203 protein-coding genes, 1 pseudogene and 1 riboswitch (2 of these 205 running past the window's edge) are annotated in these 230,686 nt (G+C 53.3%); of the genes and pseudogenes, 76 read left to right on the top strand and 128 right to left on the bottom strand.

Going from position 1 to position 230,686, the window contains the following annotated elements; genetic code table 11:
• The 12 genes from F1E05_RS08715 to F1E05_RS08660 all read right to left on the bottom strand — a co-directional run.
• On the bottom strand, nucleotides 1-1,763 hold the 5' portion of the coding sequence (locus tag F1E05_RS08715) for an nSTAND1 domain-containing NTPase (RefSeq protein ID WP_150047925.1). Its footprint begins 55 nt before the window's first position; 1,763 of the gene's 1,818 nt are visible here — the first part of the coding sequence; the start codon lies at nucleotides 1,761-1,763; its stop codon lies off the left edge, out of view.
• A complete protein-coding gene (locus F1E05_RS08710) occupies nucleotides 1,760-3,172 on the bottom strand; it encodes a toll/interleukin-1 receptor domain-containing protein (RefSeq protein WP_232056827.1) in 1,413 nt (470 codons plus the stop codon). Before F1E05_RS08710 ends, F1E05_RS08715 begins: the two co-directional genes overlap by 4 nt.
• A gap of 22 nt (nucleotides 3,173-3,194) precedes the next feature.
• The gene (locus tag F1E05_RS08705; RefSeq protein ID WP_190303289.1) at nucleotides 3,195-6,749 is read right to left on the bottom strand and encodes a WD40 repeat domain-containing protein; all 3,555 of its coding nucleotides are present in this window, start codon (nucleotides 6,747-6,749) and stop codon (nucleotides 3,195-3,197) included.
• Nucleotides 6,742-8,184, bottom strand: a complete 1,443-nt coding sequence (locus tag F1E05_RS08700; protein WP_150047923.1) for a toll/interleukin-1 receptor domain-containing protein — start codon at nucleotides 8,182-8,184, stop codon at nucleotides 6,742-6,744. The genes F1E05_RS08705 and F1E05_RS08700 overlap by 8 nt, the downstream gene beginning before the upstream one ends.
• Complete coding sequence (locus F1E05_RS08695) at nucleotides 8,181-8,795, bottom strand: hypothetical protein (protein ID WP_150047922.1); 615 nt, start codon at nucleotides 8,793-8,795, stop codon at nucleotides 8,181-8,183. Before F1E05_RS08695 ends, F1E05_RS08700 begins: the two co-directional genes overlap by 4 nt.
• A gap of 410 nt (nucleotides 8,796-9,205) precedes the next feature.
• Entirely contained in the window at nucleotides 9,206-9,517 is a 312-nt protein-coding gene (locus tag F1E05_RS08690; protein ID WP_150047921.1) for a CcdB family protein, read from the bottom strand.
• Nucleotides 9,518-9,771: 254 nt separating this feature from the next.
• Nucleotides 9,772-10,971: a DUF4062 domain-containing protein gene (locus F1E05_RS08685; RefSeq protein ID WP_150047920.1), complete on the bottom strand. Its 1,200-nt coding sequence runs from the start codon at nucleotides 10,969-10,971 to the stop codon at nucleotides 9,772-9,774.
• Nucleotides 10,972-11,063: 92 nt separating this feature from the next.
• Complete coding sequence (locus tag F1E05_RS08680; RefSeq protein ID WP_150047919.1) at nucleotides 11,064-13,478, bottom strand: FtsX-like permease family protein; 2,415 nt, start codon at nucleotides 13,476-13,478, stop codon at nucleotides 11,064-11,066.
• Nucleotides 13,475-14,158 (bottom strand): ABC transporter ATP-binding protein, encoded by a 684-nt coding sequence (locus F1E05_RS08675; RefSeq protein ID WP_150047918.1) that lies wholly within the window; start codon nucleotides 14,156-14,158, stop codon nucleotides 13,475-13,477. Before F1E05_RS08675 ends, F1E05_RS08680 begins: the two co-directional genes overlap by 4 nt.
• Before the next feature lie 524 nt (nucleotides 14,159-14,682).
• Nucleotides 14,683-19,440, bottom strand: a complete 4,758-nt coding sequence (locus F1E05_RS08670; RefSeq protein ID WP_150047917.1) for a choice-of-anchor D domain-containing protein — start codon at nucleotides 19,438-19,440, stop codon at nucleotides 14,683-14,685.
• Between the two features lie 244 nt (nucleotides 19,441-19,684).
• Nucleotides 19,685-20,815, bottom strand: coding sequence for a hypothetical protein (locus F1E05_RS08665; protein ID WP_150047916.1), 1,131 nt, complete (start codon nucleotides 20,813-20,815; stop codon nucleotides 19,685-19,687).
• Nucleotides 20,816-20,929: 114 nt separating this feature from the next.
• Nucleotides 20,930-24,064, bottom strand: coding sequence for a BTAD domain-containing putative transcriptional regulator (locus F1E05_RS08660; RefSeq protein ID WP_190303288.1), 3,135 nt, complete (start codon nucleotides 24,062-24,064; stop codon nucleotides 20,930-20,932).
• Between the two features lie 295 nt (nucleotides 24,065-24,359).
• Here F1E05_RS08660 and F1E05_RS08655 point away from each other — a divergent pair, with 295 nt between their 5' ends.
• The 12 genes from F1E05_RS08655 to F1E05_RS08600 all read left to right on the top strand — a co-directional run bounded on the left by F1E05_RS08655 (nucleotide 24,360) and on the right by F1E05_RS08600 (nucleotide 34,387).
• Nucleotides 24,360-25,766 carry a HupE/UreJ family protein gene (locus F1E05_RS08655; protein WP_150047914.1) on the top strand — a complete coding sequence of 469 codons (1,407 nt, stop codon included), beginning with the start codon at nucleotides 24,360-24,362 and terminating at the stop codon, nucleotides 25,764-25,766.
• A gap of 13 nt (nucleotides 25,767-25,779) precedes the next feature.
• Nucleotides 25,780-26,358 carry a hypothetical protein gene (locus F1E05_RS08650; protein ID WP_150047913.1) on the top strand — a complete coding sequence of 193 codons (579 nt, stop codon included), beginning with the start codon at nucleotides 25,780-25,782 and terminating at the stop codon, nucleotides 26,356-26,358.
• A 13-nt stretch (nucleotides 26,359-26,371) separates the two neighbouring features.
• On the top strand, nucleotides 26,372-26,776 hold the full coding sequence (locus F1E05_RS08645) for a hypothetical protein (protein WP_150047912.1): 405 nt from the start codon (nucleotides 26,372-26,374) through the stop codon (nucleotides 26,774-26,776).
• 8 nt (nucleotides 26,777-26,784) lie between these two features.
• Nucleotides 26,785-27,177 carry a copper resistance CopC family protein gene (locus tag F1E05_RS08640; protein WP_150047911.1) on the top strand — a complete coding sequence of 131 codons (393 nt, stop codon included), beginning with the start codon at nucleotides 26,785-26,787 and terminating at the stop codon, nucleotides 27,175-27,177.
• Nucleotides 27,174-27,794: a hypothetical protein gene (locus F1E05_RS08635; protein WP_150047910.1), complete on the top strand. Its 621-nt coding sequence runs from the start codon at nucleotides 27,174-27,176 to the stop codon at nucleotides 27,792-27,794. The genes F1E05_RS08640 and F1E05_RS08635 overlap by 4 nt, the downstream gene beginning before the upstream one ends.
• 27 nt (nucleotides 27,795-27,821) lie before the next feature.
• A complete protein-coding gene (locus tag F1E05_RS08630) occupies nucleotides 27,822-28,295 on the top strand; it encodes a hypothetical protein (protein ID WP_190303287.1) in 474 nt (157 codons plus the stop codon).
• A gap of 32 nt (nucleotides 28,296-28,327) precedes the next feature.
• Entirely contained in the window at nucleotides 28,328-28,756 is a 429-nt protein-coding gene (locus F1E05_RS08625; protein WP_150047909.1) for a hypothetical protein, read from the top strand.
• 41 nt (nucleotides 28,757-28,797) lie between these two features.
• Nucleotides 28,798-29,343 carry a HupE/UreJ family protein gene (locus F1E05_RS08620; RefSeq protein ID WP_150047908.1) on the top strand — a complete coding sequence of 182 codons (546 nt, stop codon included), beginning with the start codon at nucleotides 28,798-28,800 and terminating at the stop codon, nucleotides 29,341-29,343.
• A gap of 144 nt (nucleotides 29,344-29,487) precedes the next feature.
• Nucleotides 29,488-29,856, top strand: a complete 369-nt coding sequence (locus F1E05_RS08615) for a hypothetical protein (protein ID WP_150047907.1) — start codon at nucleotides 29,488-29,490, stop codon at nucleotides 29,854-29,856.
• Between the two features lie 163 nt (nucleotides 29,857-30,019).
• A complete protein-coding gene (locus F1E05_RS08610) occupies nucleotides 30,020-30,685 on the top strand; it encodes a response regulator transcription factor (protein WP_150047906.1) in 666 nt (221 codons plus the stop codon).
• On the top strand, nucleotides 30,682-32,007 hold the full coding sequence (locus F1E05_RS08605) for a sensor histidine kinase (protein ID WP_150047905.1): 1,326 nt from the start codon (nucleotides 30,682-30,684) through the stop codon (nucleotides 32,005-32,007). The genes F1E05_RS08610 and F1E05_RS08605 overlap by 4 nt, the downstream gene beginning before the upstream one ends.
• A 130-nt stretch (nucleotides 32,008-32,137) precedes the next feature.
• The gene (locus F1E05_RS08600) at nucleotides 32,138-34,387 is read left to right on the top strand and encodes a TonB-dependent receptor family protein (protein WP_150047904.1); all 2,250 of its coding nucleotides are present in this window, start codon (nucleotides 32,138-32,140) and stop codon (nucleotides 34,385-34,387) included.
• Between the two features lie 44 nt (nucleotides 34,388-34,431).
• On the opposite strand, the gene F1E05_RS08595 is transcribed toward F1E05_RS08600, so the two are convergent.
• A complete protein-coding gene (locus F1E05_RS08595; protein ID WP_150047903.1) occupies nucleotides 34,432-34,794 on the bottom strand; it encodes a hypothetical protein in 363 nt (120 codons plus the stop codon).
• Here F1E05_RS08595 and F1E05_RS08590 point away from each other — a divergent pair.
• Nucleotides 34,793-35,149: a hypothetical protein gene (locus tag F1E05_RS08590; protein WP_150047902.1), complete on the top strand. Its 357-nt coding sequence runs from the start codon at nucleotides 34,793-34,795 to the stop codon at nucleotides 35,147-35,149. The two genes, F1E05_RS08595 and F1E05_RS08590, sit on opposite strands and share 2 nt — an antisense overlap.
• 446 nt (nucleotides 35,150-35,595) lie before the next feature.
• Here F1E05_RS08590 and F1E05_RS08585 read toward each other — a convergent pair whose 3' ends face one another.
• The 5 genes from F1E05_RS08585 to phoU form a co-directional block, all read right to left on the bottom strand.
• A complete protein-coding gene (locus F1E05_RS08585) occupies nucleotides 35,596-38,739 on the bottom strand; it encodes a cytochrome c3 family protein (protein WP_150047901.1) in 3,144 nt (1,047 codons plus the stop codon).
• A gap of 500 nt (nucleotides 38,740-39,239) precedes the next feature.
• Nucleotides 39,240-41,225 carry an oligosaccharide flippase family protein gene (locus F1E05_RS08580; RefSeq protein WP_269473500.1) on the bottom strand — a complete coding sequence of 662 codons (1,986 nt, stop codon included), beginning with the start codon at nucleotides 41,223-41,225 and terminating at the stop codon, nucleotides 39,240-39,242.
• Nucleotides 41,226-41,274: 49 nt separating this feature from the next.
• Complete coding sequence (locus F1E05_RS08575; RefSeq protein WP_190303285.1) at nucleotides 41,275-42,807, bottom strand: alpha-L-arabinofuranosidase C-terminal domain-containing protein; 1,533 nt, start codon at nucleotides 42,805-42,807, stop codon at nucleotides 41,275-41,277.
• Between the two features lie 211 nt (nucleotides 42,808-43,018).
• Nucleotides 43,019-44,332, bottom strand: coding sequence for a magnesium/cobalt transporter CorA (gene corA, locus F1E05_RS08570; protein WP_232056826.1), 1,314 nt, complete (start codon nucleotides 44,330-44,332; stop codon nucleotides 43,019-43,021).
• A 75-nt stretch (nucleotides 44,333-44,407) separates the two neighbouring features.
• On the bottom strand, nucleotides 44,408-45,103 hold the full coding sequence (gene phoU, locus F1E05_RS08565; protein ID WP_150047898.1) for a phosphate signaling complex protein PhoU: 696 nt from the start codon (nucleotides 45,101-45,103) through the stop codon (nucleotides 44,408-44,410).
• Nucleotides 45,104-45,380: 277 nt separating this feature from the next.
• Here phoU and F1E05_RS08560 point away from each other — a divergent pair, with 277 nt between their 5' ends.
• The 4 genes from F1E05_RS08560 to gltA all read left to right on the top strand — a co-directional run bounded on the left by F1E05_RS08560 (nucleotide 45,381) and on the right by gltA (nucleotide 47,816).
• Nucleotides 45,381-45,617, top strand: coding sequence for a thioredoxin family protein (locus F1E05_RS08560; protein ID WP_150047897.1), 237 nt, complete (start codon nucleotides 45,381-45,383; stop codon nucleotides 45,615-45,617).
• A 9-nt stretch (nucleotides 45,618-45,626) separates the two neighbouring features.
• Nucleotides 45,627-45,824: a hypothetical protein gene (locus F1E05_RS08555; RefSeq protein ID WP_150047896.1), complete on the top strand. Its 198-nt coding sequence runs from the start codon at nucleotides 45,627-45,629 to the stop codon at nucleotides 45,822-45,824.
• Entirely contained in the window at nucleotides 45,821-46,180 is a 360-nt protein-coding gene (locus tag F1E05_RS08550) for a hypothetical protein (RefSeq protein ID WP_150047895.1), read from the top strand. Before F1E05_RS08555 ends, F1E05_RS08550 begins: the two co-directional genes overlap by 4 nt.
• Before the next feature lie 340 nt (nucleotides 46,181-46,520).
• Nucleotides 46,521-47,816: a citrate synthase gene (gene gltA / locus F1E05_RS08545; RefSeq protein ID WP_150047894.1), complete on the top strand. Its 1,296-nt coding sequence runs from the start codon at nucleotides 46,521-46,523 to the stop codon at nucleotides 47,814-47,816.
• Between the two features lie 44 nt (nucleotides 47,817-47,860).
• On the opposite strand, the gene F1E05_RS08540 is transcribed toward gltA, so the two are convergent.
• The 4 genes from F1E05_RS08540 to flgA all read right to left on the bottom strand — a co-directional run bounded on the left by F1E05_RS08540 (nucleotide 47,861) and on the right by flgA (nucleotide 50,259).
• Nucleotides 47,861-48,622: a flagellar brake protein gene (locus F1E05_RS08540; protein ID WP_232056825.1), complete on the bottom strand. Its 762-nt coding sequence runs from the start codon at nucleotides 48,620-48,622 to the stop codon at nucleotides 47,861-47,863.
• A gap of 56 nt (nucleotides 48,623-48,678) precedes the next feature.
• Complete coding sequence (locus tag F1E05_RS08535; RefSeq protein ID WP_150047892.1) at nucleotides 48,679-49,173, bottom strand: flagella synthesis protein FlgN; 495 nt, start codon at nucleotides 49,171-49,173, stop codon at nucleotides 48,679-48,681.
• A gap of 4 nt (nucleotides 49,174-49,177) precedes the next feature.
• Nucleotides 49,178-49,492: a flagellar biosynthesis anti-sigma factor FlgM gene (flgM, locus tag F1E05_RS08530; protein ID WP_150047891.1), complete on the bottom strand. Its 315-nt coding sequence runs from the start codon at nucleotides 49,490-49,492 to the stop codon at nucleotides 49,178-49,180.
• 68 nt (nucleotides 49,493-49,560) lie between these two features.
• Nucleotides 49,561-50,259 carry a flagellar basal body P-ring formation chaperone FlgA gene (gene flgA / locus F1E05_RS08525; protein WP_150047890.1) on the bottom strand — a complete coding sequence of 233 codons (699 nt, stop codon included), beginning with the start codon at nucleotides 50,257-50,259 and terminating at the stop codon, nucleotides 49,561-49,563.
• A gap of 121 nt (nucleotides 50,260-50,380) precedes the next feature.
• Here flgA and F1E05_RS08520 point away from each other — a divergent pair, with 121 nt between their 5' ends.
• Nucleotides 50,381-51,307 (top strand): chemotaxis protein CheV, encoded by a 927-nt coding sequence (locus F1E05_RS08520; RefSeq protein WP_150047889.1) that lies wholly within the window; start codon nucleotides 50,381-50,383, stop codon nucleotides 51,305-51,307.
• Nucleotides 51,308-51,350: 43 nt separating this feature from the next.
• Here F1E05_RS08520 and F1E05_RS08515 read toward each other — a convergent pair whose 3' ends face one another.
• The 6 genes from F1E05_RS08515 to F1E05_RS08490 all read right to left on the bottom strand — a co-directional run bounded on the left by F1E05_RS08515 (nucleotide 51,351) and on the right by F1E05_RS08490 (nucleotide 56,433).
• Nucleotides 51,351-52,241: a GGDEF domain-containing protein gene (locus tag F1E05_RS08515; protein WP_150047888.1), complete on the bottom strand. Its 891-nt coding sequence runs from the start codon at nucleotides 52,239-52,241 to the stop codon at nucleotides 51,351-51,353.
• A 190-nt stretch (nucleotides 52,242-52,431) separates the two neighbouring features.
• The gene (gene sufT / locus F1E05_RS08510; RefSeq protein ID WP_150047887.1) at nucleotides 52,432-52,977 is read right to left on the bottom strand and encodes a putative Fe-S cluster assembly protein SufT; all 546 of its coding nucleotides are present in this window, start codon (nucleotides 52,975-52,977) and stop codon (nucleotides 52,432-52,434) included.
• Between the two features lie 8 nt (nucleotides 52,978-52,985).
• Entirely contained in the window at nucleotides 52,986-53,714 is a 729-nt protein-coding gene (locus F1E05_RS08505) for an SDR family NAD(P)-dependent oxidoreductase (RefSeq protein WP_150047886.1), read from the bottom strand.
• A complete protein-coding gene (locus F1E05_RS08500; protein WP_150047885.1) occupies nucleotides 53,705-54,379 on the bottom strand; it encodes an HAD family hydrolase in 675 nt (224 codons plus the stop codon). The genes F1E05_RS08505 and F1E05_RS08500 overlap by 10 nt, the downstream gene beginning before the upstream one ends.
• 7 nt (nucleotides 54,380-54,386) lie before the next feature.
• The gene (gene ubiG, locus F1E05_RS08495) at nucleotides 54,387-55,088 is read right to left on the bottom strand and encodes a bifunctional 2-polyprenyl-6-hydroxyphenol methylase/3-demethylubiquinol 3-O-methyltransferase UbiG (protein ID WP_150047884.1); all 702 of its coding nucleotides are present in this window, start codon (nucleotides 55,086-55,088) and stop codon (nucleotides 54,387-54,389) included.
• Nucleotides 55,089-55,185: 97 nt separating this feature from the next.
• Entirely contained in the window at nucleotides 55,186-56,433 is a 1,248-nt protein-coding gene (locus F1E05_RS08490) for an HlyC/CorC family transporter (RefSeq protein WP_150047883.1), read from the bottom strand.
• Nucleotides 56,434-56,662: 229 nt separating this feature from the next.
• On the opposite strand from F1E05_RS08490, the gene F1E05_RS08485 reads away from it, so the two are divergent.
• The 10 genes from F1E05_RS08485 to F1E05_RS08440 all read left to right on the top strand — a co-directional run bounded on the left by F1E05_RS08485 (nucleotide 56,663) and on the right by F1E05_RS08440 (nucleotide 68,434).
• Nucleotides 56,663-58,090 carry a sigma-54 dependent transcriptional regulator gene (locus tag F1E05_RS08485; RefSeq protein ID WP_150047882.1) on the top strand — a complete coding sequence of 476 codons (1,428 nt, stop codon included), beginning with the start codon at nucleotides 56,663-56,665 and terminating at the stop codon, nucleotides 58,088-58,090.
• A 109-nt stretch (nucleotides 58,091-58,199) separates the two neighbouring features.
• Entirely contained in the window at nucleotides 58,200-59,414 is a 1,215-nt protein-coding gene (locus F1E05_RS08480) for a sensor histidine kinase (RefSeq protein WP_150047881.1), read from the top strand.
• The gene (locus F1E05_RS08475; protein WP_150047880.1) at nucleotides 59,401-60,786 is read left to right on the top strand and encodes a sigma-54-dependent transcriptional regulator; all 1,386 of its coding nucleotides are present in this window, start codon (nucleotides 59,401-59,403) and stop codon (nucleotides 60,784-60,786) included. The genes F1E05_RS08480 and F1E05_RS08475 overlap by 14 nt, the downstream gene beginning before the upstream one ends.
• A 58-nt stretch (nucleotides 60,787-60,844) precedes the next feature.
• Complete coding sequence (gene fliE / locus F1E05_RS08470; protein ID WP_150047879.1) at nucleotides 60,845-61,168, top strand: flagellar hook-basal body complex protein FliE; 324 nt, start codon at nucleotides 60,845-60,847, stop codon at nucleotides 61,166-61,168.
• A gap of 13 nt (nucleotides 61,169-61,181) precedes the next feature.
• A complete protein-coding gene (fliF, locus tag F1E05_RS08465; protein WP_150047878.1) occupies nucleotides 61,182-62,927 on the top strand; it encodes a flagellar basal-body MS-ring/collar protein FliF in 1,746 nt (581 codons plus the stop codon).
• Complete coding sequence (fliG, locus tag F1E05_RS08460; protein ID WP_150047877.1) at nucleotides 62,920-63,933, top strand: flagellar motor switch protein FliG; 1,014 nt, start codon at nucleotides 62,920-62,922, stop codon at nucleotides 63,931-63,933. Before fliF ends, fliG begins: the two co-directional genes overlap by 8 nt.
• Complete coding sequence (fliH, locus tag F1E05_RS08455) at nucleotides 63,920-64,648, top strand: flagellar assembly protein FliH (protein ID WP_150047876.1); 729 nt, start codon at nucleotides 63,920-63,922, stop codon at nucleotides 64,646-64,648. The genes fliG and fliH overlap by 14 nt, the downstream gene beginning before the upstream one ends.
• Nucleotides 64,645-65,991 (top strand): flagellar protein export ATPase FliI, encoded by a 1,347-nt coding sequence (gene fliI / locus F1E05_RS08450; RefSeq protein WP_150047875.1) that lies wholly within the window; start codon nucleotides 64,645-64,647, stop codon nucleotides 65,989-65,991. Before fliH ends, fliI begins: the two co-directional genes overlap by 4 nt.
• Nucleotides 65,991-66,443, top strand: coding sequence for a flagellar export protein FliJ (gene fliJ / locus F1E05_RS08445; protein WP_150047874.1), 453 nt, complete (start codon nucleotides 65,991-65,993; stop codon nucleotides 66,441-66,443). Before fliI ends, fliJ begins: the two co-directional genes overlap by 1 nt.
• Before the next feature lie 26 nt (nucleotides 66,444-66,469).
• The gene (locus F1E05_RS08440) at nucleotides 66,470-68,434 is read left to right on the top strand and encodes a flagellar hook-length control protein FliK (protein ID WP_150047873.1); all 1,965 of its coding nucleotides are present in this window, start codon (nucleotides 66,470-66,472) and stop codon (nucleotides 68,432-68,434) included.
• Nucleotides 68,435-68,500: 66 nt separating this feature from the next.
• On the opposite strand, the gene F1E05_RS08435 is transcribed toward F1E05_RS08440, so the two are convergent.
• The 7 genes from F1E05_RS08435 to hslV all read right to left on the bottom strand — a co-directional run bounded on the left by F1E05_RS08435 (nucleotide 68,501) and on the right by hslV (nucleotide 74,775).
• Entirely contained in the window at nucleotides 68,501-69,121 is a 621-nt protein-coding gene (locus F1E05_RS08435) for a hypothetical protein (protein ID WP_150047872.1), read from the bottom strand.
• A 200-nt stretch (nucleotides 69,122-69,321) separates the two neighbouring features.
• On the bottom strand, nucleotides 69,322-70,893 hold the full coding sequence (gene ubiB, locus F1E05_RS08430; protein ID WP_190303284.1) for a ubiquinone biosynthesis regulatory protein kinase UbiB: 1,572 nt from the start codon (nucleotides 70,891-70,893) through the stop codon (nucleotides 69,322-69,324).
• A 19-nt stretch (nucleotides 70,894-70,912) separates the two neighbouring features.
• A complete protein-coding gene (locus F1E05_RS08425; RefSeq protein WP_150047871.1) occupies nucleotides 70,913-71,557 on the bottom strand; it encodes a ubiquinone biosynthesis accessory factor UbiJ in 645 nt (214 codons plus the stop codon).
• Between the two features lie 153 nt (nucleotides 71,558-71,710).
• Nucleotides 71,711-72,460, bottom strand: coding sequence for a bifunctional demethylmenaquinone methyltransferase/2-methoxy-6-polyprenyl-1,4-benzoquinol methylase UbiE (ubiE, locus tag F1E05_RS08420; protein ID WP_150047870.1), 750 nt, complete (start codon nucleotides 72,458-72,460; stop codon nucleotides 71,711-71,713).
• Between the two features lie 9 nt (nucleotides 72,461-72,469).
• A complete protein-coding gene (locus F1E05_RS08415) occupies nucleotides 72,470-72,859 on the bottom strand; it encodes a gamma-butyrobetaine hydroxylase-like domain-containing protein (protein ID WP_150047869.1) in 390 nt (129 codons plus the stop codon).
• Between the two features lie 2 nt (nucleotides 72,860-72,861).
• Nucleotides 72,862-74,181 (bottom strand): ATP-dependent protease ATPase subunit HslU, encoded by a 1,320-nt coding sequence (gene hslU, locus F1E05_RS08410; RefSeq protein ID WP_150047868.1) that lies wholly within the window; start codon nucleotides 74,179-74,181, stop codon nucleotides 72,862-72,864.
• 30 nt (nucleotides 74,182-74,211) lie between these two features.
• Nucleotides 74,212-74,775 (bottom strand): ATP-dependent protease subunit HslV, encoded by a 564-nt coding sequence (gene hslV / locus F1E05_RS08405; RefSeq protein ID WP_150047867.1) that lies wholly within the window; start codon nucleotides 74,773-74,775, stop codon nucleotides 74,212-74,214.
• 178 nt (nucleotides 74,776-74,953) lie between these two features.
• Here hslV and F1E05_RS08400 point away from each other — a divergent pair, with 178 nt between their 5' ends.
• Nucleotides 74,954-75,403 carry a hypothetical protein gene (locus F1E05_RS08400; RefSeq protein ID WP_150047866.1) on the top strand — a complete coding sequence of 150 codons (450 nt, stop codon included), beginning with the start codon at nucleotides 74,954-74,956 and terminating at the stop codon, nucleotides 75,401-75,403.
• Between the two features lie 113 nt (nucleotides 75,404-75,516).
• On the opposite strand, the gene F1E05_RS08395 is transcribed toward F1E05_RS08400, so the two are convergent.
• The 4 genes from F1E05_RS08395 to F1E05_RS08380 form a co-directional block, all read right to left on the bottom strand.
• Nucleotides 75,517-79,737, bottom strand: a complete 4,221-nt coding sequence (locus F1E05_RS08395; RefSeq protein WP_150047865.1) for a DEAD/DEAH box helicase — start codon at nucleotides 79,735-79,737, stop codon at nucleotides 75,517-75,519.
• A 74-nt stretch (nucleotides 79,738-79,811) separates the two neighbouring features.
• Nucleotides 79,812-80,699 carry a succinate--CoA ligase subunit alpha gene (gene sucD / locus F1E05_RS08390; RefSeq protein ID WP_150047864.1) on the bottom strand — a complete coding sequence of 296 codons (888 nt, stop codon included), beginning with the start codon at nucleotides 80,697-80,699 and terminating at the stop codon, nucleotides 79,812-79,814.
• Nucleotides 80,700-80,708: 9 nt separating this feature from the next.
• Nucleotides 80,709-81,890, bottom strand: coding sequence for a malate--CoA ligase subunit beta (locus tag F1E05_RS08385; RefSeq protein WP_150047863.1), 1,182 nt, complete (start codon nucleotides 81,888-81,890; stop codon nucleotides 80,709-80,711).
• Nucleotides 81,891-81,987: 97 nt separating this feature from the next.
• The gene (locus F1E05_RS08380; RefSeq protein WP_150047862.1) at nucleotides 81,988-82,941 is read right to left on the bottom strand and encodes an HpcH/HpaI aldolase/citrate lyase family protein; all 954 of its coding nucleotides are present in this window, start codon (nucleotides 82,939-82,941) and stop codon (nucleotides 81,988-81,990) included.
• 395 nt (nucleotides 82,942-83,336) lie between these two features.
• Between F1E05_RS08380 and F1E05_RS08375 the strand changes: the two genes are divergently transcribed.
• On the top strand, nucleotides 83,337-83,978 hold the full coding sequence (locus F1E05_RS08375) for a hypothetical protein (protein WP_150047861.1): 642 nt from the start codon (nucleotides 83,337-83,339) through the stop codon (nucleotides 83,976-83,978).
• A gap of 51 nt (nucleotides 83,979-84,029) precedes the next feature.
• On the opposite strand, the gene F1E05_RS08370 is transcribed toward F1E05_RS08375, so the two are convergent.
• Together F1E05_RS08370 and F1E05_RS08365 are read right to left on the bottom strand one after the other, a co-directional pair.
• Entirely contained in the window at nucleotides 84,030-86,168 is a 2,139-nt protein-coding gene (locus tag F1E05_RS08370) for a CHASE2 domain-containing protein (protein WP_150047860.1), read from the bottom strand.
• 67 nt (nucleotides 86,169-86,235) lie between these two features.
• Nucleotides 86,236-88,455 (bottom strand): HD domain-containing phosphohydrolase, encoded by a 2,220-nt coding sequence (locus F1E05_RS08365; protein ID WP_232056824.1) that lies wholly within the window; start codon nucleotides 88,453-88,455, stop codon nucleotides 86,236-86,238.
• Nucleotides 88,456-88,608: 153 nt separating this feature from the next.
• On the opposite strand from F1E05_RS08365, the gene F1E05_RS08360 reads away from it, so the two are divergent.
• Both F1E05_RS08360 and F1E05_RS08355 read left to right on the top strand, forming a co-directional pair.
• Nucleotides 88,609-89,058 (top strand): FecR family protein, encoded by a 450-nt coding sequence (locus tag F1E05_RS08360; RefSeq protein WP_150047859.1) that lies wholly within the window; start codon nucleotides 88,609-88,611, stop codon nucleotides 89,056-89,058.
• A complete protein-coding gene (locus F1E05_RS08355) occupies nucleotides 89,055-89,669 on the top strand; it encodes an OmpA family protein (RefSeq protein WP_150047858.1) in 615 nt (204 codons plus the stop codon). The genes F1E05_RS08360 and F1E05_RS08355 overlap by 4 nt, the downstream gene beginning before the upstream one ends.
• A 44-nt stretch (nucleotides 89,670-89,713) precedes the next feature.
• Here the strand turns inward: F1E05_RS08355 and F1E05_RS08350 are convergent, their stop codons facing one another.
• The 4 genes from F1E05_RS08350 to cyoE form a co-directional block, all read right to left on the bottom strand.
• Complete coding sequence (locus F1E05_RS08350; protein ID WP_150047857.1) at nucleotides 89,714-90,130, bottom strand: FKBP-type peptidyl-prolyl cis-trans isomerase; 417 nt, start codon at nucleotides 90,128-90,130, stop codon at nucleotides 89,714-89,716.
• Nucleotides 90,131-90,274: 144 nt separating this feature from the next.
• Nucleotides 90,275-90,868: a transglycosylase SLT domain-containing protein gene (locus F1E05_RS08345; RefSeq protein ID WP_150047856.1), complete on the bottom strand. Its 594-nt coding sequence runs from the start codon at nucleotides 90,866-90,868 to the stop codon at nucleotides 90,275-90,277.
• 167 nt (nucleotides 90,869-91,035) lie between these two features.
• A complete protein-coding gene (locus tag F1E05_RS08340) occupies nucleotides 91,036-92,037 on the bottom strand; it encodes a glycosyl transferase family protein (protein WP_150047855.1) in 1,002 nt (333 codons plus the stop codon).
• Nucleotides 92,018-92,926, bottom strand: a complete 909-nt coding sequence (gene cyoE / locus F1E05_RS08335) for a heme o synthase (RefSeq protein ID WP_150047854.1) — start codon at nucleotides 92,924-92,926, stop codon at nucleotides 92,018-92,020. Before cyoE ends, F1E05_RS08340 begins: the two co-directional genes overlap by 20 nt.
• 103 nt (nucleotides 92,927-93,029) lie before the next feature.
• Here cyoE and F1E05_RS08330 point away from each other — a divergent pair, with 103 nt between their 5' ends.
• From F1E05_RS08330 to F1E05_RS08300, 7 genes are all read left to right on the top strand, one after another.
• On the top strand, nucleotides 93,030-94,415 hold the full coding sequence (locus F1E05_RS08330; protein ID WP_190303283.1) for a M16 family metallopeptidase: 1,386 nt from the start codon (nucleotides 93,030-93,032) through the stop codon (nucleotides 94,413-94,415).
• Nucleotides 94,405-95,721, top strand: a complete 1,317-nt coding sequence (locus tag F1E05_RS08325; RefSeq protein WP_150047853.1) for a M16 family metallopeptidase — start codon at nucleotides 94,405-94,407, stop codon at nucleotides 95,719-95,721. The genes F1E05_RS08330 and F1E05_RS08325 overlap by 11 nt, the downstream gene beginning before the upstream one ends.
• Before the next feature lie 3 nt (nucleotides 95,722-95,724).
• Entirely contained in the window at nucleotides 95,725-96,345 is a 621-nt protein-coding gene (gene rsmD / locus F1E05_RS08320; RefSeq protein ID WP_150047852.1) for a 16S rRNA (guanine(966)-N(2))-methyltransferase RsmD, read from the top strand.
• Nucleotides 96,346-96,488: 143 nt separating this feature from the next.
• The gene (gene hemC / locus F1E05_RS08315; protein ID WP_150047851.1) at nucleotides 96,489-97,415 is read left to right on the top strand and encodes a hydroxymethylbilane synthase; all 927 of its coding nucleotides are present in this window, start codon (nucleotides 96,489-96,491) and stop codon (nucleotides 97,413-97,415) included.
• A complete protein-coding gene (locus tag F1E05_RS08310; RefSeq protein WP_150047850.1) occupies nucleotides 97,412-98,194 on the top strand; it encodes a uroporphyrinogen-III synthase in 783 nt (260 codons plus the stop codon). Before hemC ends, F1E05_RS08310 begins: the two co-directional genes overlap by 4 nt.
• Nucleotides 98,178-99,353: a uroporphyrinogen-III C-methyltransferase gene (locus F1E05_RS08305; protein ID WP_150047849.1), complete on the top strand. Its 1,176-nt coding sequence runs from the start codon at nucleotides 98,178-98,180 to the stop codon at nucleotides 99,351-99,353. Before F1E05_RS08310 ends, F1E05_RS08305 begins: the two co-directional genes overlap by 17 nt.
• 13 nt (nucleotides 99,354-99,366) lie before the next feature.
• Nucleotides 99,367-100,602 (top strand): heme biosynthesis HemY N-terminal domain-containing protein, encoded by a 1,236-nt coding sequence (locus F1E05_RS08300; protein WP_150047848.1) that lies wholly within the window; start codon nucleotides 99,367-99,369, stop codon nucleotides 100,600-100,602.
• Nucleotides 100,603-100,673: 71 nt separating this feature from the next.
• Here the strand turns inward: F1E05_RS08300 and F1E05_RS08295 are convergent, their stop codons facing one another.
• The 9 genes from F1E05_RS08295 to groES all read right to left on the bottom strand — a co-directional run bounded on the left by F1E05_RS08295 (nucleotide 100,674) and on the right by groES (nucleotide 109,050).
• Nucleotides 100,674-101,837, bottom strand: coding sequence for a PP2C family protein-serine/threonine phosphatase (locus tag F1E05_RS08295; RefSeq protein ID WP_150047847.1), 1,164 nt, complete (start codon nucleotides 101,835-101,837; stop codon nucleotides 100,674-100,676).
• 173 nt (nucleotides 101,838-102,010) lie between these two features.
• Entirely contained in the window at nucleotides 102,011-103,483 is a 1,473-nt protein-coding gene (ubiD, locus tag F1E05_RS08290) for a 4-hydroxy-3-polyprenylbenzoate decarboxylase (protein ID WP_150047846.1), read from the bottom strand.
• 77 nt (nucleotides 103,484-103,560) lie between these two features.
• The gene (locus tag F1E05_RS08285) at nucleotides 103,561-103,809 is read right to left on the bottom strand and encodes a hypothetical protein (protein ID WP_150047845.1); all 249 of its coding nucleotides are present in this window, start codon (nucleotides 103,807-103,809) and stop codon (nucleotides 103,561-103,563) included.
• A gap of 115 nt (nucleotides 103,810-103,924) precedes the next feature.
• Nucleotides 103,925-104,170 carry a YfhL family 4Fe-4S dicluster ferredoxin gene (locus F1E05_RS08280; RefSeq protein WP_150047844.1) on the bottom strand — a complete coding sequence of 82 codons (246 nt, stop codon included), beginning with the start codon at nucleotides 104,168-104,170 and terminating at the stop codon, nucleotides 103,925-103,927.
• 3 nt (nucleotides 104,171-104,173) lie between these two features.
• Complete coding sequence (gene coaD, locus F1E05_RS08275; protein ID WP_150047843.1) at nucleotides 104,174-104,659, bottom strand: pantetheine-phosphate adenylyltransferase; 486 nt, start codon at nucleotides 104,657-104,659, stop codon at nucleotides 104,174-104,176.
• A gap of 569 nt (nucleotides 104,660-105,228) precedes the next feature.
• Entirely contained in the window at nucleotides 105,229-105,798 is a 570-nt protein-coding gene (locus F1E05_RS08270) for a hypothetical protein (RefSeq protein WP_150047842.1), read from the bottom strand.
• Between the two features lie 39 nt (nucleotides 105,799-105,837).
• Complete coding sequence (locus F1E05_RS08265) at nucleotides 105,838-106,611, bottom strand: superoxide dismutase (RefSeq protein ID WP_408631335.1); 774 nt, start codon at nucleotides 106,609-106,611, stop codon at nucleotides 105,838-105,840.
• A 462-nt stretch (nucleotides 106,612-107,073) separates the two neighbouring features.
• Nucleotides 107,074-108,714 (bottom strand): chaperonin GroEL, encoded by a 1,641-nt coding sequence (gene groL / locus F1E05_RS08260; RefSeq protein ID WP_150047841.1) that lies wholly within the window; start codon nucleotides 108,712-108,714, stop codon nucleotides 107,074-107,076.
• Nucleotides 108,715-108,762: 48 nt separating this feature from the next.
• Complete coding sequence (gene groES / locus F1E05_RS08255) at nucleotides 108,763-109,050, bottom strand: co-chaperone GroES (RefSeq protein WP_150047840.1); 288 nt, start codon at nucleotides 109,048-109,050, stop codon at nucleotides 108,763-108,765.
• 143 nt (nucleotides 109,051-109,193) lie between these two features.
• On the opposite strand from groES, the gene F1E05_RS08250 reads away from it, so the two are divergent.
• The gene (locus F1E05_RS08250; protein WP_150047839.1) at nucleotides 109,194-109,943 is read left to right on the top strand and encodes a HesA/MoeB/ThiF family protein; all 750 of its coding nucleotides are present in this window, start codon (nucleotides 109,194-109,196) and stop codon (nucleotides 109,941-109,943) included.
• A gap of 52 nt (nucleotides 109,944-109,995) precedes the next feature.
• Here F1E05_RS08250 and F1E05_RS08245 read toward each other — a convergent pair whose 3' ends face one another.
• A complete protein-coding gene (locus F1E05_RS08245; RefSeq protein WP_332095565.1) occupies nucleotides 109,996-110,292 on the bottom strand; it encodes a hypothetical protein in 297 nt (98 codons plus the stop codon).
• Between the two features lie 363 nt (nucleotides 110,293-110,655).
• Here F1E05_RS08245 and F1E05_RS08240 point away from each other — a divergent pair, with 363 nt between their 5' ends.
• From F1E05_RS08240 to F1E05_RS08220, 5 genes are read left to right on the top strand one after another with little or no spacing between them, the layout of a single operon-like run.
• Nucleotides 110,656-111,135, top strand: a complete 480-nt coding sequence (locus F1E05_RS08240) for a formate dehydrogenase subunit gamma (RefSeq protein ID WP_150051874.1) — start codon at nucleotides 110,656-110,658, stop codon at nucleotides 111,133-111,135.
• A complete protein-coding gene (locus tag F1E05_RS08235) occupies nucleotides 111,132-112,676 on the top strand; it encodes a formate dehydrogenase beta subunit (protein WP_150047838.1) in 1,545 nt (514 codons plus the stop codon). The genes F1E05_RS08240 and F1E05_RS08235 overlap by 4 nt, the downstream gene beginning before the upstream one ends.
• A gap of 19 nt (nucleotides 112,677-112,695) precedes the next feature.
• Nucleotides 112,696-115,551 (top strand): formate dehydrogenase subunit alpha, encoded by a 2,856-nt coding sequence (gene fdhF, locus F1E05_RS08230; RefSeq protein WP_150047837.1) that lies wholly within the window; start codon nucleotides 112,696-112,698, stop codon nucleotides 115,549-115,551.
• Between the two features lie 16 nt (nucleotides 115,552-115,567).
• Nucleotides 115,568-116,404: a formate dehydrogenase accessory sulfurtransferase FdhD gene (gene fdhD / locus F1E05_RS08225; RefSeq protein ID WP_150047836.1), complete on the top strand. Its 837-nt coding sequence runs from the start codon at nucleotides 115,568-115,570 to the stop codon at nucleotides 116,402-116,404.
• A gap of 25 nt (nucleotides 116,405-116,429) precedes the next feature.
• Nucleotides 116,430-116,627: a formate dehydrogenase subunit delta gene (locus F1E05_RS08220; RefSeq protein WP_232056823.1), complete on the top strand. Its 198-nt coding sequence runs from the start codon at nucleotides 116,430-116,432 to the stop codon at nucleotides 116,625-116,627.
• A 498-nt stretch (nucleotides 116,628-117,125) separates the two neighbouring features.
• Here F1E05_RS08220 and F1E05_RS08215 read toward each other — a convergent pair whose 3' ends face one another.
• The 8 genes from F1E05_RS08215 to F1E05_RS08170 all read right to left on the bottom strand — a co-directional run bounded on the left by F1E05_RS08215 (nucleotide 117,126) and on the right by F1E05_RS08170 (nucleotide 127,097).
• Nucleotides 117,126-117,971 carry an urease accessory protein UreD gene (locus F1E05_RS08215; RefSeq protein ID WP_150047834.1) on the bottom strand — a complete coding sequence of 282 codons (846 nt, stop codon included), beginning with the start codon at nucleotides 117,969-117,971 and terminating at the stop codon, nucleotides 117,126-117,128.
• Between the two features lie 98 nt (nucleotides 117,972-118,069).
• Nucleotides 118,070-118,843, bottom strand: a complete 774-nt coding sequence (locus F1E05_RS08210; protein WP_150051872.1) for an ABC transporter ATP-binding protein — start codon at nucleotides 118,841-118,843, stop codon at nucleotides 118,070-118,072.
• Complete coding sequence (urtD, locus tag F1E05_RS08205; protein ID WP_150047833.1) at nucleotides 118,843-119,649, bottom strand: urea ABC transporter ATP-binding protein UrtD; 807 nt, start codon at nucleotides 119,647-119,649, stop codon at nucleotides 118,843-118,845. The genes F1E05_RS08210 and urtD overlap by 1 nt, the downstream gene beginning before the upstream one ends.
• Nucleotides 119,646-120,764, bottom strand: coding sequence for an urea ABC transporter permease subunit UrtC (gene urtC / locus F1E05_RS08200; RefSeq protein WP_150047832.1), 1,119 nt, complete (start codon nucleotides 120,762-120,764; stop codon nucleotides 119,646-119,648). The genes urtD and urtC overlap by 4 nt, the downstream gene beginning before the upstream one ends.
• 378 nt (nucleotides 120,765-121,142) lie before the next feature.
• The gene (locus F1E05_RS08190; RefSeq protein WP_150047831.1) at nucleotides 121,143-122,045 is read right to left on the bottom strand and encodes a hypothetical protein; all 903 of its coding nucleotides are present in this window, start codon (nucleotides 122,043-122,045) and stop codon (nucleotides 121,143-121,145) included.
• A gap of 555 nt (nucleotides 122,046-122,600) precedes the next feature.
• On the bottom strand, nucleotides 122,601-124,319 hold the full coding sequence (gene urtB / locus F1E05_RS08180) for an urea ABC transporter permease subunit UrtB (RefSeq protein ID WP_232056822.1): 1,719 nt from the start codon (nucleotides 124,317-124,319) through the stop codon (nucleotides 122,601-122,603).
• A 146-nt stretch (nucleotides 124,320-124,465) separates the two neighbouring features.
• A complete protein-coding gene (gene urtA / locus F1E05_RS08175; RefSeq protein WP_150047830.1) occupies nucleotides 124,466-125,773 on the bottom strand; it encodes an urea ABC transporter substrate-binding protein in 1,308 nt (435 codons plus the stop codon).
• A 91-nt stretch (nucleotides 125,774-125,864) separates the two neighbouring features.
• Nucleotides 125,865-127,097, bottom strand: a complete 1,233-nt coding sequence (locus F1E05_RS08170; RefSeq protein WP_150047829.1) for a hypothetical protein — start codon at nucleotides 127,095-127,097, stop codon at nucleotides 125,865-125,867.
• Between the two features lie 182 nt (nucleotides 127,098-127,279).
• Between F1E05_RS08170 and F1E05_RS08165 the strand changes: the two genes are divergently transcribed.
• On the top strand, nucleotides 127,280-128,032 hold the full coding sequence (locus F1E05_RS08165) for a hypothetical protein (RefSeq protein WP_150047828.1): 753 nt from the start codon (nucleotides 127,280-127,282) through the stop codon (nucleotides 128,030-128,032).
• A 260-nt stretch (nucleotides 128,033-128,292) separates the two neighbouring features.
• Here F1E05_RS08165 and F1E05_RS08160 read toward each other — a convergent pair whose 3' ends face one another.
• Nucleotides 128,293-128,778: a hypothetical protein gene (locus F1E05_RS08160; RefSeq protein WP_150047827.1), complete on the bottom strand. Its 486-nt coding sequence runs from the start codon at nucleotides 128,776-128,778 to the stop codon at nucleotides 128,293-128,295.
• A 390-nt stretch (nucleotides 128,779-129,168) separates the two neighbouring features.
• On the opposite strand from F1E05_RS08160, the gene F1E05_RS08155 reads away from it, so the two are divergent.
• Nucleotides 129,169-132,549, top strand: coding sequence for a hybrid sensor histidine kinase/response regulator (locus F1E05_RS08155; RefSeq protein ID WP_150047826.1), 3,381 nt, complete (start codon nucleotides 129,169-129,171; stop codon nucleotides 132,547-132,549).
• Nucleotides 132,546-133,496 (top strand): response regulator, encoded by a 951-nt coding sequence (locus F1E05_RS08150; RefSeq protein WP_150047825.1) that lies wholly within the window; start codon nucleotides 132,546-132,548, stop codon nucleotides 133,494-133,496. The genes F1E05_RS08155 and F1E05_RS08150 overlap by 4 nt, the downstream gene beginning before the upstream one ends.
• Nucleotides 133,497-133,508: 12 nt before the next feature.
• Here the strand turns inward: F1E05_RS08150 and F1E05_RS08145 are convergent, their stop codons facing one another.
• The 3 genes from F1E05_RS08145 to rpiA form a co-directional block, all read right to left on the bottom strand.
• The gene (locus F1E05_RS08145; RefSeq protein WP_150047824.1) at nucleotides 133,509-134,552 is read right to left on the bottom strand and encodes a hypothetical protein; all 1,044 of its coding nucleotides are present in this window, start codon (nucleotides 134,550-134,552) and stop codon (nucleotides 133,509-133,511) included.
• A gap of 81 nt (nucleotides 134,553-134,633) precedes the next feature.
• Nucleotides 134,634-136,532, bottom strand: a complete 1,899-nt coding sequence (locus F1E05_RS08140; protein WP_150047823.1) for a sigma-54 interaction domain-containing protein — start codon at nucleotides 136,530-136,532, stop codon at nucleotides 134,634-134,636.
• Nucleotides 136,533-136,651: 119 nt separating this feature from the next.
• Nucleotides 136,652-137,329 (bottom strand): ribose-5-phosphate isomerase RpiA, encoded by a 678-nt coding sequence (rpiA, locus tag F1E05_RS08135; RefSeq protein WP_150047822.1) that lies wholly within the window; start codon nucleotides 137,327-137,329, stop codon nucleotides 136,652-136,654.
• 146 nt (nucleotides 137,330-137,475) lie between these two features.
• Between rpiA and ilvA the strand changes: the two genes are divergently transcribed.
• On the top strand, nucleotides 137,476-139,038 hold the full coding sequence (ilvA, locus tag F1E05_RS08130; RefSeq protein WP_150051868.1) for a threonine ammonia-lyase, biosynthetic: 1,563 nt from the start codon (nucleotides 137,476-137,478) through the stop codon (nucleotides 139,036-139,038).
• Nucleotides 139,039-139,083: 45 nt separating this feature from the next.
• Here the strand turns inward: ilvA and F1E05_RS08125 are convergent, their stop codons facing one another.
• The 14 genes from F1E05_RS08125 to F1E05_RS08060 form a co-directional block, all read right to left on the bottom strand.
• Nucleotides 139,084-140,973, bottom strand: a complete 1,890-nt coding sequence (locus tag F1E05_RS08125; RefSeq protein WP_150047821.1) for an XrtA/PEP-CTERM system amidotransferase — start codon at nucleotides 140,971-140,973, stop codon at nucleotides 139,084-139,086.
• Between the two features lie 21 nt (nucleotides 140,974-140,994).
• The gene (locus F1E05_RS08120) at nucleotides 140,995-142,131 is read right to left on the bottom strand and encodes a TIGR03088 family PEP-CTERM/XrtA system glycosyltransferase (protein WP_150047820.1); all 1,137 of its coding nucleotides are present in this window, start codon (nucleotides 142,129-142,131) and stop codon (nucleotides 140,995-140,997) included.
• Nucleotides 142,121-143,332 (bottom strand): TIGR03087 family PEP-CTERM/XrtA system glycosyltransferase, encoded by a 1,212-nt coding sequence (locus tag F1E05_RS08115; RefSeq protein ID WP_150047819.1) that lies wholly within the window; start codon nucleotides 143,330-143,332, stop codon nucleotides 142,121-142,123. The genes F1E05_RS08120 and F1E05_RS08115 overlap by 11 nt, the downstream gene beginning before the upstream one ends.
• A gap of 5 nt (nucleotides 143,333-143,337) precedes the next feature.
• A complete protein-coding gene (locus F1E05_RS08110; protein ID WP_150047818.1) occupies nucleotides 143,338-144,357 on the bottom strand; it encodes a FemAB family XrtA/PEP-CTERM system-associated protein in 1,020 nt (339 codons plus the stop codon).
• A 13-nt stretch (nucleotides 144,358-144,370) separates the two neighbouring features.
• Nucleotides 144,371-145,216: an XrtA system polysaccharide deacetylase gene (locus F1E05_RS08105; protein WP_190303282.1), complete on the bottom strand. Its 846-nt coding sequence runs from the start codon at nucleotides 145,214-145,216 to the stop codon at nucleotides 144,371-144,373.
• An 11-nt stretch (nucleotides 145,217-145,227) separates the two neighbouring features.
• Nucleotides 145,228-146,370 (bottom strand): non-hydrolyzing UDP-N-acetylglucosamine 2-epimerase, encoded by a 1,143-nt coding sequence (gene wecB / locus F1E05_RS08100; RefSeq protein WP_232056819.1) that lies wholly within the window; start codon nucleotides 146,368-146,370, stop codon nucleotides 145,228-145,230.
• Nucleotides 146,351-147,376 carry an XrtA/PEP-CTERM system-associated ATPase gene (locus tag F1E05_RS08095; RefSeq protein ID WP_150047817.1) on the bottom strand — a complete coding sequence of 342 codons (1,026 nt, stop codon included), beginning with the start codon at nucleotides 147,374-147,376 and terminating at the stop codon, nucleotides 146,351-146,353. The genes wecB and F1E05_RS08095 overlap by 20 nt, the downstream gene beginning before the upstream one ends.
• A 6-nt stretch (nucleotides 147,377-147,382) precedes the next feature.
• Nucleotides 147,383-148,954: a TIGR03016 family PEP-CTERM system-associated outer membrane protein gene (locus tag F1E05_RS08090; RefSeq protein ID WP_150051862.1), complete on the bottom strand. Its 1,572-nt coding sequence runs from the start codon at nucleotides 148,952-148,954 to the stop codon at nucleotides 147,383-147,385.
• Nucleotides 148,941-149,813, bottom strand: coding sequence for an XrtA-associated tyrosine autokinase (locus tag F1E05_RS08085; RefSeq protein ID WP_150047816.1), 873 nt, complete (start codon nucleotides 149,811-149,813; stop codon nucleotides 148,941-148,943). The genes F1E05_RS08090 and F1E05_RS08085 overlap by 14 nt, the downstream gene beginning before the upstream one ends.
• A 2-nt stretch (nucleotides 149,814-149,815) precedes the next feature.
• Nucleotides 149,816-151,345: an XrtA system polysaccharide chain length determinant gene (locus F1E05_RS08080; RefSeq protein ID WP_150047815.1), complete on the bottom strand. Its 1,530-nt coding sequence runs from the start codon at nucleotides 151,343-151,345 to the stop codon at nucleotides 149,816-149,818.
• Between the two features lie 21 nt (nucleotides 151,346-151,366).
• A complete protein-coding gene (locus F1E05_RS08075) occupies nucleotides 151,367-152,083 on the bottom strand; it encodes a polysaccharide biosynthesis/export family protein (protein ID WP_150047814.1) in 717 nt (238 codons plus the stop codon).
• A gap of 37 nt (nucleotides 152,084-152,120) precedes the next feature.
• Nucleotides 152,121-154,523: a tetratricopeptide repeat protein gene (locus tag F1E05_RS08070; protein WP_232056818.1), complete on the bottom strand. Its 2,403-nt coding sequence runs from the start codon at nucleotides 154,521-154,523 to the stop codon at nucleotides 152,121-152,123.
• Nucleotides 154,524-154,594: 71 nt separating this feature from the next.
• Nucleotides 154,595-155,335: a PEP-CTERM/exosortase system-associated acyltransferase gene (locus F1E05_RS08065; RefSeq protein WP_150047813.1), complete on the bottom strand. Its 741-nt coding sequence runs from the start codon at nucleotides 155,333-155,335 to the stop codon at nucleotides 154,595-154,597.
• A gap of 27 nt (nucleotides 155,336-155,362) precedes the next feature.
• Nucleotides 155,363-155,836 carry a Crp/Fnr family transcriptional regulator gene (locus F1E05_RS08060; RefSeq protein WP_150047812.1) on the bottom strand — a complete coding sequence of 158 codons (474 nt, stop codon included), beginning with the start codon at nucleotides 155,834-155,836 and terminating at the stop codon, nucleotides 155,363-155,365.
• 109 nt (nucleotides 155,837-155,945) lie between these two features.
• Between F1E05_RS08060 and prsK the strand changes: the two genes are divergently transcribed.
• Together prsK and prsR are read left to right on the top strand one after the other, a co-directional pair.
• Entirely contained in the window at nucleotides 155,946-158,021 is a 2,076-nt protein-coding gene (gene prsK / locus F1E05_RS08055) for an XrtA/PEP-CTERM system histidine kinase PrsK (protein WP_150047811.1), read from the top strand.
• On the top strand, nucleotides 158,021-159,391 hold the full coding sequence (gene prsR / locus F1E05_RS08050) for a PEP-CTERM-box response regulator transcription factor (protein ID WP_150047810.1): 1,371 nt from the start codon (nucleotides 158,021-158,023) through the stop codon (nucleotides 159,389-159,391). The genes prsK and prsR overlap by 1 nt, the downstream gene beginning before the upstream one ends.
• A 13-nt stretch (nucleotides 159,392-159,404) precedes the next feature.
• On the opposite strand, the gene F1E05_RS08045 is transcribed toward prsR, so the two are convergent.
• Genes F1E05_RS08045 through F1E05_RS08030 form a run of 4 tightly spaced genes read right to left on the bottom strand, consistent with a single transcriptional unit; the run spans nucleotide 159,405 to nucleotide 163,058 of the window.
• Nucleotides 159,405-160,214 (bottom strand): ABC transporter permease, encoded by an 810-nt coding sequence (locus tag F1E05_RS08045; protein ID WP_150047809.1) that lies wholly within the window; start codon nucleotides 160,212-160,214, stop codon nucleotides 159,405-159,407.
• A complete protein-coding gene (locus tag F1E05_RS08040; protein WP_150047808.1) occupies nucleotides 160,211-160,948 on the bottom strand; it encodes an ABC transporter ATP-binding protein in 738 nt (245 codons plus the stop codon). Before F1E05_RS08040 ends, F1E05_RS08045 begins: the two co-directional genes overlap by 4 nt.
• Nucleotides 160,945-161,910 carry a PQQ-dependent catabolism-associated beta-propeller protein gene (locus F1E05_RS08035; RefSeq protein WP_150047807.1) on the bottom strand — a complete coding sequence of 322 codons (966 nt, stop codon included), beginning with the start codon at nucleotides 161,908-161,910 and terminating at the stop codon, nucleotides 160,945-160,947. Before F1E05_RS08035 ends, F1E05_RS08040 begins: the two co-directional genes overlap by 4 nt.
• An 8-nt stretch (nucleotides 161,911-161,918) precedes the next feature.
• Nucleotides 161,919-163,058 carry an ABC transporter substrate-binding protein gene (locus tag F1E05_RS08030; protein WP_408631334.1) on the bottom strand — a complete coding sequence of 380 codons (1,140 nt, stop codon included), beginning with the start codon at nucleotides 163,056-163,058 and terminating at the stop codon, nucleotides 161,919-161,921.
• Nucleotides 163,059-163,286: 228 nt separating this feature from the next.
• On the opposite strand from F1E05_RS08030, the gene F1E05_RS08025 reads away from it, so the two are divergent.
• From F1E05_RS08025 to F1E05_RS08010, 4 genes are read left to right on the top strand one after another with little or no spacing between them, the layout of a single operon-like run.
• Nucleotides 163,287-163,889, top strand: a complete 603-nt coding sequence (locus F1E05_RS08025) for a GNAT family N-acetyltransferase (RefSeq protein ID WP_150047805.1) — start codon at nucleotides 163,287-163,289, stop codon at nucleotides 163,887-163,889.
• Nucleotides 163,882-164,742 (top strand): carbon-nitrogen hydrolase family protein, encoded by an 861-nt coding sequence (locus F1E05_RS08020; RefSeq protein ID WP_150047804.1) that lies wholly within the window; start codon nucleotides 163,882-163,884, stop codon nucleotides 164,740-164,742. Before F1E05_RS08025 ends, F1E05_RS08020 begins: the two co-directional genes overlap by 8 nt.
• Nucleotides 164,743-164,801: 59 nt before the next feature.
• Entirely contained in the window at nucleotides 164,802-165,491 is a 690-nt protein-coding gene (trmB, locus tag F1E05_RS08015; RefSeq protein WP_150047803.1) for a tRNA (guanosine(46)-N7)-methyltransferase TrmB, read from the top strand.
• A 6-nt stretch (nucleotides 165,492-165,497) separates the two neighbouring features.
• On the top strand, nucleotides 165,498-166,991 hold the full coding sequence (locus tag F1E05_RS08010) for a polysaccharide biosynthesis C-terminal domain-containing protein (protein ID WP_150047802.1): 1,494 nt from the start codon (nucleotides 165,498-165,500) through the stop codon (nucleotides 166,989-166,991).
• A gap of 17 nt (nucleotides 166,992-167,008) precedes the next feature.
• Here the strand turns inward: F1E05_RS08010 and rluB are convergent, their stop codons facing one another.
• From rluB to tsaB, 6 genes are all read right to left on the bottom strand, one after another.
• A complete protein-coding gene (rluB, locus tag F1E05_RS08005) occupies nucleotides 167,009-167,866 on the bottom strand; it encodes a 23S rRNA pseudouridine(2605) synthase RluB (protein WP_190303281.1) in 858 nt (285 codons plus the stop codon).
• Nucleotides 167,754-168,416, bottom strand: a complete 663-nt coding sequence (gene scpB / locus F1E05_RS08000; RefSeq protein ID WP_197737422.1) for an SMC-Scp complex subunit ScpB — start codon at nucleotides 168,414-168,416, stop codon at nucleotides 167,754-167,756. Before scpB ends, rluB begins: the two co-directional genes overlap by 113 nt.
• Nucleotides 168,417-168,858: 442 nt before the next feature.
• Entirely contained in the window at nucleotides 168,859-169,683 is an 825-nt protein-coding gene (locus tag F1E05_RS07995) for a segregation and condensation protein A (protein WP_150047800.1), read from the bottom strand.
• Nucleotides 169,684-169,738: 55 nt separating this feature from the next.
• Nucleotides 169,739-170,392, bottom strand: coding sequence for a site-2 protease family protein (locus F1E05_RS07990; RefSeq protein WP_150047799.1), 654 nt, complete (start codon nucleotides 170,390-170,392; stop codon nucleotides 169,739-169,741).
• 2 nt (nucleotides 170,393-170,394) lie between these two features.
• Complete coding sequence (locus F1E05_RS07985) at nucleotides 170,395-171,018, bottom strand: L-threonylcarbamoyladenylate synthase (RefSeq protein ID WP_150047798.1); 624 nt, start codon at nucleotides 171,016-171,018, stop codon at nucleotides 170,395-170,397.
• Nucleotides 171,019-171,059: 41 nt separating this feature from the next.
• Complete coding sequence (tsaB, locus tag F1E05_RS07980; protein ID WP_150047797.1) at nucleotides 171,060-171,743, bottom strand: tRNA (adenosine(37)-N6)-threonylcarbamoyltransferase complex dimerization subunit type 1 TsaB; 684 nt, start codon at nucleotides 171,741-171,743, stop codon at nucleotides 171,060-171,062.
• Nucleotides 171,744-171,945: 202 nt separating this feature from the next.
• Here tsaB and F1E05_RS07975 point away from each other — a divergent pair, with 202 nt between their 5' ends.
• Nucleotides 171,946-173,202, top strand: coding sequence for a hypothetical protein (locus F1E05_RS07975; RefSeq protein ID WP_232056817.1), 1,257 nt, complete (start codon nucleotides 171,946-171,948; stop codon nucleotides 173,200-173,202).
• A 169-nt stretch (nucleotides 173,203-173,371) separates the two neighbouring features.
• On the opposite strand, the gene F1E05_RS07970 is transcribed toward F1E05_RS07975, so the two are convergent.
• From F1E05_RS07970 to F1E05_RS07945, 6 genes are all read right to left on the bottom strand, one after another.
• Complete coding sequence (locus F1E05_RS07970; protein ID WP_150047796.1) at nucleotides 173,372-174,157, bottom strand: hypothetical protein; 786 nt, start codon at nucleotides 174,155-174,157, stop codon at nucleotides 173,372-173,374.
• Between the two features lie 372 nt (nucleotides 174,158-174,529).
• Nucleotides 174,530-175,033, bottom strand: a complete 504-nt coding sequence (locus F1E05_RS07965; protein WP_150047795.1) for an HXXEE domain-containing protein — start codon at nucleotides 175,031-175,033, stop codon at nucleotides 174,530-174,532.
• 197 nt (nucleotides 175,034-175,230) lie between these two features.
• Nucleotides 175,231-175,824, bottom strand: a complete 594-nt coding sequence (locus F1E05_RS07960; protein ID WP_150047794.1) for a hypothetical protein — start codon at nucleotides 175,822-175,824, stop codon at nucleotides 175,231-175,233.
• Nucleotides 175,825-175,924: 100 nt separating this feature from the next.
• Nucleotides 175,925-176,452: a hypothetical protein gene (locus tag F1E05_RS07955; protein WP_150047793.1), complete on the bottom strand. Its 528-nt coding sequence runs from the start codon at nucleotides 176,450-176,452 to the stop codon at nucleotides 175,925-175,927.
• A gap of 63 nt (nucleotides 176,453-176,515) precedes the next feature.
• Nucleotides 176,516-177,055 (bottom strand): hypothetical protein, encoded by a 540-nt coding sequence (locus F1E05_RS07950; RefSeq protein ID WP_150047792.1) that lies wholly within the window; start codon nucleotides 177,053-177,055, stop codon nucleotides 176,516-176,518.
• Between the two features lie 95 nt (nucleotides 177,056-177,150).
• Complete coding sequence (locus tag F1E05_RS07945) at nucleotides 177,151-177,537, bottom strand: hypothetical protein (RefSeq protein WP_150047791.1); 387 nt, start codon at nucleotides 177,535-177,537, stop codon at nucleotides 177,151-177,153.
• Nucleotides 177,538-177,926: 389 nt separating this feature from the next.
• On the opposite strand from F1E05_RS07945, the gene F1E05_RS07940 reads away from it, so the two are divergent.
• The 3 genes from F1E05_RS07940 (at nucleotide 177,927) to F1E05_RS07930 (ending at nucleotide 183,482) form a co-directional block, all read left to right on the top strand.
• Nucleotides 177,927-179,102, top strand: coding sequence for a DUF1624 domain-containing protein (locus F1E05_RS07940; RefSeq protein ID WP_150047790.1), 1,176 nt, complete (start codon nucleotides 177,927-177,929; stop codon nucleotides 179,100-179,102).
• A 151-nt stretch (nucleotides 179,103-179,253) separates the two neighbouring features.
• Nucleotides 179,254-181,392 carry an HAD-IIB family hydrolase gene (locus F1E05_RS07935; protein ID WP_150047789.1) on the top strand — a complete coding sequence of 713 codons (2,139 nt, stop codon included), beginning with the start codon at nucleotides 179,254-179,256 and terminating at the stop codon, nucleotides 181,390-181,392.
• A gap of 134 nt (nucleotides 181,393-181,526) precedes the next feature.
• Nucleotides 181,527-183,482: an alpha-amylase family glycosyl hydrolase gene (locus tag F1E05_RS07930; RefSeq protein ID WP_150047788.1), complete on the top strand. Its 1,956-nt coding sequence runs from the start codon at nucleotides 181,527-181,529 to the stop codon at nucleotides 183,480-183,482.
• 134 nt (nucleotides 183,483-183,616) lie between these two features.
• Here F1E05_RS07930 and F1E05_RS07925 read toward each other — a convergent pair whose 3' ends face one another.
• The 4 genes from F1E05_RS07925 to amoA are packed head-to-tail and all read right to left on the bottom strand — an operon-like array spanning nucleotide 183,617 to nucleotide 187,694.
• On the bottom strand, nucleotides 183,617-184,852 hold the full coding sequence (locus F1E05_RS07925; RefSeq protein ID WP_190303280.1) for an MFS transporter: 1,236 nt from the start codon (nucleotides 184,850-184,852) through the stop codon (nucleotides 183,617-183,619).
• 49 nt (nucleotides 184,853-184,901) lie between these two features.
• Entirely contained in the window at nucleotides 184,902-185,675 is a 774-nt protein-coding gene (gene amoC / locus F1E05_RS07920) for a bacterial ammonia monooxygenase, subunit AmoC (protein ID WP_150047787.1), read from the bottom strand.
• Between the two features lie 16 nt (nucleotides 185,676-185,691).
• Nucleotides 185,692-186,930: a bacterial ammonia monooxygenase, subunit AmoB gene (gene amoB / locus F1E05_RS07915; RefSeq protein WP_150047786.1), complete on the bottom strand. Its 1,239-nt coding sequence runs from the start codon at nucleotides 186,928-186,930 to the stop codon at nucleotides 185,692-185,694.
• A gap of 11 nt (nucleotides 186,931-186,941) precedes the next feature.
• Complete coding sequence (gene amoA / locus F1E05_RS07910; protein WP_150047785.1) at nucleotides 186,942-187,694, bottom strand: bacterial ammonia monooxygenase, subunit AmoA; 753 nt, start codon at nucleotides 187,692-187,694, stop codon at nucleotides 186,942-186,944.
• A 250-nt stretch (nucleotides 187,695-187,944) separates the two neighbouring features.
• Between amoA and F1E05_RS07905 the strand changes: the two genes are divergently transcribed.
• The gene (locus F1E05_RS07905; RefSeq protein ID WP_150047784.1) at nucleotides 187,945-188,880 is read left to right on the top strand and encodes a LysR family transcriptional regulator; all 936 of its coding nucleotides are present in this window, start codon (nucleotides 187,945-187,947) and stop codon (nucleotides 188,878-188,880) included.
• Here the strand turns inward: F1E05_RS07905 and F1E05_RS07900 are convergent.
• The gene (locus tag F1E05_RS07900) at nucleotides 188,877-189,971 is read right to left on the bottom strand and encodes an L-dopachrome tautomerase-related protein (RefSeq protein ID WP_150047783.1); all 1,095 of its coding nucleotides are present in this window, start codon (nucleotides 189,969-189,971) and stop codon (nucleotides 188,877-188,879) included. The genes F1E05_RS07905 and F1E05_RS07900 overlap by 4 nt on opposite strands.
• A 380-nt stretch (nucleotides 189,972-190,351) precedes the next feature.
• On the bottom strand, nucleotides 190,352-191,182 hold the full coding sequence (locus tag F1E05_RS07895; RefSeq protein WP_150047782.1) for a VPLPA-CTERM sorting domain-containing protein: 831 nt from the start codon (nucleotides 191,180-191,182) through the stop codon (nucleotides 190,352-190,354).
• A 643-nt stretch (nucleotides 191,183-191,825) separates the two neighbouring features.
• On the opposite strand from F1E05_RS07895, the gene F1E05_RS07890 reads away from it, so the two are divergent.
• The 4 genes from F1E05_RS07890 to F1E05_RS20230 all read left to right on the top strand — a co-directional run bounded on the left by F1E05_RS07890 (nucleotide 191,826) and on the right by F1E05_RS20230 (nucleotide 197,095).
• Complete coding sequence (locus F1E05_RS07890) at nucleotides 191,826-193,349, top strand: phytoene desaturase family protein (protein WP_150047781.1); 1,524 nt, start codon at nucleotides 191,826-191,828, stop codon at nucleotides 193,347-193,349.
• Between the two features lie 12 nt (nucleotides 193,350-193,361).
• Entirely contained in the window at nucleotides 193,362-194,954 is a 1,593-nt protein-coding gene (locus F1E05_RS07885; RefSeq protein WP_150047780.1) for an aldehyde dehydrogenase family protein, read from the top strand.
• Entirely contained in the window at nucleotides 194,954-196,456 is a 1,503-nt protein-coding gene (locus tag F1E05_RS07880) for a phytoene desaturase family protein (protein WP_150047779.1), read from the top strand. Before F1E05_RS07885 ends, F1E05_RS07880 begins: the two co-directional genes overlap by 1 nt.
• Before the next feature lie 498 nt (nucleotides 196,457-196,954).
• A complete protein-coding gene (locus F1E05_RS20230; RefSeq protein ID WP_190303279.1) occupies nucleotides 196,955-197,095 on the top strand; it encodes a hypothetical protein in 141 nt (46 codons plus the stop codon).
• Nucleotides 197,096-197,456: 361 nt separating this feature from the next.
• Here the strand turns inward: F1E05_RS20230 and F1E05_RS07875 are convergent, their stop codons facing one another.
• The 11 genes from F1E05_RS07875 to F1E05_RS07825 form a co-directional block, all read right to left on the bottom strand.
• The gene (locus F1E05_RS07875) at nucleotides 197,457-198,968 is read right to left on the bottom strand and encodes a GTPase family protein (RefSeq protein WP_150047778.1); all 1,512 of its coding nucleotides are present in this window, start codon (nucleotides 198,966-198,968) and stop codon (nucleotides 197,457-197,459) included.
• Between the two features lie 2 nt (nucleotides 198,969-198,970).
• The gene (locus F1E05_RS07870) at nucleotides 198,971-200,152 is read right to left on the bottom strand and encodes a GTPase family protein (RefSeq protein WP_150047777.1); all 1,182 of its coding nucleotides are present in this window, start codon (nucleotides 200,150-200,152) and stop codon (nucleotides 198,971-198,973) included.
• 183 nt (nucleotides 200,153-200,335) lie between these two features.
• On the bottom strand, nucleotides 200,336-200,791 hold the full coding sequence (locus F1E05_RS07865) for a GNAT family N-acetyltransferase (RefSeq protein WP_150047776.1): 456 nt from the start codon (nucleotides 200,789-200,791) through the stop codon (nucleotides 200,336-200,338).
• Nucleotides 200,792-200,815: 24 nt separating this feature from the next.
• On the bottom strand, nucleotides 200,816-201,445 hold the full coding sequence (locus F1E05_RS07860; protein WP_150047775.1) for an FMN-binding negative transcriptional regulator: 630 nt from the start codon (nucleotides 201,443-201,445) through the stop codon (nucleotides 200,816-200,818).
• Nucleotides 201,446-201,773: 328 nt separating this feature from the next.
• Complete coding sequence (locus tag F1E05_RS07855; protein ID WP_150047774.1) at nucleotides 201,774-202,184, bottom strand: class IV adenylate cyclase; 411 nt, start codon at nucleotides 202,182-202,184, stop codon at nucleotides 201,774-201,776.
• 111 nt (nucleotides 202,185-202,295) lie between these two features.
• Nucleotides 202,296-202,688, bottom strand: a complete 393-nt coding sequence (locus F1E05_RS07850; protein ID WP_190303278.1) for a hypothetical protein — start codon at nucleotides 202,686-202,688, stop codon at nucleotides 202,296-202,298.
• Complete coding sequence (locus F1E05_RS07845) at nucleotides 202,688-204,412, bottom strand: Hsp70 family protein (RefSeq protein WP_150047772.1); 1,725 nt, start codon at nucleotides 204,410-204,412, stop codon at nucleotides 202,688-202,690. Before F1E05_RS07845 ends, F1E05_RS07850 begins: the two co-directional genes overlap by 1 nt.
• A gap of 15 nt (nucleotides 204,413-204,427) precedes the next feature.
• Nucleotides 204,428-205,078 (bottom strand): nucleotide exchange factor GrpE, encoded by a 651-nt coding sequence (gene grpE, locus F1E05_RS07840; protein ID WP_150047771.1) that lies wholly within the window; start codon nucleotides 205,076-205,078, stop codon nucleotides 204,428-204,430.
• Complete coding sequence (locus F1E05_RS07835; RefSeq protein WP_150047770.1) at nucleotides 205,075-205,410, bottom strand: J domain-containing protein; 336 nt, start codon at nucleotides 205,408-205,410, stop codon at nucleotides 205,075-205,077. The genes grpE and F1E05_RS07835 overlap by 4 nt, the downstream gene beginning before the upstream one ends.
• A gap of 6 nt (nucleotides 205,411-205,416) precedes the next feature.
• Nucleotides 205,417-207,906 (bottom strand): tetratricopeptide repeat protein, encoded by a 2,490-nt coding sequence (locus tag F1E05_RS07830; protein WP_150047769.1) that lies wholly within the window; start codon nucleotides 207,904-207,906, stop codon nucleotides 205,417-205,419.
• 120 nt (nucleotides 207,907-208,026) lie between these two features.
• Nucleotides 208,027-209,478 (bottom strand): MltF family protein, encoded by a 1,452-nt coding sequence (locus F1E05_RS07825; protein WP_197737421.1) that lies wholly within the window; start codon nucleotides 209,476-209,478, stop codon nucleotides 208,027-208,029.
• A gap of 450 nt (nucleotides 209,479-209,928) precedes the next feature.
• Between F1E05_RS07825 and F1E05_RS07820 the strand changes: the two genes are divergently transcribed.
• Entirely contained in the window at nucleotides 209,929-210,264 is a 336-nt protein-coding gene (locus F1E05_RS07820; RefSeq protein WP_150047767.1) for a YegP family protein, read from the top strand.
• Nucleotides 210,265-210,326: 62 nt separating this feature from the next.
• Entirely contained in the window at nucleotides 210,327-210,926 is a 600-nt protein-coding gene (locus F1E05_RS07815; protein WP_150047766.1) for a hypothetical protein, read from the top strand.
• Nucleotides 210,927-210,933: 7 nt separating this feature from the next.
• Here F1E05_RS07815 and F1E05_RS07810 read toward each other — a convergent pair whose 3' ends face one another.
• A complete protein-coding gene (locus F1E05_RS07810) occupies nucleotides 210,934-211,362 on the bottom strand; it encodes a DUF4124 domain-containing protein (protein WP_150047765.1) in 429 nt (142 codons plus the stop codon).
• A gap of 49 nt (nucleotides 211,363-211,411) precedes the next feature.
• Complete coding sequence (locus F1E05_RS07805) at nucleotides 211,412-212,053, bottom strand: MarC family protein (RefSeq protein WP_150047764.1); 642 nt, start codon at nucleotides 212,051-212,053, stop codon at nucleotides 211,412-211,414.
• A gap of 129 nt (nucleotides 212,054-212,182) precedes the next feature.
• Between F1E05_RS07805 and F1E05_RS20225 the strand changes: the two genes are divergently transcribed.
• The gene (locus F1E05_RS20225) at nucleotides 212,183-212,350 is read left to right on the top strand and encodes a hypothetical protein (protein ID WP_190303277.1); all 168 of its coding nucleotides are present in this window, start codon (nucleotides 212,183-212,185) and stop codon (nucleotides 212,348-212,350) included.
• Here F1E05_RS20225 and F1E05_RS07800 read toward each other — a convergent pair.
• A complete protein-coding gene (locus tag F1E05_RS07800) occupies nucleotides 212,347-213,063 on the bottom strand; it encodes a response regulator (protein ID WP_150047763.1) in 717 nt (238 codons plus the stop codon). The genes F1E05_RS20225 and F1E05_RS07800 overlap by 4 nt on opposite strands.
• Before the next feature lie 25 nt (nucleotides 213,064-213,088).
• On the bottom strand, nucleotides 213,089-215,827 hold the full coding sequence (locus tag F1E05_RS07795; protein WP_150047762.1) for a sensor histidine kinase: 2,739 nt from the start codon (nucleotides 215,825-215,827) through the stop codon (nucleotides 213,089-213,091).
• A 345-nt stretch (nucleotides 215,828-216,172) separates the two neighbouring features.
• Between F1E05_RS07795 and F1E05_RS20870 the strand changes: the two are divergent.
• The 7 genes and pseudogenes from F1E05_RS20870 to F1E05_RS07765 all read left to right on the top strand — a co-directional run.
• Nucleotides 216,173-216,361, top strand: a pseudogene (locus F1E05_RS20870) (cold-shock protein); the annotation flags it as partial.
• A 96-nt stretch (nucleotides 216,362-216,457) separates the two neighbouring features.
• On the top strand, nucleotides 216,458-216,730 hold the full coding sequence (locus F1E05_RS20545) for an excalibur calcium-binding domain-containing protein (RefSeq protein WP_232056858.1): 273 nt from the start codon (nucleotides 216,458-216,460) through the stop codon (nucleotides 216,728-216,730).
• Nucleotides 216,731-216,799: 69 nt separating this feature from the next.
• Nucleotides 216,800-217,333, top strand: coding sequence for a hypothetical protein (locus F1E05_RS07785; RefSeq protein WP_150047760.1), 534 nt, complete (start codon nucleotides 216,800-216,802; stop codon nucleotides 217,331-217,333).
• Between the two features lie 11 nt (nucleotides 217,334-217,344).
• Entirely contained in the window at nucleotides 217,345-217,995 is a 651-nt protein-coding gene (locus F1E05_RS07780; protein WP_150047759.1) for a hypothetical protein, read from the top strand.
• A 96-nt stretch (nucleotides 217,996-218,091) separates the two neighbouring features.
• Nucleotides 218,092-218,502, top strand: a complete 411-nt coding sequence (locus F1E05_RS07775) for a GFA family protein (protein WP_150047758.1) — start codon at nucleotides 218,092-218,094, stop codon at nucleotides 218,500-218,502.
• A gap of 42 nt (nucleotides 218,503-218,544) precedes the next feature.
• Nucleotides 218,545-218,994, top strand: coding sequence for a carboxymuconolactone decarboxylase family protein (locus F1E05_RS07770; protein ID WP_150047757.1), 450 nt, complete (start codon nucleotides 218,545-218,547; stop codon nucleotides 218,992-218,994).
• Between the two features lie 215 nt (nucleotides 218,995-219,209).
• Complete coding sequence (locus tag F1E05_RS07765; RefSeq protein WP_232056815.1) at nucleotides 219,210-219,560, top strand: hypothetical protein; 351 nt, start codon at nucleotides 219,210-219,212, stop codon at nucleotides 219,558-219,560.
• Nucleotides 219,561-219,727: 167 nt separating this feature from the next.
• Here the strand turns inward: F1E05_RS07765 and F1E05_RS07760 are convergent, their stop codons facing one another.
• From F1E05_RS07760 to F1E05_RS07720, 9 genes are all read right to left on the bottom strand, one after another.
• A complete protein-coding gene (locus F1E05_RS07760; protein ID WP_232056814.1) occupies nucleotides 219,728-220,816 on the bottom strand; it encodes an outer membrane beta-barrel protein in 1,089 nt (362 codons plus the stop codon).
• 49 nt (nucleotides 220,817-220,865) lie between these two features.
• On the bottom strand, nucleotides 220,866-221,447 hold the full coding sequence (gene kdpC / locus F1E05_RS07755) for a potassium-transporting ATPase subunit KdpC (RefSeq protein ID WP_150047755.1): 582 nt from the start codon (nucleotides 221,445-221,447) through the stop codon (nucleotides 220,866-220,868).
• Nucleotides 221,448-221,456: 9 nt separating this feature from the next.
• Nucleotides 221,457-223,556 (bottom strand): potassium-transporting ATPase subunit KdpB, encoded by a 2,100-nt coding sequence (gene kdpB / locus F1E05_RS07750; protein ID WP_150047754.1) that lies wholly within the window; start codon nucleotides 223,554-223,556, stop codon nucleotides 221,457-221,459.
• Nucleotides 223,557-223,574: 18 nt separating this feature from the next.
• Nucleotides 223,575-225,386: a potassium-transporting ATPase subunit KdpA gene (gene kdpA / locus F1E05_RS07745; protein WP_150047753.1), complete on the bottom strand. Its 1,812-nt coding sequence runs from the start codon at nucleotides 225,384-225,386 to the stop codon at nucleotides 223,575-223,577.
• The gene (locus F1E05_RS07740) at nucleotides 225,386-225,475 is read right to left on the bottom strand and encodes a potassium-transporting ATPase subunit F (protein WP_140911723.1); all 90 of its coding nucleotides are present in this window, start codon (nucleotides 225,473-225,475) and stop codon (nucleotides 225,386-225,388) included. The genes kdpA and F1E05_RS07740 overlap by 1 nt, the downstream gene beginning before the upstream one ends.
• A 770-nt stretch (nucleotides 225,476-226,245) precedes the next feature.
• Nucleotides 226,246-226,872 carry a DUF799 domain-containing protein gene (locus F1E05_RS07735; protein WP_150047752.1) on the bottom strand — a complete coding sequence of 209 codons (627 nt, stop codon included), beginning with the start codon at nucleotides 226,870-226,872 and terminating at the stop codon, nucleotides 226,246-226,248.
• Nucleotides 226,869-227,240: a DUF4810 domain-containing protein gene (locus F1E05_RS07730; RefSeq protein ID WP_232056813.1), complete on the bottom strand. Its 372-nt coding sequence runs from the start codon at nucleotides 227,238-227,240 to the stop codon at nucleotides 226,869-226,871. The genes F1E05_RS07735 and F1E05_RS07730 overlap by 4 nt, the downstream gene beginning before the upstream one ends.
• Before the next feature lie 79 nt (nucleotides 227,241-227,319).
• The gene (locus F1E05_RS07725; protein WP_150047750.1) at nucleotides 227,320-228,000 is read right to left on the bottom strand and encodes a CsgG/HfaB family protein; all 681 of its coding nucleotides are present in this window, start codon (nucleotides 227,998-228,000) and stop codon (nucleotides 227,320-227,322) included.
• 151 nt (nucleotides 228,001-228,151) lie between these two features.
• A riboswitch (cyclic di-GMP riboswitch) is annotated at nucleotides 228,152-228,229 on the bottom strand.
• A gap of 183 nt (nucleotides 228,230-228,412) precedes the next feature.
• The gene (locus tag F1E05_RS07720; protein ID WP_150047749.1) at nucleotides 228,413-228,922 is read right to left on the bottom strand and encodes a DUF1993 domain-containing protein; all 510 of its coding nucleotides are present in this window, start codon (nucleotides 228,920-228,922) and stop codon (nucleotides 228,413-228,415) included.
• 135 nt (nucleotides 228,923-229,057) lie between these two features.
• On the opposite strand from F1E05_RS07720, the gene F1E05_RS07715 reads away from it, so the two are divergent.
• Both F1E05_RS07715 and F1E05_RS07710 read left to right on the top strand, forming a co-directional pair.
• The gene (locus F1E05_RS07715; protein ID WP_150047748.1) at nucleotides 229,058-229,684 is read left to right on the top strand and encodes a plasmid pRiA4b ORF-3 family protein; all 627 of its coding nucleotides are present in this window, start codon (nucleotides 229,058-229,060) and stop codon (nucleotides 229,682-229,684) included.
• Nucleotides 229,685-229,838: 154 nt separating this feature from the next.
• Nucleotides 229,839-230,456 (top strand): SOUL family heme-binding protein, encoded by a 618-nt coding sequence (locus F1E05_RS07710; RefSeq protein ID WP_150047747.1) that lies wholly within the window; start codon nucleotides 229,839-229,841, stop codon nucleotides 230,454-230,456.
• On the opposite strand, the gene F1E05_RS07705 is transcribed toward F1E05_RS07710, so the two are convergent.
• Nucleotides 230,438-230,686: the 3' portion of a hypothetical protein gene (locus F1E05_RS07705; protein ID WP_150047746.1), read on the bottom strand. Its footprint extends 138 nt past the window's final position; the window shows 249 of its 387 coding nt (coding positions 139-387); the start codon falls outside the window, past its right edge; the stop codon is at nucleotides 230,438-230,440. The genes F1E05_RS07710 and F1E05_RS07705 overlap by 19 nt on opposite strands.

Here is a 230,686-nt window from a genome sequence, read left to right as displayed (position 1 = left end):
GGCGGGATTACCGTGGAGTTTTCGAATCCGGAAATGTATTTGGTGGAGACGTTGGCAACCCGCTGTTGCAGCAACAATTTGGCCAAGACGTCAGCGGCAGTGGCGTCATTGCTGCGAAAGTAACGGACTTCGGTAGTGGACGGGCCTTTGGAAAGCAACTGGATCATAGGTACTCGGTAATCTTGCTGCTTAAACCAGGCGCGTAAACGGTTGGCGTCGGGTTTTTGCTTAGGGCTGCGGATTTGTATGTAGATGAGTTGCTTGGCGACGGGCTTAGTCGATTTCGGGGCGGTGGTGGTTGCCGAACCGTCGTCCGCCGGCGCCTGCTCCGACGGACTAGGATTGTCGGCAGGCTCCTCTCCCGTGTCGGAGTCCGCATGCCGGCTTTTACTTTCGTAGTAAAGCGTGGCGTATTGATCCGCTTGTTCTTGATCCTGCAGCATATTCCAGTAACCCAAGCCAATCACCAAAACCAACAGACAAACCGCGCCTGCCAGCACGCGCCGCACCGCCCATTCCGCCTGCCGTTTGTCCCGCACCCGCCGCACCACCGACACCAAGCGGTCGTGGATCAGTTCCACCCGCGGCGTACCCATTTGCTGTTCTACCCGCAGCAAGCGGTGTTTGTCGGTCAGCTCGCTCAACTGTTTTCGGGTAATCAGGTTTTCGTCCAAGGCCAGTTGCACGGGGTAACTGCTACGGTATTGATTGCCCTGAATCAATTTGTGCTCGATGAACTCGGCGGCTTGTCCCATGCCGGATAAGGCGTTGCGGTAATAGTCTTCCAATATGGTCTGCCCTACCCGGCTCAATAACTCTTTATCTATCCATTCGGCCTTGGCGGCCTGCCGTTTCAAGTTCAACTGATAGCAGCACAAACTCAGCAGCACCGGCTCTATCGTTATTTCGCCGCCGGATTGCCGGGCATCCAGGTTGCCGACGAAGTCCACGATACCTTCCGCCGCACCGTCCGCCAGTATGTCCGCCCCGGAACGAATCAAGGCTTCGATCGCGCAAGCGCGCGACATCGGCAACAATTGACACCAGTTTTTCAGCAAGGAGGGAACGTCTTGCTCCCAGTTTTTCAAGGCCGGCAGAAAGTCTTCGCGAAACGACAACAACACCCGGTAGCGTTGCGAGCGGGTATCCAATTGTTCGGTCAAGGCTTTATCGACCTGCCCGGAAGCTAAATGGGCGGGCAGCTTGTTTTCGATCAAATCCGCCAAGCCCTGGCATAGCACGCGCGGCGCCGGCAGCTGCGGATGGACGCCGGCGAAGACTTCTTCGAATTGGTCAAATACCAGTACCGGCGTCAACAAATGATTGTCGGGGCTCCAGATCTCCATGTCGCGCCGGTGCAGATAAGTCCACAAGTCGTCCTGGTAAGCGAACGGCAAGTAGTCGACCCCGGCATCGCTCAAGGCTTGCCGCAACCAATAACCGACTTGCTCGCTAAACGGCACCTGCCCGCCGCTGGCCACATCCAGCCGGATGTACACCGGCAGAAAATGCGCTTGCCGCAAAACCGGAAACAAACCCGCTTGCAATAGCGAACTTTTGCCCAGGCCGGATTTGCCGTACAGCACCGTCAACGGCGACAGCTTGATCAAGCGCAGCAATTCCTCGACTTCGGCCTCGCGGCCGTAGAAATAATCGTGCGAGCTTTCGTCGTAAGTCGCCAAACCCGGCCACGGGTTTTGCGGCGTCAGATGCAAGCCGGTGGCGGCGGTTAAATCGTCTGTCGATTCGGACACGGCGTTCATACTTGCTCCCGGCGGCGCAATTCGCGGATCAGGTTTTTCAGATGATCCCGGGTGCGCTCGTTGGCCACTCCGCCCGGCGCGTGGCCGAAATCGATGCGCGAACGCCACTCGTCCGGCACCCGGCTATAAGCCTGCGGCCGGTAATCCTCGTCCAGAATGATGGGTAAAATGAATTCGCGGCCGCGTATCGCTTTGCTGCGGTCTATCGCTGCGTCCCATTCCCGGTAGAAAAACTTTTCGTCGAAGCGGTCCGCCGCAGCGGAAATCAGCGGCAGGAAATAGCGGCAACTTTTGATGCCGTCGAAAATCAGCTTTTGAAAATCGCCGCCGGGCTCTATGGCCTCGCGGTCGAACCAGATTTCCCGGGCGGTCAGACCTTGCTCCTGCAGGATTTGGAACAATTTTTCCGCGGCCGGCAAATCGGTGGCACGCGAGTAACTGATGAAAAACGCTACCGAGGCCGGATCGCCGCCCTGGTTCTGCTCTTGACCGGCTGCCGCTTCGGCGGCCGGGGTATGTTTGGCTTGCCAGCGCCGGTACAGTTCGTCCACAAACGCGGCCGGCGGCAACTGATTGATCAGTTTGGTCTCCCGGCTGAATTCTTGTAAAAACGTGTTGAATTCGCTTTGACTGACCGCATCGTTGACCAGCCAGGCGCTGGTGCGTTTTTCCGACAAGCGGTTTTGATTGGTCAAGCGCAACAAAAACCGGCTCAGCCAATCCGGAAACTGGCTGCCCAAAAACAGCAGGCTGCGCTGTTGCAGCTCGCCTAAAAACCGCGCCGGCACGTTGGCGCCGCGCGCCAGCAGGTTGTGCGAATATTCCAGGGTGTCTTCGTCATGAATGGCGTAGACCTGGGCCGCTTGCGCCTTGCCGAACAAGTACAGCACATTCGCTTCGCCCGGCCGTTTCAGCCAATCGGCGGGCAAATCGCCGGCTTCGCTGGTCGGCAAATACGGCGAATGCACGATTTCGTTGACCGCCACCCGTTTGCGCAAGGCCTGCGCCAACAAGGTATCCGCTGTCAAACTGACTAACAGTTTAAAAGAGCTGATCGCCGCCAATTGCTGTAGCGCGGTCGGCAACTGAAAATCCGGGCCGGCGCATTCCGCTTCCAACGCATCGGCGATGTCGGCATACAGGTTATCGACGTTGATGTCGGCGTCGGCTTTCAACAAACTGACCGCATGATGCAATTCCTGCATCGGTGCCAGCACCCGGCCGTTCAGGTCGAAATCGTTGTTTGCCAGCAGTTTGGCGGCAATCCGCTGCTGTAAGGTCTGCGTAGAACCGCCTATTTGCCAGCTCAGTAATTGGCCGCCAACTACCGGCACCACCCGGCCGTCGTCTATGGCTTTGATCAAGCGGTTCCAGAAACGGTCGTCCAGTTCGTTGATTGCTTGGGCCATAGCGCCTCCTGAAAGATCGTGCTTAGGGTTGAGAGAATGTTGCCGTCGCCCCGTTCTCGAACGGGTCCGGGGGTATCGGCAAACCGGGGCATTGTTCGATGTAGTCGATGTCCGCCGACACCCAGTCCCGCCATTCTTTACGGCTGAGGTTGCGCGGCAGTTTTTTGCAGAGTTGGTCGGCCCAGCCGTCGAATACCGGCCAGGTTCTAAGAGTTTTATCGTAATTGCTGGCAGAAATTATCTGGCTACCATCACTGCTGAATGCAACGCTGGTAACCGCACCGTCGTGCCCCATTAACGGAGTGCCTATTAAGGCTCCAGTTTCGACATCCCAAATACGTATTGACTTATCCCAACTACCGGAAACGATGCGTTTACCATCAGGACTAAAGGCTATCGCTTCTACAGATTCGGTGTGACCGCGCATCGGCGTTCCGACTTCATCTCCGGTATCGACGTCCCAAACACGCAAGCTTCGATCCCCGCTAGCCGAGACTAGCTGCTTTCCGCTTGGGCTAATAGCTAACATTGAAATCCAGTTGGTATGCGCGTTTAGAGGCTTTCCTATTGCCATGCCTGTATCGGAATTCCAAAGCCTAATCGTATTGTCCAGGCTTCCGGAAACGATCGTTTGGCCGTCCGTACTACAAAGGACGTTAGATACGGAATCGAGGTGCCCCTCAAAAGGCCGCCTAATCGGTTTGCCCGCCCTAACATCCCACAAGCGTACCGTTTTATCTTTGCTACCGGACACAATGCGCTTTCCGTCGCTACAAAATGCCACCGCAGTCACTACCTCACTATGCCCTTGCAAGGGATCGCCTATACTCCGGCGGGACCCAACGTCCCACAAACGCAAGGAATGGTCGGCACTGGCGGTTACCAGCATTTTACCGTCTGGGCTGAATGCCGCCGCTGCAATATAGTCGTTATGCCCGGCCATCGGATCGCCGATCGGTTGCCCCGTTTCCAAATTGTATAGTTGCAATTCGCCGGATTTGCTCGTGACGAGAATTTTATTATCCGGACTGATTACCTTGATCGATGCTGCATCGTTCACGGTAAAAACAGGCGGATCGAGAGCCTTTCCGAAATCAGCTTTCCAAATTCGCAGTGTCCCGTCCCAACCGCCGGATGCTAAATAGCTGCCGTCTTTAGTGAACGCAATACTCCGTACCGGTCCGATATGTCCGCTCAACACCGAACCCAACGCCTCGCCGGTTTTCGCATCCCAAACTCGAAACTTTTCATCCGTACTTGCCGATATTATGCGGGTGTCATCCGGGCTAAACGCTAGGCTCCAAACGGCGTCGTCATGGCCTAACGAACCAATCAATTTGCCGTCCTTGCTGCTCCATAAACGCAAGCTTTTATCCCAACTCGCCGAAGCGATACGATTACCGTCCAGACTAAAGGCGACCCCCCAAACCACTTCACTATGCCCTAGCAAAGACATTTTTTCTGTCAACGCCTTGCTGTCCCGTAGCCGAACGATGCCGTTTTCGCTAGCCGATACGATAGATTTCCCATCCGGGCTATAAGTTACGCTGGATACGAACCCTCCCTCTCGATTCCTAGCTGCAATGCTGTTAGATTCCAAATCCCATAACAACAGCGTATTATCCCCACCACCGGAAACTAGCGACCTCCCATCCGGACTAAACCCCAGGCTCAGTACCGCATTATCGTGGCCATTCAGTGTAACTGGGGCAGCTGTTAAGCTAGCGAGCGCCCAAATTCTTATCGAGTTATCCCCGCTGCCCGATGCAAATCGCTTTCCATCAGAACTAAACGCTACACTCAGTACAGCCTTGTCATGAGCCTCCAACGGCACCCCAATCTGATGGCCTGTAACCACGTCCCATAATCTGAGCGATTTATCCCAACTACCGGTGACTAACGTCTTGCCGTCGGGGCTAAAGCCGACGCTGGTAAGCTTATCGGGCATCTCTCGTAAAAATAACAAACCGGGAAATTTCAGATACTCGGTTTGTAGCGATTCATCAACTAAACCGACTGGATGCCCAACTAGCGTCTGCACAATTCGGTGGCTCGACAGCACCTTAAGCAGACCAACTAATGTTCCGCCCGGGCGTACGCCCGAGGTTATCGCGTTTCCTTCCACACCGATCCGAATCGCCGTTGCCGAAATCTCAGCTCGCCGCGCTTGCTGTTCCGCCTCCACTGCCTGCTGCTTTGCCCGCCACATGTACAAAGCAACCCCGGCAAACAACAACAACGCGGATATCGTTCCAAACAACCACTGCCGGCGGCGTCGTTGTTCCCGTTCCTGTTCCCTGCGCCGCTCGCTGTCCTGCCTGCGCCGCAACGCCACTTGCGCCAGCCTATCGTGCACCAGTTCGATACGATCGCCGCTTTCCAGGCTTTCCCGCCGCAGCAAGCGCCGGTCGATCACGGTTTGCAACTGCTCTTGACTGACCCGTTTTTCGGCGACTATCGAGTCGGCCGGATAAGCCAGCCGCACGCCGTCCGCGGTAATCAAAAATTGCTCGACGAATTCTCCGACCGCGGCCGGCAAGCCTTGCAAGGCTTGATCGTAAAAACGTTCGACGATTTGCCCGCCGGCCTGCGCCAGGTTATCGGTATTGAGTTTGGCCTGACCGGCGCGCAGCCGCTCCTCGTTCAAGCCGGCGCACAGCAGGCCCAGCAGGGCCGGCTCGATTTGCCCCGGCCCGCGCGTTTTCAGGCTGCAACTCAAGGTCTGGTTTTTGGTTTGGGATAAATATTGGACGATGTTCTTAGCGTCCGCATGATTGACCAAGCTGCCGCCGGTACGCTCTACGGCCTGTGTGGCTTGGTCGCGCGACATCGGCGCCAGGCGGAAACGGTTTTGCGCGAGTCTGGGGATCAACTCGCTCCATTCCTCCAACTCGGCCAGATAGTCTTCTCGCAACGAAAGCAAAAACCGGTAGGGCTGGATGTCGAAATTCAATTGATCGCACCAACCTTCGTCGTCGTTCAGTTTCTCCGCCAGTTCGCTAGGAATGCGGTTTTCCAGCAGATCGCCCAGTTGAAACAGCCACTGCTGCATCCGCTCCGGTTGCTGCGCGCCGCGGGTGAACATCTCTTCAAACTGATCCAGCACGAACACCGGCTGCCAAACCCGCCCGCCGCCGTCGACCAATTCGATGTCGTCGCGGTGTAAGTCGCTCCATAAATCGTCGCTCAGCAAAATCGCTTCGTCGTCGCCGTCCGCCGGCTGTTTGTAGCGAAAACTCAAGGGCTGTTTGTCGTCCGTTTGGGTCAGATGAATTTCTTCGGCCCAGCGTTTGGCCAGCTGAACGGACAAATCAACGGCATTAGCGTCGTGGTCGATGCGCCGATAAACCGGCAGCAAGCGCTGCTCCCGCAATTTGGGAAACAAGCCGGCTTGCAATAACGAGGATTTGCCCAACCCGGATTTACCGAACAATACCGTCACCGGCGCGGACAATACGCAGCGCAGCAGCGCGGCTTTTTCCTCGTCGCGGCCGTTGAAGAACGCTTGCGCGCTTTCCGGAAAGGCTTCCAGCCAGGGCCAGGGATGTTCGGCGTCCAGGCCGGTTGCGTCAGCCACGCTCGTCATCCGGAAACCGCCGGCAGCGTTCGCGCAGCGCGGCTTGTGCCTCGGCGTCGAACACGCCTTGCGGCGCGTGCAGCAAATGCCGGTCGAAAAACGCCCGGGTCTCGCCGGCGGCGATACGCGGATAACGGCTTTTGCCGGCCGGCTCCGCGTCTATGCCGACCGGCAGCAGAAAGGCGTCTTGAATGCGCCGCGAACGGGCCACCGCCAGATTCCATTCCTGCCAAAACACCCCTTCGCGGCGGGCGTTGGCCTGCGCCGACAACAGCGGCATGAAAAAATCGCAGTTTTCGATGGCGTCTTCGATCCGGTCCGACCAATCGTCGCCGCCTATCAACTTTTTTTGGTCCAGCCAAACCTCGGCAAAACCCAGTCCGAATAAACTGTCGGCCAGCAAACGGGCCGAAACCGCGTCCTGACTGGCGTAACTGACGAACACACTGGGGCCGCCGCTAGTCATTATCGGCCGGGTTGAGGCGGCTGTCGGCGCGGCGCGGCGCGGAAAACGCCGCCACAATAAGTCGATGAACCCTTCCGTCGGGCCGTCGAAGCTAAGCGTGTTGGGGCTGTACTGGGTTAAAAAGCTTTTCAGGCCCAAGTCGCTGATGCTGGGCGATAAATATTCGAAGGTAGCTTTGCTGTACAAGCGCTCGTCGTTCAGCAAACGAATCAAGGCCCGGCCGAACCAATCCGGCAAGTTGCAACCGATCAGCAGTTTGTCGCGGCGTTGCATCTCCGCCAACAGGGTTTTGAACGGCCCGGCCGGGTTGGATTGCAGCCGGTACAGATATTCCAGCGTATCCTCTTCGTGTATGGCAAAACCGCCGATAAAATTGGCGCTGTTACCCAGCATTTGAAACACCCCCAAACGGCCGGGCTGCAGCGCATGCATGCCGGCCAAAGCCGCCGAGGAATCGCGTAGCGAAAAACTGTTGCCGGGCACGCTCGGCCCGCTCTCGCCGGATTGCAAGGCGCGCTCCAACAAATTGTCCGGCGTCAGGCTGACATACAAGGAGAAGGCCCCCACCTCGGCCAAGCGTTGCAAGCTATCCGCCAGCCGCACTTGGCCGGCGTACTGTCCGATCAAGCGGGAAATCTCCCGGCGGATGCGGTCTTCCACCCGACGGCCTTGCTGGCTCGCCAAAATCCAATCGACCGCTTTATGCAAGGCCCAAGTTTGTTGTAAACCCGCCGCTTCGGCGTCCATCCCGAAAGTTTGCAGCAAGTCGCACGCGATCAAGCGATAGAAGGGTGCGGTTTGGACAATGCCGGCGGCATCGGCGTACTCCACCAACAACGCATCCGGGCCTATCACCGGAATCACGTTGCCTTCGCTTAAAGATTGCTCCAATGCCAGCCAATCGGCATCGGCGAATGCCGGCACGCCGCTTTGCGAAGTCGAAAAACCGGCTGCAGCGCTGGCGTTCATAAGGTGCGGGTATCCAGCCAAACCACCCTGCCGCCCGCCTGTTCCACCTCGGCGACCATATGCGCGGTGCCGCCCGGCCCGTCGCCGCCGCCGCCGTCCCACAAACACATGAACACCGGCGCTGCCAGGCCGGCCGCCAGCGCGGTGTGCAGCAACCAAAGATTACAGCGTTCGTAAGGATTTTCGCTCTCGGCGAGCGGGCCTAGCGCGTGCGGCGCCGCCAAAGGCGGATTGGGCAATTGTGCGACGATGGCTTGATAGCGCGGCAACCAATCGGCTTGGCCGGGGAGCACCGAATGCGCGATGAATTCCGCTTCGGTAAACGGCTGCAACAACTGCAGTTTCACCCCGCGCGCCAAGCAGGCTTCGGCAAACAGGATGTCGCCGCCGCACGCACCCTGAGTCAAGCCCAAATCGTCCGGGCCCGCTTGCAGACTATCTAACGCGCCGGCAACGGCGATAGCGGCGGCAGCCTGCTTGCTTGCGGGAAAGCGCGGGCGGGCTCTGTCCGGCGCGTCGACCATGTGGCCGCTGAACAGCAACACCCGGCGGGCTTGCCAGCGTCCGCCGTCAGCGGCGGCCAGCGCGATATTAGCGGGCGGCGGATACATCGCTCGCCTTACGGTTAGCACATAAACAACGGATCGGCATTTAAACTCACTCCTGTGTCGTTATAGTCGTTAGCTTAAAAAGTGTAGACCAGTTAACGTTTTTTGGCGCTCACCGAATTTGTATCCGGAAAATATTTTTAGCCTAACGCTCATGAAAAAGCGGCATCACCCCAGCAAGCAAAAGTTTTTCTGTGGCAGCGACGCCCTCGTCGCGACGAGGGCGTCGCTGCCACTATGACTTTCAGAGTAACGCTTGTCATTTGAAACGAGATGAAAAGCAAACAGACAATTCAACGCGGCTGCTTGGAGCCCGGCCGCAGTCGCTGTCAAGCAAGGGTTGCAGTTCATGCAGGGATCGCTGTTCGGCTAGTGTGAGGCGCCGGTTAACACCTGCCGCCGGATGTGATCGATTAAATCCCGGTAATCGGCAAATCCGCCGCCGCTAAAATCTCGCCTCGTAGCGCGTCCAATTCGGTTGCTTTGCCACCCGGATTGTTCGCCGGAATGACGGCCGTTTCCTGCACTGCCAGCAGGTAGTGTTGTCGCTCGAATTCAAAAACCGGGTTCAAGCGAGTAATGGGTTTTTGCTCGACCAGATTAACGGCGGAAATTACCGGCCTGGTTTTCAGCCCGTCCAGGAAATCGCTCTGAACGTCGAGTAGAAAGGGGTACCGGCCTTGGGTTTGCCGGTTGGTATTTCGGTACAGGACGAATTGCGCCATCAAAAACGCCGCAAGCTATCGCTGAAACAGCCTTCGGCTTCGATCAGGCCGCGTTCCAGAGTGGCCGACAAAGTTAATTTGCAAATCCTTGGCTTGGCAGCTCACTGTCGATGCTGAGATTGGCGGCTTTTTTCGGGGCAGTCGGGTTAACGGCGATTTGCATAATGCGCACAATTTATGCGCAAACAAATGGCTTTGGCTAATCAATTTTCGAGACAGCGACTCGTAACTATTGATTGTCCCACCCCAAATCATTACCGCGTCATCGACAGCGCCCGCGAGACCTGTTCGCGCACGAACATGCGGGCGATTTGCTCGGCCAGGGCTTGTTTGTCGACGATACGGGCGAAGCGGCCCTGTTCCGACACCGGCACGAAGCGCATCGGCCAGTCCAACAAACGCTGCATATATAAGGCCGGATTGTCGCCCGGCAGCACGTCTATGGCTTGGCCGATCAGATACGGCGCCAGCCATTGTTGCAAATCGGCTTTGCCCACAAATACCGGCGCGTTCTCCTCGCCGCCGTGTTCCTGCATATGCCCGCTCCACAAACCGGCGCGGCGACCGACTTCGCCGGCGCAATCGGGCACCGCTTTACCGATCTTGGGCAATTTTTCTTCAAAACGGCGCAACGCGGGAAACATCGCTGCCAGGCGTTCTTTGACGATTTTGGGATGCACCACCCCGATCAAGCTATCTTGTTCGCCGACAAATACCATGATTTCCGCTTTGGTCAAGTCCGCCGCCAGCGCCGCCATCAAATACAAGCGGCTGGCCCACCATTGATTGCCGCCGCCGATGTCGATCTGCAACGCCTGCGAGCCGGCGAGCCCGGCGATGATTTGGGTGATTTCCTGTATCGTGCTGTCGGATACCGAATAGGTGCGCACGCTGGGTTGGTTCAGGCGCACGTCCACCTGCAACGACTCCAAATTCATTTGCCGGCCGATTTCCTCGCGATACACGGCCGCGCTGACCAGACTCGCCAAGTCGGACGGGGTACGGAAGTGGTTGATCAAATAGGTTTGACTGAGATACTGGCGTAAATCGGCAATCGCCTTGCCCTGTTTGTTTTCGCCGTTGACCGCATCGAACTGGCTGGACGGCCATTCCGCTTCCGGGTCCAGTAAAAACGCCAATACCGGTTTTTTGCTGAATTCGGCCTGTTTTAGTTCGAATTCGGTGACCGAGGTTTCGCCCTTGCTCGTGCCGGTGGGCAAACTCGGCTCGCTCACACCGAAATCCTTGGGCACGTAACCGTAGCGCCAGGCGAAAATGCCCAGATAAAGGTCACATGCTTCGACGTCCAGCAAACAACGGCTCAAAGGCCGCGCCCCCTCGGCCACGTAATCTTCCATGCCTATCGGTTGATGGCCCATGCGCCGCAGCACTGCCGCCACCGCGCTTCGGTGTTGCTGCAAATCGCGAAAAGTCGAGGAAATGTATATTTTCATGGCCCACCTGTTCGCATGAAAAAAAGCCGCAAATGCCAGCCCCCAGTATAGTCAAACCCCTATCGATAAGCCGGCCGAACGCACGCCTGGAATCAATGCGCCAAACATTCGCGTATCGTCAGCCGTTCGGCTTGCCGGGCCGGCCAATAGGCTGCCAGCAACGACAGGGTCAATACGATCAGCAACCAATACCCGGCCGCGGCGTGATCAAAGCAGTAATCCAGCTCGACGTTCATCATGGTGCGCCCCAATAAGTCGGCCAACGGGTGGCCGGCCCGGTAAGCCAGCGGCACGCTCAGCGACCAGGCCAGGATGCCGTGCAGCAAGCCTTCCAGCGCGAACAAGCGAAACACCGCCGGCGACGGCGCGCCTATCGCCCGCAGCACCCCGATTTCTTTCACCCGTTGCAGCACCCCTATGCTCAAGGTACCGGACAAGCCGATGCCGCCGATGGCGGCGACCATCGCCGCCAAGCCCCACAAAGTGCCCAGCACCGATTCGAATTGGTTGCGGCTAAATTGCCGTTGCGCCAGTTTGGCTTCGCTGCCGTAGCTGTCCAACATCACGCCGGCCGCCTCGAAACGCTGTTTCAATACCCACAACAATGCCTGTTCCTGCAACTCGTCTTCCGCATCCGCAGCCAACAAGGCATAGGACGCCAAGCGTTTGCCGCCCTGCTGCTTGCGTATCGTCTCCAGTGGGGCGTAGACCGGTTCCACCATGAAATTATTGCCGGCCAGCCAGCGGTACAAGCCGATGACTTGCCAGCGCTGCACTTTGCCGTCTATCGTGACGTCAACGCTGTCGCCGGTTGTAATGCGGTTGGCGGCTGCGGTATCGGCATTCAACACCAAGCGATGTTCTCCGGCGTCGTCGGCTTGCAGCCAACGGCCGGCTTCGATATAAGGCTGGTACAAAGCGGATGCGGCCGGCAAGGCCATTATCTGCATGCCCAAACTGCCGCTTTGGGTTAACGCTTGGCCCTGTCTGCCGATTTCCACCGGCAGCCGTTGCCAGATCGACACCCCCTGCACCACCGGCACCGATCCGGCAATCGCATACACCTTGTCTTCCGCCTGATCCGGGCTAAAACTCAATTTCAGCGCGTAGCGGGTGCGGGCCGCTTCGTTGTCCAGGGTCAAGTTCAACGAAGCAATCAGGGCGCACAACACCATCAGCATCACCCCGGCTGCAATCAGCACGCTTTGGGTCAACAACAAACGGGTTTTGCGGCGGAACAGGTTACCCAAGGCCGTGGCGTACAACGTCGGCAACAAGCGGGCACCGACCGCTTCCACCATGCGATCGAAGCGGTTGGCGCCGAAATCGGCAGGCAAACCGTAATGCGCCAAGGCCTCGCGCACCGTCATGCCGGAGGCGCGCCAGACCGGCGGTAAAGCGGCCAGCAGCGGCACCGCCAGGCCGCCGCCGACCATCCAGATGATCGCTTCGTTCGAGACCTGGAACGCACCGCCGGGCACGTTGAACAAGGCCAATAGCCGCCGGGCCGCCCAGTCTGCACCGTACAAGGCCGGCGGCACCGCCATGGCAAGCGCCGCCACCGCCAGTAGCGTCACTTCGCTCAAATACAGCCATGCAATCCGCAAACTGCCGCCGCCCAAGGCTTTCATCACGCCGATTTGCTCGGTTTGCTGGGCCAAATGCGCAGCCACCGTATTGAAAATCAAGGCGCCGGCTAATCCCAAGGATGCCAGCGCCATCACTTGCAACACCGCATTGATGCCGGCAACGAAGCGGCGTCCCCAATGCCGGTCCGGGTCTTGCTGCAAGGTGACCGCAACCGGCGCTTGCTTCGCCGCCAACAAAATTCTCAGCCGCGTCGCCAGCTCGGCCGCCGCCTCTGCGCTGTAAGGCGGCCGGAGCTGAACCAGCAACTGGCGGAAGTATCCGGCCGGCAGACCGAAAGTCTTGGCCGCTTCGCGACTGGCGAAAAAATGTACCTGCCCGCCGAACTTAGGCGGCTTGACGAAAGGATGGCGCAGCACGCCGGACAATTCGAAGGTTTGCGAACCGGACGCACTTTGAAATTCCACACTGTCGCCGAGGGCCAAACCGGTTTGCGCCAGCGACAGATTTTCCACTGCCAGCTGGCCGGCCGCCGGCCAATTGCCGGCTTGCAGTTCGGTCAAATCGTAACGCTGGGCGCGGTAATCGTCGCGCAGCATCAAGGTCGCGTCCAGCCACTCGTCGCTGCCGGACTTGCGATAACGGACGGGTAACGGATTGATGGTGTCGACGCCGGCCACACCCGGCACGGCCGAAATCTCTTGCAACAGCTTAACCGGCGCTGCCCCGCGCAGAATCAAATTGATATGTGAGGGCTGCGAAGCGCGGTGTGCGGCGTCCATGTTGCTCAACATCAAGGCTACCATGCCGAACAACATTCCCACCGAAAAAATGCCGATGGCCATGTTGACCGCCGCCAACAGGCTACGCGACTTGGCCAAGCGCAAGTCCGCCCACAATTTGTAACGCAATACGCTCATAAACGACCGGCACTGTCGGCGTGGATGCGGCCGCTACGAATTTCCAGCTTGCGCCCGGCGGCGTCGGCCAACGCCTCGTTGTGAGTGACCATCACCAAGGTCTTGCCTTGGTCGCGTAAATGCGCGAACAGTTCGAATACCGCGTCGGCGGTAGCCGCGTCCAGATTACCGGTGGGTTCGTCGGCAACGATCAGCGGCGGATCGTTGGCCAGCGCCCGCGCGATTGCGGCCCGTTGTTGTTGGCCGCCGGACAATTGACTGGGCAGGCGTTCGGCCATGTCCGCCAAGCCGACCCGTTCCAACAACTGCATGGCTCGTTCACGACGGTGCCGCTTTGCCAATTTACCCAAAAAATCCATGGGCAACACCACGTTCTGCCAGAGATTCAAAGTCGGCAACAATTGAAAAAATTGGAACACAATGCCGACGTTGGCTCCGCGCCAAGCCGTCAACTTGGCGTTACTCAAGGTTTGCAAGGCCGCACCGTTAACGACGACCGCACCGCTGCCGGGATGGTCTATGCCGGTCAGCAAATTCAGCAACGTGGACTTGCCGTTGCCCGACGGGCCGACAATAGCGACGAATTCGCCGGCGGCAATCTGCAAATCGATGCCGTGCAACACGGTGTGCATTTCCCCGGCTTGCGGGTAGGCTTTATAGACTTGACGTAGCTGGATCATCCTAAAAATCAGTCGAGTTTAACCGTATACGTTGAATACGCCCTTTGGGTAACCATAATCTTTAAAAAGAGCACCAACGGCATGCGGCACAAAACACGCCGCCCCTTACCGGCACTCACGACGGGGCAGATTATCTACGAGCCGTCTACCAACAGGTTTGCCGTTTTTTTGATGAACGAAAGCCCGCCGCAGTTAACCTCCATCGCCTGCCGGTACCGGATTTTAAGCGAAGCCATGAAAAATTATCCGATCGGTATGATCTTGAAGTCGCCCGAACAGTCACGTATGCACTGCATACCATTTTTCAACACCAACCAATATCAACAGAATCAATAAGGTACGCGATGCGTATCTACATGACTCAACCGTCTCTCGCTATCGCTTCGTTTCCAAGGTTTCGTAGCGTAGCGAGACATCGCGACCAATACAACCATCAGCAACCGGTAAAAATGTTGGGGTTCATGCCTCCCAACCGCCCTGTCCGTGCGGGAAGCGACGTTAAATCAAGCCGTCGCGATAGCGACTCAAAAGCCTACAGCCTTGCATAAATGGTGCTCTTTAAATTTCGGGAAGTTAATTGCGACGGTATCCTTACGGCGTTTTCCCACCAACAACCCCAAGCCGGACAACATGAACCAGGCGGATGCCGGCAACGGTACCGCCGATACCTGACCGTTCAACACCAAGCGAATGTCGGCGATATGGGCGTCGTAGCCGCTGGCGTTGTAACCGAACAGAGACAAGCTGGCCGAATTTTGGAATTTTCCCAGCGTGGCGGGTAAAAACTCGACCGACAAACCGTCCAGGGCTTGTCCGGCTTCAATGCCGCTAAAACCGCTGAAACCGGTCAGGCTGAACGCGTCGACCGCGCCGGTATCGAAACTGCCGCGCAAGGTATCGGCTGGACCGATCACCGAATTGGCCAGACTCAGCGAAATGGTTACCGGTGCCGAACCGTGCTGCAGGTTGCCGAAATCCAGTACATATTCGCCGCCGATAAAATCGAGATCCGCGTTACCGGCAACCAGCAGTAGTTCCGGATTGGCGTAGCTGTTGACTTGCGCGCTCAACGCCAAGCCGGCTTCGCCCAGCTCCAGGTCGCTCATTTCGGCGTTACTGCTGCGCAAGGACAAGGCAGCGTTGCCGCTGAAAATGCCGGCGGCCGAAGTATCCAGCGCTACCGCCAGATTGGTACTGTTACCGGCGGCAACAGCACTCAAATCGCCGCTAAGCGTGAAAGCCGCCGCGGGTGCGGCGGCGATCGTTGCGGACAGGTTATCGGTCAAGGCGCCCGTGGCCGTATTGCTTAGCGAAATGCTTCGATTGGCCACGCTATCCCCCACGTGCACGATGCCGAAATCAAGCGCGGACGCGGACAGGTCGGCGGCAGCGGCGGCATAGACCCGGCCGCTCAGATTGACCTGGCCATCGGCCAAAGCCGTATTCGCCAACCCGCCGAGCGTGCCGTTCGAGGTAAAAGCCAGCGTGGCATCGCCGGAATAGGAACCGGCGGTATTGCTGTCAAATTGCACCGTCAAACCGCTTTGCTGATTGGCGGCCAGATCGACGACGTTGGACCCGCCGGCGGAAAAACCGGTGGGCACCGCGGAAACCGCAGCATCCAGCCCTTCATGGAAGCCGTCGGCAGCCGCTTGATTGCGGATGACGATCGTGGCGGCCGTGGCCGCATCGCCGACCCGGCGGGCGCCCAGGTCCAGGCTGGCGGTTTGGATCAGCGGGTCGGCGTAGCCATAGACATTACCGCTGACTCGCACCGACCTGCCGTTTAACTCGGTCAAACCCAATCCGCTGTTACCGCTGCCGTCCGATGCCAGATTGACGGACACTGAGCCGCTGCGCGCCCCGGCAGCACCGGTATCCAGAAGCACGGCCAGATTATCCGCTGTTTGCCCGGCTCCCAGCTGGGTAATGCCTTGGCCGTTGTGGCCGGCATTGCCGGAGACGGCGCCAAACGAGGCATTTAAACTTTCCGAAAAACCGTCGTTCGCGGCCAGATTGCTAAGCAGTAGGTTTTGACTCAATACATCGCCGACGTGCGCATTGGCGAAGTTAATTTCCGTTGCCGACAAACCGGGTGCGGCGTATCGGTACACCGCGCCGTCGATACTCAGCACTTGTTCGCCTACGTTATCGAAGTTATTGACGATGGCGACCGTCTGACCGCTGAGCGCGCCTGCCGTGCTGCCGGTGAAAGTAACCGCCAGATCGCCGCTATCGGTGCCGCTGCTCAGTGGCCCGAAATTGGCGGCAGTGACGCCGCTGCCGCTCAGACGGCTATCGCTCAGATTGCCGCCGTTAGCTGCGGTTTGCAAAGCCCCGCGCAAACTGCTGCCATTGCTACCGCTGTTGGCGACGCGGTAATTGCGGGTCAGCGTGTCTCCGATATGAATGTTGCCGAAATCCAGCCCGGGAGCGTTGCCGGCTCCATTGCTGATGTCGCCGCTCAGCTGCTGGGCGGTATCGCCGGCCGCCAGAATTTGCCCGCTGCCATTGATGTTGGCTCTGGCGTCAAAGGCATTGCCGCTGCCAAAGTTGGCATTGCCGTAGTCTCGAGTGACCAGCAGATTTTGCGAACCCAAGTTCAGACTGCCGTTGTTGTTCAAGGTCCCGATGCGACTAGCTTGGGTTGTGCCGGATAAATCGATTTGGGCTCCGTCATTGCTGGTCAGCGACGAGCCCTCGCTCATGTCGAGGCCGCCATCGATGAGCAGACGGCCAAAGCTGGCGACTATGCTGCCGCTGCCACTCATCGGGTTATCGCCGCGTAGCGCGCTATTACCGAAACTCTGTAGCGTGCCGTCGTTGACCAGACTATTAGCGATAAACAGACTGTCGCTCAATTCCAGAATGCCGGTGTTGCTGAAATTGCCGTTGTTGGCGCTGGCGCTAAAGCTACGACCGTTTTGCAGGCGCAATGCGCCCTGGTTGGTTTGCAGGGTTTCGTCCAGGGTTCTGCCCTGATTGCCGGTATTACGCGCTTGAAAAACAGCGCCCGCCCCCACCAGATAAATATCCGCCGCATTGGTAGTGATAACCGAATTGTTTTGTTGAAAATCCAGGGTAGCCACTTGCCCGTCGTTCGCCTGGACACGCCACACCCCACCGGTGAGGGTATTGCCACTGAGATTGGACAGGCCTGCGGAGAACGCCAATGTCCCGCTTTGCGCCTCGACCGTGCCGGCATTGTTGAATGTGGCCAGAATATTCGAGCTACCGCTGCCGCCGGATTTGCGGAAGGTCGCGCCGGCGGCGTTGTCGATCACGCCGGTGCTGCCCTGGTTCGAGTTCCAGGTGCTGCCGCCGTCATTTTGCAGGTCGAACAGACCGTTGTTGACGATGCGGCCGGCCACGCCGGCATTGCTGCCGCTGTTACCGCCGTTTAAATTGAAGCTGCCGAGACCGGTTTTGATCACGGTACCGTCGTTTTGCCAGACGCGGCCGCCGTCAAGAGCGAGACTCGAGCTTAAGTTGGTCGTGCCCTGCGTAACCAGGGTACCGCTGCCCTCCAGATTGCCGCCCAAGCTTGCGACACCGGTAACAGTCAGGTTCCCGGCGCCACTTAGCGTACCGCCGGTTTGGATCAGGCTTCCGGTGCTGGCGTTTGCGTTGAACACTAAAGTACCGCCGGTCTGTTCGGTTTGACCGGCGATGGTGTAAACGGTGTTCACATTGACCGTACCGGCTGACAACAGCACCCGGCCGTCGGCGTTCATTCCGCCACCATTCAAATCGTGGGTGCCGCCGCCGAATTGCAGGGTGGCGCCGTCAGCCACCGTGAAATCGCCGCTATGTGTGCCGCCTGCACTCAAACTCAAAGTGCCGCTTTGCGCCTCGACCGTGCCGGCGTTGTTGAACGTGGCCAGAATATTCGAGCTACCGCTGCCACCGGATTTGCGGAAGGTGGCGCCGGCGGCGTTGTCGATCACGCCGGTACCGCCCTGATTGGAGTTCCAGGTGCTGCCGCCGTCATTTTGCAGGTCGAACAGACCGTTGTTGACGATGCGGCCGGCCACGCCGGCATTGCTGCCGCTGTTACCACCGTTTAAATTAAAGCTGCCGAGACCGGTTTTGATCACGGTGCCGTCGTTTTGCCAGACGCGACCGCCGTCCAGCGTAAGGCTGGCGCTTACGTTGGTGCTGCCCTGCGTAATCAAGGTACCGCTTCCCTCCAGATTGCCGCCCAAGCTTGCGACACCGGTAACAGTCAGGTTCCCGGCGCCACTTAGCGTACCGCCGGTTTGGATCAGGCTTCCGGTGCTGGCGTTTGCGTTGAACACTAAAGTACCGCCGGTCTGTTCGGTTTGACCGGCGATGGTGTAAACGGTGTTCACATTGACCGTACCGGCTGACAACAGCACCCGGCCGTCGGCGTTCATTCCGCCACCATTCAAATCGTGGGTGCCGCCGCCGAATTGCAGGGTGGCGCCGTCAGCCACCGTGAAATCGCCGCTATGTGTGCCGCCTGCACTCAAACTCAAAGTGCCGCTTTGCGCCTCGACCGTGCCGGCGTTGTTGAACGTGGCCAGAATATTCGAGCTACCGCTGCCACCGGATTTGCGGAAGGTGGCGCCGGCGGCGTTGTCGATCACGCCGGTACCGCCCTGATTGGAGTTCCAGGTGCTGCCGCCGTCATTTTGCAGGTCGAACAGACCGTTGTTGACGATGCGGCCGGCCACGCCGGCATTGCTGCCGCTGTTACCGCCGTTTAAATTGAAGCTGCCGAGACCGGTTTTGATCACGGTGCCGTCGTTTTGCCAGACGCGACCGCCGTCCAGCGTAAGGCTGGCGCTTACGTTGGTGCTGCCCTGCGTAATCAAGGTGCCGCTGCCCTCCAGATTGCCGCCCAAGCTTGCGGCACCGGTGACAGTCAGGTTACCGGCGCCATTCAATGTACCGGAGCTATGTGTCAATTGGGAAACGGCGGAAGCACCGCTGGCATTGTTAGTGGTTGTTGCACCGGTCAGTGTCAGGCTGCCGGAACTGATAGCCAAGGTTTCATCCCCACCATTCATATTGATGCTGTTGACGGTTTGCCCGCCGCCGGTGGAGCGGATGGTGACGGTTTGCGTGCCCGCAACATCGACGATCACGTCATCCGTCGCGCCGGGCAAGGCGGGCGATGAATTCCAGTTGCCGGCGACATCCCAAAAACCGCTGCCGGCCGTCCAGTCGATTTGCGCAGCCGGAGCCAAACCGGGCGATAGCAGCGAAAGTATGGCGGCACTCAATTGCGTCGGTGAAAATGCATGGAGTCTGATCATAATGTAAATCCTCGGTATTCGCTGATGTTTGATAACGGGAAAAATGAGCTGCGTATCCGGTTGTAGCGCAAGCACACCCACAAAAAACTCACAAAATCGGTTTTTTAATCTTTTTGAGCGAACATCAACGCAGCGGCCGTTGCTTGCTCCCGATACCGGAAAAGCCGAAAGCCCGGTTTAGATGGGCGATGCCACCGCCTACCTCAGCGGCAGCGTTAGATTGTCACTCAATCTCTCAGCTGCGCTATTGAGCGCGCTTTCTGTCCGAATCGCGCACGCGCTTTAGACTGAAAGCCCCCAATGCCGAGGCAAACAGCCAGAATGCGCCCGGCAGGGGCACCGGAGCCGGATCGAAGAAACGGATGTTGACTTGCGCATTGCTCAGATCCAAAAGACCGGATGGATCGTAAAGTCGGACGGGGCTGAATTCAGAGGTATGGGCGAAATCGCTAGTCACCCCGCCGCCGGTGGTGTACTCGGAATTACCGCTAAATCCGGCTGCGGCAGCTTGTTCGATGCTGACCGTGTAATTGCCCAGCAAACAAAGCCCGGTGTTCAATTCGGTACAAAAGTTGACGCTGAAAATCGAAAATTGATTGGTAATGGACTCGAAATGATTAAATGCCAGCTCGGTTCCGCCCGTGCCGGTTTGAGGCGGGTAAAAGTCGCTAGCACTCCACAGGCCGTTGACTCCCGGCGTCAGGCTGTTACCGTTCAGCGGATCAGCGGCGATGCTGGCTTCACCCGAAAGGTTGGCCCCGCTGTCCATGCTCAAGGTTTCGGAAAAATACGCTTCTGCGCCTTGACCGGGAACGCCTGAAAAGCTGAACCGACCGGTGGTTTGATGCTGAAAGTCCATGGCCAGCGGGCAACCTCCGCCACAATGCGAAACGGCATGGGCCGCGAGGAAAGGATCGTCCGGGAAATTGAATTCGACGGTGATTCCAAAAGTAATCTCGGCTCTGGCATGTGCTTCGCCTAAAAGGTAACCCGATCGCTGGCTGGATGCGGATACGCCGATTTTGATCGCGTCGCGGATTAAACCGGTGTCATAAATGACGGAAGTGGCAGTTGCCCCTGCTAAACCGACCACCGCGTTTGCATTCGAATGTATGGATACACCAGCCGGGGAGGACGGGTTAGGTTCGGCACCGCTGTGCCGGTCGACAATATCAACCGGCGGTATCACTGTGGTGGAACTGCAAAAAAAATCGTTGCAGACCGTGCGCGGTCCGGAGCTGTCGTAGACTCTGGCGTAGGTTTCGTAACGCGTCGAAGCCAAGGCCTGCTGAGCTGTCAATACAGACATCAGCAAAAAAGCCGATCCGAAAAGCCAAACGCCGCGCATAATGCGCGGCTGTGCGAGATTGTGCATCGTGGTATCCCCCTGCTCTGATTGATCTGTGGAGTAAGAACGATCAACATACTAAAGCGGCGATACTCACAAAAAACTCACAACTGCGTTTTAAACCGCAACCTGCTGCAGCCTTCAGGTTTGGCTCAACAAATCCCGGCAGAGCTTCAAGGTATCCGAGGCTTGGTGCCCCCAATGACTGCTATGGATGGATGCGTACAAGCGATAAGCGGCCAACGCGTCCAATGGCCGGCCTTGATCGAGCAGGATTTTTATCAGCCGATAATGCAGTTGTTCGGCCAACGGCTCGACTTCGACGGCCTTGCGAAAAGCCTCGATGGCGCACTCCGGCTTGTTTTGGTCGACCAGGGTTAGCCCGATTTGCGTCATCACCCGGACGAATTTCGCGGCCAGCAACAGACGCTTGGCTTCGCTGCCGGGGCCGGTTTGACCCGGCAGGAACGGACCTCGCCAAATAGCCAATAAACGGCGCACGACGGTTTCCGCCGCGATCAGTTGTTGATCGAGCCGGCGGCTCAGTTCGTCCAGGGTCCAGATATCCAGCCAGCACAAATTTCGGTTCAAATACAAGTTGCCGCCGGACAGGATGAGCGCATCCTGTCTGCCCAGCATTTTACGCAAACGTTGCAGGTTGACTTCAAAGGCATGCAGGGCGGTATCGGCATCGGCGTCCGGCCATATCTGATCGGCCAATACCTGACGGGGAACGCCGTCCGGGTTGATGGTGATCAGTAGCTGCAACAGCAGCAACGGCTTGTTGTCTTTTTTACCCGCTTGCACGGCCTGTCCGGCCGCATCGACCCGAAAACCGCCCAACGTTCGGATTTTAACCGGCCACGGCCAGCTTTCGCGGGCGTCGTTGCCGGGCGGCAGCTTTCGTTCCCTGATCAACAAACGGACGTAATCGGGTTCGATTTGCCGCTCCAGCGCCAAGGCACATAAGCGGCTAATGCTGTGGATCTGCCATTGCGGATGCGCGTTCAGGTAGCGCCGGCTGCGGCCCAGCGGCAATGCGGTTTGCAATACTTCTATTGCCGCCGCTTCGTCACCCGCCGACAACAACCCGCCGGCTCGGGTCAATTGCAACATGAACAGAATGTAGTGAAAGCCGCTTTGACGACAATAAGCTTCTATCCTGTCCAGACGCGGCTTGGCGCATGCCCAATCGCATTCGGCAATCAGGATTTGCGCCAGCACGTGCTCTACCAGACTGGCACTGGAGGCAACGCCGGTATCCAGACTGATTTGCAAGGTAGCTTCGGCTTCCTTGCGGGCTTGAGCCAGTTCGTCCCGTAACAACAGCCAGCAGGATTTTACATGCAAATAAAAACCGCGATCCTGGCGCCGGTCTGGCAACAGACTGGCATACATGTTTTGCAGCGCCTGACCGGCCCGGTCGACATCGTGACAGGACAAGGCCGTGTAGATTTCCTGGCCGTAGATTTGCGGCAGCAAAAACCGCAGGTCGAAATTTTCCGCCAGAATGCGCGCCTGCTCCACGGTTTGATACGCCTTGGCATGGTCGGCTTCCAAAAAGGCGTTGACCGCACTCCAAATCAGCAGCGTGATTTTCATCAACGGCATGTCGGCCGATTGTTCGGTCTGAATTTGCATCAACAAGGCGCGGCAACCGGAAAAATCGCCTTGCCAAATACGGGTTTGCAATAAAAAATTCACCAGGAACAACTGATCGGATTTGGCATGAACCTGAATCAAGGTTTCCGCGCGGGTAATCCAGTTTTGCAGCAAGCCGTGGTCCGAATCCAGATTGACCAGCATATTGCCGCAGCCCAACACCCAGGTATCCACTTCCGGGTCGTTCAGACCGGCGCGAAACGCATCCAGTTCGGCCAATTCCCGCAACCAGCCCGGTGCCTCGATAAAATCATCCCAAGCCAGATACATGGCGGTCACCACGCCAGCCGCACTGAGCAAACGGCCAAGCGGGTCGGAGCCGAACCCGGCATGTGCCCGTTCAAAAAACGCTTGGGCCCGCTTAGGATTGAAAGGCAGGCTGGCCGCAGCATACCAGTAAGCTAACCAAGGATCTTGACGTTCCGTTTCCGGCAGGCTTTCCAGCCAGCTCAACAACCTGACCGCACGTCCGGCCGCCAACTCGGCCGGCGCGTGGGTCAGAATCATGCCGCTCAAGCAAGCCCAGTTTTCCGCTTGCGCATAGAGCTCGGCCGCTTCGCCCAACTGATGGTTGCGCTGCAAAATCCCTGCAACCTCGCTGATGCGGTCCGCATACCTTGTCGTGTCGGTTTGGCCGCGCAACTGCTCCAACAGAAACTGGCGCAATAAGGGATGCAATTTGTAGATGGGCGGGTCAGACTCGATTCGGCTCAACAAGTATTGATCTTCCGCCAAATTGAACAAGGTGATGCCTGTCTCGGCTTCGCCGGTGAGTTCGATCGCCACGCTTTCGCTGACGGTTTGCGGCAGCGCGATACCCAACAAACGCCGTCGGGTTTGGGCCGGCAACCCCAGCCAGGCTTGTTGCGCCGGATCTTCCGGCAACGGCGCCCCCGGTTCACAGTCCGCTTGGGCTTGCTTGGAAATCACGGCCAGAGCGGCGGCCCAACCGCCGGTCTGCGCAAGCAACTGCGCGAAGCGGGCACTTTCCAACCTAACGTCTTTCGCCGCCAACAACTGCGCCGCTTCCTGCGCGCTGAAGCTCAACACCCCGGCCGGTACGACCGTCAGCTGGTTGTAAAGCAAATTCAAACAATAGGCCGGCGGATGGTTGCGACTAAACACCAGAATCCGGTAGTTGTCCGCGGCCGTCCGGAACAGGGCCTCCAACACCTGTTGCAGCAAGGCGAAATCCTGCACCGCATGATAATCGTCGAAAACGATCAGGCGCTGGCGGGTGTCGTTGTGCAATATCGAACCGAAAAACTGCCTGGAATAGGCGCTCAGGTTATTCAAGAATCCCGGATTGAAGGTTGCCGGCGTCGCCGCCAAACCGAAACGGGCCTCGGCTGCCATCAGAAAATGCTGAAAAAATGCGGCCGGATCGCTGTCGTCGGCATCCAACCGATACCAAAGCACCGGACATTCGGCGTGTTCGGCATACGTCGCCGCCAGAGTGGTTTTCCCGGACCCGGCGGGGGCCGGCAGCCATATCAAGCGATAGCTTTGCCTCGCCGAATTCAATAAGCCATATAAGCGATGTCTGGCTATCGCACGCTTGACCGCCGGCGCAACTAATTTGTCGGGAAGGTTTGAGGAAGACGCTGTATTCATCATTTTTTCGTCAAATTGAAAGAGGCAACCCGCCGATGTCGATAGTCACTTAACCGATTCGGCAGGGCTTGGCAAAACCCGGCATACATGCTGAGGGGTAGCCGCGCCGCTGCGATTCGCAGGTGAAGCCCCACGCCATTGTGCCCACTATAGCCGAGTCCGCACGGGTAGATAGAAAGCCGGCGGCATGAGCACCGCGGCCATGGCAAACGACGGTTAATAAAACCGCTTCCCGTACCCGGAATTTTTACAGTATGATTTGCCGCGATTTTTACTCGATTCACATCTAAGCCAAATGCAAGCCAAAGCCGCGCAACCCTTGGGCGCTTCAACATTAAGAATAGTTTGGCTAGTCCTGTCTATCGGCTTGCCCGCTCTCTGCGCGGCCGGCTTTGTGTTTTTGCAAAGCGTGGGGTTCGACGCGCTGGGCTGGCACCATGGCTTCGAACACCCTTTAACCGGCTGGGACCACTTGGTGACGATGTTGGCGGTCGGCGTGTGGGCCGCGCAATTACGCGGCCGGGCTATCTGGATGTTACCCGCCGCTTTTGTCGGCGTGATGAGTTTGGGCGGCTTAGCCGGGGCTGCCGGCCTCTCTTTGCCGAGTGCGGAAGGCATCATTTTGCTGTCCTGCGCCGTGTTCGGCCTGCTGATTTGCCGGCGGGTCCGCTTCAGCACCCACGTCAACCTGGCGATTGTGGCGTTTTTCGCTTTTTTTCACGGTTTCGCCCACGGCCAGGAAATTTCCGCATCCGCCAGTCTGATGTCCTACACGCTGGGTTTCATGCTCGCCACCTTGTTGTTGCACGGCACCGGCATATTGGTAGCAAAGCTGGTAGTGTTCTCGGTCACCTTGTTGATGACCGCATTATTTTCGAATCCGGTCCTGGCTAAACACCTGCCAGCCGATAGCGGCGACCAAGCGCTTGCCTATTCTTTCGGCATTAACGGCCCTGTTCCGCATTATCTCAACGACTTGAGCGCTCGCACGGATGACCACGGCGCATCGCAGCGGCTTAAAGCCATCGCTCCGAACGCGGAAAATCTCGCGTTAACGCCTCAAGCGCTTGACGACGGTCTTGCGTCGAGCGGGGCGCCGGACGCCGTTAGCAAGACGCAAGGTGTGCCGGAACGCTCCCGGGCCGGCTTTTACCGCAGCCTGGGCAGCCAACCAGCCGCGGCCGCAATCCGGAAGGAAGCGGGCAGGCAATCCGAGCACGCATGCGAACTGCAGGCTTATCGCTTCAAGTATTACTTTCCGGAGATTAATTTCACGCCGGGCATCGGCTTATCGAGTAGTGGAGTCGGCCTCACCTCGCCGCCCATTGCCGACACTGCCGTACCGCTTCAACCCGTTGTTTGTACCTCCCCGATTGTCGCCGGCCAAGCCGAAAAAGTCATAGCGCTTTTTGCTATCGCCGCCTTATCCCACCCCGATTCGCCTTATCCCGCCCCATACTTTTACGGTATCGGCGGTTTTCATAAGCCTGGTTTCAACTCCCTTGCCGCACATCGCGCTTTTTCTCGCCACCGGTTGATTGCGCCCGCGGACTTTCCGGCTCGAAACTCTTTAAATTTTGCCGGTGGCGAGTTCCGCCTACCGGCCATCCATCCGTCCAGACCCAGCGATTCGGTTGCAAGCACCGATATAAGCCGCCGGCGTCAAGGAACTCGATCACTCGCAATTTTTAAAATCGACTAAGCAGGAGAGTTTTATGCCTACCGGAGAATACCGACACGATCACTTCGGCAAAGCGGTCATTCGCACTCAAATAGCGATTGCGCTGAGTTTATTGCTGTTATTGCCGGCCGCGAATTTTTTCTATCCGACCGCTTATAACCTCAAAGCCGGCATCCACGGCGTTAGCGCGATACTCGCGGTCATCGTCGGCACTTACCTGACGCATCGGGCGATTCCGCTGATAAAAGGCATGCAGGTCCGTTTCGAATCGTTGCGTCTGTGGGTCATGACGGCCACCGTTTTAAATCTAGCCGGGGCCGTCAGCGGCAACTGGATTTATATGCGTTATCGCGGCCAGGAAGGGCCACGCGACTGGATACTCGCTCACGTGCCCTCCTTTCACAACGTATTGATGGAGTTCAAGGAATTTGCCTCCTTGTTTCCGTTTCCCCTGATGGTGGCCGCCTGCTTTGCATTGTTCTATTACGGAAAATCCATGCAATACCGCCGAGACATCGCCCGCTTTCTCGGCATTACCCTGCTCATTTCCTGGAGTTTTTTAATGCTGGGTTTTGTAGCGGGCCTAGTTTTGGCCAAATTACGTTTTGTTTGAAACCACAATCGACATGCAACACGACACCGAAAATCCGAAAATCTATTCCGGTCCGCTGGTCGCCGCCACTTTGGCGCTGCTATTAGCCTTTTTCACGCTGATGGTCAGCCACCATATTTCCAGGCTGACCAAGGAACTGGACAAAATCATTCACTCTTACGGTCACTGGATACCGGGCTCCACCGGCAGCGGCCCCGACGGCAGCATAGGCTCTTATACCGGCAAGGAAACCTTGGCTATAGCCGTATGGCTGGTCAGCTGGTTGATTTTCCATTGCTTGTGGCGCCGGCAAGATCTATCGCTAAAAGTTTGGACGCGACTATTCGTCGTCGGCTTGCTCGCGATAACGCTGGGATTCTTTCACCCAATTTCCGATCCCATCGTCCTCTTTATCGCCGATTTACTCGGCATTTATTAAGTGGAACCATGAAAAAAACCGTTACTACCTGCTTTGCAGGGCTATTTCTGTCATTAACCGGATTATCCAGCCACGCGGAAGGCGTACTGATTAAATCCTACCCCAAGCATAACAGCGAAATCGCCGATTTCGACGGCACCGTCAAATTGTGGTTTAGCGGTAACGTCGGCGAACGCTCCCCCTCCGTGGTGGTGGTCGATAGCCAAGGCAACCGGGTGGATAAGCGCGATAGCCGCTTGGTCCTGGGCGAACGACACCGCCTGACGGCGACCACAACGCCACTGGCACCGGGCGGGTACGCCGTCCGTTATCGGGTCATTACCGAAGATGGCCTGGTCGTTAGCGGCATAACCAAATTTTCCGTCGTCGATAAAGCCGCATTAGCCGAGGTAAAACCATGATGTCGTTACGCACCCTGTCAGCCGCTTGTTTGACCCTGCTGATAATCGCACAGTCGCAGGCCTCCGTACCTTTGGGCGGCAACCGCAAAGGCGTCGGCGGTAGTTACGATTTGTACGGCTGCATGTACAGCAACGACTACTACGTGGTCAATTTTGCCGCTTATCAGCTCGCCCCCGATCAAGCTCAAGATGGCAAATCCCTACCTGAAGCCGAATGCACCGATATACCGACGACCGGCAATACCCAAATCTCTATCGATTTGTTGGACTTGGACGTGCGCAAAAAACCGGTGGGGTTAAAAATCCTCGGCGAAGACGGCACCACTATCGCCAATGTCCCCATGGCGGTATTTAAACAAGGCGTGTTGTCGGTAACCGCCAATCTGAAAACCGCCGGCAACTATCAAGCGGTGCTGAGCGTGGACGACACCGATTTGCGTCTGCCTTTGCAATCCACTGCTTTACATATTCCGTTGACGGTGGCCTTAGTAACCGAACAATCCGGCGGCGAAAAAGGTTTGACGATTATCTTTGTCAGTTTAGGCATTTTGATTGCCGTATTGGCTTATGGGTTACCGCGTTTATTAAAACCGGCATCCGACAACGGCCAACATTGAATTAGCCTTATTAATAAAGGAGCATTTATGCAGCAACACTCGATTAAAGTCCTTCGTTGGTCACTAGTATTGATTTTATTACCCGCCTGTACCGCCAATACTCATCAAGCCGGTGTTACGGACAACTTTACTCCGGGATTGGGCGAAATCATGGCCATAAGTGCCACCCGCCACGCCAAGCTTGGGTTGGCCGGGCAAGCGCAAAATTGGGAACTGGCGGCTTATGAAGTAGACGAGTTACTCGAAGGTTTTGAAGATGCGGTCAAATATCACCCCACGCACAAGGAAATTAAGCGTCCCTTGACCGAGTTAATCCCGGAGTATATGGACCGGCCTATCAAAGAGTTGGAGCAAGCCGTCAAAAATAAAAACTCGCAGGCCTTCTCCGCCGGTTACGACAATTTAACCGCGGCTTGCAACGCTTGCCACCAAGCCACCGATTTCGGATTCAATAGGGTTATCCGGCCTAATTTCAATCCATTTTCCAATCAGCAATTTTAAAGATTGTGTTGCAATGGTTAACTAAAATAATTATGAAACGCTTGAGTATATTCATTTTATCAACCTGCCTGTTTGCCAACGCTTGCACAAACGCCAGCCAAGTCAATGCGCACAGTCTGAAAACGGCGATTAAATCGGTAGCCTTCATTAAAGAACGTTTACCCGAAAATCAACGCGTCGAATTTGAAATTGCCTATTGGACAATTCGCAATCATATCAAGGACGACGCCGAATTTTTAAAATCGATCGATCAACAAAATGCCGCCGGCATTATAGAACTGGGAAAAGCGATTTTCGCGAAAAACAAGGCGGCCGGCATGACAGAGCTGGCCAACTTCGACAATTGGGAACAAATGCTTTCAAACCAGCTTGCGCAGCGCGGCGAGCAAGCGTCCGACGCCTTGGACCCCAAAGACAAAAAGGGCTACCCTCGCGTCGATTACAAATTGCATTCGATGTGATCAAACACCTTTCCAATCAATTGCATTAGTAGGAGAAAACCATGGTAAACAACATAAAAACATTGTTGATATTCGCCCTGACCTTAATATTTCAGTCTTATTCCGCAGTCGCCCATCCGGGGCATGGGTTTAGCGATTCTTTCGGCATCATAAACGGTTTGATTCATCCGTTAACCAGCTTGGACCATGTTATTGCCATGTTGGCGGTCGGTTTTTTAATTTCGCAACATACCGGGAAAATTAAAATAGCCTGTTCGGCGTTTATATTGTCGATGTTAGCCGGTACCGGCTTAACTTTAGCCGCCATAGAAATTCCGCATGCCGAGCATCTCATGGTTTTCCTTGCCATTACGATTGCGGCCGGCTTAATTTTCGCGCCCTATATACCACGTTTGCTGTCCGGCCTGGTAATCGTAGTTTTTGCCGTATTGCACGGTTACACCCATGCTTACGATATTTGGCTGGATGAAGACAGTATCTCGTTTACCGCAGGCTTTGCCTCGACGACCTTAGCGTTACTAGCGCTGGGCATTGCCGGTGCCGCACTTGTCAAACATTTTATTTACCAATATCAATGCACCAACTGAAATTGGCGCTAAAACATAATTAGCTGTCAGAAAACACCAAGCTTCAATTAATTCAATAGCCCGGGGGTATTTTAATAATTTTTATTTTTTTAAATTAAACAATCCAACATAAACATATAAATTACAAATTAACAAACACGTTTTATGAAATTAAAAAATTTTTATATTTTACTTGGCCTGTTATTCGCGTTGCTGAGCTTATCTACGCCTACCTTCGCTAAAGAAATCAAAAAACCGGTTCCCCAAGTACTTCAGGAGGTGGACGCTAAGATACAAGCCGCTTTAAACGCAATTCCGGCCGCGAATGCGCAAGAGTTAGCGGAACTCATCAAAGCCGCCAACGAAAACGCCGGGGATTTGAATGCCAATTATAAATTTGAATTCGAACGCGATAAGGTTATGGCCAAATTGAAAAACGCGCGAAACGCCGCCAAAAAATCGGACTTTTCCACGGCCGAACAAGAATTGAAAGCCGCTAAAGAAGGCTTTCAAAACCTGAAAAAATTTATGTAAGCTTCAAACCGTACAGCTGCAGCGTTTTCGCTAAGGCTGTACTTTTGTCCGACTGCCCATTGCATTTGCAGATAATTCGCTAGTTTTGGGCCTGTCACTACCGAATTGTTTCATACCTCCCCTCACTCAGGCTTGCTATTGCGCAGCTTCAACTCAAATCTCAATGCGTTTATTACTGATAGAAGACGATGCCGAGTTGTCCCGTTCGCTGCAAGCGGACTTAGCCAATGCCGGCTATGTGGTGGAAACCGCTACCGACGGCGAGTTAGGCGAGTTTTTGGGCGCCACAGAACCCTACGACGCGGTGATCTTGGATGTGGGTCTGCCGAAGCTGAGCGGACTCGAGGTGTTAAGACAATGGCGTCAGACCGACAACCGCGTTCCGGTGATCGTAATAACCGCGCGCGACGCCTGGTTCGAGAAAGTGGACGGGTTTAAAGCCGGTGCCGACGACTATGTTTGCAAGCCGTTTCACCCGCAAGAATTGCTGGCCCGGTTACAGGCGATTTTGAAACGGGTCAACAATCTGAACCAAGCCAAGCTGAAAGTCCTGGGCGTGGAGCTGGACGAAGACGAACAAACCGCCGTAGTAGCGGGCAATACCGCCCACGCCTTGACCGCAATCGAATTTCGCCTGTTGCGCTATTTCATGTTGAACGCCGGCAAGGTATTGAGCAAAGCTCAGTTGAGCGAGCATATCTACAGCGAATCGGCCGAACCTGACAGCAACGTTCTGGAAGTGTACGTCAAACGTTTACGCAAGATTGTCGGCAGCGAATTGATCCAAACCCGCCGCGGTCAAGGTTATTTGTTCGGATTCAAAGCATGATGTCGTTACAAAAACGCCTGGGCCGCGGCCTAATGGCGGTACTGTGCGCGATCTTCGTGCTGCATTGGTTTGCCGCCGACTGGGTCATACGCAGCGCCGCCGAGAAACAAATGGCCAATCGCCTGGCCGACGACGGCTATTCCTTGTTGGAAACGTTGACCTATAGCGACGACGACCGGGTAAGCTTCGACAGCTTCCATATCAGTTCGGTGTATAACCGGCGCTTGTCCGGCCACTACTACCTGGTGAAAGTGGATGCTCACGCCTATCCGTCCCCTTCCTTGCTGGATTTCCCACTGGCGGTCGAACCGGTCGGACCGGATCAATCCAAGCGCTATCATCTGACCGGTCCGCGCGGCAGCCCCCTGCTGGTATTGACTCTAGGGGCCGTCAGGTTCGGCCACAGAATCAACATCAGCGTCGCCGAAGATTTGTCGGCAGTAGACCATGACATTACCTCGATTCGGCTGGCCTATTTCGGTCTTACCATGCTGATTCTATTCAGTGCGATCGGCATATTGCGCCGGGACATCCGCCGCTCGTTACAACCTTTGCTCGCGGTGGGCCGCGAACTGGAACAGGTCGCCGGCGGTACCCGGCAAAAAATCGATTCGGACGTGCCGGAGGAAATCGTGCCGCTGGTCGCAGAGATCAACCACTTGCTGGAACTCATCGTTCGGCGCCTGCAACAATCCCGCACAGCGCTAGGCAATCTGGCACACGCGCTGAAATCGCCCATCACCCTGTTACTCAGAGCCAGCGAAGCCTCCTTGTTGGATGCCCATCCCGAACTGCGCGTGCAGCTCAACACCCAAACCGAAATTATCCATCGTTATATCGAACGCGAACTGAAACGCGCCCGCATCGCCGGCGATCAACCAGCCGCAACTGCGTTCAATCCTCGCCGGGAAATGATTGCGCTAAAAAAGACCTTGCGCGCCATTTACGCCGGCAAACCGCTGGATATTCAAGTGACCGCGCCGAATCACCAGGTACATTTCGACCGGGAAGACATGATGGAAATTCTGGGCAATCTGCTGGACAACGCCTGCAAATGGGCGAGCAAACAGGTCGACGTCGAGCTCAGCCTACAGGACGGGCTGGTGATTCGAGTCGCCGACGACGGCCCCGGTTGCGAGCGCGAAGACTTGAGCCATCTGACTCAGCGCGGCCAACGCTTGGACGAGGCCATGCAGGGACACGGACTCGGCTTGGGCATCGTGGCGGACATCGTCGAAGGCTATCATGGTCAGTTGGCGTTCGGGCGCAGTAAGACATTAGGCGGATTCCTGGCAACCGTCAGTTTGCCGCTACGCCGCTAGCCGTTGAGTTTTATCCACCGGTCTTTTCAGGTTCGATTCAGCCCTATTCGTTACATTGGCAAAACGCATCCCAATCGGCTCGCCGGCCGAGCGGAACAGCGTTTTTCCAACTCGAAGCGAAGTGAAGCACATGCAAAAACAACAGGGATATTTACCGGCATTACTGCTGAGTCTGATCAGCCAAGGCGTGGCGGCCAACCAACCGGCCCCCAACACCAAACAAGCCGATGACGCCGCCGACGCATTATCCACCGTCGAAGTGGTGGAAAGCGTGGAAAAAGCCTCGGCTTTTTCCGGCTCGACCTCGGTCATAGACAAGCAAACCCTGGAACGCGACCAGGTGTTCACCGTCAACGAAGCCTTGCGCAAGACGCCCGGCGTTTACGTGCGCGACGAGGAAGGCTTCGGCTTGCGGCCGAATATCGCCTTTCGCGGCCAAAACCCGTTCCGTTCCACCAAAGTGTTGTTCCTGGAAGACGGCATTCCGTTCAACTTTGCGCCCTACGGCGACAACGACATCTATTACCATCCGCCGATCGAACGCTACGACGGCATAGAAATCTACAAGGGCGCCGATTTGACCCAATTCGGCCCGCAGACCATCAACGGCGCGGTCAATTACCTGACGCCGAAAGTACCGGTCGAGCCCGGCGGCTTCGTCAGCTTTATGGGAGGCAACCGGGATTACCGCAACGGCCATGCCCGCTACGGCGGAATGGTCAAAAACGTTCAAGGCCTGGACGCCGTGGGCGGCGTAGTGGATTACATCCACAAGGAAGGCATGGAAAACCGAGACAACACCTTTGCTACCGTAGACGACGCCAACCTGAAGAGCATCATCGATTTCGATGCCCGTAACCGCCTGACCTTGCGCGGCGACTTTTACCACCAGGACGAACAAGGCGCAGCCTTCGGTTTGACCGACGCCGAATACCGCAAACTGGGCGCCCGCTACAATCCGGACAAGAACGCCAGTTTCATCAACGACCGCTGGTCCACCTCGGCCACCTACGAGCACAGTTTCAACAACGACGTGTCGCTGGAAACCAATTTTTACTGGTCGTCCTACGAGCGTAACTGGTGGCGGCAGCAGAATGAATTTCCGACCGAGAATCAATGCACGGCCAGTTACCCAACTTATGTGCAAGATCGCCTGAACGGCACCCCGATCGATATGGATTTGTGTAACTACACTGTAGGTCGCAAGCGTAATTACCAGACTTGGGGGATTGCGCCGACACTGCACGCCAAGCACGACTTGTTCGGCATCGAGAGCCGGCTGGATGCCGGCTTCCGGGCGCATTTCGAAAACCAGTATCGGGAGATGATCAGAGGCAATTCGCCAAACGCTCGCGACGGCCAGGTATTGGAAAATAACGAGCGTTTTGCCGATGCCTATTCGGGCTTTTTCCAAAATCAATTCATTTTGGACGATTGGACGTTTACGCCGGGTGTACGCGTCGAATCCGTCAGCTACCAGCGCAAGAATTTGTTAAACGGTGCGCAAGGCCAAAGCAGTTTGACGGAAATCTTGCCGTCATTCGCCATGACCTATAGTCCTATCGACGAAGCCACCTTGTTTTTCGGCATCCACCGCGGTTTTGCGCCGCCTAGGGTCGAGGATGCCGTTTACAACGATACCGGCGGATCTGCCGAAATCGGTGCCGAAATCAGCTGGAATACGGAATTCGGCATCCGGACAAGGCCTATGCGCGGTGTTAAAGCGGACTTGACCTATTTTCACAATGATTTCGACGCCTTGACGGTGTTGGGTACGGTAGGCGGCGGTAGCACGCCGGTTGCGCAAGGCAAAGCCTTGTATGAAGGCATCGAGTTGATGGCGCGTGCAGACTTCGGAGATGTGTTCGACTGGACCCATAATCCCTATGCGCAGATAGCCTACATGTGGCTGCCGACGGCTGAAACCACGGAAGCATTCCGCTGTGTGACGCTGTCCAGTGGTGCGACGCCGGCGAGTTGTCCCGGTGGTTACGTGAGAGGCTCGGCCGCCGGCAAGCGTGCGCCGTATGCGCCTGAAAACCTGTTGACCGCGACTTTGGGCTACTCGCATCCCAGCGGTTTCGATGCCCATCTGGAAGCGGCATTCGTCAGCGAACAATATGCCGATTTCATGAATCTGGAAAGCGGGGCCGATCATCCTGACGGACCGAACAGTCTAAGCGCTCGCACCGGTTCTTACGGCAAAATCAACGATTACGTGGTGGTCAATTTTGCGACTTCTTATAAAGTGCAGAAGGATTTGACTTTGTATGTGGCTATGAAAAACATGCTGGACAATACCTACATTACCGACCGGGTGCGTGGTATTCAGTCGGGTATGCCGCGCTTGGTGCAAGCGGGGTTTAAATACGAATTCTAAACGTCGCAACCGGTACAAATTTAGCGATAGGCGGGGTGGCCCGGCTAGTTGTCAGTTTGGCGTTTGGCCTGCTGTGTCAGCAGATCTAAGATGGGCTCGTCGGCCGCTAAAATGCGCGCAATGGCTTGCGCTTTGGCGGCCGACAAATAAAGTCTTAATTCCTGCGGATTTTCCAACAAACGTTTATGCGGATCGGTCAGTAGCCGCACCGTTGCTCGCCGCGGGGTTTGTAGCCAAATCGTCTTCACCACGGCCAGTTCGCCGCCATTCAATTCTACGATGTCGCCCGGTTGGTACAGCCCCAAAGCGTCAATGAAATGCGCCGCCAGTTGCGGATCGTAGGCTTTGCGTTTTGGACCGGCCAGTAAGGCCGCCGCGCCGGCATAAAAGCAGCAGATTGTCGCCATGGGTTTTAAGGCCGTAAGGTGGAACGCATCGCGGTTCCGCCGTATGGTGGCATTTGGATTGCCGATCGCCTACGACCGGGCGGCGGATTATTGTGATATTGCCGGTGATTCGCGGAGCAATCCGCTTATTGCAGAACCGTGGATGAGCACAGCGAAATCCGACATTTCGGAGCGTTTGGCCGTGAATTTTGGGTTGAAGTTTTCCGGTTGCGGTTGGTTTGGGTTTGGCTGGGGTAATTTGGCGGAATGCGCTATCGCTTTTCCGCCCTACGAAAGACGTGACAATCTATGCCGAATTATCGACGTTATCGGCTGCCGGGCGGTTGTTATTTTTTACGGTGACCTTGCAATTTAACGTTGACTTGAGAGACGGTATCTACGGCCCTGTTAGCGGCTTGGGTGAATGTGATCAGGGTGCGGTCGGCGCCGTAGCGGTCGGTAAAACCGCCGTAGCCGGTGATGAAGCCGGATGGGTCGTATCGTATAGCCCTGACTGCCGTTAGCCGGCGGGGTCGGGGTGATGTCTTCCGTCGTTGTAAGACAAAACGTCGGTACGTCTTAAAGCGCCGTTAGCTGTGTAGAATAATGGCTAGTAATGATCATGAAAGTTTCGCAGTCGCCCCGGCAAATGAAGGCAGTTTCGGAGCGACTTGCAGAGAAAAGTATTGCTCGGCACGCGTAACCTATCCCAATGCCGTGACGTTAAGGGATTCGGGACGGGCCTGGACACCTTATTCGAGACTACAAAAACCGAAAAACAAAAAAAGGGGCACACAGTGCCCCTCTCAATGTACCGGCTCACTAACGCTCGGAACCCATGCTTCCTGATCCGTTCATGGAACCGGAGCCAGAACCTGAACCGGAGGTTTGATTCGAGTTTCCGGATTGCTGGCCGCTGCCGGCGATGGCCGCCGACTGCGTGCGTTGCGGAAAGCTTTTTTCCAGACTATGGCACAGATCGCAGCCTATAGGCGTACCGGCCGGCACCACCACTTTACGTTTGACGCCTTTGGCCTTGTCGTTGACGAATACCCGTTCGACCGGAGTTTTGGACAAGCGCGTGCCCTTATGATCGGCACCGTGGCAGGCCGCGCATTGGTCTTCGCCGTTCTTGCCCGAGATCTTGGCGTATTCGTTGTGCCAGCCGCCGTTGCCGCCGGCGCTTTCGCTCCACCAGTACGGATCGTTGACCGGATGCATGTTGTGCGGGCCGCCGAGAATGTGTTCGACGTCGTCGCCGCTGTAGGTACCGCCGTCCAGATCGTCCATCAGCTTGAACGAGTCTTTGTCGTGGCAAACGTTACATTCCAAGATGGTGCCGGTATGTCCTTGCAGCTGCAATGCGGCGACGTTGTCGTTAGCGTTCGGGTCGCGGTTCGGCCACACTTCGTGCGCCACCCCGTGACACGCCGCGCACGGTACGTTGCCGTGGCTGTCCTTGCCTTCCCGATACAACGGCACCAAGACTTTCAGGCTTCTGTCGACGTTATCCAGCGTGTCTGTGTCGGCGTTGTATTGAGTGGCGCCGATACTGATAGCCTTGGCCGGATCGCTAACCCCCAGATCGTATAACGGCCTTACCGCAAACCGCGCGGCATCCGGATCGGTCAAATCGACCTTACGCGACAAGCCGGAATAGTCGCCCGCGTCGAACGCCCGCTTCATCACGCCGGCACTGAAATAGCCGCTATCGGTTTGCGGGGTAGCCATGCTATGCCCGGTATGGCAGGAGCCGCAATCCGGCTCGTCGAACCACGGCACCCGGTATTGGTTGCCGTCGGCGCTAATGCGCTCTACCGGTTTCTTGGTGTTTTGCCCCACCGCCAGCATGTCGCCGTGACAGTCGTAACAGGTGACCCCGGCGGTATACATGCGGTCGCGGTACAGCGGCTCGCGATGCCCGGCATGGCATTTCAGGCAATTCTCTTCCATCGGTACCTGCATGCCGTTGCCGTCGAAAATCGGAAACAAACTCAACGCATTCAAACCGGTACCGGTATAGCGCTCGTACATGCCGGTGGCAGTGCGTTTGATGTCGCTGTGGTCGGTCGCGCTTTTGTACTGCAACATGCCGTGGAAGCGGTGGATGGTGGGCGAATAATCCGGGTCGAAATCCGGAGTGGTGTAGTTGTGTTGCTCCCACTGCCACCAGGCATCGTCGCGGGTCAAAAATGCCATCGCGGAACCGTGGCACGCCTCGCAACTGAAAGGACTGTCCCCCGTACTTTTGTTGTTACCGTCGTGACTCATCCCGTATAGCATGGAACTCAACAGCCCCATGTTGTCGTAAAAATCGTGCAGACTGGTGTAATTCAGCGCAGCGGCGTATTCCTGATCTTCGATACTGTCGCCGGCCGCGTCAAAGAACTGCGGTTTATCCAGAATATCTTCCGCGGCAGGCGCCTTATCCGGGTTTTTTGCGATATACCATTTAACCCAAGCGGACGACCAAAACGCATCCCGGGTATGCGGCGCATTGGGGTTGGCCGCTATGCCGCCCTTGGCGTGACACTCTCGGCATTTGAAGTCTTTACCGCTAGTCAACACGCCGTCGGTGCTGGCTTTGACGCTACCGTTCTCCTTGACTTGCACGCGCACCAACGGATAAGGATTGATCCTGTTTTTATCGTCAACGTCCGTGATCGGCAGCGAACGCACGGAGCCGCCGGTGGTGGTACCCATGGCCGCCGCCATTTCCCTGGGGGTATTGGTCACGTAAGGGTTGGTTTTACCGGGCATTTGACTGCCGGGCTCCGCCGGATTAGCGGAAAAATTGATCGTACCGTCCAGATAATAACCTTCGTCGGGATCGGGAAAGTCGTCGGTGGCGTTGCTCCAGGACCAGCTCCAAGGCGCCATCGCCATCCAGGACAGGCTACGGTAACCGTCGCCTTTTTCCGATTCGGCACGGGTATAGGTTTCCCAAAAATCGGATTTACGGATTTGCGCGCCGCTAAAAGCGGCATCCAGCGGCCAATTTTGGCTGGTGGAATTGATGGAACCGGCGCCAACCGGGTCGCTGGGATTCGATGCGGCGGAGTATTGAATGTCGACATCGTTGGTGGTCTGCAACACCGGCTTCAAGGCCTTTTTATAGACGTAAGCATTCAGTGTGGTGTTTAACGGCGGAAACGAAGCGTATAGATTGGGATTCACCCTGGCGTCGCTGGCATGCATCATCGACCATTCGGCAACCGGCAGCACCACCAAGTCGTCCAGGACGCCGTCCAGTTCCGCACCCAAGCCGGCGGCGGTTTGTTCGCTTACTTTGGCCGGCAGCTCGCCGGGCGGATTGCCCACGGCGATGTTCACGGCGTCCTCGCAACGGCGGCCGTTGCTATCCGTGGCGACAAAGCGAACCCGATAGTTGCTGTTGTCGCGGACGAAAGTCGCCGACGTTTCGGCGCCGGATTTCCGAAAAGCCTCGGTTTGCAAAGCACCGCCGGCAAAATCCCACTCCTGACTAACGATAGTAGTCTTCTTATCTTTAAGGCTAACCGTAGCTTTAAAATCGGTAGCTTGATTCACGCTCAGCTGTGCGCCTTCCAGCGGTGTGGCGATACTGCATTGCGGTGCTTTGCGGCAAGATTTAGGCGCGCCTATCACGCTTTTTAAAGCGTCAAGATCGCCCGATTTGGCTCTGATACCGCACGGAATAGCGGGCAAAGCGTCTTGATTCAGAGACAAGCTGAATTTGCCCTTGCTGCTTAGCGTAGGGGCACCTAAAAATCGGCCGTTGACATCGTACAGCTCGACACCAGCGCCCGCATCGGCCTTACCGAGTTTGCCGCTGATCGTCAGCGTAGCTTTTTTAGCCAGCCACTGAGCCTTGCTCAACCGCAATTGCCCGGCTTCGGCATCGCAAGGCAATCCTGCTAGTAACCCGGTTAATATGACCAGTCCTACCACCGTAAACAGGCCGCCGGGATTGAATAAAGCGCGCATGTCCGCCCCCCTCTTGAATGTTTGAATAATTATTGTGCGAATGGTTAACAGCTAAACCGCAAGGTGCTATGCAATATCTACACCGACAATTAATCACAATAATTTCAATTAGTTAAATACAATTCAAGTTTGGAGCCTGGAAAAACCACGGGATATGCCGCAGAACAAACCGGAAAATAGGTGAAATGCCGGCCGAATACGCCCGGCTTTAGCGTTGTTCTTAATCGGCAACTTGGCTGTTAATTGTCGAAGCTTGTAGAAACCGGTCCGTCGACAAGCTTATAAGGGGCAGTCTAAGAAAATCGGGGAGACTCAGGGATGTGGAGTGTCGACGCGGGAAGTCCATCACAAGCCACCTCCACTCCAGAATGGGCTTCACGTTGTTCAACCCGCCTATCGGTTTCTCTTGCCGGGTCTATTTCGCCGGCCCAATGCAAGGAAAAATACCTGTGCGACATATTGGTGAAAACCGGACTATGTCCAACCGGCCACGCGTTTTATCAAACCGCTTCCGCGCTTCTATCTTTAGCTTGTAGCCCGGCTGCTTGGAAATCTTTAAGACTGCGTATTTTGGCACCCGGCGGCACAACCGAATGGTCTGCAATTAAAAAGCCGCCCAGAATGCAAGCGCCCGGCAAAAACAAGACCTTATCGCCTACGACCGGGCTATCTAGCGTATGCCGATTGGCCGGGCCGGAGCGGCCGATAGCGGTGCTTGCCATAAAACAGGCATGACTGCCTACCTGCCCGGATATGCCCACAACGGCCGGAGCATCCAACACTAAACCCGGACCTATCTTTCTATCCGGCTGAATATCGCAGCGCGTCGTCAATTTATTGGCCGTCCACACGAAAAACGACAGCCGACCAAGCCCGCGTAACAACAAAAAGCGGGAAATCCTATACAGCAACACGGCGTTAAAGCCGAAGTTGACGATGTGCTTTCTATCTTCCGGCAAAGGATATTTGAATCTGCGCCAGACCACGTTGCGTCTGGCGTCTTCGCCGATAAACCTGAGCAAGCCGGCTAGCGAATTCACGTCGCCATCCTGCTTGCGCCGTTTCGAGGTTCCGCTCAAAAAACGCAGCAACCGCAGCGGCTGGATCATGCCGGAAAGCATCAATATCGCCGGCAAAGCCGCGAATAAGCCGAGTACCAGCAAGACTTGCACGGTTAGACTCGGGATTTGCCTGCTTAGCACAACACTCCAAATGCCAATCAACAACGCTAAGTAAAAAACGATTTCGAAGCCGCTCAAAACGCCGTGATAACGCCGCCCTATGAAATAAAAACGCGCCGATAACTGTACCAGCAAGGCCGCAAACAGAGCCCAAAACGCACCGTAGATCGAATATTCGGGGACCCAAATGAGCAATGCCAGCCCGTATACCAGCGAACCGAACAACAAAGCCAAGGTATCGTCGCGCTGCCTATCCATGGCATTCAACATAAAGTTGGCGGCACAATCGAATCCCGCCAAGGGCAAAATCAACATAAAAACTTGGGCCAGCGGCACGGCCAAAGGATATTGATGCGGAAACAACAGCTGTACATACCCGTCCGCGGCGAAATATAAGCCGAGCGCGAACGGCAGCATGACGATAAAAAAAGCCGTTAAAAATATCCTGAACATTGCCCGGCTGATGCTGACGCCCTGCAAATGCCGCCGAGACAAGCTGGGAAACTGGCTGGTCATCAACGCCGTAATCACCATCATGCCGATTTCGAACAAACGGTAAGCAATCGCGTAATGGGCTATCACTTCGGCCGACTGATAGAGCGATAAAACCACAAAATCCAGGCGACTGATCACCAACGCCAACACGGTATTCAGTAAAAACACCGGAACGACTCGAAATATCTCGCGCAATGTCCGGCCATGCGGCAGCGTTTTTAAAAATCCCGGACAAATATCGCTTAATATTTCCAAATAACTGAGCCACAACAGACTCTTAGTCAAAAACAGCACCCACATCAAGGCATCGACGTCGTAGCCTTGGCGGACTAACACAATACTGGCTACAACGCGCAAAAAATTTTCCGCTAATGCCAAACGGGAGATGAATGCCGTTCTATGTAAGCTGGTTAACACGATTTCGGCGGTAAACGCCAAAATGCCCGGAACAATGCAATAACCGACTACCCGTATGCCCGCTTGGATGTCGTCGGGGTAAACGCTAAAGCCGAGGCCGAAAAAGATCGCCAAATTGATTAATAACGCCGATATCAATGCCAACAAACCAACGCTGACGTAATAGCGCGCCGCATACTCGGGTTTTCTGGCGACTTCACGCATCACATAGGGCGTCAACCCCAGCAGTGGCAAGGTTTGTAAGATGAAGAAATACGTCGTTACCAACGCGTAACGTCCCAGCAGCTCGGTAGACACCCTGCCCAGAACTATTAATATGAGTAGCGCCCCAAGCGGTAGCGCTAACCGCGAGATCAGGACATTAGCAAAATGCGTTAAGGCACGCGACGACACGCTGAGGATTGCCGGTTAAAGAATGTAAAAACGGTGCGATACATGCGCGCTAACGGACACTCGGTTTTAACCGTATCAAGCTGAGAGATTGAGCCGGAAAGCTGACATTGAACCGATTAGCGGATACTGCCAGCACGCTCTCGTTACGGGTCCAGCCGCCATCTTGATCGTCGATCAAAGTAATAAGCTCGCCGTTAGTGCCACTAAACCCGGACCAGCTGATGGCGGTCGGTACGCTATCCTCCAGACCTCGATTGACGACAGCCAACAACAAATCCTTATTGGCACCGATAACCGCAATGGCATCTAAATAGGGAACCTGCGCTAATGCCGGCAAATTTCCCTTGGCGTCTATCGAATACGCGGGGCTTTGCACCTTGGTGTCCAGCACGCTGCCTTGCGCCATTTGCGATAGCAAGGTCATCACATCGTAATTAGGCCGCTTCAGCAATACACCGTCTTGATACTGCAACATCCCGAAACTGCTGTTGTTGAGTAAAGACCAATGATTGGCCAGAACGACTTTGTCGTCGCGCATCATGGCGAACAGCATCATCGCATTGAACAATGCGCTTTCGGCACTGGATATGCGTTTATCCAACACGACTTTTTCGCCGAAAAACGTGTTGTATTCGGTAACGGCAATTTCCATCCGGTCGCGTTGATGGGTGGCCAGCAAGCCTTTTACGCTAGCCAAATTTTGCGCAAACACCATAGGCCCGGCCAAAACCAAGCGCTTTAAATCGTTATTGAAAAACATCTTGTCGAAGGGAGCGTAAAAATGCACGACGACAAAATCTAAGGAGGCATCCAAGTGTTTAATCACTTGTTCGTTCCAACTTAACAAATGCGGATAAACATTGACCATCCATGCAGCTTGGGTAAAAGACGCTTCCAAGGCCACACCGACTTTTATCGACGGATCGACCGTTTTCATCGCTTTAGCAAAATCTTTAACGCGCGCCGCGTAATTGGAGGCACTGGTATGACCGGGTTCGTTCGGCGAATAGATTTCGTTACCGATTTCGAAATAACGCACACCCAAGGCTTGCCGGTTACCGTTTTTAGCCCGCAACGCCCCCCATTCGCTCTGCGGGGAACCGTTCAGATACTCGACCCAATGCGCCGCGTCGGCCGGATCCGCTGAAAAATTCACCGTCACCACGGCGTCGCTACCGGTCAAGCGGCAAAGCCGAATGAACTCGTCGGTACCGAAATTAGACGGGGCCGGCTGGCCGCTATAGGTGACGCCGACCTTACGCTCCGCCAGCGGGCCGATTGCGTTTTGCCATTGATAGGTATTGCTCAACGCGCCGCCGGGAAAGCGAATAGCGCTCACCCCGGCGGATTTAACAGTGTCTACCACCGCCGGCACCAACGAATCTTGGCCGTTATCCGAAACAATAAGGCCGTCGCCGTTGGCCTCCCATTGCAAATTGGAGCCGAACAATAATCGAGGGATGACGCGCCCGGACTGTTGCGCATCTATCACAATGCCGGCCTGTTCAGCCGCCAAAACCGTGGTGCTGCCGTATTCAAAACACAGACAAACGCACAAAAATATCGCAGTTAAAGTTTTCATAGCCATGGTATCCGCCCCACTTACAACATCGGTTGGTACTATAACGCAGAACGCCCGGCCGATTGAGACATGAGCCGCACAACTCAGTCGGGTTAGCGTCGGTTAACTGAATTTTACCTACCTGTTGGTGCCGGGCGATTGCCTTGGCTATATAGCGATAAAGAGGATAACGAGTCGTGCGGAAACGGCTTGAGCGCTTGCCAACCCGCTTCTACCTGAGCCAACCTTTGCGTCTAAAGTACAAATAAGGCAACACGATGGAAAACGCCATCAGGAATAAGGCGAAGGGATAACCTAGCATCCATTCCAATTCCGGCATGTGTTGAAAGTTCATGCCGTAAATGCTGGCAATCAAGGTGGGCGGCAGCATCGCTACCGATGCGACCGAAAAGATTTTGATGACTTTGTTCTGGTTGATATTGATGAAACCAACCGTCGCGTCCATCAGGAAGTTAATTTTGTCGAACAAAAACGCCGTGTGACTGTTCAAGGATTCAATATCGCGCAAAATCTGCTGCGCATCTTCCAGCTGAGTCGGCGACAACAGTTTGCGCCGGATCAGGAAAGACACCGCGCGTTGAGTATCCAGCATGTTGCGGCGGATGCGACCGTTCAAATCTTCCTCTTCGGCGATGTCGGCCAGGATGCGTTCGGCCTCAGCGTCGCTGACGTTCTGGCTCAATACCTTTTTGCTGACGGCTTCTAACTCGGTATAAATATTTTCCAATGCGTCCGCGGAATATTCCGCTTCGGCGCCGTACAGATCCAGCAACAAATCCCTACTGTCGGTTACGAAGCCGGGCTGGGTTCTCGCCCTAAGACGTTGCAGACGAAATACCGGTAATTCTTCGTTTCTAACCGAGAACAACACCTCGTCGCGCAATACGAATGCGACCGGAACGCTGCGCGACTTACCTTCTCTATCCAGCAAAAAATCCGAATGAATATGGATTTCGTTTTGCTCGACATAAAACCGGGCACTGGCTTCCAAATCGGTTTGTTCGTCCGGGTCCGGCAAATCTACGGAGAAATGTTGGCCTATCAACTGCCGCTGAGCTTTGGTAGGCGACAACAAATCTATCCAAATTGGCTTGCCTCCCAACAAATCGTGCCGGCAGGTAATGGAAACCTTGGCCAGCCGGCCTTCGATCAATTCGAACGCGCATATTTGCCCGTCGCCGCAATGCGGTTCTCGATCGCCCACCAGCTGTTGCCGCAGACCGTCGGAAATTTCCCACAATATGTCGTCCTGGCGGGATTCCTCGATTTGCGTCCAAACCAATTCCGCATCATCCAACGGTAAGGCGGACAGAATGTGGCCGATTTCGACAGCGTTTAACCGCTCCAACAAACCGCGCAGTTCGGCCAAATGCTGTTTTTGAACTAAGGAAACGACTAATTTGCGGCGGGGTAAGGGTTGGTTTTGCACCATCCCTTCGACCAGACGGTGCTTTTTCAATAGATCGATGACAGTATGTAAAGCCAATAGCGACTCCGGACAGCCGGTTTGAGTAACCTCCGCCATGATACCCGACTTTGTCGGCTAATTGACATCCAAGCGAATAACCGAGTCTTGCTTCGATCCGCCGGTCGGGCAGTCTCATTCCATGTCGTAAGAAATGCCGGAATGCCTCACGTCTACGCCTTCCAGCATGTAGATCAAATATTCGGCAATGTTTCGGCTATGTTCGCCGCAACGCTCCAAGGATTTCAAAATGTGCATGATATCCATTGCCCGACCGATCAGCCGGACATCGTTCATCACATAAGTCAATTGATGCTTGATGCCGGCCAATAATTCCGCTTCGCACTCGTGGTTATAGTGTAAAAGCAAGTAGGCTTGCTCGGATTCCGCCTTATCGAAGGCCAACAGCAATTTCGACAACATCTTTTTAACCAATATGGCGATTTTGACGATGTCCGCCAACAAATTACGGTTGGGATCGCTGGTTTTAGGGTCGAACAACACGCTGACCAAACGGGCGAAATCGGCAATTTCATTGCCTATCTTTTCTAATTCGTAACTGATTTTGGCGATAGAAATGACGGTTCGCAGATCGTCGGCAACCGGACAATGCCTAGCCAACACGTTAATCACTTGAGCGTCGATCAAGTGTTCGTAGCTGTTAACTTTAGCATCGTCAGCGTTGATTTTTAACGCCATTTCCATGTCGCCGTCATCCAATGCAGCCAAGGTCTGCTCCAACTGGCAAACCAGTAAACTCACCATTTCGACGATTAGCGCATGCAGTTCTTTTAACTCAGCGTCAAACGCTTTCAGTGTGTGTTGCGTCATACGTTAACGATCCTCTTCTGAAACTCAAAAATTCCGGATTATTTTTTGGTTTTCCTATCTCCGCCATTTAAGGCCAATAGACTAAACGGCACCAACAACTACGGTTTCACTCATCCTGTTTCATCTGCCTGAAATCCTAAGCCAAAAATATGACGGAAATATGACAAGCAAGCGGCGTCCTTGCACTACTCTAAAAATATCGAATCGATATAATTTGACAAGCACAAGTCTCTGTAGTAAGTTTCGAATCGCTATCAATTAACCGAGGAGGGACATTATGACTAGCGCAAGGTATTACCACGCGGGCTGCCCGGTCTGCGTAACGGCCGAACAAATGTTACTAAACGTGATCGATCCAAATAAATATTCGCTGGAAGTCGTGCACGTCGGCGAACAATCACAGCGCTTGGCCGAAGCCGAAGCCGCCGGGGTGCAATCGGTTCCGGCCCTGGTGGTAGAGGGTCATGTTTTTCATATCAATTTCGGCGCCGCGTTAGCGGATTTGAAATCCTGAGGCACTGACATGAACGAAACGACACAAACCCTAGAAAAAGACCATTTTGTGCTTTATATGGTGCTTGCGGCCATTGCTTTAGTCGGCACGATTTTAGCGGTGAAGATGAGCGAAACCGAAAAATTCGCCCCTATCAAGCAACAATTAAACGAAGAGATTCAGCAAATGAATATTCGCATCATCAACGAGCGCGAGGTTTCACAATGACCAAACAACTTGCCTTAACGGCGCTATTAATGGCCTGCTTCCAATTCGAAGCCGAAGCGACTGAATACATATTCCGGGATTTAATGGCTAACACCTTGCCATCCGCACAGTGCAGCTCGGAAACCAAAGCCAAGGAAGCCGCGTCGCGCGAATATACCTTAACTCGTTACAGCAAACGTTTTTGCCAATTCCAAGGTTACGGTTGGCATTTAGAAGAAATCAAAACGGCAGGTACTACCGTCTGTACCTCTTGCGGCACTCAGACGGATCTACAAAAATGCCACCAAGAAGATGTCGTCGTCACCTGTAAACGCATCAAACCGGGTTCGGTAGGCATGCTACCCGGCCAAGGCTAAGGTTCCCCGCACAAAGCGCTGTATCGAACCGGTACCGGCTCGGCAGCGCTTTAATCCGATTTGTTTGTAATGATGCTCGCCCGCCTTTAGCGAAGCGGCTTACCGCCACTGTTTATCAATCCATCCTCCCTGGCATCAAAAAACTTAATGGCTGCGCAAAATCAGCCGGAACAAGCCGAATTGCGCCGATTTAAAAATGATGTAGCGATAAACCCATGATCGGCTGGAAATAGCTTAGTAACCGATGCTAAACAATCGCCAACTAGTTGCCGAATCTCTGATCGCATAGAATACAATGGCTGCGCTTCGCGTAGCCGAAAATACATTCTGGGAGAAATTTATGACGGAAAAACTCGTTTCCCTCTCGACGGATCCGAATAAGCCCGCTTGCGAAATGCCTGTCATACCGGGTGTTTTAGGGCCATCGGTAATCGATATCCGCACTCTTTACGCCAAAACCGGGTGTTTTACTTACGATCCGGGCTTTACTTCTACCGCTAGTTGCCGTTCAAAAATCACCTTTATCGACGGCGACGCCGGCATATTGCTGTATCGCGGTTACCCCATCGAACAATTGGCCGAACGTTGTGATTTTCTCGAAGTTTGCTACTTGCTGCTAAACAGTGAATTGCCAAACGGTGCCGAAATGAAAGAATTTGTGACCATGGTCAGTCAGCACGTCATGGTTCACGAACAATTAACCCGCTTCTACAGCGGGTTCAGACGCGACGCTCATCCTATGGCAGTGTTAGTCGGCGTAGTCGGCGCCTTATCCGCTTTCTACCACGATCACATCGACATCAATAATAGAGACGACAGATACCTCACGGCGATACGCTTGATCGCCAAGATGCCTAACATCGTCGCCATGTGTTACAAGTACAGCATCGGTATGCCCTTCATTTATCCGAAACGCAAACTCGGATACGCCGAAAACTTTATGCGCATGATGATGGGAGACCCGTGCGACGAATATCTACCAAATCCGGTATTGATTCGCGCCTTGGATCGCATTCTGATCCTGCACGCCGATCATGAACAAAATGCTTCCACCTCCACGGTCAGATTAGCCGGATCCAGCGGCGCTAATCCTTATGCTTGCGTGGCAGCCGGCATCGCCTGCTTGTGGGGTGCCGCGCATGGTGGAGCAAACGAAGCGGTGCTGAATATGTTGGAAGAAATCGGCAGCGTCTCCAATATTCCCGAATATGTCGCAAAAGCCAAAGATAAAAACGATCCATTCCGCTTAATGGGCTTCGGGCATAGAGTCTATAAAAATTACGACCCTAGAGCCAAACTGATGCGTCAAACCTGTCATGAGGTTTTGGACGAACTGGATTTAAACGACGATCCTTTGTTCAAATTAGCGATGGAATTGGAACGTATCGCCTTGGAAGACGAATATTTTGTCGACCGGAAGCTGTATCCCAACGTCGATTTCTATTCGGGGATCGTGTTACGCGCGCTTGGCATTCCTACGGAAATGTTTACCGCCATTTTCGCGTTGGCACGCTCGGTAGGCTGGATTTCGCAATGGGACGAAATGATATCCGATCCGGAACTGAAAATAGGCCGCCCAAGACAGCTTTACCAAGGCGTTCCGATGCGGGAAGTACAACCGATTTCCTTACGCTAATAAGCTTGCTCTTTGCCCTTACCTCAAGGACGAGGTAGTAAACCTTAGGCTTTTTGTTTTCGTATCTCGACTCGCTCTAACGACGCGACAAAATAAGACAGCTTGGCTTCGCTCTTACTGGAAAGATTTTCGAAAAATCCGCCTATTTGTACCCGATTAGGACTGATAGGCACAGCTTTGGTAAAGCGTACCGAAAAATCGAAATCCATGGTGTATTCGTCCAACACCAATTGACAGTTTTTAATTCTGTCGCCACGCTGAACCCTCGCGCGGTTCACAGGAACGTCGATACCCGCCCCACCACGGGAGAGATCGAACAAATAACCGGTCACCGAAATGCCGGTGCGTTCGGAAATCCCGGAAAAACCAATGTCGATAGAACTAATTTCAATTCTGGGAGCCCGCCGGCGTTGCGGATAATAAATGCGATCCGGAATGGATGCGCGGTAATAAGTAATCCCTTTGGAGTATCCGGTTTCCACACCGGTCAAATTAAACGACAAATGCACGCCTTTATGAAAAGTCGACATTTTGACCGATGGCGCTCTTTGAATTTCGAAATTCCCGTCTTTGGGGATCAGCTCATCGAAAACAATCAGATTTTTATCTAATTTAATACCTAAAATCGATGAATTATATTCGTTTTGACTACCTTCGATCTGAACGGAGCAAAGTGGAGAGCTGACTTCGATCTCGGATAACAAACCGGCTATTTTGATAGGATCGGTAATGAAGTTTGGATTTTCAAACGGAGTTATCTCGTAATTGTCGTCCGTATCTACCGCGACATCTTTTTGAGAAAACATACGCTTAATTTTATCGAACATATAATCCAGTCTGACAGATTGTTTATACGTTCAGTCTACACCGAAATCAAAGTGTGTGAAAATAGCTCGCTACGGGTACTACCGTCGGGGCCGTAGGTAGTCGCGATGGGGGATTTGCCGCGCAGAATCGCCAAAGAGCGCTGGGTATGCCGGCTCAATATATCGATGCCGGCGCCGTTTTGTTCGTTCAACTGACGACAGGTCTTAGACAAATTACCTATGCTGGCCCAACATTTCGCCGGCTCTTCGATGTCAATACCGCTTGCCCTGGCTTTAGTTAAATAGTGCTGCACCCCTTGCTGAGCCAGAGTTAATTTTTCAGTGGCTAAAACTTGGCTAAGCTGTTTGGCGAACTGCTCAAGATGGGCCACCACCTCTTTTTTATCGGCCGCGACGGCAGCTATGGACGCGGGATCGAATTTTCGCTGTAGTTGTTCTTGCTCTTTGGTTAGAAGATCCATTAAACGCTGCGTCAGCTTGTCGCCGTTCGCTAACAGTTTTTCAGCGATAGGAAAGGTTTTATCTATCATATCATCACGTCGTCTTCGATAACTTAGCTTCAAAATCCAGCATTTTGCCGGCCGTTCTCTCAAAATCAGGCTGATAAGTGCCGGCTTGTAAAGCGGCTTTGATATCAGCGACTTTTTTATCATTTACGACGGGAGTGGCGGCAATAACATTTTCGGCCTTTTTAAGATCTTGGGCGGTACTGGTAAGACTAACCGTATCGTCTTCCGCCACGCCTCCCGGCGACGGTTCCTTGCTTTCAACGTTAACTTTGTTGGTAGCAGCTTTGGCCGTCGCAGTCGCATTAATCGGAGCATTTGCATTGATCGATTGTATTGCCATGACTGAAGTCCTGTGGTGTTTTTGCTTGCAACTAGTATCGGCCACATTGTCTTATCCTTTAACGGTTTTTAGAAATAAACATTTACCAAACCCGGTTGAATCACCGTGGCTTGGATCACGCGTTTAGACGAGACGTTTTTGACTCTAATCTGTTGTCCCTTTACCCCGTCCATCATGGCTATACCGGTAGAAGAAATTAACAACCCGGGCTTCCCGGATTGAATGCTAACCGCTTCCCCCCGCTTGACGAGCGCGGGTTCGGCAAATAGCCCCTGATAGAGCACGCTTCCGGCCGGTAGAAAGCGAACACTTTGCTTACCCAGCGCCTCGTTAGCATCGCTTAGATAACCCTTTTGCAATAGAGCAACGTCTTTGGCTTCCAGTCGCAAATCTCCGGCCGATACAACATCGTTTCTGGCCAGTGGCTTAACCGTCACCAATACTTGTTTATAGGACTTAATGAAAACAGTGCTATAAATCGTCCAGCGGTTAGTGCCGTTACAGCTGACGCTAACCGTATTGCGGCCAGCCTGCAGATTGCCCGATTGCACGGCGGCGTCTAAAACCGAATCACAGGCAGGCAAACTCAGCCTGGGATCCAACGAAGGTTTGGAAATTTGGTAATTTCCGTTCGGCTCCAATGAACCGGTGACAAATTGATAGACCGTGTCTTCTATCGCTTGCAGCGATTGCTCGGTTTGCGCAAAACACGGCTGAATTGCAAGCAACGGCCACAACCATCGGATGTATCTTCTTAATGCTTTCATGACACAGACGGATAATTGACTTTATTGAAAATGAAGCAGAATCCATACCAAGAAATTTATTCAAGTTAGCAATTTCAAACTGACTATAATTTGATGACTATCAATTTGCGGGAGGTAATGTATGGCCGGAGTCTTAGACGGGGTTGATCAACGTACTAAATTGGCGGGACATAACCGGTTCGAATTATTACTATTCAGATTAGTGAGCAGGCAGCGCTTCGGCATCAACGTATTTAAAGTGCAAGAAGTCATACAATGCCCGCCGTTGACGCAGATACCAAAAGCGCATTCCGTAATCTGCGGAGTTGCCCATTTACGCGGCAAGACTATTCCGGTGTTGGATTTATCGATGGCGATAGGCATGCGTTCTTTACCTCGCGACACCGGCTGCTATGTGATCGTCACCGAATACAATCGCTCTATTCAGGGTTTCTTGGTCGGTTCGGTCGACCGTATTATCAATATCGGCTGGGAGCAGGTTAAAGCTCCGCCTAAGGGCGCCGGCCGGGAAAGCTACCTGACTGCGGTAACCGAGGTCGACGGAGAATTAATAGAAGTGATCGATGTGGAAAAAGTAATGAAAGAAGTGATGGGAGGCCGCGAGGAAGCTGCGGCGGAAACCATCGATAACGAATTGACTTGCCAAAACGACCACATCCTGGTGGTGGACGATTCCAGCGTTGCGCGCAATCAAGTCAAACGCGTCTGCGACCAAATCGGTATCGAGTGTACCTTATTGAAAGACGGTTTAGAAGCCTGGGAGCATTTGTCCAAATTAGCGGAAGAAGGCGTCAGAATTCAAGATAAATACTCAATGATCATCTCGGACGTAGAAATGCCGCGCATGGACGGTTACACCTTGGCCACCCGAGTCAAATCCAATCCGGCCATGCGTGAGGTTTATTTAATTTTACACACTTCACTAAGCGGCGTGTTCAATACTGCCATGGTACAGAAAGTCGGCGCTAACGAATTCTTAGCCAAATTCGATCCGGATTCGCTGCTTAGCGCCATTCAAAAACAGCTTAGAAACCTGCGCGGACAATAATCCAAACCTGTCCGCCACTAAAACCCCAAACCACGTATGCCTATCAAACCGGGCATGTCTGCACTTGATTTCTACCGCCGATTTTTGCCCTGTACATAGCGGCATCCGCTCTTTTTACCAAGCTTTCCATAGAATCGCCCTCACGCAAAGAACTAACTCCCAGACTTGCCGTGATATTCAGCACGGTCATACCGTAAGCGAGGGTATGGGCTTCGATGCCGGCACGAATTCGTTCCGCAATTAAAACCGCTTCATCGTTACCGGTATCGGGCAACAAAATCACGAACTCTTCGCCGCCGTAGCGAAAAACCGCGTCGCTGCCGCGAATACTTTCTTTGATCCAGCCGGCCAGAGAAGATAGGGCCAGATCGCCGCAAGCATGACCATAATTGTCGTTGATACGCTTAAAATGATCGATATCAACGAAAACTAACGATAACGTCCGCTCGGCGCGAGCTGCACGTTTGATTTCGCGCATCAAGGTGTCGTTGAATGCCGCCCGATTATGCGTTTGCGTTAATGTATCGGTATACGCTTTTTGCAAGGCTTGTTGAAACAAGGTTGCATTGCGCAGAGGATAAATCAAACAACATAGCAAGCTTTCAAGCATCCTTAGCTCATCTTTTGTAAAGCGCTGGCTGCGGGTAAGTTTCAATTCGCCGAGTTGCTGATCTTCGACTTTCAAGCCATAGCAACATGAGTGGCGGCCGACCGCTCCCCGTTTAAATGCCAAGTCGAATTCGCGGTTGATATATTCCACGCTGTTATGCGGAATGGTGGCTTGAATTTTGTTGCCGAAAATAGAAATCAGTTCGCTGAACTCCAAAGTCGTTTGCAGCGCACTACTGATATCGTAATGGTGTAAATTGACCGCAGCCGACGCTTCGAAGCTTTTATTACTGACAACGGCTAATTCAACGGCTTTTTCTTTCATGACACATCCTCTGGCCTTGAACAGGTATTTACCCATACAAAGCCACAAGCGTGCCAGTTGTTAATTGTTTATATAAAACAATTCATTACAGTTTGACAATGCTAAAGGTGGCAATTTTTTGCCACTAATGCAGACTCGCTTTCCCTAGATATCCCAAGCTCGAAAAAAGCAATCAAGCTAAGCGCTACGGTTAAAACAAGCCGAGTTGCACCTGAGCCACCTCGGACATCATGTCTCTGGACCACGGCGGATCCAGCACGATTTCCACATCGACAGAATTGACTCCGGGCAAAGCTCTGATCGACTTCTCCACATCGGATTGCAACACAGGCCCCATACCGCAACCAGGGGCGGTGAGCGTCATGCGGATACGCACGTCGTTCCCACCTTCCGCCGCCGTGACGTCGCATCCGTAGACCAACCCCAAATCGACGATATTGACCGGAATTTCGGGATCATAGACGGTCTTCAACACCTCCCAGCAATTTTTAGCCACCGCTTCGGCATCGGTCTCGGACACCAAGGTATGTAGCGCATGCGCCTCTTTACCCAAAGCATCCGCATCGCTACCGGCTATCCGCACCATGTGCCCGTAGTCGGTTACCACGGTAAAATTACTACCCAAGGATTGATGTATCGTGACTTCCTGGCCTTTGTTCAAGATACCGTGGTAACCGTCCGGTATGGTGACGATATTGACATCCCGCGTTAAACAAACAACTTCTCTTTCTGCCATAACGATTATTAAAAGGTAAACGTTTGCGCGTCAAAAACTTGACCGGTAACGCCGATACTCGTCGCGCCAAACAAATGACAGTACAGTGCATCCATACAATTAGGTTCCCGCAACCGGGATTTATCTTCGCCGGGATACGCTTTTTTCCGTATCGGCGAATCCACAGGCCCCGGAACCAGGGTATTGACCCGTATTTTTTGTCCGGCCTCGAATTCCGCCGCCAAAATGCGCGCCAAAGCTTCGAGCGCAATTTTGGATACCCCGTAGGCGCCGCTATAGGCTTGCCCTCGCCTGACCGCCGAATCGGAGGTAAACACAATAGATGCCTGTACACTTTTTTGCAGTAAAGGCAGCAACATCCTGGTCAATAAGAAGGCTGCGTTCAAATTCACGTTGAGAGTGTGTCCCCATTCCTTAGTACCGTGCAGCGTAATCGGCGTGTAAGCGTTAAATTCGGCAGCAGAATGCAACAAGCCCTGGAGAGCGCCGTAGCGCTGCTGTATTGCATCCGCCATGTCCTGATATTGCGCCTCGTTCGCTCCCGCCAAATCGAAGGGATACATGACAGGCTCCGGCCCGCCCGCTTCCACAATGGCGTCGTATACTTTTTCCAGTTTCGGAATGCTTTTATCAAGCAGAATCAACTCGGCGCCCTGTTTTGCCAACGCCAACGCCGCGCTGCCGCCGAGACCTCCGCCCGCTCCGGTAATTAAAATGACTTGCGAGGTTAACGGCATAGCGAATCCTTGATCCAACCGGTTAATTGCTCAGCGTTCTCGATCAAACCGTCCGCGCCCCAAAGCCGAGGCTCATCGTTTAACCTTAGATAGCCGTATGTCGCCGCCAGCGTTTTCATGTTGGCGCTCTTACCCGCGGTAATGTCATGCAAAGCGTCGCCGATGTAGACGCAGTTTTTCGGCCCGACTCCGGCGCTGGCGCACGCGGCGAACATCGGCGCCGGATGCGGTTTACTGTGGCCGGTACTGTCGCCGCTGACTATGCAAGCTGCACGCGGCGTTAAACCCAATGCTTCCATTAAAGGCAGGGTAAAACGCTGACGCTTATTGGTTACTACCCCCCACTTCAATCCCCAAGCCTCTATCGCGCTTAATGCCTCATAAAAACCGGGAAACAAACGGCTGTGGGTTGCGATATTGTCCTGATAACAAGTCAACATGAAAGCCAGCATTTCTTGCTGCGCGTCGTCATCGGCGGCAGGCGCCGCTTGCCGTATCATCGCCAAGGCACCGCTGGAAATCTGCGGCTTGACCGTAGCACTGTCCACACCAGGCAAACCGAATTGCAACAAGGTCCGCTGCAAACAAGCGATCAAATCCGGCGCAGTATCGACCAGGGTCCCGTCCAAATCGAATAGTACGCACTGTAAATCAAATCCCGGCATATCCGTCTCAGCCTACACGCTGAAACGCGGCAATGTAATTGACGTCCACATCTTTGCCCAAACTAAACCGCTTACTAAACGGATTGTATTGAATACCTATCATCGCTTTCAGTTCCAAGCCGTTACTCCGGGCCATATGGCTAAGTTCGGAGGGCTTGATAAAGGTTTTATATTCATGCGTACCTTTAGGCACCATCTTCAACACATGTTCAGCCGCCACGATTGCCAATAAATAGGCTTTAGGCACCCGATTCAAGGTAGAAAAAAATACCATCCCCTCGGGCTTGACCAAACGTGCACAAGCGCTAACCACGGAAGCGGGATCGGGGACGTGTTCCAACATCTCCATGCAAGTCACGTGATCGAAACCGGCCGGCTCGCGTTCCGCCAAGGCCTCGGCGCTAATTTTCTCGTAACGGGCATTACACCCGGTCTCCAAACCGTGCAAATCGGCGATGTCGATCAGCTCGTCGCTAAGATCGATGCCTAACGCATTAGCCCCGGCCTGTGCGAGTCCTTCAGTCAAAATGCCGCCTCCGCAGCCGACGTCCACTACCTTTGCATCCGAAATATCGGCGAATCGGCGAATAAACTCCAACCGCAAAGGATTCACTTCGTGCAAGGTCCTAAGCTCGCCACCCGGGTCCCACCAACGTTCGGCTTGCGAACCGAATTTATGAATTTCGTGGGGATGAACGTTTTCTGTCATAGCATTAGCGGTCGAAAGGGTTGATCTATATCTTACTATATTACTCGGTTATTCGTCACAGGTGTCCCATCCCGCGAGTAACAGCAAGGTCCAAGAGTTAATCGTCGATAGGATGGAAGCGGACGAATTTTACGGTATTGTCGTCGCGTTGAATGATTTCCAAGATATATCCGTGCAAACGGATGCTGGTACCGGGCTCGGGAATGGTCTCCATATATTCCAAAATCAAGCCGTTCAACGTTTTCGGTCCCTCGGTGGGTAAATCCCAATGAGTTACCCTATTTAACTCGCGTATGCTGATGCCGGCGTCCACAACATAGCTTCCGTCTTTTTGCGCCTGAATGGCCGGCTCCTCGGCAATCAATTCGCCGACGATTTCTTGCAGCAAGTCGTCTAAGGTGACCAAGCCTTGCACATCGCCGTATTCGTCCACCACCAAGCCGATGCGCAGTTTTTCGGCCTTGAATATCTGCATTTGTTTGTGGATGGACGTACTGGCCGGAATGAAAAACGGTTTAGTCAAACTGTCGATAATGATTTGTTTGTCGAAGTCGACCAAACTGATACGCGACAACACCGAACGTATGTGCAGAAAACCTATGACCCGGTCGATATTTTTTTTGTAGACCGGTAAGCGGGTATGCGGACTATTGCGCAACTGTTCGATAATCTCTTCGATCGAATCTTCCATATCGATACCGACAATATCCTTTCTGTGCGTCATGATGTCTTCGACGCTGGCGGACTCCAAATCCAAAATGCTCAGCACCATATTTTGATAGCGGGCCGGCAACAAGTGACCGGTATCCGACACGATGGATTTGAGTTCGTCTTTATCCAATAAGTCTTTCTTGACCTTGTTCGGATTCATGCCGACCATGCGCAGTAGCAAATTGGATACTACGTTTACCACCCAAACGACCGGATAAAACAACTTGAGCAGCGGCACGTAAATCCAAGCGGAAACAAAAGCCAAACAGTCGGGCTTGAGTGCGGCCAGAGTTTTAGGGGTCGCCTCGGAGAAGATCAATACCACGATCGTCAGAACGACTGCCGCCGGAGCAATCATCTCTTCTCCGCCTATGCGGATGGCAATCAACGTGCCTATCGAAGAGGCCGCAATGTTGACGAAATTGTTCCCCAACAATATCAGCCCGATTAAACGGTCCGGGCGTTTGAGCAAATCGTGAGCCTTAATGGCTCCCCGGTGTTTTTTTTTCACGAGATGCTGCAACCGGTAACGGTTCAACGTCATCAGAGCGGTTTCGGAGCCGGAAAAGAATGCGGAAAGAAGCAATAAAACAGCGAGTATGCCAAACAGCACACTTAAGGGAATGTCGTTCAAAGAGAGCGCTCAAGATTACAAAACATGAGGTTATGTTTCTACGTAGACCGCTATTTGTCAAGTCGATAAGGCTGGCTTAATCGAGCGTCTATCTGCACAATTCCTAACACAGGCGTTAAGATTTATTCTCCAAAATATTGAAATAGATTGCATTTTGACAAGCTTACGATTCGATGCTTAACTTTAAAAGTTCCCAGCACTCCGACCGGTCTCAACCGTGAATACCCGTATGGATTTTCCATCCTTTTTGTTAATCGACGATAGCGCCTCCAGGACTGAGCAAGTTCGCACGATTCTTCAATTTTTGGAATACCCGCTTACGGTCACCACCAGCATCGATTTCCCTTCTTCACTGGAGGAACCCAACGACTTCGACGCTATCATGGTCGGCAGCACGCCGGACAAACAGGCGGCCTTATTGCGCAATGTCGACGAGAAGTGCCACGGCACACCGGTAGTGTTACTGCAAGATAAGGAAACGCCGCCGATCAGCAGCGCCATCCAGCAACTGATCACCCATAGTTTGACCTGGCCTACGGTATATTCCGAATTCATTGAATTCGTCGACACTCTCCCGCTACGCCGAGAAGCCGACAGTCCGAAAGCGTCACACAAAGGCTTAGTCGGACGCAGTCCCGCGATACAACAAACCCGCGACTTGATCGATCAAGTCGCCAAGTCCGATGCCACAGTGCTGATTTTAGGCGAATCCGGCACCGGCAAAGAAGTGATTGCCCAAGCATTGCACCGAGCCTCGTTACGCAAAAATCAGCCCTTCGTCCCGGTCAACTGCGGCGCCATACCCGGCGAACTGCTGGAAAGCGAACTGTTCGGCCACGAAAAAGGCGCGTTTACCGGAGCATTGACCAGCCGGCAGGGCCGCTTCGAACTGGCCGAAGGCGGCACTTTGTTTTTGGACGAAATCGGCGACATGCCGATGCCCATGCAAGTCAAACTGCTACGCGTGCTGCAAGAACGGACTTTCGAACGGGTCGGCAGCAATAAAACCATCCATTGCAACGTTCGCATCATCGCCGCCACCCACCGGCATCTGGAACAAGAAATCGCCGAAAAGCGGTTTCGGGAAGACTTGTTTTACCGTCTGAACGTATTTCCCATCGAAGTTCCGGCGTTACGCGAGCGGCCGGAGGACATCCCCTATCTGGTGAGCGATTTGATTGCCCGCATGGAAGCCGACAAGCGCGGCTCGGTACGTTTGAGCCGGGAAGCAATCGCCTTGCTGATGCAACATCAATGGCCGGGTAACGTACGGGAGTTATCCAACCTGATCGAACGCTTAGCGATTATCTATCCTAACGGCATGGTCGACGCCGCCAATTTGCCGGAAAAATTCCAGGGTTATCAGCTTCCGGACGATAGCAAACTGGATTGGAGCGATCCCGAGCCCGCCGCCGCTCCAGCGCCGCTGCCATTCAGATCCGACGCCGAACAGCCTATGTTGGCTTTCGCCCCAGGCGGCACTATTCAATTGCCGGAACAAGGTATCGATCTAAAGGAATACCTAAACGAATTGGAAAACGAACTAATTCGTCAGGCTTTAGAGGAATGCAACGGGGTCGTCGCCCACGCCGCCAAGCTGTTGAACATGCGCCGTACCACGCTGGTAGAAAAACTGCGTAAAACCGACAGCCAATAATCGACGCGTCAAAAACTCGCCAACAAATTATAACCCATTGAATAAATTCTAAATTATATATGGCCTGAAAATTGCTTTTTCTCCGGAAACAGCCAATTTCCGCTTTGCCATGACTAATCCGCACTTCCAGTTTCAGCAAAAATCCGAACGTCTGGCGGACGCCTTTCGCATCTTCAACGAACTGTCGGAACATTTAGCGCAGTCTTATCAAGGCTTGCAGGAGCAAGTTGCCCGGCTGAACGTCCAATTGGCCGCCGCCCGCAGCGAGCGCATGGCGACCTTGATAGAAAAGGAAAAACTCGCCGCGCGCTTACAACAGATACTTGCCGCATTGCCGGCCGGCGTGCTAGTCGTGAATGCCCAAGACCATATCGTCGACTGCAACCAGCAAGCAGTCAGCCTGCTTGGCGAACCGCTGATAGGCTTGGACTGGCAAACCGTATCCGCCCGCAGCTTACACCCGTCCAATTCGCCGCACGAACATCTGTTGGCCGACGGTCGGGTCGTCGCCATGACCGTCAACCGCCTCGGCGAAACCGACGAACGCATCATTCTTTTGTCCGACGTCAGCGAACTGAGACAACTACAAGATGCCTTGGCCCAACAAAAACATTTATCCGCCATGGGCGAAATGGTCGCAAGTCTGGCCCATCAAGTCAGAACGCCGTTGGCGACGGCGATTTTGTACGCCTCGCAACTCGCCACTACCCAACTGCCGCTCAGAAAATACCAACCGTTTGCGGAGAAAATTTTGGAACGTCTGCACTTCCTGGAACGGGAAGTCAACGACATGTTGATTTTCGCCAAGCAAGGCCGTTTAGCGATGCAGGGCTTTTCTTGGCTGGAATTGTTGGCGAAAAGCGCCGAACGCATGGCGCAGTTTAACGGTACCTTCGAGCTGGACAATCGCGTCATAGACGACGACATGCTGGGCAACGAAGCGGCACTGCGCGGCGCATTGCTCAATCTTCTCAATAACGCCATCGAAGCCGGCGCCACCACCGTCAAACTGACTGCCCAACAAAGCGGCGCTAACGTCGAAATTCTGATTGCCGACAACGGCCCTGGCATCCAACCGGAAGCATTGCAACACTTGTTCGAACCTTTTTTCACCACCAAAATCAGCGGAACAGGCTTGGGTCTGGCCGTGGTCAAAAGCGTGGTCAACGCCCACAACGGCCGGATAGATTGCCATAACCGGCCCGATCAAGGCTGCACGTTTCACCTGAGCTTGCCTATCGTGCAACCCCCTATCAACCTATCCAGTGCAACGCAACGCCCCCATCAAGCGAAACTCAAGGAGCATCAACATGAGACGGCATGACATTTTGATCGTGGAAGACGATCTTTCTTTGTGCGAAGCCCTATGCGACACTTTGGAGCTAAAAGGCTACAGCGTCAAATCCGCACAAAACGGCACGGAAGCCTTGAGCCTGCTACATAAATTCGAGTTCGGCCTAGTCATTAGCGACGTGCAAATGCCGGTCATGGACGGCCTGGAGCTGCTGCAAAACATTCGGCAAAAATTCGATCGTTTGCCGGTGCTGTTAATGACAGCCTATGGTACCGTTCCCCGCGCGGTGGAAGCCATGCAAGCCGGCGCGGCGGATAATTTGATCAAGCCGTTCGAAGCCGCCACCTTGGTTAACAGAGTAGCCGGCTTGATAGTACCGGCCCCGAGCAGCGAGCCTGAACGGGTCATCTGCGACGGGCAAATGAAAAAACTCTACGGCTTGGCCAGTAAGGTGGCTAAAACCGGGGTGAGCATATTATTGGAAGGCGAAAGCGGCTGCGGTAAAGAAGTCATGGCGCGCTACATTCACCGCAATTCGCATTACCACGCCGGCCCCTTCGAAGCGATCAATTGCGCGGCCATACCCGAAAACATGCTGGAAGCCGTGTTGTTCGGTTATGAAAAAGGCGCATTCACCGGCGCCACGCAAGCCATGCCCGGTAAATTCGAACAAGCGCAAAACGGCACCCTGCTTTTGGACGAAATTTCCGAAATGGACTTGAGTTTGCAAGCCAAACTATTGCGGGTATTACAGGAAAAAGAAGTCGAACGCTTGGGCGGGCAACGAAAAATTCAGTTGAACGTCAGAATTTTGGCAACCACCAACCGCAAGCTCAAAGACTACGTCAAACAAGGCCTGTTTCGGGAAGACTTATATTTTCGCTTGAACGTATTTCCACTCAGAATTCCGCCGTTGCGCGAACGCATCGGCGAAATTTTGCCGCTGGCTTACGAGCTTTTGGCCAAACATAGCCCGCACAGCCATTCGGCTTACCGATTCGATTCGGAAGCCATCGACAAATTGCAGGCCTACCACTGGCCCGGCAACGTCCGGGAATTGGAAAACGTCGTGCAACGCGCCTTGATCTTGCAAACGAACGGTTTAATCAGCAGCGAATGCCTGCTGTTCGAAGACGAAATCGATACCGGCATGCGCTGCCCGTATGCCGAAACCTCTCCGTACCGGCCGGACCTAGACATTCCCGTTAATGACGGCGATGCGGCGGACAGCGTGAGCCTGGGCGACGGTGTGCGCTCGGCGGAAGAAAAAATCATCCTGCAAAGTCTGCAGGACGCGCAAGGCAACCGCAAAGCCACCGCGGAAAAATTGGGTATCAGTCCGCGCACGTTAAGATATAAAATCGCCCGTATGAAAGAAGCCGGACTACCCGTGCCTTGCTGAATTAACATGGCTTGAAAAGTGCTTGTTTAGAATAAAACGCTAAGCGAGAGTCACGAAAATGTCAGATATTAATGTCAATCACTTATTGGCCCAAATGCGGGCCATGTCTGTGGAAGCGAGCAGCAAGCCGACGCTGAGCGAACAGGTAGGCAACGACTCCAACGACTTTGCCGCCTTGCTGAAACAGTCCATCGATGCAGTCAACCAAACCCAACAAACTTCGAGCCAAATGGCAACCGCGTTCGAAACCGGTCAATCCGACGTCAGTCTGGCCGAAGTCATGATCGCTTCGCAAAAAGCCAGCGTATCCTTCCAAGCCATGTTGCAAGTGCGCAACAAATTGGTCGACGCTTATAAAGACGTCATGGGCATGTCGATCTAAGGCGCGATAAGCCATGAGCGAAGCCAATAACAACTTCCCGGTCGAAACGCTAGCGCACGAGGCCGTCAAACAAGAAAACGATAATCTCCACCCTGCCGTCCGCAATTTATTGAAGTTGCCGCTCAGCCGGCAAATCGGCTTAATGCTGGCCTTAGCGGCCAGCATCGCCATCGGCATGGCGGTGGTGTTGTGGGCGCAAGCGCCCAATTACGATTTGCTGTTTACCGGCGTCGCGGAAAAAGATGCCGCCGAAATTCTGGAAGCGCTGGATAAAATGGGCGTGGAATATAAGGTCGAGCCCGGCAGCGGCGCCGTCATGGTGCCGACCGGCGACGTCAGGGAATTGAAATTGAAACTGGCGGCGCAAGGTCTGCCGCGCAGCACCAGCTTGGGCTACGAACTTCTGGACAAAGACAATGGTTTCGGTACCAGCAAGAGCGTGGAAATGATGCGCTTCCAACGCGCATTGGAAGGTGAAATCGCCCTGACCATACAAACCATACAAAGCGTCAAATCCGCCAAAGTCTTGCTGGCATTGCCGGTACAATCGGTATTCGTCCGCGAACGCAAAAAACCCAGCGCGTCGGTGATCGTCGAACTTTACCAAGGCCGCAGCCTGGAAAAAGAACAAGTCGAGTCCATCGTTCATTTGGTCGCCTCCAGCGTCCCGCTTATGGAAGCGGGGCAAGTCACCGTAGTCGATCACAAAGGCCGCTTACTCAACAGTAAAGACACTCCGGAAGACCTGTCGCTAAGCACCAAGCAATTCGAATACAAGAAAAATATTGAAGAACATCTGCGGCAACGCATAGAAAACATCCTGGCACCGCTGGTCGGCAGCGAAGGCATGCGGGCGCAGATTTCCGCCGACGTGGATTTCACCGTCACCGAAAAAACCCAGGAACTGTTCAATCCGGATTTGCCCGCCCTACGTAGCGAACAAACTCAAGAAGATCTAAACTCCGTCAATAAAATCCAAGGCGTGCCCGGCGCGCTATCCAACCAACCGCCGCCGACCGGGGTTGCCCCGGAAGTCGCCAGCGGCCAGGAGAAACAAGCCGACGCCGAATCGGGCTCCAGCAGCAAACGGGCTACCCGCAACTACGAATTGGACAAAACCATCACCCATACCCGCCAGTCCACCGGCGCCTTGCGGCGGCTATCGGTCGCGGTGGTGGTGGACGATAAACACGTACTGCTGGACGGCAACAATGCCCAGCAAGCCTATTCGCAGGAAGAATTGAACCAACTGCGCGACTTGGTCAAACAAGCCGTCGGCTACGACAACAGCCGCGGCGATCAAGTAACGGTCACCAACGTCGCCTTCAAAACCCCGGACGCTTTGCAAGAAGTATCGGAACCGATTTGGGAAAAACCCTGGTTCATGGACGTCATGAAGCTGGCCGTCGCCGCCCTGGTGCTGACCTTGCTGATACTGAAAGTATTACGCCCGGCCTTTGCCACCCTGATCGGCAAAGACGAAGCCGAGCAAAGACTCAAAGAACTGGAAGAAGCCCGTCTGGCCGCAGAAGCCATGGGCGGGGTAGTACGCTTCGACGAAGAAGGCAAACCGGTTGCAGTCAGGGTGGAAGACGAAGACGGCCAACCTTTGGCATTGTCGGCCGGCGTAGAAGATTTACTGTTGCTGGAAGCACCGCAAAGCTACGAAAAACGCTTGGAATACGTACAAAAACTCATAGACGAAGACCCGAAACTGGTCGCCCAAGTCATCAAAACCTGGCTGAAAGACGATGGCTGAAACAAGTAAAGATTTATCGCACGCGCAACGCGCCGCTCTGTTGCTGCTGGCCGTAGGCCAAGACCGAGCCGCCACCGTGTTGCGCCACATGGGTCCCAAGGAAGTCCAGCTCATCGGTTCGACCATGGCTGCTTTGGGGCCGATTTCGTCCGGCATGGTCGACGAAGTATTGGAAGAATTCATCATCCAGATCAAGAACGAAACCGGCCTAGGCTTGGATTCCGACGAATACATCCGCAACATGCTGACCAGCGCATTGGGTGCCGACAAGGCGGGCAACATCATAGACCGCATCTTGCTGGGCGCCAACAGCAAAGGCATAGAACAACTCAAATGGATGGATACCCGCTCCATCGCCGATTTGATCCGCCTGGAACACCCGCAAATCATCTCCATCATCCTGTCTTTGCTGGATCCGGACCAATCCGCCGAAGTATTGACGCTGTTACCGCAAAACATGCGTTCGGATATTTTAATGCGCATCGCCACACTGGAAGGCGTGCAACCGGCCGCGCTACGCGAATTGGACGACATCATGGAAAAACAATTGACCGGCAGCGACGGCGTCAAATCTTCGCAAATCGGTGGCGTGGACGCGGCCGCCAATATTTTGAACTTCATCGAAAGCGCCGTCAGCGAGCCGATGATGCAAGACATCAACGAAGCCGATTCCGACTTGGCGCAACGCATTCAAGACAAAATGTTTGTGTTCGGCGATTTGATCGCCGTCGACGACCGCGGCATTCAAACCCTGCTGCGCGAGGTATCGACCGATCAATTGCTGTTGGCCTTACGCGGCGTGGATACCGGCCTGCGCGACAAAATCTTCTCCAATATGTCGCGCAGGGCCGCCGAAATGCTGCGCGACGATCTGGAAGCCGCCCCGCCCGCCCGCTTGAGCGAAGTGGAAGCGGCGCAAAAAGACATCTTGTCTATCGCCAAACGCTTGTCGGATGCCGGTGAAATCGCGTTAGGCGGCGGTGGCGGTGGCGATGAGTTCGTCTAAACACCAAAAGTTTTCGCCTGCCGAACTGCAGGCATTGGATACCTGGACCGATCTGGAGGATTTCAGCACCCCGCGTTCGGAAAACGTTGCTTTAGAGCAAGCCACCCAAATTTTGACGGTGGAAGAAATCGAAGCCATGCAAAAGCAGGCTTACGACGAAGCTTTCGAACTGGGACGGCAACAAGGATACGAGCAAGGCCTGGAGCAAGGTTTCCAACAAGGTCAGCAACAAGGCTTGGAACAAGGCATGACCAAAGGCTACGAACAAAGCCAGCATCTGGTGCAAAATCAGGTCAAACAGCTCGGCATGCTGTTGGAATCGTTAGCCGAACCGTTTCGAAACCTGGACGAGGAAGTGGAAAAAGAGTTGGTCCAACTCGTCATCGCCATCGCCGGATTGATCATACGCCGCGAACTCAAACACGATCCCGGACAAATCGTTGCCGTGATCCGCGAAGCCGTCAACGTGCTGCCCTTATCGTCGCAAAAAATCACCCTGACGCTGCACCCGGAAGACGCGGAATTGGTGAAATCGGTCTTGCACTTGGACGAAACCATGCCGCCATGGCGCATTCAAGAAAATCCCCTACTGACTCGCGGCGGCTGCACGGTGCAGACTGAAGTGTCTTCGGTCGACGCCAGTCTGGAAAAACGTCTATCCGCGGTCATCGCCACGGTATTGGGCGGGGATCGGCAACAGGACGTCAATCCATGATGCCGGACGTCAACCGGGCAACCGCCTGGCTGGAACGCCTGAAACCCTACCGGCAGCGCCTCAACGAACCGCCGGAATTAGTGGTGGAAGGCAAGTTATCGCGCATGGTCGGCCTTACCCTGGAAGCCGAAGGCTGCCGGGCCGCCATCGGTTCTTTATGCCAAATCGTCACCAAAAACGGCAAAAGCATAGGCGCGGAAGTAGTCGGCTTTGCCGGCGGCCGCCTGTACTTGATGCCGACCGGCGACACCCAGGGCTTGGATCCCGGCTGCCGGGTGATCCCGCAAGGCAAAAACAGTCTGGCCAACGTCGGCTTCGGCTTGCTGGGTAGGGTCCTCGACGGCGCCGGCCGACCGCTGGATGGAAAAGGCTCATTGGATACCGACGCGCGTATTTCCCTGGCCGGCACACCGATCAATCCCCTATCGCGCAAACCGATCCGCGATGCCTTGGACGTCGGCGTGCGCGCCATCAACTCCGTACTCAGCGTCGGCAGGGGGCAACGCATGGGCTTGTTCGCCGGAACCGGGGTCGGCAAGAGCGTGCTGCTGGGCATGATGACCAAGTTCACCAACGCCGACATCGTGGTAGTCGGACTAATCGGCGAACGGGGGCGCGAGGTGAACGAATTCGTATTGAAAATACTCGGCGAAGAAGGCTTGAAACGTGCGGTCGTGGTCGCGTCCCCCGCCGACGACTCGCCGCTGATGCGGGTACACGGCGCGTTGCGGGCCACAGCCATTGCCGAATATTTCCGCGACCAAGGGCTGGATGTGTTGTTACTGATGGATTCCCTAACCCGCTACGCCCAAGCTTACCGAGAAATCGCCCTGGCTATCGACGAGCCGCCGGCTACCAAGGGCTACCCGCCTTCGGTTTTCGCCAAATTGCCGCAATTGGTGGAGCGCGCCGGCAACGGCGACGTCGAGGGCGGTTCTATCACCGCCTTTTACACCGTGCTGGCCGAAGGCGACGATACCAACGATCCGATTGCCGACGCGGCCCGCGGCGTGTTGGACGGCCACGTGGTGCTGTCCCGCAGCCTGGCGGAATCCGGACACTATCCGGCCATAGACATCGAGGCTTCTATCAGCCGGGTAATGCCGGACATTGCGACACCGGAGCATTTACAGTTGGCGCGCGAACTGAGACGCCTCTACTCCACTTACCGGCAAAACCGCGACTTGATCAGCGTCGGCGCCTACCGGGCCGGTTCCGACCCGCGCATAGACCGCGCAATCGCCAAACAACCGGCCATAGCCGAATTCCTGCAGCAAGACATGGACGAAGCCGTGGATTTGCCGCGTAGCGTAGACGAATTACGACAAGTCTTGGCCAGCTAATGAAACGTTCGCAACGCCTGCAAATCATCATAGACCTGCAACAACGCCAGGAGAACGAAGCGCTGCAATTGCTGGGACGCCGGCAACAACAACTGAACGAACAGCAAGCGCAACTGGATAACTTGCTGAATTATCGTCAACAATATTTGAATAAATTGCTGGAACGTCAAAAAACCGGCATGAATGTCAATCAATTATTGGAGTTGCGCGCGTTCGCGGACAAATTGGACAAGGCCATCGAAGGTCAACGGTTGACGGTAAGACAGCAGGAACGCGAATGCCAAAAGGCGCGCGACAAATGGCAGGAGAGTCATCAACGCAGCAAAAGCTTGCTGCGCCTGGGAGAAATCGCAGTCGCCGAAGAAACTCAACTGGAAATCAAGCGCGAACAATCCGAACAAGACGCCAGAGCCGCCCGTTCGTCCCGCAAGGATGGCGCAAATAATGCTTGAATAGCTGAAAGTGCAGGAGAATCAACATGAATATGCCAGACAACAGCTTGTTTTCTATCCTAACGACCGGCGGGCAGATTCCGCCCTTGAACAATGCCGTTACTCCAGGTAACGCATCCGGCACCCACGACTTCGCCGCCCAGTTCTGGTCTCAACTGAATCTGTTGAATAGCGCCGGCACGCCGAACGCCGAATTGACATCGGCCAATTTGAATGCCCTGCAAACCTGGGTATCTAGCGCAAACGCCGATCCGGAAACGGAGATCGAACCATTGCCGACCGATTTGCAAAACTTTGCCGCCCTATTCGGCAAACGCTTGCCGGCCGCCCATCCTGAAAACGGCGCGATTGATTTGCAAGCCACCATGAAAGCCTTGGCCGGAGTCATGCAACAATTGCGGCAATTGGAAAGCGACGAACCGGCTGCGGCAAGCGAAACCAATGTAAGTACGCTGACTACTGATGTAAGCACGCCGACTACTGACACGAATGCTAGCAGCGACGACACGGTGTTATATCCGTCAATTCGCTTGTCTGAAGTACAAGGCACGATTACCGCTCCGGAAACGGCGGCCGCACCGGCGAACGGCAATGTCGCTCCCGTAAACTATCAAGTAAATTTGCCCGAACCAGTTGCAACTGATTTGCCTCCCCCCGAGCTCAAAGCCGCTGTCGAACAAAATCCGAATTCGAAGGTACAGGCATCGAACCATTTCGAGCCTATCAGCGCTGATTCGCCAACCCGGCCGATACCACAGGCTAACGGCACCGACAATCTCATGCGCCCTACTCATCGCGCCAAACCGGGCGTTATCGAAACCAAAGCAACGCAGAGTCCGGAACTGGCCACTATGCCCACCGATACGGTTTTGAATCCCGACACTCCTGAAATCGACCCGCTCGCCGACACGGGGTTGCCTGCCGCGCGGCAACACCGCATGTCGGCGCAAGCAAGCGACCAAGAGCATTCGGATGAAATGGCCACCGCTGCTGTTACACCCAGTCTGCCGACAGCCGCGCCGCCTGTGGTATCGCAGCCGGAAAGCCCTGAAATTTCCGCAAGCATCATTGCCGGCACTTCAGCGAACCGCCTCAAGCAAGCCGATTTACCCACCACCCCGGAAAAACCTTCCGCCCCCCTACTCAACGGCGATACCCAACCGCCAAAAACCCCGCAGCACCTCGCCGGGAACGTGGAATCCACGCGGCAGGAATTCGCCGCCGCTAACCCGTTTAAAGCCGCTCAACGCTTGCCGGACGGAAGCAAACCCCCCGCAGAATCCGGCCAAAACGAATTGGAACACAGTCTAGCGCTTGCCTGGAACACCGATAATCAAACCGAATTCGCAAAGCAAACTTTCGACGGCAACAGACAAAATCCCCAACCGGATTTAACCTCGAATCCACAATTGGACGGCAGTTCGAATACCGAACCCAACCCATCGAGCCGCGCCGCTCAGGATATTTTTCGCTTAAATCAAGCACTACCGAATAACTCTGCACCCGTGTCCGCCAAGCCCGAAACCCTGAGCATGAACCGCCCGTTCGGCGATGCCGCGTGGAATCAGGAATTAGGAAATAAAGTGATTTGGATGAATACCCAAGGAGTACCGTCGGCCGAACTCCGTTTGAACCCCGAAAACTTGGGCCCGATTCACATCAAAGTCGACGTCAGCCAAGATCAGGCGACGGTGAGTTTTACCGCACAGCATGCGGCAGTCAAAGAAGCCATAGAGAACGCCATTCCGAAATTGCGCGACATGTTTTCCGGCCAGCAGTTGAATCTGGTCGATGTCAACGTATCGCAACAGCAGAGTGATCAACGCCAAACCAACAGAGAATTTTTACACATGGGTGCGGAATCGGACGCTCGTCACAGCCGGCAACAACAAGAGGAAGAGCCCATGCAAAACCCGGCTCAATCGCTGGTTGACGAAATCGAAGCCGGCCGGGCGGTAGCCAGTAACGGCTTACTGAGTATCTTTGCCTAACCGGAAACCTTTCACCGAGAACACAAAAAAGGCGGGATAATCCCGCCTTGCTTAGAAGTTTTCCGGCTATTCCTGCGGCCCCCCGGTATATTTACGGCCCAAGCCATTCATTTTATAGGTACAGGTATTGGAGCCGCCCATCGCGGCGGCAGAGGCGGTAAATTTAAATCCCAAGCCCTCGTTAAGCGTTAAACGCGTACCTTTTTTATTGATGGTACCCTTGACGGTCAAAGGTTGCGTGATCTTAAAACCACCGGCCGAACCGACAACCCCGTTATCGTCGAATTGAATCTCGTCCGGTACTTGCGCAAACGCGAACGCAAACACCGCCATCGGCGAATCGTACCAATGATCGAACGCCAGATTCAGCTTAGCGCCCTTTTGACTCCAGGTTCCGCTGGCGGTTTGCACGGTGAAATACGCATCCGTCATGATAAACGTGCCTTCGCCGTCGCCTTCCACTTCCCCGTCGTCGAACTGTATCGCACCGTCCAATACCGTTCCGCTGGCAATGGGGGTGCTGATCCCCGGCGTGCGTTTACATTTTACGCTTAGCCGCCCCTTCAGCTTTCCGCTCAAATCCCAGCTGGTGCCGGCTACCGACGGCGGTGCCGCTTCCACTTGGCTGACCGTCAACAATCCGACCATGCCCAGCGCCAACATAGATGAAACTGCACTTTTACTCATTTGTTTCCCCGTATGAATTAAACGACGCTTTTTATGTTACACGCGGGATGTAAAGAAATGTAAATGGATGCCGTAAATTGGGGATGAGATAACACTCTGCTTGCACACCGGCTAGCCGCACTCATGCAAGTTCGACCCACGCATTCGAGTTGCCAAAGTTCTCTATCTTGGCGGAAGGTCGAGCTTATGCGGCAAAGAGTCTACAAGCCGCGTATGAACGGTGAATGCAGCACTAAAGCGGCGGTAATCATCAACGTACTGCCGACGATGACCCACAGCGTGCGCTGATTGTTGCGCTGCATCTGCTTACGCAGCTGTTCCAGTTCTCTATTTTGGTGTTTTAAGTGGGACTGCAACTGCGCATGACTATTAAGGGCTTGCAGCACCAGATTAGGCATTTCCGGCAAATGCTCGGTAATTTGCGGAAACTGGCCGAACAGTTCCTTCACCTTAGCGGCGGGCCCCATACGCTCTTTAAACCAGTTTTCCAAATAAGGTTTGGCAGTCTGCCACAGATCCAAATCCGGATACAATTGCCGCCCCAGGCCTTCGATATTCAGCAAGGTTTTTTGCAGCAGTACCAACTGCGGTTGTACCGCCATGTCGAAGCGTCGGGCGGTTTGAAATAGGCGCAGCAGCAACAGGCCGAAAGAGATGTCTTTCAGCGGTTTTTCGAAGATAGGCTCGCACACGCTACGTATCGCCGCTTCGAACTCCTCTACCCGAGTAGTGCCGGGCACCCAGCCCGACTCGATATGCATTTGGGCGACGCGCCGATAATCGTGATTGAAGAAGGCCAAAAAGTTTTCGGCCAAATAGCGCTGGTCGGAATCCGATAAGCTACCGACGATGCCGAAATCCACCGCCAAATATTTATCCGGCAATTCCACGAAAATGTTGCCCGGATGCATGTCGGCGTGGAAGAAATTGTCGCGAAACACTTGGGTGAAAAAAATTTCCACCCCCCGCTCCGCCAGTTTTTTGAAGTCCGCATTGCCGGCGCGCAACGCAGCGATGTCGCCGACCGGAACGCCGTGTATGCGCTCCATGACCAATACCTTGCGCCGGCAAAGCGGCCAATGGACTTCCGGTATGTACAGCAGCTCCGAGTTTTTGAAATTGCTGCGGATGGCACTGGCATTGGCCGCTTCCCTGAGCAAATCCAGCTCGTCCAAAATAGTTTTTTCGAATTCGGCGACTACTTCGGTAGCCCGCAAACGGCGAGCGTCCGACCAAAAGCGTTCCGCCAAGCGGGCCAGTTCGTAAAGTAATGCTACATCGGAATGGATTTTATCCTCGATGTCCGGCCGCAACACTTTGACGATGACTTTTTCGCCGGTCAACAAGGTCGCCGCGTGCACTTGCGCCACCGAGGCCGAGGCCATGGGTTCGGTATCGAACTCCAAAAACGCCTGTTGGATGGTTTGCCCCAGTTGTTTTTCGATAATATTTCTGGCTTTTTCCGCGGAGAAAGGCGGCACTCGGTCTTGTAATTTGACCAACTCTTCGGCGATGTCTTCCGGCAACAAATCGCGGCGGGTCGACAAGGTTTGCCCGAATTTGACGTAAATCGGTCCCAAATCTTCCAAAGCGCGGCGGATACGCAAACCGCGCGGCAACTTGGATTTGCTGAGCCAATAGTTGGGCGACAACAATGCTAAAAACCGAATCGGCCGCAGCAAATGGGTTTTCAGCACGATTTCGTCCAAACCGTGAGACATCATCACCCAATTGATGCGCATCAAGCGAGTCAGGATTTTCAAACGAATCACTTCAAACCGTCCTCGCAGTTTATTCAGCTTCTAAATTGTTGTTGGCGCGCGCTTCCAAACGCGCCACGCGCGCTTCCAATCTATCGTAATCGGAGCGTAAAGCATCGACATCCTCGCACCAGAGCTCGGCTTCCGCTTTAGCCGGCAATTCCCTGGTTTCTTCTTGCAGAAACTCTTCCAAATTCAATCGAAAACCGGTCAAGCTGTGCTGAGTCCAGGCGCGGCTGCCGCGAAACAGTTCGGCCGTCTTGACTGCGAAGCTTTCGCCGGTGTAACGAGCCAATTTGGCTTGCAAATTGATGTCCAATTTTTCGAACAATCGTTGCAGCTTATGCGCCGCTTGCATATCGCCCTCGATGCGCACTTCGCCGCGGAACAAACTGCGCATCGGTGTCGCGCTCAGTCCCATCAAGCCTAAAGCCGACAACGAACCGCTTATACGGGCGTCTGCCGTCCCGCCGTAGCTCTCCAGCAATTGGATGCGTTCCGCACCCGGACAAACGTATAAGGTTTCGTCGAAAGGCGTGACGTGGATGGCGATCACTTTCCCTTGCAGCGGCGTCAACAGGTCCGGATAGTGTGCGTCCAACGCCAAATATCCGTTGAGCGCGCGCTCCAAGGCGCTGAGCAATAAAGGTTTAATTTGCAAAAAGTCGCCGGACATCAGGATTGGAAGAAATAAGCGTGATCAAGCGAAGCGGCTGTTCGATGCGGTATCAAGGCAAACATGCGGCGGCAAAAGTTGCGATAGACTGGGTCCACCGCCTGCCCGTGCACGCAATCCGGGTGGTCGCCAACCAATGCCGGCATAAAACCTTTAAAACTTGTAACCGCGGTGTACGGCTACGATACCTTGGCTCATGTTGAAATATTCGCAACGTTCCAAGCCTACCGCTTCCATCATGCGTTTCAACTCGTCTTGTTTGGGATGCATACGGATAGATTCGGCCAGATAACGATAACTATCCTCGTCCTTGGCGACGAAAGCCCCGATTTTCGGCAGAATGTTGAAGGAATAGAAGTCGTAAACCTTCTCCGTGACCGGATCGACCGGATGCGAGAATTCCAGCACGATGACCCGCCCGCCCGGTTTTAACACGCGATGCATGGAGCGCAACGCGGCTTCCTTATCGGTGACGTTGCGTAAACCGAAACCGATACAGACGCAATCGAAACTGTTATCGGCAAACGGCAAACATTCGGCATTGACTTGCGCATAACGGATGTTGGCCGCCAAACCGCGATCGATTAAACGATCACGGCCGGTACGCAGCATGGCGGCGTTGATATCCGCCAATACCACTTGTCCGCTGCTGCCGACGCGCTTTTCGAACAGTACGGTCAGATCGCCGGTACCGCCGGCCAAGTCCAGCACGCGTTCGCCTTCGCGTACGTTAGCCAACTGCACCGCTACTCTCTTCCAGATTCGGTGTATACCCAACGACATCAAGTCGTTCATCACGTCGTATTGCCCTGCGACCGAATCGAAGACTCCGCGCACCAGCGTGACTTTCTCGTGTACCGGGACTTGCTTGAAGCCGAAATGAGTAGTGTTGTCGTTGCTCATAAGCCGTTGTCAGTTGTGAATGGTGGGTTTGCGGCTGATACCGGCCGCTTTGAGCGCCTCCAGGTATTGCCCCCATAACAACGGGAAATCCGCACCCAATTTGTACAGTAAGTCCCAAGAATAGATGCCGCTGTCATGTCCGTCGCTAAAGGTCAAGGCAATGGCGTAATTGCCTACCGGTTTCAAGTCGACAATGCTGACGTTTTCCTTACCGGTCTGCAGCACGTCCTGGCCAGGCCCGTGGCCGACCGCTTCGGCCGATTGAGTATAAACCCTTAGGTATTCGGCCGGCATTTCGAAAATGCTGCCGTCGTCGAAATGAATTTCCAACATTGCCGACAGTTTATGCAATTTGATTTCGGTCGGATTGCAATGGCAAGGCGTCGTATGTATGCGCATGGTTACAAAATGTATCGGCTTAAATCTTCGTCCGCGGCCAGTTCGCCCAAATGGGCGTCGACATAAGCGGCATCTATCGTGATCGTTTTGTCCGGCAGATCCGGCGCGGAAAACGAAATGTCTTCCAACAATTTTTCCAAAATAGTGTGCAAGCGGCGTGCGCCGATATTCTCCACGCTTTCGTTGACCTGCCATCCGAGTTCGGCGATGCGCTGTATCCCGTCTGCGGAAAACGCCAGCTTGACGCCTTCGGTCGCCAACAAGGCTTGGTATTGCTCGGTTAATGACGCGTCGGGTTCCGTCAAAATCCGCACGAAATCGTTGGCGCTGAGCGGGCTCAGCTCGACTCGAATCGGAAACCGGCCCTGCAGTTCGGGGATCAAATCGGACGGCTTGGTCAAGTGAAATGCACCGGAAGCGATAAACAGAATATGGTCGGTCTTGATCATACCGTATTTGGTGCTGACCGTACTGCCTTCCACTATCGGCAACAAATCGCGTTGCACGCCTTCGCGGGACACTTCCCCGCCGCTGACCTCCTGGCGTTTGCAGATTTTGTCGATCTCGTCCAGAAACACGATACCGTGCTGCTCGACGGCTTGTAAGGCCGTTTGCTTGATCTCCTCTTCGTTGACCAACTTGCCGGCCTCTTCTTCCTGCAACAACTTCAAAGCGTCTTTGATCTTGGTTTTACGCGCTTTGGTACGGCCCGTGTTCAAGTGCTGAAACATGCCTTGCAATTGGCTGGTCATTTCTTCCATGCCCGGCGGCGCCATGATTTCCACGCCTACCGGCGGCGAAGCCACGTCGATTTGTATTTCCTTATCGTCCAAATCGCCTTCGCGCAGCTTTTTGCGCATTTTCTGCCGGGTCGATTCCTCGCTGTCAGACAACATGCCGCCTTCGGCGCGCGGCAGCAAAATATCCAATACTTTCTCTTCGGCCGCATCCGCCGCCCGGTTTTGTACTTTTTCCATCGCCGACATGCGGGTCATTTTGACTGCAGTGTCCACTAAATCGCGGATGATGGACTCGACGTCGCGGCCGACGTAGCCCACCTCGGTAAATTTGGTCGCTTCAATCTTGATAAACGGCGCATTGGCCAATTTGGCCAAGCGGCGGGCAATCTCGGTTTTACCCACCCCGGTCGGGCCTATCATCAAAATGTTTTTCGGGGTAATTTCCTCGCGCAATTCCGCTGCCACCTGACTGCGGCGCCAACGGTTACGCAAGGCTATCGCCACCGAACGCTTGGCATCGGCTTGACCGATGATGTGTTTGTCCAATTCGCTGACGATTTCTCTGGGTGTCATCTGACTCATAATTCCGTGTTTCGCTGGTTTGCGAATCGATTACTGCGCCTGCTCGGACGCCCGCGGCAGCGCGTCCAATTCTTCGATACGCAGATTGTGATTGGTGTAAATGCAAATATCGGCCGCGATGTTCAAGGCTTTCACCACGATTTCCCGGGCGGACAGCTCGGTATTTTCCAACAAGGCCCGCGCCGCGCTTTGCGCAAATGCCCCGCCGGAGCCTATCGCCATAAAATCGTGTTCGGGCTCTATCACGTCGCCGGTTCCGGAAATGGTCAACAAGGTGTTGGCGTCGGCGATAACCAGCAAGGCTTCCAATTTGCGTAGCGCCCGGTCGGTACGCCAGTCTTTGGCCATTTCCACCGCGGCCCGGGTTAAATTGCCGCGATGTTTTTCCAATTTGGCTTCGAAATGTTCGAATAAGGTAAAAGCATCCGCGGTTGCTCCGGCAAACCCGGCGATGACTTTATCGTGGTACAAACGCCTGACTTTGCGGGCATTGCCTTTCATAACCGTGTTGCCCAAAGTGACTTGCCCGTCGCCGCCGATAACCACTTTGTCGCCGCGCCGGACGGCTAATATGGTCGTACCTCTGATCTCCATGAATTTGCCCTGCTCGATCTGCGGAAAAACGCGCCATTTTACCCGTTCTATGCTGTGCTAAGCCAGCAGTTTAAAGTATCCGGACAGTTATCAAGGTTATATCGGCATTGCCATACAGGCTAAAACTGATTAAAGTTCGGCTGCTGAACATAATAACAACAATATCAAGAGGCTCGCTATGAAACCATTCCCCACCTGGAGACAAGCCCTGCTGTTATTGACTTTAAGCTGCACCGGTACGGCGTTCGCGGTTACCCCGGCCGAAGAAGTCGATAAGAAATGCATCAAACCAAAATTCCGCGACTATTCGCCGCCTAACCATGCGCAAGCGGCGCCGGGTTCCGAAATCAGCTTTCACGTCAACCGGCTGGCCGACCCCTTGCATATTTCCGCCAGCGCCAAGCAAATTCCGTTGAAACTGGAAATCGTAGATAAAAAGACCTTTTATTTCGTCAGTGCCAAGCTGCCGCCGGAATTACGCGATACTTACGCCCGTATCCATATCGAAGCTAAAGCGTTGGAAGGCGAATGTATCGCCCAAGACGGCTGGCTGTTGAATCTGTCAGGCGCGGCCGGCGCCGGCAAGCAAGCGGCGACGCCGGAAGCCCGGGGCGTGGCGGCAAAATAACAGGCGTTTGCTTAACGGCAACCTGACACTGCACTACCGATTGTCAGATAGACGCAAAACTACGACCGCGTCCGCCTCAAACAGACGCGGACGCGGCCGGCAGCGAGCGCAGTTTAAGCTTCGCTTTTAATCAAGTTCAACAATTCGTCGGCGGATACTTTGCCGCTAACGTCGGTTCCGTCCAGCAAACTATCCGCCAAATCGCGTTTGTGGCCGTGCAAAGCCACGATTTTTTCTTCTATGGTGTTTTTAGCGATCATCCGGTAAATCGTCACCGGACGCTGCTGCCCCATCCGGTGCGCCCTATCGCTGGCCTGATCTTCCACCGCCGGATTCCACCAAGGATCCATGTGAATCACGAAATCGGCGGCGGTTAAGTTCAACCCCACACCGCCGGCTTTCAAGCTGATTAAAAACAAATCGCCTTTGCCGCGCTGAAACGCATCCACCCGCTGTTGCCGCTCCTTGGCGGGCGTGGAGCCGTCCAAATATTGGTAGCTGATACCGCGCCGTTCGATGAATTGGCGAATCAGCTGCAAATGATCGACAAATTGACTGAACAACAAAGCCTTATGTTTGTTATCCAACAGCTCGTCGATGATCTCGCCCAAAGCTTCCAATTTACTGCTGGGCAATTCCAAGGCGGGGTTGACCAAGCGGGTGTTGCAGCAACTGCGCCGCAAACGGGTAATGGCCGCCAAAATTTGCAAATGCTTTTGTCCCGGACTGCTGTCCGCCGCTTCCGTCAATCCGGTCAGGCTGTCGCGCCGCAAGGCTTCGTAAAACGCATGTTCCTCGGCGCTCAATTCCACATAAATCGGAATTTCGGTGCGCGGCGGCAGTTCCTGCAATACCTGGGTTTTAGTGCGGCGCAGAATGAAAGGCTGGATCAATTTTTTCAGACGGTAACGGGCTTCCTGATTGCGGTCACGCTCTATCGGCCCGGCAAAACGCTTGTTGTACTGTTCCATCGAACCCAACAGGCCGGGGTTGATGAAACGAAACAGATTCCATAATTCGCCCAGATGGTTTTCCAACGGCGTTCCGGTCATGATCAATTTGAAACCGGCCTTTAAGTTCATCGCGCCTTGCGAACGACGGGTAGCGACGTTTTTGATCCACTGCGCTTCGTCCAGTACTACGCTGGCGAATGCTATATCCGCCAACATATCGGCCACTTGTTCTTGCTGCAACAAGCCGTAACTGCAAATCAAAACGTCGAAATCTTTCAGATTGCCCAATAATTGTTGACGGTCGCCGGCTCCCAATACGATAGGATTCAATGTCGGCGCGAAACGATGCGCTTCGGCCTGCCAGTTAGCACATACCGAGGTTGGCGCTACGATCAAGGCCGGGCCAAGCGGCGCTCGTTCCACCAGCAAGGCCAAACCTTGTACGGTTTTTCCCAAGCCCATGTCGTCGGCTAAACAAGCGCCTACACCCCATTGCGCCAAACGCGACAACCAACGGTAGCCTTCCAGTTGATAGTCGCGCAATTCCGCCTGAAAGGTTGACGGCAACTGCGGTTGAAATTCCCGTGCCGCTTGCAAACGTCCGATGTAGGCCTGCCAATGTTTGTCGGCTTTAAAACCGTCGTCTTGCTGCCAGTCTTCCAGGGTCAATGCCGCCAAGGGATTCAAGCGCAGTTTTTTGCCGTTGAAATCTGCATAGGCTTTTAAATCTTCCAAACGTCGGCGAAATTCGTCGGTCAACGCTAAAAACTCGCCGCTTTTCAATTGCATAAATCGACCCTGTCGCTGGTCCAACAAACCTAACAACTGCTGCATGTCCAACACCGTTTGATCGTCTATCTTCAATTCGCCTTGCAACGAAAACCAATCGTTGTCGCGCTTGACCGAAACGCTCATGCCGCTGCCGCTAGTCTGCCCCAATACTTTAAATTTTATGCCCTCCGGCCACTCCAATATCGCCTGTCCTTCCGGCAAGGCTTGAATCTGCAACAAAAATTCCAAACAGGCTTCCGGTTCCGCCAACAACCAATCACCGGAAGCATCGCGGTCCGCGGCTTGTAAACTAGGACAGGCCTCGACGACCGCGGCAGCCAACCGGTGTTCGCGGTCGAAGTTGCGTTGCGCTTGCAATCGCTTACCGTCCACCTCGGCCAGCACGCTAGCGCCTCCCTGGCCTGCCTGAAAATAGGCACCGCCGGCCGCGAAGGGCCGCACTAGAACCGCGATTCTCAGACCTTCGCCGTGCGGCAATAAGTGCACCCGCGGCGTAGGATCGGCCTCGACCTGCTCGGCGGTAGCCGAACTGGCACCGATATCCGAATGCACGGTCAGCAAGCTGGAAATGCTGGTCAAAGTCTGCAACACTTTTTCGATCGCGGAGGCCGGAACTTCCAAGCCTTTGGGGCCCAATACCCCGAAAATGCGGTGATGATCGGCGTTGAATTCGACGACGCGCAAGCGGGTCGGCGATTCTTTAATGACCTGATATTTCTGTTCGTAACCCGGATTCGGCTCCAAACTGATGTGGATTTTGCCGTTGGCTCTTTTGCTGACTCTCAGCTCGGCCTCGCCTTTGACCACCTCGACTTTCACCTCAGGCGCGCCGGCCCAAAACAACAACGGATGACCGATCAAAGCCGATACCGCGCCGCTACTGAATTCGAAAAACGTGCCGGCGCCGTACCAACCGGATTCGCGATACTCTTTGATATAGTCGCACAGCTTCAAATCCGCTTCGCTCAGGTAATCGAAGCTGTCGCGCTCATGGGCTAAACGCTTTAGCGCCACCGCTCGCCCCTTACTCCAACCGCCCTTGGCTTGCTGCTTTTGTTCGCGCGGTTCTATCTTGACGGAGCCGCCGTCGGTATACGTCAACAACCACACTAAACGGGTCGCCTTGTCGCCGGCTTCGGCCGGCCCGGGTTTCTTGTCGGCTACCTGCAAATGCAGCAACGCATCCAGTGCTACTTCCCAATCGGCTCGGCTGACGAACAAATCCGCTAACGCTTGCCGCCCCGGTTCCCAAAAATCTTGCGGCCATTGCGGCTGGCTACTCGGCTGCAACGCAGCAAACAGTTTGGCCAATTCCGCCGCCGGCCAAGCATAACCGTTGTTCAACAAATGGCTGTACAGCTGGCGTTCTACGGCATCGACCCGGTTGGTAAAATCGGCTTTGCACCAAAATTTAACCAACAAAAACAGCACCGCTAAAAAAATCGGCGTATGTACCACCGAATCGGGCATACCGGTATCGCGAAAACCGCTGGATACCCGGTACGAAAACGGCGTATTCAGCAATCGATCTCTAGCCTGCAAGTCGCCTTGCTGGTAACACAAAAACGCTTGCAAATACTGGTAGGCAAGGGTCCAGTAACCGTTTTCCTTGGCCGCTTGGTTTAACAAGGTCGCCAATTTAGCCCGCGCTTTACCCTCGCCTTGTTTCAAAATCGCTAACGGATAAAAAATCCCGGCCAGGCCTAAAAAATAAGCATTGCGTTGACCGAGAAGTTTGCGCAAATCCGCCAAAGCCCGCTCATAATCGGCAAGCGCCTCGGCGAAATTGCCGTGCAAAAATTTCACAGCCGCCGCCAAAGCCACTAGCTCCGGATCGTCGACTCCGATCAGACTTGCGCCGACCTGCCGCCAGTTGCCGCGCAACAACTGCAATTCCAAATATGAAGTCACGGCTGCCGTATTGCTTCGACCTTCGTCCGAGGCCAAATAGGCGGCATAAAAACCGTCCAAATCGGCTTGCGCGTACAAATAAATTTTTTGGTGCAAAGCTGCATAATCGGCCAAACTGCCCAAAATCAAGCCGTGCCGCTCTTGAAACCAGGCGACGTCCAGGGGATTCATAAACCAGGACAAATACAAATCGACACCGGACGGCAAATTGCCGGGATAACGCCGGCCGGTTTCCAGACAATTTTGCATTTCCTGATAATCGCCGCGGTGGAAGTAAATGCGCGCCTCGCGGATACAATCCTCGGCGGTGTTATAGCGGTAATAGCTATTGCCCTGCGGACTGGAAGCCAACACTTCGGCCGCGTAGATTTCGAATTCTTTGTCTGCGATCAACTGCCGAGTCAGCGTCTCCACCAACAGACGCGAGCAACGAGTCCCCCCGGGTCTAACGTTTTCCTCCAGCAAACCTTCGGCAATCAGCGGCCGCAAACGAGCCTTGACCGTCTCGGACTTCAATATCCGATTACCTTCTTTGATACCAAGGCCTGCCAACATCTTGGCGATGTTGGTCAAGGAACAATAGCCGTGGTACACCGCCAATAGATTAACGACGGCCTGCAAATCGGCCGGTAAGGTGCGATAAGCTTCCAGCAACTTGGCTCTACAAGGTTGATGCATGAACGATAGATACGGAAAAAATGTGCAAAATAAAAAAGCCCGCGCGTAGCGGGCTTTGCCGGCAACCTGTCAGCTTACAGGCTTGCGAGCACTTTGGCGACCGTTTCCCCCATTGCGGACGGGGTAGGCGCAATAGTCACGCCCAATTCTTGTAGGATTTCGACTTTTTCCGCCGCCGATTCGCCGGAAGCGGAAATAATCGCGCCGGCATGGCCCATGCGCCGGCCTTTCGGCGCGGTCAAACCGGCAATATAAGCCACCACCGGTTTGCTCATGTGTTCCTTGGCGAACAAGCCGGCCTCCACTTCTTGCGGGCCGCCGATCTCGCCTATCATCAGCACCACCTTGGTTTCCGGGTCTTGTTCGAAACGCTCGAAGATGTCGCGATGCGAACTGCCGTTGATCGGGTCGCCGCCTATGCCCACCGAAGTCGATACGCCGATCCCGATGCGTTTCATCTGATCGGCCGCCTCGTAGCCCAAGGTACCGGAACGGCCGACAATGCCGACGTTGCCGGGAATGTAGATGTGACCCGGCATGATGCCCAGCATGGCTTTGCCCGGGCTAATGGTGCCGGCGCAGTTCGGGCCGGTCAGCACCATGCGTTGCGCAGCCGGAAAGCGACGCAGAAAGCTTTTGACCTTCATCATGTCCTGGGTCGGAATGCCGTCGGTAATGCATACACAATATTTGATACCGGCGTCGGCGGCTTCCATGATCGAATCGGCCGCATAAGCCGGCGGCACGAACACGATGCTGGCTTCGGCCCCGACTTGTTCCACCGCTTCTTTAGCGGTGTTGAATACCGGACGGCCCAAATGCGTTTGCCCGCCTTTGCCCGGCGTGATGCCGCCAACCACGTTGGAGCCGTAATCTATCATTTCTTGGGCGTGGAAGCTGCCGATCTTGCCGGTAAAGCCTTGTACGATGATACGAGTGTCTTGATCGATAAAAATTGCCATGTCGTTTCCTTAACCTGCCGCAGCCACAACTTTGTTACGCGCTTCGACCGCTTTCTCGGCCGCCTCCGCCAGCGTTTCCGCCATGATGATGGGCAAACCGCTGTCGGTGATGATTTTGCGGCCTTCGTCGACGTTGGTGCCGGACAAACGCACCACCAGCGGCACTTTCATGTCGATATTCTTGACCGCTTGCACCACACCCTCGGCAATCCAGTCGCAACGGTTGATACCGGCGAAAATATTGACCAGCATGGCTTTGACGTTTTTATCCTGTAACACCATGCGGAAGGCCTTTTCGGTACGTTCCGGCGAAGCGCCACCGCCTACATCCAAAAAATTGGCCGGCTCGCCGCCCGCCAGTTTGATCATGTCCATGGTCGCCATCGCCAAACCGGCCCCGTTGATCATGCAGCCGATGTCGCCGTCCAAACCGACGTAGCTCAAGCCGCGGTCGGCCGCGGCCATTTCCCGCGGATCCTCTTGGGTCTTGTCGCGCAACTCGGAAATTTTTTGCCGGCGAAACAAGGCATTGTCGTCGAAGCCCATTTTCGCATCCAGGGCTAACAATTCGTCATGGTTGTTGATTACCAACGGGTTGATTTCCACCATATTGGCGTCCAGATCGCGCATCGCCCGGTAGCAGCCTTGAATCAACTTGACCGCTTGCGGCACTTGATCGGCGTTCAAGCCCAAAGCGAACGCCATTTCCCGCGCTTGAAAGTCCTGCAAACCCACGGCGGGTTCGATATAGATTTTTTTGATCGCGTCCGGATTGTTTTCCGCCAGTTCTTCGATTTCCATACCGCCCTGCGCCGAACCGACCATGACGATGCGCTCATGGGCGCGGTCTATCAACAAGCTGAAATACAACTCTTTCAGAATTTCGGTACCGGCTTCCACGTACAGGCGCAAACATTGTTTGCCGGCCGGGCCGGTTTGATGGGTCACCAAGCGTTTACCCAACAAGGCATTGGCGGCGTCGCTGACGTCGTCGTGGTTTTTGCAAATTTTGATGCCACCGGCCTTGCCGCGCGCGCCGGAATGAATTTGCGCCTTGACCGCCCAAACGTGGCCGCCGATTTCCCGCGAGCGCTGCACCGCGTCTTCCGGGCTGTACGCCAAGCCACCGGCGGCAATTCTCACGCCGTATTCGGCCAGCAATTGTTTCGCTTGGTACTCATGAATATCCATGGACTCTCTCTTACTAGATAAAAATGCAGGTCGGATTCGACTTAGCTAGAACCCGACAGGTCAACCTTGACGGCCGGACAATCCCGGCCGAAGTTTATTATTGGCCTTTGGCCGCAATCGCTTGTGCCATACGCACTACGTTATTGGCCATACGTTCAGAAGCGGCGTCGATCAGCCGTCCGTCCAAAGCCGCCGCGCCCTTGCCTTGGGCCGCGGCTTCCTGCAAAGCCGCCAAGATGCGCCGGGCTTTTTCGACTTCTGCCGGCGGCGGGGTGAACACCTCGTTAGCCAGCGCGATCTGCGACGGATGTATCGCCCATTTGCCTTCGCAACCCAGCGCGGCGGCACGGCGGGCGCCGGCTTTGTAACCTTCCGGATCCTTGATGTCGCCGAACGGACCGTCGATGGGGCGCAGACCGTACGCGCGGCACGCCACGGTCATGCGGCTGATCGCGTAATGCCATTGATCGCCGGGATAATCCGGATTCAGTCCGCCGATGTTGACGGTGCGAGCCCGGTTGCTGGCCGCATAATCGGCCACCCCGAAATGCAGGGCCTCCACCCGGCCGCCTAACGCGCCTTGTTTGGCGATGTCTTCCACGTTAGCCATGCCCAACGCGGTTTCGATCAAACATTCGATGCCGATTTTATTGGTCAGGCCTTGTTGCATTTCCAACTGGCTCAGCATCGCTTCGACCATATAAACATCGCCGTATACCCCGACTTTGGGAACCAACAAGGTTTTGATCTTGGCGCCGGCCTGTTCGACTAAATCGACCACGTCGCGCACCATGAATTGAGTATCCAGACCGTTGATACGCACCGACAAGGTAATGCCGTGGCCTTCCCAATCCAAATCGTTGATGGCTTGAATCACGTTTTTGCGCGCTTGCAACTTGTCGTCCGGCGCGACGGCATCCTCCAAGTCCAAAAATACGTAGTCCACACCGCTTTTCAAGGCTTTTTCGAACATTTCCGGACTGGAACCGGGCACCGCCAATTCGCAGCGTTGAACCCGCGGCGTATTCGCAACATACAGGGTGTGACTCATTTAGATTTTCCTTGGTTGAACGGCATGAAGATTTTCACGCCGGAGCTAAACAAAATAGCCGGTCATTTTACTTTCAGGGCGCTCAATGTCAATTCGCGCCAATCTCGATCGAGTCGCTAAGAAATGCCTAGCCAGCCTGCCGGCGATTGACTAAGCCCTGAAAATCGGCGCTAACCGTTTTGGCAAAAATGCGCGCCAAGCGGCTGCGGCGTCCAGCTATCGCATATCGGCTCCTGTTTGCGAACCAGTCGCGGCTTTTGGCACTTGGAAATAGCGCAGCCTTAACCGGCTAACTATCATTCACGCCCACCCCGGCCCGAAAAGTTCAGCCCCGCAAGGGACGCATCGGGTACCGAATCTGAAACGACCGACTCAAACAGACAACGGAGCCTATCATGAGCAATAACTTCAAACACACTCTTACCGCACTAAGCCTAATCGCAGGCATCGCCCAAGTCGGTGCGGCTCAAGCCGAATCGGTTTACTACAAGGCCAAATTGAATTTGAAGACATTAATAGAAAACCCATCGGACACTGAAAACATCAAAGTACTAAAAGTATCGCAATCCCAAAGCAGCTTAGTAAATATTGCGCAAGATAAATCCCCCTTCGAGGCCATCGCAAACACCACGATATTGGCATTACGCATAGACGACTGCGATACCGGAACCGCACAATTGGTGGTGTACGATACAGCTAACACTACCGAAATCGTCACGGTCTCCGATAGCTTCAATCTATTCATCAACCAAGTCCGTACCTCCAAAAAAGGGGTTTACAAAACCTCGCAATTCTTTACTACTGCCAATTTCTCGGCAAGCGAGGGCAGCTCTTACAGCATAAACTCCGGCGAATTATCAATCTTCGGCAACGCTAAACTGGACGCTACCGACGGTTGCCCCAGCAAAATCAGTGCAACTGTGACAGGGGCGGTTAATATCGGTTTGCTGACCCAAATTGAAGGTCAAGCCGTGTCGGTACCGACTCAAATCATGATTTCGGGCGCCAGTAAGTTAAGCGCGCAACGACTGGATTAAGCAACTCCCGGTCATCCATCCTGCCGGCTATAGCGGATGAGCCAGGTAGCGCTATTTATTTTCCAACTCAATCAAATCGCCCAATCGGCCGGCTTGCAGCCGATGCAGGTGAAACGTCGCTAATTTGTCTTCCGGAGCATTTCGCAAAATGGCGCGAAATGCCTGTTCGGCGGCAGGGTCCTGCTGTTGCAGCAATGCGTAGGCGGCCAGATATTCCGCCAGGCGAAACTCATCGGCCTGCTCTGCCGCCAATAGTTCGAATACTGCCAAAGGAAGGGTTTTGCCCTTCAGCAAAATACGGCCGATTGGCCGCGCGAGCTGGCCGGGACAGCCAGCCAAAGTCACTTCCGATACGCAAATCAAAGTCCCTAAATACTTGTTCGCGCCTTCCAAGCGCGACGCGGTATTTACCGCATCGCCCAACGCCCGGTAATCGAATATGGTCTTGCCGCCGAAGTTTCCGACGATAACTTCACCGCTGTGAACCCCGATGCGCGTGCGGCCGAATTCGATACCGCGCGCGCGCAATTGTTCGCAATATTCGTTGGCGAAACGCTGCATGTCCAACGCGCAAGCGATAGCTCGGCAACTGTGATCCGCCTGAGAAACCGGCGCGGAAAACATGATAGCCACTGCATCGCCGACGATGCGATCCAAAGTTCCTTGATGGCGAAACGCAATCGCGATCATGTTTTCCAGGTAATCGTTCAATAAACTGACCGCGTCGGACGGGTCCAGATGTTCCATCAAGCCGGTAAAATCGACTAGGTCGGTGAACACGAAGCTGCAAATTTGTCTGCGTCCGCCTAACTCCAACGCTTCGGGATGCCTGACCAAATGCTCTACTAGATTCGGCGAGATGTAACGGGAGAAGGCTCGCTTCAGCCAGCGTTGCCGGCGTTCGCTGTAGATGTGGCGAAACATGCTGCCCAACAGGAAGGCCGCCGCCGCAACTAGACTAGGCACCATGGGATCGATTAAATAATGCCAATCGGCGTAGGCCCGCCAGGCTGCAAGCCACAAGGCCGCCAGCGCCAGCACAAACAATAGGAAAGACGTCAGTGCGGCATGGCTTAACGCCAGCGCGCCGACGGTCAGGCTACCGATCACCAGCACAACGGCTTCCAGCGAGGCAGCCCAAGCCGGCCTCAGCAAATGCTGGCCGGCTAAAATTTGCTCCAAGACTTGCGCATGCATGTCTATGCCGGCTATGACTTTTCCCAGCGGGCTGAAGCGCATATCCATCAGGCCTTGGGCCGAGGTACCGATCAAGATCAACTTACCGGCCAACTCGTCGGCCGCAACCTGCCCTTGCAGAATTTTCCAAGCTGGAAGATGTCCGGCACCGGCATGGGCGGAAAAATGCAGCCAAACTTCGCCTTGCTCGTTAACCGGTACGGAAATGCGTCCGACTTTTAACAAGGCCAAACCGGAGCCGTTATCGCTACGGGTATCCAGGGTAAAATTTTGCCCGGCCTGCATCACCCTCAGGCTTTCCGCCGCCAAAGAAGGCACCGGCTTGTTTTGGTAGACCATCAATATCGGCAGCCTCCTGATCACACCGTCGGCGTCCGCCGTCACACTCAAGGTCCCGTTGCCGTCCGCCGCATTTTGCAATGCCGGCAGAGAACTTATCGAATGCCCGTAGCTTGGCATCTTGAAAAATTGCGGAGCACCCAGGAACACGAAGCGCGCCTTGGAAAGCAAGCGATCGTGTTCGCCGCCGTCCGCTTGCAATGCAAAACCCAGACTGACCCGTCCCCGTTTGACCGCCTGCGCCAACACGCTATCGTGATCCGGCAAGCTATCCAGCCACGGGCCGACCGCGTCGTCCAAACGCCATAAGCGCTTCATGTTAACCGGCGAGGTACGGTCCGGTTCAGCAAATATCATGTCGAACGAAATGCAAGCCGGTTCCGCGTTTTGCAAGCGCAGCAACAAATCGGCAATCAGCGTGCGCGGCCATGGCCATTGGCCCAGCCTGCTCAAGCTTTCGTCGTCTATATCCACGACCCGAACCGGACTCTCCGTTGCGGCGCGCGGTTGCCAGCGCTGAAACTGGTCAAAAGTAGCATTACGCAGCAATTGCAGAGCGATGGGATCGGTCAAGCATAGCATCAACCCGGCGACGGCAATAGCCGCCACCGGCAGGTAGCCGGACAAGCCGCTCGGCGAGCGATTATTCAACATAGCGCCTCGCTTTCATCGGTTCGCAGAGCCAATGCGATTGATTGCGCGCAACGCCGGATGTTTGCCGTTATCGGTCTGACGAGCCGGCGCCGCAAACCGATTCGACCGAGGCACTCAAAAATTGACCGATGTCCACGGCGTCTATCTGCTCCGGATAGAGATACTTGCGGGCAAACTCCAGGTACACGCCCGAGGTTAAGAACAGTTCGAACAACGTCGCGTCAATATGCCGGTTGTTTTTCATATCGCACATGATTTTCAAAGCTTGCGACAATTTGTAGGGACGCTTATACGGCCTGTCCGACGCCGTGATGGCTTCGAAAATATCGGCTATCGCCATGATCCGGGCCGGAATAGACAGCTGCCGCTCGGTCAACTTGCGCGGATAGCCTTTACCGTCCAAGGTTTCGTGGTGGGTGCTCGCGTATTCGGGCACACGCTTCAAAAAGTCGGGAAACGGAATTTTTTCCAGCAATTTAATGGTTTCGATGATGTGCTCGTTGATTTTATAGCGGTCTTCCGCCGTCAATGTGCCTTTTTGTATCGTCAGATTATAAATTTCGCCGTAGTTGAACAAATTCTCCGGCACCTGCATTTTGATTTCCAAGGCCGGATCGGGCGTTTGCCAGGCGGCGCGCGGCACGATATGCGCTGCCTTATCGGCCAATAAGCGTTCGCTGACCGGCAACGGCGGCTTGGGTTTACCGCGCAAGCGCTGGTCTTCGTCTTCGGACAAGCCTAAGGTGTCGTCGAAATAACGCAACCAGCTGTTTGCCGCAATGGCGCGGATTCTGTCGCAATCGGCGTCTTGCATGCTTTCCTGGCCTTTGTTGCATTCGGCAATGAAGGCAAAGTCGTCGAACAACTGAGTTTTCCGCATCCGGTATCGATCGTCCGCGTCGCCGCTCGGCATGCCGTTCGCCAGATTTTCCAAACGTTCGATCTGCGCATCGCGCAACAACACTTCGAACCGCATCCTGACTTCGTGAATGCGGTTGTACAACATATCCAATTTGGTGGCTTTTTCTATCACGTATTCCGGCGTAGTTACTTTGCCGCAGTCGTGCAGCCACGCCCCTACCCGAAACTCCAGCCACTGGTCTTCGTTGCTGAAATCGAAATCCGCCAAAGGACCGCTGCTTTCCCGGCATGCCGCCTTGGCCAGCATGATCGCCAAATCCGGTACCCGCACGCAATGATGGCCGGTATGCGGACTCTTGGTATCCAAAGCCGCGGCCAGGACTTGTATGATGCTTTCCGTGGTATCTTTTTGACTTTGAATCAATTGCAAATTGTCTAAGGCAACCGCAGCCTGAGCGGCCAAGGCTTCCACCAATTCGACCACGTCTACCGGAAACGGTATGACTGCCCCGCTACCCGGATCCAAAGCGTTGATGAACTGCAATACCCCTATCACCGCACCGTTGCGCGGCGCCATCGGCACGGTCAATAACGATACGGTCCGGTAGCCGCTTTGCGTATCGAAATCCCGAGTACCGCTGCAGTCGAAGCGGGTTTCCCGGTACACGTCGTCGATGATGACCGGTTTGTTATGCACCGCCGCATAGATAGCGACGTAATTGTCATTAGGACTGCCGGAATCGGCGCGGTATAGGGGCAATTCATTGACCGGCAAACAATCGGTACGGGTGCGCTCGGCAAACTTCAAATTGCCTTGCGGCGTAACCCAATACATGGTCGCACCGTCGCAATGCAGCAATTTTTGCCCCTCGCGCAAAATATGCTGTAACAACTTGGCGCGGCTACGTTCCATACCCATCATCAAACCGCTATCGATCAACAGATTGAGCTTGGCGGTACGCGCTTGAATTTCCCGCTCCAAGTCCTGCCGTGCCGTTCGCTCGGCTTTCAGCCGATTTAGAGAACTCAGAATGTTGGCTAGCCTTAGCCCCAGCTCGGCACGGCTCACCGGCTTGTATAAACAATCGATAGCGCCTAGACTCAATAGCGAGTCGCAATCGACCGTGCCCGGATTCCCGACGAGCACGATCGTCAAGGCTTCGGCGGGATAAATTCCCCGGATGCGCTGCAAGGCCGGCTCGAGTCCATCGCCCAAGCCATCGGTATCGATCAACAGCACATCGGCCGGGTATCGGGCTAGCGAGGATTCGATTAGGTTCCGGTCGGTGACTAGCTCAAGACCGCAATTGCCAAGCAATGCGGCGAGGTCGCGACACAAGGCTAGGCCGGTGTCGGCATCCGCCCACACCAACAGCCTTCCGTTGATTAGGGTGACGGCGGTTTCTGATAATCCGGCTGAATTCACTGAAAGACTCTAGTGTTTTTGTTGCGTGTTTGCATGGCTGAAGGCCTTAGTGTAGACAATAGTCCGCTTAACCGTCGACTGTAATTGATTTTAAAGGCGAACCGAACCGATCCGGTACAGTTAATGACATTTTCCCTTTACAGGAGGGTAGGAATGATTAGGAAGCTAGCGATACCGCTTGCTCTGTGCGCAAATGCGCTATTCGCAACCGCACAAGCGGATCAAACTATTATCGGTTTCGTCAAAATCGTCGAAGGCGAAGCGACGATCACGTCCGCCGCCACTAGCGTCGCCGCCAAGCCGGGAGCCTCGTTGTATTTGGGCAATGTATTGAAAACGGGTAAAGACGGCAGCTTGGGCATCACCTTCAAAGACAATACGGTGATGTCCTTCGGCCCGGATACCGAAGTCACCGTAGACGAATATTTGTATGCGCCGGCGAACGGCGAGCTGAAATTAGTCGCGCGCTTGGCCAAAGGCACTTTGCATTACATTTCCGGCGTTATCGCCAAACTCAAACCGGAAGCCGTGTCGGTTAAAACGCCTACCGGGGTGATCGGAGTCAGAGGTACCCGCTTTTTAGTCAAAACGGAGGGCGAATGATGAGCAAAAATGCGTCGTTCAAGCAAACGCGTTGGCGCGCGTTGTTCGCCGCCTCGCTGCTGCCGATCCTGAACGCTTGTTCACAGTCGTACGTAGTGTTGCTGGCGGACGAAGACGGCAGCCTGGGCAAAGTCAGCGTCACCAACAACCAAGGCAGCACGGTTTTGGAAAAAAACCTGGAAGGCGCGGATTTATCCGGCTCAGCGGGTCAAGTTTACGCGGTAAGCCAAGCCCGGATTCAGCAGGATTTCGGTTCCGCCTTGGCTTCCAGCCCGCAGAAACCCTTGTCTTATTATTTGTATTTCGAAGGCGGCAGCACGCAATTGACGCCGGAATCCGCTGCCGACGTCCCAAAAATCATCGCGGAAATCAAACGGCGCCCGGTACCCGATATCTCGGTCGTCGGTCATACCGATACCGTGGGCGATGAAAAACTAAACGCGGCACTGAGTTTGCAGCGCGCCGAAGCGATTGCGACTTTGTTTACCGAGACCCTGCCGGACACCGACAAAATCAGCATAGAATCGCACGGGGAAAAAAATCTGTTGATTGCCACCCCCGACAACACCGACGAACCGAAAAATCGCCGGGTCGAAGTGACGGTGCGTTAAGCAAACGATGCGGCCGGTTTACGCCGGCCGCAGCTACAGCGACATCAATTGACCTTTAACAGCTCCACGTCAAAAATCAAAGCGGAATTAGGCCCAATAGCCCGGCCCGCGCCGCGTTCGCCGTAAGCCAGATTGGCTGGAATGAATAACCGGTATTTGGCGCCTTCTTTCATCAATTGCAAACCTTCTGTCCAGCCGGGTATCACTCGATTCAGCGGAAAAGTGGCCGGCCCGCCGTGACTATAGGAACTGTCGAACTCCTTGCCATCGATGGTAGTACCTTTGTAATGCACCGTCACGTTATCGGTCGCTTTAGGCGAAGCGCCGTTGCCTTCAGTCAGCACTAAGTACTGCAAACCGCTACCCGTGGTTTTGACTTCGGGGTTTTGAGCGTTTTCTGTTAAGAACTTCTCGCCGGCGGCTTTGTTTTCTTCGGGGGTGGCGTTAGCCATGGAAAACATGATAAATCCTGTAAAAAAAGCAAAAAGGGTTGCGAGGACGCGTTTTTTGGTGCTGTTCAAAGTGACCTCCCTGAACGTATGGTTATCGAATGGTTGGATATAGCGGTAACCGGCCGAACTTGGCGCGATTCCTGTCTAAGTTTATCAATTTTCCGTTTCCAGCTCCTGTCTGCATGCAGCCAACTGCTTGTCGTAGCGCCAAGCGCGTTGGTCGACTTTTTGCGCCGTGCTCAACAACCAGTTTTTCGCCTGGTAGGTACCGCGCCGGTAACCGGTAAGGCCCTCGTGATAGGCCAAATATAAATTGCGCGCATCGGAAATCGGTATGTTCAAGACCCGATGCGTAGTCGCACAATACCAGGCAACGAAATCGCAACTATCGGCAAAATCCTCTCTGTCCGCCCAATAGTTACCGCTTTGCCGTTGATAATCCGACCAGGTTTCGTCTTTGGCTTGCGGATAGCCGTAAGCGCTACTGGAACGAAACCAGGGAATAAAACCCAAAATGGTCGGTCGCGGCGGTTGGGCGTCGGATACGAAGCGGGATTCTTGGTGCATGATCGACATCTGCACCGCGATAGGTACACCCCAACGTTGCGACGCCGCCAGACTGGCCTGATACCAGTCGTCTTTCTCGCGAAAAATCTGGCAGAGGTCGTTGGTGTTTTTAGGCGGCAAGGTGGCGCATGCCGGAACAAGCGCGGCCAGCGCGCAAACGTACAATGGAAATAGCCTCACAGCACGGTTACTCCTGCTAAACCAGGGCCCGAGCGCGCACCCTGAAATGGGCGGGCCTGAACGCTAAAGCGAGCCTCTGTCTCGGACTGAAAACCTGGCAAAAAATTTCGGCGATTTTACTTAGGCGGCGACAAACGGATCGGGCGGATTAAAATTCGCCGCCGCACTCATACGCCTAAATACCCTCGCGACCGGGAATGCCAGTACGTATTCGCCAGCGCGTGCGCCTCGTCCTGCGATGCAGCTTTTTGCAACAACTTCAGCGCTATCGCCAATGTGCCGATCACACTGGCCTCGGCATATTCGTCCTGCCAATCGCCGCGCCACAGCGCCAGCATGCGTTGCGGATCCAGTTCGTCCTCTTTCATATGCCGGCGGGGGAACATGGCCGGCCAAGTCTCGTCCGACAGTTCTCCGGCCGCGACGCTTTGGACCAAACAGTCCACATCCGGGTTGCGTTCGGTTTCACCACCCTCGCCTTTCAACACCGCCATGTCTTTCTCACCCAGCAGCAACGCGGCGTGTTGATGCACTTGCCGGTAACCGGGGTGGAAAATACCCTGAATGCTGTGGCTGGCAGCCAAGGGATTCAACAAACGCACCAACGTATGCACCGGGGAACGCAGCCCCATGGTCGGCCGCAGGTTGATCATGTCGAACAGCGGCCGGCAGATATGTTCCAGCGATAAATAACTGAAATTGCGCGCTACCAGTTGCTGCTCGGCCTGCTGCAAGGATTCGGCGGCGGCAATGCCCAAACTCTCCAACGCCTTTTCGGTATAGACCCGACCTTGGGTATGGCCGCCGGCACCGTGCATGAATACCTTGATCCCGTTTTCGGCCAACAGCAACGTAGATAGCAAAAACCAGGGCAAGTGGCGGCGTTTACCGGCATAGGACGACCAATCCAGGTCTACCTGAATGCTTGGGGTGAATTGCAAGCATTCACGCACCGCCGTCACAAAGCCGGCCAATTCCTCGCAGGTTTCCTCTTTGACCCGCATCAACATCAAAAAAGCGCCCAGCTGTATCGGCAACACTTCGTCGGCCAAAATCATCGTCATGGCCCGATAGGCTTCGTCTTGGGTTAACGGGCGGGCGCCTTTTTTACCCTTGCCCAAGATTTTGATGAATTCGGCAAACGGGTGTTCAGCTTGGGTTAGCGTCATGACGGATGGATAAAGGGAAATAGTGATCGATTAACAACGCCGCAAAAATCAGCATCAGATAAATGATGGAATAACCGAAGGTGCGCATCGCGGTTTTATCGTCCTTCTTACGAATCAACTGTACCGCAAAGTACAAAAAACCGATGCTCAACGATATGGCGGCCAGCAAGTACAACAATCCGCTCATGCCGGTCAAATACGGCAACAAGGTACTGATCAACAGCAAAATGGTGTACAGCAGGATTTGCAACCGGGTGAATTCCACGCCGTGAGTCACCGGCAACATCGGAATCGCCACTTTGGCGTATTCGTCGCGGCGGGCGATAGCCAGAGCCCAAAAATGCGGCGGCGTCCAGACGAAGATAATCAAGACCAGCAACAACGCGTGCGGATGGATCTGCCCGGTAATCGCCGTCCAGCCCAAAAGTGGCGGCGCAGCACCGGCGATGCCGCCGATCACGATGTTTTGCGGGGTCATTTTTTTCAGATAAACCGTGTAAATCACTGCGTAACCGATCAACGACAAAAACGTCAAAAACGCAGTCAACGCATTGATTTTGACGATCAACAGCGCCATGGCCAACGTACCGATGACGCCGGCGAAAATCAACACATGTTTTGAGCTCAACTCACCGGACGGCAAAGGCCTGTGCTTGGTACGGGCCATTTGCGCATCGGCTTTCCGATCGATGAAATGATTGATCGCCGCCGCCGAAGCCGCCGCCAAGGCGATGCCCAGGGTGCCGTATACGAAATTGCCCAGAGGCGGAAAACCGGGCACGGCCAGCAACATGCCGACGATTGCGGTAAACACGATCAACGCCACCACCCTGGGTTTACAGAGTTCGTAATAATTTCGCCAAGATAAGGTCACGCTTTTGTCTGTCATTCGGTTACGAATAGTTTACGAAGCTTTAAAGCTATAGAATAACAGTGAACCTTTGATAATTAAAATCGTCACAGGCGCTCAATTTTTTGGAAACGAGGGAGTTATGAAACTGGAATGGCTAACCCCGGGGATGACAGCATTGATGCTGCTAAGCCCCCTGTCGACGGCTGAGGCGCAAAGCGGCACAGTCTACGAACATACGCTGGAAAACGGACTGAAAATACTGGTTAGAGAAGACCATCGCGCACCGGTGGTAGTCTCCCAAGTCTGGTACAAAGTCGGCAGCAGTTACGAACCCGGCGGGATAACCGGTATCTCGCACATGCTGGAACACATGATGTTCAAAGGTACCAAAGACTACCCGGCCGGAGAGTTTTCCCGCATCGTCGCCGAAAATGGCGGCCAGGAAAACGCATTTACCGGCGCCGATTACACCGCTTATTTCCAAACCTTGGAAAAATCCCGCTTGGAAATCAGTTTCAAGCTGGAAGCCGACCGCATGCGCAACCTGGATTTGAAAGCCGAGGAACTGGAAAAGGAACTGCAAGTCGTCACCGAAGAACGCCGGATGCGGACCGACGACAAACCGCGCGCCAAAACCCATGAACAATTCGCGGCGGTCGCCTTCACCAACAGCCCCTACCAGAATCCGGTGATCGGCTGGCCGTCGGACATCGCCCGGTACAAGATCGAAGACCTGCAAGCCTGGTACCAAAAGTGGTATGCCCCCAATAACGCCACCTTGGTGGTGGTCGGCGACGTGCAAGCCGACGACGTAATCGGGTTGGCGACCCGGCATTTCGGCGGCTTGAAACCGAGCGAAATTCAACCTGCAAAACCGCAGGACGAAATCCCGCAAGTCGGTCCGCGCAAGCTCACCGTCAAAGCCCCGGCCCAGTTGCCTTACGTGATGATGGGATACAAAGTTCCGGTATTGAAAACCGCTAGGCCGGAATGGGAAGCTTACGCATTGGAAGTGTTGGCCGGCATCCTGGACGGCGGCAATAGCGCCCGTCTGTCCTCCCGCTTGATTCGCGGCAAGCAACTGGCCGTTTCGGCCAATGCCGATTACGACATGACCTCCCGGTTGCAGGATTTGTTCTTGCTGGAAGGCACCCCGGCGGACGGCAAAAGTGTGTTCGACCTGGAATACGCCTTGAAGGACGAAGTGGCGCAATTGCAGAACGATCTGGTCACCCCCGACGAGTTGCAGCGCGTTAAAGCCCAAGTCGCGGCCAACGACGTGTTCCAAAAAGACTCCAATTTCTATCAAGCCATGCAACTGGGTCTATTGGAAACCGTCGGCCTGGGTTGGCAAAAAGCCGACGAATACGTGCAAAAAATCAACCAAGTGACGGCGGAACAAGTGAGAGCGGTTGCCCGAAAATACCTGATCGAAGACAGCCTGACGGTCGCCTATCTCGATCCGCAACCCATCAACGAAACGGCAAAACCGAACAAGACAGCAGGAGGTCGCCATGCGTTTTAACTTATATGCCCTGTGTTTGATGTTGATCGGCCCGATCACGCACGCCGGCGTCGACATTCAACACTGGCAAACCTCGCAAGGCAGCCGGGTTTATTTCGTGCCCACCCCCAGTCTACCGATGGTAGACATCCGCGTAACCTTCGATGCCGGTAGCGCGCGCGACGGCGACCAATTCGGCTTGGCGGCGATGACTTCGGCCATGCTGGATACCGGCGCCGGCGAATGGGACGCCGATCAAATCGCCGGCCGGCTGGAATCGGTGGGAGCGGCCTTCGACGCCGGCGTATCCGAAGACACGGGGTGGCTGTCTTTGCGCAGCTTGACCGAAAAACCTTTGCTGGAAAAAGCCCTTTCCACTTTCCAAACGCTGTTGACCCAACCGCGTTTCAGCGAGGCCGATTTTCAACGCGAGCAAAGCCGCATGCTGGCCGCATTGAAACACCGCGAGGAATCGCCCGGCGCACTGGCGCAAATCGCTTTCGGCAAGGCACTGTACCATGACCACCCCTATGCGCATCCGGAAGAAGGCATGGTGGAAACTGTGGCCGGTTTCACTACCGACGACTTGAAACAGTTTCACCGCCGCTATTACGTGGCAGCCAATGCTATCGTGGTCATCGTCGGCGACATGCAAAAAGACCAAGCCCAACGGATTGCCGAACAGCTGATGTCCGGTCTACCGGTCGGCGAAAAACCCACGGAACTGCCGCCGGTGGAAATGCCTGCTAAAGCCGGCATGCAACACATCGAATTTCCGTCCAGCCAAACCCATGTATTGTCCGGCCTGCCGGGGGTGGAGCGTAAAGATCCGGATTATTTCACGCTTTATGTCGGCAATTACATATTAGGCGGCGGCAGCTTGGTCTCGCGCTTGTTCGACGAAGTTCGGGAAAAACGCGGTCTGGCGTACAGCGCTTCCAGCCAATTCGTACCGCTGTTTCGCAAAGGCCCGTTTGTGATGAGTTTGCAAACCCGCAACGACCAAACTGCGCAAGCGATAGCCGTGATGGACCAAACCTTGAAAGACTTTATCGAGAACGGTCCTAGCGCCGCCGAACTTGAAGCCGCCAAGAAAAACATCACCGGCGGTTTTGCCTTGCGTACCGACAACAACAGCAAACTGACCGAATACGTGACAATGATAGGATTTTACCAACAACCTCTGGATTACCTGGATACCTTCCCAGCCAAAGTGGAGGCGGTGACGTTGGAGCAAATCAAAGACGCGTTTCAGCGCCGGATTCGCCCGGAGTGGTTGCAAACCGTCACGGTAGGCAACAGCGCCGGCGCAACGAAAACGCATTAATCCGTGAGCAATCAATTGCGCATTATCGGCGGCGAATGGCGCAGCCGGGTGGTCAAATTCGACGATGCCCCCGGCTTGCGGCCCACCCCGGCCCGAGTGCGGGAAACGCTGTTCAATTGGTTGCGCATGCAGGTCGAAGGCAGCCGCTGCCTGGACTTATTTGCCGGCAGCGGCGCCTTGGGGTTCGAAGCGGCTTCGCGCGGTGCACGCCACGTCACTCTGGTCGACAGCAATAGCCAAACCTGCCGTAAGTTGCGGGAAAATCTCGCCCGATTCCATAGCGACAACATCGAAATCGTTCAAGCCGATGCGGAAACCTTTTTAAAGCACTGTCAGAAAAAATTCGACCTGGTATTCCTCGATCCACCGTTTAATCAGAGCTGGATACCCAAAATCTGCCAAGCGATAGCCCAGGCCGATGCCTTATCGGCCAACGGCATAGTCTATCTGGAATTCGAACGGGATTTTTCCGCGGCATGCCCGCCGCCCGGCTGGGACATTCTAAAGTCGAAACTTGCAAGCGACGTCGGTTATGGGTTAATCAGGCGGACTTCATCCGTCCGCAGTCCGCTCGACCCGGTAGATCCGACTGCACAAAGCACCGAATCGAATCGCGCCGGCTAGGCCGGCGCTTTCCTGCCGCGCCACAGCCGAACTCCGAAACTAATCCGTTAAATTCGGCATAAAACCGATTACAATAATGAAATTTTGCACACGGACAGACGAAATTCCCGATCGACTCGCGTCGTTAACAAGCAGGAGCAAAGGTGACAGACAGAATAATTAGAATCGCGACCCGACAAAGCCCTCTCGCCTTATGGCAAGCCGAACACGTTGCAGCTCGATTGACTGCAGCCTTCCCCGGCCTGCGCACCGAACTGGTCAAAATGGTTACCCGCGGCGATAAGATTTTGGATGCGCCTTTGGCGAAAGTCGGCGGCAAAGGCTTGTTCGTCAAAGAGTTGGAACAAGGCATGCTCGAAGGCACGGCCGACATCGCGGTGCATTCGATGAAAGACGTGCCGGTGGAGTTTCCGGCCGGTTTACATCTAGCCGTCATTCTGGAACGCGAAGACCCCAGCGACGCATTCGTATCCAACCGTTACCGCAGCTTGTCCGAATTGCCCGTCGACGCCCGCATCGGCACCTCCAGCTTACGCCGCCAATGCCAAATCAAGGCCCGTTTTCCGCATGCACAGATCCTCAGCTTGCGCGGCAACGTCAACACCCGCTTGGCAAAACTCGACGCCGGCGACTACGACGCCATTATCTTGGCCTCCGCCGGCTTGAAACGTTTAGGCATGGCCGAGCGCATTACCGCGAGACTATCCGGCGAAGAAAGTTTGCCTGCCATGGGACAAGGCGCAATTGGCATCGAATGCCGCATAGACGACGCCGACATTCACCGTTATTTGCAAGTATTGCACGACGAAAGTACCAGCCTGCGGGTCAGCGCCGAACGGGCGATGAATAGCCGCCTAAACGGCGGCTGCCAAGTACCCATCGCCGGCTTTGCGGAAATTCGCGACGACCGGCTGTTTCTACGCGGACTAGTCGGTAGTCCGGACGGTAGCAAGCTGTTTCGCGCGCAAGCCGAATATCCACTGGAACAAGCGCAAGCGCTCGGTTTCGCTGTAGCCGACGATTTGCTGGCGCAAGGCGCCGAGCAAATCCTAAAGGAGCTCTACCAGTGACCGGCGATTTAGGCGGCGCGCAAATTTTGGTTACCCGGCCTACGGCGCAAGCCGAACCCTTGTGCCGCCTGATCGAACAACACGGCGGCAAACCGCTACGCTTTCCGACCTTGGCAATTGCCCCAATGCCGGTCGATCCGAAATCGCTGGAAAACGCTCTGGCCTCGGATTGGCTACTATTTACCAGTACCAATGCAGTGAAATTCGCTCTACAAGCGCTAGCCGGAAAAATAACCGAGCTGAAATCCAAACGCATTGCGGCCGTAGGCAAAGCAACCGCCGCCGCACTCGAACAGGCGGCTCTGAATTTAACCAGCTGTCCTGATACCGATTTCAGCAGCGAGGGGTTATTGGCACAATCGTCGCTAAGCGACGTTGCCGGTCAGCGGATTACCATCGTCCGCGGGCTGGGCGGAAGAGAAGTGATGGCTCAAGAATTGACGGCCCGCGGCGCTCAGGTGACTTGTTTAGAGCTTTATCGCCGCTACGCGCCGGCAAACGACAACCGGGCCATACAAAAGACCATATTGGCTGGAAATCTGGACGCAACCACCATCACCAGCGGTGAAGCGTTGCAAAACTTATTAACGATGTTAACGCCTGAAACCCTCGCTAAAATGCAGCGATTGCCGCTATTGGTCGTCAGTTCGCGTATTGCCGAACAGGCGCGCCGTGCCGGCTTTCAATGCATAGCCGTTACGGCTCAAGCGTCGGATTCAGCGATTTTAGAAACATTGACCATGTTATTTACCGGGGAAAACAGTGGCCGAAGACATTGAACAACAGGAAAACCCAACGCCGCAAGTCGTCATTAAAAAATCCAAAGCCGGCCTATGGATAGGAATGATCGCTATTTTGCTGGTCTTGGCTCTTGCGGTCGCCGGGGTATTCGTCGTCCAGCAAATCAGAACCAATCAGGATACGGACAACAATCAGGACACCCAGCGCATGCTGGAAATCGACAAGGAACTGAACGACTTGCAGCAACAGCTTTCGACCTTGCAAGCGCAAATTGCTAACGTCAATACCGAACTGACCGGCAAAGACAACCACTTCACGCAAACGCTGGCGGAGTTTTCCAAATTACACGAAGAACACCTCGCCACCGCCCGTAAAGAGTTGGAAGCTTCCATTTTAGGCTTACAACGCCAACTCGGAAAAACCCGCGGCGATTGGCTGTTAGCCGATGCCGAGTATTTGTTGAGCGTCGCCAACCAGCGCCTACATCTGGTCGGGGACGTGGAAACCACCCGCCAAGCCCTGGAAGCGGCCGACCAACGCTTACGGGAAAGCGGCGATGCCTCGGTGTTCAAAGTCCGCGAACAAATCGCCAAAGAAATTGCACTATTGACTCATGTCGACGTACCCGACATCGTTGGAATTTACTCGCAATTGCAACACCTGCAAGAAGCGGTCGAAGGCTTGTCGGTATTCTTGCCGCATGCCGGTAAAGCGCCGGAAAAATCCGCGGCATCGCAGGATTTGTCCAAAGAAGGCCACGAAATCTTGGGTCAAGTGGCGAAACAATTGGAAGGTTACGTGGTATTACGCCATACCGAACAACCGGTCAACGCAATTTTGACGCCCGAAGAAGCTCATTTCATTAAACAACAATTGAAAGTGCGCTTGGAAATGATAGAAATCGCCCTGGTCCGGCAAGACGATACCCTGTTCACCAGCAGTATCGCCGATGCCAAAAACTGGCTGAAGAAAAACTTCGCCGAGAATCTGCAAACCGCACAATTTGTCGAAGAGCTGGATAAATTAGCCGGAGCCCGCTTGAAAAGCCAATTCCCGGATGTCAGCGGTTCTCTAAAAATGATGCGCGATATCAGCAAACTCCGGATCGAAACCGACAAGGCCCTATCTTCGGATACCGCAAACTCCACCCCGGCTGATCCAGAAAAACCCGATCAAGCTGTAACACCTCAGCCATAACGCAGGCCGGCACATGAAGAAAAACATAGCGTATTTTCTGGCTTCTCTAGTTACAGCGGCGGCCGTGGCGTTCGCTTTGCATAGCTGGCTTGCGCAACATAACGATCCAGGCTACGTTTTAATCGGCTTCGGGCATTGGTCTTTGGAAACGTCGTTGACCGTATTCACGGTCGGTCTGGTGATTACTTTCTTCATACTGTACAGCGTATTCCGTTTGCTGGGCGTGCTGTTACGCCTGCCCGGCCGATTGTCCAAACGCCGGCAAAACATTAAATTCAACCGATCGCAAGAAGCTTTAATCGCCGGCTTATTCGACGCCGCTGACGGAAATTTCGAAAGCGCCGAAAAAACCCTGATCAAACATGCCGCCAACAGCGGCGCTCCTCTTCTACATTACCTGACCGCCGCGCGGGCCGCCCAGTCCCGCGGCGCCCTGGATAAACGCGACGAATACCTGCAAAAGGCCTTGGAACAATCCCATGAAGGCAATTTGACGGTAGGACTTACCCAAGCCGAACTGCACCTGTCCGAACAACAGTTCGAGCAAGCGTTAAAGACGCTGGAAACCCTGAACGAAATCAATCCGGGGCATGCCCGAGTGTTGCGCATGATGCATCAGGCCTACCAACACCTAGGCGATTGGGAATCGTTAAGCAAACTTCTCCCGTCGCTGCAACAACACAAAATTTTGATGGAAGCCGAAGTCAAGTTGCTGGAGACTCAAACCTACAGCAGTTTGCTCAAACAGGCACAACGCGAAGGAAACCCGGATGCCATCCGGCGTTGCTGGAACGACGTTCCGGAACACATTCGCCGCTTACCGGGCATAGCCAATATTTATTTCGCCGCGATGATAGCCGCCGGTGCCGGGTCGGAAATCGAAGACCAAGCGATTGCTCAACTGGGCCGCCATTGGGACGCTACGCTACTCGAACTATTCTCATCCATCCAAAGCGAAGGCAAGGAAAAACGCTTACAAACCGCGGAGCAATGGTTGAGCGTCTATCCCAACGATCCCGTTCTATTAAAGGTGCTGGGAAAACTCGCCCATCAAGCCGGCCAACTGGAAAAAGCCGAACAATATCTACTGAAAACCCTTAACAAAGAGGCTACGGTAGGGGCCTGCCATTTACTCGGCGACGTATTATTCGACAAAGGCGATAAAGACCGGGCTTGCGACTCTTACAAACGCGGCTTGTTGTTAGCGTCCGACGTGATTTTAGAGCAGGTGGAATCGAACAAGGCTTAGGTCTTCAATTCGGAAAGATAATATGCCGCGCAGCTTGGGGTAGATACTCGGCTGTAAAGAAGCCATCAATACTATCCCATCGGGCTCAAGGAGGAAGCCAATTTTAAGCGGATTGCCAAACACGACACGTCGTCTTGGGCTTCATCGCGCACCATATGCGCTTCCAACGCTTGTCTGACGGCGTCAACCCTTTGCCCCGGCGCGGAAGTAGACAGCTCCGCCCTTAATTTTTCGGTGCCGAAACGACTGAACTGCCGATTTGTCGCATCTATCACCCCGTCTGAATACAAAAACAATTCGCAAGACTCGTTCGTTCGATAATATTCGGTACTGTCATCGAACGACTCGTCATCCAGCACCCCGGCAAAAGTATGTAGCGAACGAAACGCATGTTTGACGCTGCCGTCGTCGGCAATCAGCAAACCTTCGGGCAAACCGCCATTCCATATCTCGATACTGCAATCGGCTTCGTTGACTACTCCTAACGTAAGCGCAACGAAACGGCCGGGTGGCAATTGACTATATAGCTGACCGTTTATCTCCCTGGCGATGAGTTTAACCGATAAAGACTTCTTGGCCATGCCGCGAAAAACTTGATTAACAATCACCGTAGGCAGTGCGGCTGCCAAACCGTGCCCTGTCGAGTCGGCCAGCATAAAGTAGATCAAGCCCTGATCGGTCTTGTGCGCACATACCAAATCGCCGCTAAAACGTTGAGCGGGCGTCAACCAATATTGCACCTGCTCTTCGTTGATTTCGTTTAACTTTAACAAGCGTTCAAAAATGGCTTGCAAAAAGTCGTGTTCGCGTTCGTTTTGTTCGCGGTAGCGCCTCAGCTGCTCGGTATCGGCGATAATCCGGCGTTGCATTTCCAACGTGCGCTCTACCGAATCGATTTTTGCGCTCAAGATGGCGTAATCGATGGGTTTGGGAAGATAGTCGTCCGCCCCGACTTTCAACCCTTCGATAATATCTTTGACGTCCGTTAACGCACTAACCAGAAAAATCGGCACCCATTTTTGGCTGGGCAAAGCTCTGATGATCTGTATCGCTTCAAAGCCGTTCATAACCGGCATCATCACGTCCATCAAAATCAGATCCAAAGCCTGGTTGGTATAAACATCCACAGCGTGTTGACCATTTTCCGCCTGCAAGACTTGGTGGCGCATTCGAGTTAACAAGCGCTCCAACAACAGCCTGTTTTCCAAAATATCGTCGACGATCAAAATTCTCATGGCTTAGCTTTTACCGATTAATTTTTCCGCAGTCGCAACTATGGAAACCGCAGACTTCGAGGCACTAAGCCTAGTAGACACTACAACCCTACCGCCCGGGCTAATGATCGAAATCGAACCCATACCATTGCACACTATCCCTCGCTTGCATACATCAGCCGAACTGTCGCCGACTAATCAAATAAACTTGCCCAGATAGCGTCGATTTTGGCCACCACCTGTGGCTGCGTCACGATCGGCTTGCCCCATTCCCTCTGAGTCTCACCCGGCCATTTGTTGGTGGCGTCAAATCCGACTTTCGAGCCTAAGCCCGACACCGGCGAGGCAAAATCCAAATAGTCGATGGGCGTATTCTCCAGAATCGTCAGGTCTCTCGCCGGATCCATTCGGGTAGTAATCGCCCAAATGACGTCCTGCCAGTTCCTTGCATCCACGTCGTCGTCCACCACAATGACGAATTTGGTATACATGAATTGCCGCAAGAACGACCAGGTTCCGAACATCACCCGCTTGGCATGGCCGGCGTATTGCTTTTTCATACTGATGACGGCCATCCGGTACGAACAGCCTTCCGGCGGCAAATAAAAATCGATGATTTCCGGAAATTGCTTTTGCAATATCGGCACGAATACCTCGTTCAAGGCAACGCCTAAAATGGCCGGTTCGTCCGGCGGTCTACCGGTATAGGTGGAATGGTAAATCGGCACCTGACGCTGAGTAATTCGTTCGATGGTAAAAACCGGAAACTCGTCCACTTCGTTATAGTAGCCGGTGTGATCGCCGAACGGCCCTTCCGGCGCGGTTTCCCCCGGATAAATGAAACCTTCCAACACAATTTCCGCACTCGCCGGCACCTGCAAACCGTCGAGCCCCGGAGTCAAGCAATGCGCAACTTCCGTTTTACTACCGCGTAGCAACCCGGCGAAAGCATATTCCGATAGCGGGTCCGGCACGGGCGTGACAGCTGCCAGTATCGTCGCCGGATCGGCGCCCAGCGCCACCGCGACCGGAAACGGCTTATCCGGATATTTTTCCTGCCATTCCTTAAAATCCAAAGCGCCGCCCCTATGTGCCAGCCAGCGCATAATGACTTTGTTTTTAGCGATGACTTGCTGCCGGTATATCCCCAGATTCTGCCGCTCTTTGTTTGGACCCTTGGTTATCACCAGAGGCCAAGTAATCAGCGGCGCGGCATCTTCCGGCCAACACGTTTGAATCGGAAAATCCGCCAAGTCCACTTCGCTACCGATGCGCACGACTTCCTGACATACGGGCGCGGTTATCAATTTTGGCGCCATATTCAGCACCTGCTTAAACGCCGGCAATTTATCCAGCGCATCTTTAACGCCTTTCGGCGGCTCCGGCTCTTTCAAAAATGCCAACAACTCCCCTATTCCGCGCAGCTGCGACACGTCTTCCGCCCCCATACCCAACGCAACGCGTTTCGGCGTGCCGAACAGATTGCCCAACACACTGATATTGGCACCCTTGGGCTTCTCGAACAATAAAGCCGGCCCGCCCTGTTTCAATACCCGATCGCAGACAACCGTCATTTCCAGATAGGGATCGATCTCCACCTTAACGCGTTTTAATTCACCCAGCTTTTCCAACTGCTGAATAAAATCGCGCAAATCTCGATATTTCATGGGGCTTCCGACATGGTTATTGAGGCCTTAATCGCCGACCGCAAAAGCCAATCGGCGAATAACGTCATATCCCGGCACTAGGCTTGGCTTTCGCCAGCCAATAACTCTTCCAATTCCGGCAACGAACGATCGGCACGCGCCCTGTTTTTATATAAATCCACAAATTCCATGAAGGCTTGTTCCAAATCGTCCAGCACTTCCTGCTCGTCCGCCAGTTCTTCTTCAGGAATTTCGCCTGAATCCAAATAATCTTTTTGGATGGCAATTTCGCCATTTAACGATAGCAACGCCAAAATCAACGCGTTATTTGAAATGTTTTCGGCCATAAAAATCTCACAAGTTGAGGGAAAAAACAGGCGGGTAAAAAGAGCGTAACGAAAAAATCAGCATTAAAGGCCCAGCCGGCCACTGCTGTCTTTGCTTAATTCCGGGCGATAAACCCTAGGCGGTTAAGCGCATGTATTTTGCGTATAAGTTGTCGCGATCTTCGACGTTGTCCGGATCTTTCCCTATGCAATCGACCGGACACACCTCCATACACTGCGGCTTATCATGGTGTCCGACGCACTCGGTACACAATGACGGATTGATCACGTAAATTTCTTCACCTTGGGAAATCGCGCCGTTGGGACATTCCGGCTCGCATACGTCGCAATTAATGCATTCGTCGCCGATTAAAAGAGCCATGGTTCACTCCGATTTAAACTTTTCAATTAAACGCTTGTTGACTAACTCCGGTACAAAACTGGAAACATCGCCGTTCAAACGGGCTATCTCCCGAATCATACTGGAAGAAATGAATTCGTATTGTTCTGATGGGGTTAAAAATACGGTTTCGACATTAGGCGCCAAACGGCGGTTCATACTTGCCATTTGAAATTCGTATTCAAAGTCCGAAACCGCTCTCAGGCCTCTGATGATGACGCTGGCTTGGTGTAACTGAGCGCACTCGACCAACAGATTATTGAACCCTAGCACTCGAACGTTGCTAAAGCCGCCTACAACCCGCTCTATCATGTCCACCCGTTCCACCAACGAAAACAAAGGCTGTTTCGCCAAATTTTCCGCGACCGCGACGATAACGGTCTTGTATAGATTCGAGGCGCGGCAAATCAAATCTAAATGACCGTTTGTAATGGGATCAAATGTCCCGGGATAGATTGCCGTTATCTGCATGCCCACTGTATCCGTAAAGGGAGGTGGATTCTACCGCATTCGCCGAGTTTCAGCAGAATATTGCAAGAAACCGTTGCACTCAATCCATCCGTTGAATAGCGTATCAATCCGCACGTTATGCCATCTGCAGATAACGTGAATTCAGCCCGCTTTACCTATCTCATTACTGTTAAGGGCATAATTTTGAATTTTTTGATAGAGAATCAATACCTGCCAACCGTCTATCCAGCAGGCCTCTACCAATAATCGCAAAACCGACGTAACTAAACCTCTGATTTATAAAGTTCAATAAAAAATATGCGGCAAATTGTCGCGTTTTTTGTAGACATCCCAACATTCGGACAGTATAATGCGCACACCTTGATAGAGGTCAATGCGCCGCTAAGTGCGTAAGAATGAGGGAGGAGGAAGCGACCGTTTCGACGGTACAACAATAACAATAAGCGCAGCAATTCAACCTGCTACCCGGTAGCAGGCGTCCACACAATAACAATAGTAACCGGACGGAGCCCACGTAATGTGGGCTTTTTTATGCCTGAAGCCCCTCTTCCTCCTACTACTCCCCCCTATCAAGCTCTCGCAGGCTTAAGTCTTAGCGTCGCCACCATCGGCAACAGCAGCATCCAAGCAACGGTGGGTATGGGAATTGGTTCCGGCGCGGGCGATGTACCCGGAGCGGAAAATTGACTGATTAATGCGGTCGAGGCACCCCCTAGCGAATCCAGCGAATAAATCCGAAAACCGAATATATCCCCGGCAACGATATCCGCCACGAAACTCCCGGCTTGACTAATATCTCCGTCCGGATCGGATAACAAGCTGAATTCGCCATTCAACAGCCAACCGAAATCGTCATTACTCGGACCATCGATATCCAAAGTGTCATAACGCCAGTTAAAACTCACTTGACCGGAATAAACTGCTGTAATGATAATTTGCTGGTATTTGTTTAACTCCCCGGACTGATCATCGCTGCTGGTAATCGAAATCCAATCGGGGGCAACGGCAGTATCGATACTGCCGCCATCGGTATAAATCGACCAATTTTGCGGCTGATAAGAACCGGAAAATCCGGCGAAGGCACCATTTGAACCTGCCAAAACCACAAAAGTAACGCTTGAATAAATTAAAAATTTCATATCCGCACCTAGGTTATTAATACTATCGACAACTAAACGCTAAGCCAGCCTGGACGGCAGGTTTTCGCCGGCAAATTGCCAATCGATCAACTTATCCAAAATAGTGTTTAGATAGGCGGTGCGTAAGTTTTGATAATCCAAATAATAGGCGTGCTCCCAAACATCAATCACCAGCAAGGGCTTTTTTCCCATTACCAACGGATTGCCGGCATTCCCGGTCGTTACGATTTCCAAGCGTCCGCCGTCGACAACCACCCAAGCCCAGCCGCTACCAAATACCCCTTTCGCCGCGTCGAACAATTTCTGCTTGAACCCCGGGTTTGTCCAATTTCCCTTCGCATCGGTACCAGGATCGGAAAAATGCCCGAATTGACTATTAATCAAATTCGCTAATTTACCGCTTGGCGGTTCCGCATCCCCCGCCCCCGGACGCAAACTATTCCAATAAAATGTGTGATTCCACGTTTGCGCAGCATTATTAAATATCAGCCCCGGAATCAAACGCTTACCATTCGTGGCCTTAATGATTCGTTCCAAGCTCATATTTTCGTAGGCGGTACCGACAATCAAACCGTTTAAGTTTTTGACATAACCGGCATGATGCTTTCCGTAGTGAAAACTCACGGTATTTGCCGAAATATAAGGCTCTAACGCACTTTGTGCATAAGGCAATTCAGGCAAGGTAAAAATACCGGAATCCGGTAGAGTGACTGCCGCTAATGCTTGCCCTCCCCCTACCATCGCCTCTGCCACCGTTAACGCACCCACTGATGCGCCCATGAATAGAAACTGCCTTCTATCGACTTTGTTCATTGCCACATTTTTCTCCTGATGATGCTTTTGGAATAAATCAAGCCGTATGAAGCAATATTCGCACCACAAAACGGAAAACAAAGTCGCTTTGTAAATCCTTTCAAGGCCAACTATTCAGAAGATACCTAACCGATAATCGAGACAACGCACTCCCCCCTTCTAATAAACGCGGAAAGCACCAAACTTAAATCGATAATTGCGCGCTTAGATTCGATTTTTGATGGCAATGTAAGACAAACAGCCTTGGTGTCAGCAAAGCTAAAATAAATCTATGTTAAATAAGCGAGCGATTGCGCGATTTGCCGCGAAATATCGAGAACCTAGTCGTGCATCAATAACCCATCCCATATCAAAAGCTCCCCCGCCTGCGTCCTTTACACAGAAAATTCGGTTTATAAAAACAAAAAGCCCCGGCATGTTAGATACCGGGGCTTCGATATGACAGTATGAACTGAGCGAAACTTACATCATGCCGCCCATGCCGCCCATGCCGCCCATGTCAGGCATCGCAGGAGCTTTGCTGTCAGCCGGCGCTTCGGCGACCATGACTTCCGTGGTGATCATCAAACCGGCAACCGATGCGGCGTTTTGCAGAGCGGAACGGGTAACCTTGGCAGGATCCAAAATACCCATAGCGATCATGTCGCCGTATTCGCCGGTGGCCGCGTTATAACCAAAGTTACCGCTGCCTTTTTTGACTTCGTTCAATACCACGGACGCTTCATCGCCGGCATTGCTGACGATTTGACGCAAAGGCTCTTCCATCGCTCGGCGCAGGATGCTGATACCGACGTCTTGATCGTGATTAATACCTTTCAGGCCTTCCAAAGCAGCCAGAGCACGGACCAGAGCAGTACCACCGCCGGCAACCACGCCTTCTTCGACGGCTGCGCGAGTTGAATGCAGTGCGTCTTCGACACGGGCTTTCTTCTCTTTCATTTCGACTTCGGTCGCAGCACCCACTTTGATCACCGCCACGCCGCCGGCCAGTTTTGCCAGACGCTCTTGCAGTTTTTCCCGATCGTAATCGGAAGTAGCATCGTCGGCTTGGGCGCGGATTTGTGCGACACGACCTTTGATTTGCTCTTCGTCGCCGGCACCGTCGATGATGGTGGTGTTTTCCTTATTGATTTGTACACGCTTGGCAGTACCCAGCATGTCTACGTCGGCTTTTTCCAATGACAAGCCGACTTCTTCGGAAATAACGGTACCGCCGGTCAAAATCGCAATGTCTTCCAGCATGGCTTTACGGCGATCACCGAAACCGGGCGCTTTTACTGCGCACACTTTTACGATACCGCGCATGTTGTTGACAACCAAGGTAGCCAAGGCTTCGCCTTCAACATCTTCCGCAATGATCAACAGCGAACGGCCGGATTTGGCTACGCCTTCCAATACCGGCAGCATTTCACGAATATTGGAGATTTTTTTGTCATACAGCAGGACAAACGGATCATCCAACTCGACGCTCATGCTGTCTTGTTTGTTGATGAAGTACGGAGACAAATAACCGCGATCGAATTGCATGCCTTCGACCACGTCCAATTCGTTGTTTAAACCGGTACCTTCTTCTACCGTGATAACGCCTTCTTTACCGACCTTCTCCATCGCTTCGGCGATAATTGCGCCGACCGATTCGTCGGAGTTGGCGGAAATGGTACCGACTTGAGCAATCGCTTTGCTGTCGCTGCATGGAATCGCCGCTTTCTCGATAGCCGCTACCGCTGCCGTCACGGCGCTGTCGATACCGCGTTTCAAATCCATGGGATTCATGCCGGCCGCAACCGCTTTCAAACCTTCGTTGACTATTGCTTGAGCCAACACGGTTGCAGTGGTAGTGCCGTCGCCGGCGACATCAGAAGTTTTGGACGCAACTTCTTTAACCATTTGTGCGCCCATGTTTTCGAATTTGTCCTTTAATTCGATTTCTTTAGCAACCGACACGCCGTCTTTGGTAATGGTGGGAGCACCGAAGCTTTTGTCCAATACGGCATTGCGGCCTTTAGGACCCAAGGTCACTTTTACCGCGTTTGCTAGAATGTTGACGCCCGCAACCATCAAAGCGCGCGCATCACCGCCGAATTTTACGTCTTTTGCTGCCATTTTTTATTCCTTAATCGTTTTTATGTAATTGATAAATATCGATTTGGATTATTCCAAAATACCCATAATGTCGTCTTCGCGCATCACAATGTACTGCTCGCCGCCGACTTTTACTTCGGAACCGGAATATTTACCGAACAATACTTTGTCGCCAACCTTAACTGCCATTGGACGCACCTGGCCGTTATCAAGAGGTTTGCCTTCGCCAACTGCCAAAACTTCACCTTCGCTCGGTTTTTCTGCAGCGGAACCGGGCAGTACGATGCCACCTGCGGTTTTGGTTTCTTCTTCCACACGCTTAACGACAACGCGGTCATGTAACGGACGAATTTTCATCAATGTCTCCTTTATGTAGATACAGGTTAAAGATCAAACTAAATTTATTAGCACTCTCTTGTAACGAGTGCTAATAATAGCGAGGTTTTGCACTCTGTCAAGCTCTTTGGCATTATCAACCGCCTTTCTCGGAAGCTTTAAACATGAACGACCAACAACTGTTGCGCTATAGCCGACAAATCATGCTGCCCCCAGTGGATATCGAGGGTCAGCAAAAACTATTGGATGCCAAGGTATTAATCGTCGGGGCCGGCGGACTAGGCTCCCCGGCAGCCATGTATTTGGCGGCTGCCGGCGTAGGCCACCTGACGCTCTACGATAACGACCAAGTGGACCTAAGCAATCTACAACGCCAAATCGCCCACGGCACCGCCGATATAGGGTTGGACAAAGTCATTTCAACCCGCGACAGCTTAAAAAACATCAATCCGGAAATTGCGGTAGTCGCTCGCAAGGCACGATTAGAAGGGGAAAACCTGTTAAACGAGGTAAAAAATACCGATGTGGTTTTAGATTGCAGCGACAATTTCACCACCCGCTTTGCCGTGAACAAGGCATGCGTAGCCTACCGAAAACCTTTGGTTTCAGGAGCCGCCATACGCTTTGAAGGACAAATTAGCGTATTTACGCCGGGTAAAGGGGAAAGCCCTTGCTATAACTGCTTATATCAGAGCGAGGGCGAAGAACTGCAAAACTGCGCGACTAATGGCGTTATCGCGCCTATCACCGGTATTATCGGATGCGTTCAAGCACTGGAAACCATCAAGCTAATCGTTTCCTGTGGAGAACCCTTGGTTGGCCGTCTATTGCTGCTGGATGGATTAAGCATGGAATGGCAAAATTTACGCTTGAAAAAAAACCCTCATTGTCCTTGCTGCGGCCATTCTGTCTAATAAAAAGCCGGGAAATACCCGGCTTTTTTCCAACTCGGCGCTAACAATTAAGTCATTTTTTAGCGAGTAAGCCTTTAACCGTGGTTATTAATTTCTCGGCCATATTCAACACTGGCGACTCGCTATCGCCATGTGGTTCGATATCGCCAAAAGGCTCGCCATTTTTCATCGTGTACATGTAAATGAAATAGCCCAACGGTGCAAATGCAAAAAAGGCGATGATCAGCATCACAATGCCTAGCTCAAACACACCACCCATAGCAACCTCCTCATTTTTTTTAGTTTTTGTTGTTAAATTAAGACCATAGGCCTCATAGCGGACTATAACCCCATCGGTTCTACGGTACAAGTTCAAATTCCTGCCACACCCGATTCAATTGGCTACAACCCGCAATAACCATAAAGTTCAAACGCTTGAAATTATCCAAGTTAGGGGTACCATCCCCTCCATCAATCACAATAAACGCTACTTATCCAAGGAACAATTTCGTAGAGATCATGCATGCAAATTTGTCTACCCAACGGCATCAATCGTCGGCCTCTTTGTTTACTGTTTGTTGACTAAGTATCAATGCAGCAGCTTTGACAATCGCGCAAATCCGCGTCCAGCCTAGATTTTCCGCAGCTTGGCGCTGATAGACTGCGTTGCGTTGCGTTAATTGTTCGTGTTTAAATAGTCTGCTAAATGTTCCATCTTTTAGAAGAGCCCATGATGCAAGATTACCAAAGCCAAAAACCCATTGTGCTTGATATATTGGCTAGCCATCGGACCATGCCTGGCAACCTGCTGCCAATTCTGCACGGCATTCAGGATACCTTGGGCTATATTCCGCCGGCGGCCGTAGAAGACATTGCCAAAGATCTGAGCTTATCCAAAGCCGAAGTTCACGGAGTCATCAGCTTCTACCACTACTTTCGCACCACCCCGCCGGGCAAACACACTATTCGCATCTGCCGGGCCGAATCATGCCAGGCCATGAACAGTAAAGCTCTGGAACAACATGCTAAACAAACCCTGGGCATTGATTTTCACCAAACCACGACCGATGAACAATTCTCGCTGGAGGCGGTCTATTGCCTCGGCAATTGCGGCTGCTCACCCTCCATTACCATAGACGATCAAGTACACGGCCGTGTCACTCCGGAAAAATTCGATCGCCTCGTGGCCTCCTGCAAAGGTAATAAATCATGACTCGTGTATTCGTATCCCGTGATTCAACCGCGCTTTCCTTAGGCGCGGAACAAGTCGCTCAGTCATTGCAGCAACTAGCCGATACCAAAGGACTGGACATCGAAATCGTGCGTAACGGCTCGCGCGGCATGTTTTGGCTGGAACCTTTGGTCGAAGTCGAAACCTCCACCGGTCGAGTGGCTTACGGCCCGGTACAGCCCGAAGACCTTGCCACGCTTGTCGAGGCCGGATTCCTGGACGGCAAACAACATGTTCTGTCGCTGGGCAATATCGAGGAACACCCATTCTTCAAGTATCAAAACCGCCTGACGTTTGCTCGCGTCGGTTTGACCGACCCGGTCAACCTTGAGGATTACCTTGCCCACGACGGTTATCGCGGTTTAAAAAATGCCTTGGCCTTGCAACCTGTCGATATCGTTAAGCACGTGACCGATTCCGGGCTGCGGGGCCGCGGCGGCGCAGCTTTCCCGACCGGTATTAAATGGAATACCGTGATGAATGCACCGGCCGAGCAAAAATATATCGTCTGCAATGCGGACGAAGGCGACTCGGGTACTTTCTCCGACCGTATGATTATGGAAGGCGATCCCTTCGTATTGATCGAAGGCATGACTATTGCCGGCTTGGCGGTAGGTGCGACCCAAGGCTACATCTATCTGCGTATCGAATACCCCCACGCCAAAATCGCCTTGAACCAAGCCATAGAAGCCGCTTATCAACACGGCTACTTGGGCGAAAACATACAAGGCAGCGGCAAGACTTTCCATCTGGAAGTACGTAGCGGCGCAGGCGCCTATATCTGCGGCGAAGAAACTTCTTTATTGGAAAGCCTGGAAGGCAAACGCGGCTTGGTACGCTTCAAACCGCCGTTACCCGCCATCGTCGGCCTTTTCGGCAAACCCACCATCGTAAACAACGTCATTTCGTTGGCCTCGATCCCGGTCATTCTGGATAAGGGCGGCGAGTACTACCGGGATTACGGCATGGGCCGCTCGCGCGGCACCTTGCCGCTGCAGTTAGCCGGCAACATCAAGCATAGCGGCTTGTTCGAAGCCGCCTTCGGCATGACGTTACGCGAAATCTTATACGATTACGGCGGCGGCTCGGCCAGCGGACGCCCCATTCGTGCCGTGCAGGTCGGCGGGCCGTTAGGCGCGTATTTACATGAAGGACAATTCGACACACCGTTAGACTACGAAGCCTTCGCCGCTATCGCTTGCGTACTCGGCCACGGCGGCATTGTGGTGCATGACGATACCGTCAATATGTCCGAGATGGCCCGTTACGCAATGGAATTTTGCGTCGAAGAATCCTGCGGCAAATGCACACCCTGCCGCATCGGCTCCACCCGCGGTGTAGAGGTCATAGATCGCATCGTCGGCAACGAGCAAAAACAAAAAAACACCGAATTGCTGCGTGATTTGTGCGACACGATGCTTTGCGGTTCATTGTGTGCGATGGGCGGCATGACACCTTACCCGGTGTTGAGCGCGTTGAATCATTTCCCTGAAGACTTTGGTCTACCTACAGCCAAAGCCTGATCGATTACAGGAGAGCATTATGTCTATCAATCAAGAAATCGATTACGGCACGCCAGCCAGCGCGTCTACCGATCAAGTCACACTGGAAATCGACGGTCATAAAGTCACGGTCGCCGCTGGTACCTCGGTGATGCGTGCTGCGGCCGAAGCCGGCATCAGCATTCCCAAATTGTGCGCGACCGACCATCTGGAGCCTTTCGGCTCCTGCCGCATGTGCTTGGTGCAAATCGAGGGCGCGCGCGGCTATCCCGCTTCGTGCACCACGCCGGTCGGCCAAGGCATGAAGGTCTGCACCCAGAACGACAAGCTAGCTAATGTTCGGCGCGGCATTGCCGAGTTGTATATATCAGACCATCCGCTGGATTGCTTGACCTGCTCGGCAAACGGCAATTGCGAGCTGCAGGATACGGTCGGTGCGGTCGGTTTACGCGAAGTCCGTTACGGTTTTGACGGCGATAACCATTTGAGTGCCGAAAAAGACGGCAGCAATCCATATTTCAGCTTCGACCCGTCCAAATGCATCGTCTGTTCGCGGTGCGTGCGTGCGTGCGAAGAAGTGCAAGGCACGTATGCCTTAACGATAGACGGCCGCGGCTTCGAATCCAAAGTTTCTCCGGGGCAAAACCAAGCCTTCATGGATTCCGAATGCGTATCCTGCGGTGCCTGTGTTCAAGCCTGCCCTACCGCAACCTTGATGGAAAAATCAGTCATCGATTACGGTCAACCCGAACACAGCACAATCACCACGTGCGCCTATTGCGGCGTCGGTTGCTCGTTCAAAGCGGAAATGAAAGGGGAACAGTTGGTACGCATGGTGCCGGATAAAAACGGCCAGGCCAACCACGGTCATTCTTGCGTCAAAGGCCGTTTCGCATTCGGTTACGCCACTCACAAAGATCGGATTACCGCACCTATGATACGCGAAAACATAACCGATCCTTGGCGCGAAGTAGGCTGGGAAGAAGCCATTCAATTTGCGGCCGACAAGCTAAAAAACATTCAGTCCACCTATGGAAAATATTCGGTCGGCGGCATCACTTCCTCACGCTGTACCAACGAAGAAACCTATTTAGTACAAAAACTGATCCGTGCCGGTTTCGGCAACAACAACGTCGACACCTGCGCCCGCGTGTGCCATTCGCCGACCGGTTACGGCTTGAAAAGCACCTTCGGTGAATCTTCCGGCACCCAAACCTTCGACTCAGTGCTGAAATCAGATGTCATCATGGTAATCGGCGCCAATCCGACCGACGGCCATCCGGTATTCGGCTCCTTGATGAAGCGCCGCTTGCGCCAAGGTGCCAAGTTGATCGTAGTCGACCCGCGCAGCATCGACTTGGTCAGCAATAGCCCGCACGTACGAGCCGATTATCATCTGAAACTACGTCCCGGCACCAACGTCGCGGTTGTCACAGCCATGGCCCACGTCATCGTCACTGAGGGCCTAGCAGACGAACAATTCGCAATGGAACGTTGCGATGTCGAATCCTTCAGCAAATGGAAAGCTTTCGTTGCCCTGCCGCAAAATTCGCCCGAGGCGGTTTCGGAAATCACCGGCATCGATGCTGAAACCTTGCGAGCGGCAGCCCGCTTGTATGCTACGGCCGAAAACGGTGCCATTTATTACGGACTTGGCGTTACCGAGCACAGCCAAGGTTCAACCACTGTAATCGGCATCGCTAATCTGGCCATGGCGACCGGCAATATCGGCCGCGAAGGTGTGGGCGTGAATCCGCTACGCGGGCAAAACAACGTGCAAGGTTCTTGCGACATGGGCTCGTTCCCGCATGAATTCGTCGGCTACCGCCACGTTTCCGACATCTCGACGCGTAACCAATTCGAAGCCGCTTGGGGCGTCGCCTTAGAATCGGAACCCGGCTTGCGAATACCCAACATGTTCGCGGCCGCTATCGACGGCACTTTCAAGGGCCTGTACGTGCAAGGCGAAGACATCGCCCAATCGGATCCTGATACCCAACACGTGCACCATGCATTACGTTCCTTGGAATGCCTGATCGTACAGGATCTGTTCCTGAACGAAACCGCCAAATTCGCCCACGTGTTCCTGCCCGGCTCGTCATTCCTGGAAAAGGACGGCACATTCACCAATGCCGAACGGCGCATTTCTCCGGTACGTCGGGTCATGACGCCACTGGCCGGCAAAGAGGATTGGCAAGTAACTCAAGACCTGGCCAACGCACTTGGCTACCCGATGAACTACCGCCATCCGTCGGAAATCATGGCGGAAATCGCCAGCCTGACGCCGCAGTTCGCCGGGGTAAGCTACGAAAAAATCGACGCAATGGGCAGTATCCAGTGGCCATGCAACGACGAAGCCCCTGAGGGAACGCCTATCATGCACGCCGATCATTTCGTGCGCGGCAAAGGCCGGTTCATGCTGACCGAATACGTGCCTACCAAAGAGCGCACCAACAGCCAGTATCCGCTGATTCTGACTACCGGCCGCATCCTGTCGCAATATAACGTCGGCGCTCAAACCCGCCGTACCGACAACGTGGCCTGGCACGACGAAGACCGCTTGGAGATCCATCCGCACGATGCCGAAGTATTGGGCATCGCGGACGGCGATTGGGTGGGCGTGAAAAGCCGCTCCGGCGAAACCGTCATGCACGCGAAAATCACCGACCGCATGCAACCCGGCGTGGTTTATACCACTTTCCACTTCCCGCATTCAGGCGCCAACGTCATCACGACCGACAATTCGGACTGGGCCACCAACTGTCCCGAATACAAAGTCACCGCGGTGCACGTCGCCAAAGTTGCGCAACCTTCGGAATGGCAAAAACAATACCGTAGTTTTTCGGACGATCAGTTGTCTTTGTTGGAAAACCGGATAGTTGCCAGTACCAACTGAGCGTTCGACTTTGCTAATGGACGCAATCAGCGAGCTAGGCTGGGCCAGCTATCGAAGGGGGACCTTCGACGTCTGGCGCGGCCCTACCCACCAAGCGGCGGAAGATTCGGTCGCGGAAGAAGTTCCCGTCGTGCTGGTTTACAACACCATCCCGCATGTGGTGATGTTGGCGACGCCGTTAAACCTGGAGGATTTCGCCTTGGGCTTCAGTTTGACGGAAGGCATCATCCGGCACTCCCGCGAATTGCATGCCGTCAGAGTAGTGCAGCGCTCTAAAGGGGTCGAAGTTCGCATGACCATACCGGACGCACGCTTCGAGGCCATGCCCGGCAAAGGGCGGAATATGACCGGACGTACCGGTTGCGGACTGTGCGGTGCCAGCACCTTGGAACAAGCCATCCGGCAGGTCAAACCGGTAGGCCCCGGTCTAGTCTTGGACGCCCGCATACTTAGCTCAGCGCTTAAGGACATGCCGAACAAACAATCTCTCAACCAATTGACCGGCGCGGTGCACGCGGCCGCTTGGCTCAGCGTGGATCGCGGCATCACCGCAGTTCGCGAAGACGTAGGCCGACATAATGCATTGGATAAGCTGATCGGCGCATTAGCCAAGCAAGATTGCGATTTCAATGCCGGCTGGCTGATCGTCACCAGCCGGGCAAGTTACGAGATGGTACAGAAAGCCGCCAGCGTCGGCATCACTTTGTTAGCGGCCATCTCCGCACCTACCGGGCTGGCGATTCAACTGGCGCAAGAATCCGGATTGACCCTGATCGGTTTTGCCCGCAACGACAACCACGTGGTTTACACTCACCCCCACCGTTTACAACATCTACAAGCATCAGTCGCGTAATATGGATCACAGCAACATAGTCAAAATGGCCAACGATATTGGCGCGTTTTTCAAATCCGAACCCGATAGAGACCTTGCTATTCAAGGCGTGGAACAGCATATCAAGAATTTTTGGGAGCCTAGGATGCGTAAGCAAATCATTCAATACCTTAACCAAGGCGGCGGCGATTTGATGGATATAGTGGCCGAAGCCGTGCGCAAACTACCGGTACCGAACAATTAGAAATTAACCCTTGCCTCTGCTGCCTTAGCTAGGCTGCGTTACTCCGGACATCACAAGCCAAGCTTGTTGGTCGGGTGGCCTCCAACACCTCAAAAGGAATGACGCACGGCGGCTGAACCCCGTGCGCCATAGGAACGGCTAAAATTTAACTCACATGTGGAATTCTGAAGAAATTTCTCGTCTTTCTTAAATGTGCGTCTTTGCACAACCGCGACTCCCCTAATTTAAAACGGTCATCGCCTCCTATGTCGCACCTACAAGTATGAGTTATCGAATCGCACACGAATGCGGTTTGGTCAAATTTGAACCCAGGCTGCGCGCTACTTTGGTAACCCAGTTATAGCAATACCCCCATACCGGAAACTAGTCCCAATTTCTTTCGGCCAAACAAAAGAAAGTATCGCGGTTTGTCGGTCCGCGAACCGACTTCTAAAACAGCTGTCACACTACGACATCATTATCACCCAACCCCGAAAAACCCCAAGAAAATTCAAAACCTCACGTCGCCCAAATCCTCGGCAAACAAACCGCCTTGCCGATAACATCCCCGCGCACCAATCCCCAAACCCGCTCAAAAAAAACCTTCAACAAATCCGCCCGAGCATCCAAGCCCCGACAAATCAACAAGCCCTCAATCATGGTCACGCCGCGATTCGGCTCATCGCCAATCAATGCCTGCACCGCCGCCAACTGCACTGGCGTAGCCGGATAAACAAACAGCGTCCCGCACGCCGAATGCCCGAACAAACCCCAGCGCGCTTGAAACGCTTGGGCATTCAGATGCTGGCGTTCCAGATAAAACAAGCGCCCGCCGCGCCGGATGCGCCAGTTGAGTTCGGCGTGGCCGTTTGTGAAGCCTTCGCTGGCAGCAGGTCGACCAAGGGCGGTGATTTCCCAGCCGACGAAGCGGGCTTGTTCGGCTAGGTCGATGTGCATGTTGGCATTCAAGCGAGCACCATCGTAGACGATGGTTTCCTGCGGCAGCCATTCCAGGCTGGCGCCGTCGGCGACATTTAAAATCACCGTTTGCCGTGCCTCGCCGCCACCGCTGCGGTAGAACTTGCCGGCGGCGGGTGTGGTGATCAGGGCCTGGGCTCCGGATCCAGCGCTGGCGTTGATGGTCAAGCGGTCGCCGGCCACTACGCCGCCGGGCGGATGCAGCAGGTAGACGTGGCAGACTTCGCCTTCCGGATAAAACGGCCTTTGTACGGTCAGCGGGCCACGATGAGCACGGTTGACCAGCGCGGTTTTGGCTCCGCGCGGGGCAAAGTCTAAAGTGAGTTCCGCTTCCCAGTGGGAAGTTGGAAAAAAGTCAGAGTTGTCTGTAACAAAGGTGGGGCGCATGAAACAACCGGTTAAGCGTTAAAGGATCTTGGTAGGAGCGACGCATCGTCGCGATCGTTGCGCTTCAAATCGCGACGATGCGTCGCTCCTACACGATACTACACCGTCAAATAGCGCTTCACCATATCGTCCGCCAATTCGCCCATCGCGCCCACCGCCACATGGCGGCCGCGGTCCATGATGCAGAATTGATTGGCCACCTTGCGGGCGAACGGCAGTTTTTGTTCGACCAGCAACACCGTCACGCCCAGTTCTTTGTGGATGCGGTCTATGGCTTGATGGATTTCGCCGGTCTCCGGTTTGGGGCTTGGCGTGGCCACACCGCGCGCTTTATTCAGCCGAATAATCACGTCGCCGATTTCGCTGACGATGTTGGGCTGGATGCCTTCGGTGGGTTCGTCCAGGATTAGCAGGCGTGGGTTCAGCACCAGCGCCCGGCCAATAGCCAATTGCTGTTGCTGGCCGCCGGACAGGTCACCGCCGCGGCGTTTCAACATTTGTTTCAAAACCGGAAAAATCTCGAAAATGCTGTCCGGGACTTTTTTAATGCCGTGTTTGTTGGCGGCGCGCAGGCCGGTTTTCAGGTTTTCTTCCACGGTCAACAGCGGAAAGATTTCCCGGCCTTGCGGCACGTAACCGATGCCCAGTTCGGCACGGGATTCGGCTTTGGCTTTGGCCAGTTCCACCCCGTCGAATTGAATGCTGCCGTCGGCCACCGGCAGCAGGCCCATGATGGCTTTTAAAAGCGTGGTTTTACCGACGCCGTTGCGGCCCATCAGACAGACGCAGGCGCCGGCGGGTACGCGCAAATCCAGATCCCACAGGGTATGGCTGGCGCCGTAGTATTGTTGCAATGCGCTGATATTTAACATCATCCCCCCAGGTAAACTTGGATCACGCGAGTATCGTTTTGGACTTCGTCCATGCTGCCTTCGGTCAGCACCGAGCCTTCATGCAGCACCGTGACTTTGCGGGCGATACTGCGGACGAATTCCATGTCGTGTTCGACCACCACGATGGAATGCTGGCCTTGCAGGGACAGCAATAACTCGGCGGTGCGCTCGACTTCCTGATGGGTCATACCGGCAATGGGTTCGTCGACCAGCATCACTTTCGGGTCTTGCATCAGCAGCATGCCGATCTCCAGCCATTGCTTCTGGCCGTGCGACAGCGCGCCGGCTAGATTTTTTTGTTGCCCCGCCAAACCGATAATCAGTAACACTTGCTGAATGCGGTCGCGTTGCTCGCTGTTGAGTTTATGAAACAAGGTCGGCCAGGTGCGTTTGTCGGTTTTCAAGGCCAGTTCCAGATTTTCGAACACGGTCAGGGCGTCAAACACGCTGGGCTTTTGAAACTTGCGGCAGATGCCGGCCTGGGCGATGGCCGGTTCGTCCAGCTCCAGCAAATCGATGGTCTGGCCGAAGAACACCGAGCCGCTGTCGGGCTTGGTTTTGCCGGTGATCACGTCCATCAAGGTGGTCTTGCCGGCGCCGTTGGGGCCGATCAGGCAGCGCAGTTCGCCGTCGTCGATATACAACGACAGATGGTTCAGCGCGCGAAAGCCGTCGAAGCTGACGCTAACGTCTTCCATATACAAAATGGTGCGGTGGCTGGTATCGATAACGTTTTGATATTGCGGACCCGCATTGCCCGGAAAATTGACGATGTGCGAATTCATGCCGGTTCTCCTGCCGGGCTGGCGACTAGGGGTTTGGGTTTGCCGCGGCGGCGCAGCAGGCCGACGATACCGTCGGGCATTAACAGGGTGACCAAAATAAAGGCGCCGCCTAGGCAAAACAGCCAGGCATCCGGCATCAGACCGGTCAACACGGTTTTGGCGTAATTGACCAGCACCGCGCCGATGATAGCGCCGTACAAGCTGCCGCGCCCGCCGACCGCCACCCAGATGACGATTTCCAGCGAGTTGAGCGGCGAGAATTCGCTGGGATTGATGATGCCGACCTGCGGCACGTACAACGCCCCGGCCAACCCGGCCAGCATTGCCGCGAACACGAACACCCAGAGTTTGAACAATTCCACCCGGTAGCCCAAAAAGCGCACCCGCGATTCCTGGTCGCGAATCGCAGTGACTACCCGGCCCAACTTGCTATTGACGATCCAACGGCACAGCAGCAAGGCGCCGATCAGGCTCAGGCCGGTGCAAAACAACAAGGCCGAACGCACGCCTTCGGATTGGATGTTGAAGCCGAGGATGTCTTTAAAATCGGTCAGGCCATTGTTGCCGCCGAAGCCCATTTCGTTGCGGAAAAAGGCCAGCAATAGAGCGTAAGTCAAAGCCTGAGTAATGATGGACAAATACACGCCGGTGACCCGCGAGCGGAACGCCAGCCAGCCGAATACAAAGGCCAAGATGCCCGGCGCCAGCAACACCATCAGCATGGCAAAGCCGAAGTTGCCGAAGCCGTACCAGTACCAGGGCAGTTCGGTCCAGTTCAAAAACACCATGAAATCCGGCAACTCCGCGTTGCCGTACACGCCGCGGGTGCCGATCTGCCGCATTAAATACATGCCCATGGCATAGCCGCCCAAGGCAAAGAACGCCCCCTGCCCCAACACCAGAATCCCGGCGTAGCCCCAGACCATGTCTAGCGACAGGCCAAGCAGGGCGAAGGTGAGGTATTTGCCGATTAGGGAGACTGAATAGGCTGAGAAATGCAAGGCGGAATCTTCGGGGAAGATGAGGTTGCACAGGGGGATCAAGAGGGTTATCGCCGCCAGCGTGGTTAGGGTGGTGGCGTAGGTTTTGTCTTGAGTCAGATTTTGTAGGTTCATTTGACTGCCTGGGTTTGGTGTCGCTATCGCGACGGTTTTTTGTATGTCGGGTCTCGGCCCGACAGCCGAGATACTTTCTTTTGCTCCGCCAAAAGAAAGTATCCAAAGAAAAGGTGGCCCCACGCCGCTTGAACCCTGCGCTCCTCCGGGTTTGTCGAGGGTTTTCGGAAGGGCTGTCCTAGCCCTCCGAAAACGCGCGGCATCCCTGCCGCGCCCCTGCGGGCAACTTCTCGCCAAACCCTCCAGTGCTCGGCGCGGCATCAGGGGAGAAAACCACCAGCCGGCGAAGATTACCTAGAGCGGGCAAATTTGGTTGCCGATGGTTATTATTCTGTGCGGACAATAATTTGCTCCCACTCTGTGACTTTGCTGAAGTTATCAATGATCTTTATATAATGTTTCTATCCACTCGATCTTTTTATTTTTATTTCTTGTTTTTTCTGCTAGCAGTGTTTTTACGTGTTCTTTTATAGTTGTGTTTCCTTTATTAACTTCATATAACTGTATAAAGTCAGCGTTAGGCAGTTTTTTCCAATTTTTTAACAAGACTTTTGCTACTGCAAAGGAGCCATGCTCATCGATTCCGGCTATAACAAAAAAAACTCTTTGGTCATCTGTGTATTTAATTAGTAAAGCATAATCTTTATTTTCGTCTGACTGATAAGTTATTTTTCGCCAGCAAGTTAAGGAATTGGTTGTGAATTCTATACTGCATCCTTGGCTCTTTAGGTTGTCTATTATGTCTCCAGAAGTTGAATTTGACGTAGGACTGCCTATGCAGATAACTGTTCCAATCATATCGTCATCAAAGTCTTCATCTCCGAATACTTTTATCTTATTTTCTAAGCTAATGTATTGAGATAGTAGCAGAGAAAAATTTACAGTCCATTCAGTAACTCCAACATCGGTTAGAGGATATTTAGTGGCGCCTGTTAAGTAAGTCAATATTTTCTCGCCACCATTTGTCTTGCAAGGCTTTGTCTTATAATATCGCATATTTTTATCTTCCCCGAGCTCTCTTTGGAATTTTCTTATGTCTCGGTAAGATGCAATTGATATGTTTATTGATTGATTATCCAATATCCCAAAAAATTTTTTAATTTTTCGTTTTTTTCTGATTAAAAAAAGACAGAAAACTAATGTTGTTAATATAGAAATGGATGTCGAATAAATAAACAGATCTTTTCCATATATATCTATTACCGATAAAACAGCGGAACATACTCCAAATGAAGTACCAAATGTTGCTTTAACTTCAGTGATTTCTGTACTTATTTTCATATACTAAGCTGTAGGATTTGCAGATCAAAGAGACGGGAGTGTTGCTAGTGCTATATCGCCAAAAGCGGATAGCATCCTACATTAAACGCTATTTTCAGTCTTATAAAATCCTCAGACGTTTTTGACTTTGCGGCGGTTTAATCCCCTGATGCCGCGCCGAGCACCGGAGGGTTTGGGCGGAGTTGCCCGCAGGGGCGATGCAGGGATGCATCGCGTTTTTGGAGGGCTATGGATAGCCCTTCCAAAAACCCCGCTCAAACCCGTAGGAGCGCAGGACAAATCGGCAGGATAGCCGATTTGCATGCGATAGCACCCGCAGGGCGAGGCACATGGATGTGCCGAGTGATTTAAGCGGCATGGGGTGTCGTTTCTTTTGGATACTTTTCTTTGGACAAGCAAAGAAAAGTATCTCGGCTGTCGGGCCGAGACCCGACTTCAAAACAAGCCGTCGCGGTAGCGACACAAAACCAAATCCCAGCCCCCAGTCGCCGTAGCGCGGCAGGTCTGGGTTCCCACGCAGCGCATGGGAACCAGCAAACGCAACCCCCCAAAACCTTAAGACTCCGCTGCTCTCCCTTTCTGCGGAAACAACCCCCTAGGTTTCTTCTGTATAAACAAAATAATAAACACCAACACTAAAATCTTCGCCAACACCGCCCCTGCATAAGGCTCCAATACCTTGTTGGCGATGCCCAACGAAAACCCGGCCACCAACGTTCCGAACAAATTCCCTACCCCGCCAAACACCACCACCATGAAGGAATCGACGATGTAAGCCTGACCCAAATTCGGCCCGACGTTGGTAATCTGGCTCAAGGCCACCCCGGCCACGCCGGCGATGCCGGAGCCCAAACCAAACGTCATCGCATCGACTCTGGCGGTGGGTATGCCCATTGCTCTGGCCATGCCGCGATTTTGCGCAACGGCGCGGACTTCCAGACCCAGTTTGGTGCGCTTCAGGATTTGCAGCAGCGCGGTGAACACCAGCAGGCAGAAGATCAGGATGTAAAAGCGGTTCCAGGTCAGTGAGAGAAAGTCGTTGATCTGCCAGGAGCCGCTCATCCATTCCGGGGTGGAGACGCTGCGGTTCAGCGGCGAGAAGATCGAGCGCACCGCTTGTTGCAGGAACAGGCTGACGCCGAAAGTCGCCAGCAAGGTTTCCAACGGCCGGCCGTACAGGAAGCGGATGATGCCGCGCTCGATGGCGATGCCGACCAAGGCCGCGACCAGGAAAGCCATCGGAATCGACAGAATCAACGCCGTACCCAGGTTGTTGGGCAGCAGTTGCTGCATCACGTACGTGGTGTAAGCGCCGAGCATCATCAGCTCGCCGTGGGCCATGTTGATGATACCCATCACCCCGAAGGTAATCGCCAAACCGATGGCGGCCAGCACCAGCACCGCACCCAGGCTCAGGCCGAAGAACACGGTTTCGATCGCCGCGTAGGTTTGCAGGCGGCTGTCGATTTTCTTGACCGCAGCCTTGGCCTGTTCCACGATTTCGGCATCGGCTTGACTGTCCGCTTCGGCCAACTGGCGCAAACGGTTATAGGCTTCCTGACTGTCGTGATCTTTCAATTCGGCGATGGCCGCCAGTTTGCCGGCTTTGTCGTCGCCGGCCAGATCCTGTAACCATAATGCTTCCTGCAAGGCCGTCAAAACTTTATAGTCGTCTTCCTTCTGCAAACGCTTGCGCAACAACTCGACGATCTTGGCGTCGGGGTCTTTGCCGATGGCTTTGACCGCCGCCAAGCGCACATCGGCATTGCCGGCGTTCAGTTGTAACAAGCCGATGGCTTTACGCAAGCTAGTCCGTAATTTATTGGTCAGACTGATTTTGGCGACGGCGTCGCGCTCGACTTCCGGCAACGCCAGCTTGCCGTCGAAAGGATCGCGCAGGTTGTAGCCTTTGGCACTCTCGCCGGCAATCACCAGTTTTTCTTGCGCTTTCCAGTCGTAAAGTTGCCCGTCTTGCAAGGCTTGCAACAACCTCAGGCTACGCGGATCTTCCGCTAATTGCTCGATGGCTTGCTCGCGTTCATTCATGCTGCCGACCCGCAATTGCTGCAAAGCAGCGGCATAGGGATCGATCTCTTGCGCCAGCGCGGTGCCGGCAACCGGTAGCGACAGCAAAATGCCGGTCAGCAGTGTCATGGCGAGCTGTAAAGCGCCAAGTCCGCGCGCCCGGCCGATAGCGTTTGCCGACGAAAGCGTTTGGAAAACACCGCCGGCGCTCAGCGCCACTGTGCCGACGAGAAAGGCAAGCTGACGCATCCCGGGACTGCGAAATGACGGTGTTTTCCAAAGGTTTTCCGATAAAGGTTTTAGCATGTTCCGTATCCGCAGGTTGGGTGGGCGCAGTGCGCCCACCGGGGTGATAACCGTTACGGGCGGGTACTGAGGTACCCGCCCTGCACGCCTTAGTAATTTTGGCCGGAGCACTTTTTGGTTTTGGTGTTGTAGTTGCCGCAGTTGATAGGGGCGGTCCAGTCGGCGATGATGGGTTTGCTGTCCGGCAGGAAGTCGGACCAGGCGTCGCCGTCAACCACTTTGTTGGTTTGCCAGACCGTGACGAATTGCCCGTCGTCTTGAATCTCGCCGATCAACACCGGTTTGCTGATGTGGTGGTTAGGCAGCATTTTGGCGGTACCGCCGGTCAGGTTGGGAAATTCGACGCCGATCAGGGCTTTTTGTACCGCGTCCGAATCGATGCTGCCGGCTTTCTCGACCGCTTTTACCCACATATTGAAGCCGATGTAATGCGCTTCCATCGGGTCGTTGGTCACCCGTTTCGGATCTTTGATGTAGTCTTTCCATTGCTGGATGAAGGCGGCGTTTTTGGTGGTATCCACGCTCATGAAGTAGTTCCAGGCCGCCAGATGGCCGACCAGCGGTTTAGTATCCATGCCGGACAATTCTTCCTCGCCGACCGAGAACGCCACCACCGGAATGTCCTGTGCCGATACGCCCTGGTTACCCAGTTCCTTATAGAACGGAATGTTGGCGTCGCCGTTGATGGTGGAAACCACCGCGGTTTTCTTGCCGGCCGAACCGAACTTTTTGATGTCGGCGACGATGCTTTGCCAGTCGGAATGACCGAACGGCGTGTAGTTGATCATAATGTCCTTATCCTTGACGCCCTTGTCTTTCAAATAGGCTTCCAGAATTTTGTTGGTGGTGCGCGGATAGACGTAGTCGGTACCGGCCAACACCCAGCGTTCGACCTTCAAGTCGTTCATCAAATAATCGACCGCAGGAATGGCTTGCTGATTGGGGGCAGCGCCGGTGTAGAACACGTTTTTGGAGGATTCTTCGCCTTCGTATTGCACCGGGTAGAACAGAATGCCGTTCAGTTCCTCGATCACCGGCAATACCGATTTACGCGACACGGAAGTCCAGCAGCCGAAGATTGCGGCGACTTTGTCCTTGGTCAGCAATTCGCGGGCTTTTTCGGCGAATAACGGCCAGTTGGAAGCCGGGTCGACCACCACCGCTTCCAGTTTTTTGCCCAATAAACCGCCTTTTTTATTTTGCTCGTCGATCAACATCAACATGGTGTCTTTCAGCGTAGTTTCCGAAATAGCCATGGTGCCGGACAGGGAATGCAACACGCCGACCTTGATGGTGTCTTCGCCTTCGGCGCGTACCGGCGTCGCAGCGACCAACAGTAGCGACGACAGGGCGGCGCCTATCGCCAGTTTACGAAAGGGATTGCTCAGTATTTTCATCGTTATAGTCCTAAGTGAGGAGAAATCGTAGAGGCGAATTCATTCGCCCGTCTTTCAACATGCAGGGCGAATGATTTCGCCCCCTACGCCGTTAAATTTGCCATTGAAAGCCGACCATCATCTGGCTGACGTCCTCGCCGGTGGCGGTGGTTCTGTAATTCAGGCCTTTGCTCAACAGGTCGCCGTATTGGTAGCTGGCGAAAACTTTGGCGTTGTGACCGTCGATAATGTAGTTGAGGCCCGCTTCGTAGACTTCACGGGTCGCGCTGGTGCTGGGCGCGACATTGACATAGCGCAGAAAGGGTTGAAATTGGCCGATGCCGATTTTTTGCGGAAACAGATACATGCCGCTGACGTCGAAGGCATTGCCTTCGAACATGTCGAAGCCGCCGCCGGCGTCGCGAGAAGCTTGGCTATAGCCTTGCGAAATACCGTAATTCTTGTATTCGCCGTTCAAGGTAATCACCCCGCCGCCCGGCAAGACCTTTTCCAACAGGATGTCGGCGGTAGTGCCGCGAAAGTTGCCGGCGTCGAGCGCCGTGCCGGCACCGTCTTCCTGATATTGGTTGGACACGCCGACGGTCAGGATGTCGCCGCCCTTGCCGTAATACGTGCCGGAGGTGTAATAACCGGGGTTTTTCTCCACTTCCCAAAAGTTGTAGGCGAAACGCTGGGCATACAAGATGTTGTCGTCGGCATTGGCGCCGCCGCGCAAACCGCGGAAGAAACCCACCGCATATTGAAAACGGCCATCTAAAGCCGCGCCCCAGAACGTGGCACCATCGTCGCGGCCGAACGATCCGGCCGAAGTGCCGTCGGACTTGATCACCAGGTTGTAATCAGACGGTTCGAACGGGGTGCCGGCGGAAAAGATGTTATACACCGCGCTATAGAAGGGACCGTTCATCTCGCGACGCTCGGCCGGTACCAGCATCCGGCCCACCCACAAATTGGCGTAAGGGTTCACCTCGAATTTGCCGATCGCGTCCAATACCCGCACCTCGCCGCCGTTACTGCAGGTTTGGCAATCGGTATTGAATTCGACTTTCAAATATTTGTGGACCTGACCGTTGATGTATAAACGGATGTTGTCCAAATTGAAGTCGTTGCTCCATTTGTCGCCGTCGCCACCGGCCGCGCTTTCCTGAGCCCTAAAACTGGTACGCAAACCTGCGCCGACGCTGACCCATTTGGTGTCGTCGATTTTGAACGTCGCGCCGGCTTGCGTATCGGCTACATAACCCAAAGTCAAAAACGCCATGGTGGTGCTGCAAATCAGGCGCACCTGCCGCCCGATCGCCAACTGTTGTTCTGAACCGCTCATTTAGTATCCCCTGTCCGGATTGAAACTCGCCTCAGCCTGTGAGCCGCGGCAAAAAAACTTCGAGGACATTGTTGATTTTTGCGTGCATGCGTCACAATCAGGCGAATGACTGATCAGTTATTTGACGTATGGCCGGAGCATTCCGGCTCTCGTACAGTGCATGCCTAACGAGGAGACTAACTATGAGCATTCGCAACCTGCGCCGTGTGGCGCTAGCGGTCTTGCTGGCCGGCTTGCTGCGCGGCGCCCCGGCCGCCGACGGCGACCGTATCGACGCCATTCAATTTCAGCTGGACCCCACCCATCTCGAGCAGTTCGGCTTAGATTTGGATGCCGACGAACTAGGTGGACAAATCAAACGCAATTTGTCCCAATGGCAATATCCGTTTCCGGATAACGGCCCTTACAGCCATAAACTGGACGCAAAAATCGGCAAGGTTGAACACGGCGACACGCCGGTCGGCTTTTCCTTTTCCAGCGGTAATTCCGACCCACGGGCATTGGATTTTCAAAAAGCCGACGTACTTCCGGTCAGTTGCGAATTACGCCGCAGCGACAACGAGGCTATGCTGGCACAAGCCAAATCGACTTTCAGCGCCCGGCCGTTGGCACGTAGCAAAGGCAAGGCCTTGGTCAGCGAAAAGCTGATCGATCAAATCGGCACCGCCTGTTTGAATCTACTGGAAGACTTGCCGCGCTCCGCCGACATGGCGCAACGCCGCGCGCAAACCGGCAGTTTTAAACCCAGCTGGATGCCGGACGTGCGGGTGGAAGTCAAAGAAGTGCCGGTCGCGGCGCCGGCCGGCGGCGAACTGAAACCGCTAGCACCGGCAAACGGCGACGACTCGAGCAGCAACGTCGAATTGAAGAAAGAGATCATCATCCATAACCAGGGTAACCCGGTGATCTTTACCTTCGGACATGAAAGGAAATGAGGGTGTTACGCTGGAAGTCATGGTGGGAATGACACATAGCCGCGATTCGCAAGGCCGTCATCGCGACTATGCGTCGCTCCTACCAAACGAGCTTTCATTTGCCGGGGCAATTACCAGGCCTTCATGATCGTTACTGTGAAAGTCATCGAAGGAGCCGCACCCTCGTTGCAAATAGCCTTGCGAATTGCGACGGAGCGCCGCACCACGAGGATTGAACATCAACACCAAGATATTTGCCCGCCCCGTCACAGCGTTTGCAGCTATTTCACCGCCGGAATTTTTTCGCCGACTGGCGTAACGCTTTCTGTTGGGGGAGTAAGCGCATCCAGGGCTTCGGCGGTTTTGGCTTTCGTCTGTTCGGCTACGGCTTGCGCCTGTTGCGCGGTTTGTTCGCCGGTCTGTTTCGCTTGGTCCAGAGCGGTTTCGGCAGCACCCTCAAGATTGGCGGCAGCCGCTTGACCGGCGTCGACCGCTTCGGCTGCGACGCTTTGCGCACTATCGACCGCGCCCGCCGCGCCGTCGGCCGCTTGTTGCAAGGCGTTGTCCATGGCCGCGGCGGCGCCTTCCACTTGCTGTTGCACGGACTGAGCGGATTGCAACGCCTCACCCATGGCGGTTTCCGGCGTGCTGGCCGGCGGCGGTGCGGTCACTGCCGAGGTTTCGGTGGCGGCGGGTTTGTCGCCCGAGTCGCAAGCGAACAACAGGCTGCAGATGCCGATGGTCAATAACAGAGTTTTCGTATTCATATTCGGTACCTAGTGTGTAGTGGATGAAGGCGCTTCCGCTGCGATTTTCCGTTCGACAAACGCCGCTTAGGCGTTTGCCGGTCAAGAAGCGATCCGGATTTCAGTATAAAAAGCTTAGTTAAAGAAAAACTTAAGAGGTAGGCGCGGCATGATTGCCCCCCCCGATGATGACCGGCATTGCCTTGGCACGAGCAAAGCCAGCCGGGACAATATTGCGCTAGCAAGCCGCTTACCCCCTATGTATAACCCCAAACATAGAAAATGGTCGCAAGCACCGCAAAGATTTTACAGGGAGCGGTAAACCGGAATACTCTGGGCATACGCGGCCATCAAACCTGAGGGTAACCCGCCAACCCGTACCGTTGAACCTTATGACCTGCTGTCGGTAACGTGAATACCATCTATCAAAACATTACTAAAATTCGCCGCGACTACAACGCTTTGGTCGCCAACGAAACCCTGGAAGACTATGCGCTACGCTATGCGCCGCGCAGCTTCCGGACTTTCAGCGAATTTCAGATTGCCAACACCGCGTTCGGTTCCACCTCGTTTTTGGTGTTGGAAGCCATAGGCGGATTTTTATCCATCAATTACGGCTTCACCAATGCCTGCTGGGCCATTGTTATCGTCGGGCTGATCATTTTCGCGACCAGCTTGCCGATCAGCTACTACGCGGCCCGCCACCACATCGACATCGATTTGCTCACCCGCGCGGCCGGTTTCGGTTACATCGGCTCCACGATTACCTCGCTGATTTATGCGTCCTTCACGTTTACCTTGTTCGCGCTGGAAGCCTCCATCATGTCTCTGGCCTTGGAACTGTATTTCGGCATGCCCTTGGCTTACGCACACGTGGTCAGCGCGCTGATCGTGATTCCGCTGGTAACCTTCGGCATTACCACCATCAGCCGTATGCAGCTGTGGACCCAACCGTTGTGGCTGGCTTTGCTGATAGCGCCTTACGTCGCGGTGCTGCAGACCGAATCAGAAGCGGCCCTGACCTTGAGCAGTTATTTTTGGATTGCCGGCAGCGGTCAGGGTTTCGATTGGCTGGCGTTCGGCAGCGCCGCCACCGTGGCCTTTTCTATGGTGGCGCAAATCGGCGAACAGGTGGATTTTTTGCGTTTTTTGCCGGATAAAACCCGGAAAAACCGTTGGCGCTGGTGGGGAGCGATGCTGACGGCCGGCCCCGGCTGGATTTTCTTCGGCATGTTGCGGCAAATCGCCGGTGCGCTGCTGGCTCATTTGGCGATACGTCACGGTATAGACCCTCACCACGCGCACGAACCCACGCAAATGTACTTAGTCGCTTACGGCGAGCTGTTCAGCGACCCACGCTGGGCCTTGGCCGCCACCACGTTATTCGTGGTGCTTAGCCAAATCAAAATCAACGTAACCAACGCCTACGCCGGCTCTTTGGCCTGGTCGAATTTCTTTTCGCGCCTGACCCATTGTCACCCCGGCCGGGTGGTTTGGCTGTTTTTCAACGTGTTGATCGCCTTGCTGCTGATGGAGTTCGGCGTGTTCGGCGCGCTGGAAAAAGTGCTGGGATTGTTTTCCAACATGTCGATAGCCTGGATCAGCACGGTGGCGGCGGAATTCATCATCAACAAACCGCTACGCCTCAGTCCCCGGCAAGTGGAATTCAAACGCGCGTATTTGTCGGATTTGAATCCGGTCGGCATCGTCGCAACCTTCGTCGCCTCCGTTGTGTCTATTTTGGCCTACGTCGGCTTGTTCGGCGCCTATCCGCAAGCGTTTTCCGCTTTCATCGCCTTGGGACTGGCTTTCGTGTTGGTACCGTTGGTGGCTTGGATCAGCCGCGGCAAACACTATTTAGCACGTCCCAACCACTATCACGGACACGGCGGGGAAGAAACCTGTTCGATTTGCGAGAATGGGTTCGAACATGAAGACCTGGCCTATTGTCCGGCCTACGGCGGCAGTATTTGTTCCTTGTGCTGCACCTTGGACGCACGCTGTTTGGACTCCTGCAAAGTCGGCTTTCGTTTCGACGATTATTTGGAACGCACCGCCGGCCGTTTTTTACCTTCCCTGTTCGACATCAGCGCGCGTTTGCGCTTGTTGCGCTTCGGCTTGTTGTTCGCGTTTTTAAGTATTTTGACCGGGATATTCGTCAGCATCATTTATTACCAAGATTTGTTGAGCGTACAGCACAATCCGCCGGCATTCGGCCTGTTGATCAATAATTTTCTGAAAATATACGCCTCGCTGCTGGTATTCATCGGTTTGTGTACCTGGTGGCTGATCTTGAACGCGGAAAGCCGGCGCATGGCCCACGAAGAAACCGCCAAACAAACCCAGTTGTTGGTGCAGGAAATCGAGGAACATAAAAAAACCGACTTGAAATTGCAGCAAGCACGCAAGGTAGCGGATACCGCCAACCAAGCCAAAAGTCGCTTTCTCAGCAACATGAGCCACGAAATCCGCTCGCCGCTAAACAGCATCATCGGTTACGCCCACATTTTGCATCAGGATCAAGCGATACCGGCGCATAGACGTCAGGCGGTGGAAACCTTGAAACGCAGCGGCGAACATTTGGCCTCTTTAATCGAAGACATTCTGGACATTGCCCGCATCGAAGCCAGAAAGTTCGAATTCAAAAGCCAAGCCATCGATTTTCAAGCGTTCATCGAACATTTGGTACATCTGTACAAAGCGCAGGCAGAAGATAAGGGCTTAAGTTTTACCTGCCAATTGACTAGCGCGATTCCGCAGCGAGTGCGCTGCGACGAAAAACGGGTCGGGCAAGTGTTGATGAATTTACTCGGTAACGCGATCAAATTCACCGGACGCGGCGGCATTGCGTTCCGCATCGGCTATAGCGGCGGGGTCGCCAATTTTCAAATCAGCGACAGCGGCAGCGGCATAGCTCCCGAACAATTGCAAAATATTTTCCAGCCGTTCGTACGCTTGGACAACCGGACCGGCAATGCGACAACCGGCAGCGGTTTGGGTTTGACCATCAGCAAAACCTTAACCGAAGTGATGGGCGGCGAGCTGACCGTACAAAGCGAGGTCGGCAAAGGCTCGACTTTTACCGTGCGCTTGCTGCTGCCCAGCGTCAGCCACGCCGGCGCCGGCCTCAACGAACCCGCGGAAGCCGTCATCGGTTATCAAGGTCGGCGCCGGCGCATCATGGTGGTCGACGACCAAACCGACCACCGCGAAGTGCTATTATCGATTCTGGAACCCTTGGGTTTTTACTTGAGCGAGGCCGATTCCGGCGAAGACTGCTGCATCAAAGTGGGCGACGAAAACCCGGACCTGATCTTATTGGATATTTCGATGACCGGCATCGACGGCATCGAGACCGCCATTCGCCTGCGCGAACGCGGCTTGCAGATGCCGATTATCGTGTTGAGCGCCAACGCCTATCCGGACGACCGTAAGGCCGCTTTAAACGCCGGCTGCAACGATTTTCTGGCCAAACCGCTGAAAGTGGCGGAGTTGATGCAAAAACTCAAACTGTATCTGGCCTTAGCCTGGGTTTATAAGGATGGTACCCCCCAGCCGACCACAGCCGAACCGCCGCCGTTGCGGGTACCGCCGCTGCCGCTGCTGGAGGGGTGCGTCGCTTACACCCGTATCGGCGATTTGATCGGGCTGAAACGGCATCTGGCCGATTTGGCTGCGCAACACGTCGAGTACCGCCATTTTTTTGCCAAACTCACCTCGCTGGCCGATCAATTTCGCCTGGGCGAAATCAGGGCACTGTTGAATATGAACGGAAAACAGGAGCAACCATGACGCTGGAAGCCGCCGGCAACGGCATTGTATTAATCGTGGACGACACACCCGGCAACCTGGCCTTACTATCCGATACCTTGTTCGAAGCGCATTACCGGGTATTAGTCGCCACCGACGGTCTATCCGCCCTCGAACAAATTCAATACGTTAAACCGGACATTATTTTGCTGGACGTGTTGATGCCCGGTCTGGACGGTTTCGAAACGTGCAACCGCTTGAAAGCCAACCCTGCCACGGCCGGTATACCGGTGTTGTTTATGACCGGCTTGAGCGAACTCGACCATTTGTTGCGCGGTTTCGGCGAAGGCGCGTTGGATTACATTGTGAAACCGATACGCCCGGCCGAAGTGTTGGCCCGTATCGAGGTGCATTTAAGTCAAACCCGTAACCTGCGTCGAGCGGAACGCTTGTTGGCGGAAACCGAAATCGCCGTTGCGGCGGTCGACGCATCGGGCCGTCCGGTCTGGCTGACTCCGGCCGCCAGTCAATGGTTACAGGAATTTGCCGCAGCCTGCGGCTTGCCGGAACACAGCGGCTTGAATGCGCCGCTACCTTCTCCGCTATTGGCGGCATTTCAGCAATGGCTGGCTAAGGACAGACAGGCCGCTTCGTTGCCAGACCTAGCGCCGGGCTTTTGCGTAGAGTGCAATCCCTGCGAACAACCGGACGAATACTTATTATTATTGCAACGGGTAGCGGAGGAAGACGCTTGGGAGCCGCAAACCCTACGGCATAAATTGAAATTGACCTGCCGCGAAGCGGAGATTTTGATGTGGGTAGCGCGCGGAAAAACCAATAAGGAAATAGGCATCATCTTGAACAGCAGTCCGCGCACCGTCAACAAACACTTGGAACACGTGTTCGAAAAGCTGGGCGTTTCGACCCGGGCCGCCGCCGTGGCGATGGCCCTGAACCCGGACGAAAAAACCAAGCAGGATCGGCTTTAAACCGCTAGCCGTTCATGCGGTCAAATTGATTTGTTGCACGCTACCCGTGCCGCCTTGCTCGTTCAGATACACGCCGCTGCTGACCACCTCGCCCAGCGATTGATTGTCGGCGGTTTTCAACTGGAACGGAGTGGCGGTGTGTCCCAGATAGATCGCGCCAATATTTTTATCGCCTAAAGCCAGAAGCTGTTGCGAGCCGTCTGCATGACGTTGCCACAACCGCAGCTTGCTGTATATCGGATCGGCTTCGTCTATGAATTGGTTGTTGTCGACATCGTATGCGGCCAAGTCGGCGAAACCGTCGCCGCTACGGGTGCCGAACAATTCGCTGCCGTCGTTGATCTTGCCGTCGGCATTTTTATCCAGCGCCAACAACGCGCTGCCGGATTTCAACAAGGCGATTTGGTCCAAACTGCCGTCGGCATCCAAATCGAACTCGAAGCGGCTGTCGCTCAGTTCGGCCGCGTTCCCGTCGAAATTGACCACTAAGGGATCAATCTTAGCGGCATCGCCGAGACGTAAGGTTTCGCTATGTTCCTGGTAAAACTCGCGGCTCATATTCAGGGACAGGGAAAATTCTATGCGTTTGCCGTCTTTGGTATTGATGACGCCTTGCGCCGAAAACTGCGTCTGCTCAACCTCCCGGTAACTGGAGAATTTTTGATAGGTCAGGCCGAAACCGTCGCCGGCAGCGCTTGCGGCTTGCTCCGGCGCGGCCGGTGGCGCCTGATAACTGATTTGATCGGCGCTGCTTTGCAGATCCTTGGGGGAAAACAGTTTGAAGTCGTGCCCGGTCAAATGCTTGATCAACTGCTTGAGGATTTGTAACGTCAAACTGTGAGTGGCATCCAGCTCTTCGTCTGTCGACGCTTGGGCGGCCTGCTGCGGCAAGGCTTTGGCTTCGGAGCTGAGGCGAACGGCGTCTTCGCGCGCTTCAGGTTTGCGGTCTTGCCGGGCCGGCCGCTCGAAGCGAATATCCAACGATTCGCGCTGAACGGATTGAGTGAATTGTTCGTGCCGGCTTTGCAGCCGAATCGCAGCATTGTCGATAATCATGACGCCACCTCGCCGTCGATCAACTGATGCTTGGTTATCGGCCTGACAGCGAAAAAGTTGAGCGCGCGGCAAACAAATCAGTTAACGCGGTTTGGCTATCGCCAATTTATTCATCCGGTACCGCAAGGTACTGGGGTGCAAACCCAAAGCCCGCGCCGCGCCGCGCTCGCCTTCTATCACCCAACCGCATTGCGCCAAGACCGTAATGATGTGCTGACGCTCGACCTGTTCTAGCTGAGTAGCGGCGGGGCCGGCCGAAGTTTCAGAGCTCGCGCAATGGTGGCTTGCCGCCTCCGCACCCGGCAACCAGGCCGGATCAATTTCCACGTTAGGCCCGTCGCTCAGAATCATGGCCCGTTCGATCACGTTCTCCAGTTCGCGGATGTTGCCGGGCCAAGCGTAAGCTTGCAGGAGCCGCAACGACTGTACGCCGATATGTTGCGAGGCTTTATCCATCCGGGCGGAGAATTTTGCGATCATGTGCGCCACCAACGCGGGTATATCCTCCTTGCGCTGGCGTAACGGCGGCATGCTGATCGGAAACACGTTCAGGCGGTAATACAAATCGTCGCGGAATGTTTTTTCGGCAACGGCTTGCAATAAATTGCGGTTGGTTGCGGCAATCACCCGCACGTCGATTTTCACCGGGATTTTTCCGCCGACCCGGTCGAATTCGCGTTCTTGCAACGCCCTCAGCAATTTGGCTTGAGTCTCCAGCGGAATTTCACCGATTTCGTCCAAAAAAAGAGTACCGCCGTCGGCCAGTTCGAAGCGACCGATATGTTTGGCGATAGCCCCGGTGAACGCGCCTTTTTCGTGGCCGAACAGCTCGCTTTCCACCAATGCCGCCGGCAAGGCCGCGCAATTCACTTTGATTAACGGCTTGCCGCTCCGTTTACTGGCGCTATGGATGGCCCTGGCGATCAATTCCTTGCCGGTACCCGATTCGCCTTGAATCAGCACCGAAGCGTCGGTCACGGCAACCCGGCGAATCTTTTCCACTACGTGTTGCAACGGCTCGCTGTTGCCGACGATTTCGTCGAACTGATGCGCCCACTGAATTTCTTGCTTCAGATACGAGTTCTCGGCCAGCAAGCGCTCTTGTTCCCGCTCCATCAACACTTTGTCGGTAATGTCGATAAACATGGTGCGGGTATAGCTGCCGCTGGGGTCCGGCTTGGACCACCACTGAATCCAGATCGGCTTACCATTGTCTTTGCGGCGCAGCTCCAACACCACGCCGCCGGTATCTGTGCCGCGGCCGACCGAGGCGAATGCCTCTTTGACCCGGCGCTGCGCTTCCGGCGTATCCGGAACCAGGGACATGCCGACGGTACTGCTCACCTCTTCCGGCTTGACCCCCAATATCCTTAACGCCGCCCGATTGGCGCTGATGAAACGTGACTCCACGTCTTCGTGCACGTAGGCAATAGGCGCTTCGTCGAACAAATCCCGAAACCGTTGCTCGCTGAGTTTAAGTTGCTCGGCGGTGCGCAAGCGCGTCAACTCGGCAACCGCGCGCGCGGCAAAAATTTTGAAGGTATATAGCAGACGCGGCTCCGCCGGCATGTCAACAGCGTCGAACATGGCCAAATGTCCCATCACCACGCCTTCGCTACTGACCAGCGGCACCCCGAGGTAACTTTCCACCCCGGCTTCGTCCGGAAACAACTTCCAGACATCGGACGGATAATGGCACAACTTGCCGGCTATCACCTGTTCGCACGGCGTACCGGCGATAGCCCATTCGCTGGCCGGCAAAAATCCCCCGCTCTGCCAAAACGCCAGGGTGCGGATACGCTGTTTGCAGGGCAGCAACTCGGCGATGAACGCATTCGCCACACCGGTAGCGATGCACAATTGACTGACTAGTGCGCGGAAAAACTCTTCGCCTGTCGACTGGGCGGTTCCCTCCAAAATGGCCTTCAGTACCTTGAGTTCGGCGCTGTCGATCAACGGCTGCCCTAGGGATTCCGACATGGATCACCCGCTGAATGGCCCGGCGAAATCCCGACAAAAAATAGCCCGCACAAGCGGGCCATGAGTTTATCCGGACTATTAGACGCAAAGACTAAGGACTCCGGCATAAACGTTTGCCGTTAATAGCTGATGACTTCCGAGCCTTTGCCGACCAACACCACATCGGCGTCGCGCATCGCAAACAAGCCGTTGGTGATCACGCCGGGGATATTGTTGATCGCTTGTTCCAAGCCGACCGGATCGACGATGCTCAAATTGTACACGTCCAAAATCTCGCAACCGTTGTCGGTAATGTAAGGCGCGCCGCTGTCTTTATTCATGCGCAATTCCGGTTGGCCGCCCAATTTGACCAATTGCCGGGCAACAAAGCTGCGCGACAACGGCAATACTTCCACCGGCAAAGGAAATTTGCCCATCACGTCGACGCATTTGCTTTCGTCGACGATACAAACAAATTTTCGACTGGCACCTGCAATGATTTTTTCCCGGGTTAAAGCGCCGCCGCCGCCTTTCAGCATTTTTTTGTGCGGCGTGACCTCGTCGGCACCGTCGACGTAAACTTCCAAATCGCCGGTTTGGTTAAGCTCCAGCACTTTAATTCCGATCGATTGCAGATGCTCGGTAGTTTTGATGGAGCTGGATACCGCCGCTTCGATTTCGTATTTGAAGTCGCAATCGGCTAATTGGTTGATCAAATGGGTCACGGTCGAACCGGTGCCCATGCCGATAATCGGTACGTTTTTTAAGTACTGTAATGCAGCCGCCGCTACTTGTTTTTTTAATTCGTCTTGAGTCATTGTTTTTCTTCCTGATTGTGATGATTATCTGGTACTGGCGACACGGCGTGGCAGCCGTGAATCTATGGGATAATAACCGATTGACGTCAAACTCTCAGCAGTTTTTGCCGATTTCATCCGCTGAGAATTTTCCTATTTACCGACCGATGCGACAAGGCGCCACCGCCTCGCCGAGGAGCTGCATGCATAGTTATATCGAGAAGATTTTACGCGCCCGCGTCTACGACGTGGCGGAGGAAACTCCGCTGGATTATGCGTCGACTTTGTCCGAGCGGTTAAACAACCAGGTGTTTCTGAAACGCGAAGATTTACAGCCGGTGTTTTCTTTTAAGCTGCGCGGCGCTTACAACAAAATCGCCTCTTTGTCACAGGATCAAGCCGCAAACGGCGTGATTGCCGCCTCGGCCGGCAATCACGCCCAAGGGGTTGCGCTGGCGGCGAAACGCTTGGGCATCAAAGCCTTGATCGTCATGCCTAAAACCACGCCGGAAATCAAAGTCAGATCGGTCAAAGCCCGCGGCGCTAAAATCGTGTTGCACGGCGATTCTTACGACGACGCTTTTGCCCACGCCATGGAACTGGTTGCGGAAAAAAACATGACCTTTATACCGCCTTACGACGATCCCGAGGTCATAGCCGGGCAAGGCACGGTCGCCATGGAAATATTGCGCCAGCACCCCGGCGACATCCACGCCATTTTCGTACCGGTCGGCGGCGGCGGCTTGGTGGCCGGCGTTGCGGCTTACGTGAAATTCGTCCGGCCGGAAGTGAAAGTCATTGCAGTAGAACCGGACGATGCCGATTGCTTGAATCAGGCCCTGAAAGCCGGCAGCCGGGTCGAACTGACGCAGGTCGGCTTATTCGCCGACGGCGTGGCGGTAAAACAAATCGGCAAGGAACCGTTTCGGATTGCCTGCCAGTACGTCGACGAGGTGGTAACGGTCAGCACCGACGAAATTTGTGCCGCCATCAAAGACATATTCGACGACACCCGTTCGGTAGCGGAGCCGGCCGGCGCCTTGTCGGTGGCCGGTTTGAAGAAATATGCCGAACAACGCGGACTCAGCCATCGAACCCTGATCGCCATCGACAGCGGCGCCAATATGAATTTCGACCGGCTACGTTACGTCGCGGAAAGAACCCAAGTCGGCGAACACCGAGAAATTCTATTGGCGGTTGCGATTCCGGAAGAACCGGGCAGTTTTCTTAAATTCTGTAAACAGCTGGGCAAGCGCAGCATCACCGAGTTCAATTACCGGTATTTCGACCATCATATGGCGCAGGTGTTTGTCGGCATTTCCAGCAGCGGCGCGGAAGGCGACCGCCAGCAGCTCGTAGCCCACTTGCAAACCGAAGGTTTTTCGGTAACCGATATGACCGAAAACGACTTGGCTAAAGATCATATCCGCCACATGGTAGGCGGCCACGCGCCCAGCCATCTGCTGGAATGCGTGTATAGCTTGCAATTTCCCGAGAGGCCCGGCGCCTTGTTGAAGTTTTTGCAGTCTTTAGGCAGTCAGTGGAACATCAGCCTGTTTCATTATCGCAACCACGGCGCGGCGTTCGGCAAGGTATTGATAGGCTTGCAGATCGACGATCGCGAACGCGCCGCGTTCGAGCAATGTCTGCAAATCTTAGGATTGGCATACGAACAAGCAACCGCCAATCCGGCTTATCGCTTGTTCGCCGGCGGTGCGGTCAAGCCGTGAGGCTAACCCGCGCCGCTTGAAGTTGCAAACACGATGAAACCGTTATCAGGCGAGATTCTTGCGAAGAAATGCCTCGAACATCAATAGCGACCAAATCGGCGAGCTGTAGTCGCGCAAACCGGCTTGATGTTGCGAGACGATGTGTTGCAGAAAGGACGGATCAAACCAGCCGGTTTGCCGCAAGGTATCGCCCAGCAAGGCATCCTGCACCCGCTGTTTTAACGGGCCGCGAAACCAACCGGCCAACGGAACGGAAAAACCCATCTTAGGCCGATACAAAATATCATTGGGCAAATAACTTTCCAATGCTTTCTTGAATACATACTTGCCTTCGCGTCCGTTCAATTTCAATTCCGGCGGGATGGTCGCCATCCACTCCACCAATTGGTAGTCCAATATCGGTACCCGTACTTCCAAGGCATGGGCCATGCTGGCTCTATCGACTTTGGTCAAAATGTCGCCGGCCAGATAGGTTTTCAAATCCAGGTATTGCACCATGGACAAAGGATGCTCCGGCGCGCTTTGCCGGTAGCGACGAAACACTTCGATCGCTTGATAGCCTTGCAACTCGGACTTTAACCGGGCGCTGAACAATTTGGCCCGCATGTCGTTAGACATGACCGACACACTGTGGAAATACCCGGCCATGGAATCGCGGCCTATCGATTCCAGCGTGGATTTGGCGCGCAATACTTTAGGTGCCCAATCCAGTTTCGGATAAATCCGTCCCAAGCTTGAAAAGATCGGCACCCGAACGGCATCGGGCAACAAGGCGCGCATCCGGTCTTCGTAGGTATGCCAGCGGTGACGGCGATAACCGGCTAGATTTTCGTCCCCACCGTCGCCGGACAACACCACGGTAACCTGTTTCTTCGCCAGTTCGCAAACGCGGTAGGTCGGTAGCGCCGAGCTGTCGGCGTAAGGTTCGTCGTATAAATCTGATAACCGATCGATCAAACTGAAATCGTCCGGATCGACTTGCTCGACCCGATGCGCCGTGTGGTAGCGCGTAGCGACTTGTGCGGCAAATTCGGATTCGTTGAATTTGGGATCACCGAACGATATTGAGCAGGTATTGACCGGATCGGCCGACAACCCCGCCATCATCGCCACCACGGCACTGGAATCCACCCCCCCGGACAGGAAAGCCCCTAGCGGCACGTCCGCCACCATTCGAATCTTGACCGCTTCGCGCAAACGCTCAATCAATTCGTGGCCGGTTTCTTCAACACCTCGACTAGGGCCGGCTTCGAACCTAACATCCCAATATTGCCGAGGTTGCCACGCGGTTTGCCCGTGCCGTATCGTCAAGCAATAACCGGGCTCCAATTTCATCACCCCGCGGTAAATGGTTTTCGGATCCGGTATATAACCGAAGCCGAAATAGTCTTCGATTGCGCTATGGTCGATTTCTCGGGGCAGCAACGGATGTTGGCCTAACGCTTTCAATTCCGAACCGAAAATAAACTGCCCGTTTGCCAGCAGGGAATAAAACAGAGGCTTAACGCCCAACCGGTCTCTGGCCAAAAACAACGTTTGTTTAGCTCGATCCCAAATCGCGAATGCGAACATGCCGCGCAACCGTTCAACGCAAGCCTCTCCCCAAGCCTGCCAGGCATACAAGATGACTTCGGTATCGCAATGGGTACGAAAAACAAAGCCGAGCGCTTCGAGCTCCGTTCGCAATTCCAGGAAGTTGTAAACCTCCCCGTTGTAGGTCAACACCACGTTGCCGTCCGGACTGTGCATGGGCTGCTGGCCACTGGACAAATCGATGATGGATAAACGCCGGTGACCGAACCCCAATCCCGGCTCGGTATGTAAACCGCCTTCGTCCGGGCCGCGGTGGAATTGCGACTCGTTCATGCGCGACAATAAGTCACGATCGATTTCGCAGTTGCCTTGAATGTCGAAAATTCCGACGATTCCGCACATAGTGTTTCCCTCAGACAGATTTTAGAAAGCGCGGTCGTAAACCGCTTGGTATTGGGCCAACATGTTTGCAATAGAAAAATGCTGACGGATGCGTTCCAACCCGGCTTGGGCGAATTGTTGGCGCTTAGCGCGATCCGATGCCAAGTCGATCAGCGCCCGAGCCATCTCGTCTACGTGCTCCGGCGGTACCAGGAATCCGGTTTCCGCGTGCACAACCAGTTCCGCGTTACCGCCGACCTCGGTCGCAATCACTGGCAAGCCGCTGGCCATGGCTTCCAAAATGGTATTGGAAATGCCTTCCGCCTTGGACGGCAACACAAATATATCCAGACTACGCAGTAAATCGGCTATGTCATTACGCTCCCCAGGCAACCAGGCGCTATCTGCCAGGCCGGCCTCGTTCAACAGTTGTCGGGCCGGCGCACGCAACGGCCCCTCGCCGATTAGCGCTATGCAGCACTGGTCTGCGAACGCCTGAGACTGTTGACATGCCTGAATGAAAGCCCGGACCAGGGTCAATTGGTCTTTTACACCGTGCATGCGTCCTACAGTGCCTATCACGACTTTATGTTGCGCAGAAAAAGGGCAATCCTTGACCGGGACTTTAGCGTGCTCAGCCGGGTAGAACTTGTCGGTATCGACGCCGTTACAAATCCGGGTTATTTTGTCGGCGGGAATACCCACTTTATGCAGCAAATAGTCTTGCAATTGGAGGGATAAAGGGATGAAGCGGTGCACCAGCACACTTAAAATCCGCCTTAGCCACTGGTATTTGCGGTTGCTGCCGTCAGGATCGAACACATCCCAACCGTGCTCTCCGTGAATCCGGTAGCGGACGCCGGCAGCAAGCGCACAGAGTTGATATTCCAAAGGCGCCAGGTTGCGGGTATGTACTATCTGCGGCTTTAAGCGCTTCAGAATTCTGTAAACGTTGACGAACGAAGCCCAATCTTGACCCGGCTGTTTGTGCATCTCAAATACGGCCACGTCGGGGCGCTCGATTCGGGCGCTAAAATCGGTACTGTCGGTTAAGCTGATGATGGCGTGCCGATAGCGATCCTTCGGTAAGCGGTTAATCAAATTCACCACACCGTTTTCCAGCCCGCCTACGCCCAGTTGGTAAATTATATGCACGATCAAGATCGGCTCAGCGCTCATGGCCTGTCCCCGTTGCGGCCAGAAATTCGCATAATCTCGAGCCGTTATAAGCCCAAGCATAATTTTCTTGTACAAAGCGGCGATTCAGCCATAACGGCGCCATTTCAGCGCGCAAGCTAGTGCCGACGGCTGCGGCAAAACGGTCGGCATCATCGGTAACAGACACTTCGATGTCTCCGTTGCCGGATATCCCTTCCATGGCCGCCGATGTGACGACCAACGGCTTGGCCATCGCCATGGCTTCCAGAACTTTGTTTTGTATACCTCGTGCAATCCGTAAAGGGGCTACGACTACTCGGGCATGGGCCAGATACGTTTTCACGTCGTCCACGCGTCCGGTGACAACGACGTCCGAATCCGTTTGCGACAGTTCGAGTACGCGTTTATCGGGTTTCGAGCCGACGATATAAAAACGCGCACCGGGGAATCCAGCCTTGACTTTCGGAAACACTTCCTGCGCAAACCATACTACCGCGTCTACGTTGGCCCAATAATCCATGGCACCGGTAAATACTATTGCCTGTTCCGTTTCGGCAAATGGATTGGGGTAGCAAGCGCTTGGATCGAATGCTTCGGTATCGACCCCATTACAAACATAGCCAATCTTGCTAGCCACGTCAGGTAACAATTGTTTGAACAATTCGGCTTCTTGTTCCGATACAAACAAGGTAGCGTCGGCTCGCTGTGCGATACCGGCCTCGAATTGCAATAACTTTACGGATTCGCGACCATAAATCCAACTCGCCGGCCAAGCCTTGCTGCTTGCATATTGGCGCCATTTATCGGAGTCGACGTCGACAAAATCGGCTATCAACTTTACATCAGGATGGCCTTCCAAGTATTGCGCCATTGGGGAAGAAAATATTAAAGCCTTATTGATTGATTGAGCGGCAATCGTCTTATCCACCCAGACTTGCATGGCAGTATTACGATAATAAGGTAAACTCAAGGCCTCGCCGGATAGTAAACCGGATAAGCTTTTTAGCTTGCCGAGTTTAGGGTTTAAATCCGGACAAAAAATCTCCTCGCAATAATTTTGCAAGTCTCCAATGTATTTTTTATCTTCCGGATCGTCAACGAAAGTCCCCAAATACACTTTATAACGCTGGCATATTGCTCGCAGAAAATGATAAGAACGAATTTTATCGCCTTTGTTTGGCGGATATGGAATTCGGTGCACTAAATAGAGCAAACTTTCCATTGCGTCTATCCTAAATCTTTAGCCAACAGCGGCCCGATAATTTGACTTATCGGCAACGGCAATCTCTTCCAGGCAGCAATGAATAATTGATATTTCGGATTTAGCGGATTAATCTCAGGAATTGTCAGCGCCTTTACTAAATTAACTTCGTAATACAAAGGCTCAGGTTCGAAGCCCCAATGCTTTTTAAACCGATAAGAACCTGTACCAACTTTACTGCGGCCGTAGTCGAAAACTGTGCAACCGCGCTCCACCGCTCGCCGCATCACTTCCCAGTACATGAAATCGTTGGCTTTTATGTCTCGGGCCTGCTCGGTACCGCCACCGTAATACGGTAACACTTCACCCTTGAAGTAAAAGTTCATCACGCTGGCCACTGCTTGACCTTCGTGTTCGATAGAAATAATGTCGCAGGCATCGCCAAATACTTCTTTCAAAATATGGAAGTAACGTTTTGGAAAAACCGGCGTACCTAAATTCCTGACACTTTCCGAATAAGCGCGGTAAAAGCGCTCAATCGAGTCGTCGACAACGCTGACCAAACCGGCCTTAATTCCGGCTCTAACCATTGCCCGCTGCTTACGAGGTATCGCCGACATATTTTTTTCATGGTCGGAATCCAAGCTTTTACGAAATGTCACATACAATTCTTTATGCGGCCAATTCGAATGTTGCTGAACCCGATTACGCATTTCCAAATAGTCGACTCCGAGTTCTTTAGCTAATTCGCTAGCTTTATTGGCCAACGCTTGGAAACTTTCTTGATTTTGCGCCAAGATGCCTCCGTACACGCAAAATGCATTGGAAATTAAGGCATTTCCAAACAACAGGCTTTTAATATGCACCAAAGGTAATATTCCGGTAATTTCCCCTTCTACTTCGTTGTAGAGGTAGTAAGTTGGGTGCCCGAAAGCTTGCCGGATAACGGCCTGCCAAGCCGACAAATGAAAAAAAGTAGCGTTTTCCGAAGCATTGACGTAGTCATCCCACCGTTGACGCTCGGCAGGTTCGAGGAGCTTAATCATGAAGGCTTAAAAATTAAGATTTTAAAAAGACGTGTTGCATGGTGTCCCAGGAAAAATCGTTCAGCAAACTTCTTAACCGATTCTCCATTTTGTTTAAATTCAGATAATGGCGAAATCGAGTTTTAGCGGGTAAATTTGCTTGAACTGGCTGGTCCGGATCAATTTCCCACGGATGAAAATAAAATATTCCGGGCTGTTTTTCTACCGAATTAATATAACGATAAGCCCATTTAGATAATACGTAAGGGTATAAGCGAAAAAACCCCCCGCCACCGCAGGGCATATTTCGTCCGAAGCAGTGAATGGTCGTGATCGGTATCTCCAATAAATCGACAGTATTTTCCGGTTTAAAAGCCACGCGAGGCGCATCCGGCATGCCGTATAAATCGTGTTTTACCGGATAAATGCTCGAACTGTAGCGATAACCCGCTTCCTCCAGTATAGGCAAAGCCCACAAATTTTTGGCACCGATAGAGTAGCTGGCCGCTCTGTACCCGGACACCGGACAGCCGGCTATATCTTCCAGGAGCATCTTGGTTTTAGTCACATCCGATTTGAATTGCTCCGGCGTCTGCTCCGTTACTCGAACATGCTCAAATCCGTGAGAGGCGACTTCGTGCCCTTCGGCAACCATGCGTTTAATCAAATCAGGATACCGTTCCGCAACCCAACCCAAAGTAAAAAATGTCGCACGAATCTGATATTGACCGAACAAATCCAAAATCTTGGCAGTATTTTCGTAAACCCTAGGCTTAATGCCATCCCAATCTTGTCTGGAAATATGCCTCTCAAATGCAGAAACTTGGAAATAGTCTTCAACGTCGACCGTCATAGCATTGCGTAGGGGTTGACTGCCCATCAGATACCTCTTTAAAAATACCGTCGAACTATTTCGTCTACAATTCGTTGAGCGGCCTGTCCATCCCAATACTCCGGAATGCGACCGGATTTTCCACCCGTTACCATTACATCCATAAAGCTGGTTAAAATTTTTTCAGGATCCGTACCTACCACCGTATTAGTGCCTTCATCTACCGTAACAGGCCGCTCGGTATTTTCCCGCAGGGTAATGCAAGGAACACCTAGGGCAGTAGATTCTTCCTGCAGCCCTCCGGAATCGGTGAGAACGACTTTTGCCCCCCGCAATAATCCAAGCATTTCTAAATACCCTACTGGCGGTAATAATAAAACCTTGGCATTTTCAAGTAAATTGTTCAACCCCGCTTGGACTATTTTTTGTTGAGTACGCGGATGGACAGGAAAAATAACCGGCAAATCTTCACTTATACGAATAACTGTATAAATAAGCCGTTGTAGTGTATCAATATCGTCGACGTTCGACGGTCTATGCAAAGTCAATAACGCGAACGTTCGCTCTTCAAGCCTGAACCGGAGTTGGTATTTCTCCGAAATTGCGGCTAACGATTCGGCTTTCTGACAATTTGCCAGCAAGCTGTCGATCATAACGTTGCCGGCGAAACATATACGCTCCTCCTGAATGCCTTCTTGTTTTAAATTATGAACGGCAGATCGTTCGGTAGTAAACAACAGGTCGGAAATTTGATCCGTTAATATTCTGTTAATTTCTTCAGGCATTGTTTTATCATAGCTGCGCAACCCCGCTTCTACATGAATCAATGGAATCTGCTTTTTAACCGCAACGAGTCCACAGGCAATCGTGGAATTTACATCACCCACCACGAGTACCGCAAAAGGCTTAATATCGTCCAGTACCGGCTCAAACCCAAGCATGACATTAGCCGTTTGAACCGCATGCGTACCGGAGCCGACACCTAAGTCTCGATCCGGCTCCGGTATACCTAATTGCTGAAAAAAAGTATCTTTCATACTCTGGTCGTAATGCTGACCCGTATGAACCAGATAGGGGGAAATAAGATGTTTAACCGAATTGAATTGCCGAAATATCGGCGCAATTTTCATAAAATTGGGCCTAGCTCCAACCACACATACCAAGGGTTTGGGCATAAACTCATCACCGTGAGTTATCGTCATATACCGAATCCATATCGAGCTGAATTAATATCGCCTTTCTCAGAAGAGCTTTTTCTTTATTCATACTATCATTCAACTTCTGTAATTGTTTTTCTAACCGAGATAGGCGTTCATCCAAACTGCCGGACTGAAGTTCTTGATATAAGTCTTTGGACTCTTCAGTGGCCCCCCCGGATAACTCCCCTGATTCCAGCAACATTTCTTCACTGACTTCACTGGTGACTTTATCAACAGCATGCCCATCTAAAACGCTTAACTCTTCCAAATAGCCGAATAACAGCAATCTATCGCATAAGGTGTTTATACGGCGGGGGATACCTTCTGAAAATGAATGAATATCGGAAAAAACACTTGCGTGAAACTCCGGCTTACCTTGCCAACCTGCAGTTTGAAGCCTGAAGAAAATATATTCCTTAGTTTCTTCGAGATCGAGCGGCTCTAAATGATAAGTAGAAACAATACGTTGTTTTAACTGCTCCATATCAGCTGCATAAATAGTACGCTTCAGCTCCGGTTGTCCGACAAGAAATACCTGAAACACCGGACTACCATTAACATCAATGTTGGTTAACATGCGTAGTTCTTCTAACGACTGTTTCGGTAAATTTTGCGCTTCGTCAACGATCAAAAGTAAGCGTTTACCTTCTCGAGCTTTTTCTACGATAAATTTCTCAAAACTCGACAATAAACTAGCCTTATCGTTATACAGATACTGAAACCCGAATGTCGACGCTACAAGCCTAAGCGTATCTTCCGGTCCGACTTGCGAAGTAACCATTACTCCGATAAGTAACTTATCTTTATTTAGATTTTTCGTTAAACTTTTAACTAAAATTGTTTTGCCAGTACCAGGAGCTCCCGTCACAAGCACAAAACCTTCTCCCTGAGTAAGGCCGTATTGCATGTAGGCTAAGGCACGTTTATGAACTGTACTTTGAAAGAAAAAATCCGGATCTGCAGTAAGCTGGAATGGCTTTTGCGAAAGATTATAAAAACCGTCGTACATAACAAATCAAAAGCGAACAGCAAAATTTGCGGTCGCCCGGTTCTCAATATAATCATTAGTCAATGTTGAACTCGAGTTTTGATTAATGTGGCGAAACTCTATTTTAGTATTCATCAATAACGGCCTACCTAAATTAATTGGGAAAGAGCGATTCAAGCCGAAAGAGAGATCATATCGGTTGTTGCTAGTTAGCGTATTGTCCACAATTTGCCAGTTTGGCCTAAAATACAGGTTAATTCTAGGCAAAAACTGCCAACGCCAAAAACCGGAAACCCCGTATACATCGTCCTGCTGTCCTAACGATTCATACTGACGTCGCTCGTTATAAAGTGTAGCTGAATAAGAACTTTTACCGGACTGATATAACCAAGAAATATCGGCTCGTTTTCTAACGACCACATCATCTACCAAAACGGCAGAGTTGTTAAAAATAGTAAATACATCACCCGTAGTGTCATTATCAACGCTACCGGACTCCGAAAAGGATGACGAAATCTGATTAATTACTAATTGTTGGATAGATAGCGTATCTTGAAAATATTTCAACATCAAATTCGCATTTTGCATTCGATAATTTAGAAATATATCCCAAGAACTTCCCGTATTTAATCCAATCTCTCTATGCTGATAAGTGACGCTAGACGTCAAATTATCAGTTGGGTTAAATCTTAAAGTAATATGTTTATTATTACCATAACCAGCCTCTACAGAATACCAAAGACTAGGACTCCATTGCCCTCCAATAGTATAAAACGCTCCATTACTTATATCTGACAAAGACTGAAACTGATTATTTTCATAACCGCCTAGAGCAAATAAATTAAACTTACGGCTTAAAAAATACCGCAAATTAGCATTATACTTTTCGAATAGAACATCATTCCCAGAAGCCCTATACTGATCATTTGAAGAATAATTTAAATTCCAACGCAAATGAGAAAACTTACTTCCACTAGAGAGGCCGAATTGTTTTGAAAAACTTTCGGTATCCGAAACAATATTCGGTATATTTAAAGTATTGTTATTATCAAACGTAGTTTTACTGTACTCTATTTTGAATAATCCGGTTGCATATTGGCCAAAATGTGGAGTCAAGTAGGGAGCAATAGTAAAATTCTTGACATCACTTCTATTACCACCTCCGGAAATATTATCGGTGGAAATAAGAGAGCTATTCAAATTTTGCTGAGTAATTGCACTGGAAGTCTTAATGAAAAATGTATTTCTGACAGGCTGAAACAAGCTATCCATTTGCAACTGATGCTTAGTGCTAAAAGAGTCATTTCCTCCTGCATTATATAATTCTTGTAACCTATAATTAATATTTGAATTACTCCAAGGGGAAATACCATTAATCGATATACCCGGAGAAATATCAGTGACAAATCCGGCTTCCTTATTTACGTCGGTCAATTTCAAGTTATCGGAAAATATTTCAGACATAGACAGATACGGACGGATATACCAATCAACTGCCAATGCATTGTTGGATAAAGTAAAGGATAAGGGCGTAATACTTAGTATGGAGTAAAAAAACTTTGCAATTTCTTGCATACGAAAAAATTTATGGGTGTCCATATTTTCCATAACCATAGTTATAGCCATACAATCCTAAATCTCTTTTAGTTTTATTTAAAAGAGTCATTACAACATCACAATTCGCTAACTTCGCAATCGAATCGTTTACTACATTTTGCGGTGTTTCTTCGGCCGCAATTACCAACACCACCTGTCCAACCAATTCAGCTAAAATTTGTGCCTGAGTAGCTACCAATAGTGGTGGCGAATCAAAAATAACTATTCTATCGTTATAACGACGGCTCACTTCTTCAGCAAACAAGTACATTCTTTGACTAGATAATAATTCCGTAGAATATTTATGCCTTTTACCGGCTGGAATCACGCTTAGATTAGGAAGGTCTGTCTTAAGAAAAATATCTGAAAAAGTTACTTTATCATTCTCTAAATATTCTATTAGTCCCAGTGATTGCTTTATTCCCAAATGTTTAGATATACTTGGTTTTTCCACGTCCGCATCGATTAGGAGTACACTTTTATCCAATTCATTTGCAATACTAAGCGCCAAATTAATGGATACAAAAGTTTTCCCTTCGCCCGGTAGACTACTACATACCAAAATCAAATTTGGCCTGGATATTCCATTTGCAGTCGATGCTTGAATGTTATTGACTAATGGTCTTTTAATTACTCTAAATTCTTCAGCTAATTGAGATTTGGTATCCACCCCGTTCAAAAATCCGTCCGCAGTCAACCCATCCCAGTTGACTTTAACAAAGTTATTCTCGAGATTAGCATTTTCAGTATGCTTGGTAATGTTGGAATTATTTGATAAATCTTCCGTAACCTTATTGATAGGCTCTCTATTTTGCAGCTCCAACTTGTTGGCTTTTTTTAAAGCGTCTTCAATTATACTCATAGTTACTTAAAAAATTCGTATATCATTATTCCAGCATATCCAACTGTTATGAATGTCATTGTTGACCATAATATCCAATCAATTTTTCTTGCCCTAGACTCAGCCTCATTCGTCAAAGATATACTGCCTAAAGTAGGCAAACCTGTAACCACTCTTACTTGGCGAGCAGACATAAACACTGGACGAATAAAATACATTAAGAAGGCTATACCAAAACCGGCTACAATCCCGCCGGCAAGTACAACCGAATAAAATAATTTGCGGTTAGGTGCTGACGGCTTAGTTGGTTTTGTTGGTGGATCAGCAATTTTGAATTTTAACCGAGAAGCTTGATCATCAACTTGTTCCGTTATATGTGCTCGCTCTCTGCGTTCCAAGAGTTCAGAATATTGAGAGTTAATTGTCTCGTAATCCCTATTGAGATTCTTCATTTCCGTTTCTATTGCGAGACGCTCATTCAACCCCTGTTGTAGACGCCCAATTCTATTTTTTATAGAATCGACAAGGGCTTGGCTTGATGCCACATCAGCCGATGCATTATCGTGCGAAATTTTCAGAGTTTGCACATATGGATTCGACATTTTCTGAGGACCAATTAAATCAAATTCGCCGTTTTCACTTTTACTCGATTGTAGCTTTTCTTGCTCCAGTGATTCAATTAATCTATCAATAGCCACAATATCCGGATGATTGTCGGTATACTTAATTAATAGATCTGTTTTTTTATTTTTTAGTTCCGCAATACGGGAATCTTCCACAGATGCGGATTCCGACAAATTGGTTACGCCCCAATCTTCATCAGACTCTTGAATTGTTTTTAACTGCTCGGCAATCACGTTTCTTCTGGCTTCGGCTTGCTGTAGATTTTGCAACGCTACATTCAATTGCTCTTTTAATTGATTTAACATTTGAAACTGATCGGCTTCACCAGACAAATAATCTATATTTGCACGTTTAAAGTCTTCTTTTGCTTTTTCGGCTTCTTGTAAGCGTATTTCATAATCACGAATTTGCTGCTCTATAAACCGTTGAGCATCACTAGCATCAGCCAACGCTTTACCCTGTGCCTGTTCCGAAAACACTGTCAATACAGCCTGAACGACACTTTGTGCAACTTCCGGATTGGTAGATGCATAACCGATATCGAATATATCTCTATCTCGAGCCGCCGAAATAGTTATGTCTTTTTTAAACTCTTCCAAATAATCATTAGATATTAAACCATTTATTGCTTCCGGTTTTAGCTCGGAAAGTTGGATAATTTTCTCCAAATTCGGTCTAGTGAACATTAACTGCTGAATAATACGTATCAACGAAGAAATATCCGGATCTATTACCATACCTCGCATCAAAGGACGAATAACAGTAGATGAATCTATATGCACCTTCGCCTTTGATTCAAACTTGTCAGGCATAAGAAATACAAATGCCCAACCCGCCACACAAACCAAAAGCGCAAGCACAATTGCGATCCTTTTATACTTTAAAGTACCTTTGACGTAAAAATAAACTTCAGTTAACTCTTGTTGCATCGCGAGTTGTAAAAAATAAAATCAAAAATAGGTATCAGGGATAATTAAGATATCACCGGGCATCATCAATACATTCGCTGTTAAATCCGCGTCGTCTATCAGATCATCTATCCGGACTCGATAGGCTCTTAATTCACCATCTACATTCCTAATTACCGTAGACCTATTACCGTCAGCATACTGGTTTAGCCCAATCTGGATAATAACGTCCAACAATGTCATACCTCGTTCGTAAGGTATTGCTTTACCTTGATATCTACCTATTCCACCGGATCTGGACCCACCTACACTTCCTCCTCCTGTAGATCCGCTGCCGCCAAGAGACCCACCACCCGTTGAATTATTGCCGGAACCACCTCCGCCAACACCGCCACCAATTCTGCCTATTACGCGTATTTGTTGATCCCTTACCCCTTTAAACTCCGAAACCATTACGACAACTTGCGGACTTTTCACATATGTCGCTAAAACCTTTTCGATGTCTCTCGCTAACTGATATGGAGTTTTACCACTCGCCAAAAGCTCTTCCACTAAGGGAACGGTAATTTTTCCATCAGGCCGAACGCTGGCTATAGTAGTCAGCTCCGGATTACCCCAGACAAAAATATTCAGGCCGTCTCCGGGCCCAATTTGATAGGTATAATCTGAAGATTGTTTTAAATCTTCTAATAACGGGGGCGAGCATCCAAAAGAAAAACAAACCAAAATTACTATAAAAAAAATATTCTTATACATCATAATGTTGCACCAAAACCCTATCCTTACTTAATCGTAACTAGTTTTTTAATTCGCTCAATAACTTTAACGCTTGATTTTTTATCGCAAAACCAGTCTTATACTTATCAGCCAAACTAATAGCTTGTTTAAGCTCAATTATCGCTGTTGCTTTATTTCCGGCATTCAATTGAGCAATCGCCAAATGATAGTGCATATCGGGAATTTTAGGAGCCCTCACGATCAATGACTCCAAAATCGTAAGACCCTCTTTATTCCTGCCATTTTTAATGAGAGACCAAGCATAAGTATCTTGGAAATACACATTATCGAAATCTTTTAGCTTCTCGCCTAACTGTAGACCCATGGCCAAATCGCTATCATTACTTGATTCCAGCAATAATGCTGCAAGATTATTTATCGCTAGTAAGGTATCAGGATTTTTATCTACTATATTTCGGTAAAGTTGTATTGCTTCGTTAATTTTACCGGTTTGCTCATAAAGACCGGCTAAAGCCATAGATAATTGTAAATCTCCGGGATTTTCCTCTAATCCTTTAATATACACTTGTTTTGCACTTTCTACGTCTTTTTGCAGCGCGGCTTCCACTTTAGCTAGTGCCAAATAGACCGAAGCTGATTTATCCGGAGTTTCTTTCAGCTGCAGCAATAAAAGCTGCTTGGCTTTATTTAAATTATTATTTGCCGCATACAAGTCAGCCAACACCCCAACCGTAGCTAAATTCGACCTATTTTTATTGTAATGCGATTCTAAAAATACAATAGCCTGATCTGTTTGCTTTAACGCTTCATAACACTTTACTAAGTTAACCATTGAGTTAACATGTCCAGGATAATCGGACAACAATTTCTGATACAACTCTATCGCAGCTTTATAATTACTTTTTCCTTGTAATATGTTAGCTTGCAAATATAATGGTATAGCCTTATTTTTAGAAAATAAGCCCAGCTTTTGCACCGTATCTTGTGCATCGTCCCATTTTTTTTCTTGAATATCCAGTTCCGCTTTATTAGTTAAAAATACCGATTGATTCGGCTTCGACTTTAAAGCTTTATCTAAATACAAGCGTGCGTTTTCAAACTGATTCGCTTGCAAATATCCGTTATATACCGGAGCAAATGCTTGCATATTCGCCGGATTTAACTCCAAAGCTCGTTTGAAATTTTGATCAGCCTGTTTTCTATCTTTTTTAAATTGATAAGCCTGCCCCATCAAAGCAAATGCCGCATCGGAATCGTTTTTCGACCAGGTTAACTTATTTAATAACTCTATTGCTTTATCAGGCTCTTTTTTCAGCAGAAAAAATTTCGCTTTTAACAAATTTGCTTCTAAAAAATCCGGATCTGCCAAAAGAATATTTTCGATATTCTTTTCTGCCGAAACATAATCCTGTTTACTCAATTCCAAATCAGCAAGTATCGCCATAGCGCTTAAGGCGGCTTTACCATTATTTTTACCATCTATGACTATCTGTAAACCTTTTTTTGCTTGTTCCAAATTACCATTTGCCAACATCCATTTAGATAGTTCCAATATTGTTTGAGGATTTTCTTTAGAGCTATCCAATAACGAATAAAACTCGCTTTCCAGCCTGGATTTATTTTTCGCATTGATAAATTCTAATAATATCAGTTTCGGCTCCACTTTTTGCGGCTGATTTGCCAACATACTACGTAGCAAACCCTCTGCCATATCCACCTTATCTTGCATTGCATATATGGATGCCAAACTCAATTTAAAATTATCAACATCCGGATATAACTCTATTAACTTCTTATAATCATCAATAACACCTGATATATTATTATTTTTTGCATTTATTTTTATTTTAAAAATTCTTAATGGGATGTTTTTTTCTTCTATACTCAATGCGTTATCCACTAACGATAACGCTTGATCGACATTTCCTTCCTCATATTTGAGTGCAGATTTTAAAGATAGGGCATCTATGCTTTTTTGATTTCCCTGAAGTACCTTATCAATTAAAGTCAATGCCTCAACTTTTTTTCCGGTCTTAACGTACGCAGATGCCTTCAATAAATTCGCTTCTTCGTCTGCTGCGTTCTTTTCCAACAGATATTCCGCTTGCTTAAGTGCTTTATCAAACTCACCGAATAACAAATGCAGCTTGCTTAGTTTTTTTATAGCCTCTAAATTATCAGGCTCTAATTCGACAACCTTGATCAAATTCTCCTTCATAGACTTGAAATTTTTATTTTTCTCGTCCAATAATGCCATATAATAATATGTCTCGCCTCTCTTATCATTTGCCTGATTAGACGACTTTAGCTCAAGAATCGCCTGATCGTAGTTTCCTTTTGCAAGCAAATCCTTACCTTTTTCGAGATGGCGAGCAGCTTGCTCGTCAGCTGATTCGCATCCCATCATCGCACTTAAGATTAATGCTTGGAGCAGTTTTTTATTGTTATACCTATCAATCACGTTTAGCACCAAATTCCTAAACAATTATTCCGATTAAATTGCAATAAATTCATTAACCATGATTATTAAAATCAAGTATTCTCCAAACTAACTTTTATCCATTTATATAACTCTCGTAAATTTTCGTCCATATTTTCAAGCGCAGATTGAGTCGTGATAAAATACGGGGCCCGGATACCATGATAATCTACATCTCTTCCCACTCTATGGAAATCTATACCCGATCTATGCATCAGTCGCGGTAGGAATGGCTCCATCATCGCGAACACATTCGTTCTCCCGTCTAATTCCGTTAACGCTGTAGCCGCCAGGAAACACGCGACCGCAATCAGTGAAAACGTGCGCTGTTCTTGAGGAGAAAAATGTAATCCGTTTAGCTCGCCAAATCTGGTTAGCGACTCACCGGTTCTTCTTCTGAATGCGGTATCGACAGCCAATCGTGAAATTTCGCAAACTGTGTCACGTTTTAGATTCAATCTGGCTACTTGCTCATGATCGATACTGTTATTGCAATACTTTTCCAGGGGCAGCGGTGCCAATTCAGTCTCTCCCATCGCCGGCACTAACCGCACACAGCCGGCGGGTAAATTGGAATTTCTATGGATAATAAGGCAATGCTTTGAATACGGATCGTATTCGTCAACTTCCAGCCTATCAGGAAACAAGTCTAGCGCTTCGTATTTAAACTCTTCACAATACACTCTATATCTAATTCCATATACCTGATCTTTTTCGGCTTGGCTGCTGGCTAAAACTATTCGAAAATAGTGCTCGAAATTTTCAACCAATTTTTGATTGGCTTCTTCACTCATCAGGCAACTCTTCCAGTTTTAGATAATTCAAAGGTATTTATCGATATCATGCGCTTTGATACCCCATGCTAAAAGCCTTTCAATTCTTTCATTTGCCAATTCAAGCCGACTAGCCATAATTTCGAACAAAGCTTTCAAAAACAAATAACCTTGGACGGGGTGATCGTCTAAATAGATACTCAACATGTCACTACGAATATCCAGAATACAAGCATCCGTCAATGCCGCAACGGAAGCGATCCTTTTGTGTGAACCGTATAGGCAGATGTCTCCAAAAATTGCTCCTTTGCCTAGATCGCAAAGCCCGGGAGTAACTCTAATGTTTCCATCAATTTCAGCACCGCCTAGCACGCGCACCTGACCACTCTCGATCATAAAAAAAGAGTTTCCAACCTCTCCTTTGTCTATAATTTTTTCACCCGCTTTATAGAGACGCCGCTTCCAAGCGGAGCCCTCCGAAAATTGCGGGGTATTCAATATTTCGTCTAGGATTTCCTTCATAGCCGAACATCACCTAATAAATTAGACAAACCTTACCACGGAAAACTTACAGCTATACTATTTACATATTAAAGTTTTGTAGGAACTGTCGACAACTCAAATTCTGTTAATGGATCACTTACTTTTTACAAGCTACATAATTAGCTCTATTGCTTACTTTTTTCTATTCCTACTTGCCAGCTTTAGAAGAAATCGCCTTCTCGCAATCGCCCTTGCCGCATTGATTTCGCTTTGCTGGAGCATCGACGTGGCGTTGACGGCAAAAAGCAATCCCTCCTTTCTCGCAGACACCCTGGTTTTCGAAACGTTGCGGAGTGTCGCGTGGCTTTACGTATTGACCTTGCTACTGGTTAGACATAAGCAAAACCGCACGGCACTCGTGTTGTTCTCCAAACCTAGTCTAATTTTCGGCCTATACACAGCTTCCGTGATTAGTATAGAGACTTTTCCCAGACTCTTGGGTTTTGTCATTGGTTTGACCGACACCGATCCCCGCTTCGTAGCTCACGTCGTTTTCGCAGTGCTAGGTCTTATTCTAAGCGAACAACTCTATCGAAATACACCGCTAAATCAGCGCTGGCATGTAAAATTTCTGTGCTTATGCATGGGAGCAATGTTTGCTGTCGATTTGGTCATCTACAGCAAATCGTTACTGTATAAGCGCCTGGATATCTCCCTGTGGCAATCGCGCGGCTTAATACACGCATTATTAGTACCGTTTTTAGCGGTTTCGCTATCACGCCTGGAATCATTACAGATCGACGCAAGCCAACACACTCCTAGAAAGACTGTTTTTTACACCACAATCTTGTTCGGATGCGGCATTTATCTGTTGTTGATGTCCATCACCGGCTATTACCTCAGAGAATTTAACGAAGAATGGGGAGAAACCGCCCAATCTATCTTCGTTTTTTTGGCACTAATGCTGTTGGTGATCACCTTTTCGTCGGGCAAAGTACGGGCATTAGCCAAGGTCTATTTTGGCAAGCATTTTTTTCACTACAGCTACGATTATCGTGAAGAATGGCTTAAGATCAGTAAAGCGCTTGCTAGACACACCTCTGTCGACGAGTTGAAACATTTTATCGTGTCCACCCTAATGGATTTGGTGGAAAGCAGCGGCGGCGGCTTATGGCTACGCGACGAACAAGGCAATTTTTTTTTAGCGGCGCAGCAGAACCTGCATTTAACGCCACAAGAAGTCGAATATTTAAAGCACGGCCACGATTTACCGAACTACCTGGCCAAAAAACAATGGGTCATTGACTTCATCGAATTAGCGCACGCACCGGAAGTATATGACGACATCGATCTCTCGCCTTGGTGCTACGAAGACAGTCAAGTTTGGTTAATCGTACCCTTGTTTTACCTTAATCACCTGGAAGCGTTTGTGATATTGACCCAGCCACGAGTAGCCCGCAAATTAAATTGGGAAGATCACGATTTGTTGAGAACCGTAGGCATGCAACTGGCTAACGCTGTCGCCTTGCACCGCGCCAGCGAATCCTTGGCCAGTAGCCGCCAATTCGAGGCTTACCATCGCTTATCCGCCTTTCTGGTGCACGATCTAAAAAACGTGACTGCGCAGATTGCGTTGATCGTAAAAAACGCCGGCAAACATAAGCACAATCCCGAGTTCTTCGATGATACCCTGGAAACGCTGACGCACGTCGTTTCGAAAATGCAGCACATCGTCGACCAACTGCGGCAAGGCAAGTCAGGCCCCACAAAAGCATCCGTGATTAATTTAACCGACGTCATCCAAAATATTCAGCGCCATCACAAAGGCAGTCCGCCTTTGCAGGTCGAAATATTGACCAATCACTGCGCTATCAAAACCGATCCCACCAAATTAACCAGCATTTTGACCAATTTGATTCAAAACGCTCAGGACGCCACCAGCCAGACCGAAAATGGATATGTCAAACTCCTGTTAACTCGGCAGCATGAATATGCTGTAATAAAGATCATCGACAATGGAATTGGCATGGACGCTACTTTTATCGCCGAGCGTCTGTTTAAACCTTTCGATACCACAAAAGGCAACGCCGGCATGGGGATAGGCGTATACGAAGCCCGCGATTATGTACAACGCAGCATGCAGGGCAAATTCGAAGTCGAAAGCCAACCTCGACAAGGGACGACCATTACTTTGCTTTTACCACTGGCACATTCGGGAACCTAATGAGTCAATCCAATCTACTACTTGTCGTCGAAGACGATCCGGGTTTACAAAAACAATTGAAATGGAGCTTGGACCAATACGAAATCATCATCGCCAACAATCGCACGGAAGCAATCGCTGCGCTCAGGCGCCATACCCCGTTGGTTGTAACCCTGGATTTAGGCTTGCCGCCCGATCCAACCAACGCTAGCGAAGGTCTGGCCACGTTAAAGGAAATATTGTCGCTAGCGCCCGAAACTAAAATAATCGTGGTAACCGGCAATGACGACCGAACCCATGCGATAGAAGCCATCGCACTGGGCGCATACGATTTTTATCAAAAACCGGTGGAGCCGGACGAATTGAATCTGATTATCAGCCGCGCTTTTCACTTGGCCGAATTGGAAAAGGACTATAAAAACCTGCAGCAGCAACAGTTCTCGTCTTCCGGTGTCATCGCCACCAGCCCGCAGATGCTCAGCGTCATGCGTATGATAGAACGGGTTGCCCCGACACAAGCAACCGTGTTGTTGCACGGTGAAAGCGGCACCGGCAAGGAAGTATTGGCCAAAGCGATACACAACTACAGTAATCGAGCTGGCCAACCCTTCGTCGCGGTCAATTGCGCGGCGATCCCGGAATCCTTACTGGAAAGCGAATTATTCGGATACGAAAAAGGTGCGTTTACCGGCGCCGTGGCTCAAACGAAAGGTAAAATCGAATATGCGCAAGGAGGGACTTTTTTTCTGGACGAAATCGGCGATTTACCCTTTTCGCTGCAAGCTAAATTATTACGGTTTATCCAGGAACGGGTACTGGAACGCTTAGGAGGCCGCAAAGAGATTCCCGTCGACGTCCGCATCATCTGCGCCACCCATAGAAACCTGCAGGAATTGATCGATCAGCAAGCCTTTAGGAGCGATTTGTATTACCGGGTCAGCGAAATTACCGTAGAAATTCCTCCGCTACGTCAGCGCGAAGGCGATATATTGGCCATCGGTAACGCCTTGCTGCAACGCTATTGCAAACAATACAACTGCAAAGAAAAACGCTTTTCTCACGAAGCAGCCAAAGCTCTGGAAAGCTATGGTTGGCCCGGCAACATACGGGAAATGGAAAACAAACTGAAGCGCGCCGTGATCATGTCCGATTCCAACGTGGTATCGCTGGAAGACTTGGAAATCCAAGCGCAAACCGACAATTCCATGCCGCTGAATCTTAAGACGGTTCGGGAAACTGCCGAAGCGATAGCTATCAAACGGGCTTTGCACTACAGCGACAATAATATCGCCGAAGCCTCCCGCTTGTTGGGCATCACCCGGCCAACTTTGTACAGTCTTTTGGGTAAACACGGTATTCAGGACGCGGTTAAACCGCAAGACGGGGAATAAGTACTGCGCGCCGTCAATCTCCGCCGCCGCCTTTTTTGACCATCATGCCCTTGGACGGGTTATATCCCACGATAGCCGCACTGATGAATAGCAAAAACGCGGCTGCCGTGTAAAGCAAAGCCTCCTGGTTGTATTGCTCATATAAGGCGAAACGGATTAGCTCCACGGCTTGCGAAAACGGGTTGTACTGCGCCAATTGATACAGCAACTCGCTGGATTCCTTGATTTTCCATAGCGGATACAATGCGGTGGACATAAAGAACATCGGAAAAATGACGAAGTTCATGACCCCGGCAAAGTTTTCCAGTTGCTTAATAAACGACGACAACAACAAACCCAGCGCACCCAACATCATGCCAGACAACATCAACGCCGGCACAATCCACAAATAGCCCATGAGGGGTGCCTGTATTTCGTACAGCCACGCTATCCCCAAAAACGCATACACTTGCAACACCGATACTGCAGTACCGGCAATCAGTTTGCTGAGCAGCAAAAACCAGCGCGGCAACGGACACACCATCAACATGCGCATACTGCCCATCTCGCGGTCGTAAACCATCGATAAAGAGCTTTGCATGCCGTTAAATAGCTGGATCATGCCGATTAGCCCCGGCGTGATATAGACTTCGTACAAAATATACGTTTCGTATGGCGGGGTAATGGCTATCCCCAAAGCGGCACGAAAACCGGCCGCAAATACGAATAACCAAACCAATGGCCGTACCAAAGCGGAAACGAAACGCTCCCGTTGATGCAAAAACCGCAATAATTCCCGGCCGATAATGCCAAGCATCGCCCGCCAATAATGCATCAGCCTCATGCTGCCGCTCCTTGGGTCAGTTTTCGAAACGCCTCGCCGACGTTACTACATCCGGCCGTTTCCAAGACCGATTTCAGGGGGCCGCCGGCTTTGATCCGGCCTCGATGCAATACGATCAAACTGTCCTCCTCCGCGATCTCGTCTATCAGATGAGTGGCCCACAATACGGCCAAACGCTGCCGTTTGACCAACTGATGCACATGCTCGACGATAGCCTGGCGACTGGGCACATCCAGGCCCACTGTCGGTTCGTCCAAAAGTAATACGCTGGGTTGATGCAGTAAAGCCCGGGCAATTTCGACCCGGCGTTTATGCCCACCGTTTAACTGACGCACTTTTTCCTTACGCCTTTCGAACATCTGCAACCGCTCCAATTCTTCCTGTATCCGCTTGTCGGCCACTCTCCGGCCGATGCCGTGCAATGCGGCGTGATAGCGCAAATTTTGCATCACCGACAAATCAGGATCCAAGGTGGTCTGTTGAAACACCACTCCCAATTGGGCCAAGGCCAAGCGGCTTTGCTTTTTGACATCGAAACCGCATATCGCGATACGGCCTTCCCGACTGTCGTACAAGCGGGTAATCAGGGAAAACAAGGTGCTTTTACCGGCGCCGTTCGGCCCCAATAGAATGGCGCATTCGCCCGCTTGCACGGAAAAATAGACCTCATCCAGGGCTTTTTTTGCGCCGTAGGCAAAACTCAAGCCCTCTACTTTCAATGCGAATTCGGTCATGGCTTTACCGCAACGCCCCAAGGATAACGGCCCACGGCTATCGATTTGGTCACCTTGTGTTCTTCCAGATCGATGATGGAAATATCGTTGCTAACTCCGTTAGTGGTGTAAAGGCGCTTTTCGTCGGGCGAAAATGCCAGATTCCATACCCGCTGGCCTACCAGCAAATATTTTTCCACCTTCAAGGTTTGTGCATTGACCACCGCTACCCGGTTGGCCGGCCCCAACGCGATATACGCGTAACGGCGTTGTTTATCTACTACGACACCGACCGGCTGGATCAAATCGGAACTCACCCCTTGCACGTCCAATAGCAACGTCCGCAGATTTTGCTTGTCGGCGACGTCTATGACGGTGACGGTACCGGCCATTTCCGAAGTCGCCCACAGCTGCTGACTATCGGCGGTAAAAGTCACAGCGCGCGGGCGCGGATCGACCAAGCTATTTTCGACGATATTGCCGCTTTTGGTGTCTATCCAGTGCAGCATATTGGTAGTTTCGGAAGCGCTCACAGCCCATTGGTTGTCCGGGCTGACCGTTATCCCTTCCGGTTCCACCCCAACCTTGATTTGCCGAACGGCTTTTTTCGTCGCCAAATCGATCACGGTAACCGCACTGTCATCTTCGTTGGATACGTACATGGTTTTGCCGTCAGCACTCAAGGCAAAAGTTTCCGGGTCTTCGCCGGAAGGCAAACGGCCGGTCTCTTTCAACGTATCGGCATCTATGATCTTGATGGTATCGTCGTCGCTAGTCGCCACAAACAACGACTTGCCGTCCTGGCCAAGCGCTATTCCGCGCGGACGTTGCCCGACATCCACAGTCTTCAGCAATTTGCCCTCGGCGGGATCGACAATGGCAATAGCATTATCTTTTTCCAAGGTAACAAACACGGTTTCGGCATGAGCGATACCGGCGCAACACAGCGCCAGCGGCCAAACGATACAGCTTAATTTCAACATAGGTCTTCCTAGTGGCAGTTGGTTTCGGGTTGATCGTAACCCAGGGTATCCAGTTCGGTAACGGGGTGTAAAAAACCTTCGATAGGCGCTACGCTGACCAAAGAACGCGGCGCAGCCAATAGAATTGGTTGACGCAACTGTCCGTCCCAACGCCGGAAAGACAGTGGCTTGCCTTTATAGCCTTGTAAAGCGAAAGCATCCGACAGCATATAATCTTTGACCGCCGGCATCTGATTGGATTTGCTGCGCACACTGGCTTCACCTATGGCCCGCACTGCTAAATAAGCCGCGTAATCCTGTTCTTCCATGCGCCGTCCCGCCGCTTCGAGAAATCGATTTTGCAATTGCACTGCCCCCCACTGCTCGTGGGTGCGGTGCCAGGCAGTCGCGACCAAGCCTTGAGTGCCTATCACCGGCCGCGGCAACCAGGTACGGTAATCCAAATATTCGCCGAACAAGCCTTGCTCATCGGCGACGACTAACACATCATATTCTTCGCCCTGGGTAAACACCGGCACGTCCGACTGGGCGGAACGGCGCGCGTCGTAATCGTGACTCCAAACTTTCTCGGCTACCAATTTCATGCCGAATCGTTTAGCGGCCCGCTTGATGGCTTCCGCATATAAATTGTCTTCCGGCGCCGGGCCTACGACCAGAAACCATTTCTGCCAGCGCTTTTTCAGCATGTACTGGGCCAAGGCGTCGGCGCGCATGGCCCGGCTGGGCAATAAATGCAATACGTTGTGACGACATTCGCCGCCGCGTAAAGCATCATCGCTGGTACTTGCGTCGAACAACAAGCGCTCGCGGGCTTTGGGAGCGTCCGCCAACGCGTTGATATGCCGGGCATCCAGGTTGAGCACCACGAAGGCCACGTCGTCGGCCAGACTATCGAAACTCTTGATCACGTCACCGCCCACCGGCACGATCAGCTTCTGCAACTCATAGTGCTGACCGGTAAACTGGCCGGTGGTATTGTTATCCGCTATCGCCAATTCCGCGCCGTGCAGCCCTTTGTTTTGAATGAACGGGTCCAAATTGGACAAGGCCGGCGGCGCGTCCTTTTCTTCGGAAAGATACGCAATTTTAATCGTTTGCTTGGCAGCTGCCGCAATCCGCTCCGGCATCAAAAAACCGGCAATCAACATTGCAAAAACCACTGATTTAACCATCTCTATCCAAATCCATCGTTCAATTAGACCACGCGCGCCAAATTCGGCCGCCCCCTAAGTTTAGGGTAAAACACCCCACGCCCCGATAGGCAATCTTCCCTTTCTGCACATAGGCAAGCGCCGCCCGCGTGCAATACAATATGCTACTACAGTCCCACAATTCGTAGCGGACTGTCGTTTTATAGCCAATGACTTCAATCACTCATGAGTAAAGACATCCGCATCACCCGCCTCAGCGGCAAAGCCTTACTTCAATACATTCCGGAACTGGCCCGGCTGCGTATCGAAGTGTTCCGAGACTTTCCTTATCTGTACGACGGTGATTACGAATACGAAAAAAAATATCTCAAAACCTATATCGACTGCCCGGAGAGCGTGATCGTGTTAGCCTTCGACGGAGACGCCATCGTCGGTGCCTCCACCGCGATTCCGCTGAAATACGAAACCGAAGAAGTCAAAAAGCCGTTCGTCGAACACGGCTACCATCCGGACGAGGTGTTTTATTGCGGCGAATCGGTATTGAATAAAGCCTATCGAGGGCTAGGCATAGGGGTGAAATTTTTCGAACAACGCGAAGCGCACGCCGAAGATTTAGGCGGCTTCAAGCACATAACCTTCTGCTGCGTGGAACGGCCGGCCGACCATCCTCGCCGCCCGGCGGATTATGTACCGCTGGACGCATTCTGGAACAAACGCGGTTACTTCAAACATCCGGAACTGAAAACCACTTATTCCTGGAAAGATCTCGACGACAGCGCCGAAACTCCCAAACCCATGACATTCTGGCTGAAGGAAGACCATGCCTAAACTCGCTACCGCTCAATACGACATCAGCTTTTTAGAGACCTGGGACAATTTCGAAGCCAAAACCCGCCGTTGGGTCGAGGACGCCGCCGCCAATAAAGCCGATATTTTGCTATTCCCGGAATACGCCTGCATGGAACTGGCGTCCTTGTTCCCCAAACCTGTCTACTCTTCCTTGTCCGGCCAACTGGATGCGCTGCAAACCCTGCTGCCGGCTTTCCTGCAGCTGTTCCAAGATCTGGCAGAACAGCACCGGGTGTACATTCAAGCCGGCACCTATCCTGTCAAACACCCCACCGGCGAATTCCGTAACCACGCTTACTTTTTTACTCCGCAGGGCGACGTGGATTATCAGGAAAAGCTGACCATGACCCGGTTCGAAAACGAACAATGGCATATCTCACGCGGTCTGGACATCAAACTGTTCGACACCGTGTTCGGCAAGGTCGCGATCAACATATGTTACGACAGCGAATTTCCGCATTACGCCCGCCGGCAAGCCGAACGCGGTGCCACGTTGATCCTGGTCCCCAGTTGCACCGACACCGAAGCCGGCTACTACCGGGTTAGGATCGGTTGCCAAGCCCGGGCGCTGGAAAACCAATGTTACGTGGCGCAAGCCTCGCTGGTCGGCAATGCCGATTGGTCGGAAGCGGTAGACGTCAATTGCGGTGCCGCCGCCGTCTATACCCCGGTCGACCGCGGCTTCCCTAACAACGGCATCCTGGCGATAGGGAGTTACAACCAAGTGCAATGGGTATACGCCGACTTGGATCTATCCGCCGTCGCCACGGTGCGCGAACAAGGCCAGGTATTCAATTACCGGGACTGGCCCAAACAATTCGATTGTCAATAATCCAAGTTTTTTCAACTCAAAATACAACCGCTTGTGCTGGCAAGCGGTACCTACCCAGCATGAGCGAATCACGCATTATCGACCCCGAACGCATCCGCAGCTTCATCCGCCGGCAAGGCCGCGCCACCACCGGCCAACGCATCGCTTTGGAACAGCATTGGACTAAATACTGTCTTGCCACTACAAGCGCATTCGAGCCAAACCGAAGCTTCGGCCGGCAAGCGCCATTAATTGTCGAAATCGGCTTCGGCAACGGCGACAGTCTGGCCGATATGGCCGCCGCCAACCCGCATTTGAATTATTTGGGCATAGAAGTACACCGGCCCGGCGTCGGTCACCTGATGATGTTGTTGGCAGAACGCGGTATCGGCAACGTTCGCATTTACCACCACGACGCAATCGAAATTTTGGAGACAAAGATCGCCGACGCCAGCCTGGCCGGCGTACATTTGTTTTTTCCCGACCCCTGGCACAAACGTCGCCACCACAAACGCCGCATCGTCCGCCCGAGTTTTATACATTTACTCAACCAAAAGCTGCTCCCGGGCGGCTATTTTCATGCGGCGACCGACTGGCAGGATTACGCCAAAGACATGCTGAGCCAGCTTAGCGCCGATACCGGCTTGAAAAACGCCAGCCCCGGCGGCGACTATTGCCCGCGCCCGGATTACCGGCCCTTGACCAAATTCGAAAACCGCGGCTTGAAGTTGGGGCACGGCGTGTGGGATTTGATTTTTATCAAAAAGTAAGCGGCCTTGAGCGTCTTAAAAAAATTAGCATCGCAAACCGCGATATACGGGCTGAGCAGCATCGTCGGCCGCTTTCTCAATTATCTGCTGGTCCCGCTTTACACCTATACCTTTAGCGCGAGCGAATACGGCGTGGTATCGGAGCTTTACGCCTATGCCGGCTTTTTCGCCGTATTACTGGTATTCGGCCTGGAAACCGGTTATTTCCGCTTTCGGCAAAAACCGGAATTCGCCGGCGAGGCTGTATACGCCAATGCCTTGAGTTTAATCGTCGTCGCCAACTTACTGTTCGTACTCGGCGTATATTGCTACCTTCCAAGCATTGCCCAAACTTTAGGCTACTCCGATCACCCGGAATATTTGCTGTGGTTTAGCGTGATCTTGGCGGTAGACGCGGTTACCGCGCTACCGTTCGCCCGTTTGCGGGCCGAGAACCGGGCCTGGCGCTTCGCGGGAATACGCTTGGCGGAAATTGCCGTTACCATAGGCTTGAACCTGTTTTTTCTGCTGCTTTGTCCTAAGTTGATAACGCTGTGGCCGGACAACGGGTTTTCGGCTTACTACAACCCGAAGTTGGGCGTCGGCTATATCTTTCTGGCCAATCTGGCCGCCAGTACCTTTAAGTTTTTGTTATTGCTACCCCAGTTTCGCCGAGTGCCCGTGAATGTACAGGCCGGGATCGCATTACCGCTCACCCGATACTCCTTACCCATGGTGGCGATAGGTTTGGCCGGCATGGTCAACGAAATGCTGGACCGCGCCATTTTGAAACTGTTGTTGCCTTATGACCTGAACACCAATTTGAAAATGCTCGGCATTTACGGCGCCTGCTACAAATTGTCGATCTTGATGAGTTTATTCGTGCAGGCTTTTCGCTATGCCGGCGAACCGTTTTTTTTCGCTTACGCCGGCCGGGAAGACGCACAACGCAGCTATGCCTTGGTATTGCGCTATTTCGTCATCGCCGGCCTGTTGATCTTTTTAGCGGTGACGCTGTTCCTCGACTTTTTCAAGTATTTCATCGGTCCCGAATTTCGGAGCGGATTAGCGGTAGTGCCCATATTGCTGTTGGCAAATTTGTTATTGGGCGTGTACGTCAATCTCTCCGTTTGGTACAAACTCAGCGACCGCACCGGCCTGGGTGCCTGGGTCGCCATGGCCGGCGCCGCGCTGACCGCGTTGCTCAACTGGTATTGGATTCCGCTGTGGGGCTATGTCGGCTCGGCTTGGGCGACCTTGGCCTGCTATGCCTTTATGGTGTGCCTGTCTTGGCTGCTGGGCCGGCTGTATTACCCGATACCTTACCCGCTAGCTGCAATCGGCGCCTACAGCGGTTTAGGCATAGGCCTTTATTTTGCCCACCTGCAGCTGATCGACCATACGGCTATCGCCCCTTGGTTAAGCGGTGCAATGGGTCTAACGGCTTATGTAGGGCTGGCTTATCTGTTCGAGATTAAAGCGTTACGGAAAAAACCGCTGTCGCATCCGCCCGCCCAATAGAAAGAGGCCACTGGCAACTAGAGATCCACCGATTGCATCAGCATGCTCAATTCCGGTTCCTCCAGCTCGTAAAACGAGTGCGCCCTAATCCGTTCCGGCAAGGTAATGTCGCCATAGCGCACCCGAATCAAGCGGCTGACTTTGACGCCTTGCGATTCCCACAAGCGCCGCACCAAACGGTTACGCCCTTGTTTGACCGTCACGTAAAACCATTTGTTGGCCCCTTCTCCGGCATAAAACCGCACCTCGTCGAAACGGCCCGGGCCGTCGTCCAGTTCCACGCCGGATTTCAACCGCTCCATCATGGCCTGGTCGACTTCGCCTAAAATGCGCACGGCGTATTCGCGTTCCACTTGCCGGGCCGGGTGCATCAGCCGGTTAGCCAATTCGCCGTTATTGGTGACTAAAATCAAACCGGAGGTATTGATATCCAAACGTCCCACCGCAATCCAGCGCCCCACCGGCAAGCGCGGCAATTGGGTAAAAATCACCGGCCGGCCCTCCGGGTCCCGCCGGGTAACCAATTCCCCCAACGGTTTGTGGTACACCAACACCCGGGTCGGCTGCTCGGCGTATTTTTCCCATTTGACGATGCGGCCATTGATCTGCAATCTATCTCCGGCCTGCAACCGGTAGCCCGGTTTAATCTGAACGCCGTTCACTAGCAACTTGCCTTCTTCTATCCAGCGTTCGATTTCCCGCCGCGAGCCGATCCCGGCCCGCGACAGCAATTTTTGAATGCGTTCGCCGCCGGCTATCGTGTTAGTGGAGTGTCCGACGTTCGGCGCCGATTTGGGCTTGCGATTCGGGTTCGGCTTCCGGTTGGTCGGAGGATAAGACGGAGACTTGGGCGAATTCGGTTTGCGGTCTTTCACTGGCTTCCTGAGTGGCTGCTGAGTCGCCGAAATCCAAACTGCCGACTTCTTCCAAAGGCGGCAGTTCGCTTAGCGACGTCAAATTAAAATAGTCCAAAAACTGTTTAGTCGTACCGTATAAGGCCGGCCGGCCCGGTACTTCCTTATGGGCGATCACGCGTATCCATTCCCGTTCCAGCAAGGTTTGCACAATGGAGCTGCTGACACTGACTCCGCGAATGTCTTCAATTTCGCCGCGGGTGACGGGTTGCCGATAAGCAATGATGGATAAGGTTTCCAACAAGGCTCGGGAATATCGGGCCGGCTTTTCTTCGAACAAGCGCGTCACCCAGGGCGCCAAACCTTCGCGGATCTGGAAGCGATAACCGCTAGCCAGCTGTTTCAAGCCTATCGGCCGGGTTTGATAATCCTGCGCTATCGTTTCCAGAGCGGTCTGTATTTCCAAGGTATCCGGCCGTTCCAGCTCCGGAAACGCGTCCTGAATTTGCCGAATAGTCAAGGGTTTGTTGGCGGCAAACAATATCGCCTCCACGATGCGCTTGGTGTTCACGTCGCACTTCCGCGCTGACACGGAGACAAAACCCGGCACGCCTCGATTTCCGCTAACATCCATTTCAACCGCGCTAGTTCGAATCGCCGCCTCAACACGTGCAGGAGGCGCGCGATGCAAGCTCTTTTGCCATTGGCGAGGCAATCTGACCACCCTGTTGCGCCGCTTGATCTCCGGTTTTGCGGCAATAACCGCGCTGTTGCGGATTGCCGGTGCGCATGCACGCGGTATGCGCACCGTCTGTCGCCGAACCCGCGCGGTAGTGACCAGCCGCGCCGGCGGCTGGCGATGCAGCGCTTTAGGCCACTGACGCGGAAATCTGACAACCGGGTGGCGCTGTTTGAGCGTCGGCTTTGCTGTCCTGGATCTGGCGCGAGGTTTTCGCGTTGCAGGCTTGGTTTCGACAGGCTCATACAATTCCGAACGCTGTTCAAACTCGACTTCAGTCGCCGCTGCTGCTATCGACCCGGAGTCTGACGAAAATTCCGGCGTAGGGTTCAGGCTGGACGATGTCGACGACTCGCTCCTTGGAGAGTTCGAGGACGGCAAGAAACGCGACAACCACCCCGCCTTTTCCTTCACTTCGGGTAAAACACGCTGCGAAAGGGAGCTGATCTTGCCGGTTAAGTTTTTCCAAAATGGTTGCCATTCGTTCACGGACTGATAAGGGCTCTTTACTGATATGGTGATGACTGAGTCGCTCCGCGCGCTTTAATACCTGTTGAAACGCCAACAACAACTCTTCGAGCGGCACGTCCGGCAACGCTTGCTGCACGCTGACGGTAGACACGTCGACCGTGGCCGGAAAAGTATCGCGTTCGTCCCTGGGCAATTCATCCAGCGCCTCGGCGACCTTCTTGATCGCTTCGTACTCTTGTAGCTTACGTATCAAAAACGCCCGCGGATCGTCTTCCTCTTCCTCGCATTCCGGTTGCCGGGGCAACAACATCCGGGATTTGATTTCGGCCAACAACGCCGCCATGACCAAATATTCCGCGGCCAGCTCCAAGCGCAGCTTATCCATCATTTCGATGTAGCCTATGTATTGCCGGGTGATTGGCGCAATCGGAATATCCAAAATATCCAGATTCTGCCGCCTGATTAAATACAGCAACAAATCCAAAGGGCCTTCGAACGTTTCCAGAAATATCCGTAGCGCATCCGGCGGGATGTACAAATCCTCCGGCAAATCGTCGAACGGTTGGCCTTGCACCAGCGCCAGCGGCGACAACACTTCGGCTTGGGCTTGGAGTTCGGAATCGCTCATCGGGTTAACGGTGAACCCGGCCTAAACCGGCCCGGCACCAGACTAGCCAAGACGCTCATAGTCCCGCCAAATCAAAAAAAAGCTGATGCGCATAATACATCGGATAAGCCAGAATCAGGCCCAAGCCGTTAGTCGCCAACAACACCAGCAAAATTATAAATCCGAAGCGCTCCAATCGATTGTAACGCCACGCCCAATAATCCGGCAGCAAGCCGGACACGACCCGGCTGCCGTCCAAAGGCGGAATAGGCAATAAATTAATCAAGGCCAGGGCCAGATTGATGGAAATGCCGGCAACTCCGCTGTAAATCAACGGCATGGAGACGAATTCGACCTGCAACATCACGCCTATCCGCGCCAGCAGCGCCCAGGCGGCGGCCATCAACAAATTGGAAACCGGCCCGGCCAAGGCCACCAACATCATCGCTTTGCGCGGCTGTTTAAAATTACGGGCGTCTACCGGCACCGGCTTGGCCCATCCGAAAATAAATCCGGTAAAGGTAAGCAATAATATAGCCGGCAAAATCAACGTACCGACCGGATCGATGTGACGCATCGGGTTCAAGGTTAACCGGCCCTGCTGATAGGCGGTTTTATCGCCAAATTGTTTAGCCATCCAGCCGTGGGCGACCTCATGTACGGTAATCGCGAACATCACCGGCAAAATCCAAACCACAATCCGCTGCACCAGCGTCAATTCGTCCATCATGTTTATTTCTCCAGCATGCGGGCGATACCCACGCCCTGCCTGACAATTTCGATTCCGCTGTCCATACAGGCCACGATAGTGGTCGGCTGGAACGGAATAATGCCACCGTCCACGATCAAATCCAATTCTTTCTCCAGTTTTTCCCGAATGTCGTAAGGATCGGCCAGCGCTTCTTCTTCACCCGGCAAGATCATGGTCGTGGATAAAATCGGTTCGCCCAATTCCTGCAAAATCGCCCGCGCGATGCGGTTGTCGCTGATGCGCACCCCTATGGTTTTCTTTTTAGGATGCTGCAGACGGCGCGGCACTTCCCGGGTGGCATCCAACAAAAAGGTGAACGGCCCGGGCGTTAAATGTTTGATCAAACGGTGCGCGTCGTTGCCCATTTTGGTAAAGGTGGAAACTTGCGACAAATCGGTACACAACAAGGTAAAGTTGTGATTGTCGTCCAGGCGACGGATGCGCCGTATCCTGTCCATCGCGTGTTTATCGCCGATTTGCGCGCCCAAGGCGTAGGAAGTATCGGTAGGATAGACGATTACCCCGCCGGTGCGTATCACACCGACTACTTGTTGAATCAAACGCGGCTGCGGATTTTGCGGATGGATTTCCAGGTATTCGGCCATCGGGGCGCTTTTATCTCAATGCAAAAGCCGGCTAGTTTACCTTATCTCTCACCCTGTTTTTTAGCGACCTTATCGCGCAGATAAACCGGCTGCGCCAATTCTACCGGCACCGTCAAACCGTTTGCGACTTGATAAGCCCCCAATTGCGCCACACAGCCTGCCCTGGGCCAAACACCAGCGTCTATCCCCAACACCCGATCGGCCAAGCGCCGTGCCAGAATATCCGCGTGCGCCGCCCATCCGGAACCTATTCCATGTCCGGCCAGATCCGGAAACCGCACGTCGGCGGCCGGGACAACCGCCTCTTCCCCCAGCAAGCGCGCCAATCCCAGCTCGTCGCGTTGATAAACGCCCCAGAACACTTCGTCCATACGCGCATCCAGCGCGGTAAACGCCAGCCGCTGTTCCCCGTTATTGAAAAAATCCTGGGCGATAGCGGCCAAGGTAGACACCATGGCCACCGGCAAATCGGCACCTAAGGCAATGCCGTGCACCACGCCGGTCGCAATCCGCACGCCGGTAAACGAACCGGGCCCCCGGCTTAAGGCCACGGCATCTAATTGCCCGGGGCGCAAGCCGGCGTCGGCCATCAGTTCATCCAGCATCGGCAGGATCAGTTTGGTGTGTTGTCTAGGCGCGATTTGAAACCGTTCGCATATTTGACCGTCGATGAACAAAGCCGCCGAACAGGCATCCGTGGAGGTTTCTACAGCGAGTAACTTCATGAATTAAGACGATAAATGAATTCGGGTTGCGTACCCGGCGAGACGATAAGCGGCGACAACCTGGCATTTTACCGCATTCGTTGCCACCCATCGCTATAGTAGCTCGGCTAAACTGTCGCCCAACGTACCCGGAGCGCCCCGCTGACGCATGCTGCTTACACGCCCTGAACCTAGAGTAGCAAACCCATCATACTGACCATCCGTGCCCATCTCCTTGTCTCGATCCATTGCACTATTTTCGGCCGGCGTTATCTTAGTTCCGATACTACTGGTCTGGTTAGCGCTGGACAGCCGTCCGGCGCTGCAACGGCATGCGGATTTAAGTCCGGAAAAAATAGCCGACGTTAAACGTCAATTGGCAATCAACGACCCGCGCCGCTTGCGTTCCGGCAGCACCGCGCTAGCGCGGCTCAATCAAAAGCAGTTGGATCTCGCCCTCAATTATGCCGCCAATCAATTGGTGAACGGGGCAGCGGAGCTGAAGATCAGCGAGCGCCGCGCCCGCATCCGGGCCACTGCCCCGTTACCGGCCGTCGGCCGCTACGCCAACTTAACCCTGGTCTTGGCGCAAAACGGCAAATTGCCGAAAATCGCCGGCGCAAAACTCGGCAGCTTGCCGATACCCGGCTGGTTGGCCCACGCGCTTGCCGACCGTTTAATTGCCGCGCTTATTCCGGACAACGAGCGTAAAACCTTGTTATCCAGTCTCAAACAAATCGAATTCAAACCCGGGGTGATGACGGCCGCCTACCGCTGGCAACACGACTTGCCGACTAAATTATCCGCCATCCTTTGGGACAACCCAGTCGAGCGGCAACGCATCGGCATTTACCAAGCCAAGATAGTCGAGGTCATACGCACGGCTCGCCAACCGATTTCCTTGACCGTCATTGCCGGACCGCTGTTTCGCCTGGCGGCGGAACGCAGCGTACAAGGCGATCCGATTGCCGAAAATCGGACAGTCGTTTTGCTGATGGCTTTGTACAGCACCCGCCGCGAACTCGGCCGCTACATCACCGCCGCCAAGATCGGCCAATTTCCCAACTGGCGACCGGTACTCTTGAACGGCCGGGACGATTTCGGCAAACATTTTTCGGTATCGGCCTTGTTGGCCGCATACGCCGGTACCCCGCTAGCGGACGCGGTAGGCCTTTACAAGGAAGTCGAAGATTCGCGCGGCGGCAGCGGCTTTTCCTTCAACGATCTTGCCGCCGACTTGGCCGGCCGGCGCCTGGGAGAAATGGCGGTAGCCGATCCGGATCAAGCCAAACGCCTGCAAACCCGCATGGCAAACGCGCAGGAAAGCGAATTCATGCCCGCAACCGCCGATTTACCGGAATTTATGCCGGAAGCCGAATTCCAACAGCGCTTTGGCGGCTTACAGGGGGAGAACTATCGGCAAATGCTGGAAAAAATCCATGCGCGCATCAACGCGTTGCCGCTCTATCAAAGCCAGTAACGGGAAAACCGGCAGCCTTAACCGTCTAACAAACTTAAAGCGGTCTCGGCATCCCGAACGAGCAAAAATATTGACTGTGGAAACGACACTTAATCGCGACGGAGCGTCGCTCCCACAAAGACCATCACAGACACGCTGACGGCCGTTATCCAACCGCAAAGGTAAAATCTCAAGCTTGACCGCTCAATTCTCTACCATAACGCTTTCCGGCGGACAGCAGGGTTCCTCCCAGCAGTAACAACAACAGCGTTCCCGGCGCCGGCAGTGGGTTAGGCGGATTGGTGACTTTGTCCGTTACGGTAATTAAGTCGTCGAGTTCCAACGGCGTATTAAACACCACGCTGGCGCTGCTGTATTTTTGCGCCGTATCGACTATCCCGAGAAACAAGGCCGGCGTGCCGTTAACCGAAGTCGCGACGTCCGCATCGGCCACCGAGAGCGTGGCTCCGCCGAACGACAGGATTGCATCATCGGCGAAAAAGTCGAAATTGATGTCTCCCAGCACCAAATAAAAGCCGAAGGCATAAGTCGGTACGGTAAAACCGAAATTCAGCGTATCCCCTAAGGTAAATCCGCCAAAGGCGCCAGCGTATTCGTAAGCCAAGGTGTTGGCACCGGAAGTACCGCCTATGCTGCGTATGCCTGCGGCAGGGTCGATGGCGTCGCCGACCACTGAGTCGCCCAGGGTATACGTCAAGTTAAGACCGCCGATGGCAGCACCGGAAGCGAAGGTAGTCCCCCCGGCTATGCCGTCGAAATTTTGCACCGACACATCGGTATTGGCGATGCCGGCCACGGCGGCATCGAACGCCGCTTTATCCTTGTACAGTACCGGAGCCGCATAGGCCGAACCCGCAGCACATAGCGCTAACATTAATGCCGAGCAGCCGGCCAGCGTTTTCACGCCTGCTTTTGCGTGAAGAATAGGATTGGGCTTGGTTTTGATTACATTCACGACACACCTCTTGACTTTATTATGTTGATGCAGCAGTTAAACATCCAATGTCGTTGTTAGCTTTTATCCACATTACAAGCGGTAAGCGACAGCCTAGTGCGTGTTGACAGGTATTGTCACGGCCAATCGAATGTGTATCAGCACTTTCCGTAGCAGCGCCGATAAAACGGCAAACCTGATGAGATTTGAATAAAATTCTAGAACCTGCTCACAGTTTTAGGCGCCTGTCGCATTGTATCCGGTAAATCCCCAGCCTAACAAACTGATTTTTTCCGCTAACCGCGTACACGCCGAACTCCGTGTTACCACCCAAACTTACTAAGCCGCCGTGCCATGCCCGGCACACACGTTTGACATAAGGGGCGATGCGCGTTAGCGCAGCGTCCCGCTTGATGGATGAGTTAGCTTTTTACCCACCGTGAACAAAATTGGAATTGAGGCAATGATACCAACAACAGTGGCTGGGCCAGAAACCGCAAATACCTGTTGGTCAACATACCCTTCGGTAAGCGAGCGATAAATGAGGTAGCTACCAAGAGGCAGGTTGAGAAGCACCGCAGTGGCGGTGCCTGGTGCATATGAATGTAGCGCTACGGTTGCTAAAACGTGGGGGAATAAGACGTTAAGCACCATTGCAAGAGCATAGCCTGTAAGGAAGTAAGCCCCATAGCTGTGTGCACCACTAACCGAAGAGAGCCATGCGGCAAAAATGACAGCAATGGATAAAACGACAACGGCAAAGCGGAAAGGGAATGTGCCAACCTGAACATGCCAACGACCAGCACGTGTTGACCAAGCTGGGAGAAACAGCGCCTCCTCGGTGTTGTGTATTACAACGCCAAGCGCGAACAGCCAACCAAGTAGCGAAAAACTCATGAGGTAGCTAACGTTACGGTAAGGGGCGCGCCGCTAACGAAAGCCAAACGAAGCCCCAAACCTTAATTAAAAAAACCTACTTTCAATGCGCCTAAGGGCGGCGCGTCCCTTTGACCGACTTGTTGGGCCAAGCAATGCCAACCAAAGCGAAACACCCACCAACGAAAAGGTTTGGGCTTGCCTGGTTGTGTAGCCGATTATTTTTGATTAGCAACATACGAAACCTTGCCGTTTTCAATTGCCCATACACCTGCTTTTGTTCCCACATAAATGGGTTGTTTATTGTAAAGGCTAAGAAATACATGAAATTCTGTTGGGGCAGCTGACAAAACATGGGACATGAATGCGGCAACTGGCTTTGCACCATTTGGTACGGTGTTTGGTGCGATAAAGAGGCATGTTTGGGTGGAAGGAGTAACCGATAAAACTGTACTACCATCTTGCGAAACCACTACCCGAAAATGCCGCCCCCCCATTATTCCAGCCATTAGTGAAGGAACTCCAATAACATAAACTGCTATAGGGTCTTGTGCATTTTTTGATGGAAGAACCAAAGTTTGGTAAGGCGCATTACAACGGTTTAAGCTGGTTGAGTCGGCGGTACTTTGAGCTTTTAGAAGAATTGGCGAAGTTAAAGTTTTTGCGTCGGAAAACACTTGGAATAATTCAGCACCTGTTTTTTCGGCTTGCTTTACTTTAGAAGTAAGTTCAGTAGGAATAGGAAGTTGTTGTGCCCACGAATTACCGCACTGCAACCCAATAACCAGCCAGAAGACAAATTTTATATTCATTTAAGTGCCGAAGAATAATGCCTAACGATAAGGGTAACTTGACGGCAAAAGCTTTGCGACGATAGGAGCGAAGCTTTTGGCGGTCAAGTTGACCCGCTGGTTATGCATTTGATGACTTTAGCTGAAACTGATTACCACGAAGCTCGATAAGGGCAGGCAATACACCATATAGATATGCATGAGACAAAGCGAAAGGATCTATAAAAGCTAGCTCTTTTCTATCAGTTTCTGCTTGGATATACGGAACAATTATTGCCCCGCCATCAATTACAGAGATGCTATCGGGTAAACGCTCAAAACCAACGTATAGTTTTTGCGCATGAATTATTCTGTTCAAGGCATCCCATAGCCCGGCTACTTTTTCGCCTTTTCTTGTTGGCTCCCACTTCCAGCGAGCAGCATTGAGTGGATACTTTACATTGGAAGGCAGTACTTCCATTGCTCTGCGCGCATTCAGTGCGAAAGAGCTGATTACTTCAATTATTGTTGCATTTGCATTTTCCTGAATAAGCTTATTCTGGAAAGGGTACTGAGAGCTAGAAAGCGCCCACAACTTTACGGCTTCTTCTGATGCTTTTTCAATCGAATGTAGTGTGATTTCTTCCATGCCTGTGTTTTCTCTTTTCATGCATAACGCCGAGCTCACCCGACGAAAACCGCGTAGCGGTTTTTGGTCGGGTGAAGCGTTGTGTTAGGTATTTTTGATTTTACGGACATCGGTCATAAACCATTCAAGCATTTGCCAATGATTAAGTTTGGTTGCCTCATTCCCCATGCTTTTTCGTATTTCTAAAAGGAGTTTTCCAAGCAAACTAAGCATGGCTTTAAGCGTTTCATCTGATGCAACTGGCTGATCGCCTTGGGAGTAGAAAAATTGCATCAGTTCGTTGTATGCCAATACGACATCATCATTTGCTACCAACGAGAGCTTAAAAGCTGCTCTGCGATAATCAAGGGAAAGTAATTTTCCAACCGCAATATCGTCTTTGCTTTTGTTCCTGTTTTGCTTGTCGTGCTCCCATGCGGCTTGAGTCATTAGTAAAAGGGTAAATGGCTCAAGGATTATATTGTATGTATTGATTCTGTCTTCTCGTAACTTGTCTTCAAGATCAAGGCGGCGATCAATTGACTTACGAAATTTCCAGCCAACTCCAGTTAACAGCAATACAAGGAATGGAGTCGCGACAGCCCCGAAAGCAGTTAAGTAATCAAGCCAATGTTTTTCTTCCATGCCCTCTCCGTTGCAGAGATACCTAACGACAAGCATAACCGGCCAAAAAAAGCGGAGCGGAGCGTAGCTTTTTATGGTCCGAGTTTATGCGCTTGTTATGTGTTTTTCTCATCGCTCCACCGCTTTAGTATTTCACCATGCCCAACAATTTTGCCTCCTTCGCGAAGGGTGAATGTTGCACCAGGAATAACATCTTCATATACGTTGTCGGGAAAATACATTAGTGCCATCACTACATGTATTCTTTCATTTACTGGTACAAATTCAACTTCTGGCCCTTCTATGAAAGCGACTCCCTGATACTTTTCAGTCAAAGTTCTAGGATGCTCAGGAGTAACCTCCACAATTGCTTCTCGTTGATTTCGGTCACCTATGACAATATGGGACCGATAAATTCCACCGAAAGCTGCTCCCGATAATGGAGATATTCGTCCACCATCTTCCGTACTCAACATTACTATTTCAGCTTCGATTTTTTCCATGGCTACACATAACTAGTAATTAGATAGTTCTGTATATCTACCGAAAATCATTCCTAGAACCGATAATTTATTGATTAACATGCGATTTTCCCTTCTGCATATCATCGGAACCTAGTAGGCATGACTGGTAAACATCAAACTGCGGTCATTGAATCAGATTAGACGATAGACTGCAACGGATCGAGACAAGACGACCATGCCTTACCCAACCGAGCCGATTATTTCCCGATAACCGAATTCCAGCCAATTGATTCGACTTAATGTTATAGATCGTTAAGTTACTTTCCAAACCAATTTTGCAAATAGTCGTAAGATTGAATAGTTCCGCCAACCATCTTAACCTGCCGCGCAAGCAGTGCACACTAAAGCAATATTGTCGAGGTAAGCCATTGAATGTCCAACCCGCTTCCGCCCGGTTAACGTCTATAGATGCCCTGCGCGGTCTGGTCATGGTCATCATGACCTTGGATCACACCCGCGATTTCTTCAGCGACGCTCACTTCAAGCCGACCGATTTGCAGCAAACCAACGTCGCCTTGTTTCTGACCCGCTGGATCACGCATTTTTGCGCACCGGTGTTCGTGTTTTTGGCAGGCGCCAGCGCGTTTTTATGGTTCGCCCGCAAAGGCCGGAATGCACCGATCAGCGGTTTTTTGCTGAAACGCGGGCTGCTGCTGTTACTGCTGACTTGTACCGTGGAGGCGTGGTCGTGGAATTTTCTGAACGATTTCCGGCAAGTCGACGGCGGCGTGCTATGGGCTATAGGCTGGTCCATGATCGTATTGGCCGGTTTAGCCAAACTGCCGGTGGTGATAGTGGGCTTGATCGGACTGACCATCGTGGCCGGACACAATGCTCTGGACGGCATTCGAGCGCAAGACTTGGGCGGCTTCGCGCCGTGGTGGGCGATCTTGCATACCGGCGAGGATGTGGCTTTAGGCAACGGTTGGTCTATTAATCCCTACTACCCGCTGCTGCCGTGGATAGGGGTGATTGCGCTGGGTTTCGGTTTCGGCAGCTGGCTGCAGCGCAACGAACCGGGTACCCCATTCAAATTGATTGCCGCCGGGACCGGGTTGACCCTTTTATTCATCGCCCTGCGCTACGCCAACGTTTACGGTGACCCCGATCCTTGGCAAGTACAAACCACGCCCGCGTTTACGCTACTGTCGTTTTTGAATTGCCACAAATACCCGCCTTCCTTGCTGTATTTATCGATGACGTTAGGTCCGGCTCTAATACTGTTAGGCTTGCTGCATCAAAAGTCGTTACACCTACAACATCCCTTGCTGTTATTCGGCCGTACGCCGCTATTTTTTTATTTAATTCACCTATATGTCATTCACGGCCTGGCAGTCGGCTTGGCGGCGATAACAGGCGGTCCGGTGCGAGAAATCGCCGGCGGCGGCATTTGGTCGCCGAATTTGCCTGCCGATTACGGTTACGGCTTGGCTAGCGTTTATGCGATATGGCTTGTCGTGGTGGTACTGATGTTGCGCTTGTGCCGCGGATTTGAGCGGCTCAAAACGGCCAACCCGCATTGGATTTGGATGAATTATTTATAAATCAACAGCTTGTGCTTTGTCACCGGCAGTTGGATTTAGGGTTGTGCCCGGAAACGTAGTAAGATTCGCCAAAGCTGTTCAAGCAAACACTGTTGCTCGCAACGCGAAATACACGGACTTCAAGTCCCTATCAGCGGGAGACGATAGCCTCATGTCAGAGCAAGATTCGCCGGAAGCGCTTTATATCGTATTGATTAGCATACATGGGCTGATTCGCGGCAACGACTTGGAACTCGGCAGAGATCCTGATACCGGCGGACAAACCAAATACGTGATCGAACTCGCAAAAGCACTGTCCGGACAGACCGATATCGAACGGGTCGATTTGGTGACCCGCTTGATTCGGGCGGATAGCGTGAGTACCGATTATGCCGAGCCGCTGGAAACTTTGGCCGGCAACGCGCAAATCGTGCGCATCGAGTGCGGGCCGGACGACTACATTCCGAAGGAACAACTATGGGACTATTTGGACGGTTTCACCGACAATTTATTGGTCTGGCTACACCAGCAACCCCGCCTACCCGACATCTTGCACAGCCACTACGCCGATGCAGGTTACGTCGGATTACATATTTCCCAGCTAACCGGCATACCGCTGGTCCATACCGGTCATTCGTTGGGCCGGGACAAATGCCGGCGCCTGCTTGCCACCGGGATGATTCTCAACGACATTGAACAACGTTACCACATACTTCGCCGCATCGACGCCGAAGAAGATACGCTAGCCGCCTCCGCGTTGGTGATTGCCAGCACCCGAAACGAAATCGAGGATCAATACGAGCTTTACGACTGCTACGCACCGGAGAAAATGGCGATCATACCCCCCGGCATCAATTTAACCCAGTTCCATCCACCGTCGGCGATCGGCGACGGCACTAGCTACTTACCGCACTTGCGTAAATTTCTCAGTCACCCGGATAAACCTATCATTTTGGCTTTATCCCGTCCCGACGAGCGCAAAAACATTATTGCGTTGCTGGAGGCCTACGGCGAGTCGCCGCGTTTGCAAGCACTGGCCAATTTGGTCATCGTAGCCGGCAATCGCGACGACATCCGCGAAATGGCCGACGGTCCGCAACGGGTGCTGACCGAATTATTAATGGTGATCGATTTTTACGATTTATATGGTCTGGTGGCGATACCCAAGCACCATAGTACCGAACAGGTTGGTGAAATTTTCCGCCTGGCTTCGACCTCGCACGGCGTGTTCGTCAATCCGGCCCTCACCGAACCATTCGGTTTGACGCTATTGGAAGCGGCAGCCAGCGGCTTACCGTTAATCGCTACCGAAAACGGCGGCCCGGTAGATATTATCGGCAATTGCCAAAACGGCTTGCTGATCGACCCGTTCGACGTGAAGGGGTTCGCCGACGCACTATTAACCGTGCTGGAGAATCCGGCGCTGTGGCAACAATATTCCGCGTCCGGCATTGAAAACGTCGCAAAACATTATTTGTGGCAAGCGCACGCCCGCGCTTACTTGAGCAAAATTCGCGGGCTGCCCAAAGGCTTCGAATTATTGCCGAAGACCGTGTCGCGTACCCAAGCCAGCCGCTACCGCAAGCTGGCGATTTGCACCGAGATCGACAATACGCTGCTAGGCGACGCAGAAGGTTTGGAACAACTTGTCAAGCTGATCCGCGAGCAACGCAAAAAATTCTTGTTTTGCATCGGCTCGGGCAGACGCCTGGATTCGGCATTGGCCATTTTAAAAGCGCACAAGGTACCTAAACCCGATATTTTAATCACCAGTTTGGGTACGGAAATTCATTACGCCCAACAGCTGATTTCCGACATTTCGTGGAGTTATCACATCGACCACGGCTGGACGCCGCACGTGTTACGACGGCTATTTGAAGATCTACCGGGACTCAAGCCGCAGCCAAAAAGCGAGCAAAGCCGTTTCAAACTGTCCTATTTCTACGACGCCGCCACCGCACCTAGCATCGAAGAGATCAACAGCCTATTACATAAGCAGGATTTTTCAGTCAACGTCACCTTGTCCTTCGGCCAATTTTTGGACATCGTTCCGGCCCGGGCCTCCAAGGGGCAAGCCTTGCGCTACATTGTCAGACAACGGGACATTCCGTTACAACGCGTATTAGCCACCGGCGGTTCCGGTGGAGATGAAGACATGCTGCGCGGCAACACCCTGGGCGTCGTCGTCGCCAACCGCCACAGCGGGGAGCTATCGACCCTGGCCGAAATGGAGCACGTTTATTTCGCGATGCGAGCCCACGCTTGGGGTATTTTAGAAGCGATCGAACATTACGACTTTTTTAATCTTTAACCTCCGGCCAGAAGCAAGGTAGCGCTGATGCCGGCCGGCATCAGGCATACACCGAGAGCAGGTGAAAAAAAAGCTAAGCAAAGTCGATACAAACTCGGCCACTATCGGCCCGAGTAAACCCCCAGGAACTACTTATGTACGAACAAGTTTCCCACTCGCTATTGAACAATATCCTCGACGATCTGAAACCGGAAATTCGCCGCCAAGACATCAGGCACTTCTATACGCGCTTGGGAGCCAATTTTTACGCCATCTATTCTTTATTTTTCACGCTATACGGACAGCGCGACGATTTCAAAACGCAAATGTTGCGATTGGTGGAAACCATGGCCAAAGGCTATATCGCCCGCAGCGCGGAATTGGAACAAAGCGACATCGCCCGGGAACAGGACCACAACTGGTTTTTATCGCAGCAATGGGTGGGCATGGCACTTTACACCAACGGATTTGCCGACAATCTTGCCGACCTAGCTGACAAAACCCAATACTTTCAAGAACTAGGTATCAACATGGTGCACATCATGCCGATTCTGATGTGCCCCACCGGCAAAAGCGACGGCGGCTACGCGGTCAGCGATTTCAGACAAATCGACGACAGGCTGGGAACTTTAAACGATTTGCGGCGCCTCGCCGAGGAGTTCAGAAAGCGCGACATCTTGTTGGTGCTGGACATCGTGTTAAACCATACCTCCGACGAACACGAATGGGCGCAAAAAGCCATCAACGGCGAGCAACGTTACCAGGATTATTATTTTGTGTTCGGCAACCGCGAAGTGCCGGACATGTTCGAGCAATCCATGCCGGAGATTTTCCCCGAAAGCAATCCCGGCAATTTCACCTGGAACGAGGCGATGCAAAAATGGGTGATGACGGTGTTTCACAACTACCAGTGGGATTTGAATTACAGCAATCCCGAAGTGTTCGTAGCCATGCTCGACATCATCTTGTTTTGGGCCAATCAAGGCGTGGACATACTGCGGCTCGACGCCGTGGCTTTTCTGTGGAAGAAGATCGGCTCCACCTGCCAAAACGAGCGCAACGCGCACTTGATTCTGCAACTGATGAAGGATTGTTGCCAAGTCACCGCGCCCGGCGTACTGTTCATCGCCGAAGCCATCGTCACGCCGGTGGAAATGATCAAATATTTCGGCGAAGACGCCATCATCGCCAAGGAATGCGAAATTGCCTACAACGCCACGCTAATGGCTTTGCTGTGGGACGGTATCGCCACACAAAACGCCAGATTACTCTATCAAGGCGTTAAAAATCTGCCGGCAAAACTGGAACGAGCCACTTGGCTCAATTACGTGCGTTGTCACGACGACATCGGTTTCGGCTTCGACGACAACGACATCCGCGCCGCCGGTTACGACCCGTACGCGCACCGGCAATTTTTGGTCAATTATTTCAGCGGCCAATTCGAAGGCTCACCGGCCAGAGGCATGGTGTTCATGCACAACGAAACCACCGGCGACGCCCGCATCAGCGGTTCAATGGCCTCGCTGGTCGGCTTGGAAGCCGGTCAGGAAACAAACGACCAAGCGTTGATCGATAACGCGGTCAAAAAAATAGTGTTGCTGCACAGCCTGATTTTATCGTTCGGCGGCATCCCTTTGCTGTACAACGGCGATGCATTAGGGGTAATCAACGACTACAGCTATCGCGACGATCCCCATAAAAGTAACGACAACCGTTGGATACACCGCCCCAAAATCAATTGGGAACGTGCCGAGTTGCGCAAAAAACAGGGAACGACGGAGTACGTCTTATTCAACGCGATGAAGAAAATGATCGCAATCCGCAAAGAAACCTCGGCGTTTGCCGATTTTAACAATCGCGAACTGGTAGACATCGATAACCAGCATCTATTGTGTTACCTCCGCTTCGATCATCAACGGCCCTCTGAACGGGTGTTGGTGGTAGCCAATTTCGCCGCCAGTCCGCAATATCTCGACCTGGCTCTGCTCAGAAGCAAGGGTATCGATCCGTTTACCCGATTCGTCGATTTATATAGCGGGCGGCAACCGGCGCAATACGATAGACACATTGTGTTGCAAGGTTTTCAGTTTTATTGGTTAACGCAAATATAAAACCGCGCGGTCTTGGTAGAACCTCGTTAACGCTCCCAAAAAATCAATCAGCGATTTTCGACTTTTTCTTCCGCGCCCATTGTTCTTACTATTACCGCAATCCGGGCTACAGCCACGGCATTTTCCCCATCAATTTAAAACCGAACAGCTTCAGGGTCCCTGATGAACACAACGATCCCGGTTGCGAGAAAGGCAAACAGGCCCGACGCGATGAAAACCAAGCGGTAGTCGCCGATCAGGCTATGGGCGTAACCGGCGGTGTAGGCGGCGATGGCCGCCCCGATTTGATGTGCAAAGCAAATCCAGCCGAACACCACGCCGACGTTTTGTTTGCCGAATAAGTCCGCGGTCAATGCCGAGGTGGCCGGAATGGTCGACAACCAATTCATGCCGTAAATAATCGAGAACATCATTAATTGTCCGGTGCTATCGATGCCGGGCAGCAGTATCAGCGTGGCACCTCTGACCACGTAATAAAACGCCAGCGGCCAGCGCTTGCCGCAGCGGTCGCACAGCCAGCCGGATAAAATGGTGCCGAATACATCGGCCGCCCCCATTACCCCTAGCGACATCGCCATGGTCATTTCGCTGAAGCCGTGTTCGATGCCGTGCGGAATCAAATGGGTCTGAAAAAGCCCGGAGGTGGTTAAGCCGCAAATTCCAAAACTCGAAGCCAACAGCCAGAATTGAAGGCTGCTCATGGCTGATCGCATGGGATTGCTATCGGGCTTAAGAACTGTTCCATGTACGCCATTGCCGCCATAGGGCAGCAGTCCTTTTGATTCGGGATCGTCTCTTAAAAATTTCAGAATCAACGGCAAAACCAGCAAGCCTAACGCGACGGCGATCAACAGCGTCGCCGCACGCCAGCCTTCATGAACGTTGATCTGCATTAAAACCGGAGTGAACACTAACTGGCCGGAAGAGAAGGCGGCGCCCAATATGCCTAACGCGAGCCCCCGATGTTGATGGAACCAGCGATTGATCAACGCCGATCCCATAATCATTGAAGTGCCGCCGGAACCCGCGCCGATCAGTAATCCCCAAAACAAATACAGTTGCCAGGATTCCTGCATAAAAACGCTGCCGCCGGCGCCAGCCACCGACAAAATCAACGTGATAACGCTGATGCGTTTGGCGCCGTAGACATCCATCAACCTACCTAGAAATGGACCTGCAAGGCCGAATAACAGCAGGTTGAGCGAAATCGCCCCGCTAATGGTTTCCCTATTCCAAGCAAACTCCTGTTCCAGGGACAGCATGATGATCCCCGGCACTGAGCGCAGTGCCGATGCCACAAACAAGCACAGAAACGTGACCGCGAGGACTATCCAGGCATAATGAACTGAATAGGCGCGACTCTTTGGCATTGTTGCTAAGGACTTAACCATTTTCGTGAGGGTTTATTTGAAAACAGACTTATTCAGCCTCTTCGATTTTGTCCAGCAGTTCGATCAGCCGGGTCACCCCTTGCAGCAGGATGCCGCCGACCCCCAAGGCAAACCACACCCCGATCACAAACCCCCAATGAATCGGCGCGGCGAAGAATTCTTCTCTAAACCAGAAGGTATGTCCCCACTCGTTGAAACCGACGCTGACCAAAATCATGAACGGCCCGAACACCGCCAAGGTCAAGGGCAGCGAGATGCCTTTGGCATACAAGGGCAAGCGGGTTCTGGCGTATAGCCAGGCGCAGCCGCCCAAGATCACGTACAGCGGGAAGTTGAAATAAAACTCGATGATGTGATTGGCAGTAAACGGCGTATCGCGAATTGCCACCTGGTGCCAGGAGTTGTCCTGTTCGGCAAAATAACTGCCGGCCCAATACACCGCAAAGGTGTAAATGCTGATCCACATCGTCAAGGTGAAATAGCGGCGAATTTCTTCCTTGGGTGCCAGTTGCTCCAGATTCCGGTCGCGCGTTGTCCATAAATACCCCCAAAAACCGCTGGCGACGGCAGCGATAATCGCTAGTTCGATATAAAACAGCCGCATCCAGTATTGCTCGAACGCAGGTTCCGTGGAATCCAAACCGTGTTCTATGGCAAAAGCACCCTGATACAGTCGTAAACCGACATAGATCACGGTCAATATGCCAAAGCCCTTTAAATATTTGGGTAAGTCGATCAAATACCAAGGCAATGATTTAGGGTTTTCGCTGCGTAAGCTAACGTGTTCTGTCGTGGTAGCCATGATGTTTGCTCCTGAATTAATTGAATTTGGGAATGACGGCCGCGGAAATACTGGAGATATAGCGTTTTCCCATCACGTCGTCGTAAAGGAACAGCAAACCGCCGACACGGCTATCCGCGTCTTTGATCAGTCCATCCAGCTTTTCCGACTCCCAGGCCGCATCGCGCACTTCAATCGTGACGGTGCGTTGTTCGCCGGGTGCTATAGGCGTGTTGTTATCCAGGCTCAGGCCGTTATTGCTGACGTCATCCTTGCCGGGCATGTGGCCCACATCGGCCAATTCGGCGTTCATGAAATGCACGTTGGAGCTCGAAAACTCGCCGATTCTGACCGCCCCTTGGCTGCGATTGTCGACACTCACCTGCAACAGCATGGCACGTTGCGCCACGCTGTATTCCGCTTTGATGGCGTCCACATTGACCGTTCCGGCATTGACTTGAGCCGGTAAAGGCAAAATCCGATCCAGTCCTGCTTGTAATGGGATAGCGTCCGGGTAACGGTTGGCGGTGATGGCATTCAGCGCCAATACCAACACCGGCACACCCACTAACACGACTTTAGCGATGAGTTTGTCCTGAGCGGTGATCAACTCCTGTTCCAAACCGGCATCCAGCATGCGGTAACGGCTGATGAACAAGGGACGACGCACCCACCACAATAACCAGGCAGCCGCCAACACACCCCAGAACAGATGCCAAAACACGCCATTGGCAAAGCCGAAGTTCTCCATGTCGATCACTTCGCCGTTAATGGTTTTAAGCGTATTGCGGAAGTCGCCGGGATCGCCGCCAATGTCCAACCACACCCCTGGGCCCATCACCTGTCCCGCGTCTTTTAAATTAAAAAACGGGTGAATGTGATAACGCCCAGGCAAACGGCCTTTCAAGACCACTTTGAACTCGTAGTCACCACCAGGCTCCAGGGACACTGAATTGGTCCAAGGTTTACCGTTTAGGTAGCGCTCGGTACGAATCAGCACGGGTCCCGGCGTGGAGATATTCAAGAAGCTGGCTTCCGGCTTTGGCACACTGATCGGCCAGTCTTCGGCAACATGAAACTTGCCGCTGACACTGACTTCATCGTTGACGTTGAATTTTTGCGTGGACCACTGCACGTCGTACCACTGGATGGTGCGCATCCGAATGAACGGCTCCAAGGCTTTTTCGCCATGGGCCTGAGCGGTGGGTACTGTCAACACCGACAACACATTCAAGCAAAGCAATGCCAACAGCCAAGGTTTAAAAAGTACTTTCATGGCTGGTCTCCTTAAATGCTTTTCAGATAACGGGTATCGGCGAACCATTTACCGATATACCACCAGAGCGGATACATCAACGAACATAACAGCGCCGAACAAAAGGCCGCCAACGGTGTAGCGTACTGGCCGTAGGTTCGCAGGGTGCCGCGCTCGATGATGCGCAGGTATTCCGGCATGCCGGTGCGGATATATTGGAAGCCGAATAAATCGGCGACAGTCAACTGGCTGTTGTGGTATTCGACCGCTTGGTGGAACATGCCGAAGATCGGCCAATTGGTGGGGTAGAACAACAAGGCAAACGCAGCCCCGCCAAAAATAGAGGTGATGGTCAGGCTGTTGGTGAGCATCAACAAGGTATCCAATACCAATGCACCGGGCACCATGGTGGCCGGCAACACCATGTTGATGGGGAAATAATTCCAGTAGTGGTAGGCAAATACCCGGGTGACCCAGGTACCTAGCAATAAGGCCGCGACGCAGAGGGTGGCGCCCAACGGTAGACGGAATTTATCCCACAACACCGCCTGTACGGCGGCAGGAAAAGTAATGCCGATTAGCGGCGTCACCAATGGCCACCATTGCCGATCTTTCCAATCGACCCAGAAGTCCCAGTCGCCGACGGTCAGGGCAAAATGTAGATGAAACGAGCCGATGAACAAGAATAGGGCCAGGACCAGGATCAGATAATCGTAAGCTCTGACCAGCCGGGCTTTCTCGCCCCGGTAAGGTTTGAATGTGGAAATAGGAATGTGTGCGGACATAAAGTGATACCCCCGAATGGTGCCGTCGCAAACGACTGTCGATGTGATGGTTTGAGCGCGCCACCGGCCTAAAAGCCACCCTTGGGGAGTTAAACCGGATTGGTCGATAGCCGCGCTCGCGGTATAAGGTAGGGATGTTTCGACGCGCTGTGAAATGGTGAAATTTCATTCGGATCGATGAAGACTGTTCATACCGCCCGGCCGCGAATTTGTTTAGGATGCGGGGGCAAATCATTGAGGACATTTGCCGATGGCCAATCTACGCACCTTCGACCTGAACCTGTTGCTGGCTTTCGACGTATTGATGCGGGAACGCAATGTCACCCGCGCGGCGGAATCCATGTTCGTTACCCAGTCGGCCATGAGCCACACTCTGCATCGCTTGCGTCAGCATCTCAACGACCCGGTACTGGTCAAATCGCCCGGCGGGATGCAGCCGACCGCACTGGCGCTGACATTGGTCGAGCCGGTGCGCAGTCTGTTGAAGGAAATGGAGCGTCTGCTCGAAACGCCGCAAGCCTTCGACCCGACTGCCAGCCAACGCCGGTTTACGATTGCAGCGACCGATTACATGGAATTTCTGATGTTGCCGACGCTAACGCAAATGATAGAGCGGGTAGCGCCTGGCGTGGATATTCACGTCAAACGCACGGAATCCGCCTTTCCTTTGCCACAACTGGAAAACGGCAGCCTGGATGTGGTGCTGGGTTTCGTCTCGGTACTGAATCCGCCTGCGCATTTGCACTGCGAAATCCTGTTCAAAGATCGCATGGCTTGCGTGGTCAGGCAGGATCATCCGCGGATCAAAGCGCCGCCGTCGCTGGCGGATTATCTGGCGGCGGCGCATATGCTGATTTCCAGAACCGGCGATAAATTGGGGGTGATAGACGATAAACTAGCCGAAACCGGCGCCGAGCGCCATATTCATTGCATTGTGCCGCATTTTTTGTCGGCCCCTTTGATTGTGGCGCAAACCGATATGATCTTGTCCTTGCCGTATCGCTTGGCAATAGCCTTTCGGAAACTGGTGCCGCTGAGCATTTGGCCGGTACCGGTCGAATTGCCCGACTACGATTTGGCGATGATCTGGCATCCGTTATGGGAAAAAGACCCGGCCCACGGCTGGCTGCGCGAGCAAATCAGCCGTGTCGCCCGAACAATTGGCGCATCCCCGCTCGAACTTTAACGCCCTGGCAGACCGGCTGCCAAGGCTTTAACCTTTAACAGAAAATAAGGCGGTTTCGCTTGGTTATCGCCGCCGTTTAGGGTGGCCGAGCGATGCAGGCGATTGACCACCGCATACAATTGGCCGCCGGCACCGAAACTGAACGAATCCACCCAGGAAAGGCGCGGACATTGTGCCAACTGCCGATACTTGCGAGTGGGATCGATGACGCCAATCGCGTTGTTGGCCAAATCGCCCAAATAAATATTGTTGTTCCGGTCGATGCTGATGCCGTCCGAAATCGGCTTGTCGCTGTAGCGCTCAACCCGGCCGGCAAGTTCTTCGGCCGATAACGACGCGTTGATCAAGTCGGCGGCTCTAATCCGGTACAAACTAAGGCCGTGCATGGGCCCGAAATACACCCATTCGTTAGCCAAGTCCTCGGTGATGGGATTCACCCCGATGTGCGGCCTGACTAATTCGCCCGCCGGAGTTTTTACCTGAATCGGCACATTATCGATGAGCAAATCGACGTTTTCCGGCACCACGCTATAGTGGCCTTGCAGCACCCGCCGGGCCGCTCCGGTCGACAAGTTGACCACAATCAAGGCCGCATTGATGCCGCCGGCCGGATCGCTGATGAAGGCATGATTGTGGATGGTATCCAAGGCAAAATCGTTGACGAACGCATCCTTGGGAGCAATCGGTGCCGGCAGATAAATCAAGCGTTGTAACTTGTTGGTTTTAGTATTCCAGCCGACCAGCTTGGGCGTGACGCCACTACGCATACCGTTGTCCAGCATCCAGACCACGCCATTGCTATCGGAACGTATGCCCAGCACCGAGTCGAGCTTGAGCGGCGCCGTCGAATCGGCCGCAGACATTTCCCAATTCGGAAATGGCAGCAGGGTCCGGTCCTTATACTCGACCACCGTGTATTGCGGTTGGTAGAACTGATGTTGACTCATGATGATACGCCCGCTTGCAGTCGCCGTGACATTGCCGGGCCCGGTGTCGAGATTGGCGAATACGTCGAAATCGGACTTGGTCTCGGCCGAGGCCGTAAAGACCGCAAACAGCAGGGCTGTACAGGACAGGGTGACCCGGTTCATCGGCGTCTCCGTAAGTTAATGGGTGAGCCATAACATACGAGATCGCGAAACCCGTGTTAAATGACAATATTTAATCAAAGGCCATGCATCGGACTGATGATGGTTGCAGCCTTCATGCCGAGCAAATTCGCTGATCCGCAGGCATCAATACAAATAAAAGCGTTCATCCCGGTTGTACGGCAATCGCTAAAACAACGGCTTACCGTATTACTTGAGCCGCCTCCTTTCAAGCAAACGGTTGTTTCGTCAAACCAAGTTGCGCCGCATGGTTTTAGGGCGGATTGTACCTAATGTAAACAGCCAATCCCCCTCAAGCCCTTATAGTTTTTAATGCCCTCCATGGCGAGACTCCCGTAGGTTTAAAACAAGCTCAGCGAAAATCAGCAGATTTGCGCGCGGCGGCGGCCGGCGCCCCATACGCCTAAGGCGCTAGCAAACAACCAAGCGGCGGCAGGCACCGGGACCGGGGCGATTTCCGAACCGGTAGCCGGGCTAGTGGCGTAAGCGGAGAGTGCTGCCGACAAGCTACCCGTGACGGTATGGATGCCGTCGCTGAAAATGGCCATTACAAACGTACCTTCTTGGTAAAAAGCGCCGTCCCAGGTGTATTCGTTCAACGAGGTATTCGCCGTGCCGGTATTGTTGTTACCGTCGCTAAATTGCCCGGATATGTTGACGGAAGCGTTAGCGTAGTCGTTGCCGGAGTAATAAATGGAATCCGATTCGCCGCCTAACTCCCAATCCAGGGTGATCAAAGCGATGCCATGGCCGGTTAATTCGAAATTGACGTAATTCGAAGCACTGGAGCCGGCGTTGTTGCTATACATAGTCCACCAATCGAACGGCATATCGTCGCTGGTTTGCGAATCGGCATAGGCGCTGAGCTCGTATTCGTCGCGCACCGAAGAACTTTGCGCCGACGCGGTATCGGCGTCGGTATACAACTCGCTGGTCAAGTCGTTGGCCGACATGGAGTCGCTATTACTGTGATTCAAATAAGCGGTATACGCATTGGAGCTCGCTTGGCCGGAGCCACCGTACCAAGATAGCGTGGGTGCATTCTCGCCGTCGGACAAATCGAAATACTCGATGTTCAAACTGCCCCAGTCGATATAGGCATAGGCCGACGATGACGCGTAAGCGGATTGGCTGGTTCCGAAAAGCATTAACAAGGATGCAGCTAAAGGTAATTTCAAGCTGGTTAAAGTCATAGTGACACTCCTGATGTCTTGAATCTTAAGGATGAGAGGTGAAATGAGGATTTGATTACAACCGCATGAAGCCTAAGTCGATCTAACAACTTACCATCTACGCGGCTTCTATGCTAAAGCAAAATTAAAACCAATAAAAAATTCGTCATAATATTGAATTATTTACAAAATTTTCATCATTTATTAATCTTTACGTTATGTAAACCCGTTTTTACAATCACTTGGTACGTTAGTGCTATTTTCTACTCGGTCATTTAACCGACATCTCATTCCCAAGGCCGCAAAACATGGCAGCCAGCCGCTTTACCCCTGTTTTTGCCCGGCAAGGCGGCCTCCCGCACACTGTAAAATTTCTCGACAACTCCCCCCTAAACCTAACAATAAAACACCAAGACCGGCTTGCCAATGCGCTAGTTGTGGCAACTCAATCGATGCGCCCCTCCTAACGTCGGCAGCCTATGTGCATCTCATCGGGTTGTAACAATCCTCGACACTCCCACCGCTCTATTTCTACCCGCACAGCGAGCACAAGCTGAATCGGTCATTAAAAAAATCGTCGAATCCGGGCTTGACTGGTAAGCTTGTCAGTTTAACCGCCTGCCCGCCAAGCAGGTTGAACGACGTTTTCCAACCCTGCGCGCTAATGACCACACGCAAACACATCGTCATCGTCGGAGCCGGCCCGGGTGGGCTGTGCGCCGGTATGTTACTGAGCCAACGCGGCTTTAAAGTTTCCCTATTCGATAAGCATGCCGAGGTCGGCGGCCGCAACCGGCCGATCCGGATGGACGGATTCACTTTCGATACCGGCCCGACCTTCTTGCTGATGAAAGGCGTGCTGGACGAAATGTTCGAACTGTGCGGACGCAATAGCGCCGACTATCTGGAATTCATGCCGTTGTCGCCGATGTACCGCTTGCAGTTTGCCGACAAAGCGATTTCGGTTTATTCCGACCGCGACACTATGCGCGGCGAGCTGCAGCGGGTTTTCGACGAAGGCTGCGAAGGCTACCACCGGTTTATGGCCAATGAACGCCGGCGCTTCCAAGCCCTATATCCTTGCATCACCCGCGACTATTCCAGCCTGCGCTCGTTTTTATCCTGGGATTTGTTGAAAGCCTTACCCTGGTTGGCGTTTCCGAAAAGCGTGTTCGCCAATCTCGGCCAGTATTTCAAAGGCGAACATCTGCGCCTGGCGTTCTGCTTTCAATCCAAATACTTGGGCATGTCGCCCTGGCAATGTCCGGCCTTGTTTACCATGCTGCCCTATTTGGAGCACGAATACGGCATTTACCACGTCAAAGGCGGCTTGAACAAGATCGCGCTAGCCATGGCGCAAGTCATCCGCGAAAACGGCGGGGAAATTCATACCGGCACCGGCGTCGCCTCGTTGCGGGTGGAAAACGGCGCGGTCACCGGGGTCAAGTTGGATAGCGGCGAATCCGTTCCGGCCGACGAGGTCGTCATCAACGCCGACTTCGCCCACGCGATGAGCCGGCTGGTGGAACCCGGCCGCTTGCAAAAATACGCGCCGGAGCGGTTAAAAAAGCTGGATTACTCCTGCTCCACGTTCATGCTGTATTTGGGTTTGAACAAAACCTACGATCTGCCGCATCACACCATCGCCTTTGCACGGGATTACCGGACCAACATCGGCAATATCTTTGCCGACAAAAGCTTGAGCCGAGATTTTTCCTTCTACGTGCAAAACGCCTGCGCCAGCGACCCCGGCTTGGCGCCGGCCGGCAAGTCGGCGTTGTACGTGCTGGTACCGATGCCGAATAACGACAGCGGTCTGGATTGGGACCTGCACAGGGCGGCTGTGAGGGAACAAGTGTTGGACACGCTGACTGATCGCCTGGGTCTGCACGACTTGCGCGCTCAAATCGCCTGCGAAAAAATCATCACGCCCAGCGACTGGGAAAGCGAGGAGTACGTGTATAAGGGCGCCACTTTCAGTCTGGCGCACCACTTCAAGCAAATGCTGTATTGGCGCCCGCATAACCGTTTCGAGGAATTGGCCAATTGCTATTTGGTCGGCGGCGGCACCCATCCGGGCAGCGGCTTGCCGACCATTTACGAATCGGCGCGCATTTCCGCCAACCTGATCAGCCGGCGGCACGGCGCGGCCTTCGAGGACAATGCCGCCAGCCGTTGGCTGCGCTAAAGCCAGTTTCCCGTGGTTCAGCTTTCAGCGTTTTCGCCGTTGGACGGTCGCCATCTGGGTGATTTTCCGGAAACCGACCCAGCCGGGTTGCAGCGTCAAATCGCCGCCGGCCGGCGCGCGGCCTCGCTGTGGAGCGCTGTCTCCGTGCCGGAACGCTTGCGACGCTTGCAACCTTTACGGCAACGCTTGATCGGCGATGCCGAGCGCATCGTCGATTGCATAAGGCTATGCAGCGGCAAAACCCGGAGCGAAGCCCTGACCGGCGAGCTCTACCCGGTACTGGAGCTGTTGGCCTTCTATCGGCGACACGCCGAGCGCGTATTAGCCGGCTACGGGGTTGCGACTTCGCCGTTGCTGTTTCCCGGCTCGACCGCGCAAGTCGAGCGCAAAGCCTTCGGCCTGGTCGCGGTATTCGCGCCTTGGAACTATCCGTTTCAGCTGGCCTTGGCACCGCTTTTAACCGCGCTGATCGCCGGCAACGCCGTCATCCTCAAACCGTCCGAACTGGCACTGCCGACCGGCGAGCTGATCGTGCAGCTGTTTGCCGGGCTGGATTTGCCCGAAGGCCTGCTGCAATGGGTAGCAGGCGGCCCTGAGGTCGGCACGGCTTTGGTCGATGCCGGCCCGGATCTGGTATTTTTCACCGGCGGCCTGGAGGGCGGCAAAGCCGTGATGCGGCGGGCCGCAGAACACCCGATTCCAGTGATACTGGAGTTAGGCGGCAAAGACCCGATGCTGGTATTCGCCGACGCCGATCTGACCCGGGCGGCCAGCGGCGCGTTGTACGGCGCCTTCGCCAACAGCGGCCAAGTCTGCGTGTCGGTTGAACGTTTATTGGTGCAGCGGTCGATAGTCGAGCCGTTTTTAGCGCAATTGCGCGCCGGCCTGCAAGCGCTGCGTACCGGTCCGGACGACGACGCGGACTTGGGGGCCATGGTATCCGAGCGACAAATCGAACGGGTCAAAGCGCATTACGATGACGCGATTGCGCAAGGCGCCGCAGCCTCCGGCCCGTTCGAACGGGCCGGCCGTTTCGTCAAGCCGGTACTGTTATGGAAGGTCACTCCCGAGATGCGGGTGATGCGCGAAGAAACCTTCGGGCCATTGTTGCCGGTGATGGCTTTCGACGACGAAGCGGACGCAATAGCACTGGCCAACGCCTGCGATTGCGGGCTGAACGCCAGCGTCTGGAGCCGCGACATCGATAAAGCCGAACGCGTCGCCCGTGTCTTGCAGGTCGGCAATTGGGCGGTGAACGACGTGATCAAAAACATCGGTCACGCCGGCTTGCCGTTCGGCGGCGTCAAACGCAGCGGGTTCGGTCGCTACCACGGCGCCGAAGGCTTGCTGGCCTTCAGCTATCCGGTCGCCGGTTTGACCAACCGCAGTCGCTTGCCCGGGGAGCCCAATTGGTTTCCGCATCGCTTGCAAGGCTACCGCGATTTGCTGGGCTATATGGATTTCGTCCACGGCGACGGTAATTGGGTACAACGCGGCAAACGCAACTGGCCGGCCTTACAAGCACTAAAAGCCTATTCGGCTGTGGATTTCACCCAGCGTTGGCACAATCTCAAATTAAAACTGACATTCAAGCGAGGATATTAATGGCGCAACTGCCTACTCAGCAAACAGCCGTGGTCATCGGTGCCGGACTAGGAGGCTTATCGGCGGCGATTTCCTTGGCCGCTGCCGGTTTTCAGGTGGAGGTTCTGGAGAAAAACGACAAGGTCGGCGGCAAGCTGAACATTTTGAGCCGCGACGGATTCACCTTCGATCTCGGTCCATCCATTCTGACCATGCCGCAGGTGTTCGAAACCTTGTTTCAGCGGGCCGGCCGGCGCATGAGCGATTACGTGGCGATAGAGGCGGTAGACCCGCATTGGCGCAATTTCTTCGAAGACGGCAGCGTGGTGGATTTGTGTCCGGACCCGGCGCGGCAAAAGCAACAACTGGATGCGCTCGGCCCTGAGGTTTACGCCGACTTTTTGCGCTTTATGGCCTACGCCCGCCAATTGGCCGAACAAACCGAAGCCGGTTATTTCGCCGCCGGCCTGGACGGATTTTGGGACTTGCTGAAATTTTACGGCCCGCTGCGCAGCTTGAAATTCGACGTGTTCCGCACCATGGACCAAGGCGTGCGCCGCTTTATCTCCGAGCCGAAACTGGTCGACATCCTGAATTACTTCATCAAATACGTCGGCTCCTCGCCCTACGCCGCGCCGGCCTTGATGAACCTGTTGCCCGACATTCAGTACCGCTACGGCTTGTGGTACGTCAACGGCGGCATGTACGGCCTGGCGACGGCCATGCAGAAATGTGCCGAGGAACTGGGCGTGCGTATCAGGCTGTCGGCGGAAGTGGCCGAGATCCGCCGCAACGGCGACAAAGCCAGCGGCGTCAGTTTACACGGCGGCGAATTCTTCCCGGCCGACATCGTAGTCTCCAACATGGAAGTCATCCCGGCCATGCAGCGCTTGTTGCATAGCTCGCCGTCCGCGCTGAAAAAAATGCGCCGCTTTCAACCCAGCTGCTCCGGGCTGGTGCTGCATCTGGGAGTCGACCGTTTATACCCGCAGCTGGCGCACCACAATTTCTTTTATTCCGACCATCCGCGCGAGCATTTCGACGCGGTGTTTAAAAGCGGCCGCTTATCCGACGATCCGACCATTTATTTGGTGGCGCCGTGCAAAACCGACCCAGCCCAAGCGCCGGCCGGCTGCGAGGTGATCAAAGTCCTGCCGCACATCCCGCACTTAAATCCGCAGCAAGCTCTCAGCGACGCGGATTATTTAGCCATGCGCGAACGCGTGTTAACCAAGTTGGAACGCATGGGGCTTACCGATCTGCGCCGGCATATCGTTTGCGAGGAATACTGGATACCCAAGGATATAGAAGCCCGCTATTATTCCAACCAGGGCTCCATCTACGGCGTGGTGGCCGACCGCAACCTCAACCTGGGTTTCAAAGCCCCGCAACGTAGCGCGGAACTGGCGAACCTGTACTTCGTCGGTGGCAGCGTCAATCCGGGGGGCGGCATGCCGATGGTCACATTGTCCGGCCAATTGGCGGCCGACAAGATTCTGCGGGATTTACAGATCGCGTCCTGACGCTCCTAGAGCATTCAGCGCGGTTCGAACCGCGGCGCTACACCGATGCCGGGCGCGCTTTGCAACAGCCACTCGTAACAACGCCACCGGCCTTTCCCTTTCACCCACCCGCCATGCGAACACCGGCACGGTTGCGGCGCACCGCACATCGCCGCCGCCTTTTCCGCCGCACCGACGCCGGCTGTTTCCCCATGCGCCAAGCAAGCGGCTCCGAAACCGAAAAGACTGGCACGCGGAGTTCCGTCGTCGAGCGCGCTGCCGAATCGGTTTCGCACTTTCCTGTTGCCGCTGACCGACTCCGTTGAAAGCAAGCCCTATTGCGGTGATCGCGGTTAAAGGGAAAAATCCACTGTTGACATTTAAATGATAATCATTATTATTACTAACAAAGTGAATTCGCCTCACCCCCCCCGGTTAGCCGCGATCCGCGTATTAAGACTTTGTCACGCGAATCGGAAATCGACAGTTTGCTTTTGCACTATTCATGGCAGTTTGAAAATGGCACGGACGACAAAGCAGTTTGCCCCGGACAGTTGGAAAAGCTTATGCGGTCGGACGCAAGCCTACGTCAAGCCTGTGATTTACGTGGGGCTTTTACTGATGCAAACCGGTAAATCCGCGCTGGCCGAAGACGAATAAAACACAATTGATAAAGATTCTCATTTATTGATTGGCGTTTGTCAATCCTGTTTTATCCCGGCGATAAAGCGCGGGTTGGTCAGACAGTTTTCATCTCAAGCTCAACCCATAGAACGGCACGCAGCGCAGCGACAATGAGGATCGTAAAAAAACCGCTTAAAAACGGCAGATGGCGGACAACATTCGTCCGGAATGACCGCTTGACGCGCAATCAGAAAAATGCCGGCCCGCGCCGAAAAACAGCTGACGCTAGGTTGGGTAAGCCGACAGAATTTTTAGGAAAATGCGTTTTCTTTCAAGCACTAATTGCTATCGAACTATGGCGCCCCCCCGGAGGAACCTGGGGAATTATCATTATTGGTTAAAACAATTTTCCCAAAGCCGCCAGCTGCTTACGCCATTGCGCCCAGGAACGGTTGCTCCGTTGCGAACCCAAACAGCGCAAGTAACGCACCCGCCGAATGTCGTCCAACTGTTCGTAAATCAAGGGCAACAAACCGTCGTCGATGTTGTAATACTGGTAAACCGGATTCATACACACCGGCACGATACATTCCAACGGCAGCTGCAACTCGGCGGCAATTGCCCGGCAGACCGCACGTATGTTGCCGGCTTTGGCATTGTCCGGTTGCCGGATGTTGTAGGGCGGCAGCCATTCGCGCAACGGGCGCAATTGGTCGATGTGGCTGGCGACTGCGATCACTACCGGCATCGCCCGTTGCGGATTTTGCCGAAAGTAAGTCCGAATCGCGTCAAGCTGCTGCCGATCCGCCTGTCTGGCGGCTTGCACGGCGTGGCACACCAACAAAATTAAGTCCACTTGGGCCCATTCGCGTTGCAAGGCGGTTACGGCTTCGGCGTGACGCAAACCGCCGTAACCGGCGCTATCCAGGATGATGGCCCGCTGCAAGCCTTCGCGTTCCAACACATAAGGCGTGACGTTAGCGGTAGTTGGCAGCCAGTTTTCGGCGGCTTTGATTTCGCCGAACAAAGCGTTGAGCAAGGTCGATTTACCGCTGCTCACCTGACCCAACAGCAAAATACGCAAAGGCTCCGGACTGTCGGCCGGCTGCTGGGCGGCGGCAAAATCGGCATTGGAATAGCCGGTTAATACCTCGGTGGGTACGATGGTCTCCAAGGTAATTTGCCCGCTATATAGCTGAATGGCGTAATAGCCGAGTTTTTTGACGTACACGCCGACCAAACGGCGGGAAATCTCTTCGCCGAGTTTGACAAAGCCGCGGCCGAGCAACACACTGCGCGCTTTGTTCAGTGCCGCGCCGGCCGGATTCAACAACCAGCCGCCGACGTTCAAAAACGAGAAACCGGTTTTCAAAGTCGACAGCGCATCTTTGGCGCGGTAAAAATCTCCGATACTGACCGCGTGACTACCGGGAATTTTGTCCAGCACCTCGCGCTGCAAATCTTCGCACACCAATACCACCAACCGCAGTAGATAAGGCAGCGGAAACTCCAGAATAGGGTATTTGGATTCGGCATGAAACTGCCGGGCTACTGTCGTTAACACCTGGTTGCTCAGACGTAGCAACTTATCGGCGCTCACGAACAAATCGGCTTCGTCTTGCCAAGCGTCGATGATGGGCTGTAAACCGTCGAACGCCAGCCTGCCTTGATCCGGCCAGTTAGCGTCGGCTGGTATGCTGAACGGTTCGGTCAACAAAGGCTTGGCTCGACTTTGCCGCCATTTGAGCAGCGCATACCCCAGCAGCGAATTAGCCGTCAACAGGCCGATCGCTTGATACAAGCAATCGTGCAACCATAGCCAATACCCGCCCAAGCCGATCAACACCAGCCACGGCAACAGAAACAACACCAGTAAAAAAATACTGAAACCGGTCAATCGAAACGGCATGCTTAAGTGTCCCGTCGCTGTTTCAACAATTGCTTGGCTTGCTTGAACGCATCGCTATAGGTCAGGCGTATCGCCGCCTCATCCGGCAAAGCGCCGCGTTTGACGCCTTGCAAATACAGACAAAACGCCTTGCCCAAGGCATAAGTCATCGCGCCGGAATAAAGGCCGGCCACCGCCCAACCATATACCGGCAGCCATTTCAAGACCTCGCGGCCTAACATTCCCACACCGACGCCGGTGCCGATTAAGGTAGTGAATTCGAGATACAAGCTGCGGGTCAATGGCAAGCCGTACAGCGAGGCGATACTGTGAAACAACTTGGCTTGCACGCCCAACACCAGCGGCAACCCGGCCAACGGAATCGCCCCCACTCCAAGGTTGAGCAAGGCATAACCGATTAAATGCGGTTGCGCCAGTTGGGCATGAAAATCCATCAATTCCCTATGCTGCTCGCTGCCGCGCAATAAGCTCAGCACGCCGTCCGGAAACACCGCTTCCACCGTATCCCACAAGGCCTCCAAACCGTAATTCGCCGGAGTAAAACCATCTTCCGGCAAGGTGAAATCCAAAGCCACGAACTGCGCCGGCAAATCTTTAAACCAGGCGCGCTGGTGCAGTAACGATTGCACCAATCGATGCGGAACCTGCGGCGGCAACGGCGACTGTGCATAAGGATAAGGTTGAATATGTTCGTCGTCTGCTGCGGGATAAACCTCGTGTAGCACGGTCTGCGCCACGACGATAGGCCATTTCGGGTGTTTGGCGTGAATCTCGGCGACGCCGGCGACCACGTCGGCCTGATTCATGTCGCTTGCCCGCAATACCACCAGTAATAAATGCGCTTGTTCGGCGCACCAGGCTAAATCTTCGGCCGGATCGTAAGCGCTCTCGCCTAAACCGCGAGTATCCAGAAAACGGATCAAAGGATGCGACGACGACGGAAAATCGTAAAACCGCGACCGCCGCGTGCAAGCCTGAAAACCGTTGCCGATAACCGCATCCGCACTGCCGGTCAAGGCACGGATGATGGAAGTCTTGCCTGATTGCGCTTTGCCTAACAACCAAAACACCGGAATCGGCAGCTTTTGCTTGACCTCGTCCAGCTTAGCTTCCAATCCGTCGGCTTTGGGGGCGAATATCGCGTTGCCTAAACCGTACCAACTCCACTTGCCAAATAAATTCATAGCTTTTTTCAGAATTCGAAAAACGCAAACGCTGCCGAGACGTGCGGAAGAAAGGCGATTATCACCGAACAGCGGCACCCGTATATCAAGAAGTTGTTCAACACCCGCGCGTTACCGACTCGTAACCTAAGGCGCATGAAAGCATGGCATGCAGCAGACCGGCGATGTCCGCGCCTGCCCATCTCAATTGGTGATCGGCAAGTGATAGACGAAAAATTGCTCGTCGCGCTGCCAACCGACCGCCTGATATAAAGCCCGGGCTTCGGCGTTGCCGATGGCGGTCGCCAGCGTCAACCGTACCGCGCCGGCCGAGGCGGCGTAATCGGCCGCCGTTTCCAACAGACGTTTGGCTACACCCTGCCGCCGACAACCGGCGTCGACGTACAAATCGTTGAGAATATAAGTTCTGGCCAGCACCACCGAGGAAAAGCAGGGATACAACTGGGCAAAGCCCAAACCCTGTCCGCCGTCCTCGGCCAAGAACAACACCGATTCGGCGCGCTCTATCCGCTCCAACAGAAAACTATGGGCAGCGGTCGGGTCTGCGGCTTTGCCGTAAAACTGCCGATAAGCGTCGAACAGCGGTACCAGTTGCGGCAGATCGGACAACAACGCTTGCCTTACGAATAATGTGCTCATTTCCTTTCCCGGTTTTCAAGTGTGTTATCCCGCACCGGCGGCTACCAAGGCCGCCAATTTGGCGTGGCCGGCCTCGGCCAAACCGCGTACTACTCCGTCGCGGTTAGCGGGCGGCTGGTTTTGACTGACCTTCCATTTACCCAATAAACGGCTCACAACGATTTCAACGCCGACCACCTGACCGAGCAACTGCTCGACAAAATCGGCCGGCGCGTCCGACAAAGTCCAAGGATGAGGCAAGCCCGCTTCCTGCGCGTCGGTCAACGCGGCCAGTTCGGCGCGTATCCACTCCGCATCGTCGATCAATCGCATGAAGCCGTAGGCATGCACGGTTGCGTAGTTCCAGGTCGGCACCACTTTGCCGCTTTCCTGCTTGCCGGCATACCAACTTGGCGAAATATAGGCATTCTCGGCCTGAAAGATGGCCAGCACCTCACCCTCGGGCAGCCGCTCACTCGCCAGCGGGTTGGCCCGCGCCAAATGACCGCGCAAGGTGCCGTACGGCGCGGCCGAGTCGCCTATCCAATGTAGCGGAATATGATCGGCATTCAAGCCGCCCGGCGCATTCGCAACCAAGGTAGACAACGGATAACGCCGTATCAACGCCAACATCGCGTCCAGGCGCGGTTCTTCGAAATGTTTAGGTATGTACATAACAGGTCTCAAAAATGACTGACGGCCGCTTAGTGCCGGAACAGAATAGCCGCTACGGTTTCCTCGCATAGCCTGTAACGCTTATTACCCGTGCGGCCGGACGGCGAGTATTCGCCCAACAGTGCGATCGTTGCATTCATAAACCGTGCTCTCCCTGAAACAAAAGCTGATAATTTACCGGCGCAGACTGCAACGCGGCAGTTCCCCCAGGCAGCAACTTTGCTTAATCGGAACTCTCTACCGCCCCTACCCAAGCCCGGCAAGCGTCCTCATTCGGCGACACATGTGCGGCGATTCCGGCATCGACTTCGGACGCTGTGCTCAGCATTCAACAGGCATCGCCGGTTTGCCTTAGCAAATCCGGATAAGCCACCTCTATCCGCTGATTCCGCTTAATGGCCAAACGCGCCAGCAAGTCTTCAGCTAAAGTGCGATGCTTGCGTACCCGGCCGATTTGGCCGTAAGCCTGCGTTAAAACCTGCCTAAGGGTTTCCGGCTCGCGGGTCGGGACAAGCAGATAGTGCGAAGCTTTGGGGCCTAAAGCGTCCGGACGCCGGTAAAAAATCAGCTCGCCGTCGCCGCCGGCAAATTCGCGCAATTTCAATCGGCCGTTGGCGCAGACGAAAAACGTATCGTCTTGGATAATCTCGAAGGGCCCCTGATCCGCCAGTTGCGCCGCAAGTGGCAATACAGCTGCAATGCTGTCCAATCTAGCTTTTATTTCGATGTTTTTAGCCATGCCCGTTCTCAGCATAGTGCAGTTCGGCGAAGCGCCGCTGTATCCCCGGGATGAACCGGTGTCCGGACTTTGCCGGTTATTGAATCAATTCGGCGCCGGCTTACTCGCCGCTCACTCGTGCTTAGGCGGCGTCGACAGATGGCCTATCATCTCGGCAAAGCGGGTTAAGGCCGGGTTTTCGCCTTGCAAGCAGCGCAAAAGCCCTAACAGCTTAGCTGCTTCCTGCCAATGTTGACTGCCCAAGCTATCGTACAACATCCGATACAAGGTTTTTATCAAAAAGCCTTTTAACAAATGGCCCGCCGGCGTTTGCTTGAAACTCAACGAACGCATGACGGCCGGCGCCGCAAGCGCTACCCTGCCGGCACCGAGACTTTGCAAGGTGACGCTCAGCCATTGTTCGCCCAAGCGTTCGCTACGCAGGATACGGCTTAGCTCGGCACCGCAGCGCGGGCAAACCGGCGCCGAGCCTAGCCTAGCATTGCAGGCCGGGCAGCGCTGCATCAGGATTCCAAGTAGTAGAGGATGTCGCTCAAGCGCTCGACCGGCTCTTTTAATCCGTTATCGTCACCGCTGGCCAGACAATCGGTAATGGCTTCGATCAAGTCGACCATATCGTCCTTGTCTTCTGCGGACACGCTATCGAACAGCGCTTCGGCTTTTTGGATCAGCTTGCGCGCTTCCGCTGCCGCCGGGCTTTCCGACTCGCCGTCCGCCGCGCCGAACAGGCCGTCGATGCGTTGTTTGGCGGCGCTCAATTCCGTCGATTCGAAACGGGAAATCGCGTTGTTGATGGTGATGGTTTTTTCTTTGCCGGAGGCTTTTTCCCGAGCCGAGACGTGCAAAATACCGTTCAAGTCCAAATCCAGCGTCAAGGTGATGATGTTGCCGGCCGGCACATCCAATAAGTCTTCGACCAGAAACTCGCCGATTTCGACGTTATTCAACGCATCCGGGTCTTCGCCCTGGAAAATCCGCACCATGACTTCGCGTTGATTGTCCTGATAGGTCATGAAGGCTTCGGACTTGCGCGCCGGCAACACGCTGTTCTTGTGAATGATAGGCACGAACTGGTAAGGATAGGGCATGCCGTCCAGGTAGCCGAGTGCGCTGGTACCGAAGGTATACGGAGTGACGTCGACCAATACCGTATCGATCTGTTGGCCGTTAATCATCGCCGCCTGCATCGCCGCGCCCATCGCCACGCACAAATCCGGATCGACCTCGCCGTGCGGCTCGAAGCCGAATTCGTCGAACAAGCGTTCGCGGATGCACGGGGTACGGGTGGAGCCGCCGACCAGGATGATTTCGTCGATGTCGGAGGCGGTCAGCCTGGCGCCTTTCAATGCGATATGGGTGGCGTCCATCGTGGCGTTGATGTGGTCGGCTATCATGTCTTCATAGCGGGAACGCGCCAGCTCCAAATTCAAATGAATAGGCGTACCCCGATGTTCCAGCAGGTATTCCTCCTCGATTTGTACAAAAGGCTCGTCGGACAAGCGCCGCTTGGCCTGTTCTGCGGCGCGGCTGATGCGCGCCATCGCCTTGCCGTGTTCTTCGAGCTCGACGCCGTGTTGCTGGCGAAGGTGCTCGACCATGTGATCGACGATCAATTGGTCGAAATCGTCGCCGCCCAAGTGATTGTCACCGTGGCTGGACAGCACTTCGACAACGCCGCTTTGCACGTTGACCACCGAGACGTCGAAGGTGCCGCCACCCAAGTCGTAAACCAGCATGCGTTTCGCATCCTCCCGGCCGGCGCCGTAGACCAGCGCGGCCGCGGTCGGCTCGTTGATCATCCGCACCACGTCCAGCCCGGCGATTTCACCGGCTTCGCGGGTGGCCTGGCGTTGTGCATCGGAAAAATAGGCCGGCACGGTAATCACCGCTTTGCTGATAGGCCGGCCGGCGTAACTTTCGGCAATCGCTTTCAGGCGTTTGAGAATAATCGCTGAAATTTCCTGCGGCGTGTATTGCTGCCCGGCCATCGTGACGCGGGTATCTTGCCCCATCAACCGCTTGATCGATTTGACCGTGCGCTCCGGATAAATCAGATATTGGTTGCGCGCGGTTTCGCCGACCAGAACTTCACCCTGGTCGTCGATGCCGACGAAAGACGGCAGGATTTTATTGCCGTGATCGGCAATCACGGTGACGTTGCCGTTTTCGATCACCGCAACTTCCGAATTGGTAGTACCCAGGTCTATGCCGATAATGATGTCGTTCATAATGATGCTATTAAATTAAAGTTTATTGACTTTGACTTCGGCCAGCCGCAGCACTTGGTCTTCCAGCAGAAAACCTCTGCGCAGTTCTGCCAATACGACGGCGTTTTCCCGGCTGGGGTCGCTGCCGACCGCGATGGTGGTCATACTGTGCGCATCGAACGGCTTGCCGACGCAAGCCATGGCATACACTTGCCGACGCTGCAGCGCTTGTTCCAGACGCCTCAGGGTAATTTCCTGCCCTTGTCTGAGGCTGTCGATAAAGCGGACGTCGGCTTGCCGGGAGCGCTTGAACCAGCCGGCGGCCGGCCGGTAGTTTTGCAGCGCTTCATAGCCGGCGCTGAGACGGTCGTAACAATCGATCCATTCCAGCAGCATCGCTCGTTCCAGTTGTTTGCATTGTTGTTGCAGGCGCTCGGCGGACTTGGTTAATTCGCCGGCCAAAGCCTGATTGTCGGTTTTGAGGGCTTCGACCGCTACGCTCAGGGCGTCAAGCGTGGCCTTGAATTGCCGCGATTCGGCTTTGACTTCGGTTTTAAGTCCGGCCAGATCGCTGAACAAGGCCGTCAAATCCGGCTGATCGAAGGCGGTCAGATGGGCGAAATCGGTTTCCTGCAAATACTGCTGTAAGGCTTCCAGTAAGGGATCGTGCGGATTTTCTGCGGTCATGAAGGCGTTTTGTTGTATTTCGCGAGGGTTTTTTCGATCGACATCGTGCTCAAAAGCTTGAGGAAATCGTCGGTAGCCATAGGCCTGTCGGCGCCGTCATGGTTGAAAGCCAGCGCCAGCAATGCGTCGAAATCGAGCTCGGGCAGATGAAACAAGGCATAGCGCAGGCGGCTATTTTGGTCTTTGACGACGTCGTAGGCCTGTTGAATTTGCCGAAACCGCAAAGGATCGCGCTCGGGCGGGTGCTCTTTAACCTGTTGCAAATAAGCTTGTTTAATCTCGGCGTCGGAGGCTTGTTCGCTGACGCCCAGGGCGCGATACGGTGAAATCATCGTGACTCAATTGAAAGGCAACTGAAATTGCGGCGTATCGTCTTCGAAGTGTTTTACGATGTCTTCGATAGTGACGCCGGTGTCTAGCTTCAAGGCTTCGGCGGCGGCGTAGTACGCCATCGTCCAGAAAAAGTCTTCGTTCATCAAGAGCACCGCCATACGTTGCCGCCCTATACGAGCGCCGTAATCACTCAGCATTTTGTCGGCAAACTGCTCCGAGGAATATTTTTTCATCAAGCTTTCCAGCCCCTTGTCGATCCGCTGCATCAAGGGTGCAGGCAAGTGCCCGAACAAATCGTCTACCGGATCGTCGTCGAATGCTTGCTCAAAATCGTCGGCATCGTCCTCGAACAAAAACGGATTTCTTAGCCCAGTGGCTTGATCGAGCAAACGCTCTATCAAAATGGCGGTCTTACGGTCGTTCTCCGTCCGCGCCTGCTCCAATGCTATATGTAAGTGATACGGCGCCATGATATCCATGCGCCCGGCATCGCCTTGGCATTCCGCCAGGATCTGGTAATAAGTCCACAGCGGTTTTCGCCGTTTGTCGTTGAGCAATTTTGTGCAGTGCTTCAATAACTCGTAATAGCCGATCTGGGCCAATACTTGGCACCACGACAACAACAATTCGTCGTGCCCGAGCAACCACGGCAGCGAATTCTTCAACGGCGCCTTGATTTTATCCAAGGCTTTGAACAAGCAGGTTCTATCTTCCAATTGCTCGTCGTAATATTCCAGCGAGTCGATCAAGCACTGCAGTTCCGGCGCCGACAGCAAATAGGCCTTGACCGGCGGCAAGGCACGGGTCAAGGCCACGGTCGGCAAGTCCAACAAGCCGGCTTCCATGTGCGCCTGAAATTGCATATTGAGCGGATCGCCGTTGAGCGTTGCCAAAGTATCGACGATCAACTGCAAGCCTTGTTTCTTGTCTTGCGCCTGCCAACGGTAAAAACCGCGCAACAATTCGGCTTGGCGGCGTAAACCTTTGTCGACGCTCAAACCCTCGGCCGCTTGAAGTTCTTTTTCCACCAAATGAAATTTTTCGCCTTTCAGCAAACGGCGGGCATGCGCCATGTGATTGGCGAAAAGCAATTGTTTGGCCAAGGTATTGACGGGATCGATCTTCAACAAGGCTTTGGCATAGCCGGCCGCTTTTTTGAAAGCTTTCCGCTCGGCCGCCGATTTGGCGGCCCGCACCAGCAAGTCGGTATCGCCGGGAAAACGCGCCAAGCCGATTTCCAGCCAATGCTGGTATTTGGCCGTATCCGCCAACCGCCCCTGATAGAGCGCCAGCAAGGCCAAATAAGTGTCCCGGTCGTCGGGATCGTATTCCAGGCTATCGGCCAAAAACGTCGCGGCATCGCGGCAAGGCGCGTACTCGGCCATGTGTCTTAAGATCAGCGCGACTTTTTTATCGTGCGTGGGACGCTGCCGTTTCAGGATTTCGAGGCACCGTTCCCAATGAAAGGCCGCATCGAAAAATTTTTTGTCTCGCTCGTACAGTAAAGCCTGCAAGCGGTTTTGTTCGAACGGATCCGTGACCGCAAAGTGCTTGAGGTAGTCTTTTTGACCGGCCGGATAATCCTGCAAAGCCCCCAGACAATAGGCTTGGGCGGCCGCGCTACCGAACAATTCCCGATACTGCAATACCAAATTGAAGCGCATTTTGTCGTTCAACTGCGCGCTATGTTTGATCAGGCTATCCAGCAAATTCAGTTGCTTGGCAGTCAGCCGTCCGGCATGCGCAAGCGTGCGGCGCTGCTGGTATTCCAGAGCGGCCAGGGCGGCAACGAACTCCGCGCCCTGCCGCCGGTAGGCCAGACAGGCGTCGGCCAGCGGACGATAAGGCGAAGCCTGGGGGATTTTGGCCAGCATCGCCGCCGCATCGAGCGCATCCCCCGCCTGCATTTGCGCTTTTAGCACGGTACGCAAATCGCGAAATGCCGAGCGGAACGGCAGATTTTTCAAGGCCCGCTCGCAGGCCTCCCGGTCGCCGCTGCGCAAGGCGGCCAAGGCCTGTTCAACCGATTGCCAATGCCGACACAACGGTGCATCTTCAGGCAAGTGCGACAACAATTCGCTCATGCCGGCCAGCAACAAAGCGCCCAGATAAGCGGCAAACTCCGGGTAATCCTCCTCCAACCGGCGGGCGTCGAAACTCGCCAGCTCGGCATAAGCCTTAGCATGGCTTTTGCCGGCCAGCAGCCAAATGACGTAGCCGTCGCGCCCTTGCAGCGGCTCCGGACCGCATGCCGCGTAATTTTCCCACAGCACGCAAGCTTCCTTGAACATGCCTTTTTCCGCCATGGTCCGCGCGCGTTGCAAGTAGCAATCCGCCAAACACCACCTATATTCGGGGTTATCCGCTTGCTTCAGAAGTTCCTTGAATGCATCGGCGGCTTCCTTATAGCGCCCGGCGGCGTAATGCGCTTGCGCTTTTTGCGCCAAGGCCGACTGGGATAGTCCGGTATAAATGTTTTGAATGGCTTTTTTCATTGCGGTGCCTAGCCCGCCTTGGCATTGAAAAGGGCCGCATTATAACAAGCGCGAAAAACAGCGGTGAGGCTAATCTCGGTATCATCTTTAGCGCCTGCTTGATGTAAGACCGCGCCCGGCTTAGGGCACGAATTGCTCTCTAGCCTGACGCTGATATTGTTGGACTGCCAACTGCAATTTATAGGCGGCATAGTATTTGTAAATGTTGCGCACGTAGGTAGTCGTCTCCCAACCGACCTGATCGGCCACCACCAACTCCAGATTATTGAACCAGCGGTCCGGGTCCAAACCGCGTTTTTCGGCTTCCTTACGCAGCCGGTTGATGGTGCCGGGTCCGGCGTTATAGCTGGCAAAGGCAAACAGGGTTCTGTCGTCCTCGTTGAAATCGACCCCGGCGAAGTAGCGCGCCATTAAGTCGTCCAAGTATTTCGCGCCGGCATGGATATTGGGCTCCAACAAGCGAATATCGCCCACCTTCAGGGTTTTGCCGGTAGACGGCAATATCTGCATCACGCCGACGGCGCCGCTAGGGCCGCGCACCTCTTGCTTGAGCTGCGATTCTTGATATCCCTGGGCTGCCAGCATTAAAGGATCGAAACGGTATTGACCGCCGTATTTTTCGAACAGCTTCAACATGTCGGCAAAGCGCCGCCAATCGCTGTCCGCCGTGTTGTTGCCGATTTGCTTGATACCTTTGTTAAAGGCAATCACGCTTTGCTCTATCAGCCGGTGTTTTTTGACGTCGCTGACATAGAAATCCTGCAATGCGGCCCTTAACTGGGGGCTTTGTTTGCGAAACGCCCAACCGATGCGGCCGGCCGAACGAACGGTTACGTCGGTGACGGTAATGTTAGGCAACACCTTGGCCCAAATGTCGGCTTTCCAATCGTCGACCACGCTAATGCCGATCACGCCGGCATTCAGCATTTCCATCAAATCCTCGTCTTCGATGGCATCCGGTACCGAAACGATATTGACGGGCGGCCGGCCGGCAGAGCCGAGCCGTTGATTCAACGCCGCGAGACTTTGGTAATAACTGGACGACGGCCGCACATGCACGGTTCTGCCGGCTAGCTCTTCGACGCTATCCACCGGCATGGCAGCCGGGCCGGTCAAAACGAGTTCGGATATCGAAAAGTCGTCCGGCGCCAAAAAATCCGCGACTTCCAGACGTTCCGGGGTTTCGGTCAAATTGCCGGCCACGATGTCACCCAAACCGTTGTTCAAGTCTTCCAGCAACCTTTCGCGGGTAGCCGGCACGATCACTACGGTAACCGGGCGTTTTTGCAGGCGCTTGGCGTATTTGCGATTGATGTAACGCTCGAAATTGCGCGCCAGCTCGGCGGTCAAACCGCGCTCCCGGCCTTTGTCGTGAAAATACAAAGTGCGGCTATAAGGTGCCAACACCCGGATCAAACGCCTATCCAGCATTTGTTCGAAATCGCCCGACCAAGCCTCGTTGGCCAAGGATAATTGCCGCGGCGCGGCGGATGCGGGCGGCTCGGCATTGGCTGCCGCTATGGAAACGGCCGGCAACAATAGCGCCAAGCACAGAAAGGATAATCTCAACATAAATCGCGACATGGAACTAGCGGGGCAAACTGCTTAAAAGACACTAAAGCGGCATTCTATACCGACAACCATCGACATTGTTACCGCCTGGATTATGAGAATGACTACTAAAACCCAGCTGTGACTATCCAGCATGGCTGGGTTGCCGTTACAAGGCCTTTGTCGCTTCTCAGACATTCAAACGCTACACAGCCATGATACAGCTCCAAAACTAACGAAATCCGGTCAATGTCGTGTAGCAAAACCAACAAAGAAACACGCTAGCGCACTCTTTGCATTGATTACAAAGGACTTTTTCTTGGCATAATGCTTGCGTCGGGGATATTGCAGGCGCCGCTCGTACATTGTGATTCCTTCTCCGCAGGGCTTTCCGGTAATTCGTGAGGAATCGGTAGACAAATAGTCGATCGGCGAACAATCCATTCCAACCGAACACTAGCGGAAAAAAACATGCCAGCCACTTTCGAACTGAAAACCAACGACGAAAAGCAGTATTTTTTCAACTTCCTCAACAGTAGCGGCGAACTGATATTGATGAGCGGCGATTACGACAACAAGGAGGAAGCCATGCAGGCAATCAAGGAAGTGAGGACCGGCTCGTTAATGAGCAACCAAATCGCCGCCGGCAAAGTGCCTGAGGGCGACACGTTTTTCGTGATCAAGGATGCCGGCGGGAGCATTCTGGTTAAAAGCATTTTATACAACTCGCCTATGGTATTCGACAATGCGTTGCATACCGTCAAAGACAATGCCTGCGTTGCCGAAGTGGTCGATCTGACCGAATGAGGTAAAACACGGCGAGCGATGTTTAACTTTTCTCCAGACCAGCAACAATAGGTATCGGCAATATGGCAGTCGAACTCAAACTCACGCGGGAATTGGCCACGGTTGGCGTTACTGCGCACGAATTAGCCGCGCTTGAAACTCTGATTAAAGGCGAACTGACCAAACCGGCTTTCGTCGAGCAATTCGACAAAATGCTGGCGGCGATAGGCGAGTGCTATGTCGTAACCCTTGTGAATGTTTTACCTTGGCTCGAAATTACTAACGAAACCGAATTTTGCGAAAAATTCGATGCCGCCCACGCAGACTACAAAGCTACTTACCTTAGTATCACCAATCAGCCGCGGCTGGCATCCGACCGGGCTTATATAGAATATATGACGCTACGGGAATTCAAGGAAACGCAAACCTCTTATCCGCTACTGAAACTGACTTTCGCCCGGCTGGACGAATTCATCGACAAATGGATTACCAACGATGCCTGGCTGGCAATGACGATAGAGAATTTGTTCAAAATGCTGCATCGCTTTCTAAACGAAGTTGCCGAACTCAAACAGAAAGATCCCACCGATGCTTTCGCCATTTATCAAGCACTGATGGGCGCTTTGTTGCCTTATTACGCCTTGCTCGAAAAAAACCGACGCGTCACGGCGGAACCGGCCTGAAACCGTCTCATTCTTCAGGCTGATGGCGCGGATTGCCCCACGGATAAATAATTTGTACCGGCTGGTTCGGATCTACGGGAACATCGGGGTCAACCGGCTCGTTTAAAGGATTGCCGAACATGTACATGCGCCGCACCGGCGGACTTTCCGGCTCAGCCTGCTGGGCCGGCGCCCCCTGCGCAGCTCGTGCTTGCTCCGCCGCGGCTTTTCCGGCATCGAATTGCCTCCGAATCGCTTGCAGTTTTTCCCGGGCGATTGCCTTTTCAGCCTGCGTTTGCGGCGCTATGTCCAGCTTGCCCGTTTCCGAATTGTCTTTACACGGGCGTTGTTGATAGAAGACTTGCCCGGCACGCCGGCATTTATAAACATCCGCATGACAGTACGCGGCCGTCGCGAGCAAAACGGCGGCGCTCAACATGGAAGCTAACCGTTTCATCAATACCCCCTAAGTCAAAATGATTGTCGGCCCGAATTATTCAGACTGCCTAAATCGACGTTTTCGCCAATATGGGAAAAACCTCCGCCAAGCCCCGGGTAATAAACTCCACGGCTAGCGATAAAATAATCAAACCGAATACGCGGGTAATCACGTTGATCCCGGTTCTGCCCAGTAAATTGGCAATCGTTTCCGCCATCAACAAACAAACCAGTACGATCAGCGCCACCGTGGCAATCACACAAGTTGCCAAAAGATCGTAATCCCAGGATGGATTCAAATTATGGTTGACGATGACGGTACTCATCGCGCCCGGCCCGCTTAACAGGGGAATAGCCATAGGTACCACGGCAATCGAATCTTTCTCGACCGATTCGGCCCGTTCTTCCGGAGTATTTCTGGAACGGTCATGGGACGCTTTGACCATGGAAATTCCCATCAACAGGATGATAATGCCGCCGGCGATTTGAAACGACGGGATACCGATACCGAAGAATGCCAACCACGCGCTACCGCCTGTGTGGGCCAGCATAAGCACGGCCCCGACCGACATTGAGCAAACCCATGCGATCCGCCGCCGCTCGGAGGAACTACGCTGCTCGGTCAGGCTGATGAACAGAGGAATAGCCCCAACCGGGTCAACGACCGACAATAGTCCGGCCAGTAGTTTGATGTATTCGTCGAGTTCCATGCTTACTACGTCGCAAAAAAAATCCCGGGTGTTTCGATACCGTTGTTGAGAAAAAGTTTGCTCCGCATGGTCTGCCGTTGTTTTAACGGCAGACCTCTTTCTCCACCTGCCGCCGACGTCAAAACCGGCATGAATCACAAAGCATTCAATAGCGGACGCTCCGGCGATCACTACGAAGTTGCGCTTAAGATTGCCGCTAGACGCTTCCAGGCCAATATTAGACGATCATTTCGCGAATACATCGGCGGCCGGGCCTATGCGCCGATGAAATCCGTCAACATAGGCACGATGTATTAGCCGGATTCGCTGCGTTCACCTAATTTCAACCGGTAACCCACACCGGACTCGGTCAGCAAAAATGTCGGCCGGGTCGGATCGGCTTCCAGTTTTTGCCGCAATTGGCTCATGTAAATCCGCAGGTAATGGGCGTTTTCCCGGTAGGCCGGCCCCCAGACTTCGTTCAGAATTTGTTGATGCGTTAAGACTTTTCCGGCGTTTTTGACCAGTACCATCAAAAGACGATATTGAATCGGCGTGAGGTGGACCTCCCGCGCCTCCACGCTGACCAAGCGGTTAGCCAGGTCCACTTTGAGGTTACCCGTAATAAAGACATTGTCCTGGGTAGGTTCCTGTAGCCTGGCAGCATGGCGTAAAGCAACCCGGATTCGCGCCAACAATTCGCCGAAGCCGAAGGGCTTGGTCAAATAATCGTCGGCACCGACATCCAAGGCCTCGATTTTCTGCTGCTCGCCGCTGCGCGCCGACAAAATGATGATAGGCACGGACGACCAGGATCGCATGGTTTTGATCACATCGACGCCATCCATGTCGGGTAATCCCAGATCCAGAATCACCAAATCGGGCTTGCGCACGCCCACTTCGACCAGACCTTGTTTACCGGTCTCGGCGTCGAAGACCTTAAAGCCGTGCGCGCCAAGACTGGTACGCAGAAAACGTCGAATGGACGGATCGTCTTCAATGACGACGATGACGGGATCGGATTTTGACATAGTGAGCGACGCGTCGATAAAGGCATTATTCCTCGGCTTCCACGCTGGGAGGCGCTTGATCCAACGGCAGGGTGAAACTAAAGGCCGCCCCGCCTTCCGCCCGGTTGCGGGCAACAATTCGGCCACCGTGAATTTCGACGATGGCTCGGCAAATGGCCAGTCCCAACCCGACCCCGCTTTGCGCGCTTTCATGGCGTGCCTGATAAAATTTCTCGAACAACCGTTCTTCCTGGCCTTTGGGAATACCGGGACCATGATCCAGCACGGCAATCTCGGCCGAAGTTTCGCCAATCTCGGCGACAATCTCCAAAGCGCTCCCGACGGGCGTATAGCGCACCGCGTTTTCCAACAGATTGATCAACACCTGCTCTATCATCACCGCATCGGCCAACACCATCGGAATGCCTTCCGGCAGTTTGACCCTGACCGGCCGGCCGGCCAATTGACCATGCAATTGGGTCAGCGCGGTGCCAATGATTTCTTCCAGCGGATACCATTGTTTATTCAATTCCAGTAACCCGGTCTCCAATTTGGCCATGTCCAGAATGCTATTGACCAGATTGGACATCCGTTCGGCCTCGTCGACAATGCCCTGTCCCAGTTCGATTCGGTCTGCGGGCCGTAATTTCTCCTCATTTTGGACGATGGCGCTGGCCGAGCCGATAATGGTGGCCAGTGGCGTGCGCAAATCGTGAGAAATCGCGCTCAGCAGCGAATTGCGCAAGCGCTCGGCTTCCATTTGCATTAAGGTCGAGCGGGCCTGTTCGGAAAAGCGGATTCTGGCAACAGCCTGGCCGATCTGACGTAAAAAGGTTTCCAACAGTTTTTGTTGTTCCGGCAAAAATACCCGACGCAGATTGACCGGCAATAACGCTAACACACCCAACACCTTATCTTCATTATGGATAGGGAAATAGACGGCCGAAGCACCCGGCAACGTATTGGTACCTTGACCGGCGATTTCATTGTGGTCGAAAACCCATTGCGCCACGCTCAAATCGGCGCCCAGCAACGATTCGGCAAGGGCTTGCTTGTTCGGAAACACCATGCGCCCCTGGCTATTGGGAAACAATATCACGTTGCGGCTGCTGAATTCCGAATAGAGATGCTTGACGGCAACCCGCATCACCTCCTCTTCCGATTGACTGCTGCTGAGCTCCTTGCTCATGGAGTACAGCGCCGCGGCCCGGCGTTCTCGATGCGCGGCCACTTTAGCCTGCGAACGCACGTTGGCGGTCAAGCTGCTAATCACGATTCCGACCACCAATAAGGCCAGCAAGGTAATGAGATATTGGCTATCCGAAACGGACAAACTGTAAAAAGGCTGCACGAATAAAAAATCGAAACAAGCGACGCTCAGCACGGAAGCCAAAATGGACGGCCCGCGTCCGAACCGGGTGGCGATGAACACCACGCCCAACAAGTAAACCATGACCAAATTGGCCAACTCCAGGCGGCCTATCATCAAACGGCCGAGTATCGTGCTCAACACCGTAACCGCAACGGCCCAAAAATAACCCGCATAGCGCCGCTTGGTCTTGGAAGGGATACGTTGTTTCAAACCCGGCAAAGAGCTTTTTCTAAATAGCGACAGTTCCGGCTGGCTGTCACCGCGCTCCCGTGTTTGCGGGCTGCCCAGCAAGTAAATATTGATATTGTGGGCACGGCTGATCAAGGCATCCACCACCGATCCCAATATCCAACGCCGCCAACCGCGCCGACTGGGTTTACCGATCACGATCTTGCTGATATTGCGTTCGCGGGAAAAGCGAATCAAGGCCGTGCTCATCTCCGGCGCACTAAGGGTCACGGTTTCCGCGCCGAGTTGCTCGGCCAGGCGCAGGATGCGCAGCACGCCGTCGCGCTTTTCGGCCGGCATCCGTTGCAATTGCGGGGTTTCCACATAAGCGACTATCCATTCGGCGCGCAGGCTGTTGGCCAAACGCTTGCCGGCCCGTACCAGGCGCTCGGCTAATTCGTTAGGACCTATACACACCAGGATACGGTCGCCGACCTGCCAAACCTCGCGGATGGCGTTGTCTTCGCGGTAATCCAGCATTTGCGCGTCCACGCGATTGGCCGTTTGCCGCAACGACAATTCCCGCAAGGCAATCAAATTGCCTTTGCGGAAGAAATGATGGATGGCCTCCTGGGCCTGCTGCGGCAGGTACACCTTGCCTTCCTTAAGGCGCAGCAGCAATTCGTCCGGCGGCAAATCCACCAGTTCCACTTCGTCGGCATCTTCGAAAAACGTGTCCGGCACGGTTTCCCAAACCCGAATACCGGAAATCTGACCAATATCGTCGTTCAGGCTTTCCAGATGCTGCACGTTCAAGGCGCTATACACGTCGATACCGGCATCCAGCAATTCGTGAATATCCTGCCAGCGTTTGGGATGGCGGGAACCCGGCGCATTGGAATGCGCCAGCTCATCGACCAAAATGATGGCCGGGCGCCGCTTCAGCGCCGCATCCAGATCGAACTCCTGCAGCACCGTGCCTTTGTATTCGATTTTACGCAAAGGCAATACTTCCAGGCCCTCCAGTAGGGCTTTGGTTTCCTTGCGGCCGTGGGTTTCCACCACGCCGACCACCACGTCCAGATTTTCGGCCCGCCGTTCCCTGGCGGCCAACAGCATCGCAAAGGTTTTGCCGACGCCTGCCGCCGCGCCGAAAAAAATTTTCAAGCGGCCACGCCGGGCTCTGGCTTGATCGCGCTCGACTCGGGCGAGTAATTGATCGGGGTCTGGACGTTCGTTGTTCATGACTGTCTTTGCCGGCGCGGAAAAAATGGAACAACATAAGTTTACGAACAAGCCGGTAAAAATATCGTAAAGATTGCGGGGTAAACAGGCATGAATTTGCCCAAGCGGCCGGCACAACCGCCGAAATGGGGTGCTGGATTTGTTTGCGCGCACATCCGCCGCCCCGTTGCCTTCTACCGCGCATTCTGATTCAATGCAGACCGATTCGATGACCGCGTCACGCGGCCGCCCGTCCTCGATGATAAACGGAAAGGAAATTTATATGCAGATCAATAAATTATCGTATCGAAGAGCATTTTCGGGTGGATATACGGTTAACTATCTAATTTCTTGTTAGGCCTCGCAATGCCCCTTACTGGCACTCTCCGCAATTGGAACGAAGATCGAGGCTTCGGCTTCATCGCCCCCACGCATGGCGGAGCTGAAATATTCGTTCATGTGAGTGCATTTCCGCGAGACGGAACAAGACCAACTGTAGGCGAGAAGCTCTCCTACGAACTGGATCGAGGCCGTGACGGCAAGCCTCAGGCTGTAAAGATCGTGCGTCTGGCAGTGGGAGCGGCTAGGTCGCAAAGGGTAAGCGGGAGCGCCACCTCAAAGTCACGGACAAGTTGGATTGGAGTTGTCGTCATGGTCGCCTTGCTTGCCGTGGGCGGCACCTGGGGCTACAAGCAGTTCACTGGCTGGCAGCACCGCAGGGAACTTGCCGCGCAACCGGCCATCCCCTTGACGCGCGCGCCATCGATTTCGATATCCCCTGCGAGTTTCAGCTGTGACGGACGAACCTACTGCTCGCAGATGACATCGTGCGCGGAGGCGAAGTGGTTCATAAACAACTGCCCGGGCACGAAGATGGATGGCAACAATGATGGCATTCCCTGCCAAGAGCAATGGTGCAATTAACCCAGCCAGCGAGGCTTAACCCCTCCGTCAAGGGGACCTGCCTTCGGCAGGCCCCTTACGTCGAACGTTATGCGTAAAAACATGATTGACCGTAAAGCACGAAATAAGTTGGCGGAAGAAATTAGGCACTTTGTTGAGTGTTTTATGGATAATTTCGAGTTTGATGATGCAATATTCGAATTAGAAACTGAAGACCGTGGCGTGAATGCCATTTATGACGAAATGTGGCTTACCTATGATGATTTGCAAAGGCACAAATTAAAAGGCAAGTGGGCGTTAAATGAAAATCAGTTGGTGGTCATTAAACGCGCCATTGTTTTTCTCAAAAGTGACTTTGAGTACAGGTGGCCTAAATGGCCACTTTACTATAAAACTCTCCGCCCGATTATCTGGCTTCTTTCGCTTGGAAAGGCAACCAAGCGTCTTGATGAACATTTTAATGGTTACGGAAATCTTGAAGTTTGGCCGTTCTATTCAAGTGAGGAGTATGAAAAAGCCCTGCAGCACCCTCGCTACATGGCAAATACGCATAACACGGCGCTCCAGCCGACGTCAGGCCGCGATGTGCGGCCTTCCTCGGCTGAGCTTGGCGTTATATCGTAAAGGACATTGGTATGTGGAACAGAGCAATTGTTGTGTCGATGTTGAGCTTTTTGGTCTCGGCATGTGTGCAAGAGTATGAAATGTTTGGTTCTAGTACCAAGAAACCCATCGAGGAAAAGATGGCCGAGTGGCTATCTCACCCAGCAGAGTTTGGTGTCGCACCGAAGAGTGTGAGTTTTATTAAAACTTACAACGCGAAACTAATATCGTACGGAAATGTTCAAATCCATCTCGTCTCATATACCATGCCGGATGGAACTGTTGGTAGAGGTTTCGTTAATGGGGGACTAACCTGGTCTTTTCTTGGTAGTGACTTAAACGCAATTTCTGACGATGATCTTTTTCAGGCTTATTGCGGTTGGGCTTGGCTCTTCCCCGCGCTCCAAGATGGTTCCGTTCAAAACAAGTTTGAATCTTCTGGAGAAGAGGAGCGCTTCTTTGATAAATTAAAGAAGGAGGGCTACTCAGACATTCACCCAGGAGGGCGTTACAAAATTGGCACCAGCGAACTTACCGAATTCAGGACAAAGCGTAACGGAACTGACTTTCGGGGGGTAGGTGATACGAATAGCGATCTAGTGTTCCCTGCGTCTGACCCTCGTTTTAATTTGCCAAGTATCTACTTTTTTCTTGGGCAACAGATAGTTCAGAGTGTGAACTAATGGGCTTTAACGATTGCGTCAACACGACCGGTTTTCCGCTGGCGCTCCAAACCGGCCCGTTACGCTGGCGTTATGCCTCACGGAGAATTATGTGTAATGACTAAATACAAAGGTTCCTGCCATTGCGGAAGGGTTCGCTTCGAGATTGAAGCTGAAATAGATCACGTGCGCGTTTGCGATTGCTCTATTTGTAAAAAACGTGGGGCCTTGAATCATCGGATTCCGAAAGAGAAACTAAATTTGCTTACTCCATGGGAAGACCTTGCTTTGTATCAATGGGGAAGCAAAACGGCGAAAGATTTCTTTTGTCCCACATGCGGCATCCTGCCTTTCAGACGCCCAAGCGATCCAACGCCTGAAGAAATTCTCGAAGGCTCCAAGCCTTTCGATGGATGGGCGGTCAATGTCCGGTGCTTGGAAGGTATAGATTTGGACTCGATTCCCATCAAAAAAGTGTATGGAAGTAACATCAAACATCACGCATACCGTGACGCTCGCTCCGGTTAGCTTGGCGTTAGGCGGAATCCAACACCAGCGGAGTTGTCTGCAATGGAAAATCGAGTCAACCTAGGCAAGGCGGCCCCGGATTTATATCAAGCTGTTGTCGCTATTGATCGTCTAGCAAATGAATACGCCGCATCTGCTGGAATTACTGAAGGGCTCGCGCACTTGTTGAGGCTTCGTGCATCTCAACTCAATCAGTGTGCGTTCTGTATCAGGCTTCACACTCGAGATGCACTGGCTTGCGGCGAGTCCAACGACCGCATCAGCGTCTTACCAGCATGGCGCGAAACGCAATATTTTACTGAGAAAGAACGCGCGACCCTCGCGCTTACCGAGGCGGTGACGCTAGTTGCTGAGGGGCAGGTTCCCGAGTCCGTATACAATGAAGCTGCAGCCGTTCTGTCAACTGAAGAAATTGCGGCAGTCGAGTGGCTCGGTGTCGTGATCAATGCTTGGAACCGGATTGCGATCCCAAGTCGTTATCCAGTCCGGTAAGGTGGGCACGATTTAGGCCCACCCGGCACTCACGGCCCATGGTGGGCAAATTGCCCACCATGGGCCTGAATTAACCAGAGCTTCCTTACTGTAATGTTATGGTACGCGACGCGTACCCTTGGCTGCCGATATTGCAGCTTTATGACGATACAATGCCGGTCGCCCGACCAATTCCCGTTATCATGTCCGCTCTTCGTTCAGATCTGTTCCGCAACATGCTTAATGCCGCCCAACTAAAATCCCTGTCGGTGTTCGCGATATTCGCGATCGTCGGTTTCGGTCCGATTTCTCCCGGTTGTTTAATCGGCATGTTTATCGTGGCCAAGCGTCCAGACTGGTTTCGCCGGCTAGTGCGGGGCATCTACGACTATCCGCACGATATAGATTTCGTAACTGCCGCCGAAACCCGCGGAGCGCGAATCAAAACCTTCGCCAGTCTGGCGACGCTGTTCGTGATCGACATCGCGCCGGTACCGGTCACACCGGTGGTCGCCTTTGCGATCATCCTGAGCCGGCCGCGCTGGTTTTACCGGACGGTCAGGCGAATTTACGGACAAGCCATTTGATGATGCCTGGAGGGTGTTCATTTCCGGCCGGCTCGGCCTGCTGCCTTTACTCTGAAAGTCACTAGGCGGCCGCCCAAAACACTAGCGACAGAACAGCGTCGACTTTCATTTGCCGGGGCGATTGCCATGCCTTCATGATCGTTAGATAAACGTTGCCAGGCGGCCGATCAGAACGAACGGTCAAAACTAAAAAGACAGGATAGAAACACGCTATGCTGGCCGGCGATCAGCTCGTCCCGCCCGCCGTATCTGAAAAAGCCGCCTTGGCTGCCGGAGGAGTCGTCATAGCGATATTCGCTACGCAAGGCTATCGCGGCCGAATCCAACGGGATTTTGTATTCCAGGGTTGCGGTGACGGATTTGATCAACTGGCGATTGCCGGTCAGGCGGCCGTCGCCGTCCCAGTAAATTTCCGGACGTAGCGCCACACTCCAGGGGCCATCGACATGCCAGCGGCTGAACAAGGCCGACCCCATCCACAACACTTGTTTGCCGGCTTGCTCTACCACCCGCTCGGTACCCACGTCGTAGGCCAAGGCCACCGTCACGTCCTCGCCGGACCACTGTACGATCGAATCGGAAAAATAGCGCCAGTTGGCGGTATCGGTTTGTTTCTGTTCCGGGCCGGCAAACAGGTTTTGGGTCAGTTTCCAGCCGGGCGCAAATTGCCAGGCCAGTTGCCCGGCATATTTGGGCTGATCGCTGCGGTAGGCCAGATAGTCGTAGTCGCTGACCAGGTACAAACTGACGCTCAAATCCCGGTCAACGGCGTATTGACCGCCCATGCCGATCAGCAAATAAGGCGAATAATCGGCTATCCAGGAACGGGTGTAGTTGAAATTATCCTTGGCATAGAGCGACTCGAAACCGATAAAGCTGTTCATCAAGCCCGCAGTCAAGCTCAAACCGTTGCCGATCGGCGCCAGATAACTGACATTGGCGCGCGACAGGTAACGCAGAATACTGTAGCCGGGCAAACGGTCGCTGCCCGGCACCTGGCCGTCGGTGTCGTAACCGGCATGAGCGCCAATATCCACGCCCCAGCGCGAGTTTTCCGAAGCCAATTTCCTTAGGTAAAACATACCCATATTCGGGCTGAATGCGTTCAAGCGCATCGTCGTCGCCTTGCTGCGAAAGGCCAACCGGTCGCCGCTCTGAAACGCGTTGGCGTAACTCAAATCGATGGCGGCACCCATTTGCCAGTCCCCGGCAACGGCGGTTGGGACAGTGGCTGCCAGCATCAGCAAGGTGGTCATACCGATTGGAGCCCGCTTGAAACGCATATTCACGAACTTGTTCCCGTGCTCACGATTTGCCGACCCGATCCAGCGCCAGATTCAATTGCAACACGTTGACCCTGGGTTCGCCGAATACGCCCCATTGCCGGCCTTCGCTATGGGCTGCGATCAACTCCCGAATTTTGCTCTCATCGATTTTTCGCCGCTTGGCAATGCGTTGGACTTGGTATTGCGCCGCCGCCGGACTGATATGCGGATCCAGGCCGCTGGCGGAAGCGGTGACCAGATCGACCGGGATCGGTAAGTGATTACCGGGATCGACGTCCTTCAATGCCCGAATCCTGGCGGCAACGGCTTCGCTCAAGGCCGGATTGGTCGGCCCCAGGTTGGAACCGCCGGAGGCAGCGGCGTTGTAAGGATAGTTTGCGGTGGCCGACGGCCGGCTCCAAAAGTATTGCGGATCGCTGAAGGCTTGCCCGATCAGTTTTGAGCCGACCGCATCGCCTTGGGAATTTTTGATCAGACTGCCGTTGGCTTGCTCGGCAAACACGGTTTGGGCGACCAGGGTCACCAAGGCCGGATAAACAACGCCGGTGGCCAGGGTCAATAACAGCAGCATCAGCGCCGCGGGTCGTAAATAATTGGACATGTTCGCTCCTTACACCCAATTCATAGCAACCAAAAATAAATCGATTGCCTTGATGCCGATGAACGGCACGATCAAGCCGCCGACGCCGTAGACCAGCAAGTTGTTGTGCAGCAGTTGCTCGGCGCCGACCGGGCGGTATTTGATGCCTTTCAAGGCCAACGGAATCAGGGCGATGATGATCAAGGCATTGAATATCACCGCCGACAATATGGCACTGGCCGGCGTGGCCAGGTGCATCACGTTCAGCACGTTTAAGACCGGATAGGTGGTCGCGAACGCGGCCGGAATGATGGCGAAATATTTGGCGACGTCGTTGGCGATGCTGAAGGTGGTCAGCGCGCCGCGGGTCATCAGCATCTGCTTGCCGGTTTCGACGATTTCGATCAGCTTGGTCGGATTGGAATCCAGATCGACCATGTTGCCGGCCTCCTTGGCGGCCTGGGTGCCGCTGTTCATCGCCACCGCCACGTCGGCTTGCGCCAGCGCCGGGGCGTCGTTGGTGCCGTCGCCGGTCATCGCCACCAGGCGACCGTCGGCCTGGTGCTGGCGGATCAGCGCCAACTTGGCCTCGGGGGTGGCTTCAGCCAGAAAATCGTCGACGCCGGCTTCTGCGGCAATCGCCGCGGCGGTCAGCCGGTTGTCGCCGGTTATCATGATGGTCTTGATGCCCATTTGCCGCAATTCGATGAAGCGCTCCTTGATGCCGCCCTTGACGATGTCTTTCAGCTCGATCACGCCCAGAGCCTTGTCGCCTTCCGCCACCACCAACGGCGTGCTGCCGCGCCGAGCCACGTCGTCGACCAGGGTTTTCAGTTCGGCCGGCCATTTGCCGCCTTGGGTTTCGATGTGCTGGCGGATGGAATCGGCCGCGCCCTTGCGGATATGTCGGCACGGCTCGCCCGGTTTGTTGGGGTCGCCCGGCAAATTCACGCCGCTCATCCGGGTTTGGGCGCTGAAATGGACGAAGGTGGCGCCCAGAGAATGGATGTCGCGTTCGCGCAAACCGTACTTTTGCTTGGCCAGTATCACCACGCTGCGGCCCTCCGGGGTTTCGTCGGCCAGCGAGGCCAGTTGCGCGGCATCGGCCAAAACCGCCTCCTTGACGCCCTTGACCGGAAAGAAGCCGGAAGCTTGGCGGTTGCCCAGCGTGATGGTGCCGGTTTTATCGAGCAGCAATACATCGACGTCGCCGGCGGCTTCGACCGCGCGGCCGGAAGTAGCGATGACGTTTTTTTGCATCATCCGGCCGATACCGGCCACGCCGATGGCCGACAACAGGCCGCCGATGGTGGTCGGGATCAGGCAGACCAGCAATGCCACCAATACCGTGACGCTGATCGGGCGGCCGCTGCCGGCGGTTTCTACGCTGTAAATGGAAAACGGCAGCAAGCTGACGACCGCCATTAAAAACACCAGCGTCAAGGCCACCAACAAAATGGTCAGGGCGATTTCGTTCGGGGTTTTTTGGCGCTTGGCGCTTTCCACCATGCCGATCATCCGGTCCAGAAAGCTTTCGCCGGGGTTGGTGGAAATGCGCACCACCAGCCAGTCGGACAGCACGCGGGTGCCGCCGGTCACCGAGCTGAAGTCGCCGCCGGACTCGCGGATCACCGGCGCCGATTCGCCGGTAATCGCACTTTCGTCGACCGAGGCCACACCTTCGATGACGTCGCCATCGCCCGGTACGAAGTCGCCGGCTTCGATCAGCACCACATCGCCCCTGCGCAAGCTGGAGCCGGCGACTTTGCTGTAGTTGCTGCCGTATTTCGCTTCATCCAGCTTTTTGGCGGCAATGTCGCGCTTGGCGCTGCGCAGAAAGGCGGCTTGGGCTTTGCTGCGGCCTTCGGCGACCGCTTCGGCGAAATTGGCGAACAGCACGGTGAACCACAGCCATAGCGTAATCGCCAGACTGAAGCCGGCCGGTTCCTCGCCGCCGCCGTTCCAGGCTTGCAGCCACAATACGCTGGTCAGGATGCTGCCGAGATAAACCACGAACATCACCGGATTTTGCCATTGCCGGCGTGGCGTCAGTTTGGCAAAAGCACCGATAATCGCTTGTTGCAGGATTTGCGGGTCCATCAAGGACGTTGAAACGGGTTTGCTGGTCATGGAATGTCCCATCGCTTGTTAGTGTTGGCTGAGCATTTGTAAATGTTCGACGATCGGACCCAGGGCCAGTGCCGGCACGAAGGTCAAGGCGCCAACCATCAGCACGGTGATTATCAGCAGTACCGCAAACAAGGGCGTATGCGTGGGCAGCGTGCCGGGACCGACCGGTACCGTCTTTTTGGCCGCCAAGGAACCGGCAATCGCCAGCACCGGAATCATCAGCCAATAGCGGGAGAACAACATCGCCAGACCCAGCCAGACGTTATAAAACGGCACGTTGGCCGACAAGCCTCCAAAGGCGCTGCCGTTGTTGTTGCCGGCCGATGACCAGGCGTACAGCACTTCGCTGAAGCCGTGGGCACCGGGATTGAAGATCGAGGCCTTGCCGGCGTCCAGCATCAGACTTAATGCCGTGCCGCCCAGCACCAGCAAGGGCGGGATCAAGATGACGATGGCGGCCATTTTCATCTCGAAGGCTTCGATCTTTTTGCCCAGGTACTCCGGGGTGCGGCCTATCATCAGGCCGGCGATGAACACGGCGACGATGGCAAACACGATCATGCCGTATAGGCCGGAGCCGACGCCGCCGAAAATCACCTCGCCGAGTTGCATCAGCCACATCGGCGCCAAACCGCCGAGCGGCGTGTAGGAATCGTGCATCGAGTTGACCGAGCCGTTCGAAGCAGCCGTCGTCGCTACCGCCCACAATCCGGAATTGACGATGCCGAAGCGGGTTTCCTTGCCTTCCATATTGCCGCCAGCTTGTTGCGCGCCGATACTTTGATCGATGCCCAACGCCGTCAGGGCCGGATTGCCGCGTTGTTCGGCCGGCACCGTGACAAAGATCAACGCGACGAACACCAAGGTCATCGCGCCTAAAATGGCCCAGCCCTGGCGGGTGTCGCCGACCATGAGCCCGAAGCTGTAACACAGCGCCGCCGGGATCAGCAGGATCGCCAGCATTTCCAGGAAATTGGACAGCGGTGTCGGGTTTTCATACGGATGGGCGGAGTTGACGCTAAAAAAACCGCCACCGTTAGTGCCCAATTGCTTAATGGCGATTTGCGAGGCGGCAGGACCCAAGGCCAGGGTTTGTTTAGTCGGTTTGCCAGTTTGATTCTCCTCACCCCTACCCTCTCCAGCAGGAGAGGGAGCTAAACCCATAGACTTCGCATCAACCGTATTGTTCGAGGTTTCCAACAAGCTTACAGTCTGATACGGGTTGAAGGTTTGCACCACGCCCTGGCCGACCAGCACTAGGGCCAACACGAACGACAACGGCAGCAGGATATACAAGGTACTGCGGGTCAAATCGACCCAGAAATTGCCTATGCCCCGGGCGTTGCGGCGAGTGAAGCCGCGAATCAACGCGACCAATACCGCCATGCCGCTGGCTGCCGACAAAAAATTTTGCACACCCAACCCCAACATTTGCGTCAGATAGCTCATCGTGCTTTCCCCGCCGTAGCCTTGCCAGTTGGTATTGCTGGCAAAGCTGACCGCGGTATTGAAGGCCGAATCCGGGGGCACCGCCGGCAAGGCTTGCGGATTCAACGGCAGCACGTCTTGAAAGCGTTGCAACAGATAGACAGCCAGCAAGCCGAATAGGTTGAAGGCCAAGGCCGCCCAGGCATACTGCTGCCAGCGCATGTCTTGCTCGGGATCGACCCCGCTCAGACGGTAACACAGCCGCTCGACACCGGCGAACCAGCGGTTCAATCCGACCGACTCGTCCTGGTAAACTCGCGCCATATAACTGCCCAGCGGTTTGGCTAGTGCAATCAACGCGATCAGATAACTAGCGATTTGCAAAAAACCCGGTCCGTTCATCAGAATTTCTCCGGGTAAAACAGCGCGACCAGCAGATAGACAAACACGGCCAAGGCCAGCCCGCCGCTTAACAGATAAATCCAGCTCATGCTTGCTCCCCGAGTGCGCCGCATCCCGTTACTAAAAATACACTAGCGATGAAGAAGACCGCCGTTAACAATAAATAGAGGACATCCATCGGATTCTCCTAATCACAAGATTGAAAGCTTTAACGGATGGTCAATATAAGGATTAGCCGATAAAAATGTCGTAAAAAAATGAACGACGGTTGTAAAGAACAGATAAAAGTTTCAGCGCCCCAGCTGCTGAACCGACGCAGCGCCCATGGTAAAAAATGCCGCAAACCCAAGGTATTGGGGGCAAAGGTTGATTAACGAATTGTCCAGTCAATAATTAAGGGGTGTGAAATTACCGACGTGAATGCGATCAAAGGCTGCTGCGCGTGCAATCGAGCGGTGTCCGAAATACCCGACATCCTTATCACTATCACACACACCAGGAGCGGCAGGTTCAAGCAGATAACGCCTTGATTTTAACTCCGCAAAACATTCCAACAGAACGTTGCGATGAATTTGGCCGGGGTAAGCCGGTCTGCCGGGTTAGGTTGCAGTGTCGGAATAATAACTGCGCCCTGTTAGGCATCTTCGACAAAACTAGGGAATTGAGCATTAGCGCCTTGGACCGCCGAGCCGAACAGGTCTGAATGCCGCCGATTCAGGCAACCAATCGCTTGGAAACCCGGACGCGTTAGGAACTACAGATGCCGGCGCTCAGGCAAGACTGCAACTCGGATTGGCCAAGCCATCGCCCTATCCGGCATCCAGGGTAAGGTTTTTGAAAAGTACTTCCTTGCAAACCCTCAAAACTTGCCTTTGTCTTGTTGATACTCCGGATGGTAAGGCCCGGCGGGAAGACCCTTTGGCGGTTGGAACGCCATGAAATTGGCTTGCCTGGCCAATGGCAAATAATCGGTGATCAGGGCATTGATTGCCGCTGAAATCGCCATCGCGATAGGATCGCTGCCACCGGAACTCTGTGCATAAGTTTGCTGGTTATGCCAAAGCACGGTGCCGGTCCTGGTGTCTTTCAGGACATATTCCATTTCCACTACGACCGACGACGCCAGTACCAAATACTTGGTACTCCAATCCCTGATCGTCACCAACAGCACCGCGTCGGCGCCGAACAGGTCGTAGAAGCGTTCGGCCGGTAATAAGTGAATATGTCCCGCTTCTACCAGCCCGAAATCGCGCAGAATCATGTCGGTCAAATACACCGGAAACACGTAATAGCCGCGTTCGGCCAGCGGTTGAGTGATAGTGGTAATGAAAACCGAATTGGCGGTTACTTCCGGCGACTCGTTGACCACCGGCACCACCACGATCGAACGGGGCGGATGTGCATAAAACGCGTCCAAATTAAGATGCTGCGGCGCGACGCACGCTTGCAACAGGCAGACGATTAACAGACTAAACCCAATTCTCATGGCGCGGCCCGCTGTTGCGTGGGAAGTACGGCGGTTTCGCTGTTCGGCTCCGGCGTTTTTCCCTGCTGCTGAATTTTCTCGATCAATTTGTTCATCAACGCCGTGGATTCCGGATACAGCGTGCGTTCTTTCTGAAAGTAGGCGATGGCGCTGGCTTTATCGCCGCGGGTGTACAATAAAAAACCGTAGTCGGCATACACACCCGGCGGCACGCGGCGCTGATGCTGCTCGGCTGCAGTAATCGTATCGCGCAAATAGGCATCGGTATGCTGACTGTTATTGTCGACATAGCGTTCGTAGAGACTGCTTTCGTAGTCCCCCCAATAAAACAAGCCTTGCGGCGCGCAACCGGAAAGCACCAACAGCATGACGATTCTTTTAGCGCACTCACCAACATACCTTGTCCCTCGACGGTTAAGCATCATCCGCTTCCCTACTTTGAAAGGTTTACGGCTGGGCTTTGCCGCGTGCTTCCAAGGTACTGACCACGTTGTTGATCATATTCACAATGGCCGCATCGATGGCCTTGCCTTCCAGCGTCGAATCAAAGCCTGCCGTGCCGCCAAATCCCAGCGTCGCGGTCGAGGAGATCGACGCTTCGCCGCTGCCTTCCTGGCTATAGAACACTTGGCCGGTTTTCGGATCGACCAAGCGCAACACCACCCGCGCCCGCGCCCGTTGGGTTTTTTCCTTACCGATCAGCCAGACACCGCCGGTGGTATCGCGACCCAACTCCACCACCGAGCCCATGATCAAGGCATCGACGCCGAGCAGATTTTGTTTGAATTCCGGTTCGCTCTTGCCCATCAATTCGGCTTCGGATTTGAGTTTGCTGATGTCCTGCCGCTCCACGACATTGAAATGCTGGGTCGCCATCAGATGGCGCGACAACAAATCGGCCGCCTGCTTGCCAATCCGATCGCCGGATTGATCGGTAAACAAGCCGCTGCCATAGACCGATTCGTTGGTAAACCGGGACACCGCCACCGTCAGGCGGCTGGCTTGCGGCAACGGTGCAAAGGCCACTTGCGGGCCGCGGTCTTCGACGGCTTCATGGATGTCTCGACTTACACAACCGGTAAAGCTGATCAATGAGGCTGTCAATACCAGTGCGAAGGCATATTTCATACGGTTACCTTTGGAGTCAGTGGCTAGCACAAAAGCCAGCCGGATAAATAACATGAATCTAAAACGGTTCAATAGCTAGCGTGTGAATCGCCAGGCTTTCAATTCGGCAGTAAAAAGCCGGACTACCAAAAATGACGTTAACGACGTCGAATTCGGCATTCCGGCTTTCCGAATTTAGGAACCCGCGACTTTCCGCCCCTACCTCACGAGAGGTTTAGCCGCTCGTGTTTTGTGATTTCTACCACAAAGTTATTAGGTATTCTACTGCGTGTTTTTATCTACATCTAATGACAGTGGTTTTCTGAAACTAGCCAATTTCGACATGCGGATAGCCGCTATTTGGCAAATGATCCGGTCACTTATGGCCGAAAAATAGCATCGCTAGCCATGCCAAACGAATAACCGTATCGAATCACCCCACATCGCTCAAATAATCGTTCTTGCCGATTTCTAACCCGTTATGTCGCAGAATGGCATAGGTGATTGTGACGTGGAAATAAATATTTGGCAGCACGAAGTCTGTCAGGTAGGTTAAGCCGGTAAAGGTCGATGTCCGGTCATGCCTGGGTAGCAAGATGGTATTGGCTTCAGCACCATCAATTTGCTCAGCCGTAAACGAATGGATATGTGCCAGCGTTTTATCAACGCGCTCGATCAACTCAAGAAGAGAGTTTTCAACATCGTCAAATTTGGGCGGTTCTTGTCCGGCTAATCGGGAAACGGCACCCTTGGCGACATCGCTGGCAATCTGCACTTGGCGCTTCAATGGGTACATATCGGGATATAGACGTGCGTTGATCAACACCGATGGATCAATCTTCTTAACCTCCGCATAATCGGACGCTTTTTCCAAAATCTGTCGTAATTGCGTCAGACTGCGAATGATCGGGGAAACTGTAATAACGTACATCGACAAAGACATCTGAAGGCTCCTGAGCGGGTGAATCATTCAAGCGCGTAGTGTAAGCCGCTTTATCAAAACGCGCGACAACATGCGAAATCGCATTTGGCTGCCTTGAGGTTAAACTACAGCGCATGACTTTTATTGAGATTTGCTATGGCCGAACAAAAGCCCGTCGGTAAAAAACACGCCAGCAGCACAAGCCAACCGTGCTTATACACCTTGCATATCGAGCTACGGCCCAGTGAAATACGTCCGCCGGTATGGCGAAGGCTGGAAGTCGATGGCCGTGTCAGCTTGGCGAAACTCCACCACTTTATTCAGGCTGCCTTTGGCTGGAGTGACTATCACTTACACCAATTTAAAATTCGGGACCAAATCTACGCGCTACCCGATCCCGAAGATGACCTGGGACTGTTGGACGAGCGCAAAGCCTATCTGAATCGCTTGCTGGCCACCAACGACACCATGCTCTATCGCTATGATCTGGGCGATAACTGGGAACATCTGGTCACCGTGGAAGACATTCGAAAAAATTTAGATAACGATCCCAAAGGTGGCGCCTGGGTGTTGGATGGGGCACGCGCCTGCCCACCGGAAGATGTCGGCGGCCCTGAGGGTTATGCCGATTTTCTGGAAGTATTGCAGGAAGGACCGGATTCTGAAGAAGCCGCATATTTACGTGCATGGGCTGATGGCGAATTTGACCCGGAGCGATTTGATCGGCGATTGGCTAACGCGGCAATCATGCGGATTTTGTTTAACCGGTGGGGCGGCAAATAACAACTTCTGATGTTTGCCGAGCAGTTATCTCCCGACACCTTTCAGATTTCATGGTTTGCTCGAGTTTGAAAATCACTGGGTAGCCTATGAGTCGGGAAACCTTGGCAACACGGCCAATGTCACATGTGATAATGAATGAAGGATGACCCAAGCAATGAAAAAAATAGTTTCCCTGTTGTCGGGACTTTGGCTGGCCGGATGTAGCGTGATGGGCATTAGAAATGCGCCGGAGCCCGAATACCAAGTCCTGTTGCGGGATGGCGAGTTCGAAATACGCGCTTACCCCTCCCTATTGGTGGCCGAAACCCTCGCCGCCGCCGACTACCCGGAAGCGGGTAGTATCGGTTTCAAGCGGCTGGCCGGCTATATTTTCGGCGGCAATACCCGTCGAGAAAAAGTGGTGATGACCACGCCGGTGCTTCGCGAAGCAGAAGGCGAAGAAATTGCAATGACCGCGCCGGTGCTGCAACAAACCGACGGGCGACTGTGGCGCATGTCATTCGTCATGCCCGCGGGCTATAGCCTGGAGACCTTGCCGATTCCGCTCGACACCCACGTCGAGTTGCATCAGCTACCGGCAAAAAAAGTGGCCGTTCTGCAATACAGCGGATCGCTGAGCGAAGGAGCCATTACCCGCAACAGTCAAAAATTGCTGGAATGGCTAAACCAACAATCATTCAAGCCGATTTCTTCAGCACGCTCAGCAGCCTACGATCCGCCGTGGACATTACCCATGCTGCGCCGCAACGAAATTCATGTCGACATTGAATAAGCCGCTATGCCTTCATTGTTTGCTGGTTGCCCACGGCAGTAAGCTCGAATCAAGAAATCAGAACGCTTGAGGCGTTGCTGCGCGAAATGAAGCTTGCATTGGCAAACGACGCGATTGTGCTTTTTTCCCAATCGCCAAACCCACAATCGAGGAGCTGTTTTGTGTGTGATGGGGGACGGTTTTACCCTTTCGACGTTGCTGAAGCAAGCGCCGCAGCGGTTTATCAATTT

The sequence above is a fragment of the Methylomonas rhizoryzae genome (genome assembly GCF_008632455.1).
Taxonomy (GTDB): Bacteria; Pseudomonadota; Gammaproteobacteria; order Methylococcales; family Methylomonadaceae; genus Methylomonas; species Methylomonas rhizoryzae.
The sequence above is the reverse complement of the archived record's forward strand: the minus strand, read 5'-3'. Positions and strand labels throughout refer to the sequence as shown.

Coding starts and splice junctions, on each gene's coding strand:
- F1E05_RS08140 (WP_150047823.1), bottom strand. CDS start 136,532: ATGTCGGAATCCCTAGGGCAGCCGTTGATCGACAGCGCCGAACTCAAG.
- F1E05_RS08440 (WP_150047873.1), top strand. CDS start 66,470: ATGAATATGCCAGACAACAGCTTGTTTTCTATCCTAACGACCGGCGGG.
- F1E05_RS08435 (WP_150047872.1), bottom strand. CDS start 69,121: ATGAGTAAAAGTGCAGTTTCATCTATGTTGGCGCTGGGCATGGTCGGA.
- F1E05_RS08060 (WP_150047812.1), bottom strand. CDS start 155,836: ATGAAGGAAATCCTAGACGAAATATTGAATACCCCGCAATTTTCGGAG.
- F1E05_RS08480 (WP_150047881.1), top strand. CDS start 58,200: ATGACTAATCCGCACTTCCAGTTTCAGCAAAAATCCGAACGTCTGGCG.
- fdhD (WP_150047836.1), top strand. CDS start 115,568: ATGGACGCAATCAGCGAGCTAGGCTGGGCCAGCTATCGAAGGGGGACC.
- F1E05_RS08690 (WP_150047921.1), bottom strand. CDS start 9,517: ATGGCGCAATTCGTCCTGTACCGAAATACCAACCGGCAAACCCAAGGC.
- F1E05_RS08575 (WP_190303285.1), bottom strand. CDS start 42,807: ATGAAAACTTTAACTGCGATATTTTTGTGCGTTTGTCTGTGTTTTGAA.
- F1E05_RS08300 (WP_150047848.1), top strand. CDS start 99,367: ATGAAGAAAAACATAGCGTATTTTCTGGCTTCTCTAGTTACAGCGGCG.
- F1E05_RS07825 (WP_197737421.1), bottom strand. CDS start 209,478: ATGTTGAGATTATCCTTTCTGTGCTTGGCGCTATTGTTGCCGGCCGTT.
- F1E05_RS08550 (WP_150047895.1), top strand. CDS start 45,821: ATGACCAAACAACTTGCCTTAACGGCGCTATTAATGGCCTGCTTCCAA.
- F1E05_RS08385 (WP_150047863.1), bottom strand. CDS start 81,890: ATGGATATTCATGAGTACCAAGCGAAACAATTGCTGGCCGAATACGGC.
- F1E05_RS08375 (WP_150047861.1), top strand. CDS start 83,337: ATGAGCAATAACTTCAAACACACTCTTACCGCACTAAGCCTAATCGCA.
- F1E05_RS08340 (WP_150047855.1), bottom strand. CDS start 92,037: ATGACGCTAACCCAAGCTGAACACCCGTTTGCCGAATTCATCAAAATC.
- F1E05_RS07900 (WP_150047783.1), bottom strand. CDS start 189,971: ATGAACCGGGTCACCCTGTCCTGTACAGCCCTGCTGTTTGCGGTCTTT.
- fliE (WP_150047879.1), top strand. CDS start 60,845: ATGTCAGATATTAATGTCAATCACTTATTGGCCCAAATGCGGGCCATG.
- F1E05_RS07890 (WP_150047781.1), top strand. CDS start 191,826: ATGACCACACGCAAACACATCGTCATCGTCGGAGCCGGCCCGGGTGGG.
- F1E05_RS07725 (WP_150047750.1), bottom strand. CDS start 228,000: ATGAAATATGCCTTCGCACTGGTATTGACAGCCTCATTGATCAGCTTT.
- F1E05_RS08165 (WP_150047828.1), top strand. CDS start 127,280: ATGAGCATTCGCAACCTGCGCCGTGTGGCGCTAGCGGTCTTGCTGGCC.
- gltA (WP_150047894.1), top strand. CDS start 46,521: ATGACGGAAAAACTCGTTTCCCTCTCGACGGATCCGAATAAGCCCGCT.
- F1E05_RS07770 (WP_150047757.1), top strand. CDS start 218,545: ATGGAAAATCGAGTCAACCTAGGCAAGGCGGCCCCGGATTTATATCAA.
- fliJ (WP_150047874.1), top strand. CDS start 65,991: ATGAAACGTTCGCAACGCCTGCAAATCATCATAGACCTGCAACAACGC.
- F1E05_RS08540 (WP_232056825.1), bottom strand. CDS start 48,622: ATGTTTTCTCAAAAAGATGTCGCGGTAGATACGGACGACAATTACGAG.
- F1E05_RS08085 (WP_150047816.1), bottom strand. CDS start 149,813: ATGAGTATAATTGAAGACGCTTTAAAAAAAGCCAACAAGTTGGAGCTG.
- fliH (WP_150047876.1), top strand. CDS start 63,920: ATGAGTTCGTCTAAACACCAAAAGTTTTCGCCTGCCGAACTGCAGGCA.
- F1E05_RS08170 (WP_150047829.1), bottom strand. CDS start 127,097: ATGAGCGGTTCAGAACAACAGTTGGCGATCGGGCGGCAGGTGCGCCTG.
- F1E05_RS08625 (WP_150047909.1), top strand. CDS start 28,328: ATGAAACGCTTGAGTATATTCATTTTATCAACCTGCCTGTTTGCCAAC.
- F1E05_RS08265 (WP_408631335.1), bottom strand. CDS start 106,611: ATGAACAAAGTCGATAGAAGGCAGTTTCTATTCATGGGCGCATCAGTG.
- F1E05_RS07795 (WP_150047762.1), bottom strand. CDS start 215,827: ATGAACAACGAACGTCCAGACCCCGATCAATTACTCGCCCGAGTCGAG.
- groES (WP_150047840.1), bottom strand. CDS start 109,050: ATGAAAATTCGTCCGTTACATGACCGCGTTGTCGTTAAGCGTGTGGAA.
- prsR (WP_150047810.1), top strand. CDS start 158,021: ATGAGTCAATCCAATCTACTACTTGTCGTCGAAGACGATCCGGGTTTA.
- F1E05_RS08360 (WP_150047859.1), top strand. CDS start 88,609: ATGATTAGGAAGCTAGCGATACCGCTTGCTCTGTGCGCAAATGCGCTA.
- F1E05_RS07905 (WP_150047784.1), top strand. CDS start 187,945: ATGGCCAATCTACGCACCTTCGACCTGAACCTGTTGCTGGCTTTCGAC.
- F1E05_RS07820 (WP_150047767.1), top strand. CDS start 209,929: ATGCCAGCCACTTTCGAACTGAAAACCAACGACGAAAAGCAGTATTTT.
- F1E05_RS08415 (WP_150047869.1), bottom strand. CDS start 72,859: ATGCGCATACATACGACGCCTTGCCATTGCAATCCGACCGAAATCAAA.
- F1E05_RS08640 (WP_150047911.1), top strand. CDS start 26,785: ATGAAAAAAACCGTTACTACCTGCTTTGCAGGGCTATTTCTGTCATTA.
- F1E05_RS07760 (WP_232056814.1), bottom strand. CDS start 220,816: ATGACCACCTTGCTGATGCTGGCAGCCACTGTCCCAACCGCCGTTGCC.
- F1E05_RS08655 (WP_150047914.1), top strand. CDS start 24,360: ATGCAAGCCAAAGCCGCGCAACCCTTGGGCGCTTCAACATTAAGAATA.
- trmB (WP_150047803.1), top strand. CDS start 164,802: ATGAGCGAATCACGCATTATCGACCCCGAACGCATCCGCAGCTTCATC.
- F1E05_RS07710 (WP_150047747.1), top strand. CDS start 229,839: ATGAAAAAAATAGTTTCCCTGTTGTCGGGACTTTGGCTGGCCGGATGT.
- F1E05_RS08600 (WP_150047904.1), top strand. CDS start 32,138: ATGCAAAAACAACAGGGATATTTACCGGCATTACTGCTGAGTCTGATC.
- F1E05_RS08500 (WP_150047885.1), bottom strand. CDS start 54,379: ATGCCGGGATTTGATTTACAGTGCGTACTATTCGATTTGGACGGGACC.
- corA (WP_232056826.1), bottom strand. CDS start 44,332: ATGGCGGAGGTTACTCAAACCGGCTGTCCGGAGTCGCTATTGGCTTTA.
- F1E05_RS08250 (WP_150047839.1), top strand. CDS start 109,194: ATGAACGACCAACAACTGTTGCGCTATAGCCGACAAATCATGCTGCCC.
- F1E05_RS08475 (WP_150047880.1), top strand. CDS start 59,401: ATGAGACGGCATGACATTTTGATCGTGGAAGACGATCTTTCTTTGTGC.
- F1E05_RS08160 (WP_150047827.1), bottom strand. CDS start 128,778: ATGAATACGAAAACTCTGTTATTGACCATCGGCATCTGCAGCCTGTTG.
- F1E05_RS07955 (WP_150047793.1), bottom strand. CDS start 176,452: ATGAAAAGAGAAAACACAGGCATGGAAGAAATCACACTACATTCGATT.
- F1E05_RS07935 (WP_150047789.1), top strand. CDS start 179,254: ATGTCAGAGCAAGATTCGCCGGAAGCGCTTTATATCGTATTGATTAGC.
- flgA (WP_150047890.1), bottom strand. CDS start 50,259: ATGAAAGCATTAAGAAGATACATCCGATGGTTGTGGCCGTTGCTTGCA.
- F1E05_RS08590 (WP_150047902.1), top strand. CDS start 34,793: ATGGGTTTTAAGGCCGTAAGGTGGAACGCATCGCGGTTCCGCCGTATG.
- F1E05_RS08670 (WP_150047917.1), bottom strand. CDS start 19,440: ATGATCAGACTCCATGCATTTTCACCGACGCAATTGAGTGCCGCCATA.
- F1E05_RS08660 (WP_190303288.1), bottom strand. CDS start 24,064: ATGAATACAGCGTCTTCCTCAAACCTTCCCGACAAATTAGTTGCGCCG.
- F1E05_RS08605 (WP_150047905.1), top strand. CDS start 30,682: ATGATGTCGTTACAAAAACGCCTGGGCCGCGGCCTAATGGCGGTACTG.
- F1E05_RS08400 (WP_150047866.1), top strand. CDS start 74,954: ATGAAACCATTCCCCACCTGGAGACAAGCCCTGCTGTTATTGACTTTA.
- F1E05_RS08700 (WP_150047923.1), bottom strand. CDS start 8,184: ATGAACGCCAGCGCTGCAGCCGGTTTTTCGACTTCGCAAAGCGGCGTG.
- sucD (WP_150047864.1), bottom strand. CDS start 80,699: ATGGCAATTTTTATCGATCAAGACACTCGTATCATCGTACAAGGCTTT.
- urtD (WP_150047833.1), bottom strand. CDS start 119,649: ATGAATTCGCACATCGTCAATTTTCCGGGCAATGCGGGTCCGCAATAT.
- F1E05_RS08035 (WP_150047807.1), bottom strand. CDS start 161,910: ATGTTGAAATTAAGCTGTATCGTTTGGCCGCTGGCGCTGTGTTGCGCC.
- F1E05_RS08610 (WP_150047906.1), top strand. CDS start 30,020: ATGCGTTTATTACTGATAGAAGACGATGCCGAGTTGTCCCGTTCGCTG.
- F1E05_RS08635 (WP_150047910.1), top strand. CDS start 27,174: ATGATGTCGTTACGCACCCTGTCAGCCGCTTGTTTGACCCTGCTGATA.
- hslU (WP_150047868.1), bottom strand. CDS start 74,181: ATGAGTCAGATGACACCCAGAGAAATCGTCAGCGAATTGGACAAACAC.
- F1E05_RS07780 (WP_150047759.1), top strand. CDS start 217,345: ATGTGGAACAGAGCAATTGTTGTGTCGATGTTGAGCTTTTTGGTCTCG.
- F1E05_RS07835 (WP_150047770.1), bottom strand. CDS start 205,410: ATGATTTCACCGTATCGCGCCCTGGGCGTCAGCGAACAAGCCTCCGAC.
- F1E05_RS08665 (WP_150047916.1), bottom strand. CDS start 20,815: ATGCACAATCTCGCACAGCCGCGCATTATGCGCGGCGTTTGGCTTTTC.
- F1E05_RS07965 (WP_150047795.1), bottom strand. CDS start 175,033: ATGAGTTTTTCGCTACTTGGTTGGCTGTTCGCGCTTGGCGTTGTAATA.
- F1E05_RS07855 (WP_150047774.1), bottom strand. CDS start 202,184: ATGGCTAAAAACATCGAAATAAAAGCTAGATTGGACAGCATTGCAGCT.
- F1E05_RS08125 (WP_150047821.1), bottom strand. CDS start 140,973: ATGTGCGGAATCGTCGGAATTTTCGACATTCAAGGCAACTGCGAAATC.
- F1E05_RS07810 (WP_150047765.1), bottom strand. CDS start 211,362: ATGAAACGGTTAGCTTCCATGTTGAGCGCCGCCGTTTTGCTCGCGACG.
- F1E05_RS08020 (WP_150047804.1), top strand. CDS start 163,882: ATGCCTAAACTCGCTACCGCTCAATACGACATCAGCTTTTTAGAGACC.
- groL (WP_150047841.1), bottom strand. CDS start 108,714: ATGGCAGCAAAAGACGTAAAATTCGGCGGTGATGCGCGCGCTTTGATG.
- F1E05_RS07785 (WP_150047760.1), top strand. CDS start 216,800: ATGCGTAAAAACATGATTGACCGTAAAGCACGAAATAAGTTGGCGGAA.
- F1E05_RS07805 (WP_150047764.1), bottom strand. CDS start 212,053: ATGGAACTCGACGAATACATCAAACTACTGGCCGGACTATTGTCGGTC.
- F1E05_RS07815 (WP_150047766.1), top strand. CDS start 210,327: ATGGCAGTCGAACTCAAACTCACGCGGGAATTGGCCACGGTTGGCGTT.
- F1E05_RS08120 (WP_150047820.1), bottom strand. CDS start 142,131: ATGAGCGCTGAGCCGATCTTGATCGTGCATATAATTTACCAACTGGGC.
- fliI (WP_150047875.1), top strand. CDS start 64,645: ATGATGCCGGACGTCAACCGGGCAACCGCCTGGCTGGAACGCCTGAAA.
- F1E05_RS08190 (WP_150047831.1), bottom strand. CDS start 122,045: ATGAAAATAAGTACAGAAATCACTGAAGTTAAAGCAACATTTGGTACT.
- rpiA (WP_150047822.1), bottom strand. CDS start 137,329: ATGACTCAAGACGAATTAAAAAAACAAGTAGCGGCGGCTGCATTACAG.
- F1E05_RS08615 (WP_150047907.1), top strand. CDS start 29,488: ATGAAATTAAAAAATTTTTATATTTTACTTGGCCTGTTATTCGCGTTG.
- cyoE (WP_150047854.1), bottom strand. CDS start 92,926: ATGACAGACAAAAGCGTGACCTTATCTTGGCGAAATTATTACGAACTC.
- F1E05_RS08685 (WP_150047920.1), bottom strand. CDS start 10,971: ATGAAAATATACATTTCCTCGACTTTTCGCGATTTGCAGCAACACCGA.
- F1E05_RS08285 (WP_150047845.1), bottom strand. CDS start 103,809: ATGGCCGAAAACATTTCAAATAACGCGTTGATTTTGGCGTTGCTATCG.
- F1E05_RS08505 (WP_150047886.1), bottom strand. CDS start 53,714: ATGCCGTTAACCTCGCAAGTCATTTTAATTACCGGAGCGGGCGGAGGT.
- F1E05_RS08080 (WP_150047815.1), bottom strand. CDS start 151,345: ATGCAACAAGAGTTAACTGAAGTTTATTTTTACGTCAAAGGTACTTTA.
- kdpC (WP_150047755.1), bottom strand. CDS start 221,447: ATGTCCAATTATTTACGACCCGCGGCGCTGATGCTGCTGTTATTGACC.
- fdhF (WP_150047837.1), top strand. CDS start 112,696: ATGTCTATCAATCAAGAAATCGATTACGGCACGCCAGCCAGCGCGTCT.
- F1E05_RS08075 (WP_150047814.1), bottom strand. CDS start 152,083: ATGATGTATAAGAATATTTTTTTTATAGTAATTTTGGTTTGTTTTTCT.
- F1E05_RS08270 (WP_150047842.1), bottom strand. CDS start 105,798: ATGAAATTTTTAATTTATTCAAGCGTTACTTTTGTGGTTTTGGCAGGT.
- F1E05_RS08215 (WP_150047834.1), bottom strand. CDS start 117,971: ATGCGCCCCACCTTTGTTACAGACAACTCTGACTTTTTTCCAACTTCC.
- ubiD (WP_150047846.1), bottom strand. CDS start 103,483: ATGAAATATCGAGATTTGCGCGATTTTATTCAGCAGTTGGAAAAGCTG.
- F1E05_RS08425 (WP_150047871.1), bottom strand. CDS start 71,557: ATGTCCGGCGACTTTTTGCAAATTAAACCTTTATTGCTCAGCGCCTTG.
- F1E05_RS08485 (WP_150047882.1), top strand. CDS start 56,663: ATGGATTTTCCATCCTTTTTGTTAATCGACGATAGCGCCTCCAGGACT.
- prsK (WP_150047811.1), top strand. CDS start 155,946: ATGGATCACTTACTTTTTACAAGCTACATAATTAGCTCTATTGCTTAC.
- F1E05_RS20225 (WP_190303277.1), top strand. CDS start 212,183: ATGAATCACAAAGCATTCAATAGCGGACGCTCCGGCGATCACTACGAA.
- ilvA (WP_150051868.1), top strand. CDS start 137,476: ATGCGACAAGGCGCCACCGCCTCGCCGAGGAGCTGCATGCATAGTTAT.
- fliG (WP_150047877.1), top strand. CDS start 62,920: ATGGCTGAAACAAGTAAAGATTTATCGCACGCGCAACGCGCCGCTCTG.
- F1E05_RS08280 (WP_150047844.1), bottom strand. CDS start 104,170: ATGGCTCTTTTAATCGGCGACGAATGCATTAATTGCGACGTATGCGAG.
- F1E05_RS07870 (WP_150047777.1), bottom strand. CDS start 200,152: ATGAATTTATTTGGCAAGTGGAGTTGGTACGGTTTAGGCAACGCGATA.
- F1E05_RS07945 (WP_150047791.1), bottom strand. CDS start 177,537: ATGGAAAAAATCGAAGCTGAAATAGTAATGTTGAGTACGGAAGATGGT.
- F1E05_RS20545 (WP_232056858.1), top strand. CDS start 216,458: ATGGTCGCCTTGCTTGCCGTGGGCGGCACCTGGGGCTACAAGCAGTTC.
- grpE (WP_150047771.1), bottom strand. CDS start 205,078: ATGACCGCAGAAAATCCGCACGATCCCTTACTGGAAGCCTTACAGCAG.
- F1E05_RS08110 (WP_150047818.1), bottom strand. CDS start 144,357: ATGATTAAGCTCCTCGAACCTGCCGAGCGTCAACGGTGGGATGACTAC.
- F1E05_RS07960 (WP_150047794.1), bottom strand. CDS start 175,824: ATGAATATAAAATTTGTCTTCTGGCTGGTTATTGGGTTGCAGTGCGGT.
- F1E05_RS08040 (WP_150047808.1), bottom strand. CDS start 160,948: ATGACCGAATTCGCATTGAAAGTAGAGGGCTTGAGTTTTGCCTACGGC.
- F1E05_RS07875 (WP_150047778.1), bottom strand. CDS start 198,968: ATGCCGTTTCGATTGACCGGTTTCAGTATTTTTTTACTGGTGTTGTTT.
- F1E05_RS07990 (WP_150047799.1), bottom strand. CDS start 170,392: ATGATGGACGAATTGACGCTGGTGCAGCGGATTGTGGTTTGGATTTTG.
- F1E05_RS08235 (WP_150047838.1), top strand. CDS start 111,132: ATGACTCGTGTATTCGTATCCCGTGATTCAACCGCGCTTTCCTTAGGC.
- F1E05_RS08350 (WP_150047857.1), bottom strand. CDS start 90,130: ATGTTTTCCATGGCTAACGCCACCCCCGAAGAAAACAAAGCCGCCGGC.
- tsaB (WP_150047797.1), bottom strand. CDS start 171,743: ATGAAGTTACTCGCTGTAGAAACCTCCACGGATGCCTGTTCGGCGGCT.
- kdpA (WP_150047753.1), bottom strand. CDS start 225,386: ATGAACGGACCGGGTTTTTTGCAAATCGCTAGTTATCTGATCGCGTTG.
- F1E05_RS08105 (WP_190303282.1), bottom strand. CDS start 145,216: ATGGGCAGTCAACCCCTACGCAATGCTATGACGGTCGACGTTGAAGAC.
- ubiG (WP_150047884.1), bottom strand. CDS start 55,088: ATGACAGAAAACGTTCATCCCCACGAAATTCATAAATTCGGTTCGCAA.
- F1E05_RS08240 (WP_150051874.1), top strand. CDS start 110,656: ATGCAAGATTACCAAAGCCAAAAACCCATTGTGCTTGATATATTGGCT.
- F1E05_RS08025 (WP_150047805.1), top strand. CDS start 163,287: ATGAGTAAAGACATCCGCATCACCCGCCTCAGCGGCAAAGCCTTACTT.
- F1E05_RS07715 (WP_150047748.1), top strand. CDS start 229,058: ATGGCCGAACAAAAGCCCGTCGGTAAAAAACACGCCAGCAGCACAAGC.
- urtB (WP_232056822.1), bottom strand. CDS start 124,319: ATGCGTCAGCTTGCCTTTCTCGTCGGCACAGTGGCGCTGAGCGCCGGC.
- F1E05_RS08515 (WP_150047888.1), bottom strand. CDS start 52,241: ATGAAAGAAAAAGCCGTTGAATTAGCCGTTGTCAGTAATAAAAGCTTC.
- F1E05_RS07860 (WP_150047775.1), bottom strand. CDS start 201,445: ATGTACATACCTAAACATTTCGAAGAACCGCGCCTGGACGCGATGTTG.
- amoB (WP_150047786.1), bottom strand. CDS start 186,930: ATGAAAGTACTTTTTAAACCTTGGCTGTTGGCATTGCTTTGCTTGAAT.
- F1E05_RS07720 (WP_150047749.1), bottom strand. CDS start 228,922: ATGTCTTTGTCGATGTACGTTATTACAGTTTCCCCGATCATTCGCAGT.
- F1E05_RS08145 (WP_150047824.1), bottom strand. CDS start 134,552: ATGATTATCGACAATGCTGCGATTCGGCTGCAAAGCCGGCACGAACAA.
- F1E05_RS08325 (WP_150047853.1), top strand. CDS start 94,405: ATGCGTTTTAACTTATATGCCCTGTGTTTGATGTTGATCGGCCCGATC.
- F1E05_RS07850 (WP_190303278.1), bottom strand. CDS start 202,688: ATGCAGCGCTGCCCGGCCTGCAATGCTAGGCTAGGCTCGGCGCCGGTT.
- F1E05_RS07925 (WP_190303280.1), bottom strand. CDS start 184,852: ATGCCAAAGAGTCGCGCCTATTCAGTTCATTATGCCTGGATAGTCCTC.
- F1E05_RS08585 (WP_150047901.1), bottom strand. CDS start 38,739: ATGCGCGCTTTATTCAATCCCGGCGGCCTGTTTACGGTGGTAGGACTG.
- F1E05_RS08595 (WP_150047903.1), bottom strand. CDS start 34,794: ATGGCGACAATCTGCTGCTTTTATGCCGGCGCGGCGGCCTTACTGGCC.
- F1E05_RS08645 (WP_150047912.1), top strand. CDS start 26,372: ATGCAACACGACACCGAAAATCCGAAAATCTATTCCGGTCCGCTGGTC.
- F1E05_RS07985 (WP_150047798.1), bottom strand. CDS start 171,018: ATGGCCGAATACCTGGAAATCCATCCGCAAAATCCGCAGCCGCGTTTG.
- F1E05_RS08355 (WP_150047858.1), top strand. CDS start 89,055: ATGATGAGCAAAAATGCGTCGTTCAAGCAAACGCGTTGGCGCGCGTTG.
- flgM (WP_150047891.1), bottom strand. CDS start 49,492: ATGGCAATACAATCGATCAATGCAAATGCTCCGATTAATGCGACTGCG.
- F1E05_RS08650 (WP_150047913.1), top strand. CDS start 25,780: ATGCCTACCGGAGAATACCGACACGATCACTTCGGCAAAGCGGTCATT.
- F1E05_RS08030 (WP_408631334.1), bottom strand. CDS start 163,058: ATGTTGATTGCCGGTTTTTTGATGCCGGAGCGGATTGCGGCAGCTGCC.
- F1E05_RS08090 (WP_150051862.1), bottom strand. CDS start 148,954: ATGGACACCCATAAATTTTTTCGTATGCAAGAAATTGCAAAGTTTTTT.
- ubiE (WP_150047870.1), bottom strand. CDS start 72,460: ATGAGCAACGACAACACTACTCATTTCGGCTTCAAGCAAGTCCCGGTA.
- F1E05_RS08560 (WP_150047897.1), top strand. CDS start 45,381: ATGACTAGCGCAAGGTATTACCACGCGGGCTGCCCGGTCTGCGTAACG.
- F1E05_RS08065 (WP_150047813.1), bottom strand. CDS start 155,335: ATGAGTGAAGAAGCCAATCAAAAATTGGTTGAAAATTTCGAGCACTAT.
- wecB (WP_232056819.1), bottom strand. CDS start 146,370: ATGACGATAACTCACGGTGATGAGTTTATGCCCAAACCCTTGGTATGT.
- F1E05_RS08150 (WP_150047825.1), top strand. CDS start 132,546: ATGACGCTGGAAGCCGCCGGCAACGGCATTGTATTAATCGTGGACGAC.
- F1E05_RS07740 (WP_140911723.1), bottom strand. CDS start 225,475: ATGAGCTGGATTTATCTGTTAAGCGGCGGGCTGGCCTTGGCCGTGTTT.
- urtA (WP_150047830.1), bottom strand. CDS start 125,773: ATGAAAATACTGAGCAATCCCTTTCGTAAACTGGCGATAGGCGCCGCC.
- sufT (WP_150047887.1), bottom strand. CDS start 52,977: ATGGCAGAAAGAGAAGTTGTTTGTTTAACGCGGGATGTCAATATCGTC.
- F1E05_RS08555 (WP_150047896.1), top strand. CDS start 45,627: ATGAACGAAACGACACAAACCCTAGAAAAAGACCATTTTGTGCTTTAT.
- F1E05_RS08095 (WP_150047817.1), bottom strand. CDS start 147,376: ATGTACGACGGTTTTTATAATCTTTCGCAAAAGCCATTCCAGCTTACT.
- F1E05_RS08680 (WP_150047919.1), bottom strand. CDS start 13,478: ATGAGCGTATTGCGTTACAAATTGTGGGCGGACTTGCGCTTGGCCAAG.
- F1E05_RS08210 (WP_150051872.1), bottom strand. CDS start 118,843: ATGTTAAATATCAGCGCATTGCAACAATACTACGGCGCCAGCCATACC.
- F1E05_RS08330 (WP_190303283.1), top strand. CDS start 93,030: ATGAAACTGGAATGGCTAACCCCGGGGATGACAGCATTGATGCTGCTA.
- F1E05_RS08220 (WP_232056823.1), top strand. CDS start 116,430: ATGGCCAACGATATTGGCGCGTTTTTCAAATCCGAACCCGATAGAGAC.
- F1E05_RS07830 (WP_150047769.1), bottom strand. CDS start 207,906: ATGAAAAAAGCCATTCAAAACATTTATACCGGACTATCCCAGTCGGCC.
- F1E05_RS08535 (WP_150047892.1), bottom strand. CDS start 49,173: ATGATAGATAAAACCTTTCCTATCGCTGAAAAACTGTTAGCGAACGGC.
- F1E05_RS07950 (WP_150047792.1), bottom strand. CDS start 177,055: ATGGAAGAAAAACATTGGCTTGATTACTTAACTGCTTTCGGGGCTGTC.
- amoC (WP_150047787.1), bottom strand. CDS start 185,675: ATGGCTACCACGACAGAACACGTTAGCTTACGCAGCGAAAACCCTAAA.
- hslV (WP_150047867.1), bottom strand. CDS start 74,775: ATGGAGATCAGAGGTACGACCATATTAGCCGTCCGGCGCGGCGACAAA.
- F1E05_RS20230 (WP_190303279.1), top strand. CDS start 196,955: ATGGCACGGACGACAAAGCAGTTTGCCCCGGACAGTTGGAAAAGCTTA.
- F1E05_RS07930 (WP_150047788.1), top strand. CDS start 181,527: ATGTACGAACAAGTTTCCCACTCGCTATTGAACAATATCCTCGACGAT.
- coaD (WP_150047843.1), bottom strand. CDS start 104,659: ATGCAGATAACGGCAATCTATCCCGGGACATTTGATCCCATTACAAAC.
- F1E05_RS08045 (WP_150047809.1), bottom strand. CDS start 160,214: ATGAGGCTGATGCATTATTGGCGGGCGATGCTTGGCATTATCGGCCGG.
- F1E05_RS07735 (WP_150047752.1), bottom strand. CDS start 226,872: ATGAGAATTGGGTTTAGTCTGTTAATCGTCTGCCTGTTGCAAGCGTGC.
- F1E05_RS07765 (WP_232056815.1), top strand. CDS start 219,210: ATGCTTAATGCCGCCCAACTAAAATCCCTGTCGGTGTTCGCGATATTC.
- F1E05_RS07895 (WP_150047782.1), bottom strand. CDS start 191,182: ATGACTTTAACCAGCTTGAAATTACCTTTAGCTGCATCCTTGTTAATG.
- F1E05_RS08675 (WP_150047918.1), bottom strand. CDS start 14,158: ATGATCCAGCTACGTCAAGTCTATAAAGCCTACCCGCAAGCCGGGGAA.
- F1E05_RS08630 (WP_190303287.1), top strand. CDS start 27,822: ATGCAGCAACACTCGATTAAAGTCCTTCGTTGGTCACTAGTATTGATT.
- F1E05_RS07775 (WP_150047758.1), top strand. CDS start 218,092: ATGACTAAATACAAAGGTTCCTGCCATTGCGGAAGGGTTCGCTTCGAG.
- F1E05_RS07845 (WP_150047772.1), bottom strand. CDS start 204,412: ATGAACGACATCATTATCGGCATAGACCTGGGTACTACCAATTCGGAA.
- F1E05_RS08295 (WP_150047847.1), bottom strand. CDS start 101,837: ATGAGAATTTTGATCGTCGACGATATTTTGGAAAACAGGCTGTTGTTG.
- F1E05_RS08380 (WP_150047862.1), bottom strand. CDS start 82,941: ATGAGTCACACCCTGTATGTTGCGAATACGCCGCGGGTTCAACGCTGC.
- F1E05_RS08710 (WP_232056827.1), bottom strand. CDS start 3,172: ATGGCCCAAGCAATCAACGAACTGGACGACCGTTTCTGGAACCGCTTG.
- F1E05_RS08520 (WP_150047889.1), top strand. CDS start 50,381: ATGGCCGGAGTCTTAGACGGGGTTGATCAACGTACTAAATTGGCGGGA.
- F1E05_RS08695 (WP_150047922.1), bottom strand. CDS start 8,795: ATGTATCCGCCGCCCGCTAATATCGCGCTGGCCGCCGCTGACGGCGGA.
- F1E05_RS07730 (WP_232056813.1), bottom strand. CDS start 227,240: ATGCTGTTGGTGCTTTCCGGTTGCGCGCCGCAAGGCTTGTTTTATTGG.
- phoU (WP_150047898.1), bottom strand. CDS start 45,103: ATGACGCAACACACACTGAAAGCGTTTGACGCTGAGTTAAAAGAACTG.
- F1E05_RS08370 (WP_150047860.1), bottom strand. CDS start 86,168: ATGTTGAATAATCGCTCGCCGAGCGGCTTGTCCGGCTACCTGCCGGTG.
- fliF (WP_150047878.1), top strand. CDS start 61,182: ATGAGCGAAGCCAATAACAACTTCCCGGTCGAAACGCTAGCGCACGAG.
- urtC (WP_150047832.1), bottom strand. CDS start 120,764: ATGAACCTACAAAATCTGACTCAAGACAAAACCTACGCCACCACCCTA.
- F1E05_RS08115 (WP_150047819.1), bottom strand. CDS start 143,332: ATGGAAAGTTTGCTCTATTTAGTGCACCGAATTCCATATCCGCCAAAC.
- F1E05_RS07995 (WP_150047800.1), bottom strand. CDS start 169,683: ATGAGCGATTCCGAACTCCAAGCCCAAGCCGAAGTGTTGTCGCCGCTG.
- F1E05_RS07865 (WP_150047776.1), bottom strand. CDS start 200,791: ATGAGCACATTATTCGTAAGGCAAGCGTTGTTGTCCGATCTGCCGCAA.
- F1E05_RS07800 (WP_150047763.1), bottom strand. CDS start 213,063: ATGTCAAAATCCGATCCCGTCATCGTCGTCATTGAAGACGATCCGTCC.
- F1E05_RS08395 (WP_150047865.1), bottom strand. CDS start 79,737: ATGCATCAACCTTGTAGAGCCAAGTTGCTGGAAGCTTATCGCACCTTA.
- kdpB (WP_150047754.1), bottom strand. CDS start 223,556: ATGACCAGCAAACCCGTTTCAACGTCCTTGATGGACCCGCAAATCCTG.
- F1E05_RS08620 (WP_150047908.1), top strand. CDS start 28,798: ATGGTAAACAACATAAAAACATTGTTGATATTCGCCCTGACCTTAATA.
- amoA (WP_150047785.1), bottom strand. CDS start 187,694: ATGTCCGCACACATTCCTATTTCCACATTCAAACCTTACCGGGGCGAG.
- F1E05_RS07880 (WP_150047779.1), top strand. CDS start 194,954: ATGGCGCAACTGCCTACTCAGCAAACAGCCGTGGTCATCGGTGCCGGA.